General features: G+C 28.9%; 248 protein-coding genes and 6 tRNA genes (3 of these 254 cut by a window edge). 122 read left to right on the top strand and 132 right to left on the bottom strand.

What is annotated here, in order from left to right; genetic code table 11:
• On the bottom strand, positions 1-391 hold the 5' portion of the coding sequence (ffh, locus tag ACTTBN_RS05995) for a signal recognition particle protein (protein ID WP_262589911.1). 968 nt of this gene lie to the left of the window's left edge; 391 of the gene's 1,359 nt are visible here — the first part of the coding sequence; the start codon lies at positions 389-391; its stop codon lies off the left edge, out of view.
• Positions 392-557: 166 nt separating this feature from the next.
• Here ffh and dapF point away from each other — a divergent pair, with 166 nt between their 5' ends.
• Together dapF and ftsY are read left to right on the top strand one after the other, a co-directional pair.
• The gene (gene dapF / locus ACTTBN_RS05990; protein WP_440681501.1) at positions 558-1,382 is read left to right on the top strand and encodes a diaminopimelate epimerase; all 825 of its coding nucleotides are present in this window, start codon (positions 558-560) and stop codon (positions 1,380-1,382) included.
• Entirely contained in the window at positions 1,382-2,299 is a 918-nt protein-coding gene (ftsY, locus tag ACTTBN_RS05985; RefSeq protein WP_428078914.1) for a signal recognition particle-docking protein FtsY, read from the top strand. The genes dapF and ftsY overlap by 1 nt, the downstream gene beginning before the upstream one ends.
• On the opposite strand, the gene ACTTBN_RS05980 is transcribed toward ftsY, so the two are convergent.
• The 14 genes from ACTTBN_RS05980 to ACTTBN_RS05915 form a co-directional block, all read right to left on the bottom strand.
• Entirely contained in the window at positions 2,292-2,855 is a 564-nt protein-coding gene (locus tag ACTTBN_RS05980) for a hypothetical protein (RefSeq protein ID WP_440613676.1), read from the bottom strand. The two genes, ftsY and ACTTBN_RS05980, sit on opposite strands and share 8 nt — an antisense overlap.
• Positions 2,856-2,904: 49 nt before the next feature.
• Complete coding sequence (locus tag ACTTBN_RS05975) at positions 2,905-3,723, bottom strand: alpha/beta hydrolase (RefSeq protein ID WP_440681500.1); 819 nt, start codon at positions 3,721-3,723, stop codon at positions 2,905-2,907.
• The gene (locus tag ACTTBN_RS05970; protein WP_440681499.1) at positions 3,707-4,612 is read right to left on the bottom strand and encodes a DMT family transporter; all 906 of its coding nucleotides are present in this window, start codon (positions 4,610-4,612) and stop codon (positions 3,707-3,709) included. Before ACTTBN_RS05970 ends, ACTTBN_RS05975 begins: the two co-directional genes overlap by 17 nt.
• A gap of 17 nt (positions 4,613-4,629) precedes the next feature.
• Entirely contained in the window at positions 4,630-4,806 is a 177-nt protein-coding gene (locus tag ACTTBN_RS05965; RefSeq protein ID WP_440681498.1) for a hypothetical protein, read from the bottom strand.
• Complete coding sequence (locus ACTTBN_RS05960; protein ID WP_440681497.1) at positions 4,807-6,135, bottom strand: amidase; 1,329 nt, start codon at positions 6,133-6,135, stop codon at positions 4,807-4,809.
• Between the two features lie 6 nt (positions 6,136-6,141).
• On the bottom strand, positions 6,142-7,503 hold the full coding sequence (locus tag ACTTBN_RS05955) for a TRAP transporter large permease (RefSeq protein ID WP_440681496.1): 1,362 nt from the start codon (positions 7,501-7,503) through the stop codon (positions 6,142-6,144).
• Entirely contained in the window at positions 7,493-8,077 is a 585-nt protein-coding gene (locus ACTTBN_RS05950; protein ID WP_262589920.1) for a TRAP transporter small permease subunit, read from the bottom strand. Before ACTTBN_RS05950 ends, ACTTBN_RS05955 begins: the two co-directional genes overlap by 11 nt.
• A gap of 76 nt (positions 8,078-8,153) precedes the next feature.
• Positions 8,154-9,314: a TRAP transporter substrate-binding protein gene (locus ACTTBN_RS05945; protein WP_262589921.1), complete on the bottom strand. Its 1,161-nt coding sequence runs from the start codon at positions 9,312-9,314 to the stop codon at positions 8,154-8,156.
• Between the two features lie 125 nt (positions 9,315-9,439).
• On the bottom strand, positions 9,440-10,513 hold the full coding sequence (locus ACTTBN_RS05940; RefSeq protein ID WP_440635399.1) for an ABC transporter ATP-binding protein: 1,074 nt from the start codon (positions 10,511-10,513) through the stop codon (positions 9,440-9,442).
• Positions 10,506-11,585 carry an ABC transporter ATP-binding protein gene (locus tag ACTTBN_RS05935; protein ID WP_440681495.1) on the bottom strand — a complete coding sequence of 360 codons (1,080 nt, stop codon included), beginning with the start codon at positions 11,583-11,585 and terminating at the stop codon, positions 10,506-10,508. The genes ACTTBN_RS05940 and ACTTBN_RS05935 overlap by 8 nt, the downstream gene beginning before the upstream one ends.
• Positions 11,585-12,433, bottom strand: coding sequence for a carbohydrate ABC transporter permease (locus tag ACTTBN_RS05930; RefSeq protein WP_440681494.1), 849 nt, complete (start codon positions 12,431-12,433; stop codon positions 11,585-11,587). Before ACTTBN_RS05930 ends, ACTTBN_RS05935 begins: the two co-directional genes overlap by 1 nt.
• Before the next feature lie 3 nt (positions 12,434-12,436).
• Positions 12,437-13,300, bottom strand: coding sequence for a carbohydrate ABC transporter permease (locus tag ACTTBN_RS05925; protein ID WP_075505839.1), 864 nt, complete (start codon positions 13,298-13,300; stop codon positions 12,437-12,439).
• A 72-nt stretch (positions 13,301-13,372) separates the two neighbouring features.
• Positions 13,373-14,911, bottom strand: coding sequence for an extracellular solute-binding protein (locus ACTTBN_RS05920; protein WP_440681493.1), 1,539 nt, complete (start codon positions 14,909-14,911; stop codon positions 13,373-13,375).
• A gap of 19 nt (positions 14,912-14,930) precedes the next feature.
• On the bottom strand, positions 14,931-15,992 hold the full coding sequence (locus tag ACTTBN_RS05915; RefSeq protein ID WP_262589926.1) for an NAD(P)-dependent alcohol dehydrogenase: 1,062 nt from the start codon (positions 15,990-15,992) through the stop codon (positions 14,931-14,933).
• Positions 15,993-16,192: 200 nt separating this feature from the next.
• Here ACTTBN_RS05915 and ACTTBN_RS05910 point away from each other — a divergent pair, with 200 nt between their 5' ends.
• A complete protein-coding gene (locus ACTTBN_RS05910) occupies positions 16,193-17,224 on the top strand; it encodes a GAF domain-containing protein (protein WP_440681492.1) in 1,032 nt (343 codons plus the stop codon).
• On the opposite strand, the gene ACTTBN_RS05905 is transcribed toward ACTTBN_RS05910, so the two are convergent.
• The 15 genes from ACTTBN_RS05905 to hspQ all read right to left on the bottom strand — a co-directional run bounded on the left by ACTTBN_RS05905 (position 17,221) and on the right by hspQ (position 30,935).
• On the bottom strand, positions 17,221-18,426 hold the full coding sequence (locus ACTTBN_RS05905; RefSeq protein ID WP_440681491.1) for an MFS transporter: 1,206 nt from the start codon (positions 18,424-18,426) through the stop codon (positions 17,221-17,223). The genes ACTTBN_RS05910 and ACTTBN_RS05905 overlap by 4 nt on opposite strands.
• Before the next feature lie 6 nt (positions 18,427-18,432).
• The gene (locus ACTTBN_RS05900) at positions 18,433-19,386 is read right to left on the bottom strand and encodes a 2-hydroxyacid dehydrogenase (RefSeq protein ID WP_440681490.1); all 954 of its coding nucleotides are present in this window, start codon (positions 19,384-19,386) and stop codon (positions 18,433-18,435) included.
• 7 nt (positions 19,387-19,393) lie between these two features.
• The gene (glcF, locus tag ACTTBN_RS05895; protein ID WP_440681489.1) at positions 19,394-20,683 is read right to left on the bottom strand and encodes a glycolate oxidase subunit GlcF; all 1,290 of its coding nucleotides are present in this window, start codon (positions 20,681-20,683) and stop codon (positions 19,394-19,396) included.
• Positions 20,683-21,909: an FAD-binding protein gene (locus ACTTBN_RS05890; protein ID WP_440681488.1), complete on the bottom strand. Its 1,227-nt coding sequence runs from the start codon at positions 21,907-21,909 to the stop codon at positions 20,683-20,685. The genes glcF and ACTTBN_RS05890 overlap by 1 nt, the downstream gene beginning before the upstream one ends.
• A gap of 4 nt (positions 21,910-21,913) precedes the next feature.
• Positions 21,914-23,410 carry an FAD-linked oxidase C-terminal domain-containing protein gene (locus tag ACTTBN_RS05885; protein ID WP_440681487.1) on the bottom strand — a complete coding sequence of 499 codons (1,497 nt, stop codon included), beginning with the start codon at positions 23,408-23,410 and terminating at the stop codon, positions 21,914-21,916.
• 3 nt (positions 23,411-23,413) lie between these two features.
• Positions 23,414-24,577 carry a pyridoxal phosphate-dependent aminotransferase gene (locus ACTTBN_RS05880; protein ID WP_440681486.1) on the bottom strand — a complete coding sequence of 388 codons (1,164 nt, stop codon included), beginning with the start codon at positions 24,575-24,577 and terminating at the stop codon, positions 23,414-23,416.
• A gap of 72 nt (positions 24,578-24,649) precedes the next feature.
• A complete protein-coding gene (locus ACTTBN_RS05875) occupies positions 24,650-25,801 on the bottom strand; it encodes an alpha-hydroxy acid oxidase (RefSeq protein ID WP_428078954.1) in 1,152 nt (383 codons plus the stop codon).
• 10 nt (positions 25,802-25,811) lie between these two features.
• Positions 25,812-26,324 (bottom strand): acyloxyacyl hydrolase, encoded by a 513-nt coding sequence (locus tag ACTTBN_RS05870; RefSeq protein WP_428078956.1) that lies wholly within the window; start codon positions 26,322-26,324, stop codon positions 25,812-25,814.
• 6 nt (positions 26,325-26,330) lie between these two features.
• Positions 26,331-26,690 carry a cytochrome c-type biogenesis protein gene (locus ACTTBN_RS05865; RefSeq protein ID WP_440681484.1) on the bottom strand — a complete coding sequence of 120 codons (360 nt, stop codon included), beginning with the start codon at positions 26,688-26,690 and terminating at the stop codon, positions 26,331-26,333.
• Entirely contained in the window at positions 26,687-27,205 is a 519-nt protein-coding gene (locus ACTTBN_RS05860; protein WP_440681482.1) for a DsbE family thiol:disulfide interchange protein, read from the bottom strand. The genes ACTTBN_RS05865 and ACTTBN_RS05860 overlap by 4 nt, the downstream gene beginning before the upstream one ends.
• A complete protein-coding gene (locus tag ACTTBN_RS05855) occupies positions 27,202-29,076 on the bottom strand; it encodes a heme lyase CcmF/NrfE family subunit (RefSeq protein WP_440681481.1) in 1,875 nt (624 codons plus the stop codon). The genes ACTTBN_RS05860 and ACTTBN_RS05855 overlap by 4 nt, the downstream gene beginning before the upstream one ends.
• Positions 29,077-29,496 carry a cytochrome c maturation protein CcmE gene (gene ccmE, locus ACTTBN_RS05850; RefSeq protein WP_440681480.1) on the bottom strand — a complete coding sequence of 140 codons (420 nt, stop codon included), beginning with the start codon at positions 29,494-29,496 and terminating at the stop codon, positions 29,077-29,079.
• 10 nt (positions 29,497-29,506) lie between these two features.
• A complete protein-coding gene (locus ACTTBN_RS05845; RefSeq protein ID WP_440633121.1) occupies positions 29,507-29,734 on the bottom strand; it encodes a heme exporter protein CcmD in 228 nt (75 codons plus the stop codon).
• The gene (gene ccmC / locus ACTTBN_RS05840) at positions 29,731-30,438 is read right to left on the bottom strand and encodes a heme ABC transporter permease CcmC (RefSeq protein ID WP_440681478.1); all 708 of its coding nucleotides are present in this window, start codon (positions 30,436-30,438) and stop codon (positions 29,731-29,733) included. The genes ACTTBN_RS05845 and ccmC overlap by 4 nt, the downstream gene beginning before the upstream one ends.
• A 176-nt stretch (positions 30,439-30,614) precedes the next feature.
• A complete protein-coding gene (hspQ, locus tag ACTTBN_RS05835) occupies positions 30,615-30,935 on the bottom strand; it encodes a heat shock protein HspQ (protein ID WP_262589942.1) in 321 nt (106 codons plus the stop codon).
• A gap of 87 nt (positions 30,936-31,022) precedes the next feature.
• On the opposite strand from hspQ, the gene ACTTBN_RS05830 reads away from it, so the two are divergent.
• Both ACTTBN_RS05830 and ACTTBN_RS05825 read left to right on the top strand, forming a co-directional pair.
• Positions 31,023-31,574 (top strand): septation protein A, encoded by a 552-nt coding sequence (locus ACTTBN_RS05830; protein ID WP_440619109.1) that lies wholly within the window; start codon positions 31,023-31,025, stop codon positions 31,572-31,574.
• Positions 31,567-31,911 carry a DUF2794 domain-containing protein gene (locus tag ACTTBN_RS05825; RefSeq protein ID WP_440681476.1) on the top strand — a complete coding sequence of 115 codons (345 nt, stop codon included), beginning with the start codon at positions 31,567-31,569 and terminating at the stop codon, positions 31,909-31,911. Before ACTTBN_RS05830 ends, ACTTBN_RS05825 begins: the two co-directional genes overlap by 8 nt.
• 1 nt (position 31,912) lies before the next feature.
• Here ACTTBN_RS05825 and ACTTBN_RS05820 read toward each other — a convergent pair whose 3' ends face one another.
• On the bottom strand, positions 31,913-32,674 hold the full coding sequence (locus ACTTBN_RS05820) for a Bax inhibitor-1/YccA family protein (protein ID WP_262589945.1): 762 nt from the start codon (positions 32,672-32,674) through the stop codon (positions 31,913-31,915).
• Between the two features lie 79 nt (positions 32,675-32,753).
• Between ACTTBN_RS05820 and ACTTBN_RS05815 the strand changes: the two genes are divergently transcribed.
• The 7 genes from ACTTBN_RS05815 to ACTTBN_RS05785 are packed head-to-tail and all read left to right on the top strand — an operon-like array spanning position 32,754 to position 38,140.
• Positions 32,754-33,788 (top strand): aldo/keto reductase, encoded by a 1,035-nt coding sequence (locus tag ACTTBN_RS05815; protein ID WP_440681475.1) that lies wholly within the window; start codon positions 32,754-32,756, stop codon positions 33,786-33,788.
• Positions 33,779-34,288, top strand: coding sequence for an invasion associated locus B family protein (locus ACTTBN_RS05810; protein WP_440681474.1), 510 nt, complete (start codon positions 33,779-33,781; stop codon positions 34,286-34,288). Before ACTTBN_RS05815 ends, ACTTBN_RS05810 begins: the two co-directional genes overlap by 10 nt.
• Before the next feature lie 4 nt (positions 34,289-34,292).
• A complete protein-coding gene (locus ACTTBN_RS05805) occupies positions 34,293-35,480 on the top strand; it encodes an argininosuccinate synthase (protein ID WP_440681473.1) in 1,188 nt (395 codons plus the stop codon).
• A gap of 4 nt (positions 35,481-35,484) precedes the next feature.
• On the top strand, positions 35,485-36,108 hold the full coding sequence (locus ACTTBN_RS05800) for a DsbA family oxidoreductase (RefSeq protein WP_440681472.1): 624 nt from the start codon (positions 35,485-35,487) through the stop codon (positions 36,106-36,108).
• A 47-nt stretch (positions 36,109-36,155) separates the two neighbouring features.
• A complete protein-coding gene (locus tag ACTTBN_RS05795) occupies positions 36,156-36,614 on the top strand; it encodes a hypothetical protein (protein ID WP_440681471.1) in 459 nt (152 codons plus the stop codon).
• On the top strand, positions 36,614-36,994 hold the full coding sequence (locus tag ACTTBN_RS05790) for a phosphate-starvation-inducible protein PsiE (RefSeq protein ID WP_440681470.1): 381 nt from the start codon (positions 36,614-36,616) through the stop codon (positions 36,992-36,994). The genes ACTTBN_RS05795 and ACTTBN_RS05790 overlap by 1 nt, the downstream gene beginning before the upstream one ends.
• Before the next feature lie 6 nt (positions 36,995-37,000).
• Positions 37,001-38,140: an FAD-binding domain-containing protein gene (locus ACTTBN_RS05785; RefSeq protein ID WP_440681469.1), complete on the top strand. Its 1,140-nt coding sequence runs from the start codon at positions 37,001-37,003 to the stop codon at positions 38,138-38,140.
• Here ACTTBN_RS05785 and ACTTBN_RS05780 read toward each other — a convergent pair.
• From ACTTBN_RS05780 to ACTTBN_RS05750, 7 genes are read right to left on the bottom strand one after another with little or no spacing between them, the layout of a single operon-like run.
• On the bottom strand, positions 38,137-38,358 hold the full coding sequence (locus tag ACTTBN_RS05780; RefSeq protein ID WP_023854586.1) for a hypothetical protein: 222 nt from the start codon (positions 38,356-38,358) through the stop codon (positions 38,137-38,139). The two genes, ACTTBN_RS05785 and ACTTBN_RS05780, sit on opposite strands and share 4 nt — an antisense overlap.
• Positions 38,351-38,542: a hypothetical protein gene (locus tag ACTTBN_RS05775; RefSeq protein WP_440681467.1), complete on the bottom strand. Its 192-nt coding sequence runs from the start codon at positions 38,540-38,542 to the stop codon at positions 38,351-38,353. The genes ACTTBN_RS05780 and ACTTBN_RS05775 overlap by 8 nt, the downstream gene beginning before the upstream one ends.
• On the bottom strand, positions 38,539-39,258 hold the full coding sequence (locus tag ACTTBN_RS05770; protein ID WP_440681466.1) for a type 1 glutamine amidotransferase: 720 nt from the start codon (positions 39,256-39,258) through the stop codon (positions 38,539-38,541). Before ACTTBN_RS05770 ends, ACTTBN_RS05775 begins: the two co-directional genes overlap by 4 nt.
• A 4-nt stretch (positions 39,259-39,262) precedes the next feature.
• Entirely contained in the window at positions 39,263-39,391 is a 129-nt protein-coding gene (locus ACTTBN_RS05765) for a DUF2256 domain-containing protein (protein ID WP_145596660.1), read from the bottom strand.
• Positions 39,392-39,394: 3 nt separating this feature from the next.
• The gene (locus tag ACTTBN_RS05760; RefSeq protein ID WP_440681465.1) at positions 39,395-40,120 is read right to left on the bottom strand and encodes an LrgB family protein; all 726 of its coding nucleotides are present in this window, start codon (positions 40,118-40,120) and stop codon (positions 39,395-39,397) included.
• Positions 40,104-40,484, bottom strand: coding sequence for a CidA/LrgA family protein (locus ACTTBN_RS05755; protein WP_440681464.1), 381 nt, complete (start codon positions 40,482-40,484; stop codon positions 40,104-40,106). Before ACTTBN_RS05755 ends, ACTTBN_RS05760 begins: the two co-directional genes overlap by 17 nt.
• Position 40,485: 1 nt before the next feature.
• Entirely contained in the window at positions 40,486-41,976 is a 1,491-nt protein-coding gene (locus tag ACTTBN_RS05750) for a cryptochrome/photolyase family protein (protein ID WP_440681463.1), read from the bottom strand.
• Positions 41,977-42,003: 27 nt separating this feature from the next.
• Here ACTTBN_RS05750 and ACTTBN_RS05745 point away from each other — a divergent pair, with 27 nt between their 5' ends.
• The 3 genes from ACTTBN_RS05745 to ACTTBN_RS05735 are packed head-to-tail and all read left to right on the top strand — an operon-like array spanning position 42,004 to position 44,768.
• Positions 42,004-42,714: an SDR family NAD(P)-dependent oxidoreductase gene (locus ACTTBN_RS05745; RefSeq protein WP_440681462.1), complete on the top strand. Its 711-nt coding sequence runs from the start codon at positions 42,004-42,006 to the stop codon at positions 42,712-42,714.
• Entirely contained in the window at positions 42,689-43,780 is a 1,092-nt protein-coding gene (locus ACTTBN_RS05740) for a PQQ-dependent sugar dehydrogenase (protein ID WP_440681461.1), read from the top strand. Before ACTTBN_RS05745 ends, ACTTBN_RS05740 begins: the two co-directional genes overlap by 26 nt.
• A gap of 4 nt (positions 43,781-43,784) precedes the next feature.
• Positions 43,785-44,768: an MBL fold metallo-hydrolase gene (locus tag ACTTBN_RS05735; protein WP_440681459.1), complete on the top strand. Its 984-nt coding sequence runs from the start codon at positions 43,785-43,787 to the stop codon at positions 44,766-44,768.
• On the opposite strand, the gene ACTTBN_RS05730 is transcribed toward ACTTBN_RS05735, so the two are convergent.
• The 8 genes from ACTTBN_RS05730 to hemC form a co-directional block, all read right to left on the bottom strand.
• The gene (locus ACTTBN_RS05730) at positions 44,769-45,560 is read right to left on the bottom strand and encodes a TauD/TfdA dioxygenase family protein (protein ID WP_440681457.1); all 792 of its coding nucleotides are present in this window, start codon (positions 45,558-45,560) and stop codon (positions 44,769-44,771) included.
• A gap of 8 nt (positions 45,561-45,568) precedes the next feature.
• Positions 45,569-45,841 (bottom strand): SHOCT domain-containing protein, encoded by a 273-nt coding sequence (locus ACTTBN_RS05725; protein WP_440681455.1) that lies wholly within the window; start codon positions 45,839-45,841, stop codon positions 45,569-45,571.
• Positions 45,842-45,844: 3 nt separating this feature from the next.
• Entirely contained in the window at positions 45,845-46,048 is a 204-nt protein-coding gene (locus tag ACTTBN_RS05720; protein WP_262589965.1) for a hypothetical protein, read from the bottom strand.
• A gap of 79 nt (positions 46,049-46,127) precedes the next feature.
• Entirely contained in the window at positions 46,128-46,973 is an 846-nt protein-coding gene (locus ACTTBN_RS05715) for a bifunctional 5,10-methylenetetrahydrofolate dehydrogenase/5,10-methenyltetrahydrofolate cyclohydrolase (protein ID WP_440681453.1), read from the bottom strand.
• An 8-nt stretch (positions 46,974-46,981) separates the two neighbouring features.
• A complete protein-coding gene (locus tag ACTTBN_RS05710; protein WP_440681451.1) occupies positions 46,982-47,272 on the bottom strand; it encodes a YggT family protein in 291 nt (96 codons plus the stop codon).
• On the bottom strand, positions 47,269-48,354 hold the full coding sequence (locus ACTTBN_RS05705; protein ID WP_440681450.1) for a mechanosensitive ion channel family protein: 1,086 nt from the start codon (positions 48,352-48,354) through the stop codon (positions 47,269-47,271). Before ACTTBN_RS05705 ends, ACTTBN_RS05710 begins: the two co-directional genes overlap by 4 nt.
• Positions 48,355-48,356: 2 nt before the next feature.
• Positions 48,357-49,055, bottom strand: coding sequence for a uroporphyrinogen-III synthase (locus ACTTBN_RS05700; RefSeq protein ID WP_440681448.1), 699 nt, complete (start codon positions 49,053-49,055; stop codon positions 48,357-48,359).
• A 1-nt stretch (position 49,056) separates the two neighbouring features.
• On the bottom strand, positions 49,057-49,974 hold the full coding sequence (gene hemC, locus ACTTBN_RS05695) for a hydroxymethylbilane synthase (RefSeq protein ID WP_440681446.1): 918 nt from the start codon (positions 49,972-49,974) through the stop codon (positions 49,057-49,059).
• 56 nt (positions 49,975-50,030) lie between these two features.
• Between hemC and tsaD the strand changes: the two genes are divergently transcribed.
• The 3 genes from tsaD to acs are packed head-to-tail and all read left to right on the top strand — an operon-like array spanning position 50,031 to position 53,596.
• A complete protein-coding gene (tsaD, locus tag ACTTBN_RS05690; RefSeq protein WP_440681444.1) occupies positions 50,031-51,104 on the top strand; it encodes a tRNA (adenosine(37)-N6)-threonylcarbamoyltransferase complex transferase subunit TsaD in 1,074 nt (357 codons plus the stop codon).
• The gene (locus ACTTBN_RS05685; RefSeq protein ID WP_440681442.1) at positions 51,104-51,517 is read left to right on the top strand and encodes an EVE domain-containing protein; all 414 of its coding nucleotides are present in this window, start codon (positions 51,104-51,106) and stop codon (positions 51,515-51,517) included. Before tsaD ends, ACTTBN_RS05685 begins: the two co-directional genes overlap by 1 nt.
• A gap of 15 nt (positions 51,518-51,532) precedes the next feature.
• The gene (acs, locus tag ACTTBN_RS05680) at positions 51,533-53,596 is read left to right on the top strand and encodes an acetate--CoA ligase (protein WP_440681440.1); all 2,064 of its coding nucleotides are present in this window, start codon (positions 51,533-51,535) and stop codon (positions 53,594-53,596) included.
• Here acs and ACTTBN_RS05675 read toward each other — a convergent pair.
• Positions 53,593-54,216, bottom strand: a complete 624-nt coding sequence (locus ACTTBN_RS05675; protein ID WP_440681438.1) for an esterase — start codon at positions 54,214-54,216, stop codon at positions 53,593-53,595. The two genes, acs and ACTTBN_RS05675, sit on opposite strands and share 4 nt — an antisense overlap.
• A 120-nt stretch (positions 54,217-54,336) precedes the next feature.
• On the opposite strand from ACTTBN_RS05675, the gene ACTTBN_RS05670 reads away from it, so the two are divergent.
• The 6 genes from ACTTBN_RS05670 to purH all read left to right on the top strand — a co-directional run bounded on the left by ACTTBN_RS05670 (position 54,337) and on the right by purH (position 60,689).
• A complete protein-coding gene (locus tag ACTTBN_RS05670; RefSeq protein WP_440633151.1) occupies positions 54,337-54,597 on the top strand; it encodes a DUF4212 domain-containing protein in 261 nt (86 codons plus the stop codon).
• Positions 54,597-56,411: a sodium:solute symporter family protein gene (locus ACTTBN_RS05665; protein ID WP_440619142.1), complete on the top strand. Its 1,815-nt coding sequence runs from the start codon at positions 54,597-54,599 to the stop codon at positions 56,409-56,411. Before ACTTBN_RS05670 ends, ACTTBN_RS05665 begins: the two co-directional genes overlap by 1 nt.
• 68 nt (positions 56,412-56,479) lie before the next feature.
• Positions 56,480-56,836: a hypothetical protein gene (locus ACTTBN_RS05660; RefSeq protein ID WP_440681436.1), complete on the top strand. Its 357-nt coding sequence runs from the start codon at positions 56,480-56,482 to the stop codon at positions 56,834-56,836.
• Positions 56,837-56,864: 28 nt separating this feature from the next.
• Complete coding sequence (gene rpe, locus ACTTBN_RS05655) at positions 56,865-57,524, top strand: ribulose-phosphate 3-epimerase (protein ID WP_440681434.1); 660 nt, start codon at positions 56,865-56,867, stop codon at positions 57,522-57,524.
• Positions 57,525-57,528: 4 nt separating this feature from the next.
• Entirely contained in the window at positions 57,529-59,154 is a 1,626-nt protein-coding gene (locus ACTTBN_RS05650) for a heparinase II/III family protein (protein WP_440681432.1), read from the top strand.
• On the top strand, positions 59,154-60,689 hold the full coding sequence (purH, locus tag ACTTBN_RS05645) for a bifunctional phosphoribosylaminoimidazolecarboxamide formyltransferase/IMP cyclohydrolase (RefSeq protein ID WP_440681430.1): 1,536 nt from the start codon (positions 59,154-59,156) through the stop codon (positions 60,687-60,689). The genes ACTTBN_RS05650 and purH overlap by 1 nt, the downstream gene beginning before the upstream one ends.
• On the opposite strand, the gene ACTTBN_RS05640 is transcribed toward purH, so the two are convergent.
• From ACTTBN_RS05640 to ACTTBN_RS05615, 6 genes are all read right to left on the bottom strand, one after another.
• The gene (locus ACTTBN_RS05640; RefSeq protein WP_440681427.1) at positions 60,679-61,023 is read right to left on the bottom strand and encodes a 4a-hydroxytetrahydrobiopterin dehydratase; all 345 of its coding nucleotides are present in this window, start codon (positions 61,021-61,023) and stop codon (positions 60,679-60,681) included. The two genes, purH and ACTTBN_RS05640, sit on opposite strands and share 11 nt — an antisense overlap.
• Complete coding sequence (locus tag ACTTBN_RS05635; RefSeq protein WP_440681425.1) at positions 61,020-61,763, bottom strand: FkbM family methyltransferase; 744 nt, start codon at positions 61,761-61,763, stop codon at positions 61,020-61,022. The genes ACTTBN_RS05640 and ACTTBN_RS05635 overlap by 4 nt, the downstream gene beginning before the upstream one ends.
• Before the next feature lie 182 nt (positions 61,764-61,945).
• Positions 61,946-62,020, bottom strand: a tRNA-Gly gene (locus ACTTBN_RS05630).
• A 385-nt stretch (positions 62,021-62,405) separates the two neighbouring features.
• Entirely contained in the window at positions 62,406-62,834 is a 429-nt protein-coding gene (locus ACTTBN_RS05625; protein WP_440681719.1) for a DUF4396 domain-containing protein, read from the bottom strand.
• A 21-nt stretch (positions 62,835-62,855) separates the two neighbouring features.
• The gene (locus tag ACTTBN_RS05620; RefSeq protein WP_440680626.1) at positions 62,856-63,365 is read right to left on the bottom strand and encodes a cupredoxin domain-containing protein; all 510 of its coding nucleotides are present in this window, start codon (positions 63,363-63,365) and stop codon (positions 62,856-62,858) included.
• Positions 63,366-63,403: 38 nt separating this feature from the next.
• On the bottom strand, positions 63,404-63,832 hold the full coding sequence (locus tag ACTTBN_RS05615) for a c-type cytochrome (RefSeq protein WP_440681423.1): 429 nt from the start codon (positions 63,830-63,832) through the stop codon (positions 63,404-63,406).
• A gap of 343 nt (positions 63,833-64,175) precedes the next feature.
• Here ACTTBN_RS05615 and ACTTBN_RS05610 point away from each other — a divergent pair, with 343 nt between their 5' ends.
• Complete coding sequence (locus ACTTBN_RS05610; protein WP_440681421.1) at positions 64,176-65,612, top strand: hypothetical protein; 1,437 nt, start codon at positions 64,176-64,178, stop codon at positions 65,610-65,612.
• Between the two features lie 169 nt (positions 65,613-65,781).
• Here the strand turns inward: ACTTBN_RS05610 and ACTTBN_RS05605 are convergent, their stop codons facing one another.
• The 3 genes from ACTTBN_RS05605 to ACTTBN_RS05595 form a co-directional block, all read right to left on the bottom strand.
• Entirely contained in the window at positions 65,782-66,732 is a 951-nt protein-coding gene (locus tag ACTTBN_RS05605) for a tyrosine-type recombinase/integrase (RefSeq protein WP_440681419.1), read from the bottom strand.
• A 56-nt stretch (positions 66,733-66,788) separates the two neighbouring features.
• Positions 66,789-66,861, bottom strand: a tRNA-Gly gene (locus ACTTBN_RS05600).
• Between the two features lie 57 nt (positions 66,862-66,918).
• Positions 66,919-67,773 (bottom strand): sulfotransferase domain-containing protein, encoded by an 855-nt coding sequence (locus ACTTBN_RS05595; protein WP_440681417.1) that lies wholly within the window; start codon positions 67,771-67,773, stop codon positions 66,919-66,921.
• 42 nt (positions 67,774-67,815) lie between these two features.
• On the opposite strand from ACTTBN_RS05595, the gene ACTTBN_RS05590 reads away from it, so the two are divergent.
• Entirely contained in the window at positions 67,816-68,454 is a 639-nt protein-coding gene (locus ACTTBN_RS05590; RefSeq protein WP_440681415.1) for an LON peptidase substrate-binding domain-containing protein, read from the top strand.
• Here ACTTBN_RS05590 and ACTTBN_RS05585 read toward each other — a convergent pair whose 3' ends face one another.
• Entirely contained in the window at positions 68,455-69,474 is a 1,020-nt protein-coding gene (locus tag ACTTBN_RS05585; protein ID WP_440681413.1) for a ubiquinone biosynthesis protein UbiB, read from the bottom strand. It abuts the gene before it with no gap.
• A 119-nt stretch (positions 69,475-69,593) separates the two neighbouring features.
• On the opposite strand from ACTTBN_RS05585, the gene ACTTBN_RS05580 reads away from it, so the two are divergent.
• Both ACTTBN_RS05580 and ACTTBN_RS05575 read left to right on the top strand, forming a co-directional pair.
• On the top strand, positions 69,594-71,678 hold the full coding sequence (locus ACTTBN_RS05580; RefSeq protein WP_440681411.1) for a DNA translocase FtsK 4TM domain-containing protein: 2,085 nt from the start codon (positions 69,594-69,596) through the stop codon (positions 71,676-71,678).
• Positions 71,679-71,689: 11 nt separating this feature from the next.
• A complete protein-coding gene (locus ACTTBN_RS05575) occupies positions 71,690-72,223 on the top strand; it encodes a LolA family protein (RefSeq protein ID WP_440681409.1) in 534 nt (177 codons plus the stop codon).
• On the opposite strand, the gene ACTTBN_RS05570 is transcribed toward ACTTBN_RS05575, so the two are convergent.
• From ACTTBN_RS05570 to hisB, 7 genes are read right to left on the bottom strand one after another with little or no spacing between them, the layout of a single operon-like run.
• On the bottom strand, positions 72,220-72,723 hold the full coding sequence (locus ACTTBN_RS05570) for a GNAT family N-acetyltransferase (RefSeq protein ID WP_440681407.1): 504 nt from the start codon (positions 72,721-72,723) through the stop codon (positions 72,220-72,222). The two genes, ACTTBN_RS05575 and ACTTBN_RS05570, sit on opposite strands and share 4 nt — an antisense overlap.
• Positions 72,720-73,085 (bottom strand): histidine triad nucleotide-binding protein, encoded by a 366-nt coding sequence (locus tag ACTTBN_RS05565; protein ID WP_440681406.1) that lies wholly within the window; start codon positions 73,083-73,085, stop codon positions 72,720-72,722. The genes ACTTBN_RS05570 and ACTTBN_RS05565 overlap by 4 nt, the downstream gene beginning before the upstream one ends.
• Complete coding sequence (gene hisE, locus ACTTBN_RS05560) at positions 73,082-73,354, bottom strand: phosphoribosyl-ATP diphosphatase (protein WP_440681404.1); 273 nt, start codon at positions 73,352-73,354, stop codon at positions 73,082-73,084. The genes ACTTBN_RS05565 and hisE overlap by 4 nt, the downstream gene beginning before the upstream one ends.
• A 1-nt stretch (position 73,355) precedes the next feature.
• A complete protein-coding gene (gene hisF / locus ACTTBN_RS05555) occupies positions 73,356-74,111 on the bottom strand; it encodes an imidazole glycerol phosphate synthase subunit HisF (protein WP_440681403.1) in 756 nt (251 codons plus the stop codon).
• On the bottom strand, positions 74,104-74,829 hold the full coding sequence (gene hisA / locus ACTTBN_RS05550; protein WP_440681402.1) for a 1-(5-phosphoribosyl)-5-[(5-phosphoribosylamino)methylideneamino]imidazole-4-carboxamide isomerase: 726 nt from the start codon (positions 74,827-74,829) through the stop codon (positions 74,104-74,106). The genes hisF and hisA overlap by 8 nt, the downstream gene beginning before the upstream one ends.
• On the bottom strand, positions 74,829-75,455 hold the full coding sequence (gene hisH / locus ACTTBN_RS05545; RefSeq protein WP_440681401.1) for an imidazole glycerol phosphate synthase subunit HisH: 627 nt from the start codon (positions 75,453-75,455) through the stop codon (positions 74,829-74,831). Before hisH ends, hisA begins: the two co-directional genes overlap by 1 nt.
• 5 nt (positions 75,456-75,460) lie before the next feature.
• Positions 75,461-76,051: an imidazoleglycerol-phosphate dehydratase HisB gene (gene hisB / locus ACTTBN_RS05540; RefSeq protein WP_440681400.1), complete on the bottom strand. Its 591-nt coding sequence runs from the start codon at positions 76,049-76,051 to the stop codon at positions 75,461-75,463.
• Between the two features lie 89 nt (positions 76,052-76,140).
• On the opposite strand from hisB, the gene hslV reads away from it, so the two are divergent.
• Together hslV and hslU are read left to right on the top strand one after the other, a co-directional pair.
• Positions 76,141-76,656, top strand: a complete 516-nt coding sequence (hslV, locus tag ACTTBN_RS05535; protein ID WP_440681399.1) for an ATP-dependent protease subunit HslV — start codon at positions 76,141-76,143, stop codon at positions 76,654-76,656.
• The gene (hslU, locus tag ACTTBN_RS05530; protein WP_440681398.1) at positions 76,656-78,029 is read left to right on the top strand and encodes an ATP-dependent protease ATPase subunit HslU; all 1,374 of its coding nucleotides are present in this window, start codon (positions 76,656-76,658) and stop codon (positions 78,027-78,029) included. The genes hslV and hslU overlap by 1 nt, the downstream gene beginning before the upstream one ends.
• On the opposite strand, the gene ACTTBN_RS05525 is transcribed toward hslU, so the two are convergent.
• Positions 78,019-78,441 (bottom strand): Smr/MutS family protein, encoded by a 423-nt coding sequence (locus ACTTBN_RS05525; protein WP_440681397.1) that lies wholly within the window; start codon positions 78,439-78,441, stop codon positions 78,019-78,021. The genes hslU and ACTTBN_RS05525 overlap by 11 nt on opposite strands.
• Positions 78,442-79,038, bottom strand: a complete 597-nt coding sequence (locus ACTTBN_RS05520; RefSeq protein WP_440681396.1) for a Tim44/TimA family putative adaptor protein — start codon at positions 79,036-79,038, stop codon at positions 78,442-78,444.
• 58 nt (positions 79,039-79,096) lie between these two features.
• Between ACTTBN_RS05520 and ACTTBN_RS05515 the strand changes: the two genes are divergently transcribed.
• Positions 79,097-79,525 (top strand): FxsA family protein, encoded by a 429-nt coding sequence (locus ACTTBN_RS05515; protein WP_440681395.1) that lies wholly within the window; start codon positions 79,097-79,099, stop codon positions 79,523-79,525.
• Positions 79,503-79,931, top strand: coding sequence for a protein-export chaperone SecB (locus ACTTBN_RS05510; RefSeq protein WP_440681394.1), 429 nt, complete (start codon positions 79,503-79,505; stop codon positions 79,929-79,931). Before ACTTBN_RS05515 ends, ACTTBN_RS05510 begins: the two co-directional genes overlap by 23 nt.
• Here the strand turns inward: ACTTBN_RS05510 and dnaQ are convergent.
• From dnaQ to ACTTBN_RS05485, 5 genes are read right to left on the bottom strand one after another with little or no spacing between them, the layout of a single operon-like run.
• Positions 79,924-80,586 carry a DNA polymerase III subunit epsilon gene (gene dnaQ / locus ACTTBN_RS05505; RefSeq protein WP_440681393.1) on the bottom strand — a complete coding sequence of 221 codons (663 nt, stop codon included), beginning with the start codon at positions 80,584-80,586 and terminating at the stop codon, positions 79,924-79,926. The two genes, ACTTBN_RS05510 and dnaQ, sit on opposite strands and share 8 nt — an antisense overlap.
• A 3-nt stretch (positions 80,587-80,589) precedes the next feature.
• The gene (locus ACTTBN_RS05500) at positions 80,590-81,156 is read right to left on the bottom strand and encodes a dephospho-CoA kinase (protein ID WP_440681392.1); all 567 of its coding nucleotides are present in this window, start codon (positions 81,154-81,156) and stop codon (positions 80,590-80,592) included.
• Positions 81,149-81,943, bottom strand: a complete 795-nt coding sequence (gene aroE / locus ACTTBN_RS05495; protein ID WP_440681391.1) for a shikimate dehydrogenase — start codon at positions 81,941-81,943, stop codon at positions 81,149-81,151. Before aroE ends, ACTTBN_RS05500 begins: the two co-directional genes overlap by 8 nt.
• Positions 81,940-82,527, bottom strand: coding sequence for a Maf family protein (locus ACTTBN_RS05490; RefSeq protein ID WP_440681390.1), 588 nt, complete (start codon positions 82,525-82,527; stop codon positions 81,940-81,942). Before ACTTBN_RS05490 ends, aroE begins: the two co-directional genes overlap by 4 nt.
• Positions 82,517-83,344: a pyruvate, water dikinase regulatory protein gene (locus ACTTBN_RS05485; protein WP_440681389.1), complete on the bottom strand. Its 828-nt coding sequence runs from the start codon at positions 83,342-83,344 to the stop codon at positions 82,517-82,519. Before ACTTBN_RS05485 ends, ACTTBN_RS05490 begins: the two co-directional genes overlap by 11 nt.
• 268 nt (positions 83,345-83,612) lie before the next feature.
• Between ACTTBN_RS05485 and hemE the strand changes: the two genes are divergently transcribed.
• From hemE to ACTTBN_RS05440, 9 genes are all read left to right on the top strand, one after another.
• Positions 83,613-84,614 (top strand): uroporphyrinogen decarboxylase, encoded by a 1,002-nt coding sequence (gene hemE, locus ACTTBN_RS05480; RefSeq protein ID WP_440681388.1) that lies wholly within the window; start codon positions 83,613-83,615, stop codon positions 84,612-84,614.
• 3 nt (positions 84,615-84,617) lie between these two features.
• A complete protein-coding gene (gene hemH / locus ACTTBN_RS05475) occupies positions 84,618-85,610 on the top strand; it encodes a ferrochelatase (protein ID WP_440681387.1) in 993 nt (330 codons plus the stop codon).
• A gap of 3 nt (positions 85,611-85,613) precedes the next feature.
• Positions 85,614-86,048 (top strand): protoporphyrinogen oxidase HemJ, encoded by a 435-nt coding sequence (gene hemJ / locus ACTTBN_RS05470; RefSeq protein WP_440681386.1) that lies wholly within the window; start codon positions 85,614-85,616, stop codon positions 86,046-86,048.
• A 65-nt stretch (positions 86,049-86,113) separates the two neighbouring features.
• A complete protein-coding gene (rho, locus tag ACTTBN_RS05465) occupies positions 86,114-87,382 on the top strand; it encodes a transcription termination factor Rho (RefSeq protein WP_440681385.1) in 1,269 nt (422 codons plus the stop codon).
• Positions 87,383-87,440: 58 nt separating this feature from the next.
• Entirely contained in the window at positions 87,441-88,772 is a 1,332-nt protein-coding gene (gene mnmE / locus ACTTBN_RS05460) for a tRNA uridine-5-carboxymethylaminomethyl(34) synthesis GTPase MnmE (RefSeq protein WP_440681384.1), read from the top strand.
• A 116-nt stretch (positions 88,773-88,888) separates the two neighbouring features.
• Complete coding sequence (gene mnmG, locus ACTTBN_RS05455) at positions 88,889-90,760, top strand: tRNA uridine-5-carboxymethylaminomethyl(34) synthesis enzyme MnmG (protein WP_440681383.1); 1,872 nt, start codon at positions 88,889-88,891, stop codon at positions 90,758-90,760.
• The gene (locus ACTTBN_RS05450; protein ID WP_440681382.1) at positions 90,760-91,404 is read left to right on the top strand and encodes a 16S rRNA (guanine(527)-N(7))-methyltransferase RsmG; all 645 of its coding nucleotides are present in this window, start codon (positions 90,760-90,762) and stop codon (positions 91,402-91,404) included. Before mnmG ends, ACTTBN_RS05450 begins: the two co-directional genes overlap by 1 nt.
• Positions 91,405-91,425: 21 nt before the next feature.
• Positions 91,426-92,220, top strand: a complete 795-nt coding sequence (locus ACTTBN_RS05445) for a ParA family protein (protein ID WP_440681381.1) — start codon at positions 91,426-91,428, stop codon at positions 92,218-92,220.
• A complete protein-coding gene (locus ACTTBN_RS05440; RefSeq protein WP_440681380.1) occupies positions 92,220-93,059 on the top strand; it encodes a ParB/RepB/Spo0J family partition protein in 840 nt (279 codons plus the stop codon). Before ACTTBN_RS05445 ends, ACTTBN_RS05440 begins: the two co-directional genes overlap by 1 nt.
• Here the strand turns inward: ACTTBN_RS05440 and holA are convergent.
• From holA to ACTTBN_RS05420, 4 genes are read right to left on the bottom strand one after another with little or no spacing between them, the layout of a single operon-like run.
• On the bottom strand, positions 93,049-94,041 hold the full coding sequence (gene holA / locus ACTTBN_RS05435; RefSeq protein WP_440681379.1) for a DNA polymerase III subunit delta: 993 nt from the start codon (positions 94,039-94,041) through the stop codon (positions 93,049-93,051). The two genes, ACTTBN_RS05440 and holA, sit on opposite strands and share 11 nt — an antisense overlap.
• A complete protein-coding gene (locus tag ACTTBN_RS05430; RefSeq protein ID WP_440681378.1) occupies positions 94,031-94,498 on the bottom strand; it encodes a hypothetical protein in 468 nt (155 codons plus the stop codon). The genes holA and ACTTBN_RS05430 overlap by 11 nt, the downstream gene beginning before the upstream one ends.
• Before the next feature lie 11 nt (positions 94,499-94,509).
• On the bottom strand, positions 94,510-97,053 hold the full coding sequence (leuS, locus tag ACTTBN_RS05425; protein WP_440681377.1) for a leucine--tRNA ligase: 2,544 nt from the start codon (positions 97,051-97,053) through the stop codon (positions 94,510-94,512).
• An 18-nt stretch (positions 97,054-97,071) separates the two neighbouring features.
• Entirely contained in the window at positions 97,072-97,632 is a 561-nt protein-coding gene (locus ACTTBN_RS05420; protein WP_440681376.1) for a DUF3576 domain-containing protein, read from the bottom strand.
• Positions 97,633-97,804: 172 nt separating this feature from the next.
• Here ACTTBN_RS05420 and ACTTBN_RS05415 point away from each other — a divergent pair, with 172 nt between their 5' ends.
• Positions 97,805-98,749: a hypothetical protein gene (locus ACTTBN_RS05415; RefSeq protein ID WP_440681375.1), complete on the top strand. Its 945-nt coding sequence runs from the start codon at positions 97,805-97,807 to the stop codon at positions 98,747-98,749.
• A gap of 50 nt (positions 98,750-98,799) precedes the next feature.
• Here the strand turns inward: ACTTBN_RS05415 and ACTTBN_RS05410 are convergent, their stop codons facing one another.
• Positions 98,800-100,365: a tetratricopeptide repeat-containing sulfotransferase family protein gene (locus ACTTBN_RS05410; protein WP_440681374.1), complete on the bottom strand. Its 1,566-nt coding sequence runs from the start codon at positions 100,363-100,365 to the stop codon at positions 98,800-98,802.
• A 5-nt stretch (positions 100,366-100,370) separates the two neighbouring features.
• Positions 100,371-100,898: a thiamine phosphate synthase gene (locus ACTTBN_RS05405; protein WP_440681373.1), complete on the bottom strand. Its 528-nt coding sequence runs from the start codon at positions 100,896-100,898 to the stop codon at positions 100,371-100,373.
• Between ACTTBN_RS05405 and ACTTBN_RS05400 the strand changes: the two genes are divergently transcribed.
• Positions 100,893-101,534: a YggS family pyridoxal phosphate-dependent enzyme gene (locus ACTTBN_RS05400; protein ID WP_440681372.1), complete on the top strand. Its 642-nt coding sequence runs from the start codon at positions 100,893-100,895 to the stop codon at positions 101,532-101,534. The genes ACTTBN_RS05405 and ACTTBN_RS05400 overlap by 6 nt on opposite strands.
• On the opposite strand, the gene ACTTBN_RS05395 is transcribed toward ACTTBN_RS05400, so the two are convergent.
• Positions 101,531-102,025, bottom strand: a complete 495-nt coding sequence (locus tag ACTTBN_RS05395) for a L,D-transpeptidase family protein (RefSeq protein WP_440681371.1) — start codon at positions 102,023-102,025, stop codon at positions 101,531-101,533. The genes ACTTBN_RS05400 and ACTTBN_RS05395 overlap by 4 nt on opposite strands.
• 11 nt (positions 102,026-102,036) lie before the next feature.
• On the opposite strand from ACTTBN_RS05395, the gene ACTTBN_RS05390 reads away from it, so the two are divergent.
• Positions 102,037-102,600, top strand: a complete 564-nt coding sequence (locus ACTTBN_RS05390; RefSeq protein WP_440681370.1) for a winged helix-turn-helix domain-containing protein — start codon at positions 102,037-102,039, stop codon at positions 102,598-102,600.
• A gap of 102 nt (positions 102,601-102,702) precedes the next feature.
• Here ACTTBN_RS05390 and ACTTBN_RS05385 read toward each other — a convergent pair whose 3' ends face one another.
• From ACTTBN_RS05385 to ACTTBN_RS05355, 7 genes are all read right to left on the bottom strand, one after another.
• On the bottom strand, positions 102,703-103,632 hold the full coding sequence (locus ACTTBN_RS05385; protein ID WP_440681369.1) for an adenosine kinase: 930 nt from the start codon (positions 103,630-103,632) through the stop codon (positions 102,703-102,705).
• A gap of 1 nt (position 103,633) precedes the next feature.
• Positions 103,634-104,287, bottom strand: a complete 654-nt coding sequence (gene nth, locus ACTTBN_RS05380) for an endonuclease III (RefSeq protein WP_440681368.1) — start codon at positions 104,285-104,287, stop codon at positions 103,634-103,636.
• On the bottom strand, positions 104,287-105,063 hold the full coding sequence (gene dapB, locus ACTTBN_RS05375; protein WP_440681367.1) for a 4-hydroxy-tetrahydrodipicolinate reductase: 777 nt from the start codon (positions 105,061-105,063) through the stop codon (positions 104,287-104,289). Before dapB ends, nth begins: the two co-directional genes overlap by 1 nt.
• Before the next feature lie 12 nt (positions 105,064-105,075).
• Positions 105,076-105,258, bottom strand: coding sequence for a hypothetical protein (locus ACTTBN_RS05370; protein ID WP_440681366.1), 183 nt, complete (start codon positions 105,256-105,258; stop codon positions 105,076-105,078).
• Between the two features lie 45 nt (positions 105,259-105,303).
• Positions 105,304-106,431, bottom strand: coding sequence for a molecular chaperone DnaJ (gene dnaJ / locus ACTTBN_RS05365; protein ID WP_440681365.1), 1,128 nt, complete (start codon positions 106,429-106,431; stop codon positions 105,304-105,306).
• A gap of 29 nt (positions 106,432-106,460) precedes the next feature.
• A complete protein-coding gene (gene dnaK / locus ACTTBN_RS05360; RefSeq protein ID WP_440681364.1) occupies positions 106,461-108,386 on the bottom strand; it encodes a molecular chaperone DnaK in 1,926 nt (641 codons plus the stop codon).
• A gap of 61 nt (positions 108,387-108,447) precedes the next feature.
• Positions 108,448-109,101 (bottom strand): nucleotide exchange factor GrpE, encoded by a 654-nt coding sequence (locus ACTTBN_RS05355; protein ID WP_440681363.1) that lies wholly within the window; start codon positions 109,099-109,101, stop codon positions 108,448-108,450.
• 36 nt (positions 109,102-109,137) lie between these two features.
• On the opposite strand from ACTTBN_RS05355, the gene rdgB reads away from it, so the two are divergent.
• Positions 109,138-109,740, top strand: coding sequence for an RdgB/HAM1 family non-canonical purine NTP pyrophosphatase (gene rdgB, locus ACTTBN_RS05350; protein ID WP_440681362.1), 603 nt, complete (start codon positions 109,138-109,140; stop codon positions 109,738-109,740).
• Here rdgB and ACTTBN_RS05345 read toward each other — a convergent pair.
• Complete coding sequence (locus tag ACTTBN_RS05345) at positions 109,724-110,878, bottom strand: ABC transporter substrate-binding protein (protein ID WP_440681361.1); 1,155 nt, start codon at positions 110,876-110,878, stop codon at positions 109,724-109,726. The genes rdgB and ACTTBN_RS05345 overlap by 17 nt on opposite strands.
• Positions 110,879-110,911: 33 nt before the next feature.
• Between ACTTBN_RS05345 and rsmI the strand changes: the two genes are divergently transcribed.
• Both rsmI and ACTTBN_RS05335 read left to right on the top strand, forming a co-directional pair.
• The gene (rsmI, locus tag ACTTBN_RS05340) at positions 110,912-111,775 is read left to right on the top strand and encodes a 16S rRNA (cytidine(1402)-2'-O)-methyltransferase (protein WP_440681360.1); all 864 of its coding nucleotides are present in this window, start codon (positions 110,912-110,914) and stop codon (positions 111,773-111,775) included.
• Complete coding sequence (locus ACTTBN_RS05335; protein ID WP_440681359.1) at positions 111,765-112,361, top strand: BON domain-containing protein; 597 nt, start codon at positions 111,765-111,767, stop codon at positions 112,359-112,361. The genes rsmI and ACTTBN_RS05335 overlap by 11 nt, the downstream gene beginning before the upstream one ends.
• On the opposite strand, the gene ACTTBN_RS05330 is transcribed toward ACTTBN_RS05335, so the two are convergent.
• Positions 112,362-114,647: an NADP-dependent malic enzyme gene (locus ACTTBN_RS05330; protein WP_440681358.1), complete on the bottom strand. Its 2,286-nt coding sequence runs from the start codon at positions 114,645-114,647 to the stop codon at positions 112,362-112,364. It lies immediately after the preceding gene.
• A 123-nt stretch (positions 114,648-114,770) separates the two neighbouring features.
• On the opposite strand from ACTTBN_RS05330, the gene murJ reads away from it, so the two are divergent.
• The 4 genes from murJ to ACTTBN_RS05310 are packed head-to-tail and all read left to right on the top strand — an operon-like array spanning position 114,771 to position 118,971.
• Positions 114,771-116,300: a murein biosynthesis integral membrane protein MurJ gene (gene murJ, locus ACTTBN_RS05325; protein ID WP_440681357.1), complete on the top strand. Its 1,530-nt coding sequence runs from the start codon at positions 114,771-114,773 to the stop codon at positions 116,298-116,300.
• A gap of 4 nt (positions 116,301-116,304) precedes the next feature.
• Complete coding sequence (trpS, locus tag ACTTBN_RS05320; protein WP_440681356.1) at positions 116,305-117,306, top strand: tryptophan--tRNA ligase; 1,002 nt, start codon at positions 116,305-116,307, stop codon at positions 117,304-117,306.
• A gap of 52 nt (positions 117,307-117,358) precedes the next feature.
• Positions 117,359-117,898, top strand: a complete 540-nt coding sequence (locus tag ACTTBN_RS05315; RefSeq protein ID WP_440681355.1) for a NifU family protein — start codon at positions 117,359-117,361, stop codon at positions 117,896-117,898.
• Between the two features lie 5 nt (positions 117,899-117,903).
• Complete coding sequence (locus tag ACTTBN_RS05310; protein ID WP_440681354.1) at positions 117,904-118,971, top strand: glucosaminidase domain-containing protein; 1,068 nt, start codon at positions 117,904-117,906, stop codon at positions 118,969-118,971.
• Here ACTTBN_RS05310 and ACTTBN_RS05305 read toward each other — a convergent pair.
• Positions 118,968-120,023, bottom strand: coding sequence for a polysaccharide deacetylase family protein (locus ACTTBN_RS05305; protein ID WP_440681353.1), 1,056 nt, complete (start codon positions 120,021-120,023; stop codon positions 118,968-118,970). The two genes, ACTTBN_RS05310 and ACTTBN_RS05305, sit on opposite strands and share 4 nt — an antisense overlap.
• On the opposite strand from ACTTBN_RS05305, the gene ACTTBN_RS05300 reads away from it, so the two are divergent.
• From ACTTBN_RS05300 to pnp, 12 genes are all read left to right on the top strand, one after another.
• Entirely contained in the window at positions 119,977-120,363 is a 387-nt protein-coding gene (locus tag ACTTBN_RS05300) for a peptidase M22 (RefSeq protein WP_440681352.1), read from the top strand. The two genes, ACTTBN_RS05305 and ACTTBN_RS05300, sit on opposite strands and share 47 nt — an antisense overlap.
• 8 nt (positions 120,364-120,371) lie before the next feature.
• Positions 120,372-120,782, top strand: coding sequence for a Fur family transcriptional regulator (locus ACTTBN_RS05295; protein WP_440681350.1), 411 nt, complete (start codon positions 120,372-120,374; stop codon positions 120,780-120,782).
• Positions 120,760-122,115, top strand: a complete 1,356-nt coding sequence (gene miaB / locus ACTTBN_RS05290; protein WP_440681349.1) for a tRNA (N6-isopentenyl adenosine(37)-C2)-methylthiotransferase MiaB — start codon at positions 120,760-120,762, stop codon at positions 122,113-122,115. The genes ACTTBN_RS05295 and miaB overlap by 23 nt, the downstream gene beginning before the upstream one ends.
• Positions 122,116-122,118: 3 nt before the next feature.
• Positions 122,119-123,114: a PhoH family protein gene (locus ACTTBN_RS05285; RefSeq protein WP_440681348.1), complete on the top strand. Its 996-nt coding sequence runs from the start codon at positions 122,119-122,121 to the stop codon at positions 123,112-123,114.
• Complete coding sequence (ybeY, locus tag ACTTBN_RS05280; RefSeq protein ID WP_440681346.1) at positions 123,107-123,568, top strand: rRNA maturation RNase YbeY; 462 nt, start codon at positions 123,107-123,109, stop codon at positions 123,566-123,568. The genes ACTTBN_RS05285 and ybeY overlap by 8 nt, the downstream gene beginning before the upstream one ends.
• Before the next feature lies 1 nt (position 123,569).
• Complete coding sequence (gene lnt, locus ACTTBN_RS05275) at positions 123,570-125,108, top strand: apolipoprotein N-acyltransferase (RefSeq protein WP_440681345.1); 1,539 nt, start codon at positions 123,570-123,572, stop codon at positions 125,106-125,108.
• Positions 125,101-126,270 carry a methionine adenosyltransferase gene (gene metK / locus ACTTBN_RS05270; RefSeq protein ID WP_440681344.1) on the top strand — a complete coding sequence of 390 codons (1,170 nt, stop codon included), beginning with the start codon at positions 125,101-125,103 and terminating at the stop codon, positions 126,268-126,270. Before lnt ends, metK begins: the two co-directional genes overlap by 8 nt.
• 96 nt (positions 126,271-126,366) lie before the next feature.
• Positions 126,367-127,920, top strand: a complete 1,554-nt coding sequence (nusA, locus tag ACTTBN_RS05265; protein ID WP_440681343.1) for a transcription termination factor NusA — start codon at positions 126,367-126,369, stop codon at positions 127,918-127,920.
• A gap of 10 nt (positions 127,921-127,930) precedes the next feature.
• On the top strand, positions 127,931-130,150 hold the full coding sequence (gene infB, locus ACTTBN_RS05260; protein WP_440681342.1) for a translation initiation factor IF-2: 2,220 nt from the start codon (positions 127,931-127,933) through the stop codon (positions 130,148-130,150).
• Entirely contained in the window at positions 130,150-130,518 is a 369-nt protein-coding gene (rbfA, locus tag ACTTBN_RS05255) for a 30S ribosome-binding factor RbfA (RefSeq protein ID WP_075485631.1), read from the top strand. Before infB ends, rbfA begins: the two co-directional genes overlap by 1 nt.
• Before the next feature lie 12 nt (positions 130,519-130,530).
• A complete protein-coding gene (gene rpsO, locus ACTTBN_RS05250) occupies positions 130,531-130,779 on the top strand; it encodes a 30S ribosomal protein S15 (RefSeq protein WP_075485648.1) in 249 nt (82 codons plus the stop codon).
• 57 nt (positions 130,780-130,836) lie between these two features.
• Positions 130,837-132,909, top strand: a complete 2,073-nt coding sequence (gene pnp / locus ACTTBN_RS05245; protein WP_440648192.1) for a polyribonucleotide nucleotidyltransferase — start codon at positions 130,837-130,839, stop codon at positions 132,907-132,909.
• Positions 132,910-133,129: 220 nt separating this feature from the next.
• On the opposite strand, the gene ACTTBN_RS05240 is transcribed toward pnp, so the two are convergent.
• The 4 genes from ACTTBN_RS05240 to fabA all read right to left on the bottom strand — a co-directional run bounded on the left by ACTTBN_RS05240 (position 133,130) and on the right by fabA (position 136,260).
• A complete protein-coding gene (locus tag ACTTBN_RS05240) occupies positions 133,130-133,627 on the bottom strand; it encodes a BspA family leucine-rich repeat surface protein (protein ID WP_440681340.1) in 498 nt (165 codons plus the stop codon).
• Between the two features lie 132 nt (positions 133,628-133,759).
• The gene (locus ACTTBN_RS05235) at positions 133,760-134,545 is read right to left on the bottom strand and encodes an enoyl-ACP reductase FabI (protein WP_262590066.1); all 786 of its coding nucleotides are present in this window, start codon (positions 134,543-134,545) and stop codon (positions 133,760-133,762) included.
• A gap of 3 nt (positions 134,546-134,548) precedes the next feature.
• Entirely contained in the window at positions 134,549-135,760 is a 1,212-nt protein-coding gene (gene fabB, locus ACTTBN_RS05230) for a beta-ketoacyl-ACP synthase I (protein WP_440681339.1), read from the bottom strand.
• Positions 135,760-136,260 (bottom strand): bifunctional 3-hydroxydecanoyl-ACP dehydratase/trans-2-decenoyl-ACP isomerase, encoded by a 501-nt coding sequence (gene fabA, locus ACTTBN_RS05225; protein WP_440681338.1) that lies wholly within the window; start codon positions 136,258-136,260, stop codon positions 135,760-135,762. Before fabA ends, fabB begins: the two co-directional genes overlap by 1 nt.
• 94 nt (positions 136,261-136,354) lie before the next feature.
• Between fabA and ACTTBN_RS05220 the strand changes: the two genes are divergently transcribed.
• The 4 genes from ACTTBN_RS05220 to ACTTBN_RS05205 all read left to right on the top strand — a co-directional run bounded on the left by ACTTBN_RS05220 (position 136,355) and on the right by ACTTBN_RS05205 (position 139,393).
• The gene (locus ACTTBN_RS05220) at positions 136,355-136,783 is read left to right on the top strand and encodes a Fur family transcriptional regulator (protein WP_262590069.1); all 429 of its coding nucleotides are present in this window, start codon (positions 136,355-136,357) and stop codon (positions 136,781-136,783) included.
• A 106-nt stretch (positions 136,784-136,889) separates the two neighbouring features.
• Positions 136,890-137,306, top strand: a complete 417-nt coding sequence (locus ACTTBN_RS05215; protein ID WP_262590070.1) for a rubrerythrin family protein — start codon at positions 136,890-136,892, stop codon at positions 137,304-137,306.
• A 159-nt stretch (positions 137,307-137,465) separates the two neighbouring features.
• On the top strand, positions 137,466-138,797 hold the full coding sequence (locus ACTTBN_RS05210) for a (Fe-S)-binding protein (RefSeq protein ID WP_440681337.1): 1,332 nt from the start codon (positions 137,466-137,468) through the stop codon (positions 138,795-138,797).
• 2 nt (positions 138,798-138,799) lie between these two features.
• Positions 138,800-139,393, top strand: coding sequence for a DUF3501 family protein (locus ACTTBN_RS05205; RefSeq protein WP_440681336.1), 594 nt, complete (start codon positions 138,800-138,802; stop codon positions 139,391-139,393).
• On the opposite strand, the gene ACTTBN_RS05200 is transcribed toward ACTTBN_RS05205, so the two are convergent.
• From ACTTBN_RS05200 to ubiE, 6 genes are read right to left on the bottom strand one after another with little or no spacing between them, the layout of a single operon-like run.
• Complete coding sequence (locus ACTTBN_RS05200; RefSeq protein WP_440681335.1) at positions 139,390-139,830, bottom strand: SH3 domain-containing protein; 441 nt, start codon at positions 139,828-139,830, stop codon at positions 139,390-139,392. The genes ACTTBN_RS05205 and ACTTBN_RS05200 overlap by 4 nt on opposite strands.
• The gene (locus ACTTBN_RS05195; RefSeq protein WP_440681334.1) at positions 139,821-140,576 is read right to left on the bottom strand and encodes a HesA/MoeB/ThiF family protein; all 756 of its coding nucleotides are present in this window, start codon (positions 140,574-140,576) and stop codon (positions 139,821-139,823) included. The genes ACTTBN_RS05200 and ACTTBN_RS05195 overlap by 10 nt, the downstream gene beginning before the upstream one ends.
• Complete coding sequence (gene dut / locus ACTTBN_RS05190) at positions 140,573-141,010, bottom strand: dUTP diphosphatase (RefSeq protein ID WP_440681333.1); 438 nt, start codon at positions 141,008-141,010, stop codon at positions 140,573-140,575. Before dut ends, ACTTBN_RS05195 begins: the two co-directional genes overlap by 4 nt.
• A complete protein-coding gene (gene coaBC / locus ACTTBN_RS05185) occupies positions 141,010-142,215 on the bottom strand; it encodes a bifunctional phosphopantothenoylcysteine decarboxylase/phosphopantothenate--cysteine ligase CoaBC (RefSeq protein ID WP_440681332.1) in 1,206 nt (401 codons plus the stop codon). The genes dut and coaBC overlap by 1 nt, the downstream gene beginning before the upstream one ends.
• Positions 142,216-142,223: 8 nt before the next feature.
• On the bottom strand, positions 142,224-143,792 hold the full coding sequence (ubiB, locus tag ACTTBN_RS05180) for a 2-polyprenylphenol 6-hydroxylase (protein ID WP_440681330.1): 1,569 nt from the start codon (positions 143,790-143,792) through the stop codon (positions 142,224-142,226).
• Positions 143,792-144,496 carry a bifunctional demethylmenaquinone methyltransferase/2-methoxy-6-polyprenyl-1,4-benzoquinol methylase UbiE gene (gene ubiE / locus ACTTBN_RS05175; protein ID WP_440681329.1) on the bottom strand — a complete coding sequence of 235 codons (705 nt, stop codon included), beginning with the start codon at positions 144,494-144,496 and terminating at the stop codon, positions 143,792-143,794. Before ubiE ends, ubiB begins: the two co-directional genes overlap by 1 nt.
• Before the next feature lie 29 nt (positions 144,497-144,525).
• On the opposite strand from ubiE, the gene mutM reads away from it, so the two are divergent.
• The 4 genes from mutM (at position 144,526) to dnaN (ending at position 148,546) form a co-directional block, all read left to right on the top strand.
• Entirely contained in the window at positions 144,526-145,389 is an 864-nt protein-coding gene (gene mutM / locus ACTTBN_RS05170; protein ID WP_440681328.1) for a bifunctional DNA-formamidopyrimidine glycosylase/DNA-(apurinic or apyrimidinic site) lyase, read from the top strand.
• Between the two features lie 48 nt (positions 145,390-145,437).
• Complete coding sequence (rpsT, locus tag ACTTBN_RS05165) at positions 145,438-145,698, top strand: 30S ribosomal protein S20 (protein ID WP_440681327.1); 261 nt, start codon at positions 145,438-145,440, stop codon at positions 145,696-145,698.
• A gap of 327 nt (positions 145,699-146,025) precedes the next feature.
• Positions 146,026-147,444, top strand: coding sequence for a chromosomal replication initiator protein DnaA (dnaA, locus tag ACTTBN_RS05160; protein WP_440681326.1), 1,419 nt, complete (start codon positions 146,026-146,028; stop codon positions 147,442-147,444).
• The gene (gene dnaN, locus ACTTBN_RS05155) at positions 147,434-148,546 is read left to right on the top strand and encodes a DNA polymerase III subunit beta (RefSeq protein ID WP_440681325.1); all 1,113 of its coding nucleotides are present in this window, start codon (positions 147,434-147,436) and stop codon (positions 148,544-148,546) included. Before dnaA ends, dnaN begins: the two co-directional genes overlap by 11 nt.
• Here the strand turns inward: dnaN and ACTTBN_RS05150 are convergent.
• From ACTTBN_RS05150 to argH, 4 genes are read right to left on the bottom strand one after another with little or no spacing between them, the layout of a single operon-like run.
• On the bottom strand, positions 148,543-149,244 hold the full coding sequence (locus tag ACTTBN_RS05150) for a lysophospholipid acyltransferase family protein (RefSeq protein WP_440681324.1): 702 nt from the start codon (positions 149,242-149,244) through the stop codon (positions 148,543-148,545). The two genes, dnaN and ACTTBN_RS05150, sit on opposite strands and share 4 nt — an antisense overlap.
• Before the next feature lie 11 nt (positions 149,245-149,255).
• Positions 149,256-150,470, bottom strand: coding sequence for a diaminopimelate decarboxylase (lysA, locus tag ACTTBN_RS05145; protein ID WP_440681323.1), 1,215 nt, complete (start codon positions 150,468-150,470; stop codon positions 149,256-149,258).
• A complete protein-coding gene (locus ACTTBN_RS05140; protein WP_440681322.1) occupies positions 150,470-150,601 on the bottom strand; it encodes a hypothetical protein in 132 nt (43 codons plus the stop codon). Before ACTTBN_RS05140 ends, lysA begins: the two co-directional genes overlap by 1 nt.
• Positions 150,598-151,989, bottom strand: a complete 1,392-nt coding sequence (gene argH, locus ACTTBN_RS05135; RefSeq protein WP_440681321.1) for an argininosuccinate lyase — start codon at positions 151,987-151,989, stop codon at positions 150,598-150,600. The genes ACTTBN_RS05140 and argH overlap by 4 nt, the downstream gene beginning before the upstream one ends.
• 24 nt (positions 151,990-152,013) lie before the next feature.
• Between argH and ACTTBN_RS05130 the strand changes: the two genes are divergently transcribed.
• On the top strand, positions 152,014-152,523 hold the full coding sequence (locus ACTTBN_RS05130) for a TlpA family protein disulfide reductase (protein ID WP_440681320.1): 510 nt from the start codon (positions 152,014-152,016) through the stop codon (positions 152,521-152,523).
• Here ACTTBN_RS05130 and ACTTBN_RS05125 read toward each other — a convergent pair.
• Positions 152,520-152,723, bottom strand: coding sequence for a twin transmembrane helix small protein (locus tag ACTTBN_RS05125; RefSeq protein WP_440681319.1), 204 nt, complete (start codon positions 152,721-152,723; stop codon positions 152,520-152,522). The two genes, ACTTBN_RS05130 and ACTTBN_RS05125, sit on opposite strands and share 4 nt — an antisense overlap.
• Before the next feature lie 50 nt (positions 152,724-152,773).
• Here ACTTBN_RS05125 and ACTTBN_RS05120 point away from each other — a divergent pair, with 50 nt between their 5' ends.
• Positions 152,774-153,424: an alpha/beta hydrolase gene (locus ACTTBN_RS05120; RefSeq protein ID WP_440681318.1), complete on the top strand. Its 651-nt coding sequence runs from the start codon at positions 152,774-152,776 to the stop codon at positions 153,422-153,424.
• Positions 153,425-153,471: 47 nt separating this feature from the next.
• A complete protein-coding gene (locus ACTTBN_RS05115; protein ID WP_440681317.1) occupies positions 153,472-154,041 on the top strand; it encodes an HNH endonuclease in 570 nt (189 codons plus the stop codon).
• Here ACTTBN_RS05115 and ACTTBN_RS05110 read toward each other — a convergent pair.
• The 3 genes from ACTTBN_RS05110 to ACTTBN_RS05100 are packed head-to-tail and all read right to left on the bottom strand — an operon-like array spanning position 154,038 to position 155,635.
• Positions 154,038-154,571, bottom strand: a complete 534-nt coding sequence (locus tag ACTTBN_RS05110; protein WP_440681316.1) for a demethoxyubiquinone hydroxylase family protein — start codon at positions 154,569-154,571, stop codon at positions 154,038-154,040. The genes ACTTBN_RS05115 and ACTTBN_RS05110 overlap by 4 nt on opposite strands.
• Entirely contained in the window at positions 154,555-155,037 is a 483-nt protein-coding gene (locus tag ACTTBN_RS05105) for a disulfide bond formation protein B (protein WP_440681315.1), read from the bottom strand. Before ACTTBN_RS05105 ends, ACTTBN_RS05110 begins: the two co-directional genes overlap by 17 nt.
• Positions 155,030-155,635 (bottom strand): YqaA family protein, encoded by a 606-nt coding sequence (locus ACTTBN_RS05100; protein ID WP_440681314.1) that lies wholly within the window; start codon positions 155,633-155,635, stop codon positions 155,030-155,032. Before ACTTBN_RS05100 ends, ACTTBN_RS05105 begins: the two co-directional genes overlap by 8 nt.
• Positions 155,636-155,697: 62 nt before the next feature.
• Here ACTTBN_RS05100 and ACTTBN_RS05095 point away from each other — a divergent pair.
• A tRNA-Leu gene (locus ACTTBN_RS05095) sits at positions 155,698-155,782 on the top strand.
• Positions 155,783-155,785: 3 nt separating this feature from the next.
• Here the strand turns inward: ACTTBN_RS05095 and ACTTBN_RS05090 are convergent.
• On the bottom strand, positions 155,786-156,487 hold the full coding sequence (locus tag ACTTBN_RS05090; RefSeq protein WP_440681313.1) for a glycosyltransferase family 2 protein: 702 nt from the start codon (positions 156,485-156,487) through the stop codon (positions 155,786-155,788).
• Here ACTTBN_RS05090 and ACTTBN_RS05085 point away from each other — a divergent pair.
• Genes ACTTBN_RS05085 through ACTTBN_RS05065 form a run of 5 tightly spaced genes read left to right on the top strand, consistent with a single transcriptional unit; the run spans position 156,468 to position 162,067 of the window.
• Positions 156,468-157,508: an NAD-dependent epimerase/dehydratase family protein gene (locus ACTTBN_RS05085; RefSeq protein ID WP_440681312.1), complete on the top strand. Its 1,041-nt coding sequence runs from the start codon at positions 156,468-156,470 to the stop codon at positions 157,506-157,508. The genes ACTTBN_RS05090 and ACTTBN_RS05085 overlap by 20 nt on opposite strands.
• Entirely contained in the window at positions 157,505-157,672 is a 168-nt protein-coding gene (locus tag ACTTBN_RS05080; protein ID WP_440681311.1) for a hypothetical protein, read from the top strand. Before ACTTBN_RS05085 ends, ACTTBN_RS05080 begins: the two co-directional genes overlap by 4 nt.
• Complete coding sequence (locus ACTTBN_RS05075; protein WP_440681310.1) at positions 157,648-158,550, top strand: NAD-dependent epimerase/dehydratase family protein; 903 nt, start codon at positions 157,648-157,650, stop codon at positions 158,548-158,550. Before ACTTBN_RS05080 ends, ACTTBN_RS05075 begins: the two co-directional genes overlap by 25 nt.
• Positions 158,551-158,556: 6 nt before the next feature.
• Complete coding sequence (locus tag ACTTBN_RS05070; protein ID WP_440681309.1) at positions 158,557-160,353, top strand: hypothetical protein; 1,797 nt, start codon at positions 158,557-158,559, stop codon at positions 160,351-160,353.
• A 16-nt stretch (positions 160,354-160,369) separates the two neighbouring features.
• Positions 160,370-162,067, top strand: a complete 1,698-nt coding sequence (locus ACTTBN_RS05065) for an AMP-dependent synthetase/ligase (RefSeq protein WP_440681308.1) — start codon at positions 160,370-160,372, stop codon at positions 162,065-162,067.
• A 363-nt stretch (positions 162,068-162,430) separates the two neighbouring features.
• On the opposite strand, the gene ACTTBN_RS05060 is transcribed toward ACTTBN_RS05065, so the two are convergent.
• The 4 genes from ACTTBN_RS05060 to ACTTBN_RS05045 are packed head-to-tail and all read right to left on the bottom strand — an operon-like array spanning position 162,431 to position 166,514.
• Positions 162,431-163,336, bottom strand: a complete 906-nt coding sequence (locus ACTTBN_RS05060; RefSeq protein ID WP_440681307.1) for a CarD family transcriptional regulator — start codon at positions 163,334-163,336, stop codon at positions 162,431-162,433.
• On the bottom strand, positions 163,293-163,619 hold the full coding sequence (gene fdxA, locus ACTTBN_RS05055) for a ferredoxin FdxA (RefSeq protein ID WP_075484280.1): 327 nt from the start codon (positions 163,617-163,619) through the stop codon (positions 163,293-163,295). The genes ACTTBN_RS05060 and fdxA overlap by 44 nt, the downstream gene beginning before the upstream one ends.
• On the bottom strand, positions 163,616-164,032 hold the full coding sequence (locus ACTTBN_RS05050) for a TerB family tellurite resistance protein (protein WP_440681306.1): 417 nt from the start codon (positions 164,030-164,032) through the stop codon (positions 163,616-163,618). The genes fdxA and ACTTBN_RS05050 overlap by 4 nt, the downstream gene beginning before the upstream one ends.
• 4 nt (positions 164,033-164,036) lie before the next feature.
• Entirely contained in the window at positions 164,037-166,514 is a 2,478-nt protein-coding gene (locus ACTTBN_RS05045; RefSeq protein ID WP_440681305.1) for a helicase-related protein, read from the bottom strand.
• Positions 166,515-166,688: 174 nt separating this feature from the next.
• Between ACTTBN_RS05045 and ACTTBN_RS05040 the strand changes: the two genes are divergently transcribed.
• From ACTTBN_RS05040 to ACTTBN_RS05025, 4 genes are all read left to right on the top strand, one after another.
• A complete protein-coding gene (locus ACTTBN_RS05040) occupies positions 166,689-168,650 on the top strand; it encodes an acetoacetate--CoA ligase (RefSeq protein ID WP_440681304.1) in 1,962 nt (653 codons plus the stop codon).
• On the top strand, positions 168,651-169,877 hold the full coding sequence (locus tag ACTTBN_RS05035; protein ID WP_440681303.1) for a pyridoxal phosphate-dependent aminotransferase: 1,227 nt from the start codon (positions 168,651-168,653) through the stop codon (positions 169,875-169,877). It abuts the gene before it with no gap.
• Positions 169,878-169,961: 84 nt separating this feature from the next.
• Positions 169,962-170,966 (top strand): TAXI family TRAP transporter solute-binding subunit, encoded by a 1,005-nt coding sequence (locus tag ACTTBN_RS05030; RefSeq protein ID WP_262590104.1) that lies wholly within the window; start codon positions 169,962-169,964, stop codon positions 170,964-170,966.
• 72 nt (positions 170,967-171,038) lie between these two features.
• Positions 171,039-173,360 (top strand): TRAP transporter permease, encoded by a 2,322-nt coding sequence (locus ACTTBN_RS05025; RefSeq protein ID WP_440681302.1) that lies wholly within the window; start codon positions 171,039-171,041, stop codon positions 173,358-173,360.
• 1 nt (position 173,361) lies between these two features.
• On the opposite strand, the gene ACTTBN_RS05020 is transcribed toward ACTTBN_RS05025, so the two are convergent.
• Positions 173,362-173,787 (bottom strand): PaaI family thioesterase, encoded by a 426-nt coding sequence (locus ACTTBN_RS05020; RefSeq protein ID WP_262590106.1) that lies wholly within the window; start codon positions 173,785-173,787, stop codon positions 173,362-173,364.
• A 116-nt stretch (positions 173,788-173,903) separates the two neighbouring features.
• Positions 173,904-173,980 (bottom strand) — tRNA-Arg (locus ACTTBN_RS05015).
• Between the two features lie 147 nt (positions 173,981-174,127).
• Here ACTTBN_RS05015 and aceE point away from each other — a divergent pair.
• From aceE to ACTTBN_RS05000, 3 genes are read left to right on the top strand one after another with little or no spacing between them, the layout of a single operon-like run.
• Positions 174,128-177,169 carry a pyruvate dehydrogenase (acetyl-transferring), homodimeric type gene (aceE, locus tag ACTTBN_RS05010; RefSeq protein ID WP_440681301.1) on the top strand — a complete coding sequence of 1,014 codons (3,042 nt, stop codon included), beginning with the start codon at positions 174,128-174,130 and terminating at the stop codon, positions 177,167-177,169.
• On the top strand, positions 177,169-178,431 hold the full coding sequence (locus ACTTBN_RS05005; protein ID WP_440681300.1) for a 2-oxo acid dehydrogenase subunit E2: 1,263 nt from the start codon (positions 177,169-177,171) through the stop codon (positions 178,429-178,431). Before aceE ends, ACTTBN_RS05005 begins: the two co-directional genes overlap by 1 nt.
• 6 nt (positions 178,432-178,437) lie before the next feature.
• Positions 178,438-179,331 carry a DMT family transporter gene (locus ACTTBN_RS05000; RefSeq protein ID WP_440650654.1) on the top strand — a complete coding sequence of 298 codons (894 nt, stop codon included), beginning with the start codon at positions 178,438-178,440 and terminating at the stop codon, positions 179,329-179,331.
• Here ACTTBN_RS05000 and ACTTBN_RS04995 read toward each other — a convergent pair.
• A complete protein-coding gene (locus tag ACTTBN_RS04995) occupies positions 179,328-180,092 on the bottom strand; it encodes an undecaprenyl-diphosphate phosphatase (protein ID WP_440681299.1) in 765 nt (254 codons plus the stop codon). The genes ACTTBN_RS05000 and ACTTBN_RS04995 overlap by 4 nt on opposite strands.
• A 182-nt stretch (positions 180,093-180,274) precedes the next feature.
• Here ACTTBN_RS04995 and ACTTBN_RS04990 point away from each other — a divergent pair, with 182 nt between their 5' ends.
• Together ACTTBN_RS04990 and gltB are read left to right on the top strand one after the other, a co-directional pair.
• Entirely contained in the window at positions 180,275-181,714 is a 1,440-nt protein-coding gene (locus tag ACTTBN_RS04990; RefSeq protein ID WP_440681298.1) for an NAD(P)-dependent oxidoreductase, read from the top strand.
• Positions 181,714-186,219, top strand: a complete 4,506-nt coding sequence (gene gltB / locus ACTTBN_RS04985) for a glutamate synthase large subunit (protein WP_440681297.1) — start codon at positions 181,714-181,716, stop codon at positions 186,217-186,219. Before ACTTBN_RS04990 ends, gltB begins: the two co-directional genes overlap by 1 nt.
• Here gltB and ACTTBN_RS04980 read toward each other — a convergent pair.
• Complete coding sequence (locus tag ACTTBN_RS04980; RefSeq protein WP_440681296.1) at positions 186,212-186,958, bottom strand: serine aminopeptidase domain-containing protein; 747 nt, start codon at positions 186,956-186,958, stop codon at positions 186,212-186,214. The two genes, gltB and ACTTBN_RS04980, sit on opposite strands and share 8 nt — an antisense overlap.
• Positions 186,959-187,000: 42 nt before the next feature.
• Between ACTTBN_RS04980 and ACTTBN_RS04975 the strand changes: the two genes are divergently transcribed.
• The 11 genes from ACTTBN_RS04975 to ACTTBN_RS04925 all read left to right on the top strand — a co-directional run bounded on the left by ACTTBN_RS04975 (position 187,001) and on the right by ACTTBN_RS04925 (position 200,111).
• A complete protein-coding gene (locus tag ACTTBN_RS04975; protein ID WP_440681295.1) occupies positions 187,001-188,155 on the top strand; it encodes a glycosyltransferase family 4 protein in 1,155 nt (384 codons plus the stop codon).
• The gene (gene thrS, locus ACTTBN_RS04970) at positions 188,156-190,072 is read left to right on the top strand and encodes a threonine--tRNA ligase (RefSeq protein ID WP_440681294.1); all 1,917 of its coding nucleotides are present in this window, start codon (positions 188,156-188,158) and stop codon (positions 190,070-190,072) included. It begins immediately after the preceding gene.
• Positions 190,073-190,618: a translation initiation factor IF-3 gene (gene infC, locus ACTTBN_RS04965; RefSeq protein ID WP_075484372.1), complete on the top strand. Its 546-nt coding sequence runs from the start codon at positions 190,073-190,075 to the stop codon at positions 190,616-190,618. It begins immediately after the preceding gene.
• A 53-nt stretch (positions 190,619-190,671) separates the two neighbouring features.
• Positions 190,672-190,878, top strand: coding sequence for a 50S ribosomal protein L35 (gene rpmI / locus ACTTBN_RS04960; RefSeq protein ID WP_440681293.1), 207 nt, complete (start codon positions 190,672-190,674; stop codon positions 190,876-190,878).
• A gap of 2 nt (positions 190,879-190,880) precedes the next feature.
• Positions 190,881-191,237, top strand: a complete 357-nt coding sequence (gene rplT, locus ACTTBN_RS04955) for a 50S ribosomal protein L20 (RefSeq protein WP_440633264.1) — start codon at positions 190,881-190,883, stop codon at positions 191,235-191,237.
• Positions 191,238-191,277: 40 nt separating this feature from the next.
• Entirely contained in the window at positions 191,278-192,345 is a 1,068-nt protein-coding gene (gene pheS / locus ACTTBN_RS04950; RefSeq protein ID WP_440681292.1) for a phenylalanine--tRNA ligase subunit alpha, read from the top strand.
• A complete protein-coding gene (gene pheT / locus ACTTBN_RS04945) occupies positions 192,342-194,750 on the top strand; it encodes a phenylalanine--tRNA ligase subunit beta (RefSeq protein WP_440681291.1) in 2,409 nt (802 codons plus the stop codon). The genes pheS and pheT overlap by 4 nt, the downstream gene beginning before the upstream one ends.
• Positions 194,751-194,755: 5 nt before the next feature.
• On the top strand, positions 194,756-196,564 hold the full coding sequence (lepA, locus tag ACTTBN_RS04940; RefSeq protein WP_440681290.1) for a translation elongation factor 4: 1,809 nt from the start codon (positions 194,756-194,758) through the stop codon (positions 196,562-196,564).
• Between the two features lie 2 nt (positions 196,565-196,566).
• A tRNA-Ser gene (locus ACTTBN_RS04935) sits at positions 196,567-196,656 on the top strand.
• Positions 196,657-196,770: 114 nt separating this feature from the next.
• Positions 196,771-198,828 carry a DNA gyrase subunit B gene (locus ACTTBN_RS04930; protein ID WP_440681289.1) on the top strand — a complete coding sequence of 686 codons (2,058 nt, stop codon included), beginning with the start codon at positions 196,771-196,773 and terminating at the stop codon, positions 198,826-198,828.
• A gap of 2 nt (positions 198,829-198,830) precedes the next feature.
• On the top strand, positions 198,831-200,111 hold the full coding sequence (locus tag ACTTBN_RS04925; RefSeq protein ID WP_440681288.1) for an ActS/PrrB/RegB family redox-sensitive histidine kinase: 1,281 nt from the start codon (positions 198,831-198,833) through the stop codon (positions 200,109-200,111).
• Here the strand turns inward: ACTTBN_RS04925 and ACTTBN_RS04920 are convergent.
• Genes ACTTBN_RS04920 through ACTTBN_RS04910 form a run of 3 tightly spaced genes read right to left on the bottom strand, consistent with a single transcriptional unit; the run spans position 200,108 to position 203,399 of the window.
• Entirely contained in the window at positions 200,108-201,907 is a 1,800-nt protein-coding gene (locus ACTTBN_RS04920; protein ID WP_440681286.1) for a cobaltochelatase CobT-related protein, read from the bottom strand. The two genes, ACTTBN_RS04925 and ACTTBN_RS04920, sit on opposite strands and share 4 nt — an antisense overlap.
• Positions 201,908-202,882 (bottom strand): cobaltochelatase subunit CobS, encoded by a 975-nt coding sequence (gene cobS / locus ACTTBN_RS04915; protein WP_440681285.1) that lies wholly within the window; start codon positions 202,880-202,882, stop codon positions 201,908-201,910.
• Positions 202,866-203,399, bottom strand: coding sequence for a J domain-containing protein (locus tag ACTTBN_RS04910; protein WP_440681284.1), 534 nt, complete (start codon positions 203,397-203,399; stop codon positions 202,866-202,868). The genes cobS and ACTTBN_RS04910 overlap by 17 nt, the downstream gene beginning before the upstream one ends.
• A gap of 17 nt (positions 203,400-203,416) precedes the next feature.
• Between ACTTBN_RS04910 and ACTTBN_RS04905 the strand changes: the two genes are divergently transcribed.
• On the top strand, positions 203,417-203,677 hold the full coding sequence (locus ACTTBN_RS04905) for a BolA family protein (RefSeq protein WP_440681283.1): 261 nt from the start codon (positions 203,417-203,419) through the stop codon (positions 203,675-203,677).
• On the opposite strand, the gene aroB is transcribed toward ACTTBN_RS04905, so the two are convergent.
• Both aroB and ACTTBN_RS04895 read right to left on the bottom strand, forming a co-directional pair.
• On the bottom strand, positions 203,654-204,772 hold the full coding sequence (aroB, locus tag ACTTBN_RS04900; protein ID WP_440681282.1) for a 3-dehydroquinate synthase: 1,119 nt from the start codon (positions 204,770-204,772) through the stop codon (positions 203,654-203,656). The genes ACTTBN_RS04905 and aroB overlap by 24 nt on opposite strands.
• Positions 204,759-205,271 carry a shikimate kinase gene (locus ACTTBN_RS04895; protein WP_440681281.1) on the bottom strand — a complete coding sequence of 171 codons (513 nt, stop codon included), beginning with the start codon at positions 205,269-205,271 and terminating at the stop codon, positions 204,759-204,761. The genes aroB and ACTTBN_RS04895 overlap by 14 nt, the downstream gene beginning before the upstream one ends.
• A gap of 57 nt (positions 205,272-205,328) precedes the next feature.
• Here ACTTBN_RS04895 and ACTTBN_RS04890 point away from each other — a divergent pair, with 57 nt between their 5' ends.
• Genes ACTTBN_RS04890 through truA form a run of 5 tightly spaced genes read left to right on the top strand, consistent with a single transcriptional unit; the run spans position 205,329 to position 209,454 of the window.
• Complete coding sequence (locus tag ACTTBN_RS04890; protein WP_440681280.1) at positions 205,329-205,511, top strand: hypothetical protein; 183 nt, start codon at positions 205,329-205,331, stop codon at positions 205,509-205,511.
• Positions 205,486-207,246 carry a hypothetical protein gene (locus ACTTBN_RS04885; RefSeq protein ID WP_440681279.1) on the top strand — a complete coding sequence of 587 codons (1,761 nt, stop codon included), beginning with the start codon at positions 205,486-205,488 and terminating at the stop codon, positions 207,244-207,246. Before ACTTBN_RS04890 ends, ACTTBN_RS04885 begins: the two co-directional genes overlap by 26 nt.
• A gap of 24 nt (positions 207,247-207,270) precedes the next feature.
• Positions 207,271-207,789: a peptide deformylase gene (gene def, locus ACTTBN_RS04880; RefSeq protein WP_440681278.1), complete on the top strand. Its 519-nt coding sequence runs from the start codon at positions 207,271-207,273 to the stop codon at positions 207,787-207,789.
• Positions 207,790-207,792: 3 nt separating this feature from the next.
• Positions 207,793-208,713, top strand: coding sequence for a methionyl-tRNA formyltransferase (gene fmt, locus ACTTBN_RS04875; RefSeq protein WP_440681277.1), 921 nt, complete (start codon positions 207,793-207,795; stop codon positions 208,711-208,713).
• The gene (truA, locus tag ACTTBN_RS04870; protein ID WP_440681276.1) at positions 208,714-209,454 is read left to right on the top strand and encodes a tRNA pseudouridine(38-40) synthase TruA; all 741 of its coding nucleotides are present in this window, start codon (positions 208,714-208,716) and stop codon (positions 209,452-209,454) included.
• Here the strand turns inward: truA and ACTTBN_RS04865 are convergent.
• From ACTTBN_RS04865 to rpmH, 10 genes are read right to left on the bottom strand one after another with little or no spacing between them, the layout of a single operon-like run.
• Positions 209,428-209,925, bottom strand: coding sequence for an SET domain-containing protein (locus tag ACTTBN_RS04865; protein WP_440681275.1), 498 nt, complete (start codon positions 209,923-209,925; stop codon positions 209,428-209,430). The genes truA and ACTTBN_RS04865 overlap by 27 nt on opposite strands.
• Positions 209,926-209,956: 31 nt before the next feature.
• Complete coding sequence (locus ACTTBN_RS04860) at positions 209,957-210,886, bottom strand: histone deacetylase family protein (RefSeq protein WP_440681274.1); 930 nt, start codon at positions 210,884-210,886, stop codon at positions 209,957-209,959.
• Positions 210,883-212,040 carry a succinyl-diaminopimelate desuccinylase gene (gene dapE, locus ACTTBN_RS04855; RefSeq protein WP_440681273.1) on the bottom strand — a complete coding sequence of 386 codons (1,158 nt, stop codon included), beginning with the start codon at positions 212,038-212,040 and terminating at the stop codon, positions 210,883-210,885. The genes ACTTBN_RS04860 and dapE overlap by 4 nt, the downstream gene beginning before the upstream one ends.
• Before the next feature lies 1 nt (position 212,041).
• Positions 212,042-212,869, bottom strand: a complete 828-nt coding sequence (dapD, locus tag ACTTBN_RS04850) for a 2,3,4,5-tetrahydropyridine-2,6-dicarboxylate N-succinyltransferase (protein WP_440681272.1) — start codon at positions 212,867-212,869, stop codon at positions 212,042-212,044.
• A gap of 3 nt (positions 212,870-212,872) precedes the next feature.
• On the bottom strand, positions 212,873-213,544 hold the full coding sequence (locus ACTTBN_RS04845) for a pyrimidine 5'-nucleotidase (RefSeq protein WP_440681271.1): 672 nt from the start codon (positions 213,542-213,544) through the stop codon (positions 212,873-212,875).
• Positions 213,541-214,407: an acetylglutamate kinase gene (gene argB, locus ACTTBN_RS04840; protein ID WP_440681270.1), complete on the bottom strand. Its 867-nt coding sequence runs from the start codon at positions 214,405-214,407 to the stop codon at positions 213,541-213,543. Before argB ends, ACTTBN_RS04845 begins: the two co-directional genes overlap by 4 nt.
• Positions 214,407-216,083 carry a membrane protein insertase YidC gene (yidC, locus tag ACTTBN_RS04835; protein WP_440681269.1) on the bottom strand — a complete coding sequence of 559 codons (1,677 nt, stop codon included), beginning with the start codon at positions 216,081-216,083 and terminating at the stop codon, positions 214,407-214,409. The genes argB and yidC overlap by 1 nt, the downstream gene beginning before the upstream one ends.
• A gap of 1 nt (position 216,084) precedes the next feature.
• On the bottom strand, positions 216,085-216,333 hold the full coding sequence (gene yidD, locus ACTTBN_RS04830; RefSeq protein WP_440681268.1) for a membrane protein insertion efficiency factor YidD: 249 nt from the start codon (positions 216,331-216,333) through the stop codon (positions 216,085-216,087).
• Positions 216,333-216,674, bottom strand: coding sequence for a ribonuclease P protein component (gene rnpA / locus ACTTBN_RS04825; protein ID WP_440681267.1), 342 nt, complete (start codon positions 216,672-216,674; stop codon positions 216,333-216,335). The genes yidD and rnpA overlap by 1 nt, the downstream gene beginning before the upstream one ends.
• 4 nt (positions 216,675-216,678) lie before the next feature.
• Positions 216,679-216,819 carry a 50S ribosomal protein L34 gene (rpmH, locus tag ACTTBN_RS04820; RefSeq protein WP_023854404.1) on the bottom strand — a complete coding sequence of 47 codons (141 nt, stop codon included), beginning with the start codon at positions 216,817-216,819 and terminating at the stop codon, positions 216,679-216,681.
• 94 nt (positions 216,820-216,913) lie between these two features.
• Between rpmH and ACTTBN_RS04815 the strand changes: the two genes are divergently transcribed.
• From ACTTBN_RS04815 to ACTTBN_RS04740, 16 genes are all read left to right on the top strand, one after another.
• Entirely contained in the window at positions 216,914-217,636 is a 723-nt protein-coding gene (locus tag ACTTBN_RS04815; RefSeq protein WP_440681266.1) for a TVP38/TMEM64 family protein, read from the top strand.
• A 174-nt stretch (positions 217,637-217,810) separates the two neighbouring features.
• The gene (locus tag ACTTBN_RS04810) at positions 217,811-218,011 is read left to right on the top strand and encodes a hypothetical protein (protein WP_440681265.1); all 201 of its coding nucleotides are present in this window, start codon (positions 217,811-217,813) and stop codon (positions 218,009-218,011) included.
• A 97-nt stretch (positions 218,012-218,108) separates the two neighbouring features.
• Complete coding sequence (gene dcd / locus ACTTBN_RS04805) at positions 218,109-218,669, top strand: dCTP deaminase (RefSeq protein ID WP_440681264.1); 561 nt, start codon at positions 218,109-218,111, stop codon at positions 218,667-218,669.
• Between the two features lie 3 nt (positions 218,670-218,672).
• Positions 218,673-219,935, top strand: a complete 1,263-nt coding sequence (gene murA / locus ACTTBN_RS04800; RefSeq protein WP_440681263.1) for a UDP-N-acetylglucosamine 1-carboxyvinyltransferase — start codon at positions 218,673-218,675, stop codon at positions 219,933-219,935.
• Positions 219,932-220,324 carry a DUF2948 family protein gene (locus ACTTBN_RS04795; protein ID WP_440681262.1) on the top strand — a complete coding sequence of 131 codons (393 nt, stop codon included), beginning with the start codon at positions 219,932-219,934 and terminating at the stop codon, positions 220,322-220,324. The genes murA and ACTTBN_RS04795 overlap by 4 nt, the downstream gene beginning before the upstream one ends.
• Positions 220,325-220,326: 2 nt before the next feature.
• A complete protein-coding gene (hisD, locus tag ACTTBN_RS04790; protein WP_440681261.1) occupies positions 220,327-221,610 on the top strand; it encodes a histidinol dehydrogenase in 1,284 nt (427 codons plus the stop codon).
• A gap of 2 nt (positions 221,611-221,612) precedes the next feature.
• Entirely contained in the window at positions 221,613-221,828 is a 216-nt protein-coding gene (gene infA / locus ACTTBN_RS04785; RefSeq protein WP_023854397.1) for a translation initiation factor IF-1, read from the top strand.
• A gap of 4 nt (positions 221,829-221,832) precedes the next feature.
• Positions 221,833-221,907, top strand: a tRNA-Phe gene (locus ACTTBN_RS04780).
• 80 nt (positions 221,908-221,987) lie between these two features.
• A complete protein-coding gene (locus ACTTBN_RS04775; protein WP_075505957.1) occupies positions 221,988-222,200 on the top strand; it encodes a cold-shock protein in 213 nt (70 codons plus the stop codon).
• Between the two features lie 313 nt (positions 222,201-222,513).
• Complete coding sequence (gene hisS, locus ACTTBN_RS04770; protein WP_440681260.1) at positions 222,514-223,908, top strand: histidine--tRNA ligase; 1,395 nt, start codon at positions 222,514-222,516, stop codon at positions 223,906-223,908.
• Positions 223,886-224,938, top strand: coding sequence for an ATP phosphoribosyltransferase regulatory subunit (locus tag ACTTBN_RS04765; RefSeq protein ID WP_440681259.1), 1,053 nt, complete (start codon positions 223,886-223,888; stop codon positions 224,936-224,938). The genes hisS and ACTTBN_RS04765 overlap by 23 nt, the downstream gene beginning before the upstream one ends.
• A complete protein-coding gene (hisG, locus tag ACTTBN_RS04760) occupies positions 224,938-225,630 on the top strand; it encodes an ATP phosphoribosyltransferase (RefSeq protein ID WP_440681257.1) in 693 nt (230 codons plus the stop codon). Before ACTTBN_RS04765 ends, hisG begins: the two co-directional genes overlap by 1 nt.
• A 145-nt stretch (positions 225,631-225,775) precedes the next feature.
• Positions 225,776-226,873: a DNA recombination protein RmuC gene (locus ACTTBN_RS04755; RefSeq protein WP_440681256.1), complete on the top strand. Its 1,098-nt coding sequence runs from the start codon at positions 225,776-225,778 to the stop codon at positions 226,871-226,873.
• 37 nt (positions 226,874-226,910) lie between these two features.
• Positions 226,911-227,597, top strand: a complete 687-nt coding sequence (locus ACTTBN_RS04750) for a hypothetical protein (RefSeq protein WP_440681255.1) — start codon at positions 226,911-226,913, stop codon at positions 227,595-227,597.
• Positions 227,594-229,039: an exonuclease domain-containing protein gene (locus tag ACTTBN_RS04745; RefSeq protein WP_440681253.1), complete on the top strand. Its 1,446-nt coding sequence runs from the start codon at positions 227,594-227,596 to the stop codon at positions 229,037-229,039. Before ACTTBN_RS04750 ends, ACTTBN_RS04745 begins: the two co-directional genes overlap by 4 nt.
• Before the next feature lie 66 nt (positions 229,040-229,105).
• Positions 229,106-229,423 (top strand): thioredoxin family protein, encoded by a 318-nt coding sequence (locus tag ACTTBN_RS04740; protein WP_440681252.1) that lies wholly within the window; start codon positions 229,106-229,108, stop codon positions 229,421-229,423.
• On the opposite strand, the gene ACTTBN_RS04735 is transcribed toward ACTTBN_RS04740, so the two are convergent.
• Positions 229,420-230,686: the 3' portion of a bifunctional folylpolyglutamate synthase/dihydrofolate synthase gene (locus ACTTBN_RS04735; RefSeq protein WP_440681251.1), read on the bottom strand. Its footprint extends 2 nt past the window's final position; 1,267 of the gene's 1,269 nt are visible here — the last part of the coding sequence; its start codon straddles the right edge of the window (only 1 of its three bases is visible, at position 230,686); it ends in the stop codon at positions 229,420-229,422. The two genes, ACTTBN_RS04740 and ACTTBN_RS04735, sit on opposite strands and share 4 nt — an antisense overlap.
• Positions 230,642-230,686: the 3' end of an acetyl-CoA carboxylase carboxyltransferase subunit beta gene (locus ACTTBN_RS04730; protein ID WP_440681250.1), read on the bottom strand. 885 nt of this gene lie beyond the right edge of the window; only the last 45 of its 930 coding nucleotides appear in the window; its start codon lies off the right edge, out of view — the gene reads right to left on this strand; its stop codon occupies positions 230,642-230,644. Before ACTTBN_RS04730 ends, ACTTBN_RS04735 begins: the two co-directional genes overlap by 47 nt.

The raw sequence follows: 230,686 nt of genomic DNA, 5'->3' as shown, positions 1-230,686 counted from the left end.
TTTTCTTTTTGTTATCTTCTAAATATTTAGCTAATTTTGCAGTAGAAGTTGTCTTACCCGAACCCTGCAAACCAACCATCATCATAGGAACTGGTGGTACAGCATTTAAATTTATATCTGCATTGCTAGAACCTAATAAGTTTACTAGCTCATCGTAGACAATTTTTACAACCATGTCTCCAGGAGAAGTTGATCTTATGATTTCTTGTCCTAAAGCTTTAGGTTTTACGTTTTCAACAAATTCTTTTGCAACATCTAAAGAAACATCTGCCTCAAGCAATGCTTGCCTAATACTTCTCAAGCCCTCATCTACCTGAGCTTCATTCAGAGAGGGTGCTTTTTTTAAAGAAGAAAAAATTTCTTCAAATTTATTTGTTAAGTTTTCAAACATATATTTTTTTGTTACGCATAGCAGTAACGCACTAGTGGGCGAACTCTCGCTGACTAGTGTCGATCTCTTTGTTTCCAAAGACACCGCAAAGTTAATGTTTTTGCGGAAACGGCAACAACCTATAATAGAGGTTCAAAAAGTCAATAAATAAGTTAAATATCTAATTATGAATATTAAAGCATTTAAAATGGACGGTTTAGGCAATGATTTTGTAATTATTGATAATAGAGAAAAAGTTACAAATCTTACGAAAGACCAAATAATTAAAATTTGTGACAGAAACTTTATAGGATGCGACCAACTTATATTAATTAATAAAGACCAAAATTACGATGCTTCAATAAAATTTTTTAACTCTGATGGTGGGGTTTCTGGTGCATGTGGAAATGGCACAAGGTGTGTGGCTGAGCTATTAGGAAAAGAAAAAAATAAAGACACAATTATATTAACAACTTTATCTGGCCATTTAAAATCTCATATTTTAGGAGAAAAATTAGTATCTACTGAAATTGGTTTGGGCAGAACTAAATGGAATGAAATTCCATTATCTGAAGAATTAGAAACTAAAAACTTAAATATTAAAATTGTTGATTCAAGTAATAATGAATTTTTTGGAGGAACGGCTGTTAATGTGGGAAATCCTCATATAATTTTTTTTGTAAAAGACAACGAACAATTCGAAATAGAAAAAATTGGCCCAGAAATAGAAAACCACAAACTGTTTCCAGAAAAATGTAATGTCACAATAGCTACAATAATAAATAAAGAGTTAATAAAGGTAAAAGTTTGGGAAAGAGGAGCTGGTTTGACAAAAGCATGTGGAACTGCAGCTTGTGCTACTGCCTTTGCTGCTAAGCAGGCAGGACTTGCTAGCGATAAAGTTAACATCGAATTTTCTACTGGAAGATTGACGATATCTATAGATGAAAAAAATAGTATCCACATGAAAGGTCCTGTTTCTGATATAAAAGAAATCGATATAGAAATTTAATGGGTATTTTCGAAAAATTTAAATCAGGATTTAAAAAAAGTGCTTCAGCTTTTACATCGGGCCTAAGAGATATAGTTGTCAAAAAAGAAATTGATGACAAAACTTTAGACAGAATTGAAGATTATTTAATTCAATCAGATGTTGGGGTAGCTTCTGCCTCAGAAATTAGAGAAATAATCTCAAAAACAAAAATAGATCCAAACAAAGATTTAACTGCTGAGATAAATAATATTCTTAAAGACTATATTATCTCAGTTATGAAACCTCTAGAAAATAACGAATTTTTTAAAAATAAAGAAAAACTTAATGCCATTTTAGTTTCTGGAGTTAACGGCGTTGGTAAAACAACAACTATTGGTAAAATTAGTAAAATATTAAAAGAAAATGGAAATAAAGTTATGTTGGCAGCATCAGATACATTTAGAGCTGCTGCTATAGAGCAATTAGAAAATTGGGCAAAAAAAATTAATGTTGAAATTACAAAATCTTCACAAGGATCTGATCCTGCATCTGTAGCCTATAAGGCAATAGAAACTTCTATATCAAACAATTTTAATCAAGTTTTAATTGATACTGCTGGAAGACTGCAAAATAAAAAAAACCTAATGGAAGAATATAAAAAAATAGCAAACGTTACAAAAAAAATAGATGAAAGTGCACCTCATGATGTGATTTTAGTTTTAGATGCAACTTCAGGTCAAAACGTTTTAAATCAAGTTGAAGAATTTAATAAAATTATCCCAATTACAGGCTTAGTAATGACAAAATTAGATGGAACAGCTAAGGGGGGAATACTTCTGGCTGTAGCTAAAAAGTATAAAATACCAATTATTGCACTTGGTTTAGGTGAAAAGGAAGATGATCTGCAAATTTTTGAAGCTGAAAAATTTGCTGATGCGTTTACACAAATTACTTAATTAAATTACTAGATATTAAAGGTTTATAGAAACTACATCTATAATTATCCTTAAATTTGTAGTGTCCGCAGTCCTTTGCAATAGAGGAAATAATGAAATCAAACTTTCCATTAGTTGGATATAGATCTAATTTCTTTTCAACAATATCGTATTTGAAATTTACTTTTAAACTTTTAACAGCACTAATCATTACCAATGTTTTGTTATCCTTTAATAGATAATAAGCAAAATCATCTGGAAAAACTGGAAAATTATATTCCTTCAAAAAATTTTTTGCTTTTCTTGGAAACCATTCATAAGAAATCAATGGTGATGATACTTCTGTTTTATAATCATATATATAGAGATCTTTAGGGTAATCATTGATGTAATTACTTACTTCACCTTTTGCTAATATAGCCTTTTCTCTTGGTTTAAAATACAAAGCAAAATTTTCATCATGCGAGTTCATTTGATCAATAAAAAATAAATTTTCAATTGAAGACAAATTTTCTTTAGAAAAAGAAGTTCCTGAAATAAGAAAAGTCAAAAAAATATAAATGAATAATTTCTTCATGGTTAGAAATTAATTTGAATTTTTGGAATAAAATTGTTTTGATTGTGGCTTAATTTAAACTTTTTATAAATGAACCTAGTTGGAAAACCATATTATTATCAAATTCCATCATATGATCGTCATGTTTGGTAAAATAAGAGGACTTTGGATCATTTGCTAAATCAAACATCTTCTTTCCCATAGAAAAAGGAACAATTTGATCTTTTTCGCCATGCATAACTAAAACTGGAATATTAATATTTTTTATTTTTTCATCATTTTTATATTTATCTTTCAATATTAGAGAGACAGGAATGTATGGATAAAAATTCTTAGCTGCAGCAATCATTGAAGTGAAAGGTGTTTCTAAAATTAAACCAGCATATTTTTTATTTTGAGAAACCTCAGTTGCAATTCCTGTGCCAAGTGACTCTCCATAAATGATTAAATCACTGTCACTCAAACCTTTATTTTTAAGCCAGTTAATTGCGCTTTTTCCATCCTCATATAAAGCATTTTCAGATGGTTTTCCTAAATTTCCACTAAATCCACGCCAAGCGATAATTAAAAAATTTACATCCATATTTTTAAAATGATTTAATTTATGAATTCTATTTTCTAGGCTTCCTGCATTTCCATGAAAATAAACAACAGTCTTAAATTTTTTCAAATCTTTTTTATGAAACCATCCTAAAAGGCTAATGTTATCTGCTGTTTGAATTTGAACTTTTTCTATTTCTACTTCTATTTTATCTCCTGAATAATTATTTTCTTGGGGATGATACATTAGATTTCTTTGAAATATAAAAAGATAAGCTAGTAAAATAAAATATATAACTAAGATCCAAAATACAATTTGCAAAATTAATTTCCTAGGTTTTGGTATCATAATTTTTCTTTGCTAAGTAAACTCCAACAAAAACAAGTGCGGTACCAATATAATGAAATGTTTCTAAATTTTCATCAAACAATATAAATCCATAAATTGCTGCATAGATAGTAAATACATACAAAGTAAAACCAGTAAGTGAAGCTCCTAAGCTTTCTTGAGCTTTTGTATATAAAGTAAATGCTATAATTCCTGGTGAAACGGCTGCAAATATAGTCCACAATAAAAAATCAGAATTAAATATAGTTTGTTCAAAATAAATTTCTTCTACCAAATAAAATGGAAATAAACTTACTGCACCAAAAAAAGATATCATAGAAAATCTAGTAAAAATCGATAATTGAGATTTCCAGTAAAATAAATAAATCGAATATAAGGCCCAGCCAATCGCAGCTGCCAACATCCATAAATCTCCAATAGTGAAATTTAAATTTAAAAGTAAATTTAAATCTCCTTTAATAATAATTGCTAAAACTCCAACTAAACATGAAATCAAACCAATAATTTTTAATAAATTAATTTTCTCTTTAAAAAATATTGCAGAAATCATAATTATAAAAATAGGAGATGAGGTATAAATAATTCCCATATTTGTAACAGTTGTCGTTTTACCCGCTAAAAAAGGAAAAGCCCCACAAACTCCACATCCCATTGCTCCTAGAAAAAATAATTTTGAGTATTCATTTTTAATAACTTTGAAATTTTTTTTTAATGATGAATATGTGAAAGGTAAGAGAATTAAAAATACAAACGTCCACCTCCAAAAAGCTAATGAAATTGGGGGCACAAACTCAACACCACCTCTAGCAACAATTAAATTAGATGCCATAAATATTGGTTGAATAAATAAAAGAGATAAAGCTAATAAATTTTTATTTTGATTAGACAATTGTATATTAAGAAAAATTATTTTTTATCGAAAAACGCTTCGTAAACCATCATAAAAATTGCTCCACCCATCAAAATATAAACAGGAAGAACATCAAAAAATCCAATCATAGATGATCTAGTCAACGTTGTTGCAAGTCCTATTAAAAAAGCAATTGCAAGAAGAGAACCTAAAAATGTTGTAAATTTTTGCATTTAATTATTACATTCCTTTTCTAACCAATTAGCAACACCTAAAAATCTTTGATCATCATATTTTGCACCAATTAATTGTACACCTAAAGGTAAATTGTTTTCACCTTGAAGTATAGGTAATGATATACAAGGTGTACCTAAATAAGACCAGACCTTGTTAAATTCTGCTGTTCCTGTGCTTTTTAAACCTTTCAGTGCTACTCCGGGACTAGATGGAGATAAAACTCCATGATAATCCTCAAAAACTTCCTTATAAGATTCATAACTTCTTTTCATAAAATCTATAGCTTCTGCATATTCTTTTGCAGAATGTTTGTTACCTTTTGAAATTGCATCTTGCATATACTTAGATAATTTTTTCTTATATTTTTTATAATAGAGTGAAAAATTATTAGCTAAATCTGTCTCATGAATTATTTGATGGTATTTATGAATATCTTTAAAGTACGAAGGTGTATCAAAAACTTCGATATTATTTTTGAATGATTTTATAAAGTATTCAAATGCTTCTCTTGATTTTTTTCCAAGAAGCTTCCAATGATCAGTTTTGTAAAAAATAAATTTAGGATCAAACAAAGGTCCTTTTTTTGTTTCTGCTAACATTTCATCACTAGAGTAATGAACTGTTGCTGTATCATAATTATCTTTTTTGATTAAAATTTTAGCAAGGAGAGCAACATCTTCTACCGATCTTCCAAAAACACCAATGTGATCTAATTTTTCAGAGGTTTTTAGAACACCATTTCTACTAATCAAACCATAACTAGGCTTATAACCAACAACTCCACAATAAGATGCAGGTCTTATAACTGAACCTCCTGTTTGTGATCCAATTGCAAGCGGAGCCATAAAAGAAGCTACTGCTGCTGCAGATCCACTAGATGATCCACCTGGGGTTCTAGAATAATCATGAGGATTTGTAGTTTTTGAAGGACCTAAAAATGCCAATTCCGATGTTGCTGTTTTACCCATTATAATTGCTCCAGCAGATATTAATAGATCAACTATTTCAGCATTTTGAGAATATGATTTCCCTTTTCTTATTGATGTTCCACATTCTGTAGGCATATCAACAGTTCCAACAATATCTTTTACCGCAACTGGTATTCCATGAAGTGGGCCGAGTGGTTTACCTGATTTCCTATGTTCATCAGCCTCTGATGCCTTTTCTAGTAAAAGTTTTTTATCTAAATGCGCCCATGCTTTTACGTCTTTTTCAAATTTATTTACTCTGTCTATATAAATTTTACATAACTCTACTGATGTAATTTGTGCTTCTTTAATTTTTACAGCAAGTTCTTCAACTTTTAATGAAAAAACATCTGTCATTTTCTTTTATTGTGCAAATAAAATTTCCGGTAACCAAAGCGCTATTCCTGGGAACATATACATTAAAAACATCGCAAATATTACAATTGCTAAAAATGGCATTATTCCTCTGAATATATCCATAAGTTCAACATTAGATTTTTGAACTCCTTTTAAATAATAAGCCGACATAGCCATGGGTGGGGTTAAAAATGATGTTTGTAAATTTAAAGCAATTAACATTGCAAAGAAATATGGATTAACACCAAATACTTCTAACAAGGGTAAAAATATTGGAACAAAAATAATCAAAATTTCAGTCCATTCTAAAGGCCATCCTAGAAGAAAAATAATTATTTGAGTGATAATTAAAAACTGCCAAGTCGTAATATTTATAGAAGTAAAGAAGTGTTCAAAAACCTCGTGTCCCCCCAAATAAGAAAACACCGATGAAAAAGTCCAGGAACCAATAAACAACCACATGATCATTGCAGTTGTTTTAGCTGTTAAAAAAACAGACTCTTTAAAGTTTTGCCATTTAAGTGTTTTATAAAACCAAGATAAAAGTATTGCCCCAAAAGCTCCTGCTGCAGCTGCTTCTGCTGGAGTTGCAATACCTGCCAAAATAGTACCTAATACAAGCATAATTAAACCAAACAGTGGAACAAAAGAAACCAAAACTTCTTTTAAAATTTCACCAGTTGGTGGAATATCTTCTTTTGGAGGTCTAGGTGCAATAGATGGATTTAACCACGCTCTAAATACTGCATATGCAATGTAAAGACCTGCTAAAAGTAGACCTGGAAATATCGCTGCTGCAAAAAGTCTTAATGGTGATAGTTGGGCTATTACTGAATAAACAATAAGCATAATACTCGGTGGAATTAAAATTCCTAAACATCCACCAGCGCAAATAATTCCTGACGCAAATTTTTTATCATAACCTGCTTTAACCATTGCAGGCCATGCTAACAGTCCCATCAAAGTTACAACAGCACCAATAATTCCTGTAGCTGTCGAAAATAATGTACAAGTAATTAGTGCAGCTACCGCCATTGAAGCTGGAAGTCTATGTGCGGCCAATCTAATCGCAAAAAATAGTTTAGCTACGATCCCTGCTCTTTCAACTAGATATCCCATGAATAAAAATAAAGGCACAGCCGTAAGAACGTTGTTGTCCATAACAGTATAAGTATTTTGAACAAACAATTGGAATATACGATTATCGAAAATGTGCTCCATCATTGTTGCATCGTAATAAGCAAAATATCCAAAGCCTATTCCCATAGCCATTAAAGTGAAAGCAATCGGGAAACCTAAAAGAACTGCAAACAAAAACATACCCATCATTAAAATTGCAATTTCTGGATTTGTTAAACTAAATAACATTTTTTTTGTCCTCTTCTTGAGCTGTTCTCATTAAAACTTGTTCTGTTTCTTCAGCAACGACCATTCGTGCTGGCCATTGTCCTGTTTGAATACATATAATAGATCTAAATACTTCACTGATGCCTTGAATAATTAATAAAACACCTGCAGCTGGTATCATCGATTTAACCATATAAATTTGGATTTGAGCTGGACTACTCCAACTAGTCTCTTTTATTTTCCAAGCAAGCGCAGCATATTCATATCCATAAAAAGCTAACGCGATCACACCTGGAAAAAAGAAAATAAAGTATAAAACTAAATCAATCCAAGCCTGAGTTTTTTGACTAAATAATCTGTAAATAACGTCACCTCTAACATGTGATTCTGTAGCTAAACAATATGCGCCTGACATCATTAAAATTGCACCATACATCTGCATACTAAAATCAAAGTTCCAAAGTGTAGGTGAATTAAAAACATAAGCCATAACTACTTCATAAACAGTTCCTCCCATTAAAACTACTATGCACCAAGAAAAAGCTTTCCCCATTGATGTGCTGAGAGTATCTGCAAATTGTATAAATGACTTCATATCAAAGAAATATATTAAAATACGTGTAAAAAAAAGGGGGTTTTTAAACCCCCTTTTAAATTTATTTTAAAGTTAATTAGATTTTAACTTTTTCGATTGGACCAAACTCATTTTCATAAGCTAATTTGTAGTTCGGTTGATTCATCAACAGATACTTCATAGTTCTCTTAGCGTATGCTTTTTGTGAGTCTACTACTTTTTTGAAGAAAGCATCTTTAGCAGAAAACTCTCCTACAACTTTATCCCAACCTTTTAATTGTTCTGCTAGGATAGCATCAGACGTTTGGTAAACATTAACCTTATGCTCATTCATCAACTTAGCAAGGTCAGTTGAATATCTAACCAATGCTTTAAAGTAGTTATCTGAGTTTGCAGCATAAGCAGCATTTCTCAAGATAGCTTGATGTTCAGGTGAAAGGCTGTTTAGTCTCTTAGTGTTCATAGGAATTTCAAACATTTCCTGAGATTGGTGGAAACTTCCTAAGTGATAGTGTTTAGAGACGTCTTGCATTCCAAACTGTGAGTCTGATGTTGGGTTGTTAAACTCAGCAGCATCAATCAAACCAGTTTTCATTGCTGGTTGGATTTCACCACCTGGTAACTGTCTTACAACCATTCCCATAGCAGTTAAAACGTTAGTCGCTAGACCAACAGTTCTATACTTCATACCTTTAACATCAGATACTTTAGTTACGTTCTTTTTGAACCAACCAAAAGGCTGTGCAGGCATTGGCATATGGAAGAAACCTGTGTAATTAAATCCTACACTTTTTACAGCTTCTTCATATAATGCTCTTCCTCCACCATACTCCATCCATCCCATAACTTCTTGAGATGACATTCCATATGAAGGACCTGTTCCAAAAAGAGATGCAGCAGGGTTTTTTCCGTACCAGTATGCTGTCACCCAGTGACCCATATCTACTACTCCGGAACTAACTGCTTGACCAATTTCAGAAGTTTTTACAACTGCTCCAACTGGTTGCACATCAATTTTTAATTTACCACCTGACATGTCACTAACCATTTTCGCATAGTCTGAAGCCATTTCGAAAAATATGTTAGCACCTGATGGCCAAGCAGCTTGCATTTTTAAAGTAACGTGACCGTCACCTAAAGCAATGTTTGGCATAGCCACTGCTGCTGCTGTTGCTGCACCAGTTGCTGCCGCTGCTTTGAAGAACTTTCTTCTTGAAGGAGTTTTAGAACTCTTCAAAGATTTCTTATTCTTAATCATTTATTCTCCTCTAGTTAATTAACTTGGCGAGCACTAAAACATATTTTTACATTAGAGTCTTTCTAAAAAGTGACCTAGAATGGGTTAAATAGGATTTTTTTACAATTATAAGTAGAATTTAAAACTTAAATTAATTTATTATTTTCGTAAATACAGCACTTTTCAGCTGGTATATGAAGTTTGATTTTTTCACCTGAAATTTCAGTTTCTCTATTAACCTTAGACTTAATTTCAAAATTATCCATTCTTGCAGTAATCAATTTGTAATTTCCAAAATCTTCAACTTTTTGAACATTTACATCAACAAGATTTTCACTTTGATTTTTTGCAATTTTAATAAACTCAGATCTAATTCCTAATTTTATATTTTTACTTTTTAAATTAGACAAATTTGTATTCGTCTTAATTATTGTATTATTTATTTTAACAGTATTTTCTGAAGTTGCTTCACTATCAAATAAATTCATAGCAGGAGAACCAATAAAGTAACCAACAAAAGTTGTATTTGGTCTTTCAAATAATTCTTTAGGTGAACCTGTTTGTACAACTTCTCCTTCGCTCATCACAATTATATTATCTGCAAATGTCATGGCTTCGTTTTGATCATGTGTTACATAAACTAAAGTTGTTTTGTATTGTTCGTTTATTTCTTTTAGGTTTCTTCTCAATCTAAATTTTAAATCAGGATCAATAACAGTCAAAGGCTCATCCATTAAAACTGCAGCAACATCTTCTCGTACCAAACCTCTTCCTAAAGATATTAATTGTTTTTGATCTGCTGTTAATTTTCGTGCAGGAGAGTTTAAAAAAGATTTTAAATTTAAAGTTTCTGCAACAGAATTAACTCTTTCATCTATTTTAGCTTTTGAAAAATCTCTACACTTTAATGGAAAAGCAAGATTTTCAAAAACTGTCATGGTGTTATAAATTACTGGAAACTGAAAAACTTGAGCAATATTTCTTTCTTCTGTTTTTAAATCTGTAACATCTTTATCATCAAATAATATTTTTCCAGCTGATGGTCTTACTAATCCAGAAACAATATTTAACATCGTTGTTTTTCCACATCCAGAAGGACCTAAGATTGCATATCTATTTCCATTCTCCCAAGTCATCGAAAATGGATTTAATGCATAAACTGGATTTGGATCATTTGGATTGTAAGAATGTGAGATATTACTTAAATCAATTTTAGCCATTGCTTCCTCCAAATGGTGAGGATGCTAATTTACCATCAGCAGCAAAGGCATAAGCTCTATCTATTTTAAAATCTATTTTAATCTTGTCATGAATTTTAAAATTCAAAACCTCTTCTATAGAAATAATAATTTTTATAGTTCCTCTTTTTAAATGGAGTAAAGTTTCAGAACCACTAATTTCAGCAAGCTCAACTTCAAATTCATGACCATTTTCATTAAGTTCAATATCTGAAGATCTTAAACCAATCTTTAGTCCGCTATCTGTTAACTTTGATAGATGATTGGGCGCTTTTATTTCAATACCTTCAAATCTTATTTGCTCATTAGATATTTCTGCTTCAATAATATTCATAGGTGGGTCGTTAGAAATTTCAGCAACTTTTAAAGAACTTGGGTTCTCAAATATTTCTTTTGCTGGACCTACTTGTAGCACTTTGCCTTCATCTAGAACAATTACTTCTCCATTTAATTCCATGGTTTCTCTTGGGTCTGTAGTAGAATAAATTAAGATAGTTTCATCAGCTAAACCTTTTGAAAACAAACTCTTAAATTCCTCTCTAAGCTGTTCTCTCAATTTGTAATCTAAATTAACTAAAGGCTCATCTAGCAATAATATTTTAGCATTTTTAACTAATGATCTTGCTAAAGAGACACGTTGTTGCTGACCACCAGATAGCTCCTGAATTTTTCTGTTTTCATAGCCAACTAACCCAACTGATTTTAAAGATTCCATTACTTTATTTTTGATTTCTTCATTATCGATTTTTCTTTGTCTCAAAGGAAACGCAATATTTTCAAATACATTTAAATGAGGATAATTAATAAATTGTTGATAAACCATAGCTACATTTCTTTGCCAAACTGGAACCTTTAAAAAATCCTTACCATCAAATTCGATAGCACCACTGTCTGGAGTTAAAAGTCCAGCTATAGTTTTTAATAAAGTTGTTTTACCTGATAAAGTTCTTCCAAGAATTGTGTACAAATTCCCCTCTTTAAAATTAAAAGACACTTCGTTTAGGTGATACTCTTCACTTGGTTTATATGTTAAGTTGTTACCAATTAAATTCATTATTTAATTGCTCCTGATAGATTTCCTTTAGATAGATATCTCTCAACTATGAAGGCTACTATAATTAATGGTGCAACTGAAACCAGAGCAGATGCTGACAAACTCCACCATGGAGTAACAGATGAGTTCAGCGCAACAATTTTAACTGGCAATAACTGTACTTCTGTGAAAGTTAAAATGAACGCAAAGAAAAAATCTATCCATCCAAAAATAATACAAAACATACCAGCAACAATTAACCCTGGTATTGAATTAGGTAGCACCACTTTTAAGAAAGCTTGATAAGGATTACATCCATCAATCAAAGCTGTTTCATCAATTTCTCTTGGAACTTTATTAAAGAAATCAACCATAATCCAAACTGCAATAGGCATCAGTAAAACAATATAAACTACAATCAATCCTATGAGGCTATCTAATAAATTAATTGAACTTAAAAATAAGAAAAATGGAATTGATAAAACAATTGGTGGCATAATTCTTTGAGAAATAAAGAAAAATGTAATGTCATTATTTTTTACAAAGCCTGCTTTAAAGGCGTATCTGGATAAAGCATAAGCTGACAATGTGCCAAGAATTATACTAATTAAACTTGCAGTACAGGTTACAAATAAACTATTGAAATAAGGTTCTACTATATCAACTCCACCTTTAGCTGGAGATTTTATCAAAACTTTCCAACCCTCTAAATTAGGTTCAAAGTCTACCCATGGTATATACGTAACTCCACCATTTACAGATTGAAAATCTTTAAACGATGTAGTTAAGGCCCAAAGAAAAGGAGCAACAACAAAGACTGCCCAAAAGACAATAAAAAAATATTTTAAAAATGTATAAAGCTTGCTCATAATTTATTCTTTTAAAAGTAATTTAGTTAAAACCTTTGCAATAATTGTTAAACTTATGATCATAATAATTAAGTAAGTAAAAGACATCGAAGCTGCGTATCCCATTTGAAACTCTCTTAATCCTTTAATAAAAATATAAAAACTTGACGTTTCTGTAGAGGTACCTGGCCCTCCTGATGTTAGTACATAAACGGTATCCATAATTTTTGATGCCTCAATTAATCTAATAATTATTGCACCAATTGATATAGGCGCCATTAGTGGGAAAGTTACATAAATAAATTTTCTTACTGGACTAGCTCCATCAATTGCAGCAGCCAAAAATGGTTCTTTAGGTAATGATAATAAACCTGCTAATAAAAGTAGAAACATAAATGGTGTCCACTGCCAAACCTCAACTATAATTACTGTAAATTTAGCTAAAGCTGGATCTGTTAGCCATTTCGGAGATAAACCAAAATTAGATAAAATATCATTAACTGGCCCCAAAGATTCATGAAAAAAAGTTCTCCAAATAACAGTCATGATAACCGGGGTTGTCATCATTGGGACTAAAAATAAAACTCTAAAAAATCTTTTAAATTTTATGTCTTTCCAAACCATATGTGCAAGAGCAAATCCAATCACATACTGCAGAATTACTGTTGTAACAGACAAAAAACTTAATCTAAAAAAAGATTCCCAAAATCTTGGGTCATCAGTAAAAAGTCGTATATAGTTTTCTATACCTATAAAATCCAAACCTGGATTATAACTATTCCATCCAGATAAACTTAGTCTAACTACAAAAATAATTGGAAAGATTAAAATTCCAATAAGTACAAATAGACCTGGAAACAAAAAGAAATATTTATGCTTAAAGTTCATTTATAAAGTTGGATTATATTATTTTTTTTATATGTGGCCATTTTAATAAATGGCCACATAATTTAAGTATTATTATAGTTGGTTATCTTCCATTTTAACACCAACAGCGTAGGCATCTCTTACTGCTTTTTTACCTACTCTGCTTACAATTGCTTCCCACTCTTTAGCAACTTCGTCTAATGCTTCTTGAGGAGACAATTGTCCTGCTAAAGCTTTAGAAGTTCCTGTAGCGACAGCACTTGTAAACTCAAATACACCTGGAACTCTTAGAGGGAAAACTCTATTTTGACTTTTCTCCATATCTAAAAGTGTTTGAGTGTAACTGTTAGCGATCTCTGGATCCCAACCCATACTATTAATATAAATATTAGGGTCGAAGTCAGAGTTTTTGAAAGGGTTAACACCAAATCTACCAATTGCTAAGTCAGCTTGGTGGTTTGCTCCGTTTGAGAAGAAGCAAAGATAATCAAATGCCATATCTTTTACTTTACTTTTCTTAGCAACACCAACTGCCCAACCCCAAACAATATAAGGAGCTTGGTTGTATTGGTTTTCCCAACTATTTGTAACTCTGTTCCAAACTTTGTTAGCACCTGGAAGAGGAGCTGCACCTACTTTATTTTTAATAGGGCTGTCATCTTGCATCGCTGCAATAAATGCATCATCCCATGAAAAACTAAATAAAGTTTGTCCACCACCAAATGATCCAATTTCATCACCTAGACCAAAGTTAGTTCCCCCTGGAGGAACATATTTAGTAGCCTCAACCCAATCAGTTAAAGCTTCAACGAAACCTGGATTATTAATGTTTGGTTTCATAGTTTCTAAATCAAAAAAGAAACCACCCGGAGTTCTTGGATTTTTAGCATATGCAACTGATCTGCTGAAAAAAGCTGCGAACATTAAGTCGTCTTTTTTCATAACTTCAGCTGAACCATATTCTAACTCACCATCTCCGTCCCAGTCCCAACCATTAAAGAATTTTGCCATCTCAGCATATTCTTTCCAAGTTGTTGGAACTTTTAGATCTTTTCCTGTTTCTGCTTTATATTTTTTTTGCATTTCAGGATTGTCAATGACGTCTTTTCTGTATTTTAGATAGTGTCTGTCACCATCAACTGGATACTGGTACATAGTTCCATCCCAAGATGATACACCCATATGAGATTTAGTTACGTCTTTCATCTCTGTTGAGTTCATATACTTCTTAGGAACTGGTGCTAAATATCTTTTCCAGTCATTGATAAAGTTAGAAAATCCAAACACAATATCGTAAGGTGCTTGTCCAGCTTGAAAAGGAACCATTGCTTTAGAATACAAATCACCTGCTGGTGTATGAGTAACTTCAACTTTAGCTCCAGTTAATTTTTCAAACTGTTCAGCATGAAGAGCTGTAGGCTCTCCCATTACTGGAATTGCGTGAGTATTTATTTTAAGAGTTTTTCCTTTGTAATTTTTCTTAGACATTTCCTCATAAGAACAATCACCTGGAATATCTCCTGTTGCCTTGATATGTGGAAATTGATCACTCCACTTATCAGCATATGCCATAGGGCTAAATATCATCATACTTGATATTACAGCCGTTAAGCAGGTTTTTATTATTTTCATTATCACCTCTCTTTTTTTTTTATGGAACTAAAACAGCTCGTCCCTTAACCTTACCATCGTTAAGATCATGAAGCGCTTTATTAGCATCGTCTAAACTATACTCCTGCATAGAGAGCTTAACTTTACCTCTGTCAGCTAACTCCATTAATTCATATAATTCAGACCACGTTCCCACTAAATTACCTACAATTGTTTTCTCAGAAATAATTAAATCAACTGCAAGTGATTTAATTTCTTCTCCATATCCAACTATGTAGTAAAAACCACCATTGGAAGTCATTTGAATTCCCATGGCAGTAGATCCTTTTTCACCTACGAAATCAATTACAGCTTCAGAACCTTTTCCTTTTGTTAGTTCTTGAACTTTTTCAATTTCGTTTCCATCAATTAAAACTCCGTGGTCACCACCAAGTTCCATTGCATGTTTCAATGCTGCTTCAGATTTTTCAACAATAATAATATCTGCTGCACACATAGCTTTTAAACATTGAATAGCGATGTGACCTAAACCTCCTGCACCAATAATTGTACAGCTCTGACCAGGCAGCAAATGTCTTGTTGCTTTTTTTACCACTCTATAAGCTGTAAGACCTGCATCTGAAAAAGGTGCAACATCTTTGGGCGCTAATACTTTTGGAAGTTTAATTAGATTTCTAACGCTAGTTTTTAATAGTTCAGCGTAGCCACCTTCTTTAATACTTAATCCAGGAAATGCGCCTGCTTCAGCATGCATATCATTACCTCTTCTACAATCTAAACAAGTTCCTCCTGTTCCAGAAATAAGTGGGTGTAATATTACAGGATCACCCTTTTTAAATTCAGTAACGTCTGAACCTACATCTTCTACCCAACCAGCATTTTCATGTCCCATTACGCATGGTAATAATTTTCCATCTGGATCTTGGATGTGTTTCCATACTCCTTCAATAATATGTAAATCAGTTCTGCAAACTCCTGCAGCACCAATTTTAACTATAACGTCTGACGCCTTTTCAATTTTAGGATCTGGCATCTCCTCACCTGTGACCCAGACCTTTTCTTTCATTTCAGGGTCATATTTATGCAAAACCTGTGCTTTCATTATTATCTCTCCTTTAATATTTCAGTAACACTATTAAAGTTCTGATATAGAATGGAGTCAACGGCATCTTTATATGTACAAAAAGTTAACAATTACAACCTGTGGTTGGTTGTTGTATCTAAAAAAACAAATAAACTTTTAAAATGTCAAACTTAAGTCACTCAAGCAGCGAACTTAGAAATATCCTACATAAAAGGAATATGAGCTCTTATGAGATGGGAAAAGATATTAATGAAAGTTGGTTGAGATGTATCAGTGAAGGCCTTGATCCGTTTAATGATCCTAAACAAAGTGTAATTTCATCAATCGAATTAAAAGAGATAAAAGAGCGAAATGAATCTATCAGAAGAATAATTATTCCTGAACTAGAACTTTTATATTCCCAAATAGCAGGAACAAATTTTATGGTGGCTTACTCAGATGAGAAAGGATTAGTCTTAGATACAATTTATGACAAATCTTGTTTACAAACTGACGTTGGTAAAACAGTAATACCAGGTTCAATTTGGGCAGAAAAAATTTGTGGAACAAACGGTCTTGGATTATCTGTTGAACTAAAAAAACCAACTATCGTTTCAGGTAAAGAACACTTTTTTACTGCTCACGAAAATATTTCGTGCTTTGCAAGTCCCATCATAAATTATGATGGTAAAATTATTGGTATTATTGATGCTTCAACAGACTCGATGTCCAGAGAACAACATACGCTAGCTTTAGTAAGACTTGCAACTAGAAGTATCGAAACAAAATTGTTTATTAAAAAGTTTGAAAACGAATTAATTATTTCTTTTCACCCAAGACAAGAATATTTAACTACAACTAGTGTTGGGATGCTGGCGATAAATGGGGATGGATTAATTGTGGGTGCAAACAACAATGCAAAAATTATGCTTAATGGACTAGTTGATTTAAAAAATGAAAATTTTAACAAAATTTTTACAAGTTCTTTTTCATCAATTGCATCAGATATCTTAAATAATAAAACTCTAAAGATAACAGATCATTTAGGTTCATCTGTTTTTGTTGTCAAAAGTCAAAATTTTAAAGAAAGTAAATTTATAGAAACTGGTAAACAAAACAAAACTTACGCTTGTAAAAATTGTGAGGATACAAAAATTAAAAGAGAAAAATGTATTCTAATTAGATCAACTTTTAGTGAGACTAATAATATTTCTGCAGCATCAAGAAAATTAGGTGTATCTAGAACTACAATTTATAAGCATCTAAATTAATTATTTTTTAATAAAAAATATAAATAAGAAATTAAAGATGTAACTAGCACAAAAGACATTGCTAATTGAAATGAAGCAATTTCAGAATAATTTAAACTTAATCCTAAATCTATAATAAGGCCGATTATCCATTGCAGAAAGAAGGCACCTATAAATATTAATAAATTATAGGAAGTTAGAGCCTTACCTGCATTAGATATTGAAAAAGCCATACCAACTGCTGGTTGGATTAAAGACAAAAATACAGCTGAAACTATAAATAATGCCCAATGAATTGACTCTGTATTTGGACCTAGATAAATAATTACACCCAATACCAATAAACTTAATGGTGAACCATATTTCAACAATCTGATTGCATCATGAACGTTCTTTGAAAATTTCGGAACAAAATAGCCCCATATTAAAAATGATAACAGCGTAAAAAAATAAATTAAAAATAAACCTTTTGCACTTTCTTCTGGTGTGTACCCAGAAACTTTTATCATCCAAGGACCAGCCCATAGTGTTTGGATAGCAAATAATCCTCCCGTACTAAAAAAACCCATCGGAATAACACTTTTGAAGAATTTATTTTGCCAAACAATACTCAATTTTGCATCATCACTTCTCTGATTACCTTTTGAAGTCCACTGAGGAATAAAAATAATTATCAAAATTATACAAACCAAAGTTATGAAAGCTAAAAGAAAAAATATATTTCTCCAACCGATGATAGGTAAGAAAAATTGAACTGGTAAACTTGATGACAACATACCAATTGCACCAACCATTAACATCCATGAGTTTGCACGTTGTTGAGTTTCATCTTGATACCAAATCCGATAAGCAGTCAAAGGCCCCATTAAACAAGCTCCAACACCAACTCCTATAATTATTCTAGATACTAAAAGAGTTAAAAAATTCTGAGCGAGAGCAAATATTAATAAACCAACAATGGTTAATGATAAAAAGTATGAAACAATTTTTCTTGGACCTCTCATGTCTAGCATATAACCTAATGGGATTTGTACACTTGCAAATCCAAGAAAATACCCGCCTCCTAATAATCCAAGCTCTCCTGCAGAAAGATTAAATTCATTTACTAATTCAGGTGAAATTGTTGCAGTTATTGCTCTTAAGAGAGTAGAAATAAAATACCCTAAAGCAAAAACTAAAAAAATAATAATAGCTTTTGATTTAGCTAGAACAGGTTTATTCATTAAAATTTAGTTAACTTTATTAACGCAATTACCAGTTCTAAAAAATTCTTCTATATTGTCTATCGCTAGATTTCCCATTGCAATTCTAGTATCTTTTGTAGCGCTTCCTAAATGAGGCAAAACAAAAACACTCGGGATTTTTAAATAACCAGGATTTAAGTTTGGTTCATTTTTATAAACATCTAATCCTGCTGCATAAATTTTTCTTCTATTCAATGCATCAATCAAAGCTTCATCATCAACTATATCACCTCGAGCAACATTTGTTATCACAGCACCTTTAGGGAAGAACTCAACTGTCTCTTTATTTATTAGGTTTTCTGTTTCTTTTGTAGCTGGGCAACAGATAGATAAAACATCTGAAACTGAAAAAAGACTTTTTATACTGTCATGATAAATTGCACCCTGCTCTTTATCTTCACTTAATTTTGAACGATTATGATAATGAATAACCATGCCTAAAGATTTAGCAATATTTGCAATTTTTTGACCGATACGACCCATACCTAAAATTCCTAGTCTTGTTCCTGTTAACTGTTTTCCAATTAAATAATCTGCGGACCATTTCCATCCACCCTCTCTAGCAGACTCAATTCCTTCTGACGCTCTTCGACAAGCTCCTAATATAAGTAATATTCCTATCTCAGCTGTAGCATCTGACAAAACTTCTGGGGTATTAGTGACAGCAATACCTCTCTTTTTAGCAGCATCTAAATCAATGTTTCCAAAACCAACTGCAAAATTTGAAATTATTTTAATACTATCTGGAAGTTTATTTATTGTATCAGCATCTAATTTTTCAGTTAAAGATGATAAAATTCCATCACATCCTTCACTCATTTCAATAATTTTTGATTGTGAATAAAGTTCATCATTAGAATTAAATTTAGCTTCAAATAATTTTGATGCTTTATCTTCGCTCTCTCGGATCAGTCTTCTAGTAATTAAAATTTTTTTCATAAAACCCCTATTTTAAAATTTCAGGTTTGGGACCGCCTGTGTACCAATCCAAAACTTCAATTGTATGTAAAATTGGGACTTTAGTACCATGAGAAATTTGGGTAATACAACCAATATTTCCTGTTGAAATAAAATCAGGATTTAAACTTTCTATATTATTTACCTTATTTTTTAATAGTTGTTTTGCAATTTTTGATTGTAAAATATTATAAGTTCCAGCTGATCCACAACAAATATGTCCTTCAGGAATTTCCATTATTTCATTATCAGTCTTTTCAAGTAATGAAATTGGTTGTGAATGAACTTTTTGACCATGCTGCATTGAACATGCAGAGTGATAAGCAACTTTATATTTCTTTCCTTTTGATTTTATATTTAGTTTTAAACTTTCAAAAATATATTCTGAAATATCTCTGGTGAGATCTGATATGACTTTAGCTTTTTTACTTAACTCTTTGTCATCTCTAAAAATAAAACCATAATCTTTAATGGTAGTACCACAACCCGATGTATTAGATAAAATTGCATCTAAATTACCCTTTTGATGTTCTTCATACCAAGTATTTATGTTATTTTTGAAATCTTGGTGGGCATCTTCTTCTTTTCCAAGATGATGGTTTAAAGATCCACAGCAACGAATTTTTTTTGGCACCACAACCTCAACTCCATGTCGATTTAGTAATCTTATTGTGGCTTCATTAATTTGTGGCGAAATTTCTTTTTGAACACATCCAGTTAGCAGAGCAACTCTTGCGATTTTTTTCTTTCCTATAGCTTTATAAATTTCTTTATTAGGTAAAGTTTTTTTTGGAAAAGTAGTTGGCATTAATTCAATCATGTCTTTAATCTTTGTAGGCATTAAGAATTTAAATGGCATTACGAATTTAACAAAAAAACTTGAGAGTCTAAATACTTTAACATTTGGTAAAGTGATTGATAAAAAATATCTAATTAGTTTATCAAAAAAAGATCTCTCATAATTTTTTTCAATATATTTTTTTCCATGATCAATTAAATGCATATAATTTACACCGGCTGGACATGTGGTCATACAGCTGTAACAAGAAAGGCATCTATCTATATGTTTAACGACTTTTTCAGTTGGTTTCTTATTATTTTCCAACATATCTTTAATAAGGTAAATTCTTCCTCTTGGACCATCTAATTCATCTCCTAAAATTCCATAAGTTGGACATGTTGCGTTACACATTCCACAATGAACACATTTTTTAAATATTTTCTCAGAAGATTGATTATCTTTATCTTTGAGTTGTGTTTCTGAAAAATTTGTTTGCATTAAAAATCCTTATACATTTTACCTGGGTTAAATATTCCTTTTGGATCAAAGCTTTCCTTAATCTTTTTGGAAATCATTAGTTTAGTATCATCAATAGTGAATATTTTTTCTGAAAAATCAAACTCCTCTGATTTCTTGATTATTGTTACATATCCATTATTTTGAAGGATCATTTTTTTTACTTCTTTTAACTTATCATCATCTTTTCCAGGAACCTCTATCCAGAATAGTGATCCAGACCAATCTATAAAATACTTAAATTTATTTTTTATATTGTTCATTACTTTTTCACAGTTAGCTGGAGGTACAACTGCTCGAAGTAAATTATTTTTTGTCTCAGAAAATAATTGTAAACTATTTACACTTTTCCAAAAAAGAGGAGATTGATGAGGATCTAAATTAGAAGTTTTATATTTTTTTAAATTTAACTCATTTGAAATATCTTTAATTCGCTCTTTTATTGAATTTTTATCACCTTCAACTCTTAAAGCAAAAAATGAACCTTCTTGATCTAAATCATTAAATTTAAATGCTTTACTTTTATTTAAATCAAATTTTTTATTTTGTGGCTCGTCAGGAATAAAAACTGCACCTGAAATTTCGTTACTCGAGCTAAGCACCTTTTGAAATAATTCTGAGATAACCTTTGAATCATTTTCATAAATAACAATTGTATTTTGTGAAGGCTTCTTTGCTGAAATTTTTAAAGTTATTTCAGTTAATGCCACCAATGTTCCAAAGGATCCACTGACTAATTTAGATAAATCATAGCCTGTAACATTTTTTACAACAGTTCCACCTGATTTAATTATATCTCCTTTGCCATTTACACCTCTGAAACCTAAAACAAAATCTCTAACGCTGCCTGACTTAAATCTTCTAGATCCTGCAAAATTACAGGCAACACAACCACCTACAGTTCCTTTGCTTGATTTTCCATTTTTGATGTAACCAAAATCAGTTGGTTCAAAAGAAAGCTCTTGATTATTTTTTTCTAAAGCGGTCTCAACATCCTCAAGTAAAGTTCCTGGTTTTACTTTAATATAAAGTTCCTCTGGTAAATACTCGATTATTCCATTTAAACTTGATAAATCTAAACTTTTAGCAGCCTGGACATTGTAACCTATAAATTTTTTTGTATTTGCTCCATGAATATCAATTGGAAGTTTCTTTTTGTAAGCTTCTTTAATTATATTTGAAACTTCAAGTTCGCTTTTTGGTAACAAGTGATTAGAATCTTGGAAGATCTGGGAATTTTTCTTCTCCTCGGTGAACATGAACCCTTCCTTCCTCAGCACATTTTCTTAAAATTGGGTAAACTTTTCCAGGATTTAAGAGATTTTTTTCATCTAAACATTTTTTAATATTAAGCTGTTGCTGGATATCAATATCATTAAAAGCCTCACACATTAATTCTCTTTTTTCTATTCCAATTCCGTGCTCACCAGATAATGCACCTCCCATTCTCACACACGCCTTTAAAATTTCAGCCCCAAACTCTTCAGTTCTTCTCAACTGTTCTTTATCACTGCCGTCAAAAAGAATTAAAGGATGTAGATTTCCATCCCCTGCATGGAAACCATTTGCAACCCCTAAATTATATTTTTTTGATAATCTGCTTATTTCTTTAAGTATGACAGATAATTTTCCTCTAGGAATTGTTCCATCCATACAATAGTAATCTGGTGCCATTGCACCACAAGCTGGGAATGCAGCTTTTCTTCCAGACCAAAATCCTAATCTTTCTTTTTCTGATTTACTTAATTTAAAACTATTCGATTTATTTTTTTCAGCAATTTCTTTTATTTTTTTAAATAGTTCATCCACCTCAGACTTTGTCCCATCTAATTCAACAATCATTAACACTTCAGCATCCATTGGGTATCCTGCATGAACAAATTTTTCTGTTGCATCTATTAATGCTTTATCCATAATTTCCATTCCAGCCGGTACAATACCGTTGGAAATAATATCTGTTACGCAATTTCCTCCATCTTCAATTGTTGGAAAACCAATTAAAGCTGCTTTTACTGTTTGTGGATTTTTCAAAATTTTTACAGTTACTTCAGTAATTACCCCCAGTAATCCTTCTGAACCACATATTAATCCTAATAAATCATATCCCTCTTGATCTAAAGTTTTTCCACCTAATCTACAAATAGTCCCATCCATCATGACCATTTCAACACCCAGTATATTATTTGTTGTTGTTCCATATTTAAGTGAATGAACACCACCAGAGTTTTCAGCAACATTTCCACCTATAGAACAAGCTAGTTGGCTTGAAGGGTCTGGTGCATAATAATATCCTTTATGTTTAACTGCATGAGTTATAGACAAGTTAGTGACACCAGGTTGCGTAACAACACATTTATTTTCAAAATCGATATCTAAAATTTTATTAAATTTTCCTAAACCTAATATAATGGCATCATTTAATGGTAAGGCTCCACCAGAAAGACCAGTGCCTGCTCCTCGTGGAATAACTTTTATATTTTCTTGATGACAATATTTTAAAATTTCACTAACTTCCTCTGTGTTTTCAGGAAGCACTACTGCTAAAGGCAGATTCTTATATGCTGCTAATGCGTCTGTTTCATAGGGTTTAATCTCATCGAATTCACTTAAAACATTTTCTTTTAAAGTGAATTTTTTTAGATTTGATACAATAGTTTCTTTTTTACTTACTATTGACCTATCAACTTTTGGTAAAGCTATTTCAGACATAGCTTAACCTAGCATTTTTTTGATGTTTTCCAATGCGTTAGAAATGTTATCCTGTGATGCAGCAAAGCTAAATCTTACGTAATCTTTACATGTTTTTCCAAATGCTGTGCCTGGGACAATAGCAACACCAGCTTCATGCATAGCTTTTTTACAAAACTCAGACCCATCCATTCCAGTTCCTATAACTTTTGGAAATGCATAAAATGCTCCACCTGGTAAACTGCATTCTACTCCGGGAAGACTATTCAGTCCTTCATGAATTAATTTTCTTCTTTGAGTAAATTTTTCCATCATCAAATCAATTGAATCGTCTGGTCCATCTAACGCTGCTATTCCTGCAAATTGAGCCGCAGCGTTAACACAAGAAACACTATTGATTAGTAATTTATTAATATGTTCAATTAAATTTTCAGGCCAAAAACTCCAACCTAATCTCCAACCTGTCATTGAGTAAGCTTTACTCCAGCCTTCTAAAACAATTAGTCTTTCTCTTAACTCTGGATAATTAAAAAATGTTGGCATTTCTTTATTATCAAATATTTGTCTACTGTAAATTTCATCACTTAAGATAGTAACATGAGGATGTTTTTTTAAACCCTCTGCTAATTTATCAATTTCAGATTTCTCAACAAAACTTCCAGTGGGATTGTTAGGATTGATTATAATTAACAATCTAGTTTTCTCAGTTATTAAAGATAAAATCTTATCCGCACTAAATTTTAAATCTTTATCTTCTGTTAAATCATAAGGTACAGCTGTAGAGCCTGTATAATTAATCATAGACTCATAGATAGGAAAAGCTGGTGTTGGATGAATAATTTCTGCTCCTGGCTCACCAAAACACTGTATCGCATAATGCATTGTTGGTTTACCACCTGGCATTATGGTAATTCTTTCTGGATCTACTTCAGTGTTGTATCTTTTCTTGATCCATCTAGTTACTGCTTGTCTACACTCTAAAATTCCGTTTGAAAGTACATATCCATGGTGACCATCATCTAAAGCTTTTTTTGCAGCTTCAACTACATGTTTAGGTGTTTTAAAATCTGGTTGACCCAATCCAAGATGTATCATTGGGTTTCCTTGTGCTTCCAATTTTTTAGCTTCTGCTAAAACTGAAAAAGCACTTTCTGTTCCAAGTCTATTAAGTGATGCTGCTAGTTTCATAATAAAGTTGGAAAATATACATAAATTAAGTTGATTGTCTATTAAGATAAATTTTAATTTTCTTTATTTATCTTAACTTCTGTAGATTATTTTTGACGCGTCGAGATCTTTTACAGATTTACATCCCATCAAAATCATGTTTCTTCTAATTTCTTTTTGCATGTTCTCTAGCAATCTTTCAACACCTTTTTGCCCTCCAGCACCTAAGCTAAAAAGAAAAGCTTTTCCAAAACTACAAGCTGTTGCACCAGCAGCAAGAGCTTTTAAAACATGTGTTCCTCTTCTTACTCCACCATCTAGAATTATTTCTAATTTATCTCCTACCGCATCTGAAATTGCTTTAACTTGATCAAAAGGGGATCTCGATCCATCCAATTGTCTTCCACCATGATTAGATATCATTATTGCTGTACAACCTATATCAATTGCTCTCTTTGCATCTTCAACAGACATCACTCCTTTTAGTGCCATTGGTTTATTCCATTTTTTAATACAGTATTCTGCATCTTTCCAATTCATTGCAGGATCATATTGTTCATTAATATAATCCATTACTGATTTAGCTATGTTTGTTCCCTTATCAGTTTTGTTTTTGATATTTGCTAATTCAAATTTTTTGTTTGTAAAATATTTAAAAACCCAACCAGGTCTCATAGCAAAGCTTAATAAACTATCTAAGGTAAATTTAGGTGGGGTAGTAAAACCTGTTCTATGATCTCTTTCTCTATTACCTGCAACTAATGTATCAACGGTAATGCACATACCATCAAAATTTGCTCTACTACATCTATCTATTAAATCATCAGTGATTGATTTATCCTTATGAATATAAAGTTGAAAAAGTTTTGGACCACTAGAAACATTTGCAACTTCTTCGATTGAAAATGATGCCATCGTAGACATGCTATAAATCGTATTAAATTTTTCTGCTGCCCTAGCTGAAGCTTTATCGCCTTCTGGATCATACAAGCTTTGCATTGCTGTAGGAGACAAAAATAATGGCATATCAATTTTTCTCCCAAAAACTGTTGTGGATAAATCTGGTTCTCCAACACTATTCAAAATATTAGGAACTAAATCACAGTCGTTAAACGAAGCTGTATTTCTGTTTAAAGTTATCTCATCATCAGCACCTCCATCAATATAATGAAATATTGGAGCTGGTAATTTTTTTTTGGCTAATTTTCTAAAGTCATCAAAATTATAGCAATCATTTAAATTCATAAGAGTTTACTTAGAAGCTTTTAAAGAAATTAAACATATAACTATTTGCCCCAGGATTTTTACTTCCTAAACTTGCATTAGATATATGATTATATGAAAAACCAAATTGACTGCTCTCAGACATATCTAAAGAAATCTGTAATTCAGACTTAAATTCTAAGACGTGACCAAGATCTTTTCCATCACCTTCGTGATACAATCCTGGTGTAAAACTTGGATTAAAATTTAAAGATCCTATTTTATATTGTGCCTCTACTCCTGTGTAAACATAAGCTGCATTATCTGCAGTAATAAGAGCGCCTGTAATAGGTGATAAATTTCCCAAAAAAGTATCTCTGTTTAGGTTTTCATTTTGATGTTGAAAACCTATTAAAGTTGATTTTTTTCCATCATCACTAAAATCAAACATCCCTGTGTAAATATTAAACTCAGTATTTAAATCTCTGTTTTTGATTTCTTCTGCATTTAATGAAATCGTAAATGTTAGAAATGAAAATAAAATTAGTATTTTTTTTAGATACATTTTGGATTAATTTTTAAATTTCAGTTTTTTAAAGATTATTGCACCTCCAAGTAAAAATATCAATATTGGCAATATCCAAAGAATATAAGTGTTTTTATTTAAGCCGGGGTCATACAAAATCCACTCACCATATTTTTCCTTAAAAAAATCATAAATTTCATTTTCAGATAATCCTTCTTCAAGTTTTTTATCAACTAAAATTTTCATGCTATTTGCGAAATCAGAGTCTGAGTCGTATACTGATTGACCCTGACAAATTAAACATCTTAAATTTTTGGTAATGTTATTTCTTTCAAGCTGATCATCAGCAAATAATAAATTTGGGATTAATAATAAAATAATTAAAATAATTTTTAAAATTTTCATTTTATAATTGAGTTAATTTCGTTAATTAATTCTTCATTTAATGGTCCAATGTATTTTGCAACTATTTTGTTTTTATGTATCAAAAAAGTTTCTGGCACACCGTATGCTCCCCACTCTATTGAAATTGTACCGTCTTCATCTAATATTATTGTTTCGTATGGATTTCCCAATTTTGTTAGAAAATTTTGAGCATTATTAAAATTATCTTTATAATTTAATCCAATTAAAGTTACTTTATTGTTTTCACTTAATCTCATTAAATAAGAATGTTCTTGTCTACAAGGTACACACCACGAGGCCCATATGTTTAATATATAAAATTTATTTGAATTAAATATTTCTAATGAATTAACTTTTTCTTTGCTATCAAAGTTAATACTAGAAAAAATTGGAATATCTTTTTTTATTTCTGACTTAGGAGTGTAAATGTTTGTTTCTTGCAAACCTTTATAAAATATTAAAAAAATAATTATAAAACTTATTATTATTATTGAAGGTATTAATTTATCTTTCATATTTTCTTTTTGAAAAAACTTAATATTCCACCCATACTTAATAATAACACTGATACCCATATCCAAAGCATGAAAGGTTTGTCTTGATATCTAACGTTAAAATATTCCTGATTTTGTACTAAGTTTATGACAATAAATTTATCTTTCATCAGAGTGGTTTTGATATCAGCTTCACTAGTTACTATATTTGGCTGATTATAAATTCTTAACTCTGGAGACATTTTATTAATTTTTCCATTTGAAGAAATTATTTTAAAATCTGCTACCACTGAACTATAATTTTTTTCGTCTCTCTGCTTTACTTCTTCAAGTTTAATTTTAATTTTTGAATTTTCATAACTTTCACCAATTTTAAGATTGGTTATTACTTCGCTAGAAAGTAAATTATTAAATAAAATACTTAAAATTAATAAGCTAAAACCAAAGTGAGCAATATTTTGAGAAATGTTTTTAAATTTTTTTGTAAAAAAATCCCTTACAGTAATAAAAAACAAATAAAATGCGCTTGATATTAAAATAGTGTTTACAAGTAAATTTTTATCAAAATTCTTAACAACTAAATAAGATATTAAAATAGATATAAATAATAAGAATATAAGAATTTTTTTACTTTCAAAGTTAGATTTAATCCATTTCAATTGAGGTCCAATTGCCATAGCAAATAAAAATGGAATTAAGAAAGGGATAATTAGTTTATGGTAAAACGGTGGACCGACCGATATCTTTTCTGAAGAAATTACATCTAAAAAAATTGGATATACTGTACCAATTAAAACTACAGATAAAAAATACATCATAAACCAATTATTCAATATAATTGCACTTTCTTTACTCAACCAAAAAAGATTTATTGAATTTTTTTGGTCCTCTTTATGAAAAAAGAAAAAAATAAATAAAGAAATAAAAATTAGAACAAACAAAAATATTAATATGAATAGACCTCTTTCGGGGTCATTAGCAAAAGTATGAACTGAATTAAGGATACCTGATCTAACTAAGAAAGTTCCACACATACTAAGTGTGAATGTAGCTATAGATAATATTATAACCCAAGAAGTTAAAATCGATTTTTTCTCTAAAACCAATATACAATGTAATAATGTGGTTAATGCTAACCAAGGCATAAGAGATACATTTTCAACTGGATCCCAAAACCAAAATCCTCCCCATCCAAGTTCATAATATGCCCAAATAGAACCTAATAAAATTCCTAATGTCAAAAATATCCATGAAACTAAAGTCCATTGTTTTATATGAGTTGCCCAGCTTCCTGAAACCATTTTTAAAGTTGTTGCTGCTAATGCAGAGGAAAATATTATTGATGAACCAACATAGCCTAAATATAAAACAGGTGGATGAATTGCTAATGCGGGATCTTGCAAGATTGGATTTAAACCTAAACCTTCCTCAGGAATTGGGAACAAGTAATTAAATGGATTAGAAGTTTTTAATAAAAATATAAAAAAACCAATTATTATTATCTGCTGAAATATTGTTGTTAGAGTTTTATATTTTATTGATTGATTATTTGTCCTTAATAAAAAAATGAAAATGAATAATGTTAAAACCAACAACCACAATAACAAACTACCCTCATGGTTTCCCCAGGTTCCTGTAATTTTGTAAAATAAAGGTTTGGTGGTATGAGAATTATTAAATACAGTTTCATTACTAAAATCTGAAACTATAAAAGATAAAACTAAACCAAAAAAACTAATAACAACGAAAAATAATTGTAAAAATGAAAAAGATAATATTTTAGTATCTAAAATTTCTGAATTTCTAAAATTTTGAACTGAAAAATAAATCAAAATTGAACCACTAATCAATCCTAAAATTAGTGAATAGTATCCAACAACACTATAAATCAATTAATTTTCCTCCAATGCAGCTTTAACCTCTGGGGGCATATAATTTTCATCATGCTTTGCTAAAATTTTTGTTGCTGAAAAGAAATTTCTGTCTTTCAAAACACCTTCAGCTACAACTCCTTTTCCTTCTTCAAATAAATTTGGAACAGCACCTGAATAAGTAACATTAATCTCATTTTTAAAGTCTGTAATTATAAAATTCACTTCATTAGAATTCATACTAATAGAATTTTGTTTAACCATCCCACCTACTCTAATTTTGCTATTTGTCAGCTCAGTTAATGACTTAATCTCTGAAGGAGATTGAAAATAAACAACGTTTTCCTCTAAAGATTTTAGAACTAAAAAAACAGTTAATATTAAAATTAGTAAAATAGTCGAAACAAACAGAAATCTTAACTTAACTTTTCGACCATACATCGATCAAAAATTAGTTATTTGTTGCGTCAGCTAAAATTTCTTTATTTATTCTTTGTGATTTTGCAGAATTAGCTTGTTCAGTGTTAAGTGATCCAAATTTAGCAACGAATTTATTTTGTTCTTTAATAAATTGAACTTTTGTTACTAAATATAAACTTAGGAAACTTAATAAAGTAAAACCAAATGCAGATAACACGTATACTGCATATCCATTCATAAATAATAGTTCGTTAATCATAATCTATCTAAGCCTTTATTTTTAATTTTTATCAGTTCTGTATTATATTTCATCAAGAAAATTAACAACGAAAATAGAGCAAATGCCGCAGTCATTATCAATAAAGGATAAAGCATTGATGAATGGATTGAGCTTTTAGATAAGATATTTATTGAGGCAGGTTGGTGAAGTGTATTCCACCAATCAACCGAGTACTTAATTATTGGCACATTTATAATTCCAAGAATGGTAATAAAAGTTGAGATTTTAAAAACTTTGTCTTCATTTTCATAAATTCTCCAAGAGATTAGATATAAAGCATAAAACAGAGCTAAAATTAACATCGAAGTAATCCTCGCATCCCAAGCCCACCATGTGCCCCAAGTAGGTTTCCCCCAAATAGAACCTGTTACCAAAGCAATAATATTAAAAACAAAACCAGAGGGTGCTAGACTTTTGGATATTAAAAAAAAATTTTTGTTTTTAAAAATAAATCCTGAAATTGATAAAACAGTTATTGAAGAAAAAATTCCAAGAGAAATCCATGCCGCAGGAACATGAACATACATAATTCTAACAGCGTCACTCTGCTTGTAATCTTCTGGAGACAATATAAGTGCTTCAACTAATCCAACAGATAGGACAACAACAAATAAAAATAAAACATATTTTGGTGCTTTCGAGGTAATTTGAAAAATTTTATTTGGTTCTAAAAGTTTAAACATAGCTCTAATTTAAGGATTTATTCTAAAAATACTATTGTGAAAAATTATCTGATCAAGAATGAAGAGGGGGAGATAATAAAGAAAGATTAACTTTTAACACTCTTGATCAGAATATGAATATTTATAAAAAATTAGTGTGGCCTAGATTGGAAATAAATGTGTTTGAATAATGATAGCTAATTAGAAAGCTTGAAATAGCTTGAGCCTTTTTTGCCTGAAAAAATTTCTTCAATTAACGGATGTTTTATAGGCTCATCTGAATCGTCCATTAAAAGGTTTTGCTCAGAAACATAGGCTTCGTAAGTAATTTCATCATTTTCAGCAAGTAAATGATAAAAAGGCTGATCTTTTCTAGGTCTAACATTTTTTGGAATAGACTGATACCATTCCTCTGAATTATTAAACTCGAAATCCACATCATAAATGACACCTCTAAATTCGAAGTGCTTATGTTTTACAATGTCTCCAATTGAAAATTTAGCTTTCTGGATTGCCATGATAGTTAGTATGGGTATTTAAAAATAAAAATCAATGTAAAAAATATTAATGTTTTGTGATGTGGCAAATATGTTAATATCTTTTAAGTGAATAAATCTTTTTTAAAATTTGTTACTGATTTTGGACCTCTAGCAATATTTTTTTTCTATTATTACAACAGTGGAAAAAATTTATCAGTAGCAATTCCTCCCTTAATAGTTGCAACTATTATTGCATTAGCTGTTGTTTGGTTTTTTGAAAAAAAAATACCACCAATGCCTTTGTTAAGTGGAATTTTAATAACTTTTTTTGGAGGTCTGACTATCTACTTTAATGATCCAATATTTATTTATGTAAAACCAACAATAATAAACATCATGTTTGCATTGGCTTTATATTTTGGAAAATACTTTACGAAAGAACCGGTCCTTAAAAAAGTTATGGGTAAATCAATACCTTTATCAGATATCGGATGGGAAATTTTAAATCGAAGATGGATGTTTTTTTTCTTCGGTCTTGCGTTATTAAATGAATTTGTTTGGAGAACGCAAACTGAAGAATTTTGGGTTAATTTTAAAGTATGGGGAATGCTTCCAATAACAATAGTATTTACTGGATTTCAGGTACCTTTAATAAATAAACATAAAATAGATGCGTAATAATTTAAGATTAGTAGTAAACAATCCACATAATAAAATAGAGGAAAAACAATTTTTTGAAAAAGATGAGCTTAAAATTATTTTAGATCTTTATGCAAAAATGGTTTCCGAGGGCTCTTGGAAAGACTATGGTCTCAACATATCAAGCAAACAAGTTAGCTTTAGTGTATTTAGGAATGCAGCAGAAAATGCACTCTATAAAATCTGTAAAAACTTTAAGCCAAAAAATAAAAATTTAAAATACTTAATCATAGATACAAGCGGTAAGATTTTAAAAAATTCTTACGAACTTAAGTCTTTACTTAAAAATACTAATTGGAAGAAACTTCAAAAATAAATTATCGTCTTTGACCAAAAAGTCTTAACAACATTATAAACAGATTAATAAAGTCTAGGTATAATGTTAAAGCACCCATTACTGCTTTTTTTCCAACTATTTCACCAGAGTCACTTGCAACATACATGTTTTTAATTTTTTGAGTATCATAAGCTGTTAAACCTACGAAAATTAAAACACCTAAAATTGAAATTACGAAGTACATCATTGAAGATTTTAAGAAAATATTTACGATTGATGCAATAATTATACCAATTAATCCCATCATTAAAAATGATCCAAACTTTGTTAAATCTCTTTTAGTTGTATAACCATAAATGCTCATAGCTCCAAAAGTTGCTGAAGTTATAAAAAATACTCTAGTAACACTCAAGCCAGTATAAACTAATAAGATTGAAGACAATGAAAGACCCATTAAAGCTGCAAACACCCAGAATGTTGTTTGAGCTTTTGAAGCGCTCATCTTATTAATTCCAAAACTCATATAAAAAACGATACCCAAAGGAGCTAACATTACTAACCATTTAAGACCTGATAAATAAATCGCATTCCCCATTTGTGTTAATCCAACAATTGCACCTGATTGATCAGTTACGACTGACATCTTAAATGTTATTAGTGCAATGATCCCTGTTAACAACACACCTGTTGCCATATAGTTATAAACTTTTAACATGTAGGCTCTTAAGCCTTCATCCATTACTGCAGCAGTTTGTTGCGCAGCTTTCGCTCTGTTTAATATTCCGTTTTTATCAAATTCCATAATATGCTACATATAATAGTCTTTTAATAATTATTCAAGACACCTTGAGGGATTAATAAAAAGTTAACATAAAACATTAATGAATTACAAAAAATTGGGAAATACCGATCTTGACGTGAGTACAATTTGTCTCGGTACAATGACTTGGGGAGAACAAAATACTCAAGATGAAGCATTTGAACAAATGGACTTTGCTCTGAGCAATGGAGTAAATTTTTGGGATACTGCTGAATTGTATGCAGTTCCTCCTCGTAAGGAAACTTATGGGGATACTGAGGAAATAATTGGTAATTGGTTTGAAAAAACAAAAAAAAGAAAAGAAGTTATTCTAGCTACAAAAGTTGCTGGTCCAGCAAGAGATTATTTAAGAAATGGAGAAAACAGTTTTACAGGTCCAAACTTAGAGTCTGCTTTAAACAATAGTCTTAAAAGACTTAAAACAGATTATATTGATTTATATCAACTTCATTGGCCAGAAAGAAATGTAAATAATTTTGGAAGACTTGGTTATGTTCATAAAGAAAATGATTGGAATCAATTTGAAGATGTTCTTGGGGAATTAGATAAATATATTAAAGCTGGAAAAATAAGATATGTAGGATTATCAAATGAAACTCCTTGGGGGGCATTAAATTATCTGCAGTTATCAAAAGATAAAAATTTACCAAGGATGATGTCTATTCAAAATCCATACAGTTTGCTAAATAGATCTTATGAGGTTGGATTAGCCGAGGTTTCAATTAGAGAAAAAATTGGATGCCTTGCCTATTCACCTTTAGCAAGTGGATATTTAACAGGAAAGTACAGAAATAAGAATTTTCCTAAAGGATCAAGAATGGAAAGAGATTTTGATTTTTGGACAAGATATAGAAAACCAAACACAGAGGCTGCTGTAGAACTTTATTTTAAAATCTGCAAAAAACACAATTTAAATATGACTCAAATGTCTATTAAATTCTGTGAAATCCAAGAATTTATGACAAGTGTTATTATAGGTGCAACTACAATGGAGCAGTTGAAATCAGATATAGAAAGTGTAAATGTAAATTTATCTGATGATGTCATTGAAGAAATCAATCAAGTTCAAACAATTTATCCAAACCCATGTCCTTAATTAAAAAAATAATAATTTTATCAACTGTATTTATCTTAGGTTCAAATCATCTATTTGCTCAGGAAGTAAAAAAAATTGGTAAATATAAAGATTGGGAGGCCATGGTGGCATACGAACCTGATGGCAAAGTATGTTTTGCTCAATCAGCACCTGTGCTTCAAGCACCAAAATCAAACAAAAGAGATGCAAAATTATTTGTAACTTTTAGACCAGAGGAAAATATTTCAAATGAAGTAAGTGTTACACCTGGATATGAATTTAATAACAAGAATTCTGTTATTGCAGCATCTGGAAAAAGTAAATTTAAATTTGATATCATGCAACAAGGATTTGCATGGATTGCTGATAATAAAATTGAAATTAAAATGATTAAAAGAATGAAAAAAGGATCAAGAATAATGATTACTGGTTACAATCAAAATGGATCTCAGACAATTGATCATTATTCTTTGCTTGGATTTACCAAAGCTTACAATGCATCAAAAAAAGCTTGTACATAATTAAATGAAATCAAAAAATAAAATTGTGCTTGCATACTCAGGCGGTTTAGACACGTCCATAATTTTAAAATGGCTTCAAGAAAATTATAACGCTGAAGTAATTTGTTACACTGCTGATGTTGGTCAAGAAATTGATAGAAAAAAAATTTATAAAAATGCAAAAAAATTTGGTGTAAAAAATATTATTATCCAAGATTTAAAAGATACTTTTGTAAAAGATTACGTTTATCCAATGATTAGAGGACATGCAATTTATGAAGGGGTGTATCTTTTGGGAACTTCTATTGCTAGGCCACTGATTGCAAAAGACCAAATAAGAGTTGCTAAAAAATTTAAAGCAAATGCAGTTTCACATGGTGCTACAGGAAAAGGAAACGACCAAGTAAGATTTGAATTAGGCTATCATTACTTTGGACCAAAAATAAAAATTATTGCTCCGTGGAGAATTTGGAAATTAAAATCAAGAACTGATTTAATTAACTATGCGAAAAAACATGGGATACCAATACCAAAAGATAAAAAAGGTGCTCCACCTTTTTCAGTAGATGATAATTTATTTCATACATCAACCGAAGGGAAAGTATTAGAAAATCCAAAAAATTCTGCGCCAGAATTTATTTTCCAAAGAACAATTTCTCCTGAGAGAGCTCCAAACAAGCCTTCATTTATTACCATCAATTTTAAAAATGGAGATCCCTTTGCAATTAATGGAAAAAAAATGTCTCCTTCAAAACTATTAGAAAAATTGAACAACATTGCTGGAAAAAATGGAATAGGAAGAGTTGATTTAGTTGAAAATAGATTTATTGGAATAAAATCTCGTGGAGTATACGAAACACCAGGTGGAACTTTGTTAATTCATGCGCATAGAGCAATCGAGTCCGTAACTCTAGATAAAGAAACAATGCACAAAAAAGATCAAATTATGCCAAGATATGCAGAGCTAATTTATAATGGTTATTGGTATTCAAAAGAAAGATTTAAACTTCAAAAAATTGTAGATCTTAAAAGAAACAAAGTTAATGGCTCAGTAAAACTTAAACTTTATAAAGGAAATGTAATAATAGAGTCTCGAATTACAAATAGTTCAGCCTACTCTATGAAAAAAGTTTCCTTTGAAGAAAATAAAACATTTAACAAATCTAATGTTGAAAGATTTATTAATTTTCATAAGAAAAAACTTCGATCATAAATAAATGGAAATAAATATATTCGCAGACACCATTTGTGGATGGTGTTACATAGGTCATAAAAATTTAAATACAGTGATTAAAAAATTTCCAAACATAAAATTTGAAATTAAACATATACCTTTTCAATTAAACCCAGATATGCCTCTAGAGGGAATAGCTCGTGATAAATATCTTGAGATAAAATTTGGTGGGAAAAAATTCGCAGAACCTATGTATGAAAATATGAAATTAAAAGCAAAAGAGTCTGGAATGAATTTTAATTTAGATAAAATAAAAAAAACTCCTAATACAATTCTATCTCATTTGCTAATAATTTTGAGTGAAAGATTTAATATACAAAACCAGATAAAAGAAAAAATTTATCAATCCTATTTTATTGATGGTCTCGACATAGGAGATATTTATGTTTTAACCAATATTGCAAAACAACATGATATTTCTGAAGAGATCTTTAAAAATTTTATCAATGATAAAAATATTGAGGACGTAAATTCAAAAATATTAATTGCTAAAAGAAAGAATATAAGTGGTGTTCCGTTTTATGAGATAGGAAATGATTTTATATCAGGTGCTCAAAGTGTAACTCACTTAGAAAGTGCAATAAATTCAAACTTAAACCAAAATTAAGTCAATTTTTCCTTTGTTATAACTTTTTAAAACTATATGTTAAATAGGTGGACTCATTAAAAAACTGGATGAAAGATGCTGCAAACATTTTGTTTGATGATAGTAAAAACGATTTGAGAGCACTACCCAAAACAGTTAGACTTCAAATTCTTTTAGTTCTAAGTTTTATTTGGACTACAGTTTTTAGTTTATATATATTCTCATATACAACATTTGCATTTGGATGGGCTGGACTTTTTTTAGCTCACATAGGTTTAATATTTGCCGTCTATATGACTTTTAAACAATTTCATAGAGCAGAAGAGAAATCTGCAAGCGTTTTTCAAACAAAAAATTTTGATCCTTTTAAAATAATGGTGATTGTTTTTGTAGTTGTATTTATATTTATTTTTTCAAAAGGTATTGAAGTTCTAACAAGTCCAAATCCAAATTCATACTCAATTCCATATGATGGGCCATCAAAATCAGTTTTTGAAAAATGGCTTCCTTTTAGTAAGGACAAGTAATGGATAAGATAGCAAAAAATTTACAGTTAGCATTAATGGTCATAATTTTAATAAGTACAGTTATTGCTGTTGGAATTGAGATGAAAAATATGTTCTTAAATCAATCTGTAACATTAGCTGATCTATTATTAATGTTTCTTTATTTAGAAGTCCTAGCAATGGTAAGAGTGTTTTGGAACCAACAATCAATTAGTATTACCCTTCCGCTGCTTATTGCAATTACCGCGCTTGCGCGATTTATTATTTTACAAGGTAAAGAAATGGATCCAACTGCACTTGTTTATGAAGCGGTAGCGATTTTATTAATTGCTGGAGCAATTGTTGTCCTAAGATTAAGACATAGTGATAAATTAGGTCTGAAGAAAAAAAAATCAAATTAGATTTAAATGATATTTGAAACTTCGAGGGCAAAGGCCTTAAATCAATTAAACAATTTTATCGATAATGGTCTTGCAGAATACTCTAAATTAAGAAATTTTGATTTTGGTCCTGAAAAAAGAACTAATATATCTTGCTTATCTCCATACATAACTCATGGAATTGTTAATGAAAAAGAAGTTATCCAGAAAGCCCTAAGCAAATTTTCTTTTTCAAAAAATGAAAAATTTATTCAAGAAGTATTATGGAGAACTTATTGGAAAGGTTGGCTAGAGCTAAGACCAAATGTTTGGACAGATTATCTTATTGAATTAAACCAAATAAAAAATGAATTTCAAAATAATAAAAATTATCTCTCAGCAATTGAGGGGAAAACAGATATTAAATGCTTTAATGAGTGGGTTAACGAGCTAAAAGAAAATAATTATTTGCATAACCATACAAGAATGTGGTTTGCTAGTATTTGGATTTTTACCTTAGAACTACCTTGGCAATTAGGTGCGGAATTTTTTTTGCAAAATCTTTATGATGGAGACACGGCATCAAATACTCTGGGATGGCGATGGGTTGCAGGTGTTCAAACTCAAGGCAAACATTATCTTGCTAGTGAATGGAATATTAAAAAATTCACAAACAATAGATTTCAAAACATAAAATTAAATGAAAATGCTCCTCCAAAAATTTCAGAAAAATCTTATCAAATAATAAAACAAGATTTTAATAACCCACAAAATATTAAAGAAAAAAATCTTATAATTTTTGATAATAATCTATCTTTTGAAATCAGTGACTTTAAAGAAAACAACTTTAAGAAAATTTACTTAGTTTCCAACAAGAATGAAAATAGAGCTATAAAACTCAGTGAAAAATTAATGAAATTTAAATCACTGTTAATAGAAGACCAAGCACAAAGATTAAAAAATCAATCTATTGATTGTCAGGTAATTGATGTTAGCGAAATTACAAACATTGAAAATTGTTACGGTTTGTATCCAACAGTTGGTGAAAATTTAGACTACTTAAATTCAAATAATTTAAAGTTAGATTTTTTATATAGAAGCCTCGATCAGTTAGCTTGGCAATATTGTAATAAAGGTTTTTTTAACTTTAAAAATTATATTCCCAAAATTGTTTCAACCTTAAGTTAAAACCATCGAACCATACCTATAATTCCAGCAGTAGCATAAAAAAATTGCAGTAAGAGAATTCCTTTGTGGCCACCTCTGTAAGCCCAAATTCCAATCAAAATAGCTGACAAAAGTAATAAACAAAAACCAAAAAATTCTATCCCTATATTTAAAGCGACAAATAAAGAATACAGTATTGCTGTAATGACCCCTGCCCATTCAAAAATTTTATTATTCATAATTTTTATATATCTCTTCACGTTCACTTTTTTTCATACCCTTTGTTTTTTCAACAAATTGATTTCTTAATTCTCTTGTTTTAAAAATGTAAAAACAAACTGTATCTTTGCTGTGATAGATTGCTTTAAGTTCATCATCTATATCGTTTAGCTCTTTTGGTATTTCAGCCTTTATGCAAATCATAGAAGTTTTTTAAAATTATTATAAAGAATTGTAGAATAGTTATTCATATCTTTCATATTATCTCTTGCTGATTGATCAAACTTTTCTAAAGCACCATTACCAAGCTGATCCTCTAAAGCTTTCTTGTATTCTGGAACACATCCCCATTCATTGACTGTTGTATCTTTTATTTCTATGTGAAATTGAATTCCGTAAGCGTGGTTTTGATATTTAAATATTTGATATTTAGTAATCGGTGAGGAAGCCAATAAAGTTATATCATTATTGTTTTCTATTCCTTGAACCTCATAAGAATGCCATTGTAAACTTTTTATCTTATCAGGAAATTGTGAAAACAAATTATCGTTTTCCTTTTCTTTAGAAAAATCAATATCCATAATACCAATTTCTGCAGGATTTGATTTAACCACTTTACCACCCACTACCTCGCCCAATAATTGGCAACCCAAACAAAAACCTAAATAAGGTTTTTTCAAATCTACAACAAACTGTTTAATTTTTTTCTTCTCGTCAATTAACCATGGATATTCTTTTTCCATGTAGGTATCCATCGGTCCTCCCATACAAAACATTCCATCAAATTTACTAAGATCCTCTGGTATTTTTTCACCTTCGTCTAACTCTATTGTAGTTAAATTAAATCCATCATATAGCATTAAATCTTTAATGTAGCCTGGATCTTCTATTTTAATATGTTGTAGTACTATTATATTCACTAAGTTAGCTTAGCTTAGAACATTTCTTAGAACAATATTTTACTTTATCCCAATTCAACTTCCATTTTTTTCTCCAAGTAAATGGTCTTTTGCAAACTGGACAAATTTTTGTTGGTAAATTTTCTTTTTTCACTTACTAAAAAATAAATTTAATAATAATTAAAACAAATATTGAAGTTGCAATGCCACTCAAACCCATTGCTAAAGCAGCAAAAACACCAGCTGTTTTATTTTTACTCATTGCTCTTGCAGTGCCAATACCATGACTTGCTAATCCAAAACCAAAACCTCGAGCACTCATATCTTTGATTTTAAATAGATTCAGTGCAAATGTTCCAAGAGAGGCACCCATAATTCCTGTTATAATTGTGATAATTGCTGTTAGTGAAGGTATGCCTCCAATTAATTCTGAAATACCCATGGCTATAGGAGCAGTTACATTTCTTGGGATCATTGTTAGTATTATATCTTGATCTAGATTAAAAAATTTTGCTAAATAAAAAGTAACCAATATTGCAAACGGTATTCCTAAAAATATTGAAAAAATTATTGGTTTTATTTCTTTTATAATGAGATTCTTTCTCTCATATATTGGTATTGCCAGCGCTACGGTTGCTGGTCCTAGCATAAAATGAATAAATTTAGCTCCATTAAAATATCGATCATAAGAAACATCTAAGATCAATAATGCTGAAGAAACTATTAAAATGCTTATTGCAACAGGGTTAACAAGAGGATTAAGTTTAGATTTTCTATAAAGATAATCACCAACCAGATAAGCACCTAAAGTCAAAGTAATCCAAAATAAGGGTTCTGCCTGTAAATATACCCAAATTTTATAAAGCTTATCTTCTTTTAACATTATTTTTTTCTAAGTTGATTATTTTTTCCATAACATAAGCAACAAAAACTAAAGTGCTCAAAGTACCAATAATTATTATCGCTAAAATTTTAAATAAATTATCCCCTAAATAATTGATATGCATAACCACTCCAACTCCAATGGGAACAAATAGTAATGATAAATATTTAATAATTTGATGGCTTGTTTCTGAAACTTCTTTTTTTATTTTTCTAAATGGTGATGCATTTTTTATAAAAAAAATAAAAACCAATAATAAAAGTATTAATCCTATTACAGGCCCAGGAATATTAATTTCAAAAAATTTTTGAATAGCTTCTCCTAGAAGCTGAAAAAAAAATATTATAAATAAACTTCTTAACATTTTAAAGTGTCTGTTCTTTTATAAACTTTTCCGCCTCAGCAAGTATCATTTTTTTTCGGTCTAACTTCATTTTATCAAAAACTCTTACCATCATTGATAGACGAGGATTTTTTAAAAAGAATTTTCTGTTTCGATCTATAAATCTCCAGTAAAGACCATCCATGGTGTTACACCAATCACCTTTTTTAAAATCCATCATTTTCATAAAATAACTAGATCCACAAATATAAGGTTTGGTCGCAAAAATTCCTCCATCACTAAATAATCCCATTCCATAAACATTTGGAACCATTACCCAATCTGAAGAGTCTACGAACATTTCCATGAACCATTTGTAAACAATTGTTGGCTTAATTTCACAAAGGTTCATAATGTTTGATAAGATCATTAACCTTTCAATGTGATGTGACCAACCATGATTAACAGCATTTTTAATTGCATAATCCAAAGGTGGAAGACCAGTGGTTCCATCATACCAAGAACTTTTCATTTTTCTATTTTGTTTAAAAAAATTTCCAGTTTCCATTTTTTGAGAATAGGACTGATAAATTCCACGCATAAATTCTCGCCAACCAATTACCTGGCGAATGTAGCCCTCTAAAGAATTCATTCTAATTTTATTTTTTTTATGAAAATCTAAAATTTTTTGGATAACAAATTCAGGAGTAATTAAACCTAAATTTATATAGGGACTTAATGCACTGTGAAATAGAATATTATCTTTTTGATCAACTGCATCCTCATAATCACCAAAAAGATTAGATTTTTCTTTTATAAAAAAATTCAATAGCTTAACTACATCTTCATATTCCGTTGCAAACCAAAAATTATTTGTACTCCCAGGGTGATTTTTAAATTCCTTTTCAATAATAGGTTTTAATTTTTTTGTATGACTGGTTTCATTTATTTTTGGAAATTTAGGAATTGAAATATTTTTAGGTAATTTATTTCTGTTATCTTCATCAAAGCTCCATTTGCCCCCGATTGGATTATCATCTGAACCCATCAATATTCCAGATTTTTTTCTAACATCTTTGTAGAAGGTTGCCATAAAAGGTTTTTTTGATTTTGATAAATAATTTTTAAATTCAGCTCTTGAATTTAAAAACATAGGAGTTTGGATAACATTCCAGTGTATTTTTTCTTTTTTTAAAAATTGTGAAATTTTTTTTTCAAAAAATTTATCCTCTACTTCGAAACTAGAAATTTCTTTTATTTTTTTTTGTATAATTATTTTTTTTAATTTTTTTAAATAATCTTCATTAAATTCTTTATCTTCGATTTTAAAGTAATCTAATTTAAATTTGTTTTTTCTTAATCGGTCTGCATAAGAACGCATAGAAGATAGAAATAATAAAATTTTTTGTTTATGATGCTTTTCATATGTACATAAGCCCTTATCTTCAGCCATAAAGAATAAATGGTCTTTTTTGAAGCGGTCTATGTATTTTGTTGGAAATAATTGATTGCCAAGTATAAAAAATAACTTCATATTTAAATATAACTAATAAAATTTTTTATGTCAGAAAAATATCTTATTTTTGGTGCAACTGGCTCCATTGGATCCAGTTTAGCTGAACAATTAAAAAATTCAGGAAATGATATTCATTTAGTTGCAAGAAATGAAAGTGAACTTGCTCCAATTGTAGAAAAGCTTGGGTGTTCACACACTATCGCAGATGTTCTTGAAGAAGGTTTTGTAGAAAAAGTTAAATCAGATGTTTCTGAAATCAAAGGGCTGGCCTACTGTGTAGGATCTATAGATTTAAAACCTCTTAGAATGATTAATGAACAAGATTTTCAAAAGTGCATGAAACTTAATCTTTATTCTACTGTTGAAGCTATTAAGGGATATCAAGAAAGTTTAAAAAAAAATAAAGGTTCAATTGTAATGTTTTCAACTGTTGCTGCACAAAGAGGTTTTACCAATCATGCAATTATTGCATCAGCCAAGGCAGCTGTTGAAGGTCTGACTGTTTCTTTAGCTGCAGAATTTGCTCCAAACATTAGAGTAAATTGTGTGGCACCAAGCTTAACAAAATCTAAAATTGCTGAACCTATGTTAAAAAATGCTGCTTTAGCAGAAGGTATTGCAAAAGCTCATCCATTAAAAAGATTAGGGGAAGGAAAAGATTCAGCATCACTTGCTAAATTTTTACTTACAGAAGATAGTTCTTGGATCACTGGTCAAGTTATAGCTGTAGATGGCGGTAGATCTAAACTTTCATAAAGTGAAAAAATTTATTTTTATATTTTTTTTTATTTTAATTTCCACAACAGCAAATTCTAAAAATTATAATTTTGAAAAATTAGGGTCTTTTAGTGAACCATGGGGTTCAAGTTTCATTAGTGGTGAAGAATTAATTATTACAGAAAAAGGTGGCAAAATTAAAATAATAAACATTGTTTCAAAAAATATTTCTGAAGTTAAACATAATTTAAACTATTTTGTTCATGGTCAGGGTGGTCTTTTAGATATTATTTATAAAGATAAGAAATTATGGATTTCATATTCAGAAAATAGAGGAAACTGGAAAACCAGTACCTCAATTGCAAAAGCAGATCTAAATAAGAATTCTTTAAGTTTTAAAAATATATTTCAAGCAAATCCTCCTATTGAATCTGGATATCATTTTGGATCAAGACTTGCTATCAAAGAAAATTACTTATTTGCTTCTGCAGGTGAAAGGGGCATGAATATGATTGCTCAAGATCCAACTCAACATCCAGGAAGCATTATTAGAATAAATTTGGATGGAAGTATTCCAAAAGATAACCCTAAGTTTGAGGGTAAGCCAGATTGGCTTCCAGAGATATACCAGATTGGAGTTAGAAATCCTCAGGGTTTAACTTTTTCAGAATTTGATGGAAAAATTTATATGAGCAATCATGGAGCAAAGGGTGGTGATTGGTTTGGAGAAGCCAAAAAAGGAGAAAATTATGGTTGGAAAATTTTAGGTTGGGGAGGAACAAATTACTCAGGAACTAAAATTGGTCCAAAATGGAAACCAGGATTTACAAAAGCTATTCAATATTGGGTTCCATCAATCGCTGCAAGTGCTATTACAATTTATAAAGGTAAAGAATTTGAAGAATGGAATGGTCATGCATTAATTACTTCTCTTAAAGATAAATCTTTAAGAAAATTAATATTTTCAAACACATCTGAAATTCAAGAAGAAATTATTTTTAAAGATAAAATTGGGAGAATTAGAGACATACAAGTTCACCCTATTGATGGAAAAATTTACTTTTTAGCTGGAGATGATTTGTGGCTAATGGAAAAAAATAATTAATATAATGAAAGAGAAACCTTATCACCATTTATCAAATGGAACTTTTCGAAATCCTAAAGGTTCACCAGTTGTGATATCTAGATCGGGGAAATTTTCTTATAGAACTTTCAGTAAACTAAGAAAAAATATTAGTCTTAATTTTCCAAAAGAGCATATTGTCGAAAAAGAAAAAGTTAAATCTGATTTAGAAAAATACAAAAATGGTGATTACATTGCCTGGATTGGGCATGCTACTTATTTAATTAAATTAGGTAATACAACAATTATTACCGATCCCGTTTTTTCAAAAAATGCTGGTCCGTTAATATTTGGACCAAAAAGATTTACTAAACCTGCACTAGATCTGAATGAAATTCCAAAAACAGATTTGTTTTTATTAACTCACAATCATTATGATCATCAAGACATGTCAACTATCAAAAATTTTCCATACAAAAATGCAAAAGTATTAGTTCCACTTAACCTTGGAAAATATTTTAAGAATTATGAAGATGTAAATGAAATGGATTGGTATGATCACAAAAATATTAATAGTGATTTAAAAATAACCTTACTACCAGCAGTTCATTGGTCAAAAAGAAGTCTAACAGATACAAATAAAACTTTGTGGGGAAATTTTTTAATTGAATATAAAAATAGAAAAATTTTATTTGCTTGTGATACTGGTTATGGAAACATCTATAAAGAACTTGGAGAAAAATATGGTCCGATTGATCTTACTATGATCAACATTGGAGCATATAATTTTAAACCAATGTTTGACAAAACTATTTACCACACAACTCCAGAAGAAGCTTTAAATGTAGCAAAAGATCTTAAAAGCAAAAAAGTATTAGGAATGCATTGGGGGACTTTTGTTTTATCTTTAGAGCCAATTATGGAACCACCAATTCGATTTAAAGATAATGCAGAAAATTATGGATTTAAAAGAGAAGATGCAATTACATTTAATATTGGTGAGGTAAAATCCTTAAACGAATTATTATAACTACAATATAGTTATTCTATGCATAATTCTATTGCCTTTAAAAGGAGTAGCTTGATGAAGCATAGATCTATTATCCCATATAGCTAATTGGTTTTTTTCCCATTCTAAAGAATATTGAAATTTTTTTTTAATTTGATGTTTAAATAATTCTTTCTTAACTTTTTCAGAATTTTTTAATTTTGGAGAAAAACCTACAAGATGTCCGGGGCTACAATAAATTGTATTTTTAGAGTTTATCTTTTTAATAATTTTATGAGTAGACTTTAATTCTTTTATTTTTCTTCCCTTCTCTTTTACTCTTTCTCTTGTAGTAACTGAAATTGGTCCTTCAGAAGAGTACCTTCCCTTCACTTTGAGTAATTTATTTTTTATTGATTTAGGCAAATAATCATAAGCTAAGTATTGAGAGGAAAATTCAGTATTTGCTCTACCCTTTTTAGGAACTAGTTTAGAATAAAGCATTGTAAATCTAGGTGGTTTTTTTGTGTAAATTGAGTCTGTGTGAAACTGTTCTCCAAAACTAGGTCCCTTATCTGTTGCTTTTCTTTGAACGACAGTAATTTGTTTATATTTCTTACTTAATCCTTTTAGTCTTGGATATTTTGCTAATTTACCAAAATGTTTAGCGAACGCTATATAATGTGAAGAATTTAGTTTTTGTCTTCTAAAAAAAATCATACCATAAAGTTCGAGTGCTTTAAAAAAAAATTTAAAATCTTTTTTAGAAATTTTTTTAACATTACCGGTAATCTCTGCCCCAATATTTTTTTTATTGGGAATTATCTTAAACATGTCTAAATTTAATTATTTAGTAATTTACTTTTAGCTTTCTCAAACTCTTCTTGGGTAAGAGCTCCATTTTTATACAACTCATTTAATTTAGAAATTTCAGAACTTAGATCGTTACTATTTGAAGGTCTAATTACTGTTTCTGAATTTGATTCTGTTTCCTCAGTTTTATTGGGTCGATTATCAACTTTAGCCTTAAAACCCTTCATAATTGCAGAACCACCTAGGTAAAAAACAAATCCTAAAATTGGCACTGCTAAAGCAAAAAAAATAATTTTTTCCATTAATTAATCCTCATCCTCATCTCTCCAACCTTTTTCATACATCAAATATCCAGCTAAAATAACAGAAAAAACTCCAGCAATCATTCCAAAATCAAATCCAACTTGCTTATTATATAAATACCAACCCAATTGAGTAGCTCCAATTGGGACTGCAGTTAACAAAATCATTATAATTGCAATTCTGTATTCATATTTAGGTTTTTTCATCTAGAGCAGCTTATCAAATACAACAGTAATTTAATCAGTTTAAATATCCTTGAGACAATTAAACTTAGATAAAAAGTCTTTATTTTTGTGATCTTTTAAAACACTCGATTGTGTTTTTTAATAAACAAGCGATAGTCATTGGTCCTACACCACCTGGAACTGGAGTTAAGGCTTTTGCATTTTTTGAAACGTCTTCAAAATCAACATCTCCAACTATACCTTTATCAGTTTTATTGATACCAACATCAATTACTATTGCATCTTTTTTAACCCAATCTCCTTTTACAAGTTCAGGTATTCCAACTGCTGCAACAATAATATCAGCTTCTAAACATTCAGCTCTTAGATCTTTAGTTTTTGAGTGAGTAATTGTTACAGTGCAATTTTCTTTCAAGAGTAGTTGTGTCATTGGTTTTCCATTTAAATTTGATCTACCAACTACAACTGCTTTTTTTCCACTTAAATTTGGTTCAATTTTTTTAATTAACAAGTAACAGCCAAGAGGTGTACAAGGAACTGAGCTTTCATAACCCGATGAAAGATTTCCTACATTCATTGGATGAAAACCATCTACATCTTTAGAAGGATCAATGGCTTCAATAACTTTTTGTTTATCTATATGTTTTGGTAATGGTAATTGAACTAAAATACCCGAAACTGTTTCATCTTTATTTAGTTCTTCAATTTTTTCTAAAACAGTTTTTTCTTCAACACTATCTGGATATTTAATTACTTCTGATTTTAACCCTACCTCATTTGCTGATTTTTCTTTATTACGAACATAAATTTGACTTGGAGTAAGATCTCCAATTAATATCACAGTTAAACCAGGGACTTTATTATATTTGGATTTAAGTCCTGATACTTCTTGTTTTAATTCTTCTCTTAATTCAGCTGCAGCTTTTTTTCCGTCAATTAAAATCATTTTACTTTCTAAAATATAATTGGTGCAATGTAGAGCTTCATACACATTTCAATAAACCAAATCAATAGAAGAAGAATAATTGGTGAAATATCTAGTGATCCTAAATTAGGCAAAAAACGTCTAATTTTATTAAGAATTGGCTCAGTTAATTTATAAGTTAGCTCTAAAATTGTATAAACAAATCTGTTTTGAGTATTTAAAACATTAAATGCTATCAACCAACTTATTAATACATTGGCTATAACGACGTAAGAATAAAGTTTTAAAATTTGTAAAACTAAATAAAAAATAGCTATCATTTTTTCTCGATATAAATCGACTGACTTGGGAAAGCAAAAGAGGCCTCATTTTTTTCAACAATCTGTTTAATTTCAATTGCCAATCTCTCTTTAACTTCTAGTGAATTGCTCCAACTATTTGAATTCGTAAAACATCTTACCAATAAATCTATTGAACTATCAGAAAACTTCTCAATCCTAACAGCTACCCCGATTGATTGATTAAAGTCTTCACTGTTGTTTATATAACTTTCAATTTCCTCTCTTATTTTTTTTAATTGATCAATTGTAGAATCATACTGCAATGTAATTATCCATCTTATTCTCCAATTAGATGTTTCGCTAACATTAACCACAGCATTTTCCGCAAATTGAAAATTAGGAATAATAGCTAGAGATTTATCAAACTTTCTTATAGTTGTTGATCTAAAACCAATTTTTTCAACTGTACCTTCAATAATCCCATCAACTGAAATCCAATCTCCAATTTTAAATCTTTTTTCAATTAATACTAAAATTCCAGAAATTAAATTTTTAAATAAATCTTGTGCTCCAAGTGCAACAGCAACTCCAAACAAACCTAGACCAGCAATAATAGGTCCAATCTTAATTCCCCATAATTCAAGTACGGCAGCTAATCCTAAAATAAATATTAAAATCTTAAGTGATTTAATTATCCACCCTATGAGTTCTCTGGTTAAAAGTTTATCTAGTCCACTTAAGATATATGAAATTGGTTCTATAATTTGATGAATAACCCAAAAAATTAATATCGTAATTAACGTTCTATTAATTGTATCAACTACTTCTCTTCCCTCTATTGAAAAAGTCATGTAGTAACTTGCAATAAAAAAACCTAGTACAATAGGTAAAAATCTAGCTGGACCAATTAATGACTGAACAAAAGTGTCATCTAATTTGTTGGTTGTTCTTTTGGAAATAATTTCTAATTTTTTTATGATTAATTTACTAATTAATCCTCTAAAGACTAAAAAAAGTAAGAATATCCCTATTCCAATTAAAATTTGAAAAATATCAACACCAAGTATTCCTTTACTCCAAACAGATAAAAATATTTCAGAAAAATTATTTATTAATTCCATACCTAAATTTTATATAACAAAAACTCTTCTTCTCCAGGGTTAAAAAGAAATATCTTTTTCCATTTAATTTCATTCAATATTGACGAGGTTTTTTCACCTATACACATCAAGTTTGTATTCATCCAAAGGTTTTCTGTTTGATAGATTTTTATAAAATTTAAGAAACTAGAGGCGCTGTTTTGGGAATAAACATAAACAATATCTGGCATATTCTGCTTTAATTCGTTAACAAAATTTTCATTAAATTTTTCAGTATGATTTACTTTATAATTAATAATACGTTTAACAGCATACCCTTCTTTTAATAATTGTTGGTCTAAATCAGTTGTTATTATTTCACCACTTACATAAAGAAGTGGAATTTCTTTTAATTCATAATTTTGAAAAATTAGTTCTTTAAGGTTTGAAACATTCCCTTCTGCAGCAATTGTATTTTGAAATCCTAAACTTCTAGCTTTTTTTTCTGTAGCACTACCGACACAAAAACAAATTAATTTTTTATTTAAATTTTCTAAATTTAAATTTCTTACTGCATTCGAACTTGTAAAAATAACACCACCATAATCATCAGTGCTAATTTCTTCATGTTGAACTTTTTCAACATTTATTAATGGAAGATGAGAAACTTTATGATCTAAAGATTGAAACTTAACTATCATTTCCGAACAATCTTCAATAGGTCTAGTTAACAAAATATGCATTTTACTTTTTATATGAATTATTTGATTTAATTTTTAAAGCATTACCAACTTCCGTTCCAATTTCTTTAAACATATCAATATTACCAGATTTTTTTTCATAAAATATTTGAGAACCGTCTAATGAAAATAATTCAGCTTCAACAGTAATTTTGTCCCCTTCTATAATTGAATGAGCGCCTATTGCGGTTTCGCAGTCTCCTTCCAATACTTTTAAAATGTTTCTCTCTATATGGGCTCTCATGTAAGTATCTTTGTGATTAATTTTTTCTAAAACTTTTATAATGTCATTGTCATCTTCTCTACACTGTAAAGCGATAATACCTTGGCCTGCACTTGGAATAATTTGATCAGTCGAAAAAATTTCAGAAATTTCACTATCTAAATTTAAATATTTTATACCTGCATAAGATAAAACTATTGCATCATAAATGCCTTCCTTGAGCTTTTTGACTCTAGTATCTACATTTCCTCTTATCAATTTACAGTTAACATCTGATCTTAATTTTTTAATTTGAAATTCTCTTCTGTAAGATGAGGTGCCTACAATTGCATTTTCTTTTAGTTCATTAATTTTTTTTTTTTCATTAGTAATTAAAATTTCCCTTGGGTCTGTTCTTTCTAAAAATGTTTCTGTTCTAAGTCCTTTAGTTTCAATTGCTGGCATATCTTTTAATGCATGAACAGCAATATCAATCTTTTTTTCTTTAAGTTCAATTTCAATACTGCTCGAAAATAATCCTTTTCCACCAACTTCTGATAATCTTCGATCTTGTACCTGGTCACCCTTAGTTGTTATTGTTTTAATTATAACTTGCTCATAAGATAAATTTAAGGTTTGGATAATTTTATCTTTAGCTTTTTGTGCATAAAGCAATGCCAATTTACTTCCTCTTGAGCCAATGATAATTTTTCTATCCATGAATAAATTTATTTCTTACTTGTATTGAGATTGTACAATTATTAAAAACTATTTGAATGAGTAAAAAACCCTTAATTCTTGGAATAGAAACCAGCTGTGATGAAACTGCTGCATCTATATTAACTGAAAATGACAAAGGAATTCCAACAGTTTTATCCAATATTGTATCTAGTCAGGTTGATGTTCATAAAGAATTTGGAGGTGTAGTTCCAGAGCTAGCAGCAAGATCTCACATGGAAAAAATAGATTGGATTGTAGGTAAGGCAATTAGTGACAGTGGAAAGAAAATTGAAGAAATTGATGCTGTTGCTTCAACAGCTGGGCCTGGTTTAATTGTTTGCTTGTCAGTTGGATTAAGTTTTGGAAAAGCTTTTGCAAGTGCAATCAATAAACCTTTTATAGCCGTGAACCACCTTGAAGGTCATGCTTTAAGTCCTAAGTTAAATTCTGAATTAAATTATCCTTATTTATTATTATTAATATCTGGAGGGCATTCACAATATTTAAACGTACAAGGTCTTGGAAAATATAAAAGATTAGGAACAACAATTGATGACGCACTAGGTGAAGCTTTTGATAAAACAGCAAAACTATTAGGAATTGAATTTCCTGGTGGACCTCAAATTGAAGTATTAGCAAAAAAAGGGGATCCAGAAAAATATGCTTTACCAAAACCAATTTTTAACAAAGGTGGCTGCAATTTATCTTTTGCAGGATTAAAAACTGCTATTTTAAGAATAACAAAGTCTATCAAAACAGAACAAGAAAAATTTGATTTAGCTGCTTCTTTTCAAAAAACTATTGAAGAAATTTTATTTAAAAAAACTCAAATTGCTTTTGAAGAATTTGAAAAACAAAATAAATTGAATGAAAAAATTTTTGTAGTTGCTGGTGGTGTTGCTGCTAATAAAAAGATTAGATCTATGTTAATTGATTTATGCAAAAATAATAATTATAAAAGTATTTTTCCTCCAACAGAACTTTGTGGAGATAATGCTGCAATGATTGCAATGGTTGGATTAGAAAAATATAAATTAAACAAATTTGATAATCTAGATTATCCAGCAAAACCAAGATGGCCTCTAGATGAAAAAGCTGCTTTTTTAAAAGGTGCTGGAGTAAAATTATAATGAAGTACTGGTTATTAAAATCTGAACCAGATGTTTGGTCAATTGATCAACAAATTAAAGTAGGTAAAAAAGGTGCGCCTTGGGATGGTGTTAGAAATTATCAAGCAGCAAACAATTTAAAAAGCATGAAGAAAGGTGATTTATGTTTTTTTTACCATTCCAATATTGGAAAAGAGATAGTTGGAATTGTTAAAATAACCAAAGAACACTATTTAGATAAAACTGATAAGACTGGACGGTTTGTTGCCGTAACAGTCCAATTTAAAAATAAGTTTTCAAAACCAGTGACGCTTGAAAATATCAAAAAAAATAAGGATTTAAGGCATTTAGCGCTTATTAAACAAAGTAGGCTTTCAGTAATGCCAATTGATGATAAAAGCTGGAAAATCATAAATAACATGAGTAAACTTTAAAAAAAAAATTATCCCATGCCAAAAAAAAAGAAAAAAATTAAATCTAAAAAAACTAAGGTCAAAAAGAAAAGCACAGTTAAGAAAAAAACTAAAGTTAAAAAGAGAAAATCAAAAAAGATTATAAAACAAAATAAAAATACAACTTCAGAATTAGTTATAAAAACTAAGCCTGAATGGATAAAAAATAGCTTAGCTGATAAAAGCAAATACTCAAAAAAATATTCAGAATCTATAAAAGATAACGATAAGTTTTGGCAAAAAGAAGGAAAAAGAATTACATGGATTAAACCCTACAAAAAAATTAAAGATGTAAAATACAGCACTAAAGAAGTAAAAATTAAATGGTTTGAAGATGGAACTTTAAATGCATCTGCTAACTGTATTGATAGACACTTAAAAGATAAAAAAGATAAAACTGCAATTATTTGGGTTGGAGATGATCCAAAAGATAGTCAAAAAATTACTTACAAACAACTTCACCAAAAAGTTTCTAAAGCTGCAAACGGATTAAAAAAACTAGGAATAAAAAAAGGAGATCGAGTTACAATTTATCTTACTATGATTCCAGAACTTGCTATTTTAATGCTAGCATGTGTAAGAATTGGTGCTGTTCATTCAATTATTTTTGGTGGTTTTTCTGCAGATTCTATTTCTGGAAGAGTTAATGATTGTGAGTCTGAATATATAATTACAGCTGATGAGGGTGTTAGAGGTGGAAAAACTATTCCACTTAAAGAAACCACAGATGAAGCTCTTCGTAGTTGTCCTTATGTTAAAAAATGCATTGTTGTCAAACGGACTGGAAACGATATTAGCTGGAATAAAAAAAGAGATGTTTGGTATCATGATTTAATTAAAGATGTTTCAAATAATTGTGAACCAGAAGAAATGAACGCAGAAGATCCGCTTTTCATTTTATATACTTCAGGATCAACTGGCAAACCCAAAGGGGTACTTCACACAACAGGTGGGTACATGGTTTATGCTTCAATGACTCATCAATATATTTTTAATTATAAATCAAAAGATATCTACTGGTGTACAGCAGACATAGGTTGGGTAACAGGTCATAGTTATATAATTTATGGACCATTAGCAAATGGCGCTACTACAATCATGTTCGAAGGAATTCCTAACTATCCTGATAGCTCTAGATGGTGGCAAATAGTAGATAAGTATAAAGTTAATACCTTTTACACAGCCCCAACAGCAATTAGAGCATTAATGCGTGAGGGTGATAAGCCTGTAAACAAAACTTCTAGAAAATCTTTAAAATTACTTGGAACCGTTGGAGAACCAATTAATCCTGAGGCTTGGATGTGGTATTATAAGACAGTTGGTAACTCTAAATGTCCAATTGTAGATACTTGGTGGCAGACAGAAACTGGAGGTATAATGATTGCACCTCAAACTGGAGCCATTCCTTTAAAACCTGGTTCTGCAACAAAACCATTTTATGGAATAAAACCTATGATTGTTGATAAATCAGGCAAAGAGATAAAAGGACCTGGAGAAGGTAGACTTTGTATAGCTCAGTCATGGCCTGGACAAATGAGAACTGTTTATGGTGATCATCAAAGATTCATTGATACGTATTTTTCACAATTTGATGGAAAATACTTTACCGGTGATGGATGTAGAAGAGACAAAGATGGATATTACTGGATCACGGGACGTGTTGATGATGTGATTATAGTTTCTGGTCATAATTTAGGTACTGCTGAAATAGAAAGTGCATTTGTAGCGCATCCAAAAGTAGCAGAGGCAGCAGTCGTAGGTTACCCTCATGATATTAAAGGTAATGGCTTGTATTGCTATGTAACTTTAAATGCTGGAGAGAAAGAAACAGGAGAGTTAGAAAGAGACTTAAAACTTTGGGTTAGAAAACAAATTGGACCTCTTGCTACACCAGATTTAATTCATTTTACTCCAGGTCTACCCAAGACAAGATCTGGAAAAATTATGAGAAGAATTTTAAGAAAAATTGCAGCAAATGAACACCGTCAACTAGGTGATACAACTACTTTAGCTGATCCAAGTGTTGTCGATAGTTTAGTTGAGAATAGAAAAAATATCTAAAACTGTACTCTATCTTTAAATTCTTTTTTAATAACATCCCATTTTAAAATAACAGAGTTTAAAACTATTTTTCGATCAAGAGTTTTTAATTCATCTGCTATTGGTGCCCATTCATATAAAGATAGGGCGCTTGGATTAAAAGGACGATCATTACAATATTTATCCCAATCAATTTTAATTAGTCTTTCTTCAAAATCTTTTCTTGCTTTATCTATAATATTTAAAGGCATGTTATTTGTAGTTTCATCATCTAAAATTTTTAAAAAAATTTCTTTAGCTTTTTCTATTTCACTAAAATTAGAATTAATTTTTAAGTAAGAAAAAGTAAAAAAAGTTAAATCTTGTAAAGCAACAGCATAAATATTCCATTTAGCTTCATTAACAGATTTCATAAATTCATCATTATCAAAATGAAGAACATATCTTGTGCCCATTCTAGTTTTTAAATAACTATAGAGTGTAACTTGAGATACCCATGCAGATTTTGTTTGAATAAATTCTTCTAACTCATCTAAGGTTTTAATTTTTGTTTTAGGAATAAAAGCTTTAAACAAAGAAAAAAAATAAACTTTGAAATCACTTAACGATAAATCTTTCCAACTTAGTTTTTTTTTATCCATAAAAAGTTAATTTTATTGAAAATATTTGAAAAAATTAACCTAATACGGCGAATTTTACACTTTTATTATCCTTCATAATGGTTATGGTTTTAACAGTTATAACTAAAAAGAGAGGTATACATGGCGAAAAACGCTCAACACTGGGAAAAGACCAGAGGCTTGTTGTTTGTGACACTAGCAATCTGGGCTGTATTCTCAATGGGTATATTCCTTTTCGGAGCTGAAATGAACTCGGTTACTGGACCTTTTGGGTATCCATTAACTTATTGGTTCACATGTCAAGGTTCTCTTGCAATATTTGTAATCCTTATTTTCTGGTTTGCAGGTAGACAAGAAAAAATTGATGAAGAGTTCGGCTTCAGTGAAAAAGGAGACGACTAATGATTAAGGGTAATTTTATAGATAACTTGCCTAAAGTTTATGGAATCTACACAGGTGGATTTATAGGTTTCATAATCTTAATGGCGATTGGTGAGCAGATGGGTATGTCTGCAAAAGCAATTGGTATTTGCTTTGTAGGTTTTACCATTTTCATCTACGCAGCAATTGGTTGGCTATCTCGAACAGCCCAAGCAAGTAACTATTACGTAGCTGGAAGAACGGTTCCAACTGTGTTCAACGGAATGGCAACAGCAGCCGACTGGATGTCTGGTGCTTCATTCGTTGCGATGGCAGGTGGTATTTACTTCAAAGGTTATGGATACATGGCTTTGCTTGTAGGTTGGACAGGTGGTTATGTGTTAGTTGCAACTTTATTAGCACCATACTTAAGAAAATTTGGCTGTTACACAGTTCCAGATTTCGTAGGTACTAGATACGGTGGTAATACTGCAAGATTGATGGCAGTTATCGTTTTAACTGTTGCATCATTTACATATGTGACTGCACAAATTAACGCTACAGGTACTATTGCAGCTGTTGCTTTAGATATCCCATTCCAATACGCAGTATATGTTGGACTAGTTAGTATTTTACTATGTTCAATGCTTGGTGGTATGAGAGGGGTTACTTGGACACAGGTTGCACAATACATTGTACTAATTATAGCTTACCTACTTCCAGTATTCTGGATCAGTAACAACATTGGTGCGGGTTTCTTCCCACACTTTATGTTAGCTGATGAAGTTGCTAGAATTGGTGAGTTAGAGCAACAGTATGGGTTTGTTAAAAACTCTGCTGCTGATTTAGCTACAGTACCTAAAGGGTTAGCTGGTATTACTAAGGCTCACTCTGAAGTTAACGCAACACCTTGGGCTTTCATCTCATTAGCATTAGCAATGATGATGGGAACAGCTTCATTACCACACGTGATGATGAGGTTCTTTACTACTCCAAGTGTTAAAGCAGCTAGAAAATCAGTAGGTTGGTCAGTATTCTTTATCTTCCTACTATATTCTTCTGCACCTATGTTAGCGACACTATCTAAACTTGCTTTGATTGATCCAAACTTACCGACAGGTATTATTGGTAAATCAATTGCAGAAGTTCAAGCAATCGATTGGTATCAAAACTGGAACCAAGCAAATCTGATGTTTGTAAGCGACTTTAACGGAAATGGAACTGTTGAATTAAACGAGTTCTTCATGGGTGGTAAAGCCGTTGTATTAGCAACACCAGAAATTGCTGGATTACCATATGTAATCTCAGGTCTAGTTGCTGCTGGAGGTTTGGCAGCTGCGATGTCAACTGCAGATGGTTTGATTCTTGCAATTGCAAATGCAATCTCGCATGACGTTTACTACAAAATGGTAGACCCTAAAGCTGAGACTGCTAAGAGACTAGTTGTTGCAAGGGTATTACTTGTAGTAATTGGTTTTGCAGGAGCAACTATTGCAGCAATGGAGATCCAAGGTATCTTAGGTTCAGTAATCTGGGCTTTTGACTTTGCGATGTCCGGATTGTTCTGGCCACTTGTACTTGGTGTATGGTGGAAGAGAGCTAATAAAGAAGGTGCTATAGCTGGTATGGTCTTAGGACTAGTTTCTGGTTTCGCGTATCTAGTTTGGGTACGAAGTGGTGGAAGCGGATTCTTAGGCATTACGCAGTTAACATTTGGTATCTTCGGATCTACTGTTAGCTTAGTAGCTATGGTTGTTGTAAGTTTAATGACTTCAGCACCTAGCGCTGCAACACAAAAAATGGTTGATGATTCTAGGGTACCTGCGGGTGCATCTGTAATCGGCGGCCAAAAATAAATAATCTTTTAAGGGGCGATTAATTTCGCCCCTTTTATTTCTTTTTAAGATCAAATATAAATTCCTTAATGTCTGCTAACTTTCATCCTTTAGTTTATATAATTGATTATATACTTGGAATTATAATGTGGACTTTAGTTGGAAGAGTAGCAATGAATATCTTTCAAAGAGAAGACTCTGAATTTTTCTTTATGAAAGTTTTTGTTAAACTTACAAATCCCTTAATGAGAATTTTTAAAGTTGTCACACCATCATTTATTATACAACCGTTGGTACCACTTTACGTAGCTTGGTTCTTTTTTATGATTAGATTTTATTTGATGCCTTGGATTTTAGGATATTCGGTTATGGGTATGTTGTCGTTCCCTCTTGAAAGTGAAATTTCTAGGCAGATTTATCAATTTTTTAATTCAATTAAATTTTAAAAATTGATACTAGTAAGTCTAGATATTAATGAAAAATATACAAATATCACCCTCAATTTTATCAGCTGATTTTAGTAAACTAGGCACTGAAATAAAAAGGCTAGAAGAAGGTGGGGCCGATATGATCCATGTAGACGTAATGGATGGACACTTTGTTCCAAACTTAACAATAGGTCCTCCAGTAATTAAAGCTCTTAGAAAACATTGCTCATTAAAATTTGATGTTCATTTAATGATTTCACCTGTGCATAAATACATTGAAGCTTACGCAGATGCAGGAGCAGATATTATTACTATCCACCCAGAAGCAACTGATAACCTAGAAAACTCAATTAATAAAATTAAAGCACTTAAAAAAAAAGTTGGAGTTTCGTTAAATCCTGAAACAAGCTTAGATTTAATTAAAAATTTATTAAGTCAAATTGATTTAGTTTTAATCATGAGTGTCAATCCTGGATTTGGTGGTCAGAAATTTATGCCTGAAGTTTTAGAAAAAATTAGAGAGCTAAAAAAAATTCAAGAAAAAGAAAATTTAAACTTTGATATTGAAATAGATGGTGGGATAAATTTTGACAATTGTAAAATAGCAATTGATGCTGGTGCTAACATTCTTGTATCTGGGACAACAGTTTTTAAAAGCAATGATGGGGATATTAAAAAAAATATTAATTTATTAAAAGCAAAATAAGTTAATGCAAAACCAGAAATCCTTAGTTCTTTCTAACGAGTTATTTTATAGACTTAGAAAAGTCTTCAAAAAAATTTATCAAAATTCAAATTTTTACGAAAAAAAAATATCAAAAACTTATGATAATAATTTTGTGTATAAGCCAAGTCCTCATCTACTCTCATCAATAATTAAATATCAAACAAAAAAATATAAAATAGAAGATTTTACTATTAAATCTATTTGGAAAAGCAAAGTAAGTATTAAAGATTTTAATAAACTTAATAATTTTTTTTGGTTTTTTAGTTTGGACTTAAAATCTTCGAAAAAAACTACCCAATCAGTAATTTCTAATTGGATAAATAATAACCAGAATTATAACAAAAATAGCTGGGAATTTAATATTACTGCGAAAAGAATAATTGCGTGGTTATCAAATCATCAATTAACTTATGAAGATGGTGATGAACAATATAGATTATTATTCAATCACATGGTTCAAAAACAAGCCAATCATTTACTAAATGAAATAAAAAATATAACAGAGGATGAAGAAAAAATAGTTGGTTGTGCTGCAATAATTTTAGTTGGTTTAACCTACAAAAATGAAAAATCTTATTTAGATAATGGATTAAGTTCACTTAAAGGGATTATAAAACACTCCTTAGATAAACAGGGGTTTCCTAAATCTAGAAATATTCAACACCTAGTTTTTTATTTAAAATACTTCATAATTATTAGAGAATGGTTTAAAGAGTCTCAAACTGCAATTCCTGAGTATATTGATGAAACAATATATTATTTAGGCTCTTGTTATGCATTTATATGGCAAAATATTAAACAAGATGTTTTTTTTAATGGAAATTTTTTGTCTAATAATGATGAATTTGATCAATATTTAAAACGATTTGGCTATACTTTTAAAAATCAAATTAATGAATTAGGTGGATACGTAATTCTAAAAAATAAAAAAATTATTTTAGCTTCAGATATTGGTTCAAGCCCAATTAAAACACACTCTAAAAATTACCAGGCAGGAGCACTTTCTTTTGAAGTTTTTTCGAATAATAAAAAATTAATTTCTAATTCTGGATATTTTCCAAATAATAAAAATAAACTTAACAAATTATCAAAAAGTACTGCCCTACAGAGCGCTCTTATAATTGAAGATTATTCATCATGTGATTTTATTAAATTCAATTCAGATTTTTTTGTAGAAAAAAATATTAAAGTTTCAAAAAAAAATGTTGTTTTTGAAAAAAATTATTGGAAAATTTCATCTAGCCATGATGGTTATTTAAATAAATTTGGCCTAAATCATGAAAGGGAAATAGAATTCTATCCTGAGCAATTAAAATTCATTGGATATGATAAGGTATTAAGAAAAAGCCCAGATAAAAAAATTAAGTTTGATATCAGATTTCACTTACACCCTAACTCAAAAGTTATGAAAACACAAAATAACAAATTCATACTAATAGAATTAGAAGAGGAAGGCTGGAAATTTAGTTGTGATAATTATGATATTAATATTGATAATGGTTTATATTTCGGTAATAAAAATTCATACCAAGAAAATCAAAACATATTTATTTCAGGTATGAATAATGAAAATAAACAAATAATTAAATGGGAAATAAGTAAAATATAATGAAAAAAATAAAAACAGCTCTTATTTCTGTCTCAGATAAAAATAATTTAAAACCGATATTAAATATTTTAAAAAAATACAATATTAAAATTATTAGTTCTGGTGGAACATATAAAGAAATTAAAAAGCTAAAATTTAATTGCTTAGAAGTATCTGATTTTACAAATTCTCCAGAAATTTTAGGGGGCAGAGTTAAAACTCTACATCCAAAAATACATGCAGGTATTTTAAATAAAAGAAATAATAAAACACACCTAAAAGATCTAAAAAATAATAATTTTGAAAATATTGATCTTGTTATTGTAAATTTTTATCCTTTTGAAAAAACTTTAGAAAAAACTAATAATCATCAAAAAATAATTGAAAATATTGATGTGGGTGGTCCTACAATGGTTAGATCCGCCGCAAAAAATTATAATGATGTAACAGTTATTACTTCTGCTGATCAATACCAGGAACTGATTGATGAATTGAACAAATACAAAGGATCAACTTCGTTAGAATTTAGAGAAGAGTTATCAAGAAAAGCATTTACAGAAACTGCTTATTACGACTCTGTGATTTCAAATTATTTAAATAAAAAATCAAATATACATTTACCTAATAAAAAGGTTTTTTATGGAAATTTAATTGAAAAACTAAGATATGGGGAAAATCCTCATCAATTTAGTGGTTTTTATTCAAAAAATTTAACTACTAATTTAAAACAAATTCATGGCAAACAACTTAGTTATAACAATTATAACGATATATTTGCTGCTTTAACTATATCAAAATCGTTACCAAAAAATAAAGGGACGGTTATTGTTAAACATGCTAACCCTTGTGGTGTTTCAATCAAAGCTGATCAAGTAGAAAGTTATAATTCTGCGCTTAACTGTGATCCTGTTAGTGCCTTTGGAGGGATTGTTTCCTGTAACTTTAAAATAAAAAAAAATTTAGCTTTAGAATTAAAAAAATTATTTCTAGAAGTAATAATTAGTAATGGTTTTGATAAAGATGCACTGAAAATATTAAAAAGTAAAAAAAATCTTCGTTTGATTGATGCAAAAAATTATTCTCTAAAAGAAATTACTAAATTTACTTCATCAAATGAATCTATGTTAGTACAATCAGAAGACTTTAAAATATTTAGAAATAAAGATTTCCAAATTGTCTCTAAAAAAAAACCAACTTCCAAACAACTTAAAAATCTTATTTTTGCATTCAATGTATGCAGATATGTAAAATCAAATGCAATTGTTCTTGTGTCAAAAGAATCAACTGTTGGCATTGGTTCAGGTCAACCAAGTAGACTAGATAGTTGTGAAATAGCAATTAATAAAATGAAAAAATTTAATTTATTTAATAATGATTTAGTTGCAGCCTCAGATGCTTTTTTCCCATTTGTAGATGGTATAGAAAAGTTAGTGCAATCTGGTGTTAGGGCAGTTATTCAGCCTTCTGGATCTATTAGAGATAAAGAAATTATTAAGTTTGCAAACGAAACTGAAACTATTCTAGTTTTTTCAAAAACCAGACATTTTAGACATTAGAAATTCTATCTATTTTAGCTGCTAAAATGAAATCATTTTCTGAAAGGCCTTTTATGGCATGAGTTGTAATTTTTATCTCTGCATAACCCCAACCAAAAGATATATCTGGATGATGACCTTCTTCCTCAGAAATTTTACCAACCTCATTAACAAAGTTTTGACTTTTTAAAAAATTTTCAAATTTAAATTTTTTAAATAAAAAAAATGTTTTATTATTATCTTCAGTAATATCCCAACCATCTACTTTTTTTTGATATCTATGGATTTCTGAGATATCAAAAGGAATTACTCCACCTTCACAAGGTAAACATTTTTTTTTTAATAAATCGCTCATAATAAGTTTTCTAGATTTTTAATAATTTTTTCTATATTTGAACCTTTCTTAATAAGAAATTTATTTCCAACACCATACATATTAGTGGGCAAATTTTTAATTTCTTCTAGAACTTGTTCCAAACTAGTTTGATTATAGTTAGTATCATAAATTAAATAATCAGATTCAAGTAAAAAATTACTAAGATAAGAATAATTAAATTTTTCATTTTTTTGAATAAATACTGAAAATTCTAAAATAATTAATGGAGAATAATTTCTTAACAAATTTTTTGCACCATCTAAAACTTGCATTTCAAATCCCTCAACGTCTAATTTTATTACCAAATGATAATTTTCTATATCTAAATTTTTACCCAAAGTATCAAGGGTTATTGAGCTTATGTTAATTTTTTTTTTGTTTGTAAAATTACTTTCTACTAAAGAACTTTCCCAATCATTTAAACTTTCAAAAAATGATATTTTTTCATTATCTTTATCTGTAATAGCTAAATTATATGGTGTGATATTTTCAAAATTATTTAATTTAATATTTTTTTGTAATTCTTTAAATGTATTGGGAGATGCTTCTAATGCAATTGCTTTGTTACTTTCATTTAATGAAGCTAAATAAAGCGAGTAGAAACCAAAATTACTACCGCAATCAAAAATTAATGTTGATTTTTTTTCAGAAATATTTTTTATTAAGTTTAATTCTTTTAGATCCTCAAAATCACACTTACGTATAATCGAATAAGACATTTTATTTTTTTTATAACTACAAAATAAAAGAAAATTATATATTTTTACTTTTATGTCCTTATTTAAAAACTTTCGAAGAATCCTAAAAAAAAAATAATAAAAAAAATTAGCTTTAAAATTCCTTATATCTTTATTTTCAATGTATTTCTGAAAAACACTAGTGAGAAAATTATTCATCATTTTGGAGCGGGCAAAGGGGGTCGAACCCTCGACCTTCTCGTTGGCAACGAGACGCTCTACCACTGAGCTATGCCCGCGTTTTAAATTTACTCGATATTATTAAGTTATTTAACTTTTACAAGATTAGAAAACCATACTTTTTAGACAAAATCCATCAAAATATTTATTTCTTGTGCCAAGAGTGTGTCATTCAAATTTTTAATTTTGTGACTTAGGGGGAAAATATTTATTGCGACTATACAATTACCTTGGAAGATTTTTGTGTTAAATTATTTAGATGTTTAAAAGTCCTTTTATAGATAAAGAAAAAATTCATGAAAATAAATTTGCGTTTGCCATATATTATGGCTTTCTTGTTTCCAAAGGTCATAGTTTAGTTGTGCCAAGGGAATTTTGATTAACACAACCTTTTAATGAGAAATTAAAATAAGTATTTTTAAGACTATAAAATGAAAAATATATTTAGTGACAGGCTATACCAAATTTTTTTAATCTCCAATAATTATAAGGCCATGGAGTTAAAAAACCTACTGTTAGCATTATAGGAACAGCCCACCATGTTAACATGGCTCCACCTGTTAAAAGATAGTCTGTTAAATTCATTGCAATTTCCATACTGACCATTGAGATAAAACTCATCCCTAAGGCAGTTTTTAAAGCATCTTTAAATTTGAAATTTTGTCTTATCAATATAATAGTTTCCAAAATAATACTTGTGATTAAGCCATTAATAATTGCTAAAGTCATAATGGCTAAAACAGGCCATGGAATACCTGTTATTTGAAAAAATAAAATTGTTCCAAAATCTCCTATTGCACAACCTAATAAACACCACGCAGTATTTATTGCACTTCGTTTCCAAGTGTGATTGCAAGACCAGTTAAATGATATAGTTTTTTCCAACTTTAAATTTTAATTTATAGCTACCTTAGCTATCATACCGACTTCATAGTGACCTGGTACATTGCATGCAATTTCTACATTAGAAGCATTTTCAAATTTCCATATCAAATCTTTACTACCTTTGGGCTCCAATAAAACACTATTAGCATGACTATGTGCCATTGATTTGTCCATCTTTGACATTTTTTTCATTTTATCTTTATCAATGCTATCAGCTAATAAAATTTCCATTTCAACCATTTTTTGCATTTCAGATTGATGCTGAATATGCATCTTTGAGTTTGCAATATTAAATTCATGAACTAGTTCACCAACATTTTCTACTTCAAACTTTATAGTTTCACCTGATTGAACTTGAAAAGAGCTAGGTTCAAAATAATTATCATACATCAATACTTTGATAACTCTAGTGACGTCCTCTTGTTTGCCTTTTTTACCAATCATCATGCTCTTATCAGCAAATGCAGTTGAGATTGATAGAATTATAGAAATTGTAATAATAAATAAATGTTTAATCATTCGTTAGACTTAGGAATTTTATATTAAAATTCAATATGTTAATTAAGTTTTAATTGATATTCATAGTACTCTTTTGACCAAAAAGATTTGATATAAGCCAAAACACTATCAATTTCTTTATCAGACAATTTGTCTCCAAAGCCCATCATTTTTCCTTCATAATTTTTAACTAATTTTCCAAGACCATATTTTATAATAGCATGTAGTGTTTTGTCATCATGGTGCCAAGTGTGACCTGTGCCATTTAAAGGTGGGGCTTTTCTGTGACCATCCTCATCTACACCTTTCCAATTCTTTGCTCCAGATAAGTTAATCATATGACATGAAGCACAATTCTGTTCATATAAAATTTTACCTCTTTCAATCATAATTTTAGACTCTGTTGTTATAGGGTAATGATTGCTAGCAAAACTAGAGTCTAAATTTATTAAAAATATTGTAATTATTAAAAAAATATTTTTTTTCATAAAACATCTTAACACAAAAATCTCTCAAGGTAATTGTATAGTCACCCAAAATAATTTCCCCCTAACCACTTCAAATAGAAAATATCTGTCACACTAGGGTCACAAATAGATTGATGATAGTTTTGATATGTTCTACTTTAGGTTTGAACCGACAGAACTGACAGGTTTGTTTTATTGAGAAACTAAAGGTTTTGGTAGCGGGAAGTGGAATCGAACCACTGACCTCGGGCTTATGAGCCTGTTTTAAACCTACAGAAACCCTTTGGTTTACTTTGTGAAATCATTCAAAACATCACTTGTCACAACTCTGACATAACGAAGGAGATATTAATCTGTTAAATCTATGTTTGATAAGAATCTAAATTCATTCCTTCAATCGAAAGATGATGTTTTAAATGAAATTATTTTTTCAATTTATAGAAACTTTGAAGGTACAAGAAAAAGCAAAAAAGGAATAACACCATCAGCAATTAAAGCTGAAAAAAAGGTTTTAGGACAACTTATAAACTCACTTTATCAAAGTTATTACTCTTTACCAAAATCTTGGGTTTATTTTTCTTTAAGAGCAAAATCATTCACTGGTAAGAGTAGCTATAGAGTTTTCAAAAGAATATTTGATTATTTAAATTTAAATGATTATATAAAAGTCAAGTTAGGTACTGAAATTAAAAGAAAATCAACACGTATTTTTCCTTCTAAAAAACTCATAATAAAATTTAAAAGTATAGGTTTAGTGTGGAGGAAGTATGAAAATGATAAACAGAATGGAATAATTTTAAGAGATAAAATTAAAATAGATAATAAATATAAAAAGATAACAGTTAAGACACCAAACAATTCGTTAGTAAAAAAGTATCAAGACAATTTAAATAAGATTAATCAAAGCTTACTTAAGCATTGTGTGTGCATTGATATTAAAGACAATGATTTATTAGTTTTGGAAGAAGAATTAAAGAAGGGTTACTATAAAGAAAAATCTAAATATTTTTGGAAAGAACAAGTTCATCATTCTCTTAATTTTTCTCATGTAACTCTAAAAAGAATATTCTCTAAAAATAACTTGAGACTTCATGGAAGATTCTATGGTGGATGGTGGCAAAGTTTACCTGGTAAGTATAGACCACACATAACTATTGATGGTTATAAAACCTCTGAATGTGATTATTCAACAATGTCTCTAAGGTTGTTGTATGCTAAGGAAAATATAATTATTGATGACGATGTTGACCTTTATAATTTAGGACATCAGCATTCTAAACAACAAAGAGATTTAGTTAAAACCTATGTCAACGCTATTATTAATGATGAAAATAATAGGTTCAGGTTATCCAAAGATGACTTAAAGGTTTTAAACATGTCACATCAACAACTTACAGATGCTGTAAATAAAACCCACAGCAAAATATCAAAGTATTTTGGAACTGGTATAGGTATAGAACTTATGTATTTAGACTCTGTTATAGCAGAAGATGTTATGCTTAGTTTATTAAGAGAAGGTGTTGTTGTACTGCCTATTCATGACAGCTTCATAGTTCGCTATGGTTATGAGCTAAGTCTAAAAGCACAAATGAAAAGTTCATTTAAGAAGATTGTAAAAGCAAATATTAATGTAAAAGCTACAGGCCCCTTACTTCCTGAACATTTTAACAAAAATATTGATGTCTTAAGTGAAAGTAAAAAGCATAATATAATAGCTGGTAAAGATACTTGGGAATTTCTAATTGATACAAGTAATTCCATTCATCAGAAATACCTTTCATCTTGGAGCAAATATCAGTAGTTCTTTTCTTTTAATTATCCTCCATTACCGGAAACGAGTAACAAGAGTAAAAAAACAGATAATGAGACAGATAAATATAAATAATTTTTTCTTATAAAATGGGTACCTTTTCCCTAAAGTGGAACTAATTTATCTAAAGCGTCCTAATGTTGAATCTTTTTAACTTAAGCTACCCTATCTTCTCTACTAAATCCTGAGCCTTTAGATTAGTATATGTTCTCAATAAAATCCTAGGGTCTGAATGACCTGAGATAAGCATAACCTCAGGTACACTCAAAGACTTGTTCAAAAATAAATTAGTAAGAGCTGTGTGTCTTAAATCATGAAAACATACACCTTTAATTTGATGTTTCTTCATTAATTTTCTCCATTTATTTCCAAGTGTGTACTTATTAATTTTAAACGGAAGTTCAGAGTTTAATAAGATGCTTTTTGCTTTTTTTGTTAATGGAATTATTCTACCTCTAACCTTAGCTACTGGTATCTTTAATAAATCCCCATCTATATGTTCTTTTTTAATTGATAAAATTTCTGATTTCCTCATGCCTGTTTCTAGAGCTATTAAAATAATATTTCTAAAATTTATATCCAAAGTATTGTCAGATAATACCTTTTCTATTTCATATTTATTTAGCACTCGATTTCTAGGTTCTCCACGTTTAGGCCGTTTTATGAAGCTTATTGGATTTAACACTGGGTAACCCCACTCTTTTTTGCAAGTGGTAAAGATAGAGGAAATTACATCTAATCTTCGATTAACTGTGTTTCCTGAAACTTTTTTCAAAGATAAATCTCTATATTCAGCTATTATCTTAGGACTAACTCTATTAATTGAAAAATTTATCCAAGGTTCTTTTGATAGTTTTAAGATTGTATATTTTTCATCTCTATAAGTCTTTTTTTTTATAGAAACTTCATTCAAATATTTGTTCAGTATAAATTTAAAGCTAGGGTATTGATGATTAAAAATACCAGCATCCTCACGCTGGATATTTATCTCGGTTTTAGATGCCCATCTTTTTGCATCCTTAAGCTGTTTAAAACTTTTATAAATATTTGGATAATTTTTAAGTCTTATAATTGCTTGCCAATTATTCTTTCTTCTTCTTAATGTAGCCATTTTTTATCTCCTTCTGTGTCATCAGTGTGTCAAAACAACTTGGAAATATCAGAAAGTGAATAAAACAAAGGGGGTCGAACCCTCGACCTTCTCGTTGGCAACGAGACGCTCTACCACTGAGCTATGCCCGCTTGTTAAAAAAACATTATAGATAGCGGTTTTTATAAATGCAAGCAATAAGAAAATCTAAATATAAGAAAGTTCTTTTAAGTTTTTTTCAAAACTATATGTGAGCTTTTTTTTTAATTTTTCTGATAAAATCTTATTCCAATCATTATGAGGTCCAAGATAAAAAAAGGGAATCTTGGATTGGGTTTTTTTTGATATAACTGCCTCAGAAAATCCATTTTTTTTTTCGAAATTTTTTAGTTTATCAAATGCTGTAGATTGTACTGAATTTTTTAGCTTTTCTTTATTAATTTTTTCTTTGTTATTAATAGTTGTATTAATAAATTGTATTATTTCTCTAAAAACAAAAAAAGTTTCATTTAAGAGATCCTCATATTTAACAATTTTAATTGGTATTTTTTTTTGAAATTTCCAAGATTTATAATTAGTGCTCCAGGAACTTATAAATTGAAAATCACTATACCCATTTTTTTCAAAATTATGAACATCATATATATAATTTCTCTCATTTAACATCCAATTATAAGCTTGTTCATAATTTAATTCATAATGATTTTTAAGAGAAGTAATTACATTTCTTGGATCTCTTATAATATAAATACATCCAATTGAGTTTTTTTCATCAGTGAATGGATTTTTATTTATTTCACTAAATGCATTGTGTGTTTTGAAAAATTTAATTTTTTTATCTTTATTTATTTTTTCTTGGGCTTTAATCCAAAGATAAGTTGTAGCCACTTGATTTTTTTTATCATATAAAAATTCTCGAAAATGATGTTTTTCTGGGAATTGATCAATATATCTAATAGTATTTTTCTTAAATACTCCATCATGAGTAAAATAATAAGAACACAAAAGAGCTCTAAGCCATGTATTTCCACTCTTAGGATAAGAGGCAATCCAAAAAATCATTGAGTAAACAATATAGTTAAATAATATAAATTTATATAAAATATGAGTGATTTGCCAAAAAATATACCTGTATTCCCACTGAGTAATTTTATTATTTTTCCACAAACTACTGTTCCATTAAATATTTTTGAACCACGTTACTTAGATATGATTAACGATAGTATGAAATCAAATAAAATTATTGGAATGATACAACCAAAATCATCAAGATTTCAAAATGAGAAACCAGAATTATACAATGTTGGTTGTGCAGGTAAAATTACAAGTTTTAGAGAAACAGATGACGGCCGGTATTTAATTGAATTAAAAGGTATTGCAAGATTCAAATCAATAAAAGAATTGGAAACCCAAAATAAATATAGAATTTTAGAGGTAAATTATGAAAAATATTTAGAGGACCTAGAAAATAAAAAAGAAAATCTTAAATTTTCAGATTTAGAATTAATCTTCAGAGATTTAAAATCTCTATTTGAGAAAAAAGGATTTATTATTAACTGGAAAGCTCTAGAAAAACAGAGCCTTAATGAAATAATTAACGCGTTATCTATGGCATCTCCATTTACATTAGAAGAAAAACAAATTTTACTAGAGGCACAAAATATAGATATCAGAAAAAATAAAATTTCTGAGATATTAAAAACTTATTCTCATGATATTTATGAAAATAATACTCTTCAGTAACTAATAAATTAAACCCTTATCTGCAATTTTTTTAAATATTTTATTTATTGAGTCTTTTTTACTCAGGTACTTTAATGAATTTATAAATAAATGATTTTTTAGTTTTCCATCAAAATTAAAAAGCTCATAAATTATATCAATCCCACTTGAAAAAATAAAATTTCTATGTCTTACATTTTTTTGAAACTCTTGATTAACAGAAGAATTTAATGGTAATCCTAATTCTTTTCGAGTTTTTATTATTTCTATTAAATTTTTTATATCTCTCACAGTCATATTAAAACCCTGACCTGCTAAAGGATGGATTTTGTGAGTCAATTCACCAAAAGCTAGAATATTTTTATAATAATAGGATCTTAAATTAATCGAGTATAATTCAAAACTGAAGATTTGTTGTATTTCTTTAACGTTATATATAAAGTTATAATGTTTTATTAACTCTATAAAATTATCTTTATTAAAATTTTTAGAATTTTTAATTGAATAAACAATTGAAGTTTCTCTTTCTGAAATTGGAAGAAAAGCAAGTGGGCCAATTTTTGTAAAAATTTGACGTGCTATTCTATTGTTAATTTTTTCATGTTTTAATATTCCTGTAAATGCATAACTTTCATATTTTTTTATTATTTTTTTATTAAAAAATTTTTTTGTAATTAAATTAGAAAAATCCAAATTTATTATAAGATCATAATTATTATAGTTATATAAAAATTTTTTTTTATAGTTTTGTTTAAAAAATTTATTTTTAATTAAACTTTTTTCTAATATTTTTTTTAATTTATAATTTTTAACAATTGAAAAAAGTTGTTCATTATTATTTTCAAATTTTAATAACTTTTCTTTATTTTTTTTTTCAGAAAAAATTTCAATTTTTTTTATTTTCCAAAGAATTCTTTCAATATTAACTATGTTATTATTAAAATACTCAACATTACTTTTTGTAATCCCAATAGTTCTAGACTGATCTATAATTTCCTTTTTTTTATCACTAAAAATTTCAACATATATATTCTGATTCACTAAAGCTTTTGCTAAAGTTAAACATGTTAGACCAGCCCCCAGTATACAAACTCTCATATTATTTTTAATTTTAACAACAAAAATTAGATGATACAAAGTGATATAATTGATTTGTATAAATGGATATTAAAAAAACAGCTAATTCATTAATTAATTTTACTTTCAGGCGATTGGCAGAAATTTTTGGTATCATAATTTTCGTCATAGGTATTATTTTATTAGTATCTCTTTTTTCTTATTCTCCTGAAGATCCAAACTTTATATTTCCTAGGAATGTAGAAATAAAAAACTTATTAGGTTTCCAAGGAAGTTTTATTTCGGATTTCTTTTTACAATCTTTTGGCTTGATATCTTATTTAATATCTTTCACCTTTATAGTTACTGGAATAAATATATTTCGTCTCAAAGAAATTTTTTTAATAATCGAAAATACTTTTACAGCAATATTATACTCAATATTTGGAACTCTTTTTTTAAGTCATTTTTATTCTAGTGCTTTTACTCTCCACATAAATGGTAATGGAGGATTTATAGGAACCTATTTAAATCAAACATTTCTAAGCTCAATTATTCTTTACCATCAAACAATTTTTTATTATTTATTAATTACATTTATTACAATTTTATTTTTATTGAGTATAAATTTCCATCCTTTAAAATTTTACAGCTTTATAAAAAAAATTATTAAAATCTTCTTTAAATCAAAAAATAAGTCTTATACTGATAAAAGTGAGCTTATAAGCGAGTATATACCACAAGAAGAAATAAAAAACCTTATTCAAGAAGATTTACCATTTATTAAAGCTGAAACTCAAATTAATAAAAAAAATAAATTTCAATTGCCTAAAATTGATCTACTAAAGGCCCCTTCAAAAAAAGAAAGGTTGGGTTTAGATAAAAATGAGACAAATGACCCAAAATTTTTAGAAAAAATACTATTAGACTTTGGAGTTAAAGGAGAAATTCAAAAAGTTAGTCATGGGCCAGTTGTAACTCTTAATGAATTTGAACCAGCAGCTGGGGTAAAAGTATCTAAAATAATTAACTTGTCTGACGATATAGCTCGAAATACTAGCTCTGAATCTGCAAGGATTTCTACTATTCCTGGTAGTAACACAGTTGGAATAGAGCTACCAAATGATTTGAGAGAAAACGTATATTTAAGTGAAATTTTAAACAATTCTGATTTTAAGAAAAAAGAGATAAAATTGCCAATCGCTCTTGGTAAAAATATTTCTGGAAAACCTATCGTAGGAGATCTCGCTTCGATGCCCCACCTTCTAATTGCTGGTACAACAGGGTCTGGTAAATCTGTTTGTATCAACACAATAATTTTATCTCTTCTTTATCGACATACTCCAGAGAAATGTAAGTTCATTTTAATTGATCCAAAAATGCTTGAACTATCTACATATGAGGGAATACCGCATTTGCTCTGTCCTGTAATAACAGAAGCAAAAAAAGCTGCTTCTGTACTTGGTTGGGTAGTAAAAGAAATGGAGAGTAGATACAGGCTTATGACAAAGGAAGGTGTTAGAAATATTGATGGCTATAATGCTAAGCACAGTCTTCCAATGCCTTACATAGTTGTAGTAGTTGATGAAATGTCTGATTTGATGCTTGTTGCTGGGAAAGAGATTGAAAATTATATTCAAAAACTATCTCAGATGGCTAGAGCAGCTGGTATTCATATTATAATGGCAACACAAAGACCAAGTGTAGATGTAATTACAGGAACAATTAAAGCAAATTTTCCAACTAGAATTTCATTTCAAGTAACCTCAAAAATAGATAGCAGAACAATTTTAGGCGAACAAGGGGCAGAACAACTATTAGGAAAAGGAGACATGCTTTATATGTCGTCTGCTAACCGAATAGTTAGAATTCATGCTCCATTTGTTTCTGATAATGAAATAGAAAAAATTAACAATTTTTTAAGATCACAAGCAGAACCAGACTATATTGACGAAATCTTGAATTTCGCAGACGAAAAAGAGTTAGGATCAAATACAGATCAAGGAGATAAAGATGAATTATATCAACAAGCCGTTGAAATAATTAGATCTGAAGGAAAAGCCTCTACCTCATTTTTACAAAGAAAACTTCAAATTGGGTACAACAGGGCTGCACGAATAATTGATATGATGGAAGCTGATGGAATTGTTAGCAAAGCAAATCATGTGGGTAAAAGAGACGTTCTTTGATGCTAAGGATAGTGTTCTTAATTTTTCTTATTAGTTTATCTAGTGAAGTAAGTGCAAATAATAAAGATCAAATAATTAATAAATTAAAAGATACTTTAAGTTTAAATTTTGATTTTGAGCAAAATATAAATGGAAAAATTGAGTTTGGAAACTGTACAATTCAATATCCAAAAAAAATGTTTTGTGCTTATGATAAAGAAAATAAAGTTATAGTTTCAAATGGAAAATCTTTAGTTATAAAATCTTCTTCGAGTTATTATAGATATCCATTGGATAAAACGCCATTAAATTTTATTTTAGATAAAAATTTCTTATTAAAAAAAATATCTAACTTAAATGAAGAGATAATTAATAAGTCTCTAGTAAAATTTGTAATAATAGAAAATGGTCAATCAATTGAGATTTTTTTTGATATAAATCATCATAATTTAATTGGCTGGCAAACTAAGGATATTTATCAAAATACTGCTGTAACACTACTTTACTCAGTTAAATCAAATCAAGCAGTTAACGAAAAAATATTTAACACACCTTCTCAAAATTAAATTCTAACAATTTCTGATTTAAATATTTTCATACCTCTTGCTAAATAATTATTAAGGGCATTTTTATGATCTAAAGAACAAGTATGTAACCAAACTCTATCTGCATTTTCTTGAAATGACTTTTTAATTGCATCTGATAACAAAAATGATCCTAATTTTTTATTTTGATATTCCTCTAAAATTCCAAAGTAAGCTATTTCAACTTCTTTATTTTCTTTATGAATAATTAATTCATAAAAACCAGCTAAGTCGTTTCTATTTTTTAATACAAATGTTTTAATATCTTTATTGGATACGTGTTTGATCCACTGCTCTTCTGTCCATATTAATCTATCAATCCACTGATGCTTTTTACCTATATTTTTATAAAAAAACTTATTTAGCTGAAAATCAGTTGGTTCAATTAAATTAACTGTATAATCTTCGGAAGGACGCTTTCTCTCTTGTAAATCTTTAAGCGAGTTTATTTCAAGATAGTTTCTTTTAACTTCTTTTCTCACTCGACCATTTTTCCAACAACTTCACCACCAAATAAATGAAAATGCAGATGAGGAACCTCTTGACCTCCATGTTCGCTTATATTTGCTAGTGTTCTATAGCCTTTTCCTACTTCTGTTGAAATACCAAGCTTTTTTGCAACTATGTTGATAGCCTTCAAAAGACCTACCATTTCTTCAGATGATGCATTCATGCTAAAATCATCTAGATCAATATATTTTCCCTTGGGAATTACTAATGCATGAATTTTCTTTTGTGGGTTGATGTCATGAAATGACAAAACATAATCATCCTCATAAATTTTATTACAAGGTATCTCTCCGCGTAAAATTTTAGCAAAAATATTATTATTATCATAACTCATTTTTTTCTTTTTTCTAATTCTTCCATTACTTCTTCAATTTTCACATCATTTGCTTCTAAATACATTAGCAAATGATAAAATACATCAGCAGCTTCATGAATTTTATTTGTATTTTCCTCTATAGCTTCAATTAACTCATCAATTTCTTCTAGAACCTTTGCTTTGCTTAGAGATTTGTCTGTAAGTAATTTATTTGTATAAGAACCTTCAACTGGATTGGTTTTTCTTTCTCTTGCAAGTTTGATTAGATTTTCTAATGTGTTAAACATATCAAATTCTAACAGGTATTCCTTTTGAATCCAAATATTCCTTTGCTTCCATTACAGAATGTTTGCCATAATGAAAAATTGATGCTGCTAGGACTGCGCTTGCATTTCCTAATTTAATTCCATCGACTAAATGGTCTAAATTACCCACACCACCAGATGCAATTACAGGAATATTTACCTTGGAAGAAATCTTAGACATAAGCTCAATATCATAACCCACTTGAGTGCCATCTCTATCCATTGACGTTACTAGTAACTCGCCTGCCCCACTGTCTTCCATTTTTTTAGCGAATTCTATTGCATCAATTCCAGTATTATTTCTTCCACCGTGAGTAAAAATTTCCCATTTATCAGTATTTTTTTTAGCATCAATAGCAACCACAATACACTGCGAACCAAATTTTTTTGAACTTGCTACTACTACCTCTGAATTTTGAACTGCTGCAGTATTGATAGAAACTTTATCTGCTCCACAATTAAGTAATTTATTTATATCATCAACACTTCTAACGCCTCCCCCAACTGTTAATGGAACAAAGCATTTTTTTGAAGTTTTCTCTACAACATCATAAATAATATTTCTGTTTTCATTTGATGCAGTTATATCTAAAAAACAAATTTCATCTGCGCCGCCATCAGAATAAACTTTAGCTTGTTCAACTGGATCACCTGCATCTTGTAGATCAACAAAGTTAATTCCTTTTACAACACGGCCATTTTTAACGTCTAAACAAGGTATTATTCTATTTTTAAGCATCTAGTTCCTTAGCCAACTCCTCTAATTTTATATCACCATCATAAATCGCTTTTCCAACTATAATCCCTTCAATACTTTCATTATTTAATTCCTTGGCTTTTTTAATGTCATCTATTGATGAAACTCCACCTGATATGATTACTGGACAATTCGATATATCAGCAACCTTAACTGTTTCTTCAAAATTAGGACCTTGCTTCATTCCATCTCTATTAATATCAGTATAAATTAGTCTACTTGCTCCATATTCTTTCACTTCTTTTAAATAATCCAAAGTTAATTGATTAGAATTTTCTTTCCAACCAGAAACAGATAAATAGCCATCTTTGGCATCTAAACCTAATGCAATTTTATTTTGAAATTTTTCACAAGCTTGTTTTAAAAAATTTTTATCTTTTATAGCAGCACTTCCTAAAATAACTTTTTCTACACCAGCATCAGTATATTTTTGAATACTTTCAAAATTTCTTACACCTCCACCAATCTCAATTTTGAGATCAAATTTAGTAACTATTTGTTGAATAATATCTAAATTAACAGTTTCACCAGTTAAAGCTCCGTCTAAATCAACTAGATGTAAGTTTTTAAAACCATGATCTTTATATTTTCCAGCCTGTTCTATTGGGGACATTTCATATTCAGTTTTATTATCAAAATCTCCTTTGACTAACCTCACACACTTTTTATCCTTAATGTCTATTGCTGGAAATATTTTCATTATAAGTTTATAAAATTATCAATTATTTTAAGACCAATCTTGTCACTTTTTTCTGGGTGAAACTGAGTTCCAAAAATATTTTCTTTCTCTACAGAACAAACAATATTTGATGAATAGTCTGTTATTGCAGAAATAACATTTTTATCTTCTGGAATAAATTCATAACTATGAACAAAATACATATGTGAATTGTTTTCTATATCTTTAAAGATCTTGCTATCCTTTAAAATATTTATTTGGTTCCAGCCTATATGTGGAAGTTTGTATTTTCCATTTTGATTATCTATTTTTGATACCTTGCCTGAAATCCAACCAAGTCCTCTAGTTTCTGTTTCTTCATAACCAATATCTGCAAACATTTGTAAGCCAACACAAATACCCAGAAGTGGTTTATTATTATTTATTGCAAATTCGTTTAATACTTCTACTAAACCATTAACACTATTAAGTGCATCAACACAACTTTTAAACGAACCTTGCCCTGGCAAAACTAATTTATCAGAAGATTTAATCTTGTTTAAATCTGAAGTTACTTCGATGTTTACTTTATCTTTGGCAACTTCCTTAAATGAGTTTATTACCGAGCTTATATTGCCCGAATTATAATCAACAATCGTGACGTTCATTAAACTTATAATGAGCCTTTAGTTGATGGAATACTTTTTTTGCTCCTAGGATCCATTTCTAATGCCTCTCTTAATGATCTTGCTAATGCTTTATAACAAGACTCAATGATGTGGTGGCTGTTATCACCATAAATATTTTCGACGTGCATTGTAATACCTGCGGCCTGTGAAAATGCCTGGAACCATTCTTTAAAGAGCTCTGTATCCATCTCTCCAAGTTTTTCTACTTTTAATTTTACTTTCCAAATTAAATAAGGTCTGTTCGAAACATCTATAGCAACTCTAGTTAATGTTTCATCCATTGGAATAACTCTATGTGCATATCTTTTGATACCTACAAATTTCTTTGCGGCCTTTTTTAAAGCTTCTCCAATTGCAATTCCTGTATCTTCAGTTGTGTGATGAAGATCAATATGAGTGTCCCCTTTTGCTTTTACTTTCAGATCAATTAAAGAATGCTTTGATAGTTGTTCAAGCATATGATCTAAAAAACCTATTCCTGTATCAATTTTATATTTACCTTTGCCATCAATGTTTAGTTCAACATTGATGCTTGTTTCTTTAGTTTTTCGAGAAACTTTTCCTTTTCTAGCCATATATTTCAGATGGTATACATACTTAATCCAAGTATATCAATATCAGTCTAGATACTTGAAGTATCAAAAATAGTTACCATTTATTAGATATGACAACAATTGTGTTAATAAGAAAAAATAATGAAGTTGTGGTTGCTGGTGATGGACAAGTAAGTATGGGAAATACTGTTGTAAAAAGCACAGCTTCAAAAGTAAGAAAAATTGAAAAAAGAGATGTCGTAGCAGGATTTGCAGGATCAACTGCTGATGCATTAACTCTATTTGAAAGATTAGAGGGAAAATTAGAAAAACATGCTGGCAATTTATCAAGAGCTGCGGTTGAGTTAGCCAAAGATTGGAGAACTGACAAATACTTAAGAAGGTTAGAGGCATTAATGGCTGTGGGTGATAAAAATAATAGCTATATAATTTCTGGAACTGGGGATGTTCTAGAACCTGAAGGTGATGTTATCGGTATTGGTTCTGGTGGAAATTATGCTTTAGCAGCTGGAAAAGTTTTAATGGAAGGTAATTTGTCTGCAGAAGAAGTTGCTAAAAAAGCGATTAAAGTTGCAGCGGATATATGTGTTTTCACAAATGATAATGTTAAAATTGAAAAAATATAATGGATAATTCAAACGTAACACCTTTGCATCCTAAAGAAAAAACTCAAAAAGAAGAAGCTTCTTTAGTTAGTGCTCTTTCACCAAGGGAAATAGTTTCAGAACTTGATCGTTTTGTAGTTGGTCAAAATAAAGCAAAAAGAGCTGTCGCTGTTGCATTAAGAAATAGATGGAGAAGACAAGCTTTGAAAGGTGAAATGAAAAATGAAGTTTTACCAAAAAATATTTTAATGATCGGACCAACTGGGGTTGGAAAAACAGAGATTTCTAGAAGACTTTCAAAACTTGCTGAAGCGCCTTTTGTCAAAGTAGAAGCAACAAGATTCACGGAAGTTGGATATGTTGGAAGAGATGTTGAACAAATTGTTAGAGATTTAATTGAAATTGCAATAGCGATGGAAAAAATAAAAAAAAGAAAAGAAGTTTACGCAAAAGCTCAAAAAGCTGCTGAGGAAAAAGTATTAGATGCTTTGGTAGGAAACAAAGCAAGTCTCGCAACTAGAGAAAGTTTTAGAAAAAGACTTAGAAACGGTGATCTAGATGATAATGAAATTGAGATAGCAGTTAGTGACACTGGTTCTAGTGGAGCATCATTTGAAATACCAGGAATGCCAGGTGCCAATGTTGGAATGATAAATATTGGAGAAATGATTGGTAAATCAATGGGGAATAAGGAAAAGAAAAAGAAAATGACAGTAAAAGAGTCTCATGAAATTTTAATTAACGATGAGTCTGATAAGCTAATTGAGCAAGATAAAATTGTTAAAGCTGCAAAGCTTTCAACAGAAAACAATGGTATAGTATTTTTAGACGAGATAGATAAAATTTCAGCAAGAACTGATAGGGTTGGTGGTGACGTATCTAGAGAAGGTGTCCAAAGAGATTTGTTACCTCTTATTGAAGGAACAACTGTTAACACTAAACATGGACCAATAAAAACTGATCATATTTTATTTATTGCATCAGGGGCTTTTCAGCTAGCAAAACCATCTGATCTTCTACCTGAATTACAAGGAAGGTTGCCCATAAGAGTTGAGCTGGAAGCTTTAACTAGTGATGATTTTAAAAGAATTTTAAAAGAACCAGACTATAGTTTAATAAAGCAATATGTGGCTCTTTTAAAGACTGAGAATGTTGAACTTGAATTTTCTGATGATGGTATTGATACAATTGCAAATATAGCATCCGAAGTTAATTCAACTGTAGAAAATATTGGCGCAAGAAGATTGCACACAATTATTGAAAAAATATTAGATGACATTAGTTTCACAGCTACCGACAGAGCTGGTGAAAAAATTATAATAAACAAAGAATATATTAACAAAAATCTAGATAATTTAGTTAAGGATACTGACCTATCGAAATTTATTTTGTAGATTTATTCTTTTTTAGAAAAATGTAAAAAGCCCCACTACCCCCGTCTTCAACAGAAGCGTCTTGAATCTCATTTATTACTCTCATTAACTTTTCATTATTAGATATAAATTCTGGAACTGAATATTTTAAAATACTTAGATCTTTTGAAACGTAAGGATCTTTTTCAACATTAGAATGAATACCTTTGCCAGTAACAACGATCAATTTATTTACTCTTTCCTCAAACGCTTTTAATATAAATTCTTCAATTGTTTTGTTTGCTTGCTCTAGAGTATATCCGTGTAAATCAATTGATCTTATTTTTGTAGCATTGATAATTTTTACTTTAAAATCTTTATCAGGTATCTTTTCTTTACTCGAAATAAAACTTTGCCAATCTTTTTTATCTTTATCTGAAATTTTATCGTTCAATTAAGTTAAAATATTAACTAACTGCCAGTTAGGATTAGCTGATGTGGTATCTCTAGAGAAAACCCAAGTATCATAAATTTTTTTTATTTTTTTAGGATCACCAGAAACAATCTTTTTTTCTTTATCTCTAATGCAAGTAATAACCTCAGCTATAAAATCCACTGTAACATTTAAAATATTACCAATTTTTTTATGCTCTTTTATTTCAGCTTTATTTACGCCTATAAAAGTGATTTCAGCAGTATGTCCTCTTTTTGTCCTCTCTTTTAAAGCGTCATCGAACTGATTGTATATATCTTTATTAAGCAATGGTTTAGCATTCACAATTTTATTATCGTTGTCACTAAAATCAGTGATAATTGTTTCGTATGCAATTCTTGCTCCTTTCAAAAATTCTTTTTGTGCTTCGTCATCAAAGTTTTCCTTTGGTTTTATAGCTTGTTCCACTTTTATGTTTTTTAAAACTTCTTTGAATTGAGCTGGTGATTTACCTTCAAAACCAGTTCTTTTACCAAGGATACCTCTAAGTCTTAAAAATATAAAACCCGCAATCATTGCCAGCAAAATAATATCGATATACTCAAAACTATAATTCATATACCGATAGTAATTACTCTATTGATTAATTTCAACCAGCAATTTAGATTATGGACAAATGAACCCAATATTATTTTTAATTATTTTTATTCCAGTTATTGAAATTTATCTTTTCATCAAAATAGGAGCACAAATAGGAGCAATAACAACCATTCTACTAATATTTTTGACAGCTATTCTTGGTATTTATTACGCAAAATATGAGGGTTTGAATACTTTAAAGGCTGGTTTTTCTCAATTAAATAAAAATGAAACACCTGCATATGAAGTAATTTCTGGAGCTGCTATAGCTTTTGCAGCATTACTTTTAATTATACCCGGTTTCGCAACTGATTTTTTGGGTTTCTTGTTAATATTTCCAATCAGTAGAAAATTTATATTTAGTAAATTTTCTAGAAAATATGAAAAATCAAAAAAAGAAAAAAATAATTTTATTGAGGGAGAGTTTGAAGATATAGGAGATGATGATGAAAATAGAAAGATATAAAATTTTAGGTAAATACATCAAAGATATCTCGGTGGAAACGCCTGACATAGAAACATATTTGTTTGTGAAAGATAGAATAACAAAATATCAACTTGGGATTGATATAAATTCGAAGCCTTTGAAAAACAAAATGATAGAAATAAATACAACATTTAAATTTGAAGAAAAAGAAGATGTTAAAAAAAAATCATATTTTGAAATTATTTTTTCAACAATAATTAAAATTAATGATGAAATAAAAGATAAAAATGAATTAGAAAAAATTATATTATGTGATGTTCAAATTGAGATTTATCCTCAACTAGAGAAAACCCTTTTGAACCTTTTGCATAATTCTGGATATCCAAATATAAAATTTGAAAAAAAAGTTGATTTCGAAAATTTATATAATCAAAGATTTAATTAAAATAATTTTTCTTTAAATTATTTTTTAAATATTGTTTATGTAAATTAAGCTCTTCTTTTGTAGGAATTATTACTTTTTTATAATATTCAATATTTATCTTGCTTTTATCTTCAATTTCTTCAGTTTGTTTAAAATTTAGTGATGGTTCTTTTTGATCAATCAAATTTATGTAAACTTTCGACAATAAATCACAGTCAATTAAAGCTGTATGAAATTTTCTTCGAGAATTATCTATCCTAAATCTTTTACATAAAGCATCCAAACTAACCTGAGAACCTGGATATTTGTCTCTAGCTAAAGTTAAAGTGTCAACTATTTCATTTTCAATTACTTTTTTTCCAGAAAGCTTTAATTCATTATTAAGATGAGCTATGTCAAATTCTGCATTGTGTATAATTAATCTTTTGTTTTTAATGAATTCTAAAAAAAGATCTCCAATTTCTTCAAATTTTTTTTGTTTTGACAAAAACTCGTCGGTATATCCATGAACTTCAAATGCTTTTTCTGAAACTTTTCTCTCTGGGTTTAAATAAAAGTGAAATTTATTATTTGTTGGTATTAAATCATCTAACTCGATACAGCCAATTTCAACAATTCTATGTCCTTCTTTAACAGATATTCCTGTTGTTTCGGTATCTAATACTATCTCTTTCATTTGTTATATTAAATTTAAAATTTCTTTGATTTGTTTTTTAACAGGGTTTTTTGTGAAAGTATTTTTAATTACAAAATGTGATTTTTTTTTTTTATATTTTGGATTTAGTTGTATTTTTTTAAATATATTTATAAGCCTTACATTAAAATTTTCTCTTTTGTTTAACTTTTTATCGATATCTCTCTTTTTAGAGTCAACAAAAACTAATATATCTTTTCTATTAAAAATTTTATTTTCAATTAATAAAGGAATATCCAAAATAACAAATTTTTTATTTTTATTTTTTTTTAAAAATATTTTTAATTTTTCTCTAATTTCCTTATGTACAATGTTAATTATTTTTTTAAGATTATTTTTGTTTGCTAATATTGATTTTATAATTTCAGTCTTATCTACTGGAAAGGTGCAAATATATTTAGGCAATTTTTTTTTTAATTTTAAAAAAATCCTCTTATCTTTTTTATATAGTTTCGATACCTCATGATCTGCATTAAAAACTGGATACCCAAAATTATTTGCAACAAATGTTTTTCCAGACCCAATATCACCAATTATGCCTATTCTAATCATTATTTAATAAATCAAGAACCTCATTATTCACACTTGGTTCAATGTCATGCCACAATTTAAATGCCTCAAATGCTTGATAAATAAACATTAATTTACCATTTTCTATTTGATTTCCAAATTTTTTTCCTTCTTTTAAAAACTTGGTTTCAGCAGGATTATAAATCACATCGTAAAATAACTTATCAGCACCAACATTGTAAGTATTTAAATTAATAGCCTCATTATTTAAACCCAAACTAGTTGCATTTATAATCATATTAAAATCAGGTATCTCGCCCCAATTTACAATATCAATTTCCTTGAATTGGGATTTTAAATTCTCAGCCTTTTTGTGAGTTCTATTGGTTACAATTATTTTAGATGCTTTCATTTTAGCTAAAGCGAAAATTATTGATGGCACTACTCCACCAGCACCTAAAATTAAAATTTTTTTATCTTTTACATTATATTTCAAATTATTTATTGCTTTTTGAAAACCAACAATATCTGTGTTGTGGCCAACTAAATTATCATTATGAAAAATAATTGTGTTCACTGATTGGGTTTTTTCTGCTTCTAAACTTAATTTGTCTAAGAAAGGAATTACAGTTCTTTTAAACGGAACAGTAACATTGCAGCCATTTATTTCTTGGTTTTTAATTTTAAGTAAAAAATTTTCAATTTCATTTTCTTCGAGTTTAACTTTTTCATAAACTGCATTAATATTATTTTGTTTTAACCAATGATTGTGCAATTTTGGCGATAAAGAATGATTAATTGGGTTTCCAATTACAAAATATTTTTTCATTTTTGTAAATTTAAATATTCTTTAATTTTTTTTATAGGCAAACCCATTATTGTATCTTCATCTCCATTTATGCTACTGAACAAATTTCTACCCTCCCCTTCAATTTGATAAACATTATAGGCGTAAAGATTTTCATCCGATATCTTAGATAAATATTCTGTTAATTCTGAATCTGAAAAATTTTTCATTACTAAGGTTGCTTTATCTGTGTAGTTCCAAATCATTGAGCCATTTTTTGAAATACAAACTGAACTTATTAGAAAGTGCATTTTACCGTTAAGTTTCTTTAATATCTCTAATGCCTCTTTTCTACTCTCAGGTTTTGAAATTAACTCTCCATTTAAATCAATGACACTATCTGCACCTAGTACTATTTTATCTTGAATTTTGGCACTAACTTTGTTTGCTTTTAACTCTGCAAGATTTTTTGAAATAATTTCTGGACTAGCATTTTCTTTAAGTAAAGATAATTTTACAATATCTTCATCAACGTTTGAAGGCTCTACGGCCGCTTTTATATTATTTTTATCTAAAATATTCTTTCTAATCTTACTTTTTGACGCTAGGATAATCTTACTTAACATTATTTGAATATATTTCGTGTATTTTAATTATAGAAGCAGCAGTCTCTTCAACTGATTTTCTTGTTACATCTATTAAAGGCCATTTATATTTTTGAAATGTTTTTTTTGCTTGAAGAACTTCTTTTTTTATACTTTCTAGGTTAGTATAATCTATACTTTCTGTTTCTTTTAATGAATTCATCCTATTTTTTCTTAGATCTGCTAGTCTTTCCGGTTCTGTGCTTAATCCAACAACACAAGTTATATGAGGATTTTGCTTAAGTTTTTCTGGTAATGATTTTTCATTAACCAAAGGAATATTTGATGTTTTAAAACCTTTGTTGGCAAGATAAATAGAAGTTGGTGTTTTGCTGGTCCTACTAACACCAACAAGAATAATATCAGATTTTTCAACTTCATTAATTAAATTTCCATCGTCATGATTCATTGTGAATTGAATTGCTTCAATTCTATCATAATACTCATCATTTAAAACGTGTTGTCCACTTGGTTCGTGGGTAGCTTTTTGATTTAAAATTTTAGAAAAATTTAAAATTAAATTACCTAGTACCCCAAAACAAGGTATCTTTTTATTTTCACTCTCGTTAGCTAAATACTTAGCAAGATTATTATCTACAATAGTATATAAAATTATTGAATTTTCATTTTTTTTTGCATCATCTAAAATTTTTAAGATTTGATTTTCTGTTCTTGTGAATGAATAAGAATGAACTTTATATTCTATGTTTAAAAATTGCGCTTTAAGAGCTAAAAATATTCTATCTAAAGTTTCTCCAGTGGAGTCAGAGATTAAATAAATTTGATATGTATTACTCATAAATAAATTGTTAATAAACTGTGTATTATTTTGATTAAATTATACAATTTTAAATTTCTCCAATAACATCTGCAAAATCTGACTTTTATTAACAATAATAATAAATAAGCTAAAACAATCCACAAAAATTGAAAAAATCAAAAAAGCTTCATTTTAAACAATTTTAATCATCAAACCTGTTGATAAATTGTGAGTATAATGTTTATAAAAAATAATCTCCTTTATTCACAAGATATAATAATACTACAATAATTAATAAGACTTTTATATGAAACCTTTAAACAAAGTAATTATAAATAAAGATACCTCATTTAATCCTTTATGGATAATGAGACAAGCAGGTCGATATTTACCTGAGTTTAGAGAAATCAGAAAAAATAATCCTGATTTTATTAATTTATGTTTAAATGATAATTTATCAGCCGAAATAACATTACAACCATTAAAAAGATTCGATATTGATGCTGCAATAATCTTTTCTGATATTTTAATGTTACCTTATGGTCTAGGTCAAAAAGTAAAATTCGAGAAAAATTTTGGTCCCAAACTAGATAGTCTAGATTTAAATAAGATAGCAAAACTAGATGAGATAGATTTTGTTGAAAAGATATATCCCGTTTATAAAGCAATTAAAAAAGTAAGTTCAGATCCAATCGTAAAACACAAAAATACTATTGGATTTGTAGGCGCCCCATGGACTCTTTTAGTTTATATGATTAATTTAAAATCCCCAAAGAAGGATTTGAATGAAAATTTTTTTAAAGATGAGTTTTTAATAAACAGAATTTTATTAATTATAGAAAAATTTTTAAAAGTTCATATTAAAAATCAAATAGATAATGGAGCAAATGTAATTCAGATTTTTGATAGTTGGGCTGGTTTACTAGAAGAAAAAGACTTACCAAATTATATTTATTCACCCACTTTAAATTTAGTAGAATATGTTAAATCTCTTAATATACCTGTGATATGTTTTCCAAGGGAAATTAAAAATTACAAAGAATTTTGTGAGGTCGTTAAACCTGATGCAATAAGTATCGATTATAATGTAGACCCAAAAAAAATTCTTAAAGATATAAAAATTCCTATTCAAGGAGGATTGGATCCTAAAGTTCTTTTAACAGATTATGAAAATTTAAAAAAAGAAACTTCTAGATATTTAGAAATTTTCAAAGACCATCCGTATATATTTAATCTAGGTCATGGTATTCTGCCCGAGACTAATCCAGAGATGGTTGAAAACTTAATAAAAATAGTAAAAAATAATTAAAATATGGAAGTTAATCATCCATCTATAAAATATGGAAAAACTGGTGTTCTAATTATTAATTTAGGAACACCAGATTCAACTAGTTGGTTTGATATAAGAAAGTATTTAAGAGAGTTTCTTTCAGACAAAAGAGTGATTGAAGTAAATCCTATAATTTGGCAAATAATTTTAAATTTATTTATTTTAACTTTCAGACCCTCGAAAACTGCTAAGGCTTATAAAGAAATCTGGATGAAAAATGAAAATATGTCTCCCCTTCTTTATTACACCAAACAACAAAGCGAAAAAACTTCTCAATTATTTAATAAAGAAAATATTATGGTAGATTTTGCGATGAGATACGGCAACCCAAGTATAAAAAGCAAAATAGCAAAACTGCATGACATGGGCTGTGAAAATTTAATTATACTTCCTCTTTATCCACAATATGCGGCAGCTACAACGGCCACAGTCTGTGATGAGGTTTATAGAACTTTAATGAAAATGAGGTGGCAGCCTTCTTTAAAAATAATTCCTCATTATGAGTCTAATCCTCTTTATATTGATGCACTAGTCAGTTCGATTAATAAAAAAATTAATGAAATTGATTGGAATCCAGAAATAATCATCGCCTCATACCACGGGATACCAAAAAAATATTTTGATAAAGGAGACCCATATCATTGCTATTGTCACAAAACAACAAGACTTATTTCAGAAAAATTTACTTCCATTAAAATTAAAACTACTTTTCAATCACGATTTGGTCCACAAGAATGGCTTCAACCATATACTGATAAAACTTTAGAAAGTTTACCCAAAGAGGGAATTAAAAATATTCTCACAATTTGCCCAGGTTTTTCATCTGATTGTGTAGAAACATTAGAAGAAATATTAATCCAAGGTAAAGAAAGTTTTTTAAATTCTGGAGGGATAAATTTTGATATGGTCCCATGCTTAAATGACAATGATGACCATATATTTTTGATAAAATCTTTAATTGAAAACAACCTTTGATTAATGAATACATATTTACTATTTAAGTCTTTACATTTAATTGCAGTTGTTTCCTGGATGGCCGGTCTTTTGTATTTACCAAGAATTTTTGTTTATCATGTCGAGAACAAAGAAAAGAAAGAAGTCACCGATATATTTGAAGTGATGGAGAGAAAATTATTTATTTATATTATGCGTCCTGCAATGATATTTACTTGGGTGTTTGGATTGGTTTTGATTTATTTAAATGGGATAGAAATTTTTGCACAACTGTGGTTTCAGATAAAGATAGTTTTGATAGTTTTCCTATCAGCGTATAATGACTTTTTGGGAAAGTGTCTTGTTAGCTTAAAAAATTCTACAAACAAAAGATCTGCAAAATTTTTTAGAATTATCAATGAAATACCAACTACAATTTTAATTATTGTTGTATTTTTAGCCATTTTTAAGCCAATCTAGGGTTGAAATAATAAAATCAGCATATATATTCAAATAATCGATAAGTCCTTATCAAAAAATTAATCATGAACATTCAAGAACTAAAACTTAAATCATCTGAACAGCTCATTACACAGGCAGAAGAGCTTGGAATTGAAAATGCTAGCACATTAAGAAAACAAGAAATTCTTTTTGCTATTCTTAAAAAAGTTGCTGAAAAAGAGGAAATAACTGGCGTAGGTGTTTTACAGCTTTTACAAGATGGGTTTGGTTTTCTTAGAGCAATGGAGTCGAACTATCTTCCAGGACCAGATGACATATATGTAAGCCCAAGTCAGATTAGAAAGTTTGGTTTAAGAACCGGGGATACTGTTGAAGGGCCAGTCAGAGCCCCTAAAGAAGGAGAAAGATATTTTGCACTATTACAAGTAAGTAAAATAAATTTTGAAGAACCAGAAAAAGCAAGACATAAAATTGCGTTTGATAACTTAACACCACTATATCCAGATAAACAATTGGTAATGGAACTCGAAACAACTAAGGTAGAAAAAAAGCCAGATCTTACCCCGAGATTAATAGATTTAGTTAGCCCAATTGGAAAAGGTCAAAGATCAATAATTATCTCACCACCAAAAGCGGGTAAAACTATGATCTTACAAAGTATTGCAAACTCAATAGCTAAAAATTATCCTGAGTGTTATCTGATAGTTCTGTTGATAGACGAGCGTCCAGAAGAAGTGACAGATATGCAAAGGACTGTTAAAGGCGAAGTAATTAGTTCTACTTTTGATGAGCCGGCACAAAGACACGTTGCAGTAGCTGAAATGGTTATAGAAAAAGCAAAAAGATTAACTGAACATAAAAAAGATGTTGTTATTTTATTAGACTCAATAACAAGATTAGGTAGAGCTTATAACGCTGTAATACCAAGTTCAGGAAAAGTCTTAACAGGAGGTGTGGATGCAAATGCACTTCAGAGACCTAAAAGATTTTTTGGTGCAGCGAGAAATATTGAGGAAGGTGGATCGTTAACTATTATTTCTACTGCTTTGATCGATACTGGAAGCAGAATGGATGAAGTTATTTTTGAGGAATTTAAAGGAACAGGTAATAGTGAAACTGTCTTAGATAGAAAAATTGCAGATAAGAGAATTTATCCTGCAATTGATATAACAAAGTCTGGAACAAGAAGAGAAGAGCTCTTGTTTGATAAAAATGATTTACAGAAAATGAATGTATTAAGAAGAATAATTGCTCCAATGGGAACTATGGATGCAATAGAGTTTATAAATTCAAAGTTAAAAGACACTAAAAATAATGCTGAGTTCTTTAATTCAATGAACAAACCAGCGTAAAAATTTTCATAATATTTTAAGTTTTACAGAGATGTTAGTTTGAAGATATAATCTTCAAATGACAATTTACGCTTTATCTACTGGACCTGGTATTTCAGGTGTTGCTATTATTAGAATATCAGGAGAACAATCATCAAAAGTAATTGAGAGTCTAACAGGTAAAAAGGTTCCTCAGCCAAGAGTAGCAACATTAAGAAAAATCAACAAAATCAACACTTCTGAGCTTATAGACGAAGGTATAATACTATGGTTTCCTGGTCCAGAGAGCTACACAGGTGAAGATATGGCCGAAATACAGGTTCATGGCAGTAAAGCCGTTGTTGACGCTCTACACTCTTCTATTTCTCAAATTGAAAATTGTAGATTAGCCGAGCCAGGTGAATTTACAAAACTTGCATTTCAAAATGGAAAAATAAATTTATTAGAAGCAGAAAGTATAGCTGATCTAATTTCATCTGAAACAGAAATTCAAAGACAACAAGCAATTAAAATTATGAATGGTAAGTCAGCAGATCAATTCAATTTTTTAAGAGAAAAACTTTTAAAAATTTTATCTAACGTTGAAGCTAAAATTGATTTTCCAGATGAAGATTTGCCAAATAATATTTTGGATGAGATTAAAAATAATTCAAACGAAGTAATAAAAAAAATTGAAAAGATTTTAAATGATCAAAAAGTTGGAGAAAGAATTAGAGAAGGTTTTAAGATTGCAATTCTTGGACCTACTAATGCAGGGAAATCTAGTTTAATAAATCATTTATCAAATAGAGATGTTGCAATTGTTTCTGAAATAGCTGGTACTACAAGAGATGTTATAGAAACTCATCTTAGTATAGATGGTTATCCCGTAATAATATCTGACACCGCAGGAATACGAGAATCTAAAGATGAGATAGAAAAAAAAGGTATTAAATTATCTTTAAATATAGCCGAAGAAGCAGATTTAAAGCTTGTAGTAGTAGATGCAAAAAGCCTCAATTTTACTGATGTTTTGAAGGGTTTATTAGATGAAAATGCAATTTTAGTTATAAACAAGTCCGATCTTTTAGAAAAAGAAATTAATTCAGAAATAAAAAATATAAATCATGTTTTAATCTCCATTAAAGAAAATAAAAATGTTGATGAACTAATTTCAAAAATAAAAAATAATTTAAAAAATAAATTTATAACTAGTGATGATATTTTAATTACTAGAGAGAGACACAGACAACATTTAGAACAGTGTTTAGATCATTTGAATAATTTTAATCAAAAAAAAGAAATAGAAGATTTTGATAAAGCAGCAGAAGATTTAAGATTAGCAACTAGACATTTGGGTATGATCGTTGGAAAAGTTGATGTAGAAGAGATATTAGGTAGTATTTTCAACGATTTTTGCATCGGCAAATAATCCCCTATTTTCCTTATTTTTTAGATTTTTTTATAAAAAACTGTTGATAATTAATACTTATTTATAAAAAAATAAGCCTGTCTTGTAAATTATGTATTCACATATAAATTTACCTCATGAAAAATGATTTGTCATTTGATGTAGTTGTAATTGGTGGAGGTCACGCAGGATGTGAAGCAGCTGCAGCTTCCGCTCGACTAGGAGTTAACACTGCCCTATTTACCCATAAGATAGAAACTATTGGTGAAATGTCATGTAACCCTGCAATTGGTGGTCTAGGCAAAGGTCATTTAGTTCGAGAAATTGATGCACTTGATGGTGTTATGGGAGATGTTGCAGATAAATCAGGTATACAATTTAGATTATTAAATAGAAGCAGAGGTCCAGCTGTGCGTGGACCAAGAACTCAATCAGATAGAGCACTATATCGTAAATTTATGCAAGAAAAACTTATAAACTACTGTAATTTAAGAATTTTTTCTGATCCTGTAGTAAAGTTTATTTTTAATAAAAATACTATAAGTGGTTTTGAAACAAAAGAAGGTAAAAAGGTATCGTGTAACAAGTTAATTCTAACAACAGGAACTTTTTTAAATGGTTTGATACATATAGGTGATGAAAGAACACCAGCAGGTAGGTATGATGAAAAACCTTCAACAGGTTTAAGTGAACAATTAGCAAAATATGATTTTAAAATTGGAAGATTAAAAACTGGAACGCCTCCAAGGTTAGATGCAAGAACGATAAATTTTGAAAACCTTGAAGAACAATTTGCAGATGATGATCCTTATTTTTTTTCTTTTTTAACTAAAAAAAATTTAAATAAACAAGTGTCATGTCGAATGACTTATACAAATGAGAAGGTTCACAAAATTATAGAAAAAAATTTATCTAAAAGTGCAATGTACTCAGGTAGTATAAAAGGAGTAGGTCCAAGATATTGTCCATCTATAGAAGATAAGATAGTAAAATTTGCTGACAAAGTTCGTCATCAGATATTTTTAGAGCCAGAAGGGCTTAATGATCACACAATTTACCCAAATGGGATCTCTACTTCACTACCAGCTGAGGTTCAAGAAGAAATATGTAATAATATCAATGGTTTAGAGAATGTTAGTATTATTAGGCCAGGATATGCTATAGAGTATGACTATATAGATCCACGTGAATTATTTTTGACCCTTGAAACTAAGAAAATCAGCAATCTTTATCTTGCTGGGCAGATTAACGGAACAACTGGATATGAAGAAGCAGCTGCACAAGGACTTATAGCTGGTATAAATGCTGCTTTGTCAGTTAAAGATTCAGAACCATTTATCCTTGATAGATCTGAAGCTTACATTGGAGTAATGATTGATGATTTAGTTACCAAGGGAGTTGCAGAGCCTTACCGTATGTTTACATCAAGAGCAGAATATCGATTAAGTTTGAGAGCTGATAATGCCGATCAAAGATTAACAGCTAAGGGAATAGAAATTGGGTTAATTGAAAAAGATAGAAAAGCCTTGTATTTGGATAAATTCGATAAAATTGGAAAAATTAATTTAAAAATGAGTAAATCTAATATTTCACCATCTAAAGCTGAAAAATTTGGAATTAAAATAGCGAAAGATGGAATATTGAGGTCTTCTAATGAGGTCCTAACTCAAAAGGACGTGAATATGAGCAAAATTAGAGAAATATGGCCTGAAATACCGTATTTTAGTAAAGAAATTGATGAGCAAGTAGAAATTAATGCTCATTATAGAGGATATTTAAAGAAGCAAAAAGCGGATATTTTAGCATTTAAGAGGGATGAGAACTTAATTATTCCAGATAAAATTAATTATGATGGACTTTCAGGTTTATCTAATGAGGTAAAAGCTAAATTTAAAGAAATAAAGCCTAAAACTATGGGTCAAGCTCTAAGAATTGATGGAATAACCCCAGCCGCTGTATATATTTTGTTGTCACATGTAAAAAGAAAGTCTATTAAGCATATAGCTTAATGGATCAAGAAATTTTAAATTCTTACTCTCGAATTAATGATCTAAATGTTTCACGTGAAACATTTTTAGACTTTGAAAACTACATATCTATGATTCTTGAAAAAAATAAAAAAATTAACATAATTGGTCAAAATACAGCTTCAAAAAACATGATAATTGAGCGTCATATTATTGATTCAGCGCAAATAATTGATTTTGTTGATTTAAATTGTAATACAACCATAGATTTAGGATCTGGAGCTGGATTTCCAGGAATTATAGTGGCAATTATACTTAAAAACATGAAAAATAAAATGAATGTGCATCTATATGAAAAAAGCTACCATAAAAGCCATTTTTTAAAAGAAGTTTCAGAAAAATTAAATTTAAATACAAAAGTTTTTCAAAAAAATATTTTTGAGTTAAAAAATTTAGAGACGGGAACAATTATGTCGAGAGCGTTTAAACCTATGCCTGTCGTTTTAGATTTAGTTTATGAAAATTTTTCGAAATATAAAAATTTAATTTTCTTTATGGGTAAAAATGGAAAAAAAATTTTTGAAAATTCTAAAAAAAAATGGAAGTTGGAATATGTAGAAAAGAAAAGTTTAACAAGTAAGGATTCTTTTTTGTTAAATATAAAAAAAATTAAAAAAAAAAATTAAAAGGATTTTAAATAAAATTAAATGCAAATTATTTCTGTCATAAATCAAAAGGGTGGGGTAGGAAAAACCACTACTGTCATAAATCTTGCCGCTGGATTATCACAATTAGAAAAAAAAATTTTGGTTATTGATCTAGACCCTCAGGGAAACGCAACTACAGGTCTTGGATTATCTAATATAGAAAATTCAAGTGATACAATTTATGGTGTATTGAATGGAACTAAAGAAATTTATCAGGTAATAAAGAAAACTCAGTTTGAAAATTTGGATTTGATAACATCAAATGTAGATCTATCAGGTTTGGAGGTTGAAACAGCCGATGATGCTAATAGAGCATTTATTTTGAAGCGTAAATTAACCGCTTATTTAAACACTTCTAGAGAATCTTATGATTATATATTAATTGATTGTCCCCCATCACTTAGCTTATTGACTGTAATGGCTCTAGTATGTTCAGGCTCTCTACTGGTCCCTTTGCAGACAGAATTTTTTGCTCTTGAGGGTCTAACGCAGTTAATGAAAACGATCGAGAGAATAAAAGTAAGTTTAAACCCGGAATTAAAAATCAGAGGAATACTTTTAACGATGTATGACAAAAGAAATAAGCTGTCTTCTCAAGTTGAAAAAGAAGCTAGAGATTATTTTAGTGAAAAAGTTTACTCAACTGTAATACCAAGAAATGTTAGATTGTCGGAGGCACCGTCGCATGGGATGCCAGTATTAATTTATGATAAATCATGTCCAGGCAGTAAGTCTTATTTTAATTTCACTGATGAATTTATTAACCAAGAGTCAACAATAGGGAGTGCTGCTTAATGGATAAAATTAAAAAAGGTCTTGGAAGAGGCTTGTCGTCATTAATAGGTGAAGCAAAAGTAGAGCCTCAAACTAATCAGTTACAAATTAGCGATCTTGTTCCAAATAAATATCAACCGAGAAAAATATTTGATGAAAATAATTTAATTGATTTAACAAATTCTATCAAAGAGAGAGGAATGATACAGCCAATCATTGTTAGGAAATCAAATGATGATAATACAAAATTTGAAATAATAGCAGGAGAGAGAAGGTGGCTTGCAGCACAAAGAGCCGGTCTTCATAATGTTCCAGTGGTCGTCACTGAAGCCGATGATTTAAAATCTTTAGAATTTGCAATTGTTGAAAATGTTCAAAGACATGATTTAAATCCCCTTGAAGAGGCTCAAGGTTATAAAAGATTAATAGAAGAGTTTTCTTATGATCAAGAAAAAGTATCAAAATTTATTGGAAAAAGTAGAAGTCATATTACGAATTCTTTAAGACTTTTAACTTTACCAGATGAAGTAATAAAATTAATTGAAGCTCAAAAATTAACAGCAGGTCATGCAAAAATTTTGGTTGGTCTTGATAATGCAAGTTTTGTTGCAAACAAAATTATTGAAAAAAAATTATCTGTAAGACAATCAGAAAACTTTGTTAAAATTTTTAAAATTAGAAAAAAACCAAGTTTAATTAAAGACACAAATATCGTAGCTCTTGAATTGTCTATATCAAATAAAATTGGATTAAATGTAGATATCCAAAACAATAAAAGAAATAAGGGTAAAATAAGTATTGAATATAAAGATTTAGATCAATTAAATAAAATTATTGATATAATCAAATCTAATTACTAACTTTTTTGGAAACTAGATTTAAAATAAAATCTGAGACTAAATTAGTTGAATTTTCGTAATTTTTTTTAATTTTTAGCTCAACCTCTGTTATTTTGTAGAGTGTTTCTTTAAGCGCTCTTGGAGTCCAATTTAAAATTTGTTGTTTTGTAATTTCTTTTTCTTTCCAAAAAATTGGTGGTTTAGCAGAAGAAATTGTTAGATTTAAATTTTGATTCTTTTCAAATTCCTTTAATAATCTTAAAATTGTTTTTGATTTAATTAAAAATGATCTCATAATTATAATACTGTCTTCGTTATTGAAATTATTTTCATTTAAAATTTTCAGAGTTTTACGCTTATTATGAGCCAAACAACTATCAACAAGCTCAAATATACTATGATTTTCAATCAAATTGGTTAGTTTGAATATAGTTTCATTGTCAATTTTTTTCCCATTTCTTGAATAATTTTCTAATTTTTCTAATTCCGATAAAAAAAATTTACGGTCACCATTACATTTGCTTGCAATTAAATTAATATTTGAAATCGAAATATTAATTTTTCTTTTTTTAATAAACTCATATCCTATCTTTGAGAGAGTTTCTTCATTATCAGGATAGAATGGAATACATATACAATTTTTTGCTTTTTCAAAAAAAGATCTTAATTTGGATTTTTTATCCAACATATCTGAATCTAAAATAATTATAATATCTGATAATTCTTTGTTAAATAATTCAGATAAAATTAAATATAATTTGTCTGTTGCTCTTTTAATTAGAATAACCCTTTCATTTTCAAAAAGAGATGTTGAAAGTAAACTCTCAAAAAAAGAGTTTGGGTTATTTAAAATATCTTTTTCATCATAAGAAGAAGTAAGTTTTTTTTCTTTTAAAATATTTTTTAATTCATTTTGTTTTAGTCCTTCATTTGCCCCATAAAGAAGAATAAATGGACTATAATTAAAATCTATATTTTTCGTTTCGTATGATTTAATAATCATCTAAAAGTGCTAATTCAGTAATTATTTGATTATATATTTCTGAACTAAAGTTTTGCTTCGTCAAAATTTCATTTTTTTCTTCTTCAAATTCGTCTTCGATACTGTCCATATTTTTTTTGGAAGAAATTTGAATTTCTTTTATTAGTCTATTATTAGAAAAAACTTTAACAGAAGTAGTATTTGATAATTTATAACTTGAAACTTTTGCAGTTTTGTCTTTTGTTAATATGCTTTTCTTGTAATCAGTGCTTATTTCTAAGGAAAATGTTTTTTCAAATTTTTTATTTTTAAACTGTTTTAAGTTTGAATTTAAATAATTATTAATTGTTCTGTCACCAGTAAGTTTCAAAGAATTTAATGAAAAATCACTGTTTACTTTTTTTGAATAAATAGGTTCGAAACCACAATTGTTAAGAAATAATGTAATAAATATTATATAAAAAATTTTTCTACACATTTAATTTAACATTAAATTACTATATTTATTAGTCTACCTGGAACAAGTATTGTTCTTTTAATGGATTTATTTTCTAAATAAATGCTCATTTTTTTTTCTCTTTTAATCATTTCAAGTAATTCTTTTTCATTATTATCTTTATCAACTTTTATAATTCCTCTAGTTTTACCATTTATTTGTATTACAAGATTTACTTCATCCTTAATTAACACTTTTTTATTAACTTTAGGCCAACTTTCAGAATGCTTTAGTCCTTTAGTTTTTAACATTTCTAAACATTCACTTACAAAATGTGGCATTACAGGACTCATCGCAACAAGAATTTTACTATAATTTTCGATCCAATTATTTTTATCTATTTTGTCATTTGTAATTTTGTTTATTAATCTGTAAGTTTCATGGAAGTTTGCAATAATTTTGTTGTAACTAAAATTTTCAATGTTTTTTTCAACATTCTCAATAAATTGATTAGATATTTTTTCTAGATCATTATTTTTATTTATTGGATGATTTTTATCAATCTCACTTAAAATCTTCTGATTTAATACCCATAATTTCTGAACAAATTTGAATGACGAATTCATGCCCTCATCTGACCATTGAACATCTTTTTCGGGAGGACTATCTGATAATATAAATAATCTAACCGAGTCTGCTCCATAGTTTTCAATTATTTGCTCTGGGTCTATTGTGTTTTTTTTTGATTTAGACATTGACTCAGATGCGCCAATCTTGATTTGTTGCGACTGATCTGAAGCAAGAAATTTTTTCCCATTTATTGAAATAATTTCATCTGGACTTACCCAATTATTATTTTGATCTTTATAAGTTTCATGACAAACCATCCCTTGTGTAAATAGTCCTTTAAAAGGTTCTTTAATTACAAAATTTTCATTTTCAAAAGAGAGAGCATGCATAAAAAATCTTGAATATAATAAATGGAGTATAGCATGTTCAACACCGCCAATATATTGATCTACTGGCATCCAGTATTTTATTTCTTCATTGTTAAATCCATAATTAGAATTATGTGGAGAGCAGAATCTTAAAAAATACCAAGAAGAATCAACAAAAGTATCCAACGTATCAGTTTCTTTGGTATACTCTTTCCCATCGAATGAAATTTTTTTCCAGTCATTCATTTCATCTAAAGGATTTCCTGATGAAGCGAATTTATTTATCTCTGGTAATTTTATAGGAAGAAGTTCTTTTGGAATTTTAGTTGGATTTCCATTTTCATCGTAGGCTATTGGTATTGGGCATCCCCAATATCTTTGTCTTGAGATCCCCCAATCTTTGAGTCTAAAGTTTGTTTTTCTTTTTCCAATATTATTTTTTTCAATATAATCTATTGCTTTTGAAATAGATTCTGTTGGTACTTTAAAACCATCAAAAAATTTAGAATTAAATAAAATTCCTTTATCTGTGTAGGCTTTATTTTTTATCGTAAAATTTGTCTCACCATCTGGTCTAACAACAGGAGTAATATTTAAATTATATTTTATTGCAAAATCCAAATCTCTTTGATCATGAGCAGGACAACCAAAGACTGCACCTAATCCATAATCCATTAAAACAAAATTTGCAAAATAAACAGGAACTTTTACTGCTGGATCTAAAGGATTTATAGCCATTAAATCAGTCTTAAAGCCAAGTTTTTCTGCCACTGCTATTGATTCTTCAGTAGTACCTGTTTTTGAGCATTCTTCTTTAAATTTTATAAATTCAGGATCTGACTTGTAGTGATTTGCTACAGGGTGGTCTACAGATAAAGCCAAAAAAGACATACCAAAAAGAGTATCTGGTCTAGTAGTATAACACTTGATTTCATCAATTTGTTTATTTGATTGAATTTTGAAATTTATCTCACAGCCAAACGACCTACCTATCCAATTTTTTTGCATAACTTTTACTTTGTTTGGCCATTCATTAAGTGACTCAAGGCCATCAAGCAGTTCACTAGAAAATTTAGTTATGTTAAAAAACCATTGATTTAACTTTCTTCTCTCTACCGTTGCCCCAGACCTCCATCCTTTTCCATCTATTACTTGTTCATTGGCTAAAACTGTTTTCTCTACAGGGTCCCAGTTAACATAGTTTTCTTTTCTATAGACTAGTCCCTTATCATAAAGTTCTAAAAAAAATTCTTGTTGATGTTTATAATAATCATCTGAACAAGTTGATATTTCTCTATCCCAATCAATAGAAAGTCCAAGCTTTTTTAGTTGAGATTTCATTGTTGCAATATTAGACTCAGTCCAATCTTTTGGACTTAAATTATTTTGTCTTGCTGCATTTTCGGCAGGCATTCCGAAAGAGTCCCATCCCATAGGATGTAGCACGTTATATCCTTGTAGTGCTTTGTATCTAGCTAAAACATCGCCAATTGTATAATTTCTAACGTGTCCCATATGAATCTTTCCTGATGGATAAGGAAACATTTCTAGGCAATAAAATTTTTTTTTATTTTTTTCTACTTTTGCTGAAAATATTTTTTGGCTTTCCCAGTAGCTTTGCCATTTATTTTCGATAATTTTAAAATTATATCTTTCCACAAAATTAACTTGAATTTTTTATTTTGAGATAAATCTACTCTTATTTCTTTTCTTTTTTTTACCCTGATTTTGTTCTTTGTACAGTGCTGCTTTTTTTAGTATTTCTTTTTTAAGTTCTTGAACCAAACTATTTTGTTCAGTTATTTTGCAATTCAATAAATTGTCTAAACATTTTTTATTAAACACTTTTATATCTAACGAATCTGACCTAATTTCGTTTGTTAGAAATCGAATTGAAATTTTAATACTTTCATTTTGGCTAGAATTATCTGTATACCAGTCTGTAATAATTATACCGCCACTGTAATTTACAGAAGATAGTGGCATAAAATCAATAACATCTAGAGATGCTCTCCATAATTCATTGGAGCTTGCAAATTGAAAATTTCCACCCATCAAATTTTTCTCTTGATCAAATAATTTAAAACTTCTTCCTTCTTGAATATTTTTTTGAACTCTGTCATTTACGTTTGGTGGAACTTTTCTAGCATCAACTTTTTTATAAATTCCACAACCTGTAATAACTGTAAAAACTAGTAAAATTATTGCTAGTTTTGTATATTTTATTAAAATATTCATAATATATTGACTAATTAACACGAATATCTATGAATTATAGTAATTATTCTGTGATATTATTGCAACACTTTAGTTTAAAAATTAGAAAATTATCAATTAAAATAAATTTTATATAAAAATAAGATAATTTTCGGATGTTATTAATATTAATAATTAAACAAAGGAGACATTAATGACAAACATTAAAAAAATAGGACTTACAGCGTTAGCTGGATCTCTTATTGCAACTACTGCAATGGCTGGTTCTTTATCAGTTAGTGGTGGTGCAAAACTATCTCACACTACAAAAGGTGGAACTTCTGACCCTGCAACTGGTAACAACTGGGGTATGCAGAAAGCTATGACTTTTTCTGGTGGTGGTGAACTAGATAACGGTCATTCTGTATCATTAACTCACGTAATGACAGTTGAAGGTGCTCAATCTTCATCTTTATTAACTTATGATATGGGTGATGCTGGTAAAATTATGTTTACTGACGGTGCTGGTGGATTAGGTATCGCTGGTATTGATGATTTAATGCCAACTGCTGTAGAAGAGCCATGGGATGGTCTTGGTGGAACTAAAAACGGTTACGTTTCACAAGCATCAAGTGGTTTTGAATACACAAACACTTCTGTTGATGGTGTTAAAATAGAAATCGGTTACGGTACTAGCCAAGCAGCTAATGACGATGGTGGAGTATCAGGAACTGGTGCTACTAATTCATCTGACTCTGTAGCTGTACAATACACTGGTATTGAAGGTGCTAATATTTTCTTTGGTACTGGAACTTTAGGTGGTGCAACTGAAACTGATGTGGATACTGTAGGTGCTACTTACTCAATGGGTGGAGCAACTTTTGGTGTTCAATCATCAACTGTTGATCCTGCAGCTACTGCTGAGGAAGAAACTCTTGCATACAGTGTTTCATTTGCAGTAAATGATGATTTATCAATTTCATATGGTGAGTCGACTACTGAACTTTCTGGATCTGTAGATCAAGAAATCAAAGGTATATCTATTGGTTACTCAATGGGTGGTCTATCTGTAGCGATGCATGCAAATGAAGGTGATAACATTGGTAACACAGCAAATAACTACAAACACACTGAGTTATCTGTATCTTTTGCATTCTAATTGTTGAAAGACAAATATTTAAAGGGCCTAAGTTTCTTAGGCCCTTTTTTTTATTCAGATATTTTATTTAAAAAACCTAAATATTTTAAATAATTTTCACTAAGATTTACTGATTTTTTATAAATAGGGTTTCTAGCCTGTTCAATACTTACAGTTCTTATTCCAGTTTTATTTTTTGTATGATCTAGACAATTTTCATCCCATTCTAAGTTACAAAATTGGATAAGTTTTTTTGTTTCCTCAACTGGATTATTTACTAATTTTTCATAATGACAGTCATATATGTAGCCTGGCATTTTTGTATGCCAAAATACCATTAATTCCTTATATAAATCTATAAATTTCACCAAATATTCTTGATTATAGCTCCAAGGTAATGCCCACCCTTCGTATGTATTTCTATAAATAGACAAAGCGGTGTCTTTTAAGTTTCTTTTACAATGAATAATTTTAGCTGTAGGGAACAGAATGTTTATAAAGCCCAGCCAACAAAGATTAAGAGGTGCTTTGTCTAAAATAATTAAATTATTATGGTATTGTTTAAATAAATTTAATATCTCTGCTCTTAAATTTTTCTTAAACTCATTCTGCTTATTGTCAAAATTAACCATATTTTTAATAAAATCATCATTTTCAAATTTTTTTACAAATATGTTTTTTAATATTGGAGACTCACCAGCTCCAAATACTCCTGAATGTGATGATATAATTTGATGTGTTAAAGTAGTGCCGGATCTAGGCAATCCAACAATAAATATTAATTCTGGTTTTTTGGACGAAGTATTTTTTTCAAATGTAAAATTTTTAAAAATATGTTTTGGTTTGGTTAAATATATAGTTTGTTTTTCAAAATCAAAATTTTTAATTGAGGCAAATTTTAGATCATTAGCCATTATAAAGTATTTTGAGGACATTTCAGGATTGTTTTGATCAGAAAATGATTTAGCTAAAGCAAAACAAAGTATCATCTTATCATTTTGAGATATGTTCTCTTTATTTAATTTTTCTAACATTTCTTTTTGATGTGTTTGATCATCGTCATACTTATGAATAGAGCTATACAATTGATCTGCATAAACATTTTGAGGAAATTCGTTATGTATATTTCTCAAAATTTTTTTTGATTTTTCGAAATCTCCAATCATTTGATAACTGCTTGCTAGATTGATTTGCACAAATTGATTTTTGTTATTTATATTTAAAGCCTTATTGTAATAATCAATGGCTTCAGAATTTTGATTTAAATCTTTTAAAACATTTGCGTAATTTACCAACGCATTAAAGTTGTTTTGATCTGACTGTAAAACTTTTTCAAGGGTTTTTTTTGCTTCGTTGAATTTTTCTTGTAGTCGATATGTGGCTCCTAAATTTACTAAAATACTTGAATCATTAGGTATAGCCTTTAGCCCTGATTCAAATGTCTTTTCTGCAAATTCTAGATTATTAAGTTGTTTGTAGGACAAACCAATTAAATTATAAAGTATTGGTTGATTGGAATATTTTTTTAATAAAATTTTTGCTTTTCTGATTACTTTTTCAAAATCACCTTTTTCAAAATAATTTTGTAATTTTTTAATTTCCTTAGTAATGAAAAAAATATCTTCTCTGGTAATCATATTAATTAATTTTGAAAGTATGATATTCCTGCTATTCCATATGGTTTAATTAGATTAATTTTTTTTATATTATCTTTATTTATACCACCTAAACAAATTATTTTTTTTTTTGTTCTTTTAGATAAGTTTATAAATTTATAAATACCCAACCCTTTTTTGTTTTTTTTTGACACAAATAATGGAGATAAAAATAAATAATCAACATTTTGAAGCTCTTTAGTTCTTATTTCTTTTAAATTATGTGCCGACCCTATTAATGTGAATTTTTTTTTAAGATGGTAAGAATTAATTTTAAAATCACTATTAAAGGCAGGAATATACGCACCATCTAAATTAAGTTTTAAAGCCAATTTAATGTTGTTTGCTAAATATAATTTATAATTAAGTTTTTTACATAGTTTTTTAGTTTTAATTATTGAATCTATACCTAAAGGATATTTATAATTTCTAAAAATAATCGAAGTTGTTTTTGGCAGATTATTAATTAAATTAAAATTATAGTTATTTATAAAACAATATAAATTAAAATGCATACTACTATTAATAATTTAGAACATATAAAAAAAAAACTAGTTAATTATTCAAAAGCAAAGATTATAGCTGTAAGTAAGACTTTTAACCAAGAACATATAGTGCCTCTTTTAGAATATGGTCATAAAGATTTTGGTGAAAATAAAGTGCAAGAAGCATTACAAAAATGGCCAAGTTTGAAACAAAAATATAACGATATCAATTTACACATGATTGGTAAATTACAAACGAACAAAGTGAAATTTTTATTTCCATATTTTGATTATATGCATTCACTAGATAATATGAAATTGGCTGAGAAAATTTCAAAAGAAGAAAATAAACATAATAAAAAAATAAAAATATTTATTCAGGTAAACTTGGGACATGAGGACCAAAAAAATGGAGTTTCAATTAAAGAATTACCAACTTTATATAATTATGCCACAAAAGACCTTAAATTAAATATAATTGGACTAATGTGTATACCACCACAAAGTGGGCTAACATCAAAATATTTTAATGAACTAAAAGATTTAAATAATCAGCTTAGTTTAAAAGAATTAAGTATGGGCATGTCCAATGATTATCTTGAGGCTGCAAATATTGGGGCCACATATTTAAGAATAGGATCTAGTATTTTTGGGAATAGATTTTAAATAATTTTAATTTTTGTATTTTCATCAATTAACTTTAACATAATTAAAAAATCTTTTTTGGCTAAAGCTATACATCCTGCAGTAGGTTTATAATTTTTAGTTAAATGAATGAATATACAACTACCCAATCCAACGATAGGCTTTTTAAAGTTATATTTTATTGGAATTATCAAATCATATTTATCATCATTTCTTTTTAATTTTTCGTGTTTTATCTTACTCTTAATTTTAATTAGTTTGTTGTACGTGGCATGATATCTAACGTCGTCACTCCATCCCATATTTTTTTTGATTTCTATACACCTAAGTTTACATTCGGGTTTTTCTATTTTATCTTTTCTAAAGTATAAATGTTGAATACCAAATGTTCCTTTTGGTGTCTTCTTATCACCTTCTTTTTTTGATTTTGAGAGACCATTTTTTCCTATGACACATTTAAAGAAAAAATCTTTAATTTTAAGTGTATGTTTATTTTTTAATACAATTGTCATATGTTATTATTATGAGCAGTAAGAATTTAATAGTTTATCAATTAAGTCCTTTATTTCAAATTTTAAAGGAAATTGATCTAGAATTAAATTTAAATGTTATTGAAATTAAAGATGAAAAGAATTTATCAATTAAAATTAAAAATCTTACCAATTATCTTGTTTTAACAACTAAACAAATATCTAATATACAGAATCAACATATTTTAAATACGCATCCTGTAAAATTATTTAGACTTATAGAAAAAATTAATATTTTATTTATTAAAAACCAATTCAACAATCAATCTAAAATCAAAATAAACAACTATATTCTTAATTTAAACTCAAGAGAAATTTTTAATGAAAAAAATAAATTAAAACTTACCGAGAAAGAGGTTAATATAATTTCTTATTTACATCAAAAACAAACTCCAGTTAGTATAGATGAGTTGGAGTTAAATGTTTGGAATTATCAAAAACAAATTGAAACACATACTGTAGAGACTCACATTTATAGACTTAGAAAAAAAATTTTAAAAATTTTCAAAGATCAAAATTTTATAATCAACAACAAAAATGGCTATCAAATTCAATAAAAAAAATCCAGTAGCTAGAGATCTATTTACAAAAAAATACAAATCAAAAATTGTTAAACCAAAAAAGGGTAAGGGAAGTTTTAAGCGAAAAAAAAGTTAATATTATAGTCTTGCCCCAAATTGTTGAATTACTTTTGATGACATCTCAGTCCCTTTTTCTAAGCTTTCTTTAATAGAAAATTTATTTAAATATCCATGTAAAAATCCTGCTGCAAAAAGATCACCAGCACCTGTAAGATCAACAATATTTAAATTTTTTTGTATGTTGCTTTCAGCAACTTCATCACCTTTAATTGCAATGGCGCCTTTTTCTCCTCTTGTTATAATTACTAATTTATGAAGCTGTTTTGAAAAGTTTATAACCTCATCAAAATTTTTTGCTTCAATTAATGAGATGATTTCTTGCTCGTTTGCAAAGGTTATATCAATTTTATTTTTTACTAAGTTTAAAAAGTGAGGTTTATGTCTATCTACGCAAAACAGATCAGATAAAGACATAGCGATTTTATTTGCGTTATCTATAGCTTTATCAAATGCTTTCTTAGGTCCACCCTCATCCCATAAGTAACCTTCTAAAAATATTATCTCACTGTTTTTAACAGCATCAATACTAACATCGTTTTCATTAATTTTTCCTGCAGTTCCTAGAAAAGTACACATTGTTCTCTCAGAATCTGGGGTGATTAAAATCAAACAACTACCTGTTGGTAATTTTTCTTTTTTCTTTGAATAAAAATAATCTACATTTTCATGCTTTAGACCTTTTTCATATTTATCTCCAAAGTCATCATCAGAAACTTTTCCAATAAAACCTACTTTATTTCCAAGTTGAGATAGTCCAACTATAGAATTGGCCACAGAACCTCCAGAAACAGTTTTTTCAATTTTAAGATTTTTTAATAAATTTTCAAATTCACTTTCATCAAAAAATAATTTCATTGTACTTTTTGTAAGATTGTTTTGAGAAATAAAGTTATCATCAACTCTACAGATAACATCTACTATTGCATTTCCTATTCCTAAAATATTCATATTAAGCTTTTTTGGTAATAACAGGTTTTCTTCTTTTTGGATAGCAACTAGTGCATATTTTGCATTTTAAACCAAAACAATCTCTGGCTTTGCAATATTCTCTTCCATAAAAAATTATTTGTAAATGTAGTTTAGACCATATTTTTTGAGGAAATATTCTTTTCAAGTCTTTCTCAGTTTGGACTACATTTTCTCCATTTGTTAAACCCCATCTTTGTGCAAGTCTATGGATATGCGTATCAACTGCAAAAGCTGGAAGTCCAAAACCTTGAGACATCACGACACTCGCTGTTTTATGTCCTACCCCTGGTAATTGTTCCAATTCCTTAAAGGTTTTTGGCACTTTACCCTTGTGTTTTTCTAAAACTTGTTTTGACATTAGATAAATGCTTTTTGCTTTAATTCTAAAAATACCAATTTTCCTAATTAATTTTTCAATTTTTTTTCTTCCTAATTTTACAAAGTGTTCTGGTTTATAGTATTTTGGATATATATCTTTTGTAACATTATTTACATTTACATCAGTACATTGTGCTGAAAGTAATACAGAGATTAATAGTGTAAAAGTATTTTTACTTTTTAGAGGAACAGGGGTTTTAGGATAAATTTTATTGAGAGTTTTAACGATTATTTTTGCTTTTTGTTTTTCATTCATTATGAGAAGTTAAGCAAGTCTCTCATTGAATATAGGCCTGGTTTTTTTTTCATTAACCACTCAGAAGCAGCTAAGGCACCATCTGAGTAAAGAGCTCTATCAAAAGCCTCATGATTTAATGTAATTATTTCTTTTCCACTTGAGAATTTTACCTCGTGTTCTCCAATTATTTCTCCTTTTCTTATAGAATTAAAATTAATTTTGTTACCATAAGGAAATGTTTTTTTATTTAAATATTTTTTTCCAATTAAATCATACAAATTTTTATTTTTTCCATCAGCAATTCCTTTACCAAGCATCAGTGCAGTACCAGAAGGATAATCTTTTTTATGTTTGTGGTGTACTTCAAGTATTTTGCTCAAGTATTCATCATTCAATGATTTTGAAGCAATCTCAGTTAAATACATTAATAAATTTACACCAAGGCTCATATTACCAGCTTTTAAAATAGATATTTTTTTTGAATACTTTTTGATTTGATTTTCTTGACTTCTGGTAAATCCAGTAGTTCCAATCACTATTTTTTTCTTAAGTTTAGAGGCTATTTTTAATATTTCCAGGGTGCATTCAGGGATAGTAAAATCAATAATTATATCTGTTTTTTTAAATGCATTTTCAGAATTAAACTCAGGTTTAATTCCATTAAATCTCTTATTTACTGTTCTGTTTTCTGTAAGCGCAACTAGTTTAAAATTTTTATTTTTTATTGAAGATTTAATTAGCTGCTGGCCCATCCTACCCATACATCCTGAAATAGCTAAATTAATTTTCTTCATAACTTTTTAACATTAAAAACATTTTTTTTCTGTAAATGGACAAGTTGTAATATGTGCTACTCCTTTAACAGTTCCTGTAACTACTTTTGTAGTCGTTGCAACAGTTTCGTCCACTACTGTTAATGCTGTTGTGCATCCCTGGATAAAAAATGTAAGCAAAACTAAAGTAATAATGTTTTTCAAAAAAATGTTCATTTAGAAGTAAATTATGTAAACAATGAAAAATCTTACCACTATTGACTAGTTTTTCCAGAAACTTTTTGCTTTTTCAAAAAATTTTTTAATACTTGGATTTGATTTGTCATTTTCAATTTCTCTAAATTGTTCTAATAATTCTTTCTGTTTCTTATTTAAGTAAACGGGTACCTCCGTTTTTACCTGTACATATAAATCACCAAAATCACCTCTTCTCATAAAAGGCATCCCTTTTCCTTTTAATCTAAATTGTTTACCATTTTGAGTTCCATCAGGTATTTTTATTTTTGCTTTTCCGCCATCAATAGTTGGGATTTCAATAGTAGTCCCTAAGGCAGCATCAGCTAGAGATAGAGGAAATTCAAAAAATAAATTCTCATCTGATCTTTTAAATAGGTCGTGTGAGTTGATGTTAATAAATAAATAAAGATCTCCTGTTGCGCCACCTCTAGTTCCAGCTTCACCTTTACCAGCTAACCTTATTCTAGTTCCATCATCTACTCCCTTGGGAATTGTTACAGATATTTTTTTTGATGCTTGTTTTTTACCTTGACCGTTACAATCATTACAAGGATTAGTAATTTCTTCTCCATTGCCATTACATTGTGGGCAAGTTTGTTGAACTGTAAAGAAACCTTGATTAGATCTTATTCTACCATTACCCCCACAGTATGAACATCTATCAGGAGAATAACCTGGTTTAGATCCATTCCCTTTACATGTCCCACATTGTTCTGTTGTAGAGAATTTAATGTCCTGTTTCTTTCCGTGATAAGCATCCTCAAGTGAAATTGTTAAATCATATCTTAGGTCAGAACCTCGATTGTTAGACTTCCTACTTCTTGATCTTCCACCGCCTCCAAAATCTCCAAAGAAATCCTCAAAAATATCTGAAAAATCTGCACCACTGAATCCCCCAAAACCTCCCCCTGGTCTACCACCACCATTTTCAAATGCTGCGTGACCAAAATTATCGTAGTTTTGTTTTTTTTCTTTATCTGAAAGAATTCCGTAGGCTTCACTAGCCTCTTTAAATTTTTCCTCAGCAGCACTGTCTCCTGGATTTTTATCAGGATGATATTTTACTGCTAATTTTCTATATGCGGATTTTAATTCTTCAGGACTTGCGCTTTTGTTAACGCCTAGGACATCATAATAGTCTCTTTTAGCCATCAAATTACCCCAGACAGTTAAATGTCAATTTAAGCGCTTTTTTCCTTATTTTCGTCTTTTACTTCTTCGAAATCAGCATCAACAACATTCTCGTCTTTTTTGCCTGCATCATTTCCACCATCATCTTTACCAGATTCAGGTTTTGCATTTTGTTGCGATTTATAGATTGCTTCTCCAAGTTTCATTGAAGCTTGAACTAAAGCTTCAGTTTTTTTCTTGATATCCTCAATATCTTCACTTTTTAAGGCTTCTTTTAAAGAAGATGAAGCGTCTTCAATTGCTTTTTTCTCTGCATCTGAAACTTTTGTTCCATGTTCTTTTAAATTTTTCTCAGTAGAGTGAATTAAAGTGTCTGCCTGATTTCTAACATCAACGGACTCTCTTTTCTTTTTGTCAGCTTCCTTGTTAGCTTCAGCATCTTTAACCATTTTTTCAATTTCTTCATCACTTAATCCACCTGATGCTTGAATTTGAATTTTTTGTTCTTTACCAGTTCCTTTATCTTTTGCAGAAACATTCACAATACCATTAGCATCAATATCAAAAGTAACTTCAATTTGAGGCACTCCTCTCGGAGCCGGCGCAATACCTACTAGCTCGAAGTTTCCAAGCAATTTATTATCAGTAGCCATTTCTCTCTCACCTTGCAGCACTCTAATAGAAACAGCTGGTTGATTATCTTCAGCAGTTGAGAAAACTTGGCTTTTTTTTGTTGGTATTGTTGTGTTTTTATCAATTAATTTTGTAGAAACTCCACCTAAAGTTTCGATTCCCAGAGACAATGGGGTAACATCCAACAATAGAACATCCTTTACATCTCCTTGCAATACTCCTGCTTGGATAGCCGCGCCCATTGCAACAACTTCATCGGGATTTACACTTTTGTTTGGATCTTTACCAAAGAAGTTTTTTACCTCTTCAATAACTTTTGGCATTCTTGTCATACCACCTACCATTACAACTTCATCAATCTCACTTGCATTAATTCCAGCGTCTTTCAAAGCTGTTTTACAAGGAGGTAAAGTTTTAGCAATTAAGTCCTCTACAAGAGCTTCAAGTTTTGCTCTAGTCATTTTTAAATTAATATGTTTTGGACCTGTTTTATCAGCTGTGATAAATGGTAAGTTAATATCAGTTTGTTCAGCTGATGATAATTCAATTTTTGCTTTCTCAGCGGCTTCCTTTAATCTCTGCAGCGCGAGTTTATCAGATTTTAGATCAATTCCATTATCCTTCTTAAATTCAGAGATTAAATAATCAACAACAGCATTATCAAAATCTTCACCTCCTAAAAAAGTATCTCCATTAGTAGATTTAACTTCAAAAACACCATCACCAAGCTCTAGAATAGAAACATCAAAAGTTCCACCACCTAAATCATACACAGCGATTTTTTTATTTTGTTTTTTATCTAGACCATAGGCAAGGGATGCAGCTGTAGGCTCATTAATAATTCTTAAAACTTCAAGTCCTGCAATTTTACCTGCATCTTTTGTTGCTTGTCTTTGAGCATCATTAAAGTATGCTGGCACAGTAATAACTGCTTTTTCTACAGATTGTCCTAAATATTTTTCTGCAGTTTCTTTCATTTTCTGAAGAATAAATGCTGAGATTTGTGAAGGTGAGTATTTTTCACCTTTAGCTTCAATCCATGCATCGCCCTTTTCAGATTTAACAATCCTAAAAGGGGCTGCTTCTACATCTTTTTTAACAGTTGGATCATCAAAGTTTCTTCCAATTAATCTTTTAACTGCAAAAATAGTATTTTCAGGATTAGTAACAGCTTGTCTCTTAGCTGGTTGACCAATTAATTTTTCATTTTCATCAGTGAATGCGACTACCGAAGGAGTTGTTCTTGCACCCTCAGCATTTTCTAAAACTTTAGCTTGAGTCCCTTCCATTATGGCAACACAAGAATTAGTTGTTCCTAAATCAATTCCAATTATTTTACTCATTATTATTTGCTCTCTTTCGTCATATAGGGTTTAAATTTAAAACTACAAGTTGACCTCATAATTATTTGTCCTCTGAATTTTCCTTAATTTCCTCGGTTTTTTCATCTTTTTTTGTTACTTTTTTTGACACTCCTACTAACGAAGGTCTAAGTAACCTATCTTTTATGGTAAAACCTTTTTGAATTTCCTGAATAATTGTACCTGGTTCTTTTGTATCATCTTCTATTTCCATCATAGCTTGATGAAAATTTGGATCTAATTTTTTGTTAAGACTATCAATTGGTTTAATATTATTTTTTTCAAATATAGAGATCAGATCTTTTTTAATTATATCTAAGTGCTCTAAAGTTTTTTTTAAAGCTTCTGTGTCTTTAAGTTTTTCATCATTTTCTAAAACATGTTTGGATCGATCTAAATTATCAATTAAATTTAATGCCTCTTTAGCAAAACTATAACCACCATACTCAAATGCATCCTCTTTTTCTTTTTCAAATCTTCTTCTCTGATTTTCCATTTCAGCAAAAGTTCTAGCAACTTTATCCTCAAGCTCAGCAATCTTTTCTTCTGGGGTAGGCTCTTTAACTTCTTCTTTTGGTTCTTGATTTACTTCTTGTTGGTCTTCGCCTTTTGGATTTTCATCAGATTTAGCAGTTTCTTTATCCACATTATCATTTTGGCTTTGATTAGTGTTAATTTGGCTTTCTTCTTTTTCCATAACCACTTATATGGTAAGGATTTTAATAATTTCTAGATGCTTAAACAAAAAATTAATAGTTTACTAATCGGTACAAATAATAAGGGTAAATTAAGAGAAATCAGAAGCTTGTTGCCAAAAAATATTAAAATTTACTCAACTTCACAGTATAATCTAAAAAGTCCAGCAGAAAATGGTAAAACTTTCAGGGAAAATTCGTTAATTAAATCAAAATATTTTTCAAAAAAAACAAAATTAATCTGTTTGGCGGATGATTCTGGTCTTGAGATAGACCTTTTAGATAAAAAACCTGGAATTTTTTCAGCCCGTTGGGGTGGAAAACGTGGAGATTTTAATAAAGCCATAAAAAGAGTTTATAGAGAGTTAAATAAAAAAGATAAAAATTGGAAAAATAAAAAAATTAAAGCCAGATTTGTCTGCGCTTTATCTATTTCTTTTTTAAATAAAAAAATTGCATGTGTATTAGGAAAAGTAGATGGTGAAATTTCAAATGAACCAAGAGGTAAAAACGGATTTGGTTATGATCCAATTTTTATTCCATCTAAAGAGATAAAAACTTTTAGTGAAATGAAACCTTCTCACAAATATAAAATAGATCATAGATATCAGGCTTTTAAAAAACTTAAAAAATTTCTATAAGTTCTTGATTTTCTATTTTATAAAAATTTAATTTGTGATTAATCTTATTATTTTTAATATCAAAAATTCCTATTTTGCCTTTAAAAGAATTTTTTCTTTGAAAAATTTTGTTTAGTTTTTTTAGATCAGTATTTAAGGACAAATAATAGACAAGACCAACAAGATCATAACTTAAAAGAGATAGATGAGAGGGGTCCTCACCAAATGCATTAAAATATTTTATTTTGTAATCATCAAAATTATTTTTATTGATTGATGGATAATATAAAGGTTGAATATCAGTTTGTTTTAACAAACCTTCATCAAACCATTGGTTTAAAGCAATAAAATATTTATTTTCAGGCAAAACATCTGTGTATAGTAAAGAAGTTGCTACACTTTTTAAACTTTCATCAAAATCAGCAATTACAACTGCATCAAAATTTAAATTACCCAAAGTGTATTTTTTTTCCAAATTTCTTATTTTTATTTTCTTGTTTGGTTCATTAGAATTTTTAATTCTATTAATTTCATCCTCCAAGTTTTTTTTTCTAATTTTGTAATTTGTAATATCCTCTATTTGTTTTGTTAATTTTGTTGGCTCGGTGTTATACTCATAATTCTTATAAATTTTAATTTTAGAGTTTTTCAAACCTTTTTTAACTTCAAATTCATAATTAGTTATAGGAGTTAAAAAAAGCGTTCTTTGAATATTATTTATCTCTAGAAATTTTTTTATTGTATTTATTTGTGATGTTGAGTTTATTCCTGCTGAAATAACATTTTTTGGAAGATCTAACGTCTTATTTGTTAAGGATAAAAAGATTAAATTTTCCATCTCATCTAAGTAAGTCAGGCTTTCATGAAAGACAGGTCCTATTACAACTTTTATACCCATTTGACTCAATTCAAATGCCGATTTGAGTGTTTGATTTGCTCGTGAGGCAGTATCTTTTGGAAAAATTTCTATTTGATTATTATTAATGTCTTTTACAGCAAGACTGACTGCTTTTATTATAGATTTTCCAATATCTTTATTTGGACCAGTCATAGGAACTAGTAATCCTATTTTTATTTTCTCATTTGCTTTAGCTGTTTGAAAAAATAAACAAACAAAGCTTACAAAAATTATATAAAGAATTTTAATAAGTTTTATCATTTTAATGTTATTATAAATTTTTTTAGCTAAATTATGATAATTAAACCACAATCTAAAATAAAAGATTATCAAAGTGGACTTTACTTAGTTTCAACTCCCCTAGGAAATTTAGACGATATTACACTAAGGGCAATAGAAACATTAAAAAAATCTGATTTTATACTATGTGAGGATACTAGAGTTTCAAAAATTCTAATGAATAAATATGAAATAAAATCAGACCTGATATCAAATCATAAATTTAATGAAAAAAAAAATATTAGTAAAATAATAAATTTTTTAAAATCAGGAAAAATCATTTCAATAATCTCTGATGCTGGTACGCCAAGTATTTCTGATCCAGGAGAAATTTTAATTAATTCTTGTATCGATGAGAATATTGCTATTTTCCCAATACCTGGACCCTCAGCTGTTTCTACTGCAATCTCAATAAGTGGTTTTTCTGATAAGTTTTTGTTTTATGGGTTTTTTCCTGAAAAAAAAAATGAAATATCAAATGAATTAAAACGTCTTTCAGAATTTAATCATTCTTTGGTTTTTTTTGTTTCTTTTAAAAAAATTAATAAAATTATACCAGAGTTAAAAAAATATTTTTCTGGAAGAAAAATTATATTTTGTAGGGAGATGACTAAATTATATGAGGAATTTATTAGAGATAATGTAGATGACTTAAAACCTTTTGAAAAAGAACCTAAAGGTGAGTGTACGGTTGTAATATCTGAAAAAAAAGATGGAAAAATTAATTCACATAAATTAAGTGAATCAGATAAAGTTATAATAAATAAAATGATAAATAAATTTTCAATAAGAGAAATTACTCAAATTATTAGTTCAAACAAAAATGTGCCAAAAAAAGTGATTTATGATTACTGTTTAAAATTAAAAAATGAAATTTAAGTTTTTAGTACTAATTTTTTTTGCAATTGTGTTGTCAGGATGTGCAGCTGGTGTAGCATCAAAGGGAATTTTAGGAAGTGGGGTGTCTGTTGCTTTAGATCCAAGAACAGTGGGTACTCAAATTGATGATTCTATTATGCAAAAAAGTATTACGACAAAAATCCTTGCTAAAGATAAAAAATATTTTTTAGCTGTTAAAACTAAAGTATTAGATGGAAGAATTTTTATCACTGGAAAAGTAAATACACCAGAAGAAAAATTACACATAACGAAAATTGCATGGGAAACTAAAGGTGCTAGATCAGTAAGAAATGATATTAAAATAAAAGAAGAGTTTAATTTAAAACAATCAGCAAAAGATTTATTAATAACTTCACAATTAAGAACTGCTTTAATTGTAAACAAAAATATTAAAGCTACAAATTTCCAAATCGATACCCACAAAAGTAAAATTTATATTTATGGAATAGCATTGACCGCAGAAGAAAAAGAGCTGGTAATTAGTGAAGCAGAAGAAATTCTAGATGTAGAGGATGTCATTGCAAGTATTTTGTTAGTAGAAGATTTAAGAATACAAAGAGAATAGTTATTTCTTATAATCTATAATTTCAGAAGAGTATGCAGCGACAGATGCAAGATTTAAAATTTCAGACGTTGAAGATCTTAATGGAGCAATTTCAATTGGAAGCCCAAGCCCGATTAGTAATGGGCCTATGACTTTTGCATCTCCAATAGTTTTCATCAACTTGTATGAAATTGCTGCACTGTGTTGTCCTGGCATTATTAGGATATTTGCTTTTCCAACAATTTTTGCGAATGGATACAATTCCTGATAATCAGAATTAAGAGCTACATCTGGCTGCATGTCACCATCAAATTCAAAGTCAACCTCTCTTTCTTTTAGAATTTCTACTGAGCTTCTAATGTGTTTTGTTCTGCTGGTTAAAGGTTGTCCAAAAGTTGAATGCGATACAAATGCAACCTTAGGATTAAATCCAAAAAGCCTTACTACTCTTGCTGCAGAAGTGGCTATATCTGCCATTTGTTCAGAAGTTGGGTATTCATGAACACTTGTGTCACCAATAAAAATAGTTCTTCCTTTATGCACAATCATATTTAGACCATACATAATCTCGCCTTTACGAACATCCACAACTTGCTTAATTTTTTCTAATGAAGCTCCAAAACGCCTAGTGTTTCCAGTCACTGCACCATCTGCATCTCCGCAGGCAACCATACTAGTAGCCCATATAACTCTATCATTTCTTACCATTCTATCACAATCACGTTCTAATAATCCTTGTTCTCTCTGTAATTTTTTAAATAATTGACCAACATATTTTTTTCTCTTTTGCTCATCTTTTGAATTTGTAATTTCAATATCGAAGTTTTCACTAAAACCAATTTTTTTTAATTGTTCTTTTATTCTACTTTCTTTTCCAACTAATATTGGAATACCAAGCTTATTTTTTTTGAAAGCTATTGCTGCTTTCAAAGTGTTCTCGTCTTCACCATCAGCAAATACAATTTTTTTCTGATTTTTTTTTATAAAAGAATTTATTCCTTGCATGATTGTAACAGTAGGATCCAATCTTTGTTTTAGTTGTTCTCGATAAATATCAAAATTTTCAATTTTTTTTCTAGCTACACCACTATCTATTGCTGCTTTAGCTACTGCTGATGGAATTACACTTATTAACCTTGGATCAAAAGTAGATGGAATAATATAATCTTTTCCATAATGAGGTCTTTCGCCACCCATTGCTGCTGCTACTTCGTCAGGAACATCTTCTCTAGCAAGCTTAGCTATAGCTTCAGCAGCTGCAACCTTCATTTCTTCATTTATAATTTTTGATCTAACATCGAGAGCACCTCTAAATATGTATGGAAATCCAATAAGATTATTTACTTGGTTTGGATAATCTGATCTACCAGTTGCTATAATTGCATCATCTCTTACCTCGTTAATTTCTTCTGGTGTTATCTCTGGATCTGGATTAGCACAAGCAAATATAATTGGATTTTTTGCCATGGTTTTTACTAATTCTTTTTTTAATGCACCTTTAGCTGAAAGACCTAAAAAAACATCGGCACCATTAATAGCTTCTGCTAAAGTTCTATTTTTAGTTTCAATGGCATGTCTTGATTTCCATTGATCTATTCCTTCCGTTCTTCCCTTATAAATAACACCTTTTCTATCTAGCATGGTGACATTTTCATGAGGAACCCCTGAACTTTTAAATAATTCGGTACAAGCTATAGCAGAAGCTCCCGCACCATTTACAACAACTTTTATATCTTTAATAGACTTGCCACTTATATCTAAGGCATTAATTAATGCCGCTGTTGTTATAATTGCTGTACCATGTTGATCATCATGAAAAACTGGAATGTCCAAAATTTCTTTTAATTTTTGCTCAATAATAAAACAATCAGGAGCAGCTATGTCTTCTAAATTAATTCCACCAAAACTCGGTGCAAAATTTTTAATTGAGTTGATAATCTCATCAGAGTTTTTTGAATCTATCTCCAAATCTATTGAATCAATATCAGCAAATCTCTTAAATAATACAGCCTTTCCTTCCATTACAGGTTTTGAGGCAAGTGCTCCCAAATCTCCCATTCCTAAAATTGCTGAACCATTACTAATTACTGCAACCAAATTTCCTTTACTAGTGTAATCATATGCAGCTTCAGGATTTTCACTAATTTTTTTAACTGGAGCGGCCACTCCTGGAGAATATGCTAAAGCAAGATCTCGTTTAGTTGTCATGTTTTTAGATGATCTGATTTCAATTTTTCCAGGTCTTCTATCTTTATGAAAATCTAAAGCTTCTTTGTCAGTGTAATGGTCAATTTTTGTTTTTTTCATTTCTCTAGAAGTCAAAGTTAAATATTTTTTGTAATTTTTAATATTTTTATTATTCTAAATATTTTATCTATATATCCTTACAATAAGCTTACAATTAGGGTAAAATTAAGACTAATATGATTTATGAACTTACTTAAGTCAACAGGCACATTTGGGTTTTATACAATAATAAGTAGGTTGCTTGGTTATTTAAGAGATATTTTAATTGCAATATTTCTTGGTACAGGAATGTTGGCCGATGCTTTCTTTGTGGCATTTAGAATTCCAAATACGTTTAGAAGATTGTTTGCTGAGGGAACCTTTAATGCAGCATTTGTTCCAAGTTATTCATCTGAATTAATTAAAGGAAAAAAACAATCCAATAAGTTTGCCAATAGTGTCTTTAATCTTCTTTTTTTAGGGCTACTGTTTTTAACAATAATTATTGAAATTTTCATGCCTGCATTTGTTTCAATCATTGCTCCAGGATTTGTTGGTGACTTAGAAAAAATGGAAGCAGCAATAAATTTAACAAGAATTACTTTTCCTTTTTTATTTTTTATTTGTTTAGCATCATTTTTTTCTGCAATTCTAAACTCACATAACAAGTTTGCAGCTGCAGCTGCAGCCCCAATAATTTTGAATATTATTTTAATTTTAGTTTTAATCTTTTCTAAATCTTTAGGTGATCAGTTGGTTTATTATTTGTCTTATGGTGTTTCTTTAGCAGGTTTTTTTCAGTTAATATTTTTATATAAATACGTATCAAAATATTACTCACTTAAATTTGATTTTAATTTTAGTGTAAGTAATAAAGTTAAGTTTTTTTTTAAAAAACTTTTACCAAGTATATTTTCTTCTGGTGTAACTCAAATTAATATTTTAATTGGAACAATTATTGCGTCTTTTCAAGCAAGTGCAGTTTCATATTTGTATTATGCAGATAGAATTTATCAAATAAATTTAGCTATAGCTGGAATTGCAATTGGAGTAGTTATCCTTCCTCAGTTATCAAGACATATTCAATCTCGAAAAAAAAGTAAAATTTTGCTAATACAAAATAAAGCGCTTGAGTTAAGTTTATTTTTAAGTCTTCCAGCAACTATTGCTTTAGTTATCGGATCAGAACAAATTATTTCAGCTTTATTTGGTTATGGTTCTTTTAATGAAAATTCAGTAAATAATTCAAGTTTAGCTTTATATTATTTTGCATTAGGACTACCTGCATTTGCCTTAATAAAAGTTTTTTCAAGTTTTTTCTTTGCAAATCATGATACCAAAACTCCATTTTATATTTCTTTAATTTCAGTAATGCTAAATATTTTTATTAGTATTTACTTTTTTAGAGAAATTGGTTTTATAATTATTCCAATTGCAACATCTATTTCATCATGGTTTAATTCAGTACTATTATTTATATTTTTAAAAAATCGACAATTATTTTATTTCAATCAAATATTTTTTATTAAATTTATTAAAATAATTTTTGCATCAATCCTTATGGGTTTATTCTTTAACTTTATGTTAATTTTTTTTCAAAATGAATTAGCATTTAATCAATCAATTAAATCTTTATATTTAGTTCTATCTGTTGCATTAGGATTGTTATTCTATTTAATTGTATGTTATTTCATCAAAGCTTTTCAAATGAACGATATTAAATTAAAGTACTAGTCATATGGGTAAAAAAATATTTTCTGGTGTTCAGCCTACAGGAAATCTTCATTTAGGAAATTATTTAGGGGCTATAAAAAATTTTGTAGATTTAAATAATGATAATGAAAATGAATGTATTTTTTGTGTTGTGGATTTACATGCGATTACAGTAAAGCAAGATCCAAAAGAATTAAAAAATAATATTAGAGAAACTGTTGCAACTTTTGTAGCAAGTGGAATAGATCCAAAAAAAAGTATTATTTTTAACCAATCTAGAGTTCCAGCTCATTCTGAAGGGGCATGGATTTTTAGCTGTGTAGCTAGAATGGGTTGGTTAAATAGAATGACTCAATTTAAGGAGAAAGCTGGAAAAGATAAAGAAAAAGCAAGTGTCGGTCTTTATTCTTATCCTGTTTTAATGGCTGCAGACATCCTGTTATATGATGCTACCCATGTTCCAGTTGGAGATGATCAAAAGCAGCATTTAGAATTATGTAGAGATATAGCTCAAAAATTTAATAATGATTTTGAAATTGAAAATTTTTTACAGGTTCCTGAACCTTTAATCCAAAAAGAATTCTCAAGAATAATGAGTTTGAAAGATGGTTCGAAAAAAATGAGCAAATCCGAATTGTCAGATTTAAGTAGAATAAATTTAACAGACGATAAAGATCAAATTATTATTAAAATTAAAAAAGCAAAAACAGATCCCTTACCAATGCCAAAAGATATAAATGAGCTTGAAAATAGATTAGAAGCAAAAAATTTATTAGGTATTTATTCTAGTTTGACAAATTCATCTTTACAAAATTCTGTTGATTTATTTGCTGGGAAAAATTTCTCAGAATTTAAAGAAAGATTATCTGATCAATTAGTTGATAAGATAAATCCTATTTCTAGTGAAATTAAAAAACTTTTAAATGATAAATCATATTTAGACAAAATCCTTCTAGAAGGAGTTGAAAAAGCTAATGCGATTGCATCAAAAAAGATTGAAAGATTGAAAGAAATAGTAGGTTTTTAGAAAAATTTATAATCAAGTTTCATTTTTAAAAAATTTAACTATATATAATTTTATGTTTGTGCAAACTGAAGTAACACCAAATCCAAATTCTTTGAAATTTCTTCCGGGCAAGAAGGTTTCAAATAGTGGTCCTTATGAAATTACAAATAAGGATGATGTAAAAAATGAATTAGTTCGAAATATATTATCAGTTAATGGTGTTGAAGGTTTATTTTTAGGGCAAGATTTTATATCCGTTAATAAGAAAGGTAATATTAATTGGGATGAAATAAAGCATATTGTAATTTCTTTAATTAATGATTTTTATTCAAGTGGCAAAGAGTTTGTAATAGACGAAAATTCAGAAAATGAAGAAACTAATTTAACCGAAATTGAGGAGAAGATAGTTAAAATTTTGGATCAGAAAATAAGACCTGCAGTAGCAAGAGATGGTGGCGATATTAAATTTAAAGAATTTAAAGATGGAATAGTTACAGTTCAGTTGCAAGGAAGTTGTTCTGGCTGTCCAAGCTCCACAATGACATTAAAACAAGGGGTTCAAAATTTATTATGTCATTATTTACCTGAGGTTAAAGAAGTTGTTTCGGTTTAATAATTATGAAAAAAATAAAAAAATCTGAAAACTCTAAAGATCAAAGTTTAAATGTACTATCAAGATTTTTATTAAGTGCATTGATGGTTACTTCATTTTTTTATGTAACACCAGTTTTAATAAATTTTGCAGAAAAAAACTTTAATAATGAAGAGTACACAAACAATTCTAAAAATATTTTAAATAAAGCTCTAAAAAGAGATAAAAAAGTTGAGGAAATTGAGTCTTTTGTTGAAAATGATGAGAGAGAATTACTTTATGATATTTTGGAAGAAAATAATTTTGAAATTAACCTTGTAAGGTTTACTACATCTCAAATTGATGCGTTATTTGAAGAAGTTAACTACACCCTTAAAGACGTAAGAAAAACAAAATTAGTAAAACCAATCGATATAGGTCTTTTGCCAAATGAAATAAAAAATATTGGAAATACAAAAAAAAGAAAAGAAATGTTCATCAAAATTGTTTTACCTTTAATAGTTAAAGAAAATACTAAAATCAGAATTGATAGAAAGAGACTTTTCACAATTTTAAATAAAAACAGTAATTCTGAAATTGAAAAGAAATGGTTAGAAAAAAAATTCAAACAATATGGTGTTAAGAAAAATGATTTTTCCACATTAAAAATAAGAATGGACGAAATTCCAGTTTCTTTAGCGATTGCTCAAGCTGCAAAGGAAACTGGTTGGGGAACTTCTAGATTTGCATTAAAAGGAAACGCATTGTTTGGTCAATGGACTTGGTCTGGAGAAGGTTTAAAACCTAAAAATGCTGAGGATGGAAAAGAGCACAAAGTGATGAAATTTCATAGTCTGCAACTTTCGGTAAGAGCATATCTGAGAAATTTGAATACACATTCTTCATATAAAAATTTAAGGAAAGCTAGAACAGATTTTAGGAATAAAAATAAACCTTTAGATAGTTTAATATTATCAAAATATTTAGATAAGTATGCAGAGACAGGAAAAGAATACACTGATGTTCTTCAAAAAATTATTGAACAGAATAATTTAAAAGATTTTGATGAAGCAAGATTGCTACCTTCTAGTAAAGATTTAGAAAGTTTGATTTAATTTGTCTTAATTGGAAATTGAACGCCAAACCATCTCCACTTTCCATTATCATTTAGCGAACAATTTACTCTACCTCTTCTAGGTTCAAACGGAGCTCTAAATTCAATTGTTAAAACCTGATTTGTAAAATTTGTTTTAGATTTTTCCCATTTATTTCCTTCATTTGAATAACATGTAATATTTTTTAAATTTTGTTGTTCTTTAAAAAATTCAACTTCAAACTTTGGCGGGTTATTTTCTTTTGTTAGTTGTTTTTCATTTGGTGACAATTTTTTATATTCCAATGGATAATAATTTATTATTGACTTAAATCTTTTTAACTCTCCGTATTTCTCATTTATTGGAAATCTCGGCAATTCAAATTTATTTTTATTAATGTCAATTACACCCGAATGTTGACCAAAAGCAAATTTAAAATTTTTAGATATATAATCTTTCATAAATTTAGAGTATTCTCCAAAAGGATAGGAAAAAATATTTGGTATATTTCCTAGTTCCTTTTGAAATATTACATTTGCTTTAGCAATATCTAAAACAAAATTGTTTGTATCTTCATCGATTAGATATTCGTGACTATGGGAGTGATGACCAATTAAAGAAAAATCTTCTGAACTGACTTCTCTTATCTGATCCCATGTCATATATCCTCTTTTTCCAACTGCTTCAGTTGAAACAAAGAGTATAAATGGTATTTTATTCTCTTTTAAAAAAGGCCATGCTTCTAAGTAGAATGATTCAAATCCATCATCAATAGTCAATAAAATTTCTTTATTTGATTTAGAAATTTTAAACTTAGTTTCAAATTCATTTGGATTAAGAAAATTATATTTTGAATTTTTTATAATTTTTATGTGTTCTTTAAAAATATCCATATTAATATTTGTAGATGGATATTTCGTTTCATTAAAACGATGATACATTATTGATAAAATTCCGTTATCTTTAGAATAATATTTGATATTATTTTCATCTGATTTAGAACTAAAGCTGAATAATAAACTAAATATGAATAAACTTATTATAGATGTAGCAGAAGCAAAAATTTTTCTCATGGTTATTACTAGTAGTGATATTTACAGCATTACTCATGATAATACTAAAATAAATTATGAAAAATTAACTTTGTTAATTAAAGAATTTTTAAAATCTAATAAATTTGATTTGAGTGATATTAGCAAGATTTATATTAATAGAGGTCCAGGAAGCTTTGCGGGGATTAGAAATTCAATCTCAATTGTTAAAGCTATCCAATTAGCATTAAAAATTGATTATTATTGTTACAGTTTTCAGGATTTTAAAGGTGAAAAAGAATTAAATCATAAAAATATACCTGAATTATGTGATAAATTTAAAATTAAAAAAAATTTGATTAACCCCATTTATATAAGTTAAGTTATCATATGTCCGAAACCATTGAGCAAAAATGCTTAGCAAAAGGTGTAAAATTAACAGATCAAAGAAGAGTAATCGCCCAGGTAATGTCAGAGTCCACTGATCATCCTGATGTAGATGAACTTTATAACAGAGTATCAAAAATAGATTCGAAAATAAGTATTGCCACTGTCTACAGAACAGTAAAATTATTTGAAGAAAGTGGAATACTTGCTAAGCATGAATTTAAAGGGGGAAAGGCAAGATATGAAGAACTTAACGAGGGTCATCATGATCATCTAATAGATGTGAAATCAGGTGAAATTATTGAATTTGTTGATGAAGACATAGAGAAGCTTCAAAAAAAAGTAGCAGAGAAATATGGGTATACTTTAGTTGATCATAAATTAGAGCTATATGGAATCAAAAAGAAATCCTAAAAGTCAAATGAAAAAAATCTTTATTAAGACATTCGGATGTCAAATGAATGAATACGATTCAAATAGAATATTTGATACTGTAAAAAAAATTGGTTATCAGAAAACGCAAAACCAAGAAGATGCTGATTGTTATTTATTAAATACTTGCCACATCAGAGATAAGGCAAAAGAAAAGGTTTATTCAGAAATTGGGAGAGTAAAAAAAAGTTTTAGAAATGAAAAAAAACCATTAGTGATAATTGCTGGATGTGTTGCTCAAGCCGAAAATCAAGAAATGCTAAAGCGAGAACCTTATATTGATCTTGTTATTGGTCCACAATCTTATCATAAAATTAATGAAACAATCTTAAATTATGAAGAAAAAAATAAAAAAATTGAAGAAACAGATTTTGATGCTGTCTCTAAGTTTGAATATTTAAGTAAAATAAAAAATGAAACTGGTAAGGTTTCATCTTTTTTAACTATTCAAGAAGGGTGTGATAAGTTTTGTCATTTTTGTGTTGTTCCTTATACACGTGGACCAGAATACTCAAGACCATTTAGTCAAATTATAAATGAGGCAAAATATTTAGCTGATAATGGTGCTAAAGAAATTATATTGCTAGGACAAAATGTTAATGCATATGATGATAATGGAAAAAGATTATCAAATTTAATTTTAGAAATTGAAAAAATAGATAAGGTTGAGAGAATTAGATATACAACATCACATCCAAAAGATATGACAAATGATCTGATTGAAGTTTATAAGTTCTCTAAAAAATTAATGCCATTAGTTCATCTTCCAGTTCAGAGTGGTTCTGATAATGTTTTAAAATTAATGAATAGAAAACATACAATTAGTGAATATTTAAAAACATTTGATAAACTAAAAAAAATTAATCCAAAAATTGAGTTTTCAAGTGATTTTATTTTAGCTTATCCTGGTGAAAGTGAGAAAGATTTCCAAGATACGATAGAATTAATAAAAAAAGTGAATTTTATAAATTCATATTCTTTTATATTCAGCCCAAGACCTGGAACAAAAGCAGAGAATTTAGTTCAAGTTGATAGAAAAATTTCTATGGAGAGATTGGAATTAGTTCAAAATCTTTTGTTTGAAAATCAAATTAAGATGAATAAGAATTTAGAAAATAAAATAATCGATGTTTTAGTGGAAAATTTAACTGAAGACAAAACCAAAGTTTTTGGTAGATCTGAATTTATGACATCTGTAATTTTTGATGGTAAAAATGAACATGTTGGAAAAGTTGTGAAGGTTAAAATAAAGAATAGCAATAGAAATACTTTATTTGGTGAACTCATCCATGATACAAAACAAAAGGTAGCCTAGATTTTGCAAAATACAAATAAACAAAATATCAACGCATCTTTAAAGTTTGTTTACTCGGATAATAATTCATTAAGCGTAATATTTCATGATAATGATTTATTGATGGGAGTTGCAGGAGAGTTTAATAAAAATTTAAAAGAATTAGAAAAAATGACTAATTCTAATTTGTATTCTAGAGGAAACTCAATAATGATTAAATCAAATACCGAAACAAATGAACTTATTAAGAATGCTATTCAATTCTTGGCTAATCAATTTATTAATAATGGCTCAATTGAAAATAAAGATATTGTTTCATCTATTGATAAATTTATGATTAATGAAAAAGTAAAAAATAATAATGTTACTGATATAATTAAAACTCCAAAAAAATCTATCATCCCAAGATCTGAAAAACAAAAAGGTTATGTTAGGGCTTTAAGACAAAGCGATATAATTATTTCTGCAGGGCCCGCAGGAACAGGCAAAACCTTTCTGGCTGTTGCTGTTGGTTTAACGATGTTATTAGAAAAAAAAATAGAAAGAATAATTTTATCTCGACCTGCAGTGGAAGCTGGTGAGAGATTAGGATTTCTTCCTGGTGATATGAAGGAAAAAGTAGATCCATATCTAAGACCACTTTACGATTCATTGTATGATCTGTTTGATTTTGAAAAAATACAAAGAATGATAGAAATAGGAGATATTGAAATTGCTCCATTAGCTTTTATGAGAGGACGAACTCTTAAAAATTCATTTGCAATTTTGGATGAAGCTCAGAATGCAACTGATACTCAAATAAAAATGTTCCTCACAAGAATCGGAGAGAATTCAAAAATAGTTGTAAATGGAGATCCAACTCAAATAGATTTACCAAACAAAAGTATGTCAGGCTTAGTTAGATCAAAAGAACTATTAGGTCATTTAAATGAGATTTCGATTGTAGATTTTGATCATTCTGATGTTGTAAGACATCCTCTTGTTTCAAAAATAGTAAAAGCATACTCACAAAATGATTAATATAAATGTCTTCTCTGAAGAGAAGGCTTGGTCAAAAAAGTTAAAAAATAAGCAACTTTTTTTTAAAAAAATTTGCAACGCTTTTCCAAAAAAATATAGATTTTTTAATAAAAAAGTTAGTTTAACATTGTTATTATCAAATAATCAAAACATTAAAATATTAAACAAAAATTTTAGAAATAAAAATAAATCTACTGATATTTTATCATTTCCTTTAAACAGAAAAACAAAGATTTCTAAAGAAACTTATTTAGGAGATATAATTATAAGTTTTAATTTTATAAACAAACCTAAATCACAAAATATAAAACAATTTAAAGAAAAAATAATTAAAATATTCATTCATGGTTTTTTGCATTTACTAGGCTTTGATCATATTAAAAATAAAGATTATTTTAAAATGTTGAAAGAAGAAGAAAAAATTTATCAATCAGTAATTTCCAAAATAAATTAAATTGAAAAATAATTTATATATCGAGGTAATATTTTTAATCTTATTAGGTGGAATAACCTCTCTAAGTTTACCACCATTTAATTTTTTAATAATAAATTTTTTTTCATTATCTTTATTTTTTATTTTTTTAATAAAAAAAAAAATCAACAATCATAAAATTTTCTTTTTTTATGGATGGTTGTTTGGATTTGGTTATTTTTTAACTAATGTTTATTGGATTTCAATCTCTTTAACTTTTGATGAGAATTTTAGATTTCTGATTCCATTTACTCTAATTCTTATTCCTTCATTTTTGGCATTATTTTATGGTTTGATTTCTTATTTATTTGTTATTTTGAAACCTAAAAAAATATTGAGTTGTTTTTTTTTATTTTCGGTACTTTTTGGAATTATTGAATTTGTTAGAGGATCAATTTTAACTGGTTTTCCATGGAATTTGATTGCTTATAGTTTTTCAAATCATTTAGAAATTTTAAGTATCACTTCAATTATTGGAACTTATGGATTTAATTTATTTTGTATTTCATTATTCTTATGTCCAGCTTTATATATCTTGAGAGATAGCAAAAAAGATATTGTTTTCTGTTTGCTTTTTCCTCTATTAGTTTTGATTTTTTATCTAAATGGATCATCTAATAAGGATAAATTTTTCAATATTCAGTTGAATGAACTTGACTATAAAATAAGACTTATTGGCTCTAATATCTCACTTGATAGATTTTATTCGGGCGATGGTCCCATGAAGTCTATTGAGGATTTAATTAAAATTAGTTCGCCTAAAAAAGAAACAAATACAATTTTTATTTGGCCCGAAGGTATATTACCAGGGATTTCTCAAGATGAAATAAAGGATTATCATTTCAAATTTAAAGATCATTTTAGTCAAAATCATTTATTAATATTAGGCATTAACAGTAAGTCTAAAAAAAATGAAGTCACAAAATATTTTAACTCTCTTTCAGTTTATGATCATAATCTTAACTTACTAGAATCTTACGACAAAACAAATTTAGTTCCATTTGGTGAATTTTTACCAATGGAAAATTTTTTGAAAAAAATTGGTTTAAGATCTTTAACTAATAATTATCAGTCTTATTCCAGAGGTGAAAAAAGAGATATTATCGAGATAAATCAAAATAACTTTTCTTTAAGATTTCTACCTCTGATTTGTTATGAAATAATTTATTCAGGAAAATTGTTTAAAAATGAGGAATTTGATATTATTGTAAATATTTCAGAAGATGGTTGGTTTGGTCAATCAATAGGACCTAAACAACACTTTATTCATAGTATTTATCGTGCAATAGAAAGTGGAAAATATGTTCTAAGATCTGCTAATAATGGAATAGCAGCAATAATAAATCCACTGGGGATTGTTGAAAATCAAGTAGCATTTAATGATGTGGGATATATTGATTTGTTTGAAATGAGAAAAATTCAACCAACAGTTTTTTCAAAATTTGGAAATAAAATTTTTGGAATAATAATTTTGTTGTATATTTTTCTAATATTTTCATTTAATAGAAAAAATAATGAGTAATTTAAAAAATTTCCTTTTTACAAGCGAGTCTGTATCTGAAGGTCATCCTGATAAAGTATCAGATAGAATTTCTGATATGGTAGTTGATAGTTATATTTCCGGTGATCCATTTTCAAGAGTTGCTTGTGAAACTTTGACCACAACGAATAAAGTTGTTTTGGCAGGTGAAGTAAGAGGACCTGAGATAAAAAAAGATGAATTAATTGAAAAAGTAAGAAACTGTATAAAAGATATTGGTTATGATCAGGATGGTTTTACTTGGAGAGAAGCAACAAAAATAGAAAGCCATTTACATTCTCAATCTGCTGATATTGCAATGGGAGTAGATTCATCTGGAAATAAAGATGAAGGAGCAGGTGATCAGGGAATTATGTTTGGATACGCCTGTAATGAAACAGATGTTTTGATGCCTGCGCCAATTCATTATTCACACAAAATTTTAAGACTAATGGCAGAAGATAGAAAGTCTGGTAAATTAAAAAACATAGAACCAGATTCAAAGAGCCAAGTTACATTTGAGTATGTTGACGGCAAACCTACTAGAGTTAAATCTGTAGTTATCTCTTCACAGCATTCTGCTGATGTTAATCAATCTCAAGTGAGGGATTTGTTAAGACCCTATATGATTAAGTCAATTCCTGAACAGTTTCTTCAAGATTTTAGAGATGAAGAGTTTTATGTTAATCCAACAGGTAACTTTGTTATTGGTGGTCCAGATGGAGATTGTGGCCTAACTGGAAGAAAGATTATTGTTGATACATACGGAGGTGCGGCACCACATGGTGGAGGCGCTTTTTCGGGTAAAGATCCTACCAAGGTAGATAGATCTGCTGCTTATGCAGCAAGATATATTGCTAAAAATGTTGTCGCTTCAAAAATAGCAGATAAATGTTTAATACAACTTGCCTATGCAATTGGAGTATCTAAACCATTATCAATTTATGTTGATTTATTTGATAATGACATAGAAAAAAATAAATTTGTTGTTGAAAAAATTAATGAAAATTTTGATTTAAGCCCAAGAGGAATTAGAGAAATGCTGAACTTAAATAGACCAATATATGAAAAAACAGCAGCCTACGGTCATTTTGGCAGAAACCCTGAGGATAATGGTTCTTTTTCTTGGGAAAAAACTGATAAAACTGAGGTTTTTTCTAAATAGTTTCTGTTGAATTAAAAAAAAACTTTACTATATTGCCCTTACATTGTTGAATTATCAAAATGGGCTCTAGCCCATTTTTTTTTGGAGCAAACAAAAATGTTAAATAAAAGAGCTGATAAATTAGAGTTATTAAGAATTGCTGAAGCTGTAGCTTTAGAGAAATCTATAGATAAAGAACTTATAATTAGTTCTATGGAAACAGGTATTGCTAAAGCAGCTAAATCTAAATTTGGTCAAGAAAATGAAATCAAAGTATCTATTAACAGAGATAATGGCGATATAGAATTATTTAGAAAACTGACTATCTCAGATAATCCTGAGAATTCTAATACTGAGATAAAGTTAGAAGATGCAATAATTTTAAATGAAATCAATAAAGATAAATCAGTTGGAGATGAAGTTCTTCAACCTTTGCCATCTTTTGATTTTGGAAGAATTGCTGCACAAACTGCAAAACAAGTTATCAGTTTTAATGTTAGAGAGGCTGAAAGAGAAAGACAATATAATGACTTTATTGATAAAAAAGATTCAATTTTAAGTGGTATTGTTAAAAGATTAGAATTTGGAAGTGTAATTGTTGACTTAGGAAGAACAGAAGCAATCATTCAAAAAAATGAGTTAATTCCAAGAGAAAACATTAAAGCTGGTGATAGAATAAAAGCTTATTGTTATGATGTAAGGAGAGAGCCAAGAGGTCAACAGATTTTCTTATCAAGAGCTCACCCAAAATTTATGGAAAAACTTTTTGTTCAAGAAGTACCAGAAATTTATGACGGATTAATTGAGATTAAATCGTCTTCTAGAGATCCTGGAAGTAGAGCAAAAATATGCGTTAAAGCAGTTGATACTTCATTAGATCCAGTTGGAGCATGTGTTGGAATGAGAGGTTCAAGAGTTCAAGCAGTAGTAAACGAACTTCAGGGAGAAAAAATTGATATTGTAAATTGGTCAGAAGATGCTGCTATATTGGTATCAAATGCTTTATCTCCAGCAGAAGTGCAGAGAGTAAATGTAGACGCTGAAAGAAAAAAACTTGATGTAATACTTACAGAAGAAAATTTGAGTAAAGCGATTGGTCGTAGAGGTCAAAATGTAAGATTAGCAACTAAGTTATTAAATTACGAAATTAATATAATGACTGATGCAGAGGATTCAGAGAGAAGACAACTAGAGTTTAAAGAAAAAACTGATAATTTTGTCAAAAATTTAGAACTAGATGAAACCTTGGGTCAATTACTAGTTGCTGAAGGATTTTCAACAATTGATGATATTAAAGATAGCACAGTAGAGAATTTAATTAAAATTGAGGGAATCGAGGAAGAAACAGCAGAGGCTTTAATTGAAAGAGCTAAAGATTTTCATCAAAAAGATCAAGAAGATATTTCACTAAGAATTAAAGAGCTTGGTTTGGAAGACACATTAATTAATCTAAAAGGATTAACACCAGGAATGTTAGTTACCTTAGGTGAGCAAAAAATTTTGACATTAGAGGACTTTGCTGACTTAGCATCGGATGAACTTACAGGTGGTTATGATATAGTTAAAGGTGAAAGAGTAAAAATTCAAGGATACCTTGAAGATTTTGCTCTCTCAAAAGAAGAAGCAGATGAGTTGATTATGTCTGCTAGAAATATAGTTTATAAAGATTAGGTGATGAGCAATGGAGAAAAAAACAAAGTTAACAATATCTGGCTCAGCCAAAAAATCTATAAAAAATATTGAGATAGCTAAATCTCATGGAAAAAATTCAGTTGTTATAGAAAAACAAACTGGAAAATTTACCAGTAGAGGTGGATCATTTAGACCAGGTGCTGGTAAACCAAGATCAACTCCTTCATTTAACAGAGGTGCACCTTTAAAACCTTCTTTTGCGCCAAAATCCCCTCCAATCACGAACGATTTTGAGAGAAGAAAATTGGCAGAACAAAGAGCCACAAAAAGATTAAAAGGTGACAGTGAAAGCAAAGATAGAAAAACTTTAAAAGTAGGAACGAAAAAAAGAGAATTAAAATTAACAGTTTCAAGAGCTTTAAGTGATGAAATAGAAGCAAGAGAAAGAAGTCTTGCATCAGTTAAAAGGGCTCGACAAAAAGAAATGAAAAACTCTTCAAAAGAAGAGGCTCAAGAAAACCTAAAACCAGTCAAAAGAGATATCAACATTCCAGAAGCAATAACTGTTAGAGAGTTGGCAAATAGAATGGCAGAGCAGTCGAGTAATGTAATAAAATATCTATTTGGAATGGGAGTAACAGTAACAATTAATCAAACTTTAGCTGCTGATACAGCTGAATTTTTAGTTAAAGAATTTGGTCATAATCCAATAAGAGAGGAAAAAGCAGAAGAAATTATACAAAAAATAAAAGCTACAAGAGTAGAAAATTTAAAAAATAGACCCCCTATTGTTACAGTCATGGGTCATGTTGACCATGGAAAAACTTCTGTTCTGGATGTTTTGAGAAGTGCAAATGTAGTTTCAGGAGAATTTGGTGGAATTACTCAACACATCGGAGCATATCAAATTGAAAGTCAAAATAACAAATTAACTTTCATAGACACCCCAGGTCATGCTGCTTTTACAGAAATGAGAGCTAGAGGGTCAAAATTAACAGACGTAGTTGTATTAGTTGTTGCTGCTGATGATGGAGTAAAACCACAAACTGTAGAATCAATTAAACATGCAAAAGCTGCAAATGTTCCAATTGTAGTTGCTATAAATAAATGTGATCTTCCTGAAGCAGATCCACAGAAAATTAAAAACCAATTACTTGAACACGAGTTAATTGCAGAGGATTTATCTGGAGATACTTTAATGGTTGAAGTTTCTACAAAAACTAAACAAAATTTAGATAAGTTAGTCGAATCTATAATCTTACAAGCTGAAATTTTAGATCTAAAAACTGATTATGAATCTAAAGCTACAGGGATAGTGTTAGAATCTAAAATTGATATTGGAAGAGGACCAGTTGCAAATATTATTGTAACAACAGGTACTCTTAAAAAAGGTGACTTTTTTGTGAGTGGTTTAAAGTGGGGAAAAGTTAGAGCAATTATCAATGATAAAGGTCAAAATATAAGTGAAGCTCCACCTTCAACTCCTATAGAAGTTTTAGGTATAAATGGTGCTGCTAAAGCTGGAGATGATTTTATTGTTTTAGATACTGAAAAAGAGGCTAAAACTTTGAGTGAAAATAGAGCTCAAGAGAGCAAAGATGGAAAAAATCCTTTAACTTTTGCAACTCAAGATTCTGCTTTTTCAGACAAATCCTCTGAAGAATTAAATTTAATTATAAAATCAGATGTACAAGGATCCTCTGAGGCTATCAAAAATGCTATAGCTCAAATTAAACATGAGGAAGTTAAACCAAAAATAATTTTAGCAGACATAGGAATGGTAACAGAAACCGACGTTACATTGGCTAAAGCATCAAATGCCGTATTAATAGCCTTTAATGTTAAACCGAGCAAAGAGGCTAAAAAACTTGCTGAAAATGAAAAAATAAAAATTTCTTCTTATAATATTATTTATGAGGTTTTAGATTTTGTTAAGCAAAAAATGTCTGGACTATTATCTCCTGATGTTCAAGAAACAATTACTGGAACAGCACAAATTCTTGAGATATTCAAAGTTTCAGGTGCTGGAAAAGTTGCAGGTTCAAAAATTACAGAAGGAGAAATAAATAGTAATTCTGATGTAAGAATTATTAGAGACGGCGCAATAATTTACACAGGGAAAGTTTCAACAATTTTCAGAGAGAAAAACCAAGTAAAACAGGTTAGTGATGGTCAAGAATGTGGAATTACTGTTAAAGATTATATGGATTTCCAAAAAAACGACACAATAGAGGCATTTAGTGTTACATCTACAGAGAGATCGATTTAATGGCTGATAGAATAGGAAAACCAGTATCGCAAAGACAGCTTAGAGTCGGAGAGATGATTAAGCAGTCTTTAAGCATGATTTTTATAAGAAATGAGGCTAAGGTGCCCAACTTAGAAACAAATACTATAACAGTTACAGAGGTTAGAATGAGTCCTGATTTAAAAATTGCTAAAGCATATGTTCTTCCATTGGGAGGAAAAGATGCTGAGGAAACAATTAATGTTTTGAAAGAATACTCATTTTTAATAAGAAAAATTTTATCACAAAAAGTGGTTATGAAATTTTTACCAAAATTACTTTTTAGAAAAGACGAATCTTTTGAGTATGCGGAAAAAATAGAAAACTTAATAAAACAAACAAATAAATAGGAAGAAAGAGGCATGAACAAAAAGGCACAAGAATTAGCAATGCATGATAAAGATACTGGATCTTCAGAAATCCAAATTGCTTTGCTAACAGAGAAAATTGAAACTCTCTCTAAGCATATTAAGCAATTCAAGAAGGATAAACATTCATCTGTTGGATTGTTGAGAGCGGTAAATAGAAGAAAGAAATTGTTAGAATACCTAAAGAAAAACAAAATGGATTCTTACAAAAATGTACTGTCGAAATTGAATTTAAGAAAATAGAAGTCAAGATAGATAGAACGGAATGGAACGAAACGAACGAAACGAAATGGAAATGAAATGTTTAAAGTATACAAGAAGGAAATTGAAGTAGCGGGAAAGAAGATAAGTTTAGAAACAGGTAAAGTAGCAAGACAGGCAGACGGTGCAATAATAGCAACATGTGGAGAGACAGTCGTACTAGCAACAGTAGTGGGGGCAAAAAAAGTAAATCCTGATATGGATTACTTTCCATTATCTGTAAATTACCAAGAGAAATATTATGCAGCTGGAAAAATTCCGGGTGGATATTTTAAAAGAGAAGCAAGACCAACTGAGAGTGAAACATTAATCTCTAGATTAATTGATAGACCAATCAGACCTTTGTTTCCTGATGAATTCAAAAATGAAGTACAGTTGTTACCAACTGTAATTTCATACGACAAAGAAAACGAACCAGATATTTTATCAATCACTGCTTCATCAGCAGCATTAGCTATATCAGGAATGCCATTTATGGGACCTGTAGGAGCCTCAAGGGTTGGATTTATTGATGGAAAATATGTTTTAAACCCATCTAAAGCAGAGTTAGAAAAATCGAAATTAGATTTAGTTGTAGCAGGTACGAAAGACGCTGTGCTTATGGTTGAGTCAGAAGCAAGCGGTTTAACTGAAGAAGAAATGTTAAACGCAGTTAAATTTGGTCATGAAGGCTTTGTTCCAGTGATTGAAATGATAGAGGAACTTGCAAAAGAATGTAGAAAACCTGAATGGACAGTTGAGAAAAAAGATTTATCTGAAGTTAAGAAAAAACTTGAGGAAACTTTTACAGAAGATCTTAAAAAAGCTTTTGCTACAAGAGATAAACAAGATAGATCAAATCAAATTTCCGAAATTACTGATAAAGCTAAAAAACTTTATGAGGAAGATGAAAACTATACAGATCTTGATGTTAACAGTCAGCTAAAAAGCCTAGAAAAATCAATTGTTAGAACTGATATTCTAAAAAATAAAAATAGAATTGATGGAAGAGGTTTATCTGATGTAAGACCTATCGAGTGTGAAGTGGGTATTTTACCTAGAGCTCATGGTTCTGCGTTATTTACTAGGGGGGAAACCCAAGCAATTGTTGTAGCAACTCTAGGAACTTCTGATGACGAACAAAGAATTGAAAGTTTAGATGGGCTTCAGAGAGAACGATTTATGCTTCACTATAATTTTCCTCCTTTTTCAGTTGGAGAAACTGGAAGAATTGGAACTGGTAGAAGAGAAATCGGACATGGTAAATTAGCTTGGAGAGCGATTAACTCTTCATTACCAACGAAAGAGGCATTTCCATATACTTTTAGAGTAGTTTCAGAAATAACTGAGTCTAATGGTTCTTCTTCTATGGCTACTGTTTGTGGAACGTCTTTAGCGTTAATGGACGCTGGAGTGCCAATTAAAGAGCCAGTTGCGGGTATTGCAATGGGTTTAATTAAGGAAGGTGATGATTTTAGTGTCTTATCAGACATTTTAGGTGATGAAGATCATCTTGGTGACATGGACTTTAAAGTTGCTGGAACAAAAGATGGAATTACTTCTCTTCAAATGGATATCAAAATTACAGGTATTACATTTGAAATTATGGAGCAGGCGTTAAGCCAAGCTAAAGATGGAAGAGTTCATATCTTAGGAGAAATGAATAAAGCATTATCAGCTTCAAGATCTGATGTTGGAAAACATACTCCGAAAATGGAACAAGTTAATGTTGATAAAAAAGACATTGCTGCTGTTATTGGAAAAGGTGGTGCAACAATCAGAGAGATAGTTGAAAAATCAGGTGCGAAAGTAGATGTAAATGATGAAGGTGTGGTAACAGTTGCTGCTCCAGATGAAGAGTCTAGAAACATTGCAATGCAAATGATTAAAGACATCACTGCAAAAGCTGAACTGAATAAAATTTATTCAGGTAAGGTAATGAAAATTATGGAGTTTGGTGCATTTGTTAATTTCTTAGGAAAACAAGACGGACTTGTTCATATTTCAGAACTTGCAGATAAAAGAGTTGCTAAAGTAACTGATGTTGTCAAAGAAGGTGATGAGGTAAAAGTTAAAGTTATTGGTTTCGATAGAGGTAAAGTTAAACTTTCTATGAAACAAGCTACTGAATAATAAATAATTAAATTAAATTCTAACCCCTGGAATGAGAGTTCTGGGGGTTTTTTATAAGATATTTTGCAAAAGAGCATTCTTATTTCATTCCAGAGTTAAAACTTTTTAAATATTTTATTGTAATATCTCCAATTCTAACATCAACTATACACCATAGTTTAAAAAATATATTTATATCTCTTGCAACATTAGTTGTATTATCAGCTGGAGTTAAAAAACTTTAATTTAGATTTTTGTCTGAATAGTTAAAAAAAAACAGTTTTGGTGTTACATCAAATCCAGGTACACCCGCGTAGGCACTTATCATGGCTGTTGCACCGCCAAACATAAGCGTTAAGCTCTTGATATTATTTTTTATAGTCCAAGCTCTAATATTTTGGTTAAAAGCTGATGCACTATAAAACATATAACTCATACTCATCACATTACCTGTGTTCCAACGCCCAATATCTTGGTTAAAAGAAGATTTGTTAAAAAATGCCATTTTCAAACTGGCCAAAGTAGAAACATCACAAGTTGTAACATCATCATCTGAAGCCCAGTTTTTAATTTTATTTAAGGTAATTTTTCCATCTTTACCAGGTGTTCCATCAATTTGGTTAAAAGTCTCACTTCCAATATGACAACCAGCATTAGCTTGCTTAGTTGAAAAAGTTATAAGAAATATAAAAATTACGAAATTTACTGCATAATTTAATTTACTATTAACTTTTTTCATTTTAGATTTTAAGATTAAAAGTTACTAGCTGATATTGTGTAATTAAAAATTAACTTAATTTAATATTAAAAAAAAATATTAAAAGCTGATAGTAAATTAATAGCTGATTATAAGATTATTAAATTTTAAAAATTAACTAATATTCTTAGGATCTGGCATCCCAACCTTGTTATATCCAGCATCAACGTAGTGAATTTCACCTGTAACACCGTTTGCAAGGTCACTTAATAGATATAATGCTGAATTTCCAACATCATGGATATCTACGTTTCTTTTAAGGAAAGAATGGTCTTCATTCCATTTATATAAGAATTTTGCGTCTCCAATTGCAGAGGCAGCCAATGTTTTGATAGGTCCAGCACTTATAGCATTTACTCTCATACCTTTGGCTCCTAAATCTCTTGCTAAATACTTAACACTTGCCTCAAGAGCTGATTTACAAACACCCATTACGTTATAATTTGGAATAGCTTTAGTAGACTCGTAAGTTAAAGTTAATAAACTTCCGCCTTGTTTCATTACCTTTGAGGCTTCTTTTGCTACTTCAGTAAATGAAAAGCATGAGATTAACATACTTCTTAAAAAGTTTTCTCTAGTAGTATTTAAATATTCACCTGATAACTCTGATTTATCAGAGAAAGCAACCGCATGAACCACAAAGTCAATTTCACCCCATTGGGATTTGATATCTTCAAATAATTTTACAACCTCTTCTTTTTTTTCAACATCACAACTAAATGTAACGTTTGAATTCAATTTTTCTGCTAAAGGAACTACTCTTTTTTTCAAAGCATCGCCTAAATATGTAAATGCTAGTTCTGCACCTGCTTCAGCAAGTTTTTGAGATATACCCCAGGCAATAGATCTTTCATTGGCAACACCCATGATTAATCCCTTTTTGCCTTTCATTAAACTCATAAATTAAACCTTTTCAAAAATTAAAGCTGCATTAGTTCCACCAAAACCAAAGCTATTTGACATTACTGTATTTAAAGTTGCTCCTGTTTCAGTTTTTGAAACTATAGGAAATTTTTTTGCTTCTTCATCCATCTCATTTATGTTTGCAGAGCCAGCTATGAAATTATTCTTCATCATTATCAAACAGTAAATTGCTTCATGAACTGAAGCCGCACCAAGTGGATGTCCCGATAAAGATTTTGTCGAACTAATCTTTGGGATATTGTCTCCAAAAGTATTTTTAACTGCATTTAGCTCTGTGATATCTCCAACTGGAGTAGAAGTTCCATGAGTATTGATATAATCAATTTTATTTTTGCTAGTTGCCATCGCCATTTGCATACATCTGACAGCACCTTCTCCTGATGGAGCTACCATATCGTATCCATCTGAAGTTGCTCCATAACCAGTTAATTCTGCGTATATTTTAGCACCTCTCGCTTTAGCGTGTTCATATTCCTCTAGCACTAACACACCTGCACCACCTGCAATTACAAAACCATCTCTTGTTTTGTCATATGCTCTTGATGCTGTTTCAGGAGCGTCATTATATTTTGATGATAAAGCAGTCATCGCATCAAACATTGCCGTCATAGCCCAATGAACTTCTTCACTTCCACCTGCAAATACAACATCTTGTTTGCCCATTTGAATTAATTCCATTGAATTACCAATACAGTGGCCACTTGTTGCGCATGCAGAACTCATTGTGTAGTTGGTTCCTTTAATTTTAAATGGAACAGCAAGTGTTGCAGAAGCTGTACTTGCCATTGTTCTTGGAACAATGAACGGTCCCATTAATTTTGGAGTTTTAGCCCTCGTTTTATCCGCAGCCAAAATAACATTTTCAATTGATGGACCACCAGAACCCATAACGATCCCAGTTTTAAAATTGCTAACTTCAGATTCTTCTAATCCAGAATCCTCAATAGCTTCTTTCATTGCAATATAATTATAAGCTGAACCTGAACCCATAAATCTAATTGTTTTTCGATCGATATGATCTTCTAATTTTATATTTGGTTTACCATGGACATGACTTTTAAGATTATGTTCTTTATATTCCTCAGCATAAGAAATTCCTGATTTTGAATTAATTAATGATTGATGAACTTCCTCTTGGTTGTTTCCCAAACAAGAGACAATTCCTAATCCTGTAATTACTACTCTTCTCATTATTTAAATAACCCCACTTTCAAACTTTCTGCTGAATATATTTTTTTGTCATCAGCTAGTACAATTCCATTGGCAAGACCAACAGTTGTTCCACCTGGTGACATAATTTTTTTCATATCTATTTCGTACCTTACATTTTTAACATTTTGTAAAACTTCACCAGTAAATTTTACAGTACCAACTCCTAGAGCCCTACCTTTGCCAGGATTTCCTAACCAGCCCAGAAAAAATCCAACTAGTTGCCACATAGCATCTAAACCTAGACACCCAGGCATGACTGGATCCTCTTTAAAATGACAGTCAAAAAACCATAGATCGTTTTTTATATCTAATTCAGCCTTTAAAGAGCCTTTACTGAAAGCTCCATTATTCTCGTTGATTTCAGTTATTCTATCAAACATCAACATTGGAGGAAGTGGTAATTTTGCATTACCTGGTCCAAAAAGATCACCATTTCCACAACTTATTAGATCGTCATATGAGTAGGAATTTTTTTTCATATTTTTTGAGAAACCTTATTACTTGATTTAATGCCAATATAATATAATAAAACTGTATATTTTTATTCATACATTAGAATAATTATAAAATACAATGGTAAAAAACTGCAATTTTGTTGAAAAATTAAGAGATTTAGGACTTAGACCCACTAAACAAAGGGTTAAAATGTGTGAAGTTCTATTTAATAGAGAAAAAACTTTTCATTTTACAATTAATGATCTTGTAAAAATGATTTCTGAGGAGATGAATGAAAAAATTTCTTTAGCAACAGTTTACAACACTGTTCATGCATTTCAGAAAAAAGGATATTTAAAAGAAATTTCGATTAACAGCGATAAAAGTTATTTTGATACAAACACATCTGTTCATCATCATTTTTATGATGAAGATACCCATCAGCTAATAGATTGTGATGAAAATGATATAGACCCAGTAAATATTAAAAAAAATATTACAGGAAAAAAAATAAATTCAGTTGAAGTTTTGGTTAAAGTTGCGAGTGATAATCAAACTCAAAAATAATTCAATTAAATCAATTATATAAAATCTAGATTATAATAATTCTAAACTATTGACATTAAAGTTTTAGACACTATATGGTCTATAAAGTTAAATTAAGGAGAAAAAAATGTCTTTAAAAGGAAGTAAAACAGAAGAGAACTTAAAAGCAGCATTCGCTGGTGAGAGTCAAGCAAATAGAAGATATCTTTATTTTGCACAAAAAGCTGACATCGAAGGTTATAATGATGTAGCTACAGTATTTAGATCAACAGCAGAAGGTGAAACTGGTCACGCACATGGTCACTTAGAATACCTTGAACAAGTTGGAGATCCAGCTACTGGGAAACCAATTGGTGAAACTAAAGCAAATTTAGCTTCAGCAATTGAGGGAGAAACGCATGAATATACTGACATGTACCCAGGTATGGCTAAAACTGCAAGAGAAGAAGGTTTTGAGGAAATTGCAGATTGGTTTGAGACTTTAGCAAAAGCTGAAAAATCTCATGCTGGTAAATTTCAAAAAACTTTAGAGTCTATTGCCTAAATAATATTCATTAGTGGGCGTTTACCGCCCACTAAATTTAACAAAATTTCTAAAATCAAAAAAAATGAAAGAGCAACTTTTACAATTAATAAAAGATTGGTTTAATGAACCAGTGGTATTAGTTTCTTTATCATTAATTATAATTTCTAATATAATCGTATGAGCAAAGAAGGAAGTCTAGACGCCCCAATACGTCACCCTATTGATTTTGAGCATCCAGATTTTTTAAATCCTGAAAAATTAGATGCAGAAATGCGAAGAGTGTTTGATATTTGCCATGGATGTCGAAGATGTTTTAATCTTTGTGATTCCTTTCCAAAATTGTTCGATATGATTGATGAGTCTGAAAATGAAGACGTAGAGAGTTTAAAAAGTGAGCAATTTGCTCCGGTTGTTGATGCCTGTACTCTTTGCGACATGTGTTTTATGACCAAATGTCCTTATGTACCTCCTCATGATTTTGATCTTGATTTCCCTCATTTAATGTTGAGGTACAGAACAGCACAGAAAAAATTAGGTAAATTACCAAGTGTTCCAATGCAATTAGCCCAAATAGATAGAAACGCAAAAATTGGGGTTTTATTTTCTAAAATAATTAATTGGGCATCAGATATAAAAAATAAGTTGTTCAGAAAAATATTAGAGGTAGTTGCTGGTATCGATAAAAGGGTTCAACTTCCAAAATACAATTCAGAAACTTTTTCTAACTTTTTTAAGAAAAATAATGACAAAATAAACTATGAGACAAAAACTAATGATAGAAAAGTTGTAATTTATTCTACTTGTTTTGTTAACTTTAATAAAAAAAATACGGGTGTCGCAGCTTTAAAAGTTTTAAAGAAAAATGGTGTAGAAGTTCAAGAAGCCTATCCTGGATGTTGTGGAATGCCATTCTTAGAGCAAGCTGATCTTCCTAAAGTTGTGGAACAGGCTAAAAAAGTTTCTAAAGATTTAGTTGAATGGATTAACAAAGGTTACAAAGTTGTTACATTAACCGCTAGTTGTGGTTTAATGTTAAAATTTGAATGGCCATTGCTTTTACCTAATGATGATAAAATAAAAAAATTATCTGCAAACGTTATGGATATCGATGAGTATGTTGTTGATATTGCAAACAATGAGGGATTAGCAGATGGTTTACAAGAAATAGATGGTGGAGTGACAGTGCACCATGCGTGTCACGCAAGAGCACAGAACATGGGTATCAAAGCGAGAGATATGCTTAAACTTATCCCGAATGTTAAAATTGATGTTGTAGAGAAATGTGCCGGGCATGGTGGAACTTTTGGTGTGATGAAAGAAACACATGATCTGGCCAATAAAGTAGGAAGACCAACTGCAAGACAAATTAAAACAAAAAATAACAAGTACATGGTTTCTGATTGTCCTTTAGCAGGTAAGCACTTAAAGCAGCTTGAAGTGGATACTAACATTTCCAATGATGAGGCACTACATCCTATCGAATTGATGGCTAAAAGTTATAAATTATGATTATGCCAAGAGAAAAAAGAGAGATACAAAAAGAAGACATTATGCCATTAGATGTCTATACAAAAAACAGAAGAGAATTAAGAAAAAGCATTGTTGATTTTAAAAAAAATAGAAGAATTGCATTAGGACCTTATGCAACCTTTTACTTTGAAAGCTACGAGACAATGTTGGCTCAAGTTCAAGAAATGCTATATATTGAAAAAGGTGGAGATGAACAGCTTAAAGACGAGTTGTCAGCATACAATCCTCTAATACCAAATGGTAAAGAATTAACTGCTACATTAATGTTTGAAATAGACAACCCTATATCTCGCGCGGCTTTCCTTGGAAAAGTAGGCGGAATTGAGGAAACTGTGTTTATGAAAATTAATGGAGAAAAAATAAAAGCTATACCAGAGGAAGATGTTGATAGAACATCAGCTGAAGGAAAAGCTTCTTCAGTTCAATTTATTCATTTTAATTTTTCAGACGACCAAATAGCTAAATTTAAATCTGAAGAAATTGAAGTTGAAATAGGAATAGATCACAAAGAATATTCTCATACTACCAAGTTATCTGCTGAGAACAAAAAGTCACTTTCGGCTGATTTTAGTTAATTAAATCCCCAGATATTATCTGTTTTAATCCAACCTTGAAATTCTCCGGAGGTTATTTCACACCATTCTTGCTCACATTTTTCGAATATTAATAACCTACCTTGCTTAATAAGAGCAATAGGTTTTGAAAAAGATGTAGGGTTTTTAAATAAAATTTTATCTTTGGTTGCTATTACAGAATTATTTTTTTTTAATTGAGATATATGTATCCAACCACCATTGTTTTTAAAGTCTATAATTCTTCTAAAGTTTTCTTTTTTATCTATTTGTTTTAAAGGAAGATTAATTTTTTTGTAAACATATTTTACATCTGAGTCAAAACTTGGACCATACCTAACGTTTACTTTATTTTTTTTTAAAGAAACAAATATCTCTTTTGCTGAGCTTGTTGATATTAATAAAATAAAAATTAAAATTATTCTTATAATTAATGGCATAGACAGTTTTTTCTTTTTGTAATTTTTGCTTTTCTAAAATTTAAATTTAATAAATCAATAATTAAAATATAATTATTTAAACTTTGGCCTATATTTAAAATATTTTTTAAAATTTCATTTGCTTGCATTGTGCCAACAATTCCTGCAACAGTTCCTAAGATTCCCTCATATTCACAATTAAGTATTTCATTTGATATTTTTTCCTCTTGATAAAAACATCGAAGGCATGGTTCTTTTTTGTTTTTGAAATTAAATGTAAAGATATGACCATCAAATTTACTTATAGCACCTGTTACCAAAAATTTTTTATATTTGAAACTTAAGTCATTAATTAGAAATTTACTTTCAAAATTATCAGTTCCATCAACAATATAATCATAATCTTTAATAATTTTTTGAAAATTAGATTTATTTAATTTGTAATTAAAAATTTTTATTTTTGTTAAAGAATTAATCTTGTTTAACTTCTTTTTAGCAATTTTAACTTTTGGTTTATTTAAATCTTTTTCATTGAATAAACTTTGCCTATGAATATTTGAAAGGCTAACTCGATCGTGATCTACAATTCCCAATGAGCCAATCCCTGATCTAGTTAAGAATTCTGCCACTGGACATCCAAGACCACCCATGCCTATTATTAATACTTTTGAATTTGAAATTTTATTTTGACCTAAAATACCAATATTTTTTAGAATTATTTGTCTTGAAAAACGCTCGATTTGTTTTTTGTTTAATTTTTTGCTCATTTTCCCGTTGAGCCAAATCCGCCTTCGCCTCTTATTGTTTCTGGAAGCTCATCTGTCTCTTCAAAATTTATTTTTATCACTGGTGTAAGAACCAATTGAGCTATTCTGTCTTTATTGTTTATTAAAAAATCTTCTTTTCCGTGATTGTAAAGTATTACTTTTATCTCTCCCCTGTAATCACTATCTATTGTTCCTGGCGTATTTAAAACACTAATATTATTTTTTGCTGCTAAACCTGATCGGGGTCGTATTTGAATTTCAAATTCATTTGAAAAAGCAACAGCAATTCCAGTTGGAACTAAACAGGAATTTTCAGATTTAAGTAGAATAGGTTCCTTTATAAAAGCCATAAGATCCATTCCTGAAGCCCCTTCTGTTTTATAGGCAGGTAGCTCTATTGAAGGATCTAATTTTTTAACAAGGATTTTTGCCATTAATTTAATTGATCAATTATTCTATCAACTATTTCTTCAGAAATTTCGGATTTTCTTTTGTACGGTAGGACTTCACTTTTTAAAGATTTATTTTTGTAGTGGATTGTAACTTCATTATAGTCAGAGTTAAATCCAATGTTTTTTTTAGAAACATCGTTAGAAATTATCCAGTCACAATTCTTTTTATTTAATTTTTCTTCTGCATTTTTTAAAACTTCATTCGTTTCTGCTGCAAAACCAATCACAATTTCAGGCCTCATAGAATTATGATTTGATATATAATTTAAAATATCAACATTTTTTTCTAAATTTAAATTTAATGATTCTTCTTTTTTTATCTTTGTTTGAGATTTATTTTTTACTTTAAAGTCTGATACTGCTGCTGAAAAAATTGCTACATCTACAGGCAAATTATCTTGTGTAGCGGCAAACATTTCATCCGCTGTTTCAACTTTAATGAGTTTAATATCTTGTTCTACTTCTAGATTAGTTGGTCCTGAAATCAGTGTTGTATCAAAACCTTTTTTTGATAGACATTTAGCTAATTCATATCCCTGTTTGCCACTTGATTTATTTGTTATAAAACGAACAGGATCGATATACTCATTTGTTGGTCCGGCGGTAACCAAAGCTTTAAATTTTTTATTTTGACTTTGGTTTAAAAAAAATTGATTTAACTCATCTGCAATTTTTAATGGTTCGGACATTTTGCCTTCACCATATTCACCACATGCCATATCACCGATCTCTGGGCCAATTAATTTATATCCATAATCTTTTAATTTTTTTAAATTCATTTTTGTAGATTTGTGTTCCCACATTCTAACATTCATTGCAGGAGCTAAATAAATATCTTTATTTGAAGCTAGTATAACTGTAGATGCTAAATCATCTGTTGAACCCTGTGCTAGTTTCGAAATAGTGTTTGCAGTTGTAGGGGCAACAACAATTACATCAGCCCATCTTGATAAAGATATATGGTCCATTTCAGTTTCATTTTCTACATTAAATAAATCAGTATAAACTTTTCCTTGAGATAAAGATGTAATTGATAAGGGAGTTACAAATTCTTTAGCACTTGATGTTAGTATAGTTTTTATTTCTGCACCATTTTTTTTAAACAATCTTATTGTTTCAAGGCTTTTGTATGCAGAAATACCACCACAAATTATAAACAGAATTTTTTTGTTATGAAGATTTTTCATTTGTCGAATTAAAATACTATAAGACCAAAAATTACAAGAAGTAATAAGCCAATAATTGATTGATTTCTAAAAGCTACCATTTCTAATTTTTTATCATTCAATGCAGTATATGAATTTGAGTTTTGAGGAATTTGTCCACTAGCTAAAAATGTTAATGCTTGATTTGCTTTATCCATGATCTCAGGGAATTCAGGTAGTCTTTTAATTACCTCTGAGGTATTTTTTAATGTTTCATTCAAATTACTTATAGGATCTTTTGTTTCTCTCAACCAACTTTCAAGAACTGGTTTAGACGTCGTCCATATATTGGTGTTTGGATTTAATTTTCTTGCAACTCCCTCAACTACAACCATTGTTTTTTGAAGCATTAATAATTGAGGCTGGGTTTGCATATTAAATTTTTCAGTCACATCAAAAAGTTGCTTTAGTAGTTTTCCCCCAGAAATATCTTTGACTTCTTGTCCAAATATAGGCTCACCTATTGATCTTAATGCTTGAGCAAGATCATCAATAGGAACATCTTTAGGAACTAAACCAGCTATTAAGTGCACCTCAGCAACTTTTCTGTAATCCCTTTGGATAAATCCAAATAAAATTTCAGCTAAAAAACGTTTACTCATTTTGTCTAATCTACCCATTATTCCAAAATCTATGGGGGCTATTTGGCCATTATCATCAATAAATATGTTACCTTGATGCATATCTGCATGAAAAAAACCATCTCTTACAGCGTGTCTTAAAAAATGTTGGATGATATCTTCAGCAATTTTACTTGTATTTAGATTTCTTTTTTTTAATTCTTCGGTTTCACGAATTGAAACACCATCTATCCAGTCTAAAGTCATGACATTTTCACTGGTAAAATTCCAATATATTTCAGGAACTTTAAATCCAGCATCATTTTTTGTATTTTCTGCATATTCGTTAGCAGCTGCAGCCTCAAATCTTAAATCCATTTCAAGGTTAGTTATTTCTTTTAACAAAAAAACAACCTCTACAAGTTTTAATCTTTTTGTTTTTTTTACAAATGACTCAATGATAAATGCAAACAACATCATGGCATCAATTTCTTCATTAAAAATCTTTTTGATATCTGGTCTTAAAATTTTAATAGCTACATCTTTAATTGTTCCATTATCATTAATTTTTGCTTTATGAACTTGAGCTATAGATGCAGCAGCCACAGGTTCACTCAAATCAATAATAGAATTAAAAGCATCAATGCCTAGGTCTTTTTTAATTATATTTTTTGCCTGATTAACTGAAAATGGTGGTAAACGATCTTGTAAATTTTCTAGTTTTGCGGAAAGCTCCTCACCTATAATATCTGGTCTAGTTGCTAAAAATTGTCCAAGTTTTATAAATGTTGTTCCCATGGACTCCAATGATTTTGAAAGTCTTTCCCCATCATCTTGAATGTTTTGATTTAAATCTTTTTTTTTAAATGAAATTGCTAATAACTGAAATAAAATTGTAATTCCGATAGGTGGTTTTTTAAATTTTGATGCAATTTTTAAAATATCAGACTTTGCAATTTTTCTACCTAATTTAAATAATGTAATTAATTTTTTAATCATTATATCTTCCAGCCACTATGAATAGAAACTATTCCTCCAGAAAAATTCCTATAACTACATTTTGTAAAATTATTTTTTTTCATTAAATCAATTAGTTCTTGTTGATTAATAAATTCTTCAATACTCTTTATCAGATATTCATAAGGTTTTTTATCACCTACAATGAGCTGACCAATATGAGGTATAAGCTTTGAATAGTTTTTATAAATAAAGTCTAAGTTAGAGTTTTGAATTTTTGAAAATTCTAAGCACAAAAATCTACCGCCTGGCTTCAACACTCTATAAGCTTCAGATAAAGTTTTGTCTAAATTTTTTGTATTTCTTAAGCCAAAACTTATTGTGTAATAATCAAAAAGATTATCTTTGAGAGGAAGATTTTCAGCTGCTGAATTGACCCATTTTATATTTTTATAGTTAGATAATTTTTGTTTACCTTCACTAATCATACCTTTGTTTGGATCTACACAAATTACTTCTGATCTTTCGCGAGTATTATCTAAAAATAATTTACCAATATCTCCTGTTCCACAAGCAACGTCCACTAGACTTTTATTTGAAGATGGATTCATTATATTGATCAAACTTTTTTTCCAAAAACGATGGATCCCCAATGACATGAAATCGTTCATCAAGTCGTACTTACTATAAACTTGATCAAAAACTTCCTCTACTAGACCTTTTTTATTTTGAAGATATTGTTGCATATAAAAATATATATTTAATATAGTACGAAATGCCAGAATTACCAGAAGTAGAAATTGTCAGACAATCACTAGACAAAAAAATCAAACAAAAAACTATTAAAAAAGTAATCATTAGAAATAAAAATCTTAGATTCCCAATTCCAAAAAATTTTTCTACTTTCCTTAAAAATAAAAAAATTGCTAAAGTTGATAGATTTTCAAAATATTTAATAATAAATTTTAAGAGTAGTGGTTTTTGTATAATACATTTGGGAATGTCAGGTACAATTCATGTTTTAAGTAAAAAACAAAAATCAAAATTTACCAATACAAGTTTTTATCACTCTCCAATACTTCCGAATAAACATAATCATATTGAATTGATATTTAATTCTTTAAAAGTAATTTATAACGATCCAAGACGATTTGGTTTTTTTGAACTGATTGAGACTTATGATGATTTAAAAAATAGATTAAAAAACTTAGGACCAGAACCATTTAATTCAGAATTTAACTTAAATTATGTATTTAAATATTTTAAAGGAAAGAATAAAAGTATAAAAAACTTTTTATTGGATCAAAAATTTGTTTCAGGTATTGGTAATATTTACGCAAGCGAAATTTTGTTCTTAAGTAAAATTAATCCTTTTAAAAAAGCAAGCTTATTATCCATTGATGATTGTAAAAAAATAATTTTAAATTCAAAAAAAGTACTTTCAAAAGCAATTAAAAAAGGAGGATCAAGTATAAGAGATTTTAAAGATGCTTCAGGTATTTTGGGAAATTTTCAAAAGGAATTCAATGTTTATCAGCAAGAGGGATTAAGATGTAAAACAAGAGGTTGTAGAGGTACTATAAAAAAAAAAATTATATCAAATAGATCCACTTTCTTTTGTGTTTCCTGTCAAAAATAGTTAAATATTTAGTTGACCACTTTAAGATCTCAAGCTATACCCCTGCGCATGGCAAACACAAAATCAGCTATTAAACGCATAAGACGTATTTCTAAGCAAACAGCTGTAAATAAAGCTAGAAAAAGTAGATTTAGAAATGCATTAAAGAAGATGAACACTCTAATTGATGCCAAAAAGAAAGATGAGGCATTAAAATTTTTACCTAAATTAAACTCAGAGTTGATGAAAATAGCCAAGACTGGAATAATTAAAAAGCAGAACGCATCAAGAAACGTTTCAAGAATTACTAAGAAAATTTCAACAATATAAAATTATAAATATCTATTTTTTAGATATAAAAATTTAACACATCATATAACAAGTATAAAAAAAAAATTACTATATTTAGATTTAGTAAACGTACGAATATAGCAAATACAATTTATATTTGATTCAATCTACGTTTGATTCAATTAGAAATTTTATAAATTGTTTTGTTATTCTAATTAATACAAAAAAAATTCTTTTAAAAAATTTTGAAAAAAATAATGCGACAATCAAAACTACAATCGTAGATTTTATTTTTTTTTATATTTTTTTATTAACTTGTTGCAAATTTTTTTAAATCGTTCTAACTGAGATTTCTCCATATATTTTATGAACAAACCTATAAATACAAAAAATTTAACTAATATAAACTCAGATAGCTTTGATTGGGAGTTGGTTCAAGCTGAGATGAGAAATAAACTAGGTTTAGAGGTTTATGAAAGTTGGTTAAAAAAAATAACTTTTGTAGAAGAATTTAATAATTATTTATTATTATCAGTCCCTACAAGATTCATAAGAGATTGGATTACTTCAAGATATTTAGACCAAATATTGCAAATAGTTAGATTGAACAAAAAAGATATAATCAGAATAGAATTTAAAATTGTAGAACAAGCTAAAAATAATTTTACCGAAAAAAATCAAAAAATAGAAAATAATACTAACCAAAATATTTCATTTATTAAAGATTCTTATCTTCAATATAATCGTATTGATCCAAACAAAAGGTTTGATAACTTCATAACGGGAAGTAGCAACAGACTTGCATATGAAGCTTCTTTAAAAGTTTCAGAAAATATTTCTCATTATAATCCATTATACATTTATGGTGGAGTTGGAATGGGTAAAACTCATTTGTTAAATTCTATAGGCTTAGAATTAAAAAAAAATAATAAAGTTATGTTCATTTCAGCAGAACGTTTCATGTATCAGTTCGTTAAATCTATCAAAGCAAATGACATGGTTAAGTTTAAAGAATATTTTAGGAACACAGATATTTTACTAATTGATGATATTCAATTTATAAGTGGAAAAGAAGCTATGCAGGAAGAGTTTTTTCATACTTTTAATGCTTTACTAGATAAAGGATCTCAAATAATTGTTTCTGCTGATAGAGCTCCAAACAAATTATCAAGAATTCAAGAAAGAATTAAATCTAGATTTTCTGGAGGACTAGTAGTTGATATTCAAAAGCCTGATCTTGAATTAAGAAAAAAAATAGTCGAGAAGAAAACTGAAGAATTAAATAATTTGTATTCAGATCAACTAAGTGTTTCTAAAGAAATTCAGAATTTTATTAGTTCTGAAATTACAGGAAGTATTAGGGAGTTAGTTGGAGCAATTAATAGAGTTGTTTCTTTTTCAAGAATTTATAACAAAGCCCCAAATTTATCCGAAACAAAAGTAGTTTTAAAAGATTTGCTAAATCTTGCAGAAAATAAAGTTACAATTGATTTAATACAGACAATTGTTTGTAAATTTTTTAAAATTAGTAAAAATGAAATGTTATCCTCTAGAAGGTCAAGATATTTAGTAAGACCTAGGCAAACAGCGATTTATTTAACGAAAATTTTAACCTCAAAATCATTACCAGAGATAGGAAGAGAATTTTCAAATAGAGATCACACAACTATAATTCATTCGGTAAAAACAATTGAAAAATTAAAGGAAAAAGATACTGAAATGGTTGAGAATATTAATAAGTTAAAAAACCAGATATTGTATAATAATAAAGAAAATGAAATTTAACGTAAATCAGCAAGATCTCCAGCAAGCATTAAATTATTGCCAAGGTGTTATAGAAAAAAGAAGTACACTACCAATACTTTCAAATATTCTATTGGATGTGAGTGATTCAAATTTAACAATTACTGCTACTGATTTAGATTTAATATTTATTCATAAGTTGAGCAATGTTGAGATTATTGAAGAGGGAAAAACAACGACAACTTCATCGATAATGTATGATATTATTAGAAAGCTCAATTCAGGAAAAAAAATAAATTTATCTTTAACAGATGTAAGTAAATTACAAGTCGAATCCGAGAAATCCATTTTTAATTTAAATTGTATTAGTGCAACAGAATTTCCATTAACTGACGAAAATTTTAATGAAAATGAATTTGTTATAAAATCAAAACAACTTTTAAAACTTCTAAATAAATGTAAATTTTCAGTTTCAAATGATGAGACCAGACATTATTTAAGTGGAATTTATTTTCATCAAACTGAAGTTGAGGATAAAAATTATTTAACAGCAGTTGCAACAGATAGTCATAGAATGTCAATTTCTAAAATTAGACTAGATGAAAAAATTGATTTTGAACCAATTATTTTACCTAAAAAAACAATCTTTCAACTTTGTTCGTTATTAGATAATTATGATGGCGATGTAAAAGTATCAAATGTTAAATCAAAAATTAAATTTGAATTAAATAATAGTATTTTAATATCTAAACTTATTGATGGAAAATTTCCAAATTATATTCAAGTAATTCCTAAAAATAATCAAAAAAAATTAGAAATAGATTTAAAGTTATTTTTAAATTCAGTAGATAGAGTTGCCTCTGTTTCTTTAGATAAAAAAGATGGTGTGAAATTTAATTTATCAAAAGACACACTGGATTTATCTGTGAACAATACAAATAGTGGTGATGGTAAAGAAACATTAAATGTTAAATTTGAACATGATTTAGAAATAAGCTTTAATTCTAGATATTTGTTAGACGTTGCTTCACAACTTGATGGAGATAGAGTGGAAATATATTTTAATGATACAGGCTCTCCAGCTTTAATAAAAGATCCAGGTGATTTTGATAGTATTTATGTTGTTATGCCTATGAAAGGCTAGTTTAATAAATCAAGTTCAGTATATATATCTTTTTCTAAAGTTTTTATAAATTCTTCCTTGGGTAGGCCAGCAGAAATTGGTTTTAAAATTGATATTGATATTGTCTTATGACTATTTTTAGGACCGTTTTTAGGCCAAACATAGCCAGAATTAATTGCTATTGGCTGGCATGTTACCTTCAGTTCTTCATAAATTCTAGAAGCTCCTTTTTTAAACATTGGTCTTTCATCTGGTTGAACTCTAGTTCCTTGAGGAAATATTATTAATGGTCTATTCGAGGTGTTTATCATGTGAGATATGTCTTTAAAAAAATCTAAATTATCTTTTGTTACCTTGTTTCGTTTAATTGATATTGAGCCTATTTTTTTTAAATACCAACCGAATATAGGTATTAACAGCAACTCTTTTTTAAGAATAAATACTGGTGAATTAAAAATTGTTTGTAAATAAAAAGTTTCAAACATTGATTGATGAGATGCAGCAATAAAAAATTTTTCATTTTTAACAATATTTTCTTTTCCTTTAACAAAAATTTTAACAGATAAAATTATTTTTAAGCAAAAACCTGTCCAATAACCCATTAGTTTTCCACCAATTAAAACAATTTTTCTAGGTAAAAAAAATGCTGGCAAAAAAATTAAAGAGATAAAAATTATTCCAGTAAAAAATGCTATCGAAAATAAAAAGTTTCTTATCATTGTTTCAAAAGCTATATTAAATCTTTGTGCTTTTGTCTTTTTCTGATTATTTTAATTTTTGATCCTTTAATTAATAATTCAATTGGTTTTGGTCTTAAATTGTAGTTTGAGCTTAACGACATTCCGTAAGCCCCAACATCACAAATTGCAATTAGGTCTTTTTCTTTTAACTCTTGAAATTTTTTTAAAGTTATAAATTTATCTGTACTCTCACATATTGGACCAACGAATTCATATGTTTTATTTGAGAGTTTAGTTGATTTTATAACTGGAAGAGTTGTGTGTAATGCACCATAAAGAGCTGGCCTCATTAAATCGTTCATTGCTGCGTCTAGAATTATAAATTTTTTTTTATCACTATCTTTAATATAAACCACTTTAGTAATTAATGTTGCTGTATTACCAATTATTGATCTTCCTGGCTCAAATATAATTTTAACTTTATGTTTTGTTAAAAATTTAAGAATAGCGTTATTATATTTTTTATAATTTAGTTGTTTATTTTTATTAGAATAGGCTATGCCCATTCCACCGCCTAAATCTATGTATTGAAATCTATGATTTGTCTTATTTAAAATTTTATCAACTGCTATAAGCATTTTTTCATATGGTTTATGATCTAAAATTTGACTTCCAATATGAACACTAAGACATTGTAGGTTAATATTTTTTGAATTTTTACAGTAATTTACTATTTCATAAAAAGTTTCTTTATTTACTCCAAATTTATTTTCTTTTTTCCCAGTTGAAATTTGACTTAAAGTTTTTGGATCTGTATTGGGATTAAGTCTTACTCCAATACTTATTTTTTTGTTTTTTGCGTTGGCAATTTTATTAATTTCTTTTATTTCACTTAAAGATTCTGCATTAATTAATAATATTTTTTTTTCAATTGCAAAATTTATTTCTTTTGATGTTTTACCAACACCTGAAAAGACTATTTTATTTGGACTTATTCCTGCTTTCAAAGCCATCATTAGTTCTCCCATGGAAACTACATCAGCTCCTAATCCAAGTTTTTTGATTACTTTTATTAAATTAACGTTAGTGTTAGATTTGACTGCAAAGCAAATTAAAGGTGAGAAAGATTTAAAATTTTTTTTAAATTTATTTATATTTTCTTCTAATTTTGTTTGAGAATAACAATAAGATGGTGTTCCGTATTTGTTGGCAATTTCAGAAAAACTAATTTTTTCTATAGTTAGTTTGTTATTAATGTACTTCATTAAGCTATATTAATTAAAACTGCTTCAATTTCTGCTTTTTTATCAGGATCTACATACTGAGGATCTCCTTTTTTTCCACAAGAAATCAAAGTGCAACAAAATAATATAATTAACGTAATTTTTTTAATCATTTTTGTTTTTTATAATTCATTATCATTTTTTTAATATTATCAAAAGATGTTCCTCCATATGATTTTTTAGAGTTTATAGAATTATTTAAATCAAATACTTTTAAAACATCCTCTTTTAATTTTGGTTCAATTTTTTTTAGTTCTTCTAAAGTTAATTCATTTAATTTTTTTTTCTTTTTCTCTGAAAAATTAACAATAGCAGCAGTTTTTTGATAAGCTTTTCTAAATGACATCGAATGATTTTTAACTAAATAATCAGCTAGATCAGTTGCGGTTGTGTATCCATTATTTGCAAGTTCAAGCATTTTTTTCTTATTTGGTTTACAATTTTTGAGCACCTCATCTAAAATTTTTAAACAATTCATTAAAATATCATTTGATTTAAAAACAATTTCTTTATCATCTTGTAAATCTTTGAAATAAGACAATGGCAAGCCTTTTAAAATCGTTAGCATTGAAAATAAATTTCCATAAGTAGACCCTGATTTTCCTCTTAAAAATTCAAGTAAATCAGGATTTTTTTTTTGAGGCATTATTGATGACCCTGTCACAACTTTGTCAGATAAATTGATCAGGTTAAATCCATCAGAATTCCAAATTATAAGCTCTTCAGCGATTCTAGAAATATGCATTGAGCATACGGAAGTTGCATACAAGAAATCTAAAACAAAATCTCGATCTGAAACAGTATCTATAGAATTTTTTGTTGGTCTGTCAAAACCAAGTTTTCTTGTTGTAAAGTTCCTATCTATATTGAATGAAGTACCAGCTAAAGCTGCAACACCTAAAGGATTTTCATTTAGACTATCCAGATTATTCAAAAATCTTTTTTTATCTCTACTAAACATTTCTACATATGATAATAAATAATGAGCAAAAGATATTGCTTGAGCATTTTTTAAATGTGTGAATCCTGGCATAATAGTTTCTACATTTTTTTCAGCCAACTTAATTGTACTTTTAATAACTTGATTAATATTAGTATTAATATCTTTAACTGCATCTTTGATCCAAATTTTAAAATCAGTTATTACTTGATCGTTACGTGATCTTGCTGTGTGAACATATCCTGCTTCTTCTCCAATAATTTGAAAAAGTCTCTTTTCAATATTCATATGAATATCTTCATATTTTTTATTAAATTCAAATTTATTTTTTAAAATTTCTTTATTAATTTTATTTAGACCATAAATAATTTTATTTTTAATTTTAAATGAAATAATTTTTTGCTTGAAAAGCATTTCTGTATGAGCAATTGATCCTAGAATATCCTGTTTATAAAGACGTTTATCTATATCGATGGAGTTTCCTATTTTTTGAAATAAACTTGAGGCATTTTTTTTTATACGTGTATTCCATATTGCTTGGTTGTTTTTATTTTTTGCCATGATATTTAATTATACCTATTTAACATGAGATTTTTAATATTATTTATTTTTTTGATAACAAATGCATTGGCCGAGAAAGTATCTGGAATAAAAAATATTGTAGTACATAAAGAGCCAAAAACATATGATAATGTTATTTTTTTAAACAAAAATAATAAAGAAATTAATATTAATAATTATCAAGAAAGTTTGTTGATATTAAATTTTTGGGCTACTTGGTGTGAACCTTGTAAAAAAGAAATGCCATCTTTAGACAATCTTAAAAAAAATTATGGTCTAAATAACTTAAAAATTTTTGCAATCAATATCGGTAAAGACAATCCAAAGAAAGTTAATGAGTTCTTTGAAAACCTAAATATTACAAGCTTTGATCCTTTTTTTGATTCACCCAATACATTAGCAAAAATTTTTTCTTTAAGGGGTGTTCCCACAACAATCTTATTTAATAAAGATGGAAAAGAATTTGCTCGTATTATGGGCTCCATTGATTTTGAAGATGACAACTTTGTTAATTGGATAAAAAAATATAATTAATTTTTAAAAAAATAAGCAAACCCCACTAAAGCAAGAATGGCAACAAATTGTAAAAGAACTCTTAATTGCATCAATTTGTTTGAATATTTTTTACTCGTTTCCCCACCTTTAAATAGGGTTCCAATACCCAGAATTAAAACAATGCCCACTGCAACAAGAAGTACTATTGATATTATTTTAACAAATATTCCTGAAATCATTTAATTATAGTAGAGTATTTTTTATAATAAAAAACATAATAAATCATTCTATGACATTTTGCCTAAATTCAATCATCATCAAACCAGAAGATGGGACGGAAATTAAGAATGCGATAGTATTACTTCATGGGTATGGCGGAGATGGAAAAGATATAAGCATGTTAACTTTAAATTGGAAAAGACATTTACCAAATACAGTTTTTATTTGTCCTAATGGACACGAAAAGTGTGCAATTAATCCATCAGGATATCAATGGTTTGATTTAACAAAAGAGGACTCTTCTTATATCCTTAATGAGTCAATTAAAGCTGAAAATGTTATTAAAAAATTTATTGAGGAAGTTAAAACAGAATTTAACTTATCACATCAACAAATTTGTTTATCAGGCTTTAGTCAGGGTTGTATGATGTCTTTGAATGTTGGTCTTACTTCAAATGAAAAGTTTTTATGTATTGTAGGATTTTCTGGTAAAATAATAGATCAAATTAATTTAAAAGATAGAATTAAAAATAGTACAGATACATTATTAATTCATGGTGATGATGATCCAATTGTTCCATCGACACATTTACTTGAAGCTAAAGATTTTTTAATTCGAAATAATATTCCAATAGAGACATTATTAATAAAAAATTGTGATCATCACATTCCTATTGAAGCATCAAGTACAGCCTTAAATTATATTTTAAAAAAAATTTAACATTTGACCATATTGATTATGTTCTCAAACTAAGTTAATGTTTTAAAGTGAACAATTTTATTGAACAAGACGTATCATTAGAAAAATGTCCTGCATTAGTTCTCAACGCTGATTATAGACCTCTTAGCTACTATCCACTATCGTTATGGTCGTGGCAAGACACAGTAAAATCAGTTTTTCTTGATAGAGTTATCATTGTAAGTCATTATGATAGAACTATCAGAAGTCCATCATTTAATATGAAGTTACCAAGCGTTATCGCTTTAAAAGACTACATTGTCCCTCAAACGAAACCAAGTTTTACTAGATTTAATGTTTTTTTAAGAGATAAATTTTCTTGTCAATATTGTGGAAGTAATGAGGAACTTACTTTTGATCATTTGCTTCCAAGATCCAAAGGTGGAGAAACAAATTGGGATAATGTTGTTACAGCTTGTTCAGCTTGTAATGTAAAAAAAGGTGGAAAATTATTAAAACATTCAGGAATGAAATTAAATCAATATCCTTTTAGACCTTCAACAGAAGATTTACATAAAAATGGTAAGAACTTTCCTCCTAATTTTTTACACAAAAGTTGGATGGATTATTTATATTGGGATGTTGAGTTAGAAGCCTAAATTTTTTCAGAAATATTAATTGCAATTTTAGAACCAGTTTTAATTATTTTATCTAAAATGCTATAAGGTCCTTTTTTTGTTGCGCCCTTTTCATAAGCAATATCTTTATGATTAAGTTCATCTTTTCTAAACTTTGTAATTTTGTCTTTGAGAAATTTTTCTTCTTGATCTAACTGATTGATTTGATTTAAGTAGTGCTCATCAATTACTTCTTCCACAGATGCTGTGCACAACATGGCTGCTTTTTTTCCTAATAAAGTAGAACCAAATCCCAAACCAACACCTAACAAATCCCATAGTGGTAAAAGTTTTGTAGGAGTAATATTTCTTTTTTTAATTTCGTTTTCAAAGAATTCACTATGTTCTTTCTCATGAATTCTCATATCTTCTATGATTTTTTTCAAATTTTCATCTTTTACAAAAGTGTTTAAAGCTAATAATTGACCTTCATATATTTTTACAGCCCCGCGTTCACCAGCATGATCTACCCTTATAAATTCTTCAATTTTTTTTTTACTTACTTTTGGCATAGTTTAAATATATTTTTAATGTATTCATTGTAATTAATATAGAAATTAGAATATTATAGGTTGTAAGAGATAATCCAAAAATTTTAAATGTTACATCTTTGCAGCTTACTTTTTGTTCCTGAAATTGTTTTAAAATTTCTTCTTTTGAAGTTACTCCTGAGCCATTTTTTAGGTCACAAACTAATGATTCCTCAATAAATCCTTGTTCAATACCAAAATGATAAACTGATAAAATAGTTGCTGTTAAAAAAACTATTATTAATAAAACCAAATATATTTTTTCAAACTGAGAAAATTTATAATTCAAAAGTATAATTACTATTGCAATTACATATGGAACTCTTTCTAAAATACAAAGATTGCATGGTTGATGACCTAACACATACTCAATAAAGAATGCTGATATTAAAGCGACGAAACTGACTAATAAAATTAGGTTAAGCAACAATGATTTGTTATTAAGCATTAAATTTAAAAATTAAAAATATAATACCTAACAATATAACTATTAAAATTCCAATTATAGTGAACCATTTTGATCCATGTTTTTCCATGAATTCAGTAAATAAGTCACCAAATTTATAAGATAAATAAGCAATAATAAAAAATCTAAGACTTCTCGAGATTAAGCTTACAATAATAAATACAGGGAAATTAAAAGCAATAATACCACTCGCAATAGTAAATGCTTTATAGGGAAGAGGAGTAAATCCTGCTAGAAAAAGAATACTGAGCCAGGCAAAAAAACCTGATCCTTGAGACAAATTTATTTTTAAATTTTCTACTTTATTTTCATAACCATAAAATTCAATTACATGAATAGCTAAATCATAAAACAAATAACCGATTAAATATCCAAAAATTCCACCTAAAACTGAAAATATAGATGCGATTAAAAATATTTTAAAATATTCTTTTTTTTTAGCAATTACCATTGGAATTATCATTACATCTGGTGGTATAGGAAAAAATGAACTTTCAGTGAAAGAAACAATACTTAAGTATAAATTTGAACTTTTATGAGCAGCCAGATTTAAACACTTTTTATAAAGACTTAGAAACATTTTTTGGTTTTAATATAATTTTAGTTCTTATACTATTTAATTATAATTTAATTTAATTTAATGGGCGAATGGCGGAACTGGTAGACGCGCACGACTCAAAATCGTGTTTCGCAAGAAGTGAGAGTTCGATTCTCTCTTCGCCCACCATTTTTATTTAATTAATATTTTTTCAAGAAAACAGTAAAGTAATGTAAAAAGATACTTTGATTGAAGTTCTTTAATTTTAAATTTTGACAGACCTTTTTCTCTTCCCATCCAAGATATTGAGGTAGTTTCATATTTCATTTTTCTAGATATTACTTTTAATGGAATTTCAAGAAATACATTAAAACTTTCCGAGACTATCGGTTTTAATTTTTTTAAAGATGAAGATTTATAAATTTTAAATGCATTTGTATAATCATTAAATTTATTTAAAAATATAATTGATACAATAAAATTAAAAATTCTGTTCAAAATTAATTTTTTAAATGGATAGTTTACTAGATTAGATTTTTTATAAAACCTAGATCCAAAAACTGCATCACAATCTTTTGATGTTATAATTTTATAATATTTTTCTAAATCTGATAAACTATCAGATCCATCGCACATCATAATTGACGTAAAATTTTTTGTAATATTATTTAAACCAGTATTAATTGCTGACCCCAAACCTTTTTTTTCATTTTTAATTACTTTTACAAATCGAAACTTTTTTTGAACCTCAAGAACTTTCTCGTATGATCTATCTGAGCTAAAATCGTCAATAAAAACTAATTCTAAATCAATATTAACTTTAGAAATTTTTTCAGATATTTCCTCAATATTTTCTTCCTCGTTTTTAATTGGTATGATAATTGATAATGACATGAAAATTTTAATTACTGGTGGTTGTGGTTTTATTGGTTCAAATATAGCTATTTTTCTTAAAAAAAAATTAAATTATTTAACAATCCATAGTCTAGATAATTTAAGCAGAAATTCATCAAAAATAAATCTTAATAGACTTAAAAAAGAAAAAATCAAAAATTTTAATATAAATATTTCAAACAAGGCAAAAATAAATTTACTACCTAGGTATGATTTTATAATTGATTGTTGTGCGGAAGCTGCAGTAGAGGCTTCAAAATCAGATGCTAAGAGAGTCTTTTTTACAAATCTAGTTGGAACATTTAATCTTTTGGAAAAAGCAAAAAAAGATACAAGTAATATAATTTTTTTGTCAACGAGCAGAGTGTATTCAATAAAAAAAATTAATTCTAAAGCAAAAAATATAAATAAAAAAAAATATAATTTTAAAATAAATGAAAATTTTTCAAAAAGATCTCCAATAAGTCTTTATGGATTTACAAAGCTAGCTTCTGAAAAGCTAATAGAGGAATATTCTTACTCAAATAATATTAAGTATATAATAAATAGGTTTGGCGTAGTATCTGGACCTTGGCAATTTGGGAAACAAGATCAAGGATTTATAAGTTTATGGCTCTGGAAATTTATAAATAAGCAAAAATTAAATTATATTGGCTTTGAGGGATTGGGAAATCAAGTAAGAGATGTTATCCATGTAATTGATGTTTGTGAATTAATAATTGAACAAATTAGAAAATTTAAAAAAATTAATAATAAAACTTTTAATGCTGGAGGTGGAATTAAAAATAAAATAACTCTCAAGCAGCTTACATTAAAATGCAAAGAAGTTACTAAGAACAATATTTTTATTGGTAAAAATATAAAAACATCAAATTATGATATATCTTACTACGTTACTGATAATAGAAAAATTTATAGCTTTTATAAATGGAGGGTTAAAAGAAACTTAGATACAATTATTAAAGATACATATGAGATACTAATTAAGTATAAAAAAATATTTATGGACAACAATTTATGAAAAAAATAGCAATTGTGACAGGATCTTGTGGTCTAGTTGGATCTGAGGCTGTTAAATTTTTTTTAAAAAAAAATTTTTTTGTTATTGGGATTGATAATAACTATAGGAAAAATTTTTTTGGTAAAGATGGTGATACTTCTTGGGTAAAAAAAAACTTTTATTAAATAAAAAATACTTACATCACGAGGTTGATATAAGAAATTCAAAAAAAATTTCTAAAATTTTTAAAGCTTACTCAAAAAATATAAAAGTAATAATTCATTCAGCTGCTCAACCTTCCCATGATTGGGCAAAAGATAATTTAATAACAGATTTTACAATTAATGCACAAGGAACACTTAATTTACTTAACTCTTGTTTGCAATTTTCTAAAAAAGCTGTTTTTATTCAACTCTCAACCAACAAAGTTTATGGAGATAATCCAAATAAAATTAAATTAAAAGAATACCCTTTAAGATTTAAGCCTAAAGACATTAAAAGGTATAAAAATGGTTTTGATGAAAATTTAAGTACAGATAATTGCACACATAGTTTTTTTGGAGTATCCAAAACTTATGCTGATTATTTAGCACAGGAATTTGGAAAAAATTATAACTTAAAAGTTGGTATATTTAGAGCAGGTTGTATCACTGGCCCAAATCATTCATCAGCAAAATTACACGGTTTTTTATCATACCTAGTTAAAAGCTGTGTTGTAAATAAAAGATACAATATTATTGGTTACAAAGGTAAACAGGTAAGAGATAATATTCATAGTTATGATTTATTAAATTCTTTTTGGGAATTTATAAAAAAGCCAAAAAAGGGAGAAATTTATAATATTGGAGGTGGGACCTTTTCAAATTGTTCAATACTTGAGTGTATTAAATATATTGAAGATAATAAAAAAATTAAGATTAATCTTAAATATACACCAAAGGAAAGAACTGGAGACCATATTTGGTACATATCAAACATAAAAAAATTTAAAAGAGATTATCCATCGTGGAAGCAGAAATATAACACAAAAAAAATATTAGATGAGTTACTTAAAAATTACTAAAAAAATATGAATTATGTTTTTAATACAACAATTCAATTATTTTTTTTTATATTTTTTTCTTTATCAATTCTTGGATATGGTTTTTTTTTAAAAAATAGGATTCTTAGAATAAATTTTAATTTTGGAGAGACGGGAATCTTAGGTTTTTTTGCTCTTTATATTGTTTCAGTTTTAATTAATTTTTTTTTAGCTATAGATCTTTATATATCTCTTACAGTTTTATTTTTTGGCTTAATATTATTTTTGAAAAATATTTCAAATATATATATTTCAAAAAAATTATTTTTTTTTTTAACTTTTTTAACGTTATTCATTTCATCATTAACAATTAATCTTCACGATGATCATCTTCTTTATCAGTTACCATATATAAACTATAAGCAAGAATTTAAAATTATATTTGGATTTGTATTTCTAAATGATTATCTAGCTTATTCTCATGGCTTGTATGATATAATGGCCCTGTTTAAGCTCCCTTTTTATGAAAACAGGTTGGTATTTATTTTGCCAATTATTTTCTTTATGTTTTTTATTTTTTCTATTTTAGATTATTTTAATAAGGAACATAACATTTTATCTAACCTAATAATATTTATAATATTTCTCACATTATTTAAGTTTACAAGATCAAAAGAATTTGGAACTGATGTGCCTGTTATTGGACTTCTATTTTTAATTCAAATTTATTCATTAAGTTATTTTTTCAATAATGAGAAAAAATATTTTTATAAAATGATTATAATGTTTTCATTAGCAGCAATATTTAAGATATATTCTGTATTAGCAATTTTTTATTTCTTTGTTTTTATAAAAAAATTTAAAATTTATTTAATTGATTTTTTTACTAAACAAAAAGTTATTATTATTTTTTTAATTTTTACAAGTATTGTTACCTTTACAAAGAACTTTATACACTCTGGCTGTTTGTCGTATCCAGCAACAATTACATGTGTTGATCAGAAACTAATACCTTGGTCTGCAGGAAAAAAATTAAGTAATTGGAGACAAGAATTTTTAGAAGCTGGTGTCAAAGGATGGAATCCATATATTCGAGACAATGAATATAAAATTAAGATGTTACCAGCAGAATATAATGAAAAATTTAAATATAATTTTCACAAAAATGTTTTTAAAGATCCAGATTTAGAGAGAATTTTGGTGGTTGTACTTATCCTAATGTCGACTTTTGTTTTTAGTATTTCAAAAAATAGTAGTGAGTCGACACAACATAAACCTGAAAATTATAACTATTTTGTAGTGATTTCTTTTATACCATTGATTTTGTGGTTTCTGCTGATGCCTTACATCAGGTATGGAGGCTATGCTTATCTACCATTTGGTATGTTAATTTTGTTTTATAGTTTATTTTTTAGATCTTTTAATTATTCAAAAATTATTAATTTTTTATTAATTATTGGAATAGTCTTTTTTTTATTAAAAAATTTTTTAAGGATTGATAAAGAGATAAATTCAATGTCTAATTTTACTTTAAATAGCTACAAGACCAAACATTCTTACCCAATACCTTTTTTTAGAGATTTTGATGTGAAAGAAAAGATAATTGATAAAAAAAGGAAGATATATATATCAAATCATAATTGGCTATGTAGTATTTCAAACCTTCCTTGTTTACCGGGCTTTTGGGAAAATCTTGAGATAAAAATTAAAGAAAAAAAAGGTTACAATTTTATTTATGTAAAAGAAAAAGATTACATAAAAATTTTAATTGATAAAACAATGATAACTCATTTAAAAGATAATCGGCATGATACTGATTTTGATAAAAATATTAGAAGCAAATAATATAAAATATTAATATATGGATTTTGAAAAATTTGATAATTTATTAGAACTATTTAATTACCAATTTCAGTTACAAAAAAAAGATGAGATATTTTTACATTCTTTGAATAATTTAGATAATAAATATACTTGGCAACAAGTTTATGATCACATTCAAAAACTGTCTTATAACTTAAAAATTCAAATTAAAAAAAATGACAGATGTTTATTGATTTCTGAAAATAGACCTGAATGGTTAATTTCTGATTTAGCTATAATGTTAGCGGGCGGAATTACGGTACCAGCTTATACGACTTACACTGAGAGAGATTATGAATATTTAATTGATGATTGTAATCCATCAGTAATAATTGTTTCAGATCAAGTTCAATATAATAAAATTGATAATATAATTTCTAAAAAGCCATTTATAAAAAAGATTATTTCTTTTGATCAAATAGATACTCAATCAGAAATTCAATGTATTAAAGATATTTTTTTTAATAACGATTATGATGAGATTGATTTTTTAAAATTAGAAATTTCAAGAAAAGACGTAGCTTGTATTATTTATACATCAGGAACACAAGGTAATCCCAAGGGAGTAATGCTAAGCCATGGGGGAATTTTAAATAATTGTGAAGGCTCTATTTCACTTTTAAGAGAAATAATATCTTACAAACCTAAATTCCTAACCTGGTTACCATTATCTCATTCTTATGAACACACTGTTCAGTTTGTCCAAATAGCAATAGGCGCCGAAGTTTACTATGCAGAAAGTATAGATAAGTTAATTAAAAATATGGGAGAATGTAGCCCAGATATTATGACAGCTGTTCCAAGATTTTATCAAAATCTTTATCAAAAAATTAATTCAACATTTAATAAAGCTACTGGTTTTAAAAAAACTCTAATAAACAAAATGCTTTACCTTGGAGAAAAAGTACTAACCAATCAAAAACTTACTTTTTTTGAAAAAGTGCAAAATACGATTTGTGAAAAAATAGTTAGAAAAAAAATAAAAGCTCAATTTGGGGGTTCTTTAAAGGCATTTATTTCTGGTGGAGGTGCACTAGATAAAGAAGTAGGTGTTTTTTTAAATTCAATAGGGTTACCAACTTTGCAAGGGTATGGTTTAACTGAAACTTCTCCAGTTGTAAGTTGTAACCCAATAAAAGATATAAGGATAGATACAGTAGGTCCTGCTTTTAGTGGTAATGAAGTAAAGATTGCTGATGATGGTGAAATTCTGGTCAAAGGCGAAAATGTCATGTTAGGCTATTGGAATAAAAAGGAAGAAACTGAAAAAGTTTTAAAGGATGGCTGGTTATATACTGGAGATATAGGGCATTTTGAAAATGGATATCTAAAAATCACTGATAGAAAAAAAGATATTTTAATTACACCAGGTGGTGACAATATTTCTCCAGTAAAAATTGAAAATGATTTACTTAAAATTGAATTTGTAGAACAAGCATTAGTTTATGGAGATAATAAACCTTATTTAGTAGCTATTTTAGTTTTAAATAAAGATACAAGTAATGTCTCTGATGAAAATATTTCAAAAGAAATAGAAACAATAAATAAAAATTTATCTAAGATAGAAAAAATAAAAAAATTTTTTGTAATTAAAGATCAATTTACAATTGAAAATGGATTAATGACACCAACTTTAAAGTTAAAAAGATATAAAATTATTCAAAAGTATAAAACTGAAATAGAAAATCTTTATTAAATAATTATTAATTAATAGTTTATTTATCGCATAAATATTAACTAAATTAATAAAAAATTTTTTAAAAAAAAATAAAAAATAAAAAATAATTTTTTTAAAAATTAACTTCTAATTAATGATTTGACATAAGTTATATAAAAAAATAAAAATAAACTAACAGCGAATCAAATTGATTCGCTAAACTAAAAAGGGAGCTAAAGATGCCTAAGAAAAGAAAAAAAGCGGCAAAAAAAACTAAGAAAAAAGCTGCAAAGAAAACTAAGAAGAAAGCTAAGAAAAAAGCTAAGAAAAGAAGAAAATAATAACTTAGTATTCTTTACAAAAAACGCTTCTCATAACTTTTTGTGTGAGAGGCGTTTTTTTTTATTCGTCTAAAGGTTCGTCAGTTTCAGAAATAGGTTCTTCGACAGGTAAATCAGCAGTTGGAGTTTTAGGAGTAGCGCTGATCGCTTGTGTTTGTCCACCAACATTTCTCTTTAATGCTTTATCTAATTTTTTTTGAGTGTCTTCTGGCGATAAATTTAAAATTATCTGAAATTCTGACTGCATTCTCTCATAAGCTTTTTCAAAAAGTTGTCTTTCACTATAAGATTGATCAACCATAAGATCATCACCTTTGTTTAGATCTCTTACAACTTCAGCTAATTCATAAATTTTACCAGATGAAATTTTTGCCTCATATTCCTGTGCTCTTCTACTCCACATTGATCTTTTGATTTTTGGTTTACTTTTTAATATGGAGACACATTTATTTACTTGATTAATTGTTGCTAAAGGTCTTAGGTGAGACTGTTTGTTAACAGGTACCATACCATTAGCTTTATCTTTTTCAAATTTGATAACATATGTTTCAACATCAATACCACCGATATTTATTTTTTTAAATTCTGTAATTTGACCAACTCCGTGTTTTGGATAAACGACATAATCTTTAATTTTAAATTCTCTTTTTTCAGTTTCTTGTTTTTTAACTTTTTTTATTTCAGGTTTAACCTCATTAGTTTTTGATATTCTTAAATTATCTACTTTTGGTTCATCTGGCGTTTCAGTAGTTTTTGAAACTTTTTGTATTTTAGGTGATTTATTTGGAATTTTTTTTAATACTTTTTTGGTTTTTTTTATTACTACTTTTTTAACTTTTTTAGTTTTAGGTTTTGCAGTTTTTTTAATTTTGGTAACTTTTTTCTTTTTAACTTTTTTTGTCATTTCTTTGTCTGATTTGCCTTTAAAGATTTTCTTTAAAATACTTTTCGTACTTATTTTGCTCATTTTTAAATTTTTCGTGATCCGCAGGGGGATCTTTTTTCTCACTTATGTTTGGCCAGATTTCTGAATATTTTTTATTGATCTCTAACCATTTTTCGCTTCCAGGTTCTGTATCTGCTTTTATAGCATCAACGGGGCACTCTGGCTCACAAACGCCACAATCTATACACTCATCCGGTTTAATTACAAGCATATTTTTACCTTCATAAAAACAATCAACCGGACAAACGTCTACACAATCAGTAAGTTTACACTTAATACAATTATCGTTTACAATATAAGTCACTCTTTACTTTCCTCTTTTACTCTATGCTTAATATCCCCCATAGTTTTACTGTCAATGTATAAAAGTCCCGCCAATCTTCTCATAAGATTTGTTTCATACATATCTGCATCTTCATTAGAATAAATAATTGACCAAAGAGCTTCCACTATTTTAATTTTATCTTTTTCAGGTAAATTTTTAATTTCTCTTGTGAAGTCTAAAATTTGGTTTGAATTTTCCTCAATAATTTTTGCATCTTGGATAGTTTTTGTGATTTTTTCACTTTCAAGGCCCAACTCTAGAAGTGTTTTTTTAATTATTTCCTCTTCTTTGTCAGTATAATTTTCATCTATTTTTGCAGCATGGATCAATAAAGCACAAACTTTTACTATAAAATTATTCTCTTCTTTTTTATCTGTATTTTTAAAAAACATAAAATTAACCTAACTTGAGATTTTTAAGAACTTTAAATGGATTTTCATTTGAAACTTTTTTGTTCTGTATCTTTTTAAATTTTTTAACAGGATTATATTTAAAAAACATGTCTTGTTCTTTCTCATAAGTTTTATAACCCATTTTTTGCAATAATTTTTTAAAGTTCTCTTTGCTGCACCCTAAAAGATTTAACATTTCAGGTATCATTTTTATTTCATTATTTTCTTTTGAAGTAGCATTAATAATTTGCACAAACAGTCTTTCAAGAATATCTATTCTTACAAAAAAATTATCAAATTTTTCAAATCCACAGAGAAGCATAAAGTTTTTATTTTTAGAATCTTTATCTTCTAAAAAATTTAATCCAAAAGTTGGTGGTTTTAAATTATAGAATTTTTGATGAAAATTTTTCCACAATAAGGTTCTTAAAGATACAGCATCTGGTTTTATAAGCTGATAAAGGAATACATGGTATCTTCCAAATTTTACACCCAATTCTCTAAGTACTTTTCTATCTATTTGTTCAAGATTTTTTAAATAATCAGAAACTTGTTCTCTTTTTAAAACACCATTATTTTCATAAAGCTGATAAGCCAAAGCCTTAATTGAAGACTTATCTTCTTTAATGTTTTTTAAATCTATTAAACTTTTCAAGACATCGCTAATTTTAGAGTTTAGCCATTTTTGAATAAAATCATTTAGTTTTTGTTTTGGATTTTGTTCAATAATGTCATCAACAACTAAAGTAAAATTAGGACTTAAATAATCATTTCCTGGTAACAGTCTAGCAATTGGAAAATCATTCCAATATATTTTAAAATCCTCTTTTAAATCTATTAATCCCGTATCTATAATTGATTGAATTCTTTTATCAAACTCAGGGCCAATTGATTGTCTAGCAGCTTTTTTTAATGACTTGATATCAGTTTCAAGAGAGCCTTTTTTTAAATCTAATTCTAATTTCAAACCTTTGATTTTACCAATAAACTGATCATCTATTTTAACGTCATTGTTCTGTAATATTTCAGTTTTGAATTCCATGTCTTGTTTTAAACCTCTTGCAAGTATACTTGCTCTTTTGTCGATAAAAGTCTTGGTAAGTTCTTCATGAAGTCTGTCAGAAAGTCTATCTTCCAAATGTTTTGTTTTTTCTATCCAATAATTTTGATTTTCTACCCAATTATTTTTATTTGAAACATAAGACCAAGTTCTTACATTTGCAATTCTATTTGATAAAGAATCTACATTTCCCTCTAATTTATCAAGTTTCATGAGCTGTAATCTCATGTAATCTTCTGAAATTAGACCTTTTTCACTGTTTAAAAATTTAAAAACATTTCTGATCACTTCATAATGATTGCCGTAGGTTTTTTTAACAAAATCAGGTATCTGACAACATTCCCATAATAATTTGAGAGTTCTTTCGTTAAATTCTAGATTATTTTTTTCATCTTTTATAAAATATTTTAGCGCTCTTTCATCCTCACATTCGTGAACTTTTCTCAACCATTCCATCTGGGGTCTTTCTTCAAGACTTTTAATTAGTGAATTTGGGTTATTGAAATTAAGATCAGAATTTCTCCAGAATAAAGTTCTTATTTCTTCAAATTTATGTCCTTCAATTAATTCTACTTCTTCAGGTGAAATTTCTTTACAATCACCAGTTATTCCAAAACCACCATCATTTAAATATCTTCCAGCTCTTCCTGCTATTTGACCTATTTCAGATAAATTTAATTTTCTTAATTTTTTTCCATCAAATTTTTTAAGATTTGAAAAATATACATAATCTAGATCCATATTTATTCCCATTCCAATAGCGTCAGTGGCTACTAAAAAATCGACATCTCCAGATTGGTAAAGTTCTACTTGAGCATTTCTCGTTTTAGGACTTAATGAACCCATAACTATAGCTGCCCCACCCTTTTGTCTTCTTATTAATTCTGCTATTGCATAAACTTCCTCCGCTGAAAAAGCTATAATTGCAGTTTTTCTATTTATCCTTGATATCTTTTTATGTCCGGCATAAGTGAGTTTTGACAATCTATCTCTATTAATAAACTCTAAATCCTCGTTTAATTTAGATATGATGTTTTTAATAGTACTAGAACCCATTAGCATCGTAAGTTTTTCACCTCTTAAATTTAATAATCTATCTGTGAATATGTGACCTCTTTCATGATCTGCACACATTTGGATTTCATCTATGCCCACAAATTCTAAATGTTTTTCAATAGGCATTGATTCGACTGTGCATAAATAATATTTTGCGTTTGTAGGAATTATTTTCTCTTCACCAGTAATTAAAGCAACTTTGTCTATACTAATTTTTTTTATTACTTTATCGTAAACCTCTCTTGCTAATAATCTTAATGGGAACCCAATCATTCCGCTGTCAAAAGATAGCATTGTGTCAATTGCAAGATGAGTTTTACCTGTGTTTGTTGGACCAAGAACAGCTGTAATTTTATTTTTAGGCATTTCTATCTTTGGTGTATAATTTTTTTTACCTACCAGATATTGTTAGTGCTAAAGAACAAAAATAGACTAAAACATGACCGAATCGGAGGGTAAAAAGTTCTCATTTTTATATTAATATTAATGAGAATATCATAATTGAGATTAATTCTATAATAGTAATTTAATAAAATAAAAATGACCAATAAACTTTGGGAAGCATCTTTAAAAGAGAAAAAAAATTCAAATCTTTATGCTTTTGAAAAATTTATTTCAAATAAAATCAAAAAAAAATTTAATTTAAATTACAAAACTTTTTTAAATTGGACTGTTAAAAATTCTCCTGAGTTTTGGAATTATTTTTGGGAATTTTCAGAAATTAAAGGATTGAAAAGTAAAAAAAAAATTAAAAAATCTAAAATATTTCATAAAAATTTATTCTTACCAGGTAGTAAGTTAAATTTTGGTGAGAATTTATTGTCAAAAAATAATGATGATAAGGCAATCACTTTTATAAGCGAAAATGGCTTTAGAGAAGAAAAATCTTGGAGAGAATTAAATTTAAGTACAGGCAAAATTGTAAAGTTTTTAAAGGAAATTAAAATTAAAAAAGGAGACAGAGTTGCAGCTTATATGCCTAATACTATCGAGACAGTTGAGGCGTTTATAGCAGCGTGTACTATAGGAAGCATTTGGTCATCATGCAGTCCTGATTTTGGTATTAAAGGTGTTGTTGAAAGATTTTCTCAAATTAATCCAAAAGTTTTGTTCATTACAGACCAGTATTTTTACAACGGGAAAAAAATTAATGTATTAGAGAGATTATCTGAAATTTTAAAATCTATTCCATCAATTAAAAATGTTGTGATTGTTAATTATCCTGGAAAAAAATATGTCACTAATAAAAGTAAATATAAGAAAATAAATTTAATTAAATGGCGTGAGATTATTCAAAATCAATCTGAAAAAATAAATTTTAAAAAGTATGATTTCGAAAGCGAGTTGACTATTTTATATTCAAGTGGAACAACTGGAAAACCAAAATGTATCTGCCATAGAACTGGTGGAGTTCTTCTTCAACATAAGAAAGAACACCAATTACATTGCGATATAAAAGAAAATGATAATGTGTTTTATTTTACCACTTGTGGTTGGATGATGTGGAATTGGTTAGTAAGCTCGTTAGCTTCAAAGGCATCAATAGTACTTTTTGATGGTTCTCCAATGTATAAATCAAGTGATTTACTTTTAAAAATAGCACAAAGAGAAAAAATTACTCTGTTTGGAATTAGTGCTAAATATATTGATGCTCTAAGAAAATTAGAACCTAATCTTAAATTTAAATATAAACTTCAAAAACTAAAAACAATATGTTCAACAGGTTCTCCTTTATCAAGTGAAGGTTTTAAATATGTTTACAAAAATATTAAAAAGAAAGTTCATCTCTCATCTATTTCGGGTGGTACAGATATTGTATCATGTTTTGTTTTAGGAAATATATATCAGCCAGTAAATATTGGTGAAATACAAAATTCCGGCTTAGGTTTAGATATTGATGTCTTTAATGATAGCGGCAAATCTTTAAAAAATTCTAAAGGTGAACTAGTTTGTAAAAATCCATTTCCATCAATGCCTCTTAAATTTTGGAATGATAAAAATGACGTAAAATTTAAAAAAGCTTACTTCAATAGATATAAAAATACTTGGCATCATGGGGATTATGCTGAAAGAAGAAATACCGATGGTTTTATTATACATGGAAGATCTGACACTACCCTTAATCCAGGAGGTGTAAGACTTGGGACTGCTGAAATATATTCTGAGGTTGAAAAGTTTAAAGAAATTAAAGAAGCACTAGTAGTTGGTCAATCTTGGGATAATGATATCAGAATAATTCTTTTCGTTGTAATGAGTAATGAATACATACTTAATAATTCTTTGCTTAATAGAATAAAAACTCAAATAAGAATAAATGCATCACCAAGACATGTCCCTAGCAAAGTAATTGTTGTAAAAGATATTCCAAGAACCAAAAGTGGTAAAATTGTTGAGCTTGCAGTTAAAAGCACTATAGAAGGAAGTGTTGTTAAAAATAAAGAAGCTTTAGCAAACCCAGAAGTTTTAAAACAATACAAAAATTTGAAACAGTTAAGTTATTAAATGTTAAAAAATATAGTTAAAGATTTAAAACCATCTTCTACCCTAGCAATTAATGAAGCTTCAAAAAAACTTGAGGATGAAGGAAAAAAAATATTTAAATTTGGTTTTGGACAATCACCCTTTAAAGTTCCACAAGACGTAGTAGAGGAGCTTAAAAATAATGCTTATCAAAACAAATATTTGCCTATGCAAGGCCTTTCAGAACTAAGACAGTCTGTTGCAAAATACACATCAAAGAAAAAAAATTATGAATATAATTCTGAAAATGTCATCATAGGACCAGGCTCTAAAGAGTTGATGTTTTTACTTCATGTAATATTCGATGGTGAAATTATATTGCCTGCACCTAGTTGGGTTTCTTACGCGCCACAAGCAATATTAGGAAGAAACAAAATTCAAATTTTACAAACAAAAAGAGAAAATAATTGGTTCCCTACAGCTCAAGAAATAGAGGAAATAATATTAAAAGATAAAAATAAAAATTATTTATTATTTTTAAATTCCCCCAATAATCCTTCAGGCCAAGTTTGTGAAAATTTGGAAGAGATTTCTAATATTGCAAATAAACATAATCTTATAATTTTATCTGATGAGATATATTCTGAACTGACTTTTACAAAAAATTATAAGTCTATTTCAAATTTTTGTCCTGAAAAAACAATTATCAGTACCGGCCTAAGTAAATGGTGTGGAGCTGGTGGTTGGAGATTGGGATATTTTATTGTTCCAGAGAGCTTAAACGACATAAAAAACATGATTAATGTTTTAGCCAGTGAAACCTTTTCAGCAGTAAGTGCGCCTATCCAATATGCTGCAATAAAAGCATATGAAAACAATCATAGTAAATACATTAATAAATCTAGAAATATTTTAAATGCTGTCGGCAATTATGTTTATCAAAATTTAAAATCAAACAAAATTTTAATTAATGAACCTCAAGGAGGTTTCTATTTAATGCCTGAATTTTTAAATTCTAAATTTAAAACTTCATCAGAAATGTGTGAAAATATTTTAAAAGAAACAGGTGTTGCATTATTACCTGGATCAGATTTTGGATTTAATGAAAGTAAAATGCTTGCAAGATTAAGCTTTACTGATTTTGATGGAGAAAAATTCATGAATAGTATTAAGGATGATCAATCTATTGATTTTAATATAATCGAAAAGTTGGCACCAAAGGTTGTAGAAGGTGTTGATAATTTAAAAAAATGGTCAGAAAATCTTTAAAATCAACCTATACATTTATTATAATTTTTTGGTAAGATTAATTTATAAAAAATAACGACATACAATTATAGAGAGGGAAAAATAATGAAAAAAATAATCACATCCCTATCAAGTGCTTTACTGATTTTATTTGCATCACTGTCCTTAACTACAGTTGCTAAATCAGCTGAGTTCTTCACGATAGGAACTGGTGGACCTACTGGAGTATATTTCCAAACAGGTAACGCTATATGTAAAATGCTTCATAAATCAGCAATTAGTGCTGAGCATGGTAGAAAAAAAGGTACAGCTAAAGCGTATAGATGTACTGCTCCATCGACAGGTGGTTCAAACTACAATATTGGACAAATAGCAGCTGGAGAATTTCAATTTGGTGTAGCTCAATCTGACTGGCAATATCACGCAGTAAATGGTTCAAGCAAATGGGAAGGAAAACAGTTTAGTGATTTGAGAGCTGTGTTTTCAGTTCACAACGAACCTTTTCAAATTTGGGCTAGAAAAAAAGCAAGAATTAAAGATTTTGCAGACTTAGAAGGTAAAGTAGTAAACATTGGTAACCCTGGTTCTGGTCAGAGAGGAACTATGGAAGAGCTAATGAAAGCTATGGGTGTTGATAATAGTTTCTTTAAATCAACAACAGAGTTAACTTCTTCAGAGCAAGTGAAAGCTTTATGTGATGGTAAAATTGATGCATTTGGTTATTCGGTTGGATTTCCAAACGGTGCAATGGAACAAGCAGCAACTTGTGCCGCTAAAGCATCTCCAATCAATTTGACTGGACCAGAAGTTCAAGGCTTAATTGATGGTGCTGATTATTATGCGCAGGCTGTAATTCCTAAAGGCACTTATACAAAACAGAAAAAAGATGCTACTACATTTGGTGTTAAAGCAACTGTGGTAACTTCGGCAGATGTTTCTGAAGAATTAGTGTACTTAGTTACAAAAGCAGTTTTTGAAAACTTTGATGATTTCAAAAAACAACATCCAGCATTTGGATTTTTGGAAAAGAAAAACATGATTAAAGATGGTTTATCTGCTCCACTACATCCTGGTGCAATTAAATATTATAAAGAAGCTGGATTAATGTAATCTAAGTTTTTTACTTTTTAAAAGGCCTGGTAATTTTTACCGGGCCTTTTTTTTATGGTATGAATATTTCTTATGAGTGATTCAATTAGCGCCAATATAAAAAATAAAATAAGCGAGGATTTATCACCAACTAGAAACATTACTGGATTTCATTTAAAGTTAGTATCTGCAATAGCTATCATTTGGTCCTTATTTCAACTTTGGTACGCATCACCATTTCCATTTATGTTGAATATAGGAATGTTCAAAGGTTTACCGGCTAGAGCAATACATTTAGGATTTGCATTAACTTTAGCATTTTTAATCTACCCAGTAACAAAAGGAAAAAAAATTTCATTTTTTGATATTATTATAAGTTTTGTGGGTGCTTTTTCTTGTCTCTATATTTATTTTTTTTATGATCAATTAGTAGAGAGGGGCGGTGTCCTTTTAAGTTTCAAAATCACTGATACATTCAATTTTCCAGTAGAATTAATTTTAGGAGGATGTGGTATTTTAATTCTTTTAGAGGCCACAAGAAGAGCAATTGGATTACCTTTGGTAATCATTGCAACTTGTTTTTTATTATTTTCATATTTTGGTAGGTATGCACCAGAAATAATTTCTCATGGAGGCTTGTCTTTAAATAGATTGGTAGGATTTCAATGGTTGGATCAAGAAGCAATATTTGGAATCCCTATTGGGGTTTCCGTAGATTTTATTTTTCTGTTCGTTTTATTTGGAGCCTTACTTGAAACGGCAGGTGGTGGTAAATATTTTTTAGATTTAGCCTTTGCGATGGTTGGTAAAATGAGAGGTGGACCAGCCAAAGCCGCAATTCTAGGTTCAGGAATGACTGGCTTAATTTCAGGATCATCAATTGCTAATACCGTAACTACTGGAACATTTACTATTCCAATAATGAAAAAAACAGGTTTCTCTAAAGAAAAGGCAGGTGCAATTGAGGTTTCATCATCTGTAAATGGACAAATAATGCCGCCTGTGATGGGTGCCGCAGCATTTGTAATGGCAAGTTTTATTGGAGTTACTTATTTTGAAATAGTTAAACATGCTTTTTTACCTGCAATTATTTCCTATATTGCTCTATTTTATATATCTCACCTAGAAGCTTTAAAATTAAATCTTAAAGGAATGGACGATGCGGACGTTCCTAATTTGAAAAAAACATTTTTATCTGGAATTCACTTTTTAATTCCTATTTTTGTTTTAATTTATACTCTTGTTTATTTAAGGTTTACTGCCTCGTATTCAATTTTTTATGCAACAATTACTTTAATTTTAGTAAATCTAATCAACTTAATAATTAAAAATAATTATTCTAAAGATTCTTTTAAAGAATGGTTTAATCAAACAATCGTTGGTTTTGAAAAAGGAGCATTAAATATGGTTGCAGTTGGCATTGCAATTGCTACAGCTGGTATCATAGTAGGTGCAGTTGGCTCAACAGGCTTAAGTACAAACTTAATTATTGTTATCGAATCTATTGCTAAAGATAATGTCACAATACTATTATTTTTAACTATAATTTTGTGTTTATTGTTAGGAATGGGTTTACCAACCACTGCAAATTATGTTGTTGTTGCATCTTTGATGGCAACTGTTTTAGTTGATGTTGGTAATGCATCTGGATTTATTTTTCCATTGATTGCAGTCCATTTATTTGTTTTTTATTTTGGATTGATGGCAGATGTAACGCCACCAGTAGGTTTAGCTTCTTATGCAGCTGCGGGAATATCTGGAGGAGATCCATTGAGAACTGGTGTTCAAGCCTTCTGGTATAGTTTAAGAACAGGAATATTACCAATAGTCTTTTTGTTTAATCATGAACTTTTACTTATTGGTATTGAGGATATCTGGCATGGGCTTATTGTTATTATAACTTCACTAATTGGAATTTTAGTTTTTACATCAGCAACTCAAGGTTGGTTTATAAATAAGCTTAAATGGTATGAGATTATTATTTTTTTAATTATTTCTATTTCTTTGTTGTCTCCAGATTTTGTTTTAAATAAATTTTATCCAAAATATAATTATGAAGAAATTAGTAAAATAAATTCATTAAAATTAGATTCAGAAAAAGAAATTCAAATTAAAATAACAAGACCTAGTTTATATGGAGAAAGATATAAACTTTTTGTAATATCGAAAAATACATTTGAGGATCATTTTACTCTAGAGGATTATGGGATTACTTTATTAGAGCAGGATGAAAAAATAATAGTTGATAATTTAAAATGGAATGGAGAAGCAAAAAAAAATGGTTTTGAAATGGGAGATTATATCAGTGAATTCAAAATTGAAAATTCTGATAGACCATCGAAAAATATAGTTTATCCAATTGCTTTAATTTTATTAGTTATTTGTGGATATTTTAATATCAGAAGAAAGGAATGAATTAACCACCTGGACCTAAGTTTGAAGGTTTAACTTTTAAAATTTTCCAAACTCCAGTTGCTGATGTTATAATTTTATTGTTACATTTTAGCTCACAAAATAAAAATATTAATGTATTTGTTTTTTTTAATATTTTTGTGTGCCCAATAACTTCATCACCAACTTTTGAGGCACCAATAAATTTAATATCTAACGAAATAGTTACACATGGAGCATTACCAGCAGATCTGTGAGCTGCGGTTCCGGCACCAGCATCTATTAATGCTGATAGATAGCCTCCATGAGTTATTCCTGCAGCATTTAAGTGATTTTCATTTATAGTAGATTTAAATTCATATTCAGTTTCAGAGATGTTTCTAAACAAAACACCTCCATTATGTTTCATGAACCCTTGGGTTAAACTTATTTGTTCAAACTCATTACTCATAAAATTTACAATACAATTGTTAATAGCAATAATAACAATGTAATTATTATAAAAAAGTAAATTACTGATTTTTGTAAAGAAGCTTTTAATAACCAATCAATCATTTTTATCCTTTTTGGTGGACCGCCCAGAACTCGAATCTGGAATCTCCCGGTTCGTAGCCGAGCGCCTTATCCAATTTGGCCAGCGGTCCAATATTAATTTTATTAAAGATACTGTATTTTATGGTTTTATTAACAAATTTTGTTCAATTAAAACACAGCTTTGCATAAAAAGATTAATTAATGTGATAAAATAACATAAAAATATATTTTATTTGAGTGTATAAGCCTTTTTAATAATGAGCGAAAAACTACTTGTTCCTGACATTGGTGATTTTGAGAATGTTGAGGTAATAGAATTACTTGTAAAGCCAGGAGACACAATCAAGGAAAATGATCCAATAGTCACAATTGAAAGTGATAAATCTAGTGTTGAAATTCCATCAAATATTTCAGGAAAAATTGATACTATTAATGTCAAAGTAGGTGACAAAGTTTCAAAAGGTGATTTACTTTTAAGTTTAAGCAATTCAACCAAAAGTCTCTCAGAAAGCAATCTTCCTAAAGATACAGAAAATATTATTAAACAAGCTGAGGAAGCTATGGCTGTAAATAAAGAGGAGCTGGTGAATGTTCCTGAGCCAGCTAAAGAAAAAAAACAATCTATAATTCAAGTTACAAATGGATTAGACACAGATCCTTCAGAAACTCAAGATTGGCTAGAGTCTTTATCTGCAGTAATTTCAAAAGATGGAAATCAAAGAGCTCATTTTTTAATTAAGGAATTAATTAACAAAGCCTATCGTGAAGGAGCAAATATTCCTTACACCCAAAATACTCCGTATATAAATACCATTCCTCCTGAGGCTGAAATAAAATCAAATGGAGACCAAAATATTGAGAGAAGAATAAGATCTCTGATCAGATGGAATGCAGCTGCAATGGTAGTAAGAGCTAACAAAAAATTTCCAGAATTAGGTGGACACATAGGAACCTTTGCATCTGCTGCAACTTTATATGATGTTGGAATGAATCATTTTTGGAGAGCAAAAAACAATAAATTTGGAGGTGATCTAGTATATTTCCAAGGACACAGTGCACCTGGAATGTATGCTAGAGCATTTTTAGAGGGTAGATTAACTGAGAAACAACTAGATAGTTTTAGACAGGAAGTAAAACCTGGAGGATTATCTTCATACCCTCACCCTTGGCTAATGCCAAATTTTTGGCAATTTCCGACTGTTTCGATGGGGTTAGGACCAATGCTTGCAATTTATCAAGCAAGATACATGAAATATTTAATCAATAGAGGATTGATTAAAGATGAGGGACGAAAGGTCTGGGCTTTTTTAGGAGATGGTGAAATGGATGAACCAGAATCTATGGGTGCAATTGGATTAGCAGCTAGAGAAAAACTAGATAATTTAATTTTTGTAATTAATTGTAATCTCCAAAGACTTGATGGACCTGTAAGAGGAAATGGAAAAATTATACAAGAACTTGAAGGTAGCTTCAGAGGTGCTGGATGGAATGTAATAAAAGTTATTTGGGGTTCATATTGGGACTCATTATTAGCTAATGACAAAACTGGTCAATTAGTAAAAATTATGAACGAAACTGTAGATGGTGAATACCAAGCTATGAAAGCAAGAGATGGTGCATATGTACGAGAAAAGTTTTTTGGAAAAAATCCAGATACTTTGGAGATGGTTTCATCTATGTCAGATAAAGATATTTGGAGATTAAATCGAGGAGGGCACGACCCCCATAAGGTATATGCAGCTTATGATAAAGCAATTAAAAACCAAGGAAGTCCAACAGTTATTATTGCAAAAACAATCAAGGGATATGGAATGGGAAAAACAGGTGAAAGTGTAAACACTACTCACCAAACTAAAAAATTAGATGTGGATGATCTTATGTATTATAGAGATCGTTTTGACGTTCCTCTAACTGATGAACAAGTTAGGAACATAGAATACTTTAGGCCTGATGAGAAATCTCCAGAGATTAGATACATAAAAGAAAGAAGGCTTAAACTGGGAGGTTATTTACCAGAGAGATCAACTTTTGCAAAACCTATTAAAGCACCATCAAAAGATATTTTTGATTTTATGAAAGTTTCAACTGGTGAAAAAGAAATGTCTACCACAATGGCGCTCGTAAGAATGTTAACTAATTTGTTAAGAGATAAAAATATTTCACCTAGATTAGTTCCAATTATCCCAGATGAAGCAAGAACATTTGGTATGGAAGGATTTTTTCAAAAAATTGGAATATACGCTCATGAAGGACAGAAATATGAGCCCGAGGATGCTGCGCAACTAAGTTCTTATAGAGAAGATAAAAGTGGACAGGTGCTTGAGGAAGGAATTAATGAGGCAGGAGCGATGTCTTCTTGGATAGCAGCTGCAACTGCTTATACAAATCATGATATTGAAATGATTCCAATATACATTTTTTATTCTATGTTTGGATTTCAAAGAATTGGAGATTTAGCTTGGGCTGCTGGTGATAGCCAAGCTAGAGGTTTTTTAGTTGGTGCAACAGCCGGAAGAACAACATTAGCAGGTGAAGGATTACAACATCAAGATGGACATAGTCATTTGATTGCATCAACAATTCCTAATTGTGTAACTTATGATCCTACATTTCACTATGAATTAGCAACTATTTTTAGAGAGGGTCTAAGAAGAATGCATGAGAAGAAAGAAAATGTTTTTTATTATATTACAACAATGAACGAAAATTATTCACATCCTGAAATGCCTAAGGATAAAAATTGTGAAGAGGGAATTCTTAAAGGAATGTATAAGATAAAGGAATTTAACAAATATAAAAAAACAAAACTTCAACTTTTAGGCTCAGGAACGATATTAAGAGAGATGATGTCAGCAGCTGAAATTTTACAAAACGATTATCAAATTGATAGTGAAATATGGAGTGTTACAAGTTTTAATGAGTTAAGAAAAGATGGGATGGAAGCTGAAAGATATAACCTTCTAAATCCGGACAAAACTCCTAAAAAATCATATGTAGAGCAATGTCTTGGAAGTACTGAAGGACCAATTATGGCAGCATCTGATTATATGAGAATGAATTCTGATCAAATAAGACCTTACACAAACAATAAGAGCTTTTATTCTCTAGGTGCTGATGGTTTTGGAAGAAGTGATACTAGAAAAAATTTAAGAAAATTCTTTGAGGTAGATAAAGAACATTTAGTAGCTTATGGATTAAGCATTTTAGCAAAAGAACAATTGATAGCTTCAAAATATGCGAAAGATGCTATGAAAAAATACAAAATTGATGGCGATAAACCTATGCCAACAAAATTATAATGTCAGATATTGAAATTAAGGTACCAAATATAGGAGATTTTAAAGATGTTGAGGTTATTGAGGTATTAGTAAAAAAAGGCCAATCAATTAAAAAAAATGACCCTATAATTACAATAGAAAGTGATAAGTCTAGCGTAGAAATACCATCTAGTTTTGAAGGTAAAATTTCTAACTTAAATATAAAAGTTGGAGATAAAGTATCTGAAGGAGATTTAATTTTAACTTTAGAAAAGTCATCACAGATAAATCAAAAAGTTGAACAGAAGCCAATAATAGAAAAAGAATTTAAAAAAATTGAAGTAATAAAACCTGAAGTTCAACAAGAAACTAAAGTTTTAAATAATGTATCTAATATTTCATCAGCAAGCCCAAAAGCTAGAAAATTTGCTAGAGAACTCGGTGTAGATATAAATAAAGTTTTAGGAAGTGAGAGAGATGGAAGAGTTGTTGAAGAAGATATCAAAAAATTTGTAGCATTAAGATCAAACAATAACACTGAGTTTGTTGAGGAAAAAAAACCAAGCAAAATCAAAAATGAATTTGAGCATTCAGATTTTGGTGAAATAGAGACCAAAGATATACCAAGAGTAAAAAAATTATCATCAAAGTATTTAACAAATTCATGGACCACCATACCTCATGTTACAAATCATGATGAGGCTGATATTACAGAAATGGAAAGCTTCAGAAATTCTTTGACTGATATTTATACGGGAGAAAAAATTAAAATTACTCCTTTAGCATTTATTGTAAAAGCTTTAGTTGCTTCATTAAAAAAATTTCCAAGTTTTAATTCTTCAATTGATGAAATTGAAACAGGTAAAATGACAATGAAAAAATATTACCATATAGGTATAGCTGTAGACACTCCAAATGGACTAATGGTTCCAAAAATTAGAAATGCTAATAATAAAAAAATTTCTCATATTAGTAGAGAGTTGAGAGAGGTAAGTGAGCTTTGTAGAAATTTAAAAATAGATAAAAAAGAATTATTTGGTGGTTCAATGACTATTACTAGTTTGGGTGGAATAGGTGGATCATTTTTTACACCAATAATAAATTATCCTGAAGTAGCAATTTTAGGAGTAGGTAGATCAGAGAAAAAACAAATTTATATAAATGGAAAGTTTCAAACTAGAACAATGCTACCGATTTCTTTGTCTTATGATCATAGAATTATTGATGGAGCTGAGGCAGCAAGATTTAACAATGATCTTAAAGAAAACTTAGGCAAAAATTTTGCTTATAAGCTAGCTGTATAATCAAAAATGTCTAAGCCTATTTCCCTATTAAGTGCTTTGTTATGCACTTTTATATGGGGCACAACTTTTATTGCTCAAGACACTGGCATGGACAATATTGGTCCTTTTACATTTAATGCTGTTAGATTTTTTGTTGGTTTTTTAGCTATTACCCCACTCGTAATTTTATTTGAATTAAAAAATTTTAAACCAGAATTAAAAACAGATAAAAAAACATTTGTAATTTATGTGTCTTTAATAGGATTGTCCTTATTTTTAGGTTCTGCATTACAACAGGTTGCTTTGCTCTATACAGATGTTGCAAATGCAGCCTTTTTTACGATCTTTTATGTACCTATGGTGCCTATCATAATTTATTTGTTTGGAAAAAAATCAATTCATTGGAGTGTTTGGCCTTCAGTAATTTTGTGTTTAATTGGAGGATATTTATTAACAAATTTTTACGATGCAACAGTTAGGCTGGGAGATACTTTGGTTGTACTAGGAGCTTTATTTTGGAGCACACATATTATATTTACTGGAATTATTATTTCTAAATACAATCTTCCACTTACAATTGGAGCAATTCAAACTTTAATCGTAGCTATTTTGTCTTTTTTCATTGGAATTCTTTACGAAGAATTTGTTTGGAACAACATTCTAATGGAAATGTATTCTATATTATATGCTGGAATATTATCTGGAGGATTTGCATTTGTATTACAGATTTATGCACAAAAAAATATTACACCTGCACCAGCAGCAATTATTTTCTCCCTTGAGGGCGTATTTGCAACTGTAGCTGCATGGTTTATTTTAAATCAAGTATTAGATATAAATAATATACTTGGATGTTTTTTCATTTTGTGTGGAGTTTTATTATCACAATTACTCCCGCTTATAAAAAGAAAAAAAATTTAATAAATTAAACTAAACAATACAAAAGCAATTATTATTCTATAAATTACAAATGCGTTCATAGAAAACTTATTTATAAAAATTAAAAAATATTTAACTGTTAAAAAAGAAAAAATAAAAGAAAATATAATTGCAATTATTACCAAGTAATTAAATTCCGTTGGTTGATTAAAAATATCTTTTAAACCAAGTATACTTGCACCAGTTAATGCTGGGATAGATAGCAAAAAAGATATTTTACTCGAATCCACTCTATTAAATCTTAAAATCCTTGCAGCTGTTATTGTAATACCTGCTCTGCTTACTCCAGGTATCAATGATAAAATTTGCATTACTCCTATAAATAGAATTGATTGAATGTTTAAATTTGTAGAAATTTTATTATCAAAACGACTTTTATCAGAAATGTATAAAACAATTGCAAATATTAAAGTTGTCCATGCAATAGTTTCAATGTTTCGTAAACTATAAATTAGCCCCGTAGTGTATAAAATATATCCAAAGATTATTAATGGAATAGATCCAATAATAATTAAACTTATTAGTCTTTTATTTTTATTAATGTTTAATAACTCTTCTCTGAAATAATATACTATTGCAACAAGAGATCCTAGATGAAGGCTAATATCAATTAGTAATGAGCTAGATTTAAATTCATACAAACTTGAAACTAAAATTAAATGTGCAGAAGAACTTATTGGAAGAAATTCTGAGATCCCTTGAATTGCCGAAAGGATTAAAACTTCTATAATATTCTGAAACATAATTTCTTCGTAGCTTATAAAGCTTATATTTCAAACAATACGATTTGATCATAGTAGCTATGCATTTATTAGAAACCTGTTTGTTTATAACAAAAATGAGAGATTAAAGGTCAATAAATATGACCTATTTAATGCTTTATTTAATAAAATCATTATATAATTTGCCGAAAATTATATTTTTTATGACTGACAAAATGTTAAAATTCGTAAAAATAGGTCAGCAAACTCCACCTAAAAGGGAAGTTGATCAAAGAAAAAAGGATTTTAACGAGATATATGACGAATATATCAATGAAAAAGCTAAAGAACAATCAAGTAGATGTTCACAGTGTGGAGTTCCTTTCTGTCAGGTTCATTGTCCTTTAAGTAACAATATTCCTGACTGGCTAAAGTTAACTGCAGAGGGAAGATTAAAAGAAGCATACGAGCTTTCCCAAAGCACTAATAATATGCCTGAGGTTTGTGGAAGAATCTGTCCACAAGATAGATTATGCGAGGGGAATTGTGTAATTGAACAGTCTGGTCATGGAACAGTTACAATTGGATCTGTTGAAAAATATATAACAGATAACGCCTGGGAACAAGGATGGGTTAAACCAATTGAAGTTACAAATGAAAAAAATCAAAGTGTTGGAATTATAGGAGCTGGTCCTGCTGGATTAGCGGCGGCAGAACAGTTGAGAAAAAATGGATATAAAATTACAGTTTACGATCGTTATGATAGAGCTGGAGGATTGTTAATATATGGAATTCCAAATTTTAAATTAGAAAAAGAAATAGTTGAAAGACGAACAAAGCTTTTAAAAGATGGTGGAATAGAATTTATACAAAATTTTGAAGTTGGAAAGGATGCAAGCTTAGAGCAATTAAGAAAAAAACATGATGCAGTATTAATTGCAACAGGAGTTTACAAAGCAAGAGAAGTTAATTTACCAGGTAATGATTTAGATAATATTTTTCCAGCGATGGATTTTCTTACAGCATCAAATAAAAAAGGATTGGGCGATGACGTTGAATTATTTGACAAGGGAATTCTAAATGCTGAGGGAAAAGATGTTGTTGTAATTGGCGGAGGTGATACAGCAATGGATTGTGTGAGAACTTCAGTAAGACAAAAAGCAAAATCAGTAAAATGCTTATACAGAAGAGATAAAGAAAATATGCCTGGTTCAGCAAGAGAAGTTGCAAATGCTGAAGAAGAGGGTGTTGAATTTGTATGGTTATCTAGTCCCAAAGAATTTAAAGGAACTAATAAGGTAGAAAATTTAATTGTAGATCAAATAAAGTTAGGTGAACCAGATGAAACTGGTAGAAGAAGACCTGAAGTACAAGAAGGATCAAGTTATGAAATAAAAGCAGATATGGTTATTAAAGCTCTTGGATTTGATCCAGAGGATTTACCTAATTTATTTGATAGCCACGAACTTCAAGTTACAAAATGGGGAACAATAAAAACAGATTTTGATACTATGGAAACTAATCTAAGCGGTGTTTTTGCTGCTGGGGATATTGTTAGAGGAGCTTCATTAGTTGTTTGGGCAATTAAAGATGGGAGAGACGCAGCAGATTCCATAAAAAATTATTTAGAAACAAAATCCAAAAATGAGAAAAAAGTTGCTTAATGAAAACTTATAAAAAAAACTTTGATCTACTTAAGAAAAACAATGTCTATTCTGAAGATATGGAGCATGATGCTTGTGGGGTAGGTTTAATAGCTTCAACAGAGGGAAAAAAATCCAGGAATGTGGTTGAGTATGGAATTGAAGCTTTAAAAGCTGTTTGGCATAGGGGTGCAGTAGATGCTGATGGAAAAACAGGAGATGGAGCTGGAATTCACGTAGAAATTCCAAAAGATTTTTTTATTGAAAAAATTGAGGTTACTGGACACATACACGATAATTCTGAAATCTGCGTAGGAATGATTTTTCTTCCACGTAATGACTATGCAGCACAAGAGAGCTGTAAAACAATTGTTGAAAGCGAATTAACGAAAAATGATTTTAGTATTTATGGCTGGAGACAAGTTCCTGTTAACCCAAAGGTTTTAGGTGAAAAAGCTTTTCAAACTATGCCTGAAATTATTCAGGTACTTTTCAAACCTCATAATAAAGAACTTATAAATAAAGATTTGGAGAGAAAAATTTATGAGACAAGAAGAAAAATCGAAAACGAAGCTTTCAAAAAATCATTAAATAATTTTTATATTTGTTCGTTAAGTTCAAAGTCAATTATTTACAAAGGAATGTTTTTAGCCGAAGCAATTTCAGAATTTTATCTAGATTTAAATGATGAAAGATTTGTATCAAGATACGCAATATTTCATCAGCGGTTTTCAACCAATACAGCTCCAAGTTGGAATCTTGCCCAACCATTTAGAGCAATTGCACATAATGGAGAAATTAACACTTATAGAGGAAATAAAAATTGGATGAAAGTTCATGAGCAAGAAATGAATAGTCCATTATTTGATGATATAGAAAATCTTAAGCCAGTTATTCAACAAGGAGCCTCAGATTCTGCAGCTTTAGATAATGTTTTCGAATTATTAAATATTTCAGGTCAACCTGCACCATTAGCTAAACTAATGTTAGTTCCTGACGCATGGTCTAAGAAAAATAAGACTTTGCCAAAAGATCACCAGCAATTATTTAATTTTTTAAATAGCACAATGGAACCTTGGGATGGACCTGCCGCTATAGCTGGAACTGACAATGAGTGGGTTATTGCAGCAAATGATAGAAACGGATTAAGACCTTTAAGATATGCAATCACAAAGGATAAGTTATTGTTTGCAGGCTCGGAAACTGGGATGATCGAGCTAAATGAAAAAAGAATTTTATCAAAAGGAAGATTAGGTCCTGGAGAAATTATAGGAGTAAGAATCGAAAAAGGTAAAGTATTTACTAATAAACAAATTAAGGATTACTTAGCAAAAGAGTATAAACATTTTAATTCACAAATTATTGATTTAGATGACAAACTAACGATTGAAGATGAAAAAAATTCTTTTTCAGGGGATGATTTAAGAAGAAGACAATATACTTTTGGAATTAGTTTAGAGGATCTTGAATTAATTTTACACCCTATGGCTGAGGATGCAAAAGAGGCTACAGGATCTATGGGCGATGACACCCCTTTAGCTGTGCTATCAGATAAATATAGACCTCTTTATCATTTTTTTAGACAAAATTTTAGCCAAGTTACAAATCCACCAATAGACTCTTTAAGAGAAAACAAAGTGATGAGTTTAAAAACAAGATTTGGAAATCTAGGCAATATTCTAGATTTTGATAATTTAACAAAACAGAATATTTATGTTCTTAATAGCCCAATTTTATCTAATTCTCAGTTTGAAAAATTCATCAATTTTTTTGGAAATAATTCAACAATAATTGATTGTACTTTTGAAGAAAGTAACAGTTTGTACGAAGCTATTAAAAAAATTCAAAAAGATGCAGAAATTGCTGTTAGACAGGGTGTTACACAATTAATTCTTAGCGATAAAGATTTATCAATTTCAAAACTTCCAATTCCAATGCTGCTTGCAGTTGGTGCAATTAACTCTTTTTTAATTGAGAAAAAATTAAGAGGCTATGTGTCAATCAATGTCCAATCTGGAGAAGCATTAGATACACACTCTTTTGCAACTTTAATTGGTGTTGGAGCAACAACAGTAAATCCTTATTTGGCGTTCGACAGTTTATATCAAAGATTTGAAAAAAAATTATTTGGAAAGTTTAGCTTTGAAGAATGTGTTGAAAGATACATTAAATCTGTCAATGCAGGTTTATTAAAAATTATGTCTAAGATGGGTATCTCTGTTTTAAGTTCTTACAGAGGTGGATGCAATTTTGAGACTGTTGGATTAAGCAGAACTATTGTTTCAGATTATTTTCCAGGAGTTGTGTCTAAAATTTCTGGTATTGGACTTACTGGAATCGAAAAAAAAATAAGAGCAATTCATAAAGAAGCATTTGAAAGCACTGATACAATTCTTCCTATTGGAGGGATTTATAGATATAGAAAAAATGGAGAAACACACCAATATCAAGGCAAACTTATACATTTACTTCAAAGTGCAGTTGGTTCTAATTCTTATGACGCTTATAAAAGATATGCAGAGGGTATTTATAATTTACCACCAATAAATTTAAGGGACTTAATTGATTTTAGAGAAAAAAAATTAAAGGGAGCTATAGATATTTCAGAAGTAGAACCAATAGAAAATATTTTAAAAAGATTTGGAAGTGGAAGCATGTCTCATGGCGCTTTATCTAAAGAGGCACATGAAACTTTGGCTACAGGCATGAATAGAATTAAAGGTGCTTCTTGTAGTGGTGAAGGCGGTGAAGATCAAAAAAGATTTAAAGTGTTAGATAATGGAGATAGTGCAAACTCAAGAGTAAAACAAATAGCTTCAGCAAGATTTGGTGTAACAGTTAATTATTTAAACAATTGCAATGAGATTGAAATAAAAATTGCACAAGGTGCAAAGCCAGGAGAAGGTGGACAACTCCCAGGTTTCAAAGTTACTGATGAAATAGCAAAGTTAAGACACTCAACACCTGGTGTAACGCTAATTTCTCCTCCACCACACCATGATATTTATTCGATTGAGGATCTTGCGCAGCTTATTTATGATTTAAAACAGATTAATCCAAAAGCAAGAATTGGAGTAAAACTAGTTGCATCCTCAGGAGTTGGGACTATTGCTGCAGGAGTTGCCAAAGCAAAAGCAGATATAATATTAATTTCAGGACATAACGGTGGAACTGGAGCTACTCCGCAAACAAGTGTAAAATACGTAGGTATACCGTGGGAGATGGGATTAACAGAGGCTAATCAGGTTTTAACATTAAATAATCTTAGACATACAGTTACACTTAGAACTGACGGGGGAATTAAAACAGGTAGAGATGTTGTTATAGCTGCTATGATGGGAGCAGAAGAGTATGGAGTTGCAACAACTGCATTAGTTGCAATGGGATGCATAATGGTAAGACAATGTCATTCGAATACATGCCCTGTTGGTGTTTGTACTCAAGATGAAAAATTAAGAGAAAAATTTACTGGAACACCAGATAAGGTTGTTAATCTATTTACGTTTATAGCAACTGAAGTTAGAGAAATTTTAGCTAGATTAGGTTTTAAATCATTAAATGATATTATTGGCAGAACTGACTTACTTAGACAAGTTAGCAAGGGTTCAGATAATTTAGATGATTTAGATTTAAATCCTTTATTTGTTCAAGCAGATACTGGGAACAATACTAGATATTGTGAAAACCAAAAAATTAATTCGGTGCCAGATACTCTAGACCAAGAAATATGGCCTGAGATTGAAAAAGCTTTAGATAGTTCTGAAAAAATTGAAAAAGAATATTTAATTAAAAATACTCACAGAGCAGTTGGGACAAGAATTTCTCATCATTTATATAAAAAATACGGCTATGAAAAACTTGATGATGATTTTTTAGTATTAAATTTTAAAGGGTCAGCTGGCCAATCTTTTGGAGCCTTTTCATCCAAAGGTTTGAAGTTGGTATTAAAAGGCGATGCAAATGATTATGTCGGTAAAGGTCTTTCAGGAGCTACAATTTCTATAAGACTACCAGAGGAAAGTAACTTAGTTTCAAATGAAAATACTATCTTAGGAAATACAGTTCTATACGGAGCAACATCTGGAAAACTTTTTGCAGCTGGTCAAGCTGGTGAAAGATTCTCTGTAAGAAATTCAGGTGCAGTTACAGTTATTGAGGGATGTGACTCGAATGGTTGTGAGTATATGACTGGTGGAACTGTAGTAATTCTTGGAGATGTTGGAGATAACTTTGCTGCTGGTATGACAGGTGGTATGGCATATATCTATGACAAATCACAAGAATTTGAAAAAAAAGTAAACCCAGAGTCAGTAGTTTGGCAGAATGTTGAAACAGATTATTGGAAAGAAAGTTTAAAAAATTTAATCAAAGAACACCATGAAGAGACAGGATCTTTGTTATCTAAAGAAATAATTGAAAATTATGATAATGAAATTAATAATTTCATTCAGGTTTGTCCTAAAGAAATGTTGGATAAACTTAAAAACCCTATCAGTTTAAAAAAAGTTATAAAAGAAGTTAGTTAATTAATAATTTTAATTCTTTTAAAATTATATTAAGCCATCTCTTATTTGATAAGCTATGGTCACCTTTTTTTACGATGATCAATTTCTTTTTTGCTTTTGGAAATAGTTTTAAAACTTTTCTAGAATAACTTACCGGCACAGCTTCATCATATTCACCATGAACCATGGTAACATTAATTTTTGAATTTATTTTTTTATTTAATACTCTATTTTTTCTTCCATCTTTTATAAGCTGATAAGTGATTGGATATTCATAATTTCCATGTTTTAGGTGATATATACCTTTTTGGATTGTTTCTTGCTTTATTTTTTTGGAGAATTTTTTCCACATCAAATTTTCTAAAAACTCAGGTGCCGACCCTATACCTAAAAATCCCATAATTTGTTTTTTAAATACTTCGAATTGTCTTAAAGCAATCCAAGCGCCCATACTTGAACCAATGACATAAAAATTATTATTTTTTATATATTTATTTATTAACGTAGAAGTTTCTTTACTCCACTTTGAAATATTTCCATTAGTGAATTTACCTGTAGATTTTCCATGACCTGAATACTCTAAAGCAAGAAAACTTATTTTATTTTTTTTTGAAAATTTTAAAAAAGCCTCTGGCTTTTTTCCTTCAAGATCTGACATAAATCCATGTAAGAAAACTATGAATGGGGAATTTTTATAAATTTTGCAAATATGTCTAATTTTCTTAGTCTTTGAAATTTTGTGGAATCTGAAATTTGCCATAATCGTTTATAAGAATTGGTAATTAATATATAATCATATCAAATGTCATCTAATTTAAAAGTTTTGCAAGTAATTCCAAAACTTGGATATGGTGGTGCAGAGACTGGTTGTTATGATATTGCTCACTATTTGCCAGAGAACGGTTGTAAATCATTTATTGTTACTAGTGGTGGTGAGTTACTTAAATTTGTAGATAAAAATAAAGTAAAAGTTTTTAGACTTCCAGTTCAAAGTAAAAACCCAATATTAATCTTAATTAATGCAATAATTTTAATTTTTATCATTTTATTTAATAATATTTCGATAGTACACGCTAGAAGTAGAGCGCCTGCATGGTCTTGTTTAATAGCCTCTAAGATAACAAGTAGAAAGTTTGTGACTACATTTCACGGCACTTATAATTTTAAAAGTAATTTGAAAAAATTATATAATTCAGTAATGGTTCGATCTGATTTAATTATTGCAGGATCAAATTTTATTTTTTCACACATCAAAGAAAATTATTCAAATTACTTAAATCAAAAAAAAAAATTATTAGTAGTATTTAGAGGAATAAATATTGATTACTTTGACCCTACCACAAAACTTGAAACTGAAGAGGAAAAATTATTAAAACAATGGGAAATTGAAAAAGATAAAAAAATTATACTTTTGCCTGGTAGACTAACTACCTGGAAAGGACAAGAGGTATTTATTGAAGCAATTAATCTTGTAAATATTGAATTAGGTTATGAGGCGTTTTATGCTGTTATCCTTGGAAGTGATCAGGGACGAGATTTGTACAAAAAAAAACTAATCAGACTTTCAGAACAATATAGATTGACTAAACAGCTAAGATTTATCGATCACTGTAAAGATATGGCATTAGCTTACAAAGTTTCTGATATAATTGTTTCAGCTTCTATTGAACCAGAAGCTTTTGGTAGAGTTGCTGTGGAGGCCCAGTCTATGGAGAAACCAATAATTGCTAGTAATATTGGCGGTTCTAATGAGACTGTTGTTGATGAAAAAACAGGCTATTTATTTGAAGCTGGTGATGCAAAGTCTTTAAGTCAGAAAATTTTGAAAACTCTGACAATTGACGAAACTCAATTAAAATTAATTGGTATTGAAGGAAGAAAAAATATAGTTCAAAAATTTAATGTTGAAAAAATGTGCTTTTCTACTTATTCAGAGTATAAAAGATTAATAAATTAAATGCCTATAATTACATTACCCGACGGAAATAATATTAATTTCCCAAATAAAGTTACTGGATTAGAAGTAGCAGAAAAAATTAGCAAATCATTAGCTAAACAAGCAATGGTAATAAGCGTAGATGGTCAGTTAAAAGACTTAGAGCATTTAATTGAGAAAGATTGTTCTGTAAAAATTTTTACATCTAAAAATCCTGAGGGGCTGGAAACTATTAGACATGATACTGCTCATATATTGGCAATGGCAGTGCAAGAATTATTCCCTGGAACACAAGTTACGATTGGTCCTGTAATTGAAAATGGATTTTATTATGATTTTGCTAGAAAAGATCCGTTCACAGAAGATGATTTAACAATGATTGAAAATAAAATGAAAGAAATTGTTGATCGAGACGAGATTACTAAAAGGGAAGTTTGGGACCGAAATAAAGCAATAGATCATTTTAAAAACAAAGGTGAGATCTATAAAGCTGAGTTAATTGAAGCAATACCGGAGAATGAAGATGTTTCAATTTATTTTCATGGAGATTGGCATGATCTTTGTAGAGGACCACATCTTTCTTCAACAGGTAAAATTGGAAAATACTTCAAATTAATGAAAGTTTCTGGAGCTTATTGGAGAGGTGATTCAAATAATGAAATGCTTCAAAGAATTTATGGTACAAGCTGGGCCTCTCAAAAAGATTTGGATGAGTATTTAAAAAGAATAGAAGAGGCAGAAAAAAGAGACCATAGAAAATTAGGAAAAGAAATGGACTTGTTTCATTTCAGAGAAGAAAGTCCTGGCTCAGTATTTTGGCATGAGAGAGGATGGGCATTATTCCAAAAATTAATCAACTATATGAGAAGTAGACAAGATGCTGCTGGATACAAAGAGGTGAATACACCTGAAATTTTAGACCGACAATTATGGGAAAAATCTGGTCACTGGGAGAAATATGGGGAAAATATGTATACATCAGAAACTCCTGATGAAAAAGTGTTTGCAATTAAACCAATGAATTGTCCTGGTCACATACAAGTATTTAATCAGGGATTGAAAAGTTATAGAGATCTTCCATTACGTATAACAGAATTTGGCAAGGTTCATCGTTACGAGCCATCGGGTGCTTTACATGGTTTACTTAGAGTAAGAGCTTTTACGCAAGACGATGCACATATTTTTTGCTCAGAAGATCAAATTACGAGTGAGTGTTTAAATGTGACAAATTTAATTTTGGATATTTACAAAGACCTTGGTTTTGAAAATGTAATTTTAAAATATGCAGATCGACCAGAGGTTAGAGTTGGAGATGATGAGGTTTGGGACAAAGCAGAAGCTTCACTTCTTGAAGCAGTTAAAGCCTCTAAGTTAGAATATAGTATTAATAAAGGTGAAGGTGCATTTTATGGTCCAAAAATAGAATTTGTTTTAAGAGATGCTATTGGTAGAGATTGGCAATGTGGAACTTTACAAGTTGATTTAAATTTACCTGGAAGATTAGATGCATCCTACGTTGATAAAGACGGAACAAAAAAAGTTCCTGTTATGCTTCATAGAGCGCTATTTGGTTCTTTAGAAAGGTTTATCGGAATATTAATTGAAAATTATGCTGGTAAATTTCCTTTTTGGATCTCCCCATTGCAAACAATGGTAATTCCCATTTCAGAAGAATTTAATGATTATGCAATAGAAGTGTCTAAAAAAATAAAAGATGCAGGTATAAGTTCTGCTGTTGATATTAAAAACAATAATTTAAACTATAAAATTAGAGATCATTCTTTAGCAAAAATACCTCTTTTATTAATTTGTGGTAAAAAAGAAGTTGACTCCAATTCAGTAACGATTAGAAGATTAGACTCTACTAAACAAGAAAATATGGATATAAACTTATTTTTAAAAACTTTCTCTGCTTTAAACAAAGCATCATCAAACTAAGTGGCAGATTTCAAACAAAACTATTTTCAAAGAAGAACAAAGGATAGAGGTCCAAGGTCTAATAACCGTATATCTTCACCCGATGTTCAAGTTATCGCAAGTGATGGAGAAAATCTTGGAGTGATGAACACTAATGAAGCTATTTCAATGGCAAAAAACCAAGGTTTGGATTTAATTGAAATTGCACCAAATGCAAACCCACCTGTTTGTAAAATTATGGATATGGGTAAGTATAAATATGATGCTCAAAAAAAAGCAAATCTTGCAAAAAAGAAACAAAAAATAGTTTCATTAAAAGAAATTAAAATGAGACCCGTTACTGAAACGCATGATTATGAATTTAAGGTTAAAAATGCAAAGAAATTTATAGCAAAAGGAGACAAAGTTAAATTTACAATAAGATTTAAAGGTAGAGAGCTTCAGCATTCTCATTTAGGTAACGAGTTAATGGGCAAAATTAAAGAAGATATGAAGGATATTGGCAAGGTAGAACTGCACCCTAAGTTTGATGGCAAGCAAATGATTATGGTAATTCAACCTTTATAAGCTTTAATAGAGGTTGTAAAATTTCAACATTCTTTGTATAAGTCCGCAGAATTATGCCAAAATTAAAAACAAAAAGCTCAGCAAAAAAAAGATTTAAAGTATCTGCTAAAGGCAAAGTTATGTCTGCTCAGGCAGGTAAGAGACACGGCATGATTAAACGAACGAATTCACAAATAAGAAAACTTAGAGGCACTACAACTTTGTCAAAACAAGACGGCAAAATTGTTAAATCATATATGCCGTACAGTTTAAGAGGTTAATAATGGCTAGAGTTAAAAGAGGTGTAACCAGTAAAGCAAAACATAAAAAAGTATTAAAAGCTGTAAAAGGTCAGTGGGGAAGAAGAAAAAATACTATCAGAGTTGCAAAGCAAGCAATGGAAAAATCCATGCAGTATGCTTATAGGGATAGAAGAAATAAAAAAAGAGACTTCAAATCATTATGGATACAAAGAATTAATGCAGGTGTAAGAGCTGAGGGAATGACTTATTCAAAATTTATTAATGGTTTAAGTAAATGTGGTGTTGCAATAGATAGAAAAATTTTAGCAGAAATTGCTTACGATAGTCCAGAAGCGTTCAAAACAATTGTACAAAAAGCTCAATCCGCTTTAAATTAATCTCTATTGTTTTTATTTCTTAAGGAAATAATCTACTAATATGTCAGACATAAAAAATATTAGAGATCAATTTGTATCAAGGCTTAAAAACGGATTAAGCCTAGATGAAATCAATTCAATCAAAACAGACTTATTTGGTAAAAATGGTCAAATTTCATCTTTATTTAAAACTGTAGGATCAATTCCAGAGTCTGATAGAAAAAGATTTGCAGCAGATTTGAATAAAATAAAAGATGAACTTCAATCTTTAATTTCGGAAAAAATCAAAGAAATCGAAACAAAAGAAATTAATCAAAAACTTGAAAAAGAAAAAGTTGATATAACTCTACCTGAAAGACCTTTTGTTAGAGGAAAAATTCATCCTGTATCTCAAACTATAGATGAGATTTCATCTATATTTTCAGAAATAGGTTTTAGCGTGGAAGAAGGACCAGATGTAGAAAACGAATATAATAATTTTACAGCGCTAAACACTCCAGATAATCATCCAGCTCGTGACATGCATGATACTTTTTATTTAGATGAAAATAAGGAAGTTTTATTAAGGACACACACTTCACCTGTTCAAATTAGAACAATGTTAAAAGATAAACCACCTTTTAAAATTATTGCTCCAGGTAGAACATATAGATCAGATAGTGATCAAACACATGCACCAATGTTTCATCAGGTTGAGGGCCTCCATATAGATAAAAATATTAACATGGGTCATTTAAAGGGATGTTTAAATTATTTTATTAAAGAGTTTTTTGAAGTGGAAAAAATTAAAATGAGATTTAGACCAAGCCATTTCCCTTTTACTGAACCATCTGCAGAAGTAGATATTGGTTACGAAATTAAAGATGGCAAAATTATTATAGGAGAGGGAGATCAATGGCTTGAAATTTTGGGCTGCGGAATGGTTCATCCAAACGTTTTAAAAAATGTCAAAGTTGACCCTGCTAAATACCAAGGATATGCATTTGGCATAGGAATAGATAGACTTGCAATGTTAAAATACGGTATCAATGATTTAAGAGCTTTCTTTGATTGTGATTACAGATGGTTAAATCATTTTGGATTCGATCCTCTTGACGTGCCTACAAATTATAGAGGATTAAGTCGATGAAGATAACATTTGATTGGTTAAAAGATCATTTAACTGTAAGTGCCAAGGAAGAAAAGTTACTTGAGAAATTAACTGATATTGGACTTGAAGTTGAAAGTGTTGATAATTTAGCTGAAGGTTTAGATTTATTTAAAGTAGCAAAAATTTTAAAAACCGAAAAACATCCCAATGCAGACCGTTTAAAAGTTTGTGATGTTGATGTAGGCGAAAATGAAGTAAAGAAGGTTGTATGTGGCGCACCAAATGCTAGAGAAGGTTTGATAACTGTTTACGCTCCTCCTGGTGCGGTTATACCAAAAAATAAAACTAAATTGGTAATAGCTAAAATTAGAGACGTTACATCTTATGGAATGCTTTGTTCAGAATCTGAACTAAATTTTTCTGATGAAAGTGATGGAATTACTGAGCTTTCATCTTCGAAATATAACAAAAGTATAGGAAAAAGTTTTTTTACACAATCAAGCTCAAATTTAATTGATTTATCTATCACTCCGAACAGACCGGATTGTCTTGGTGTTAGAGGAATAGCTAGAGATTTAGCAGCATCTGGTTTTGGTAAATTAAAGCAGATTAGAGAACAAAAAATAAAATCAAAAAAATCTCAAACAGTTAATGTTAAAATCACGAACGAAAAAAATCAAGGATGCTTTTCTTTTGGAAGCTGCTTAATAACAAATGTAAAAAATACCGAAAGCCCAAAGTGGTTGAAAGATAAATTAATTTCTATAGGTCAAAAACCTATTTCAGCAATAGTTGATATTACAAATTATGTAATGATAGACATTAATCGTCCATTACACGCTTATGATGCTGATAAAATAGAAAAAGGAATAATTGTTAGAAACTCAAAATCTGGAGAAGAGTTTACAGCATTAGACAACAAAAAATATAAGCTTGAAGATGATATGTGTGTAATTAGTGATGACAATGGTGTGCTAGGACTTGGAGGTATCATTGGAGGCACAAGATCTGGAACTGAGATGGATACAAAAAATGTTTTAATTGAATCAGCTTATTTTGATCCAAGATCAATCAGAAGAACAGCAAAAAAATTGAATATTGATACAGATGCAAAATTTAGATTTGAAAGGGGAATAGACCAATTGTCAATTGAAGAAGGTTTAAATAAAGCAGCATTTTTAATTAAAGAAATTTGTGGTGGTGAAATTAGTAAGATAGATATTCAAAAAATTAGTAAATTTAAAAATCAAATAATTAAATTTGATCCAAATTCATTTGAAAAAGTAACAGGTTTTAAAATTTTAACAAAAGATATGTTAAAAATTTTAGACAACTTAGGTTTTAAATCCAAAAAAGATAAAAAGGTTTTTAAATTAACCGTACCATCCTGGAGGCCAGATATTTCTCAGGAAATAGATGTTGTTGAGGAATTGGTAAGAATAGTTGGCTATGATAAGATAAAGATTGAAGAGCCAATCAAAGAAAGAAAAAAATCTACTTTAACACAAACTCAAAAACTGTTTCATTTTCTTCAAAGATCTGTTGCTTCAAAGGGTTATTTGGAGGCTATTACATGGTCTTTTACGGACTCAAAATATAATAACCATTTTAAAGGTCAAAAAGAAGAATTAAAAATTGTGAATCCTATAAGTTCAGAATTAGGAGTTTTAAGAAATTCAATATTTTCTAATTTAATTATGTATATGAGCAAAAATATAGATAGAGGAATTAAAGATTTATCTATTTTTGAAATTGGCCCAACATTTTTTGGAAAAAAACCTGGTGAACAAAATACAGTAGTTTGTGGATTAGCTGCTGGAAAAAAATCACGTCTTTCTTGGTTAGAAAAAGAGAGAAATGTTGATGTTTTTGATATTAAAAAAGATGTAGTTCAAACTTTAGTTGAAGCAGGCTATGATTCAGAAAAATTTTTTATTGATGATGAAACCCCTGATTATTATCATCCAGGTAAATCAGGAAGATTATTTTTGAACAGAGGCAAAGAAAGTCTAGCTGCATACTTTGGTGAAATTCATCCGAATATCATTAAGGAAATTGATATGAAAACAGAGTCACTAGTAGGTTTTGAAATATTTCTTGATAATTTAAAATTACCAAAAAAATCATTAAAAGATCAAAAAACAAAATATTCTGTTTCAGATTACCAAAAGTCAGAAAGGGATTTTGCTTTTATAGTTGATAAGAAAATTAATGTTCAAGATTTAGTAAATGTTATTTCAAATGTTGATAAAAAATTGATTTCTAACATTAAAGTTTTTGACGTCTATGAAGGTGATAATATTCCAGAAAATCAAAAATCAATTGCAATCAGTGTTACAATTCAATCTCAAGAAAAAACTCTTAAAGATGCTGATTTAGATCAAATCAATAAATCAATTATAGAAACAGTAGAAAATAAAACTGGCGCTAAAATTCGATCCTAAAGCCAATGAGTTCAATCGATAATATAAGAAATTTTGCAATCATTGCACACATTGATCATGGAAAATCTACTATTGCAGACAGAATAATTCACAGTTGTGGTGGTTTGACTGAAAGAGAGATGAAAGCTCAAGTTTTAGACTCAATGGATATTGAACGAGAGAGAGGCATCACAATTAAGGCGCAAACAGTAAAGCTAAATTATAAAGCTAAAGATGGAAAAGAATATATTTTAAATATTATAGATACCCCTGGCCACGTAGACTTTAGCTATGAAGTAAGTAGGTCATTATATGCGTGTGAAGGTTCAATTTTAATTGTAGATAGTACTCAAGGGGTTGAGGCTCAAACTTTAGCAAACGTTTATCAGGCATTAGATACAAATCATGAAATTGTCCCAGTATTAAATAAAGTAGATTTACCAGCTTCTGATTTAGAGAGAACAAAAAAGCAAATTGAGGAAGTTATTGGGATAGATACTGAGAATGCTATTCCGTGTTCTGGAAAAACTGGTGAAGGAATAGAAGATATTTTAGAGCAAATTATAACGACTTTACCAGCACCAAAAGGAGAAAGTTCATCGGATTTAAAATGTTTACTAGTCGATAGTTGGTACGATACTTATTTAGGTGTTGTCATATTAGTTAGAGTTATAGATGGGAAACTTTCTAAACACATGAAGATCAAAATGATGTCTACAAATCAAGAATATATCGTTGAAAAAGTTGGTGTTTTTACTCCAAAGCCAGTTGATATCACTGAATTAAAAACAGGAGAAATAGGATTTATTACAACAGGTATAAAAGTGTTATCAGAAACAAAAGTTGGAGATACAATTTGTGACGCAACAAAACCATTGAAAGAAGCTTTACCAGGTTTTAAACCAAGTAAACCTGTAGTATTTTGTGGATTATTCCCTGTTGATAGCTCAGAGTTTCAAAAATTAAAAGATGGTTTAGCAAAGTTACAATTAAATGATGCAAGCTTTTCTTTTGAACCAGAATCATCTTCAGCCTTAGGTTTAGGATTCAGATGTGGATTTTTAGGTTTACTTCATCTAGAAATTGTAACAGAGCGACTTGAAAGAGAATTTGATGTTAATTTATTAACAACAACTCCTGGAGTAGTTTATAAAGTTCATTTGAATAATGGTGATACTATGGATTTGCAAAATCCATCAAGCTTACCAGATCCTACATTAATAAAATATATTGAAGAACCTTGGATTAAGGCAACTATTATTACTCCAGATCAGTACTTAGGTTCAATAATTAAAATGTGTCAGGACAAAAGAGGAGTACAAACAAACCTTAGCTATTCTGGGAATAGAGCTGTAGTAAATTATGAACTTCCCTTAAATGAGGTTGTGTTTGATTTTAACGATAGACTTAAGTCAATGACAAGTGGATATGCAAGTTTTGATTATGAAATAATTGAGCACAGAGAAGGTGATCTAGTAAAACTAGGTATTTTAGTGAATGGTGAACCTGTTGATGCTCTAGCTATGATGATACATAAAGATTTTGCTCAAAAAACCGGGAGAGAAGTTTGTGAAAAACTAAAAGACCTAATTCCAAGACATAATTTTATGATTCCTGTTCAAGCTGCAATTGGTGGAAAAATTATTGCTAGAGAAACTATCAAAGGTTTTAAAAAAGATGTTTTAACAAAAATTCACGGTGGTGGAGCAACAGATAGAAAAAGAAAATTATTAGAAAAACAAAAAAAAGGTAAAGCTAGATCAAAACAATTTGGAAGGGTGGAAATACCTCAAGAGGCATTTATTGGTGTTCTTAAAATTTCAAAAGAAAAATAACTGGAGAGGTGGCCGAGTGGTTGAAGGCGCACGCTTGGAAAGCGTGTAAAGGAGCAATTCTTTCATGGGTTCGAATCCCATTCTCTCCGCCATTAAATAAGTTAAGTTTTTCCACATTAATTTATCCATTTAATGGCTTTAATAGTAAGATAAATCAGCAATTTTTTGAAAAAATGTTATAATTAATTTTTTCCAAAATTTAAAAAATGACAAACAAAAATACATACCAAGCAGATTCCATCAAAGTTTTAAAAGGTCTTGAAGCAGTTAGAAAAAGACCAGGGATGTATATAGGTGATACTGACGATGGAACAGGTTTACACCATATGGTTTATGAGGTTGTTGATAATTCTATAGATGAGGCATTAGCAGGTCATTGTAAAAATATTAATGTAAGAATTAACTCTGATGGAACAATTACTGTAAATGATGATGGTAGAGGTATCCCTGTTGACATGCACAAAGGTGAAAAAAAATCTGCAGCAGAAGTTATTATGACTCAACTTCATGCTGGAGGAAAATTTGACCATGATTCTTATAAAGTTTCTGGTGGGCTGCATGGAGTTGGAGTCTCGGTTGTAAATGCATTATCAGAAAAATTACAATTGGAAATCAATAGAGATGGAAAAAAACATTATATTGAATTTAAAAATGGTGAAGCAAAATCCCCTTTAAAAGTTATTGGTAAGTCTAAAAATACTGGTACCCAAATTACATTCTTGCCTTCAAAGGATATTTTTTCCTCAATAAAATTTAGCGCAAATATTTTAATAAAAAGAATGAGAGAGCTAGCATTTTTAAACAAGGGTATAAAAATAATTTTTACTGATGCTAGTCAAAAAAAAGAAAAAACATCTGAATTTAAATTTGATGGAGGTGTGCTTGAATTTGTAGATTTTTTAGATGAAAAAAGAGAAAAGCTGCAAAATAAAAATGGCAATGATCTTTTTAGAAAACCAATTTATATTGAAGGTAAAAAAAATAATATCGAAATAGAATGTTCCTTAAAATGGAATGCTGGTTATGCAGAGGATATATTTCCTTATACAAATAATATTTATCAAAAAGATGGTGGAACTCATTTATTAGGTTTTAGAAGTGCACTAACAAGAGTAGTAAATAAGTATGCAAATGAAAATAATTTATTAAAAAAAAATAAATTAGCTATATCTGGAGATGATATTAAAGAAGGTTTAACATGTGTTCTTTCAACAAAAATCCCAGATCCAAAGTTTTCTTCTCAAACCAAAGATAAATTAGTTTCCTCAGAAGTAAGAATGATTGTTGAAACACTGGTTAATGAAAAATTATCTATATGGTTTGATCAAAACCCATCTATTGCAAAAATAGTTCTAGCGAAAGTTATTCAGGCAGCTATGGCAAGAGATGTCGCTAGAAAAGCTAGAGAAAATGTTAGAAGAAAAGGAGCACTAGAATTAAGTGGTTTACCTGGGAAATTAGCTGACTGCCAAATAGGAAAGCAAGAAGGCACAGAATTGTTTATTGTTGAGGGTGATTCAGCAGGCGGTTCTGCTAAACAGGGAAGAAATAGAGCTAATCAGGCTGTATTACCTCTAAGAGGTAAGATTTTAAATACATATGTTGAAGATATAAATTTGAAAAAAAATGGAAATGGCAATGGCTCTGATCAAAGAACTAAAGCTTTAGCAAAAATGATTTCTTCAAATGAAATTGTAACGCTTATTAACGCATTGGGTCTAGATCCAAAGTCTCAAGAAATAGATTTAAAAGATCTCAGATATGGCAAAATTATTATTATGACTGACGCGGATGTAGATGGTTCTCACATAAGAGCATTGTTATTAACTTTTTTCAATAATAAACCATTTAATAAATTAATTGAAAATGGCCATGTATACTTAGCTCAACCACCACTTTTTAAAATCAATAAAGGATCTAAAGGCATTTATATTAAGGATGAGAAAGAATTAGAAGATTACATTGTTGCGAATAATAAAGATTTAAAAAAATTAAAAAAAGGATCAAAAGAATATTCCAATGCTTTAGATTTAGAAAAATCAAAAATGAATATTCAAAGATTCAAAGGGCTTGGTGAAATGAATCCAGAAGAGTTGTGGAATACCACATTAGATCCAGAAACTAGAAATTTATTACAAGTACAGTATTCAAAAGATCTAAAAAAAGATCAAAGTTTAATACACACACTGATGGGCAATGATGTTGCCTTACGAAAAGATTTTATAGTTTCTAATGCTATTAATGTAAAAAATCTTGATATTTAAAAATGAAGTTTTTTGAAACTTCGAAACATCATTCTTTTAAAAAATCTACTTATATCAGTTTAAGATGGATTGGAATTATTGGACAATTAATTGCAGTAAATTTCGTATATTTTGTATTAAATTTTAAATTTGACTTTTTTATATCAAACCTAGTTATTTTATTAGGCATTATTAGTAATTTTTATTTAATTTTCATTTATAAAAAAACTCAATTATCAGATCGATCAGCATTTATATTTTTGGTTATTGATATTTTGCAACTAGCAATTTTACTCTACTTATCAGGTGGAATAATTAATCCTTTTGTTATTTTTATAATAATTCCAAGTGTATTTTCATCTTCTAATTTGAGTTTTAGAACAAATACATTACTTGTATTTTTAACAGCCTTTTCCATTATTTTTTTAACCTTTTACTCTACAGAATTACCATCACCACTAAGCGAAAATTTTTATGTAAGTCCGTTTTATTATTATTCTATTCCGCTTGCTTTATTAATTGCTCTTATTTTTTTAAACTATTTTGCAATGACATTTGGGACACAAACTAGATTAAGGAAAGAGGCACTTACTAAAATGGAAGAGGTAATGGCAAAAGAACACGAGCTTTTATCACTGGGTGGTCAAGCTGCTGCTGCCGCCCATTCACTAGGTACACCACTTTCAACTATAAAAATAATTACACAAGATTTAGCAAAACAATTTGAAGGCAAAGAAGATGTTGAAAAAGATATTAAATTACTATCTAGCCAAGTTGAAAGATGTAATGAAATCTTAAAGCGATTAACTTTAAATCCAGTTGAGGAAGATGAGTTTATTGATAAAGACATATCTTTAAGAGATTATTTAAATGAAATTATTGTATCTTTTAAAGAAATAAGTTCTAAAAATTTTATTTTAAATATTGATCAAGATTCTAATCCGAAAAAAATTACCAAGTCTATTGAAATTGTTTATGGATTAAGAAATTTTATTGGAAATGCTAATAAATTTGCACATGTAAATATCTTTATAAATTTAAAAAGTGATAGTGAAATTACTGAAATAAGCGTTGAGGATGATGGTGAGGGATATCCTAGAGATATTTTATCAAAAATTGGTGAGCCATATTTAAAATCAGACAATCCTCAAGATAAATCAAAAACTGGATTAGGATTAGGTCTTTTTATAGGAAAAACTTTATTAGAGAAAAACTTTGCTCTTGTTACTTGTAGAAATTCAAAAACTAGAACTGGGGCAGAAGTAATAATAAGATGGAAAAATAAAGATCTCTTTAATATTTAATGATAATTTTTCTTTGTTTCAAATAAAGAGCTTAGCTGAGAAATCATTACATCTCCTAACTCATTTACATCAGTAATTTTTATAGCTTTATCATAATACCTTGAAACATCATGACCAATTCCAATTGCCAATATTTCAATATCAGATTTGTTTTCAATAAATTTAACCATTTTTTTTAAATGCTTTTCTAAAAAATCTCCAGAATTTACTGAAAGAGTTGAGTCATCCACTGGTGCTCCATCAGAAATTACCATTAAAATTTTTCTTTCTTCTTTTCGTTTTTTAATCCTATTGTATGCCCATGATATTGCTTCACCATCTATATTTTCTTTTAGCAAACCTTCTTTTAACATCAGTCCTAAATTATTTTTAGCTTGTCTCCATTGAGTATCAGCACCCTTATAAATGATATGTCTTAAATCGTTTAGTCTTCCAGGAGTTTTTGGTTTTGAGTTTCTGGTCCAAAATTCTCTACTTTGTCCACCTTTCCAATTTTTTGTAGTGAAACCTAAAATTTCTACTTTGACAGAACACCTTTCAAGTGTTCTTGAAAGAATATCAGCACATATAGCAGCAATAGTAATAGGTCTTCCTCTCATAGATCCAGAATTATCTATAAGTAAAGTTACAACAGTATCTTTGAAATCAAGATCTTTTTCTTTTTTAAAAGATAGAGAATTATATGGATCTATTATAATTCTTGGTAATTTTGAACTATCTAGTAAGCCCTCTTCTAAATCAAATTCCCAAGCTCTATTTTGTTTCGCAAGTAATTGTCGTTGAAGTTTATTGGCTAATTTAGTAATTACGTCCTGAAAACCAATCAATTGTTGATCTAAATTTTTTCTCAACTTAGTAGCTTCATCTGCATTTTCTAATTTCTCAGCTTTGACTACTTCATCATATTGAGTTGTAAATATTTTATAATCAAGATTAACATTATCAATTTTTTTTTGAATTACTTGCTCAGAATTTTGTTCATCAGATTCTACATCTGACAATTGTTCATCTAAATTAAATTCATCTATACTATAATCAGCATCAACAGAGGCTTCTGTTTCTTGGTCATTGTTTTCATCTTTATTGTCTTCGTTATCTTTATTTTGATCATCATTTGATGGATTGTCTTGACCTTGGTCTTGATTTTCTTCCTCTTCTTTATCTTCTTCATCACTTTGAAAAATATCCATGTCCTCTAATATTTGAGAAAACTTTGAACTATAAGTGTTTTGATCTTCTAAGTTTTCTATTAAAAATTCTTTATGTTTTTCAATTGATTGCTCAAAGTCTTTTTCCCAGAAATTAAGCATTTTAGTTGTTAAAGAGTTTAATTCTATATTGTGAAAGTGCTTGAGCATATATAACTCAAATGCCTCTGATACAGGGACATCTTCTTTTGTTTTAAGTTGATCTTTCCTTTTACGATTAATTATTTGATTATAGTTTTCAGATAAATTTTTTTGAATTCCTTTTAACATTTTACCTCCTATCACCTCATATCTAATTTTTTCAGCTATATTATACAAAGATCTTGAAGAGGTATTAGAAGGTAAATTTTTTTTATAAATTTTATCATCAGAGAATCTCTTTTTGAGTGCTTTTGAGTCTGTTTCAGCTCTTAATTTAATAAAATCACTTGGGCTATTAAGAGTATCTACTTCTAAAGAATTGATTTCTTGAGCTTTTTTATTTTCAGTAGATCTATTATTTATTTCAAAATCATCAGCAATAACTTTAGCTGTTGATGTTAAAGCAATTCTAAATTTTTCTTTTAAGTTTGTTTCTTTACTACTCATTTAGATTTGAATATTTATCAAAGATTCGGGCAATTCTTCACCAAAACATCTTTGATAATATTCTGCGATAGTGTTTTTTTCTATGTCATCGCATTTATTCAAAAAGGTAACTCTAAAAGCATATCCAGTATCTTTAAAAATCTCTGAGTTTTCAGCCCAATGAAGAACAGTTCTAGGACTCATGACTGTAGATATATCTCCTGCAATAAACCCTTTTCTAGTTAAGGAAGCAACTTTGATCATGTTAGCAACTTTTTCTTTACCTTTAGGGTTATTTAGATTTTTATTTTTTGCCAAAACTATATCCATTTCTCTATCAAGACTTAAGTAATTTAGTGTAGTAACAATGTTCCATCTGTCCATTTGACCTTGGTTAATTTGTTGAGTTCCATGATATAGACCTGTTGTATCACCAAGACCTACAGTGTTTGAAGTTGCAAATAGTCTAAAATATTTATTCTGACTAATTACTTTATTTTTATCTAGTAAAGTAAAATTTCCTTCAGCTTCTAATACTCTTTGAATAACAAACATTACATCAGGTCTTCCTGCATCATATTCATCAAATACTAATGCAACTGGATTTTGAATTGACCAAGGTAAAATTCCTTCATTAAATTGTGTTACTTGCTTTCCATCTTTAAGTACAATTGCATCTTTTCCAATTAAATCTATTCTACTGACGTGGCTATCTAAATTCACACGGATACAAGGCCAGTTTAGTCTTGCAGCTATTTGTTCTATATGGGTAGATTTTCCAGTACCGTGATATCCTTGCACCAAAACTCTTTTATTAAATGCAAATCCTGAAATGATTGCAAGGGTAGTATCCCTATCAAATTTATAATTTTTATCTATTTCAGGAACGTATTCACTTTTTTTTGAAAAAGCATCAACTTCCATTTCAGAATCAATTCCAAATGATTGCTTTAAAGAGACTTTTATATCAGGTTTAATATCAAGATTTGGTGTCAATTTTTTCTCTATAAGTGTTTTTAAGTTGCGTGTAAGCTAAAGTTATTAATTTTAATTTTTCCTCGTATTTTCTATTTCCGGCATTCATATCAGGGTGAAATTTTTTAACAAGCACTTTGAATTTTTCTTGTATTTTTTTCCATTTTAAACCCACTGTTATACCCAATATTCCAAATGCTTTTATATCTTTATGATCAAATTTAAATTGACGCATGTGGTTATAGTCTCCATTAAATTTATCTTTATCAAACTCATCTTTTAATGTTGTATTCCAAAGAACTTTAAAAAAATTATCAGAAGAACTAAAATTTTGTGTAGGTTTGTGCCACGTCATATCTGATTTTAAGAAATTAATAACTTGATTATCACTCATTCCTGAAAAGTAATTCCAATTTTTGTTAAATTCTTTCACGTGTTCAAGGCAAAGCATTCTATACTTTCTGCTGTTATCTTTTTCGATTGGTGCTTTATATTCGCCAATTTCCTTACAATTATTCCAATCACATATATTTTTCATGATATAAAGAATACTATATGGATATAAATAAATTAATTGCAATTATAAAAAAAAAATTATCAGATCAAATTAATATTCAAAATATTGAAATTGAGGATAAATCTTTTTTACATAAAAACCATAAAGGAAATCAAGAGGGAAAGTTTCACCTAAAATTAAATATAGTTTCCGATGAATTAAAAAATCTGAGTAGAATTGAAAGTAATAAAAAAATTTACAAAATATTAGATCAAGAACTCAAAGAAACGATACACTCAATCCAAATTTTTATTTCTTAAATAATTATTTAAAAATATTTTTAACTTATTTTTTGAAAATTCTTTGTTTATTAAAGGAGATCCAATTTTTTTTAAAAGTACTAAACTAATTTTTTGAGATTTGTTTTTTTTATCTTTTGTCATAAAAAATAATATTTTATTTAAATATTTTACTGTAAAAAATTTATCGATAGAATTTGTAAGTTTTAAACTATTGATATGATTTATTATTAGCTCAAAATCTCTTTTGTTAAGTAATTTTAAATTAAAACTATAGGTTAATGCAGTTTTCATACCCAGTATAACCGCTTCTCCATGATTTAGTTTTTTACTATAATTTAAACTTGCTTCATAAGCATGCCCAAAAGTATGTCCAAAATTCAAAATTTTCCTTAAATTTTTTTCTTTCTCATCTTTTTCAACTACAATTTTTTTAATTTTACAACTCTCATAAATTGTTTTTTCAATTATAGGTGATGATAGTTGAAGAATTTTATTTACATTTTTATCTAAAAAATGAAAAAACTTTCTATCATTAATCAGAGAGTGTTTTAAAATCTCACCATAACCACAAGCTATTTCTCGTTTTGGAAGAGATTTAAGAAAATTAATATCTGATAAAACTAAATTAGGTTGGTAAAAACTACCAATCAAGTTTTTCCCATGACTAGAGTTTATTCCAGTTTTACCTCCAATTGAGGAATCCACTTGGGACAAAAGTGTAGTCGGTACATTTATAAATTTCATTCCTCTTTTAAATATGCTTGCTGCAAAGCCACTGACATCACCTGTAATACCTCCACCAATAGAAATTAAACAATCTTCTCTAGAGAAGTTTTTGCTTAATAGCGTATCTAGTATCTTATTTATAATAGGAAAATTTTTATTAGTTTCATTAGCTTTAAAAAAACAAATAAAAACTTCATTTTTTTTCAGAGATTTTTTTATTTCAGTAATAAATTTTTTTGGAACATTCTTATCAACAACAATAAGACACTTATTGAATGATAAAGAGTTTTGTTTATTTATTTGAGAAAATTTAGATATTAAATTTGATCCAATTATAATTGGATAATTTTGAGTTTTAGTTTTAATTTTCAATTTAATTGGCTTCATAAATTTCTTGAATTTTTTTTACAATTTCATTTTTTGTTAAATTATCACATTTAATTTCATATAAAGCTTTAGAATAAATGTTAGTTCGTTTTTTAATTAATTCAATTAAATCATCATCTGTTGCATTTATTGTTAAAGGTCTTTTTTTGCTATTTTTAATCCTTTCAATTAAAATTTTATCATTCCAATTTAGCCAAAATGAAAAATGATTTTTTAAAACTTCATTTCTAATATTTTTGTTTGCAAATGCACCTCCCCCTAGAGAGATAACTGTTGAATTAAGTTTTAACTTTTTTAGAGTCATTTTTTCTTCAACTTTTCTAAAGTATTCCTCTCCCTTTGTTTCAAATATTTTTCTGATTGTTGTGTTTAAATATTTTTCAATTTCCTTATCTATATCAAGAAAATTTAATTTAAATTTTTTTGCAACTAAAGAGCCTATAGAGCTCTTTCCTGAACCCATCATACCTAAAAAAACAAGATTTTTTTTTGATTTCATAAGTTTAAATATTGAAAAAACACAAATATGTCTTAATTTGAAATTAACTAAAGTTATATGCAATTTGATAAAAATACAAGTTCACCTAAAAAAAGTGCAATTGGTCTTGTTGTTAAATCTATTTTTGGATTAGCAGTTATTCTAGGTATTGTTTTAATTCTAAATTCAATCGATTTCCCTTCTCCAAAAAAGGAAATAGAAAAAATTATTCCAAATGAAAACTTTAAAATCGTTAAATAAAAAAATTGTTTTAATTTTTTTAACTTATTTGATTTCCATTTATACAGCAAAAGCAGAGGATAAGCCTATAGATATTTGGAACCTTGAAAAAAAAGACACAGACACTGTTAAAGAGACAAATATTTCAACTGAAAATATAAGCAACAATGAACAGGTAAGTGTTTTTGATATGCAATCTGATAAAAAAAATGACACTATTAAGTTAGACGAAGATTTAATATCAAATGATGTAAAAATTGTTGGTTTATATGATCCACAAGAGCATGGACTGACTATTGATATGTGGATAAATTCAGATGGTCAAAAATTAAAAAATCTCTTCAGCAACATTGAAAAAATTGACCTTTCCGATGATGCATTAGATATTATGGAGGTTTCTTTACTAACAAATGCTCACTATCCCAATAATAATATTAGCGAAAATGAGTTTTTAAAATTTAAGTCAGATTGGTTAATTAAAAACTCTAATTTGGAATTAATTGAAGAATTTTTAATTAACAATCAAATTGTAAATTCTCATCCTAAACTTACAAGACATTTGCTAGATAATTATTTGTCTCAAGCAGACATAAAAAAATCTTGTGAATTTTTTACAAAAATTAACGAACCTGTTGAAGATGAATATTTGTCTAAATTTAATTTATATTGTTTGATTAATTATGGAAAAAATGAGGAGGCGCAATTAATTTTAGATCTTAAAAAAGAATTAGGTTTTGAGGATGAATACTATGAAAATAAAATTAATTACTTATTTGGTTACATTGAAGAAGCAAGTAAAGAAACTTCTGAGTCTTCAGTACTAGATTTTCATTTAGCTCATAGAACAAATTCAAATTTTTTATTTGAACCCAATGAAAATACTTCTCAACTAATTTGGAAATATTTATCAAATACAAATTTACTACCTGATTTAGAAAATATTGATATTAATGATAAAAATAAAATTTCAGTAATTGAGAAAGCCATACATTATAAAATTTTCTCTGAAAAAGATTTATTTGAGCACTATAAAAAATTCCAATTCAATATTGATCAACTAATAAATGCTAGAGAAGTATACAAATCATTGTCTCCAATAGAAGCTAGAGCATTAATATATCAAAGGGCTTTATTAACTAAAGAACCAAAATTAAAATTAGAATATTCAAAGTTATTAAAAAATTTATTTGAACAAAACCAAATTGGATTAGCTTTTGATTTAGAATTAAATAAATTTTTAAGTGAAATTCAAGTTGAAGATGTGCCTTCAGATTATCTTTCTTTTTATAATAATTATTTAAAAAGTGGGAATAAAGAATTTAAAAAAATAGAGTATAATAATAAAATTTTGCATCAGTCTAAATGGGTTAATTATTTTAGAGGTGATTACTCTAAATCTGAAATTCAAGAAGATATTAAAAAGTTTTTAGATAAAATTGTGTTTAGCAATGAAACTTTAAATATAAAAGATATGATTTTTATAGAAAGTCTCAAATCAGATGGTGTAGAAATACCAAGCGAATATGACAATTTATATTCAGCAAAACCTTATGAATTAGATGATAATTTGCAAGCATTGATAGATGCAAAGGAAGTTGGAACTGTTTTGTTATCCTTAATTGAAATTATTGGTAAAGATCAATTAGAAAACATTGATGAAAAAAGACTGTATGTAATTTCAACTGCGTTAAACCAAATAAATGCTGATTTAATTAGAAACAAACTTTTATTAAAAGTTCTTCCTTTAAAAGTATAATAATTATAATAACATAATATTTTTATGGCTATTAGAACAATAATTACAGAACCAAATAAGTTGCTTAGACAAATTTCAAAACCTGTGGCAGTTGTGGGTAGTGAAGAACAAAAATTAATGGATGATATGCTGGATACAATGTACGACGCAAATGGAATTGGACTTGCTGCAATTCAAATTGGTGTACCAAAAAGAATTATAGTGATGGACATTAGTAAGGATGAAAATAAAAAAGAGCCTAGATATTTTGTTAATCCAGTAATAAAAAATAAAGATCCATTAAAAGCTACATATGAAGAAGGTTGTTTATCTGTTCCAAATCAATTTGCTGAAATTGATAGACCAAGCAAATGTGAGGTAGAATATTTAGATTATGATGGAAAGAAACAATTGATAAAAGCAGATGGATTACTCGCTACATGTATTCAACATGAAATGGATCATTTAGAAGGAATTTTATTTATTGATTATCTTTCAAAATTAAAAAGATCAATGATCATCAAAAAACTTTCTAAATTAAAATCAAATTCAGCTGAAGTTTAATAAATGGTTAAAAAGCTAATTTTTATGGGTACACCCATGTTTGCTGTACCAATTTTAAAATCTTTATATCAAAATGGATACAATATTTCATGTGTATATACACAGCCTCCTCAAAAATCACAAAGAGGACAGAAAATAAATAAGTCTCCAATACAAGGTATTTCTGAAACTCTGAATTTAGAATATAGGACCCCATCAATATTAAATAATGAAGATGAGTATAATTATTTAAAATCTTTAGATGCAGATTTAGCTGTAGTTGTAGCTTATGGACAAATCATACCTAAAAAGTTTCTAAGTTTAGCTAAAAAAGGTTTTATAAATATTCACGCATCCTTATTACCTAAATGGAGAGGAGCTGCACCAATTCAAAGATCAATTATGAATTTAGATCAAGAAACTGGAATAAGTATTATGAGAATTGCTGAAAAATTAGATACTGGTCCAGTTTGTAATAGTTATAAAATTGAACTTAATAACAATATAAATGCATTAGAAATAAGTGAAAAGCTCTCTAATTTAGCAGCAGAGAAAATTTTAGATAATGTAGATGATATTTTAGAGGATAAAGCAAATTTTGTTGAGCAAGATCATTTGAATGCAACCTATGCATCTAAAATTCAAAAAGCTGAAGGTCAAATTAATTGGGATGAAAATGCTGAAAAAATTATTGGTAAGATAAACGGTTTATATCCATCACCAGGAGCATTTTTTATTTTTAATGGAGAGAGATATAAAATTTTAAAAGCTCAAATCGGAAGAGTTCAAGGAAATCCAGGGTCAGTATTGAGTGATAATCTTGAAATCGCTTGTGGAAATAATCAATCGATAATTATTAAGGAAATTCAGAGGCAAGGAAAAAGACCTCAAAATATTGGTGAATTTATTCAAGGTTCGCAGATAAAAAAAGGCTCTAAGATATAAATGTTTAGATATCAGCTTTTGATAGAATATTTAGGTACAAATTACAAAGGTTGGCAAATTCAAAAAAAAAATAAAACCATTCAAGGAATACTTCAAGACAAAATTAGAAAGTTATTAAAAGAAAATGTTACTATAGTTGGATCGGGTAGAACAGATGCTGGTGTTCATGCTATCGAGCAGTCCGCACATTTTGATTTAAAAAATAAATTATTTAACTTAGATAAGTTTATTAACTCAATTAATCACTTTTTAAAAAATGAAAATATTGCAATCCTTAAAATAAGAAAAAGGAGCAGTAACTTTCATTCAAGATTTACTGCAAAAAAGAGGGTTTATAAATATGTCATTTTAAATAGAACAAGTTCACCTGTCATTGAAAAAAACCAAGTTTGGCATGTAAGAAAAAAATTAGATTTAGATTTGATGAAATTAGGGGCAAAAAAATTAGTTGGAACTAAAGATTTTTCAACATTTAGAGCGTCAAGTTGTAATGCAAAAAGTCCAATTAGAACAATGGATTTTGTAAAATTAAAATATTTAAATAATAAAATAGAAATTCATTTTAAATCTCAATCTTTTCTTCAACAGCAGGTGAGATCTATGGTTGGGTGTTTAAAATATCTAGGTGAAAATAAATGGGATTTAAAAAAATTTGATAAAGCTTTAAAATCTAAAAAAAGATTAATGTGCGCTCCTCCAGCACCACCTACTGGTTTATTTTTGTTTAAAGTTTTTTATTAGATTTTTTTTGTTACTCATGGCAAATTTTTTATTTATTCGCCATCTAGATTCTGCCCTTACAATATATCCACAACAATTTTTTGATTTGCACTTACATGGAAATTGTTTGTAATTTTCATCATAACCAAAACCATAATCACAGGTAAATTCTTCACCTTTTTTGATATCTTTAATTGCTTTAACCCAAATTTTTAGACCTTTGCCATCATAATCACAATTATTGTCACAAGAATGATTAATTAATCCCGCAGTATTCCATGAAAAATCTCCATCAAGGTCATATCTCTTATTGATAGTAAATAAATAGATTGGTTTACTATTATCATATTTATCAGATTCCTCTGTTTGTTTTTTTGTAATTAGTTTACCAACGTAATCAATTATCTTGGTCCCTTTTTTGATATCTCTAGTAGCATAAAGTCCTCTGCCTTTTTTATCGATATCAGACTTTTTAATTTTATATAATTTCACTGAGTTTTATTTAGTTTTTTATTTGGAATTATCAATTAAATTCTATTAAAGCATCAACATGTCTTTGAGTACTATCTTGTAGTGCTTTTAAGTCATATCCACCTTCTAGTATAGATACTACATTACCTCCACAAAATGATTTTGAAATTTCTAAAGTTCTTTTTGTAATTGTGTAATAATCTTCAGCATTAAGTTTTAATTGTGCTAATGGATCATCCATATGAGCATCAAAACCTGCAGAAAATAATAGAAATTCTGGTTTAAATTCTTTTAATTTATTTAATACTAATTCATATGCATTTAAATATTCTAAAGCACTTGTTCCAGCTTCTAGTGGAATATTTAAGATATTATTAAATTTTCCAATTTCTTTTTCTGAACCTGAACCTGGATAATATGGAAATTGATGAGTGGAAATATATAAAACTTTTTCATTATTGAAAAAAATATCTTGCGTCCCATTTCCATGATGGACATCAAAATCAATTATTGCTATTTTTTTATAACCATATTTTTCAATTAAATAATTAGCTCCAACTGCTACATTGTTGTAAATACAAAAGCCCATTGCTTTCTCTTTTTCTGCGTGATGACCTGGGGGTCTCACTGCACAAAAGGCATTTTTAAATTCTTTTTCTTTCACACCATCAATCGCTGCAATAATTGATCCAACAGCGTCCATTGTTGCTTCTTTACTACCAGGGGAGACAACTGTATCTCCATCTAAAAAATTAAATCCATTTTGAGGGTACGATCGATCGACATGATCAATATATTCAGAAGAGTGAGTTTTTATTAAAATTGATTTTTCAAATTTTGAAGGCTTTTTCCAAATTAAATTTTTGTTATCTAATTTTTTAAAGTTATCAATAACAGCTGTAACTCTATCTATTTTTTCAGGATGTCCATCTCCTGTATTGTGATTTTTGTATGAATCAGAAGTAATTAAAGCTGTTTTCACTTAAAATAATTCTTTAATATATTTGAATAAATTAAAGTTAATTTTTTTAAATCACTTAAAGAAACTGCTTCATCTACTTTATGCATTGTTTTACCTACCAAACCAAATTCTAAACAGGGAGCAATCTTTCTAATAAATCTTGCATCAGATGTTCCTCCTGTAGTTGAGAGTTCAGGCTTAATTTTAGTAATCTTTTTAATTATATCTTGTATCATATATGTAGTTTGGTTTGGTTTAGTTAAAAAAGCTTCACCAGATACACTATATTCAATTTTGTAGTTTGACTTATTTTTATGACAAATTTTCTTTAATATTTTATTTATTTTTGTCTTAATTGAATTCGATGAATGTTTGTTATTAAACCTAATATTAAAAGTTGCTTTAGCTAAACCTGGAATTACGTTATCAGCTGTATTATCAATATTTATTTTTGTAACTTCCAGGTTTGTTGGCTGAAAGTCTTTTGTTCCTTTATCAAATTTAATTTCCTTCAATTCTTTCAATATTTGAACAAGAGCGGTTGATGGATTGTTAGCTCTATGAGGATAAGCAACATGACCCTGAATACCTTTTATTGAAAGTCTTCCGGTCATACTTCCTCTACGACCAATTTTAATCATTTCTCCCAATCTATTTGGATTAGTAGGCTCTCCAACTAGACAAAAATTTATTTTTTCTTTTCTTTTCTTTAAGTATTCGACTACTTTTTTGGTACCATTAATTGCAACGCCTTCTTCATCACCTGTAATTAGTAAGCTTATAGAGCCATTAAATTTTTTGTTATTTTTAACAAAATTACTGACAGCAGAAACAAATGCTGCAATAGAGCTTTTCATGTCATTTGCTCCTCGTCCAATTAAATGTCCTTTTTTAATTAAGGGTTTAAAAGGATTTACAGTCCAATCTTTTAAGTTTCCAGCAGGCACAACATCTAAGTGACCAGCGTAGCAAAAATTTGGACCTTTAGATCCAAGTTTTGCATAAAGATTTTTAACTGGTTTACTATTTTTTTCTTTAAACTCTAATATTTTAGTTTTGAAACCTAGTTTTTTTAATTTTTTTTCTAAGAATTTCATTACTCCAGCATCTATTGGTGTTATAGACGGGTAACGAATTAGCTCTTTGGCTAATTGTAATTCATTAATGGTTTGCATTTTAATCTCTTAAAAGATCGTTTACTGATGTTTTAGATCTTGTTTTTTCATCTACTTGTTTGATGATTACTGCACAATATAATGAGGGTGCAGCAGGATTATTTTTGTCTGGTAATGATCCAGGAACAACTACAGAATAAGGAGGTATTTTACCGTGAGTTACTTCACCAGTTTTTCTATTAACGATTTTAGTTGATTGGCCAATATACATGCCCATACTCAGCACCGAACCTTCGCCAACTATTACGCCTTCCACAACCTCTGACATAGCTCCTACGAAAACATTATCTTCAATAATAGTTGGAAGAGCTTGTGCTGGTTCTAGAACTCCACCAATACCAGTTCCAGCTGAAATATGACAATTTTTTCCAATCTGACAACAACTACCTGCACGGCTAAAAGTATCCATCATTGTTCCTTCATCAATATAAGCACCAATGTTAACATAACTTGGCATTAGGACTGCATTCTTAGCAACGTATGATCCTTTTCGCATTGCTGTGTTAGGAACCATTCTAAAACCTGCTTTTTCAAAATCATCATTTGTCCATCCAGCTGTTTTTCCTTTTAATAAATGAGCCTTATCTCTCCATGCAGAATATGGTCCATCCAAAGTTTCCATACCATAAATTCTAAAACTTAACATGATTGCTTTTTTTAAATGTTGGTGAGTTACCCATTCACCATTAATTTTTTCAGCAACTCTAGATTTACCACTATCTAAATCTTCTATCACTTGATTGATAGTATCTTTTAAATTTTGATCTGAATTTTGATTAACTTGATCTTTATTTTCCCAAGCTTCATTTATAATGTTTTCTATACTCATAACTTAATGGTTTTTTAATAACCTTATTTCTTTTAAAAATAAAGTAAGATTTTCAATTTTATAATCAATATATTCTTTATCAGATTCTTTTTTACCCCATTCTTCATCATTAATTAACCAAGCAGTAATTGTTCCTCGTTCTTTACCTATAGATAAGTTTTTTGCTATATCTTCGATATATAAAGTTTCTTTTGGATCAATTTTAAATTTTTCTATCATTAAATCGAAAGCCTTAGCTTCTGGTTTTGGGTGATATTCTGCATCTACGATATCAAATATGCCTTCAAATTGGTCATCAATTCCTAGTGTTGTAGTGATATGCTTTACATGCTTGTAACTACCATTAGTGAAGACAAATTTTCTTAAATTTATATTCTCTAACTCATATCTTAATGCCGTATCTTTTTCTAAAAAAGATAAATCAATATCATGAACAAAATCTAAAAATTCTTTAGGATCAATTTCATGATGTATCATTAGACCATTTAAGCTTGTGTTATATTTGTGAAAGTAATTTGCCTGAAGCTCTTTGGCTTTTTTTAAATCTACATTAAGTTTACTTGAGATATATTCAGTCATTTTTCGGCTTACTTGACCAAATACTGCCTCTAGGTCGCTATAAAGAACACCATCACAATCAAATAGAATATTTTTAATATGGCTTAAATTTTTCATTGTCTAATTAAAGTTCCAGATCCCTCATCTGATAAAAGTTCAAATAGAACAGAATGATTTTTTCTTCCATCTATTATAACAACTCCTTTTACTCCGTTACTAGCAACATCTAAGCAGTTATTTATTTTTGGAATCATACCACCAGTAATTGTTTCGTTATCAATTAAGTCTTTTATAGACTCCGAATTAATTTCTGGAATTAGATTTTTATTGTTATCTAAAACACCTTCTACATCACTTAATATAATTAACCTTCTTGCGTTAATTTTTTTAGCAATATAGCCAGCCGCAGTATCTGCATTGATGTTATAAGTTTGATCATTTTTATCTAAACCTAAAGGTGCAATAATAGGGACTTTTTTATCTGCTATAATTTTATCTATTATTGATTGATCTACATTTATAGGAGAGCCCACAAAACCAAGCTCTTCATTTTCTTGGATAACTGTTAAAATATTATTTTCCTTGGAATTAATACTCTGACTTTTACAATTTTGCTGATCTAGAGCATTGATAATTTCCTTATTAAAATCAATTAATACTTCTTCTACAACCTTAATAGTTTCTTTGTCTGTTACCCTTAATCCTTTTATAAATTTACTTTCTAAACCTATCTCACTAAGTTTATTGCTTATTCTTTTTCCACCCCCATGAACAATGATCGGAGTAAATCCTAGTTTATTTAATGTTGAAATATCTTTAATAAAAATATCAAAAAGGTTTTGATCAATTAATACACTGCCACCACATTTAATAACAATGTATTCATTGTTATATTTTTCTAGATACTTTTTTACTTCCTGAGTTGAAGGACCATCTAATGGCAGAATTTTTTTTAATTCTTCTTCTTTAATATCCAACATTAAGTTGTTGTTTTAACAGTGGTTCTTTTCATTATAAAAACTTGTTGTGCCATAGTTAAAATATTATTTACTGTCCAATAAATTACCAATCCTGCTGGAAAAGGGGCCAAAATTATTGTTAAGAATAATGGAAAGAACATAAATATTTTTGCTTGCATTGGATCTGTTGGTGCAGGATTTAATTTTTGTTGAACCCACATAGAAACTCCCATTGCAACAGGCCATGCTCCAATAACTAAAAATGATGGTACATCATAAGGCAATAATCCAAATAGATTAAACAAAGAGGTGGGGTCTCTCTCAGATAAATCTTGTATCCAACCATAAAAAGGCATTTGTCTCATTTCAATTGTTACAAATAAAACTTTGTATAAAGCAAAGAAAACTGGAATTTGCACAAGTATTGGTAAACAACCAGACATTGGGTTTACTTTCTCTTTTTTATAAAGAGCCATCATCGCTTGTTGCAATTTCATTTTATCGTCTTTGTGTAGCTCTTTAAGTCTTGCCATTTCGGGCTGCAAGGCTTTCATTTTTGCCATGCTTCTAAACGAAAAGTTTGCAAGTGGAAAAAATGCTAATCTAATACAAATTGTAATTGCTATAATTGCCAAGCCATAATTGCCAAGTAATTTAAAGAAATAATCTATTCCAAAAAATAATGGTTTAGTAATAAAGTATAAAAATCCCCAATCAATAGTTAAGTCAAATTTATCAATGTTTAAAGATTCAGCATATCCATCAATTACATCAACTCTTTTTGCAGCAACAATGATTTGCAAGGTTTCTTCAATCAATGAGTTTTCATTAAGCTCCAATGGCTCTGTCGAAACAAAATTTGCTCTAAACTTATCTTTATAATCAAATGTTGTTTTAAATTCCTTTTCTCGAGGCGGTATTAGTGAAGTTACCCAGTATTTATCACCAATTCCTAACCATCCTTTTTGAGCTGTTCTTGAAAATTTCTTCTCTTGTATGTCATCATAGTCTTCTTCAATAAGTTCATCATCAAGTGTTGCTACTAATCCTTCATGAAGGATATAGAAGTTAGATATATCAGGCATTTCATTTCTAATAATTTGCCCATAAGTATAAAAATCAAATTTTTTATCTGTAGGATTGATTACACTTTGTTTGATGGAAAATAAATATTTGTCATCTAATGTGATCTCTTTTTCAAATGTTATACCTTGTTCATTTGTCCACGATATTTTTATTGGAGATTGATCTGTTAATTTATTATTTCCTGAGACTTTCCAAATAGAATTTGAATTTGGTATTTCAACGTTTTTATCAGATGTAATAAATCCACTTTCAATCAAATAACCATCTTTTGAATTTCTAGGTGAAAGGAGTGTTACTTTTTCTTGAGAGTCTAAACTAACATTGTATTGTTTGAATGTTAGATCATCAATAACACCACCTTTAAGCGAAATAGAACCAACAATACTTTCATTTTCAAATTTAATCCTTTCACTTTGATTTAAAGCTTCGTCTCTAGATATCTCAGAAACATTCTCTTTTTGATCTAGTGAAGGTGTATCACTGTTTTGTTCAACTTTATTTCCTTCAGCCATATTTTCTTTAGTAATAGGTGGAGGAGCAAAAAATAATGAATACAAAACTATAACTGCTGCTGATAATGAAATTGCCGCTACTATATTTTTAGTGTCCATATTATTTTAATTTTGAATTTTTTTTCACTGGATCAAATCCTTCACCACCACCTAAAAATTTGATTGGGTGACAAGATAAGATTCTTTTAATACTTAAAAAAGAACCTTTTAACAGACCAAACTCTTTGAGAGCATCAATGCTATATTCTGAACAGGTAGGTAAATATCTACAAGAATGTCCAAATAAAGGACTAATGAAATATTTATAACCTTTAATAATTTTAATAAGTATAATTGTAAAAATATTCATTATTTTATTTTTTCAAAATCCTGAAATAGCGTTTCTTTTATTAATTTGTATTCATTATTTAGCATAGATGACTTAGCGATAACAAGGAATGAATAGTTAAAATTTATTGATATTTTTTTAACTGCATCGTTTAAAATATTCCTTAATCTTCTTTTAATCTTATTTCTCTTAACAGCATTTCCAATTTTCTTTTTTGTTACAAAGCTAATATTGAGTTTTTTGTTATCTTTATTCATTAATTTACCAAAGAAAATAGTTACGTACTTATTTGAAAACTTTTTTTGCTTAAGTAAATTTTTAAATTCTTCGTTTTTTGAAAGAGCAACAATTTTGCTTTTCATTAATTTACACTGATACAGTTAAAGATTTTCTTCCTCTGGCTCTTCTTCTAGCTAAAAGTTTCTTTCCACCCTTAGTTTTCATTTTAGATCTAAAGCCATGTTTTCGTGCTCTTTTTTTGTTTGAAGGTTGGTATGTTCTTTTCATAAATAAATTGATTAAATTATATAAATTTTGCCCCTTTATATTAGCAATAATAAAAATAGCAAATAGAAGATTTGGGAATAAAATAACAATATTCATGGAAAATACAAAAAAAATTAAACTATATATAGGTTTATGTTACTTATTAATTGTTAGTTTATTTTTATATTTTTTCTTTTCAAAATTTAGTCTTCAAGAGATAACCTCTTATGATTTCTTAAGAAATAACAGAGCATATTTAATTGAGTTAAAGAATTCTAATTTATTTTTAGTTTCAATTTCTTTTTTGTTTCTAACAGTGCTTTGGGTATTTCCTTTTCTAGGTTTTGGATCTCCAGTGGCACTCATAGGTGGTTTTATCTTTGGGAAATGGATTGGAACATTAGTTGTGGTAGCTGGTTTAAGTATAGGTGCAACCTTTTTATATGTATTTGGAAATTATTTTTTACGAGATTTAATTAAAGAAAAATTTCTTAACAAATTTCAAAATCTTGAAATTAAATTTAAAAAATCTGAATTTTTTTATTTGCTAATTTACAGATTTATTGGAGGAGTTCCTTGGCAAATAAGCTGTCTATTGCCAACATTATTTAATGTAAAAGTAAAAAATTTTCTAATTGCAACTTTTTTAGGAATAATACCTCAGATTTTTTTGGCAGTTTCAATTGGAAGTGGGATTGAAAAAGTAATCGATCAAAATTCGGAAGTTCCTGGAATAATAGATATTATCTTTTCTCCAGATATCTATATTCCTCTTTTAGCGTTTTTTGTTTTAATTGTGATTTCAATTATTTTTAGAAAAAAATTTTACAAAAGTTAATGGTGCTCCCACCCTGTACTGACCAGGGAACTAGTCATTACCAATGACTTGTTATGCCATTTAACTACAGGAGCCAAAATACATTTAGTAATTTATTGATAATAAAGCATTTTTTTCAAATTATTGCCTTAATTTTTTGATTATAATGATTTATATCTACTAAAAAAAAATGTTATGGGAATTCACTACGATTATAAATCAACAAAAGGCAACAAGCTTATGGAAAAGCAAGCTAAAAGAGAAAGAAAGCTTGCTGAAAAAAAGGCTAAGCGTTTAGCTAAAGAAGGCCCAAAACAAGAAGAACCTAAATCAAAACCTCTTGATCCAAATAAACCAATATCTTTAGATTTTTTGACCAATCCAAATAAAGAATGAGTTCTAAAGATAAAAATGAGCGTTTAAGTTTAGCTTTAAGGAAAAATTTAAAAAAAAGAAAATTGTTTCAAAAAAAGAATAAAAAAAAATCTAAGTAATGTCTATTCAGCCTGACTCGTGGATTAAGAAGATGTGTGTTGAGCACAATATGATAGAACCATTCTTAGATCATCAGGTTGCAGAAGGAAAAATATCATACGGTTTAAGTAGTATGGGATATGATGTCAGAATTTCAGATGAATATAGAATTTTTACTAATGTAAACAGTTCATTAGTTGATCCAAAAAACTTCTCAGATGACAATTTTATTGAAAGAAAAGGGCCACACTGCATTATACCACCTAACTCGTTCGTTTTAGCTAAAACAGTTGAGTATTTTAGAATTCCAAAAGATGTGCTTTGTATTTGTGTTGGAAAAAGTACTTATGCAAGAACAGGAATAATTTGTAATGTAACTCCAATTGAAAATGAATTTGAAGGAAATATAGTTATAGAGTTAAGTAATACCACTCCAAACCCAGCAAAAATTTATTCAAATGAGGGCATAGCACAGTTTTTATTTTTTAAATCAGATACTCAACCAGAAACAACTTACAAATCAAAGAACGGTAAATATCAGGGACAAACAACTATTCAAGTTGCTAAAATCAAAAAGTAATTTATGGACAAATTTCTGATAGATGGTCCTAGTAAAATAAAGGGCAAAGTTTCAATATCTGGTTCAAAAAATGCATCGTTACCAATATTAGCAGCTACTTTGCTTTTTGATTTACCAGTAACCATAAAGAATTTGCCAAGGGTAAAAGACATAAGTACCATGCTTAATTTATTAAAATCTCTTGGTTCAAAAGTTGAACTTTCAAAAGATAAAAAAATAGCAAAAATTTCTAATCCAAAAAATATGAAAACTTTTGCAAGTTACTCGCTGGTAAAGACAATGAGAGGTTCAATTTTGGTATTAGGACCTTTAGTTGCAAAACTTCATAAATCAAAAACTTCCCTACCAGGTGGATGTTTAATAGGTGCTAGACCAGTTAATTATCATTTATCTGCGTTGGAAAAACTTGGAATGAATTATGAAATTAAAGATGGTTATATTATAGCAAAATCAAATGGCAAACTTAAAGGTGCAGTTATCAAGTTTCCTAAAATTTCAGTTGGTGCAACTGAAAATTCTATTATTGCTGCATGTTTAGCAAAAGGAAAAACAGTATTAAAAAACTGTGCTATCGAGCCAGAGATTAAAGATCTAACTAATTTTTTAAATTTAGCGGGTGCAAAAATTGAATGGATAGGAAGAACATGTACAATTAATGGTGTTAATTCTTTAAAATCAATAAACTATTCTGTGATGGCTGATAGAATAGAGGCAGGTACATTTTGTGTAGCAGCTACTCTTTCAAAAGGTAGTTTGGAAATCAATAACTTAGATCCAAAAATAATAAGCACTGAATTAAACTTATTAAAAAAAACAGGAGCAAAAATAAATAAAAATAAAAATAAAATTTCAATTAAAGGACCTGAAAAAATAAAACCTATCAAAAATATTAAAACAAAGGAATTTCCAGGTATTCCAACAGATCTTCAAGCACAATTAATGGTATTAATGTGTAGGGCTAATGGCAAAAGCTCAATTACAGAAAATATATTTGAAAATAGATTTATGCACGTTGCAGAATTACAGAGATTAGGAGCAAACATAACAATTAAAAATAACAAAGCATTTATTGATGGAAATACTAAGTTTATAGCTGCAGAACTAATGTCTAGTGATTTAAGAGCATCTGTTGCTCTTGTACTAGCTGCCTCTGTTGCGAATGGAAAATCAATTATCAACAGGATTTACCATTTAGATCGAGGTTATGAAAAAATAGAAAATAAATTAAAAAATATAGGTATTAAAATAAAAAGATTAAAAAAATGAGTAAATATTTAGCTAAAATCATTGCTACAGATCAGGAGGGATTACAAGTAATTTCAGCTTGTACCTCAGGAGCCAAAGTAAAGGTTTCAGATATTAAGTATTTAGCTTCTAATAAAGTATTTTTGTTATCAATTGAGAGAATAAAAGTAGAAAATGAAAATGAGGATAAAAAAGTTAACAGTATTTGTAGATTTGATTTTGTTGATAAGGTGAGATCTAAGAATATTGATCAATCAAATGAAGAATTAACTTTAGAGCTAATTGGAATAGATTATTTGAAAAATAATAATGATTATGAAATAAATCTTATTTTTAGTAACAATGCTCATATTGCTTTGACCACCGAAACTATCGAGGCAAGATTAGAGGATCAAAGTGAAATAGAATAGAGATGAAAGTTTTAGATAGTAAAATAAAGAATTTTGATAAATTATTGGATACCTTGTTAATTCAAAGAAAAAATAAGGTTCAGTCAAACTCAGTATCAGTTACCAATATTATTAAAGATGTAAGAAAAAATGGAGATAAGGCTTTAATTAAATATGAAAAGAAATTTAACAAAAATGTTGTAATTGAACCAAGTTCAAAACTAATACAACAATCTATTAAATCATTAAATTCTAAAGTAAAAAAATCAATTGATACTGCTTATGATAGAATTTTTAAATTTCATTCATTACAAAAATTTAAAAATATTTCTTATACGGATAAATTTAAAAATAAACTTGAGTATAAATATTTGCCTCTAGACTCAGTTGCAATTTATGTACCAGGTTCAACTGCATCTTATCCATCAAGTGTATTAATGAATGCTATTCCTGCAATTGTTGCAGGTGTTAAGCGAATTGTAATGATCAATCCAGGTTTCAAAGGAAAACAGAACCCTGCAGTATTGTATGCTGCTAGAAAATGTAAAATTAAGGAAATTTATTCTATTGGTGGTCCATCTGCAATTGCAGGAGTTGCCTATGGTACAAAAAAAATAAAAAAAGTTGATAAAATTGTTGGTCCTGGAAATGCTTATGTTGCAGCAGCAAAAAAAGAAGTTTTTGGAGATGTAGGGGTTGAAGGAATGACTGCTGGTCCATCAGAAGTAACTATTGTTTGTGATAAGAATTCAAATCCAGAGTGGGTTGCAAGCGATTTAATTGGTCAAGCAGAACATGATAATCTTGCACAGTGCATACTTATTTCAAAAGATAAAAATTTATTAGATAGAGTTAAAACTGAAATATTTAAACAACTAAAAGAAATTCCAAGAGAGTCTATTGCAAGAAAAAGTTTAAAAAATAACGGTATTTTAATGCATGTAAGTTCTAATAAAAAAATTATTAAAATTGTAAATAAGATAGCACCAGAGCATTTAGAGCTTAATGTTAAGAACTATAAATCTTTAGTTTCAAAAATAAAAAATTCTGGATCAATATGTTTAGGTAAATATGCTGTTATGGCCATGACAGATTACAATGTTGGATCAAACCATGTTTTACCAACTAATGGTTCAGCAAAATATTCAAGTGGTATAAGTGTAAACGAATTCTACAAAAGAATTTCATACATAAACCTATCAAAAAAGGGTATTGAAAGTCTTGGACCATCAGTTATAACACTTGCAAATTATGAAGGCTTGGTTGGGCATGCTCAATCAGTAATTAAAAGAATAAGGAGAAAATAAATTTGTCAAAACAAGACTTACTTGAATTCAAGGGAACTGTCATAGACCTACTTCCGAATGCAATGTTTAGAGTTAAATTAGAAAATGGTCATACAGTTACAGCTCATACAGCAGGTAAGTTAAGAAAAAACAGAATTAGAGTTCTTCAAGGTGACAATGTAACTGTGGAGATGACACCTTACGATCTTACTAAAGGAAGAATTATCTTTAGAGGATAAATAAGGCTGAGTAGCTCAGGAGTAGAGCAGAGCCCTGAAAAGGCTTGTGTCGGAGGTGCGAATCCTTCCTCAGCCACCACCCAAAGTTTGATCTTGAAATACCCAGAAAAGAAATTAACTTAATTAATATAATAAATAACAAAAGGACGAAGAAACAAGATGAGTACACTACAAGGTAAAATAAAATGGTATAATGGTAAAAAGGGATATGGCTTTATTGAGAGAGACGACAAAGAAAAAGATGCCTTTGTGCATGCTTCAGCTGTAAAAGCTGCTGGTATGAGATTTCTTAATGAAGGTGATAAACTTGAATTCACATTAGAAGATGGTCCCAAAGGTCCTTCTGCAGTAAATTTAAAAAAAATAGACTAATTTTGACATTAATTCTTAAGGACGTTTTTTCTACATCTAGTAGATAAACGTCCTTTTTTTTATTTAGGCCTTGAATATTAATAATTTTTGTCTAAAACGCTGTTCATGAATATAAATAATACATACAGAGCTACTTACAGAAGTACTCACAGAAACTGTTTCCATAGCCATTAGGCTATTTATTTATATTATAATTTTCATTCCACATAAAATAAGATAATAACTAAAGGATAAGCTTTGGTGGTGAAATAGTATCACGTCGGTTTGTGGATCCGAAGTCGTAGGAGCGTAACCTACCCAAAGTACCACTAAAATGGAAAAAGATAAAAAACTCAATCCTTCCTTACCATCTGGATTTGAAGATCGTTGGAACAAAAAGTTAGTTCTAAAAAAACAACTTTTAAAAGTGATTGAAAAAAATTTTTTAAAATTTGGAGCTGAGCCATTAGAGACACCCTCTTTTGAGATCAGTGAAAATATTGGTTCGTTTTTAGCAGAGGACGAGGATAACCCTATGTCTGATGTATTCTCATTCAAAGATGGTGATAAAAATATTACACTTAGATACGATCTATCTAGTCCTTTAGCTAGATTTGTTGCTCAAAACAACCAAGAGCTTCCATCAATTTACAAAAGATATGCAATTCAGAATGTTTTTAGAAATGAAAAAGCAGGAAATGGAAGATACAGAGAGTTCATGCAGGCCGACTTTGATATTGTTGGAAATGTTAATCCAGCTCAAGCTAATGCAGAACTTTGCAATTTAATCTCGAGTACACTCTTAGATTGTGGTTTGAATAAAGATCAATTCTCAATCAATATTAGTAACAGAAAAATAGTACAAGGTTTAATTGATGATTTAAAAATATCTGAAGATAAGCAATTAAAAGTAATTAGAGCTATTGATAAATTAGATAAACCTGGATTTGGTTTAAAAGGTGTTGAAGATCTTCTTAAAAAAGAGAGAAAAGATGCAAGCGGTGCAGTTACAAAAGGTGCCGATCTAACAGATGAACAAGCATCACAAATATTAAATTTCTTAAAAATAAAAGACTTAAAACAATTAAAAGAAAATTTAAAAAATCCATTATCTCAAGAAGGAATTAAAGAGCTTGAGGAAGTTTTTGAAATTTTAGGATTTAGTTTTAATTTAGAACAAGTACAAACCAATTTTACTATTGTAAGAGGTTTAGCTTATTATTCTGATTTTATTGTTGAAACTAACCTAAATTTTAAAGTTACAAATAATAAAGGAAAAGAAGTTGATATTGGCAGCATTTGTTCCGGAGGGTCTTATGCTAAACTTATCTCAAGATTTAAAGGAGTAGATATTCCAGGTACTGGAATTAGCTTTGGTGTGGATAGATTGTTATTTGCACTTTTACAATTAGATCAGATTAAGGTGGATGATCAAAAGCCAGTTCTAGTCTGCGTGATGGATGAAAAATATCTAAAAAATTATTACGAAATTGTAGATCAATTAAGAGAAAATAACATTAATGCAGAAATTTTTTTAGACACAAAGAAAAATTTAGGTAAGCAATTAACCTTAGCAAATAAGCGTGAATTAAATGTAGCAGTTATATGTGGAGAAAATGAATTTAATGAAGGCAATGTTACTATAAAAAATCTTAAAGGTGTTAAAGGTGAAAATAATAAAACATTTTCAAAATCAAATTTAATAGATGAAATCAAAAAACTTATCTGAAAATATTCTTAGATCAGTAAAATCTAAGGGTTACAAATATATAGAATTACCCTCAGTTATTGAGGCAAATCATATCGTTCAAAGGTCAGGTGAAAACTTTAGAAAATTCATTTTTTCATTTACTGATCAAAATGGAAGCGAGTTATGTCTTAGACCAGATTTAACAATTGCATCCTGCTTAAGATACTTAGAGAATAATTTAAAAGGAAAAGAAAAAATTTTTTATAGTGGTCAAGCTTATAGAAAATCAGAAAATAAAAGTGACTCTATTATTCGAGATCAAATTGGTTTTGAAATTTTAGGTTCTAAAGATGAAAAAAATGATGATAAAGAAATCATCAATACTTCACTAAAATCTCTCCAAAATATTAAATATTCATCAGGTAAATTAACAATAGGAAATGTTGAGATATTTAATTTGTTAATTTCAAAACTAGATATTCCAAAAAGATGGAAGTTAAGATTATCAAGACATTTTTGGAGGGAAGATTACTTTAATGATCTTTTAAAAAGATTAGAGACAAACTCTGATGTAGATCCAACTATTGTTGAAATTGATAAAAAACGTTATTTAAAAATGCTAAAAGAAGATTTATCAAATGTAATAGCAGGAAGAACTATTAATGAGATATTAAATCGATTTGATAACAAAATTAAAGATCCAAGAAGAGCTAGTAAAGGTAAAGGTGTTTCGAAAATTATTAAAGACTTCTTAAAAATTAAATGTCCAATCAACGAGGCTGCATCTGAGTTAAATAAATTTTTTAAAAAAAATAGAATTAATTTGGTGGTTGATCAAAGATATTTTCCTGTCTCTAACAACAAAGTTTCAAAACTAAACGTAGTATTTTCTACTTCTTTTGGAAGACAATTGGAATATTACACAGGAATGGTTTTTAAAATTGATGTTAAGTCAAAAAATAAATTAAAAAATATTATTAACGGTGGTCGTTATGATCGATTAATTTCTGATCTTGGGTCAAAAAAACAAATACCAGCAGTTGGGGCTGCATTAAATTTAAATTATTAATGAAGAAAAATATTTTAAATATTGGAATTCCTAGTAAAGGCAGACTTCGAAAAGATGTCTTAAAAATATTTAAAAAAAATAAATTAAATTTAATTTCAGAAAGAGGAGAAAGAGATTTATTAGGTTCCATTAAACAAAAGAAAAATATTAAAATTTTGTACCTTCATGCAAGAGAAATTATAGAAAGACTCGGTGATGGTTCATTAGATCTAGGATTTTCTGGTTTTGATTTATTAAAGGAAAGTGAAATAAATATTCAAAAGAAAATTAATGTGATAAAAAAATATGACTTCGGGAAGGCCACGTTAGTAGTTGCAATTCCAGATCCTTGGATTGATGTTCAAACTATTGCTGACTTAGAGGAAATAGCATTTGAGTTTAGAGACAAGAAAAAGAAGAGATTAAGAGTTGCAACCAAATATCCAAATTTAACAAGAGAATTTTTATTTTCTAAAGGGGTTACCCAATTTAAATTAGTAGATAGTTTAGGTGCTACAGAGGCATATCCTTTTACTGGTTCATCAGAAATAATTACTGACATCACTTCAACAGGAGAAACATTAAAAGCTAATAATTTAAGAGTTTTAAAAGATGGTGAAATTTTAAAATCGGAAGCTTGTATGATGATATCTAAATCATCGTCTAAAAATAAATCACTTCAAAGTTTAGCTGGATTACTTTCTAAGAATTAAATCTTTCCAATAAATAAGAATAATTTTAATAATATCTAGGTTTCGAAAGATTGCATAAAGACCAATTAGTATTCCTAAACCAATAATAATTTTAAATATTAATAATAATTCCATTACATATTTTATATATGATATAAACTGATTCATGGAAGTTATATTTTTAGTTATTTTAATTCTGTTACTGGGAGTAGTTTCAGCAATTCTTTACTTAAATTTAAGATCTAAGCCTGAGGATCAAAAAGAAAATAAAGAAGCTGAGGAAATATCTAACTTAAAATCTGAAATTTCAAGTTTGAAGGATACTTTAAATACAACAATTAATAGCTCACTTGGTGCAATGTCCACTTCATTTAATAATCTATCTACTGGAGTAACAAAAGATATGACAGAAGCTTTAACTAAAGTAGATGAAAAAGTTGGAAATTTTAATCAGCAAGTTCAATTATTAAATCAAAGCCAAGAAGGAATAACCAAGATTTTGGCTGGAGTTAAAAAATATGGAACTCTTGCAGAGTTTAGTTTGGATGCACTGATTAAAGATTTACTACCAGCTTCTCAATTCATGACAAATGTTAAAATGAAAGAAAATACAAGTGAGAATGTAGAATTTGCAATTAAGCTTCAAGGTGATGTTTTAGTTCCAGTTGATAGTCATTTTCCAGTGGAGAAATTTAAAGCAATTACTGATGGTCATGACGCGGAAGACAAAAGGTTAGTTGCTGATGCTAGAGCAAAATTAGCCACTGCATTTAAAGCAAAAGCTAAAAGTGTGAATGAAAAATATATTGTTCCACCAAAAACTACTGATTTTGCAATTGTCTATGCTCCAACAGAAAGTTTATACAAAGAGTTAACTGAATACCAAGATCCAAGTACAAAAGAATTATTAACCCAAGAATTAATGAAAAAATATAAAGTAGTAATTTGTGGCCCTAATACTTTGTCAGCATATTTGCAATCTTTACATATGGGTTTTCAATCATTGAAAGTTCAAAAAGGGGCAACAGAAATTTACAATCATTTAAAAACAATAAGTACAAGATTTTCAAAACACTTCGACAACATAGTTGTTCTTAGAAAAAAATTAGAAGATGCTATGGGTGTAGTAGATAAATTTGGAACAGATGCAAGATCAATTAACAGAACTTTAGAAAGTATTAAAGATCCTGAGCAGGTTGAGAAAGCTGTACAAACTGAAAACGTAGAAAAATTTGTTGAACGTAATAGACAGCTTAAAAATTAATTTCTTTTTTTCCCAATTAACGACTATAAGAAATTACATGCAGTGGAATAATAAATATATTTATCCAAAATCAACAAGATCAATTATTCAAGGATCACGTCATTATTCAGTCAATCAAGAAAATTTGCCTTCGGTAACAACAATTTTAAAAGCAACAGAGTCTCAGGAAAAAAAAGCAAAATTAGAAGAATGGAAAAAAAGAGTTGGATATAAGCAAGCTGAAATTATTTCAAGAGAAGCCACTTCAAGAGGTAGTTCAATGCATGACTATCTTGAAAAATTTTTACTTGGAAAATTAAATTTAGATTTACTTGGAGATAATACTCGCGAAAAAATGATGGCTGATCAAATTATAGAAAATGGTTTAAGAAATAAACTTGATGAAATATGGGGTTGTGAGGCAACTTTATATTATCCAGGAAAATATGCTGGTGCAGCAGATTGTATTGGTGTTTATGAAAATAAAGAAACAATTATAGATTTTAAACAAAGCAATAAACCCAAGAAAGATGAGTGGATTGATGACTATTATTTACAATGTGCTGCTTATGCAATGGCACACAATAAAGTTTATGGATCAAATATCACCCAAGCCGCAATACTTTTATGTACAAAAGAAAACATTTTTCAAAGATTTGTAATAGATGGAGAGCGATTTAGAGGTTATCAAACACAGTTCATGGATAAAGTTGAGCAATTTTACTCACAGAGGTTAGCAAATTGAATTACGTAATTTGGGATATTGAAACAGATTCTGCCCAACTAGATTGGGCAACTATGATTGAAGTAGGAGCAATACTTTTAGACGAAAACTTTAATGAAAAAGAGCGTTTTTCATATAGATGCAGGATGCCTCAAGATCGAGTTCCATCAGCAACCGCATTATGTATTAACAAATCGAATGTAGATTTAATTTCCAAAGCTAATTTAAGCCATTACCAAATGATTTCTCAACTTGAAAAAAAATTTAAAGAATGGTCACCAGCTACATTTATGGGTTTTTCAAGCATTGGTTTTGATGATGAGATTTTAAGACGCGAGTTTTTTAAATCTTTAAGAAAACCATATTTAACTAACACAGATGGCAACTCAAGACATGATGCTTTAAATATGATCAAAGCTGCATTTGCCATAGATGAAAATGTTTTAAAAACTGAATTAAATAATAAAGGTAATAAATCAATGAAGCTAGAGTCTCTTGCAAGATTAAATGGTTTTGACTCAAAAGATGCACATTCTGCATTATTTGATACTGAGTTAACAGTTAAAGTTTTAGGCTTGTTAAAAGATAAGCAACCTAATTTGTGGCACGAATATTTAAAAACCAAAAGTAAGGTTGTGGTTGAGAATTTAATTAAACAAGAAAAAATGTTTACAATAAATGAAAATTTTTTTGGTAAAAATTATTTATTTTTAGTTGCACCATTGCACCCTAATTCATGTATGCACCCGGTTTACAAATGGGGACAAGTTGTAAATTTATCTGCAAATATAGAAGAACTTCAAAAACTAAACTACCAAGATTTAAAAAGAGAAATGAAAAAATCTCCTCGTTTTTATAAAACTATTAAATCAAATAAAGCTCCTATAATTTTAGATAAAAGCTTAGGTATAAAGGTAGATCCATATAAAAAAATTGGTGAAAATTTGTTAAATAAAAGAGCTGAACTCATGAAAACTAATGAAAAATTTTCCCAGGATATTTGCAATATTCTCAAAGAAGCAGCAGAGGAAAAAATGGAAACAGCTTCCCAAGAAGATATTGAGCCCGAAGAGTCAATATATTCTGGAGGCTTTGTTTCATCTAAAGATGAAGCTTTATTTCCAAAATTTCATAACGCTGATTGGAAGGAGAAATTTGCTCTATTAGATAAATTTCAAGATGATAGATTAGTAACATTTGGTCATAGTTTAATTTTTAATGAAGCTCCAGAAATTTTGCCAAAAGAAATTTATAAAAAAATTAAAAGAAGAATAGCTTCAAGAATTTTGAGTACTAATAAAGAAAAATGGTGGACTGTTTCTGCATTTTATTCTGAGTGTGATGAGATTAGAGAGAATGAAGATAAGATGTTTTCTTTCAAAAATGTTGATGAAAAATTAAAATTTTTAGATGGAATTAATGATTATGTGATGAATCTCGAGCAAAAATATTCTGATGCTTGATTTAATAAACTAAAAATAATTATTTTTGACCATTGAATAATGAATTGAATATATTATATCTGAAGCATGCTTATAGACTTTAAAGATGAAGATTTTGAAAACAAAATCAAAAATGAAGAGGTATCAGTAATTCAATTTTCTGCTGCTTGGTGTGGTCCTTGTAAGGCTCTTAAACCCGTGATGGATAAGTTATCTGATGAATATAAAGATAAAGCAGGTTTTTACTATGCCGATATAGAAGATGGTGGGATAAACACAGGCAGTGCTGCAGGTATTCGAGGCGTACCCACTGTTATTGTATATAAAAAAGGTGTTGAGGTAGATAGAAAAGTTGGTGGAGTTCCTGAAAGCCACATGAAAGAATTCTTAGATAAAAATATCTAGTTTAAATTCAAAACTTCGCCTGCCAAGTACAATGAACCTGTAATTAGTATAATATCATTTTTCTTGACCGGAATTGACTTGATTGCTTCACTAATACTTTTTTTATATTGAACATTTTTGAAAGAATTAAGCTTATTTTTTAACTCTTTCCCATTTATTGAATTTGGTTGATTTGGAATGTCAATGGTGGTCAAGGTTGAGATATTTTTAAAATAGCTCATATATTCTTTATGATTTTTGTTTGCCATCATTCCTAGAATTATATGTTTATTACAATCTAAACTATTTAAATATTCATTTAAAACTTTTGCTCCTAATGGATTATGAGAACCATCTACAAGTAATATATTATCTCTAACTAATTCTTTTAGCTTTCCTGAATTAATTTCTTGGAGTCTTGCAATACTTTTAATTTTTGTTATCCCACTTTTAATATGATTTTCATTTATATTGAGCTCTTCTAGAGATCTTAAAGTTGCAATAGCATTTGAAATATTATCAAGTTGAAATTGACCCTTTATATTGGGTTGAGGAAGTTTTATTCCACCTTTTTTATCTTCATAATAAACAAAGCCATTTTCATTAAATAAATAATTATAATCATCTCCAAAAAAATATTTTTTAGAATTATTTCTCGATAAAGATTTCTTTATTTCACTTTTAATATAATCCGAACTTTGTTTGGAAACGATAATATTTGAATTTAAAAGAGATGATGTTTTCTCGAATATAATTTTTTCTATATTTTGCTCATTTTTTGGAAGCCAATCTAGGTGATCTAATCCTATAGAAGTGACAACACTAGCCAAATTTTTCTTAAGAATATTCGTTGCATCAAAACGGTGGAATAATCCTGCTTCAATTAAATTAATATTCTTAGGAGTTTTTGCTGCTTGATAAAAATAAGCTGCAGTAAGTATCTCAAAAAAAGTTATTGGATCATTATTGTTTGCTTCTGCAACATCCTCAAGTAATTTGCTCAAATCTTCATCATTTAATTCGTGATTATTAAATATAAACCTTTCGTTTATTCTTACGATGTGAGGACTGGTATAAATATTACAATTAAAATTAGCTTCTTTTAAAATTGAGAAGAGTGCTCGTATGGTAGAGTATTTTCCATTCGTTCCAACAATAGAAATTGTTTTTAAATTATCTTGTGGATTTCCTAGATTTTTACAAAGATTTTTAATTCTATCGAGAGATAAATCTATTTCTTTAGGATGCAGCTCTTGTAAGTGATTGACTATCTTCTGAAGTTTC

It is taken from the genome of Candidatus Pelagibacter sp. HIMB1623 (assembly GCF_052047695.1).
GTDB lineage: Bacteria > Pseudomonadota > Alphaproteobacteria > Pelagibacterales > Pelagibacteraceae > Pelagibacter.
This window is presented reverse-complemented; position numbering and strand designations above follow the sequence as displayed.

What these genes read in the sequence shown, in the direction of transcription:
- ACTTBN_RS05420 (WP_440681376.1), bottom strand. Translation starts at nt 97,632, where the DNA reads ATGAATATTTTAATAAAATATACAAAACTAGCAATAATTTTACTAGTT.
- tsaD (WP_440681444.1), top strand. Translation starts at nt 50,031, where the DNA reads ATGAGTAAAAAACCCTTAATTCTTGGAATAGAAACCAGCTGTGATGAA.
- gltB (WP_440681297.1), top strand. Translation starts at nt 181,714, where the DNA reads ATGAAAACTTATAAAAAAAACTTTGATCTACTTAAGAAAAACAATGTC.
- ACTTBN_RS05410 (WP_440681374.1), bottom strand. Translation starts at nt 100,365, where the DNA reads ATGATTACCAGAGAAGATATTTTTTTCATTACTAAGGAAATTAAAAAA.
- trpS (WP_440681356.1), top strand. Translation starts at nt 116,305, where the DNA reads ATGGGTAAAAAAATATTTTCTGGTGTTCAGCCTACAGGAAATCTTCAT.
- rsmI (WP_440681360.1), top strand. Translation starts at nt 110,912, where the DNA reads ATGATAATTAAACCACAATCTAAAATAAAAGATTATCAAAGTGGACTT.
- ACTTBN_RS04980 (WP_440681296.1), bottom strand. Translation starts at nt 186,958, where the DNA reads ATGGCAAATTTCAGATTCCACAAAATTTCAAAGACTAAGAAAATTAGA.
- dapB (WP_440681367.1), bottom strand. Translation starts at nt 105,063, where the DNA reads ATGAAGAAAATTAATTTAGCTATTTCAGGATGTATGGGTAGGATGGGC.
- yidC (WP_440681269.1), bottom strand. Translation starts at nt 216,083, where the DNA reads ATGGACACTAAAAATATAGTAGCGGCAATTTCATTATCAGCAGCAGTT.
- ACTTBN_RS05665 (WP_440619142.1), top strand. Translation starts at nt 54,597, where the DNA reads ATGATTAAGGGTAATTTTATAGATAACTTGCCTAAAGTTTATGGAATC.
- yidD (WP_440681268.1), bottom strand. Translation starts at nt 216,333, where the DNA reads ATGAATATTTTTACAATTATACTTATTAAAATTATTAAAGGTTATAAA.
- ACTTBN_RS05120 (WP_440681318.1), top strand. Translation starts at nt 152,774, where the DNA reads ATGACATTTTGCCTAAATTCAATCATCATCAAACCAGAAGATGGGACG.
- ACTTBN_RS04920 (WP_440681286.1), bottom strand. Translation starts at nt 201,907, where the DNA reads ATGAGTAGTAAAGAAACAAACTTAAAAGAAAAATTTAGAATTGCTTTA.
- ACTTBN_RS04845 (WP_440681271.1), bottom strand. Translation starts at nt 213,544, where the DNA reads ATGAAAAATTTAAGCCATATTAAAAATATTCTATTTGATTGTGATGGT.
- ccmC (WP_440681478.1), bottom strand. Translation starts at nt 30,438, where the DNA reads ATGTTTAAACTTTTAGAACCAAATAAAATTTTTCAAATTACCTCGAAA.
- rpmI (WP_440681293.1), top strand. Translation starts at nt 190,672, where the DNA reads ATGCCAAAATTAAAAACAAAAAGCTCAGCAAAAAAAAGATTTAAAGTA.
- ACTTBN_RS04755 (WP_440681256.1), top strand. Translation starts at nt 225,776, where the DNA reads ATGGAAGTTATATTTTTAGTTATTTTAATTCTGTTACTGGGAGTAGTT.
- dnaQ (WP_440681393.1), bottom strand. Translation starts at nt 80,586, where the DNA reads ATGAAAGAGATAGTATTAGATACCGAAACAACAGGAATATCTGTTAAA.
- ACTTBN_RS05845 (WP_440633121.1), bottom strand. Translation starts at nt 29,734, where the DNA reads ATGATTAACGAACTATTATTTATGAATGGATATGCAGTATACGTGTTA.
- ACTTBN_RS05385 (WP_440681369.1), bottom strand. Translation starts at nt 103,632, where the DNA reads ATGAATATTTTAGGAATAGGAAATGCAATAGTAGATGTTATCTGTAGA.
- ACTTBN_RS05085 (WP_440681312.1), top strand. Translation starts at nt 156,468, where the DNA reads ATGATAATTGATAATGACATGAAAATTTTAATTACTGGTGGTTGTGGT.
- ACTTBN_RS05960 (WP_440681497.1), bottom strand. Translation starts at nt 6,135, where the DNA reads ATGACAGATGTTTTTTCATTAAAAGTTGAAGAACTTGCTGTAAAAATT.
- ACTTBN_RS05240 (WP_440681340.1), bottom strand. Translation starts at nt 133,627, where the DNA reads ATGAAAAAAGTTAATAGTAAATTAAATTATGCAGTAAATTTCGTAATT.
- ACTTBN_RS05975 (WP_440681500.1), bottom strand. Translation starts at nt 3,723, where the DNA reads ATGATACCAAAACCTAGGAAATTAATTTTGCAAATTGTATTTTGGATC.
- hisB (WP_440681400.1), bottom strand. Translation starts at nt 76,051, where the DNA reads ATGGCTAGAAAAGGAAAAGTTTCTCGAAAAACTAAAGAAACAAGCATC.
- hisA (WP_440681402.1), bottom strand. Translation starts at nt 74,829, where the DNA reads ATGAAAATATTTCCAGCAATAGACATTAAGGATAAAAAGTGTGTGAGG.
- ACTTBN_RS05870 (WP_428078956.1), bottom strand. Translation starts at nt 26,324, where the DNA reads ATGTATCTAAAAAAAATACTAATTTTATTTTCATTTCTAACATTTACG.
- ACTTBN_RS05940 (WP_440635399.1), bottom strand. Translation starts at nt 10,513, where the DNA reads ATGGCTAAAATTGATTTAAGTAATATCTCACATTCTTACAATCCAAAT.
- dcd (WP_440681264.1), top strand. Translation starts at nt 218,109, where the DNA reads ATGTCTATTCAGCCTGACTCGTGGATTAAGAAGATGTGTGTTGAGCAC.
- rnpA (WP_440681267.1), bottom strand. Translation starts at nt 216,674, where the DNA reads ATGAAAAGCAAAATTGTTGCTCTTTCAAAAAACGAAGAATTTAAAAAT.
- ACTTBN_RS05345 (WP_440681361.1), bottom strand. Translation starts at nt 110,878, where the DNA reads ATGATAAAACTTATTAAAATTCTTTATATAATTTTTGTAAGCTTTGTT.
- ACTTBN_RS05905 (WP_440681491.1), bottom strand. Translation starts at nt 18,426, where the DNA reads ATGAATAAACCTGTTCTAGCTAAATCAAAAGCTATTATTATTTTTTTA.
- ACTTBN_RS05430 (WP_440681378.1), bottom strand. Translation starts at nt 94,498, where the DNA reads ATGTGTAGAAAAATTTTTTATATAATATTTATTACATTATTTCTTAAC.
- ACTTBN_RS05080 (WP_440681311.1), top strand. Translation starts at nt 157,505, where the DNA reads ATGAAAAAAATAGCAATTGTGACAGGATCTTGTGGTCTAGTTGGATCT.
- rpsO (WP_075485648.1), top strand. Translation starts at nt 130,531, where the DNA reads ATGAACAAAAAGGCACAAGAATTAGCAATGCATGATAAAGATACTGGA.
- ACTTBN_RS05195 (WP_440681334.1), bottom strand. Translation starts at nt 140,576, where the DNA reads ATGAGCAAAAAATTAAACAAAAAACAAATCGAGCGTTTTTCAAGACAA.
- ACTTBN_RS05305 (WP_440681353.1), bottom strand. Translation starts at nt 120,023, where the DNA reads ATGAGAAAAATTTTTGCTTCTGCTACATCTATAATAAGTTTATTCATA.
- ACTTBN_RS04910 (WP_440681284.1), bottom strand. Translation starts at nt 203,399, where the DNA reads ATGAAAAATATATGTGATTGGAATAATTGTAAGGAAATTGGCGAATAT.
- aceE (WP_440681301.1), top strand. Translation starts at nt 174,128, where the DNA reads ATGAGCGAAAAACTACTTGTTCCTGACATTGGTGATTTTGAGAATGTT.
- purH (WP_440681430.1), top strand. Translation starts at nt 59,154, where the DNA reads ATGAAAAAAATAAAAACAGCTCTTATTTCTGTCTCAGATAAAAATAAT.
- ACTTBN_RS05520 (WP_440681396.1), bottom strand. Translation starts at nt 79,038, where the DNA reads ATGAATTATAGTTTTGAGTATATCGATATTATTTTGCTGGCAATGATT.
- ACTTBN_RS05720 (WP_262589965.1), bottom strand. Translation starts at nt 46,048, where the DNA reads ATGAAAAAACCTAAATATGAATACAGAATTGCAATTATAATGATTTTG.
- thrS (WP_440681294.1), top strand. Translation starts at nt 188,156, where the DNA reads ATGCCTATAATTACATTACCCGACGGAAATAATATTAATTTCCCAAAT.
- ACTTBN_RS04990 (WP_440681298.1), top strand. Translation starts at nt 180,275, where the DNA reads ATGACTGACAAAATGTTAAAATTCGTAAAAATAGGTCAGCAAACTCCA.
- dapF (WP_440681501.1), top strand. Translation starts at nt 558, where the DNA reads ATGAATATTAAAGCATTTAAAATGGACGGTTTAGGCAATGATTTTGTA.
- metK (WP_440681344.1), top strand. Translation starts at nt 125,101, where the DNA reads ATGAGTAATTTAAAAAATTTCCTTTTTACAAGCGAGTCTGTATCTGAA.
- ACTTBN_RS05670 (WP_440633151.1), top strand. Translation starts at nt 54,337, where the DNA reads ATGGCGAAAAACGCTCAACACTGGGAAAAGACCAGAGGCTTGTTGTTT.
- ACTTBN_RS05395 (WP_440681371.1), bottom strand. Translation starts at nt 102,025, where the DNA reads ATGACAATTGTATTAAAAAATAAACATACACTTAAAATTAAAGATTTT.
- dut (WP_440681333.1), bottom strand. Translation starts at nt 141,010, where the DNA reads ATGGCAAAAATCCTTGTTAAAAAATTAGATCCTTCAATAGAGCTACCT.
- ACTTBN_RS05725 (WP_440681455.1), bottom strand. Translation starts at nt 45,841, where the DNA reads ATGGAAAAAATTATTTTTTTTGCTTTAGCAGTGCCAATTTTAGGATTT.
- ACTTBN_RS05065 (WP_440681308.1), top strand. Translation starts at nt 160,370, where the DNA reads ATGGATTTTGAAAAATTTGATAATTTATTAGAACTATTTAATTACCAA.
- ACTTBN_RS04975 (WP_440681295.1), top strand. Translation starts at nt 187,001, where the DNA reads ATGTCATCTAATTTAAAAGTTTTGCAAGTAATTCCAAAACTTGGATAT.
- ACTTBN_RS05935 (WP_440681495.1), bottom strand. Translation starts at nt 11,585, where the DNA reads ATGAATTTAATTGGTAACAACTTAACATATAAACCAAGTGAAGAGTAT.
- ACTTBN_RS05620 (WP_440680626.1), bottom strand. Translation starts at nt 63,365, where the DNA reads ATGATTAAACATTTATTTATTATTACAATTTCTATAATTCTATCAATC.
- ACTTBN_RS05715 (WP_440681453.1), bottom strand. Translation starts at nt 46,973, where the DNA reads ATGATTTTAATTGACGGAAAAAAAGCTGCAGCTGAATTAAGAGAAGAA.
- ACTTBN_RS05510 (WP_440681394.1), top strand. Translation starts at nt 79,503, where the DNA reads ATGATGAAAATAGAAAGATATAAAATTTTAGGTAAATACATCAAAGAT.
- ACTTBN_RS05815 (WP_440681475.1), top strand. Translation starts at nt 32,754, where the DNA reads ATGAATTACAAAAAATTGGGAAATACCGATCTTGACGTGAGTACAATT.
- ACTTBN_RS05005 (WP_440681300.1), top strand. Translation starts at nt 177,169, where the DNA reads ATGTCAGATATTGAAATTAAGGTACCAAATATAGGAGATTTTAAAGAT.
- ACTTBN_RS05000 (WP_440650654.1), top strand. Translation starts at nt 178,438, where the DNA reads ATGTCTAAGCCTATTTCCCTATTAAGTGCTTTGTTATGCACTTTTATA.
- ACTTBN_RS04995 (WP_440681299.1), bottom strand. Translation starts at nt 180,092, where the DNA reads ATGTTTCAGAATATTATAGAAGTTTTAATCCTTTCGGCAATTCAAGGG.
- coaBC (WP_440681332.1), bottom strand. Translation starts at nt 142,215, where the DNA reads ATGAAAAATCTTCATAACAAAAAAATTCTGTTTATAATTTGTGGTGGT.
- ccmE (WP_440681480.1), bottom strand. Translation starts at nt 29,496, where the DNA reads ATGTATGGTCGAAAAGTTAAGTTAAGATTTCTGTTTGTTTCGACTATT.
- ACTTBN_RS05675 (WP_440681438.1), bottom strand. Translation starts at nt 54,216, where the DNA reads ATGGATAAAAAAAAACTAAGTTGGAAAGATTTATCGTTAAGTGATTTC.
- ACTTBN_RS05945 (WP_262589921.1), bottom strand. Translation starts at nt 9,314, where the DNA reads ATGATTAAGAATAAGAAATCTTTGAAGAGTTCTAAAACTCCTTCAAGA.
- ACTTBN_RS05820 (WP_262589945.1), bottom strand. Translation starts at nt 32,674, where the DNA reads ATGGAATTTGATAAAAACGGAATATTAAACAGAGCGAAAGCTGCGCAA.
- hisH (WP_440681401.1), bottom strand. Translation starts at nt 75,455, where the DNA reads ATGAACGTCACGATTGTTGATTATAATTCGGGCAATATAAGCTCGGTA.
- ACTTBN_RS05635 (WP_440681425.1), bottom strand. Translation starts at nt 61,763, where the DNA reads ATGTCTTATTCGATTATACGTAAGTGTGATTTTGAGGATCTAAAAGAA.
- ACTTBN_RS05030 (WP_262590104.1), top strand. Translation starts at nt 169,962, where the DNA reads ATGAAAAAAATAATCACATCCCTATCAAGTGCTTTACTGATTTTATTT.
- mutM (WP_440681328.1), top strand. Translation starts at nt 144,526, where the DNA reads ATGCCAGAATTACCAGAAGTAGAAATTGTCAGACAATCACTAGACAAA.
- ubiE (WP_440681329.1), bottom strand. Translation starts at nt 144,496, where the DNA reads ATGCAACAATATCTTCAAAATAAAAAAGGTCTAGTAGAGGAAGTTTTT.
- ACTTBN_RS04815 (WP_440681266.1), top strand. Translation starts at nt 216,914, where the DNA reads ATGGAAAATACAAAAAAAATTAAACTATATATAGGTTTATGTTACTTA.
- ACTTBN_RS04795 (WP_440681262.1), top strand. Translation starts at nt 219,932, where the DNA reads ATGAGTAAATATTTAGCTAAAATCATTGCTACAGATCAGGAGGGATTA.
- ACTTBN_RS04750 (WP_440681255.1), top strand. Translation starts at nt 226,911, where the DNA reads ATGCAGTGGAATAATAAATATATTTATCCAAAATCAACAAGATCAATT.
- dapE (WP_440681273.1), bottom strand. Translation starts at nt 212,040, where the DNA reads ATGCAAACCATTAATGAATTACAATTAGCCAAAGAGCTAATTCGTTAC.
- ACTTBN_RS05415 (WP_440681375.1), top strand. Translation starts at nt 97,805, where the DNA reads ATGACAAACATTAAAAAAATAGGACTTACAGCGTTAGCTGGATCTCTT.
- ACTTBN_RS05205 (WP_440681336.1), top strand. Translation starts at nt 138,800, where the DNA reads ATGCCAAGAGAAAAAAGAGAGATACAAAAAGAAGACATTATGCCATTA.
- hemH (WP_440681387.1), top strand. Translation starts at nt 84,618, where the DNA reads ATGGAAGTTAATCATCCATCTATAAAATATGGAAAAACTGGTGTTCTA.
- ACTTBN_RS05215 (WP_262590070.1), top strand. Translation starts at nt 136,890, where the DNA reads ATGTCTTTAAAAGGAAGTAAAACAGAAGAGAACTTAAAAGCAGCATTC.
- miaB (WP_440681349.1), top strand. Translation starts at nt 120,760, where the DNA reads ATGGAATCAAAAAGAAATCCTAAAAGTCAAATGAAAAAAATCTTTATT.
- ACTTBN_RS05210 (WP_440681337.1), top strand. Translation starts at nt 137,466, where the DNA reads ATGAGCAAAGAAGGAAGTCTAGACGCCCCAATACGTCACCCTATTGAT.
- hspQ (WP_262589942.1), bottom strand. Translation starts at nt 30,935, where the DNA reads ATGGCAATCCAGAAAGCTAAATTTTCAATTGGAGACATTGTAAAACAT.
- ACTTBN_RS05125 (WP_440681319.1), bottom strand. Translation starts at nt 152,723, where the DNA reads ATGATTTCAGGAATATTTGTTAAAATAATATCAATAGTACTTCTTGTT.
- ACTTBN_RS05745 (WP_440681462.1), top strand. Translation starts at nt 42,004, where the DNA reads ATGTCAGAAAAATATCTTATTTTTGGTGCAACTGGCTCCATTGGATCC.
- ACTTBN_RS05200 (WP_440681335.1), bottom strand. Translation starts at nt 139,830, where the DNA reads ATGCCATTAATTATAAGAATAATTTTAATTTTTATTTTATTAATATCA.
- fmt (WP_440681277.1), top strand. Translation starts at nt 207,793, where the DNA reads ATGGTTAAAAAGCTAATTTTTATGGGTACACCCATGTTTGCTGTACCA.
- ubiB (WP_440681330.1), bottom strand. Translation starts at nt 143,792, where the DNA reads ATGATTAAAAAATTAATTACATTATTTAAATTAGGTAGAAAAATTGCA.
- def (WP_440681278.1), top strand. Translation starts at nt 207,271, where the DNA reads ATGGCTATTAGAACAATAATTACAGAACCAAATAAGTTGCTTAGACAA.
- ACTTBN_RS05865 (WP_440681484.1), bottom strand. Translation starts at nt 26,690, where the DNA reads ATGAAAATTTTAAAAATTATTTTAATTATTTTATTATTAATCCCAAAT.
- ACTTBN_RS05390 (WP_440681370.1), top strand. Translation starts at nt 102,037, where the DNA reads ATGAGCAGTAAGAATTTAATAGTTTATCAATTAAGTCCTTTATTTCAA.
- acs (WP_440681440.1), top strand. Translation starts at nt 51,533, where the DNA reads ATGCCAAAAAAAAAGAAAAAAATTAAATCTAAAAAAACTAAGGTCAAA.
- ACTTBN_RS05020 (WP_262590106.1), bottom strand. Translation starts at nt 173,787, where the DNA reads ATGAGTAATGAGTTTGAACAAATAAGTTTAACCCAAGGGTTCATGAAA.
- ACTTBN_RS04905 (WP_440681283.1), top strand. Translation starts at nt 203,417, where the DNA reads ATGGATATAAATAAATTAATTGCAATTATAAAAAAAAAATTATCAGAT.
- rplT (WP_440633264.1), top strand. Translation starts at nt 190,881, where the DNA reads ATGGCTAGAGTTAAAAGAGGTGTAACCAGTAAAGCAAAACATAAAAAA.
- ACTTBN_RS05580 (WP_440681411.1), top strand. Translation starts at nt 69,594, where the DNA reads ATGGATATTAAAAAAACAGCTAATTCATTAATTAATTTTACTTTCAGG.
- ACTTBN_RS05355 (WP_440681363.1), bottom strand. Translation starts at nt 109,101, where the DNA reads ATGGAAAAAGAAGAAAGCCAAATTAACACTAATCAAAGCCAAAATGAT.
- nth (WP_440681368.1), bottom strand. Translation starts at nt 104,287, where the DNA reads ATGAATGAAAAACAAAAAGCAAAAATAATCGTTAAAACTCTCAATAAA.
- ACTTBN_RS05485 (WP_440681389.1), bottom strand. Translation starts at nt 83,344, where the DNA reads ATGAGTAATACATATCAAATTTATTTAATCTCTGACTCCACTGGAGAA.
- ACTTBN_RS05370 (WP_440681366.1), bottom strand. Translation starts at nt 105,258, where the DNA reads ATGAACATTTTTTTGAAAAACATTATTACTTTAGTTTTGCTTACATTT.
- ACTTBN_RS04775 (WP_075505957.1), top strand. Translation starts at nt 221,988, where the DNA reads ATGAGTACACTACAAGGTAAAATAAAATGGTATAATGGTAAAAAGGGA.
- ACTTBN_RS05790 (WP_440681470.1), top strand. Translation starts at nt 36,614, where the DNA reads ATGGATAAGATAGCAAAAAATTTACAGTTAGCATTAATGGTCATAATT.
- infB (WP_440681342.1), top strand. Translation starts at nt 127,931, where the DNA reads ATGGAGAAAAAAACAAAGTTAACAATATCTGGCTCAGCCAAAAAATCT.
- aroE (WP_440681391.1), bottom strand. Translation starts at nt 81,943, where the DNA reads ATGAAAAAATATTTTGTAATTGGAAACCCAATTAATCATTCTTTATCG.
- ACTTBN_RS05980 (WP_440613676.1), bottom strand. Translation starts at nt 2,855, where the DNA reads ATGAAGAAATTATTCATTTATATTTTTTTGACTTTTCTTATTTCAGGA.
- ACTTBN_RS05450 (WP_440681382.1), top strand. Translation starts at nt 90,760, where the DNA reads ATGGATCAAGAAATTTTAAATTCTTACTCTCGAATTAATGATCTAAAT.
- ACTTBN_RS05445 (WP_440681381.1), top strand. Translation starts at nt 91,426, where the DNA reads ATGCAAATTATTTCTGTCATAAATCAAAAGGGTGGGGTAGGAAAAACC.
- ACTTBN_RS05650 (WP_440681432.1), top strand. Translation starts at nt 57,529, where the DNA reads ATGCAAAACCAGAAATCCTTAGTTCTTTCTAACGAGTTATTTTATAGA.
- rdgB (WP_440681362.1), top strand. Translation starts at nt 109,138, where the DNA reads ATGCTTAAACAAAAAATTAATAGTTTACTAATCGGTACAAATAATAAG.
- ybeY (WP_440681346.1), top strand. Translation starts at nt 123,107, where the DNA reads ATGATTAATATAAATGTCTTCTCTGAAGAGAAGGCTTGGTCAAAAAAG.
- ACTTBN_RS05775 (WP_440681467.1), bottom strand. Translation starts at nt 38,542, where the DNA reads ATGATTTGCATAAAGGCTGAAATACCAAAAGAGCTAAACGATATAGAT.
- fabA (WP_440681338.1), bottom strand. Translation starts at nt 136,260, where the DNA reads ATGAAAAAAAATTCCTACTCATATGACGATCTAATAAGTTGTGGAAAT.
- ACTTBN_RS05640 (WP_440681427.1), bottom strand. Translation starts at nt 61,023, where the DNA reads ATGAGCGATTTATTAAAAAAAAAATGTTTACCTTGTGAAGGTGGAGTA.
- hemC (WP_440681446.1), bottom strand. Translation starts at nt 49,974, where the DNA reads ATGGATAGAAAAATTATCATTGGCTCAAGAGGAAGTAAATTGGCATTG.
- ACTTBN_RS05910 (WP_440681492.1), top strand. Translation starts at nt 16,193, where the DNA reads ATGAGCTCTTATGAGATGGGAAAAGATATTAATGAAAGTTGGTTGAGA.
- holA (WP_440681379.1), bottom strand. Translation starts at nt 94,041, where the DNA reads ATGATTATTAAATCATACGAAACGAAAAATATAGATTTTAATTATAGT.
- ACTTBN_RS05730 (WP_440681457.1), bottom strand. Translation starts at nt 45,560, where the DNA reads ATGTTTAAGATAATTCCCAATAAAAAAAATATTGGGGCAGAGATTACC.
- ACTTBN_RS05315 (WP_440681355.1), top strand. Translation starts at nt 117,359, where the DNA reads ATGTTTGTGCAAACTGAAGTAACACCAAATCCAAATTCTTTGAAATTT.
- ACTTBN_RS04885 (WP_440681279.1), top strand. Translation starts at nt 205,486, where the DNA reads ATGAAAACTTTAAAATCGTTAAATAAAAAAATTGTTTTAATTTTTTTA.
- ACTTBN_RS05060 (WP_440681307.1), bottom strand. Translation starts at nt 163,336, where the DNA reads ATGAGCAAAATAAGTACGAAAAGTATTTTAAAGAAAATCTTTAAAGGC.
- rbfA (WP_075485631.1), top strand. Translation starts at nt 130,150, where the DNA reads ATGGCTGATAGAATAGGAAAACCAGTATCGCAAAGACAGCTTAGAGTC.
- ACTTBN_RS05920 (WP_440681493.1), bottom strand. Translation starts at nt 14,911, where the DNA reads ATGAAAATAATAAAAACCTGCTTAACGGCTGTAATATCAAGTATGATG.
- ACTTBN_RS05515 (WP_440681395.1), top strand. Translation starts at nt 79,097, where the DNA reads ATGAACCCAATATTATTTTTAATTATTTTTATTCCAGTTATTGAAATT.
- ACTTBN_RS05780 (WP_023854586.1), bottom strand. Translation starts at nt 38,358, where the DNA reads ATGAATAATAAAATTTTTGAATGGGCAGGGGTCATTACAGCAATACTG.
- ACTTBN_RS05700 (WP_440681448.1), bottom strand. Translation starts at nt 49,055, where the DNA reads ATGCATATTTTGTTAACTAGACCTATTGAAGATTGTTCGGAAATGATA.
- hslV (WP_440681399.1), top strand. Translation starts at nt 76,141, where the DNA reads ATGACAACAATTGTGTTAATAAGAAAAAATAATGAAGTTGTGGTTGCT.
- ACTTBN_RS05105 (WP_440681315.1), bottom strand. Translation starts at nt 155,037, where the DNA reads ATGCTTAATAACAAATCATTGTTGCTTAACCTAATTTTATTAGTCAGT.
- dnaA (WP_440681326.1), top strand. Translation starts at nt 146,026, where the DNA reads ATGAACAAACCTATAAATACAAAAAATTTAACTAATATAAACTCAGAT.
- ACTTBN_RS04765 (WP_440681259.1), top strand. Translation starts at nt 223,886, where the DNA reads ATGAAATCAAAAAACTTATCTGAAAATATTCTTAGATCAGTAAAATCT.
- ACTTBN_RS05610 (WP_440681421.1), top strand. Translation starts at nt 64,176, where the DNA reads ATGTTTGATAAGAATCTAAATTCATTCCTTCAATCGAAAGATGATGTT.
- ACTTBN_RS05880 (WP_440681486.1), bottom strand. Translation starts at nt 24,577, where the DNA reads ATGAAACTAGCAGCATCACTTAATAGACTTGGAACAGAAAGTGCTTTT.
- ACTTBN_RS05965 (WP_440681498.1), bottom strand. Translation starts at nt 4,806, where the DNA reads ATGCAAAAATTTACAACATTTTTAGGTTCTCTTCTTGCAATTGCTTTT.
- ACTTBN_RS05800 (WP_440681472.1), top strand. Translation starts at nt 35,485, where the DNA reads ATGGAAATAAATATATTCGCAGACACCATTTGTGGATGGTGTTACATA.
- ACTTBN_RS05605 (WP_440681419.1), bottom strand. Translation starts at nt 66,732, where the DNA reads ATGGCTACATTAAGAAGAAGAAAGAATAATTGGCAAGCAATTATAAGA.
- ACTTBN_RS05750 (WP_440681463.1), bottom strand. Translation starts at nt 41,976, where the DNA reads ATGAAGTTATTTTTTATACTTGGCAATCAATTATTTCCAACAAAATAC.
- ACTTBN_RS05025 (WP_440681302.1), top strand. Translation starts at nt 171,039, where the DNA reads ATGAGTGATTCAATTAGCGCCAATATAAAAAATAAAATAAGCGAGGAT.
- pnp (WP_440648192.1), top strand. Translation starts at nt 130,837, where the DNA reads ATGTTTAAAGTATACAAGAAGGAAATTGAAGTAGCGGGAAAGAAGATA.
- ACTTBN_RS05330 (WP_440681358.1), bottom strand. Translation starts at nt 114,647, where the DNA reads ATGAAAAAAACAAAAATTGACCATTACACTGACAAAGAAGCTTTAGAT.
- ACTTBN_RS04895 (WP_440681281.1), bottom strand. Translation starts at nt 205,271, where the DNA reads ATGAAATCAAAAAAAAATCTTGTTTTTTTAGGTATGATGGGTTCAGGA.
- ACTTBN_RS05885 (WP_440681487.1), bottom strand. Translation starts at nt 23,410, where the DNA reads ATGTCTGAAATAGCTTTACCAAAAGTTGATAGGTCAATAGTAAGTAAA.
- pheT (WP_440681291.1), top strand. Translation starts at nt 192,342, where the DNA reads ATGAAGATAACATTTGATTGGTTAAAAGATCATTTAACTGTAAGTGCC.
- ACTTBN_RS05500 (WP_440681392.1), bottom strand. Translation starts at nt 81,156, where the DNA reads ATGATTAGAATAGGCATAATTGGTGATATTGGGTCTGGAAAAACATTT.
- ACTTBN_RS05615 (WP_440681423.1), bottom strand. Translation starts at nt 63,832, where the DNA reads ATGAAAAAAAATATTTTTTTAATAATTACAATATTTTTAATAAATTTA.
- ACTTBN_RS05140 (WP_440681322.1), bottom strand. Translation starts at nt 150,601, where the DNA reads ATGATTAAAAAAATTACGTTAATTATATTATTTTGTTGCACTTTGATT.
- ACTTBN_RS05740 (WP_440681461.1), top strand. Translation starts at nt 42,689, where the DNA reads ATGGCGGTAGATCTAAACTTTCATAAAGTGAAAAAATTTATTTTTATA.
- rpe (WP_440681434.1), top strand. Translation starts at nt 56,865, where the DNA reads ATGAAAAATATACAAATATCACCCTCAATTTTATCAGCTGATTTTAGT.
- lysA (WP_440681323.1), bottom strand. Translation starts at nt 150,470, where the DNA reads ATGAAGTACATTAATAACAAACTAACTATAGAAAAAATTAGTTTTTCT.
- ACTTBN_RS04890 (WP_440681280.1), top strand. Translation starts at nt 205,329, where the DNA reads ATGCAATTTGATAAAAATACAAGTTCACCTAAAAAAAGTGCAATTGGT.
- nusA (WP_440681343.1), top strand. Translation starts at nt 126,367, where the DNA reads ATGTTAAATAAAAGAGCTGATAAATTAGAGTTATTAAGAATTGCTGAA.
- ACTTBN_RS04740 (WP_440681252.1), top strand. Translation starts at nt 229,106, where the DNA reads ATGCTTATAGACTTTAAAGATGAAGATTTTGAAAACAAAATCAAAAAT.
- ACTTBN_RS05310 (WP_440681354.1), top strand. Translation starts at nt 117,904, where the DNA reads ATGAAAAAAATAAAAAAATCTGAAAACTCTAAAGATCAAAGTTTAAAT.
- ACTTBN_RS05810 (WP_440681474.1), top strand. Translation starts at nt 33,779, where the DNA reads ATGTCCTTAATTAAAAAAATAATAATTTTATCAACTGTATTTATCTTA.
- ACTTBN_RS05930 (WP_440681494.1), bottom strand. Translation starts at nt 12,433, where the DNA reads ATGAGCAAGCTTTATACATTTTTAAAATATTTTTTTATTGTCTTTTGG.
- ACTTBN_RS05440 (WP_440681380.1), top strand. Translation starts at nt 92,220, where the DNA reads ATGGATAAAATTAAAAAAGGTCTTGGAAGAGGCTTGTCGTCATTAATA.
- dnaK (WP_440681364.1), bottom strand. Translation starts at nt 108,386, where the DNA reads ATGAGTAAAATAATTGGAATTGATTTAGGAACAACTAATTCTTGTGTT.
- ACTTBN_RS05045 (WP_440681305.1), bottom strand. Translation starts at nt 166,514, where the DNA reads ATGCCTAAAAATAAAATTACAGCTGTTCTTGGTCCAACAAACACAGGT.
- ACTTBN_RS05660 (WP_440681436.1), top strand. Translation starts at nt 56,480, where the DNA reads ATGTCTGCTAACTTTCATCCTTTAGTTTATATAATTGATTATATACTT.
- hisS (WP_440681260.1), top strand. Translation starts at nt 222,514, where the DNA reads ATGGAAAAAGATAAAAAACTCAATCCTTCCTTACCATCTGGATTTGAA.
- ACTTBN_RS05035 (WP_440681303.1), top strand. Translation starts at nt 168,651, where the DNA reads ATGTTAAAAAATATAGTTAAAGATTTAAAACCATCTTCTACCCTAGCA.
- ACTTBN_RS05755 (WP_440681464.1), bottom strand. Translation starts at nt 40,484, where the DNA reads ATGTTAAGAAGTTTATTTATAATATTTTTTTTTCAGCTTCTAGGAGAA.
- aroB (WP_440681282.1), bottom strand. Translation starts at nt 204,772, where the DNA reads ATGAAGCCAATTAAATTGAAAATTAAAACTAAAACTCAAAATTATCCA.
- ACTTBN_RS05825 (WP_440681476.1), top strand. Translation starts at nt 31,567, where the DNA reads ATGCGTAATAATTTAAGATTAGTAGTAAACAATCCACATAATAAAATA.
- ACTTBN_RS05295 (WP_440681350.1), top strand. Translation starts at nt 120,372, where the DNA reads ATGTCCGAAACCATTGAGCAAAAATGCTTAGCAAAAGGTGTAAAATTA.
- ACTTBN_RS05955 (WP_440681496.1), bottom strand. Translation starts at nt 7,503, where the DNA reads ATGTTATTTAGTTTAACAAATCCAGAAATTGCAATTTTAATGATGGGT.
- ACTTBN_RS04930 (WP_440681289.1), top strand. Translation starts at nt 196,771, where the DNA reads ATGACAAACAAAAATACATACCAAGCAGATTCCATCAAAGTTTTAAAA.
- hisD (WP_440681261.1), top strand. Translation starts at nt 220,327, where the DNA reads ATGAAAGTTTTAGATAGTAAAATAAAGAATTTTGATAAATTATTGGAT.
- ACTTBN_RS05685 (WP_440681442.1), top strand. Translation starts at nt 51,104, where the DNA reads ATGAAGTACTGGTTATTAAAATCTGAACCAGATGTTTGGTCAATTGAT.
- murA (WP_440681263.1), top strand. Translation starts at nt 218,673, where the DNA reads ATGGACAAATTTCTGATAGATGGTCCTAGTAAAATAAAGGGCAAAGTT.
- ACTTBN_RS05875 (WP_428078954.1), bottom strand. Translation starts at nt 25,801, where the DNA reads ATGAATTTAAATGATTGCTATAATTTTGATGACTTTAGAAAATTAGCC.
- lepA (WP_440681290.1), top strand. Translation starts at nt 194,756, where the DNA reads ATGAGTTCAATCGATAATATAAGAAATTTTGCAATCATTGCACACATT.
- ACTTBN_RS05925 (WP_075505839.1), bottom strand. Translation starts at nt 13,300, where the DNA reads ATGAACTTTAAGCATAAATATTTCTTTTTGTTTCCAGGTCTATTTGTA.
- ACTTBN_RS05785 (WP_440681469.1), top strand. Translation starts at nt 37,001, where the DNA reads ATGATATTTGAAACTTCGAGGGCAAAGGCCTTAAATCAATTAAACAAT.
- argB (WP_440681270.1), bottom strand. Translation starts at nt 214,407, where the DNA reads ATGTTGGATATTAAAGAAGAAGAATTAAAAAAAATTCTGCCATTAGAT.
- ACTTBN_RS05565 (WP_440681406.1), bottom strand. Translation starts at nt 73,085, where the DNA reads ATGAGTTATGATAATAATAATATTTTTGCTAAAATTTTACGCGGAGAG.
- ACTTBN_RS05595 (WP_440681417.1), bottom strand. Translation starts at nt 67,773, where the DNA reads ATGATTTTTTGGATTGCCTCTTATCCTAAGAGTGGAAATACATGGCTT.
- hisE (WP_440681404.1), bottom strand. Translation starts at nt 73,354, where the DNA reads ATGTTTAACACATTAGAAAATCTAATCAAACTTGCAAGAGAAAGAAAA.
- dnaN (WP_440681325.1), top strand. Translation starts at nt 147,434, where the DNA reads ATGAAATTTAACGTAAATCAGCAAGATCTCCAGCAAGCATTAAATTAT.
- hisG (WP_440681257.1), top strand. Translation starts at nt 224,938, where the DNA reads ATGAAGAAAAATATTTTAAATATTGGAATTCCTAGTAAAGGCAGACTT.
- murJ (WP_440681357.1), top strand. Translation starts at nt 114,771, where the DNA reads ATGAACTTACTTAAGTCAACAGGCACATTTGGGTTTTATACAATAATA.
- hisF (WP_440681403.1), bottom strand. Translation starts at nt 74,111, where the DNA reads ATGCTTAAAAATAGAATAATACCTTGTTTAGACGTTAAAAATGGCCGT.
- ACTTBN_RS05705 (WP_440681450.1), bottom strand. Translation starts at nt 48,354, where the DNA reads ATGGAATTAATAAATAATTTTTCTGAAATATTTTTATCTGTTTGGAGT.
- mnmE (WP_440681384.1), top strand. Translation starts at nt 87,441, where the DNA reads ATGACAATTTACGCTTTATCTACTGGACCTGGTATTTCAGGTGTTGCT.
- ACTTBN_RS05400 (WP_440681372.1), top strand. Translation starts at nt 100,893, where the DNA reads ATGCATACTACTATTAATAATTTAGAACATATAAAAAAAAAACTAGTT.
- ACTTBN_RS05070 (WP_440681309.1), top strand. Translation starts at nt 158,557, where the DNA reads ATGAATTATGTTTTTAATACAACAATTCAATTATTTTTTTTTATATTT.
- ACTTBN_RS05235 (WP_262590066.1), bottom strand. Translation starts at nt 134,545, where the DNA reads ATGAGTTTAATGAAAGGCAAAAAGGGATTAATCATGGGTGTTGCCAAT.
- ACTTBN_RS05805 (WP_440681473.1), top strand. Translation starts at nt 34,293, where the DNA reads ATGAAATCAAAAAATAAAATTGTGCTTGCATACTCAGGCGGTTTAGAC.
- ACTTBN_RS05760 (WP_440681465.1), bottom strand. Translation starts at nt 40,120, where the DNA reads ATGTTAAAAGAAGATAAGCTTTATAAAATTTGGGTATATTTACAGGCA.
- ACTTBN_RS05130 (WP_440681320.1), top strand. Translation starts at nt 152,014, where the DNA reads ATGAGATTTTTAATATTATTTATTTTTTTGATAACAAATGCATTGGCC.
- truA (WP_440681276.1), top strand. Translation starts at nt 208,714, where the DNA reads ATGTTTAGATATCAGCTTTTGATAGAATATTTAGGTACAAATTACAAA.
- ACTTBN_RS05490 (WP_440681390.1), bottom strand. Translation starts at nt 82,527, where the DNA reads ATGTTAAGTAAGATTATCCTAGCGTCAAAAAGTAAGATTAGAAAGAAT.
- glcF (WP_440681489.1), bottom strand. Translation starts at nt 20,683, where the DNA reads ATGCAAACAAATTTTTCAGAAACACAACTCAAAGATAAAGATAATCAA.
- ACTTBN_RS04810 (WP_440681265.1), top strand. Translation starts at nt 217,811, where the DNA reads ATGGGAATTCACTACGATTATAAATCAACAAAAGGCAACAAGCTTATG.
- ACTTBN_RS04925 (WP_440681288.1), top strand. Translation starts at nt 198,831, where the DNA reads ATGAAGTTTTTTGAAACTTCGAAACATCATTCTTTTAAAAAATCTACT.
- ACTTBN_RS05405 (WP_440681373.1), bottom strand. Translation starts at nt 100,898, where the DNA reads ATGCATTTTAATTTATATTGTTTTATAAATAACTATAATTTTAATTTA.
- ACTTBN_RS05950 (WP_262589920.1), bottom strand. Translation starts at nt 8,077, where the DNA reads ATGAAGTCATTTATACAATTTGCAGATACTCTCAGCACATCAATGGGG.
- hslU (WP_440681398.1), top strand. Translation starts at nt 76,656, where the DNA reads ATGGATAATTCAAACGTAACACCTTTGCATCCTAAAGAAAAAACTCAA.
- ACTTBN_RS05735 (WP_440681459.1), top strand. Translation starts at nt 43,785, where the DNA reads ATGAAAGAGAAACCTTATCACCATTTATCAAATGGAACTTTTCGAAAT.
- ftsY (WP_428078914.1), top strand. Translation starts at nt 1,382, where the DNA reads ATGGGTATTTTCGAAAAATTTAAATCAGGATTTAAAAAAAGTGCTTCA.
- ACTTBN_RS05710 (WP_440681451.1), bottom strand. Translation starts at nt 47,272, where the DNA reads ATGATAGCTATTTTTTATTTAGTTTTACAAATTTTAAAACTTTATTCT.
- hemJ (WP_440681386.1), top strand. Translation starts at nt 85,614, where the DNA reads ATGAATACATATTTACTATTTAAGTCTTTACATTTAATTGCAGTTGTT.
- fabB (WP_440681339.1), bottom strand. Translation starts at nt 135,760, where the DNA reads ATGAGAAGAGTAGTAATTACAGGATTAGGAATTGTCTCTTGTTTGGGA.
- ACTTBN_RS05090 (WP_440681313.1), bottom strand. Translation starts at nt 156,487, where the DNA reads ATGTCATTATCAATTATCATACCAATTAAAAACGAGGAAGAAAATATT.
- dapD (WP_440681272.1), bottom strand. Translation starts at nt 212,869, where the DNA reads ATGAGTATAGAAAACATTATAAATGAAGCTTGGGAAAATAAAGATCAA.
- mnmG (WP_440681383.1), top strand. Translation starts at nt 88,889, where the DNA reads ATGAAAAATGATTTGTCATTTGATGTAGTTGTAATTGGTGGAGGTCAC.
- rpmH (WP_023854404.1), bottom strand. Translation starts at nt 216,819, where the DNA reads ATGAAAAGAACATACCAACCTTCAAACAAAAAAAGAGCACGAAAACAT.
- ACTTBN_RS05100 (WP_440681314.1), bottom strand. Translation starts at nt 155,635, where the DNA reads ATGTTTCTAAGTCTTTATAAAAAGTGTTTAAATCTGGCTGCTCATAAA.
- ACTTBN_RS05300 (WP_440681352.1), top strand. Translation starts at nt 119,977, where the DNA reads ATGAATAAACTTATTATAGATGTAGCAGAAGCAAAAATTTTTCTCATG.
- ACTTBN_RS05220 (WP_262590069.1), top strand. Translation starts at nt 136,355, where the DNA reads ATGGTAAAAAACTGCAATTTTGTTGAAAAATTAAGAGATTTAGGACTT.
- ACTTBN_RS05590 (WP_440681415.1), top strand. Translation starts at nt 67,816, where the DNA reads ATGAGTGATTTGCCAAAAAATATACCTGTATTCCCACTGAGTAATTTT.
- ACTTBN_RS05860 (WP_440681482.1), bottom strand. Translation starts at nt 27,205, where the DNA reads ATGAAAGATAAATTAATACCTTCAATAATAATAATAAGTTTTATAATT.
- rho (WP_440681385.1), top strand. Translation starts at nt 86,114, where the DNA reads ATGAACATTCAAGAACTAAAACTTAAATCATCTGAACAGCTCATTACA.
- ACTTBN_RS05050 (WP_440681306.1), bottom strand. Translation starts at nt 164,032, where the DNA reads ATGTTTTTTAAAAATACAGATAAAAAAGAAGAGAATAATTTTATAGTA.
- argH (WP_440681321.1), bottom strand. Translation starts at nt 151,989, where the DNA reads ATGGCAAAAAATAAAAACAACCAAGCAATATGGAATACACGTATAAAA.
- ACTTBN_RS05900 (WP_440681490.1), bottom strand. Translation starts at nt 19,386, where the DNA reads ATGAAAAAAATTTTAATTACTAGAAGACTGATCCGAGAGAGCGAAGAT.
- ACTTBN_RS05150 (WP_440681324.1), bottom strand. Translation starts at nt 149,244, where the DNA reads ATGATAAGAAACTTTTTATTTTCGATAGCATTTTTTACTGGAATAATT.
- rpsT (WP_440681327.1), top strand. Translation starts at nt 145,438, where the DNA reads ATGGCAAACACAAAATCAGCTATTAAACGCATAAGACGTATTTCTAAG.
- ACTTBN_RS05335 (WP_440681359.1), top strand. Translation starts at nt 111,765, where the DNA reads ATGAAATTTAAGTTTTTAGTACTAATTTTTTTTGCAATTGTGTTGTCA.
- pheS (WP_440681292.1), top strand. Translation starts at nt 191,278, where the DNA reads ATGTCAGACATAAAAAATATTAGAGATCAATTTGTATCAAGGCTTAAA.
- ACTTBN_RS05110 (WP_440681316.1), bottom strand. Translation starts at nt 154,571, where the DNA reads ATGCCAAAAGTAAGTAAAAAAAAAATTGAAGAATTTATAAGGGTAGAT.
- dnaJ (WP_440681365.1), bottom strand. Translation starts at nt 106,431, where the DNA reads ATGGCTAAAAGAGACTATTATGATGTCCTAGGCGTTAACAAAAGCGCA.
- ACTTBN_RS05040 (WP_440681304.1), top strand. Translation starts at nt 166,689, where the DNA reads ATGACCAATAAACTTTGGGAAGCATCTTTAAAAGAGAAAAAAAATTCA.
- ACTTBN_RS05915 (WP_262589926.1), bottom strand. Translation starts at nt 15,992, where the DNA reads ATGAAAGCACAGGTTTTGCATAAATATGACCCTGAAATGAAAGAAAAG.
- hemE (WP_440681388.1), top strand. Translation starts at nt 83,613, where the DNA reads ATGAAACCTTTAAACAAAGTAATTATAAATAAAGATACCTCATTTAAT.